The sequence below is a fragment of the Haloprofundus marisrubri genome (genome assembly GCF_001469955.1).
Taxonomy (GTDB): Archaea; Halobacteriota; Halobacteria; order Halobacteriales; family Haloferacaceae; genus Haloprofundus; species Haloprofundus marisrubri.
Genome location: NZ_LOPU01000018.1, coordinates 499,806 through 719,591 on the forward strand (window position 1 = coordinate 499,806; position 219,786 = coordinate 719,591).

A 219,786-nucleotide genomic window follows, 5' to 3' on the forward strand; every position below is an offset into this window, starting at 1 on the left:
TCGTGGCCCACGGGTCCCACCTCAACCCGGATTCGAGCGCCCCGACCTACGACCACGCGGACACCATCCGCGACGTCGGCGCGTTCGACGAGGTGAAGACCGGATTCTGGAAGGAAGAACCCTCGCTCAGAGAGGTACTCAGAACCGTCGAATCCGACGAGGTGTTCGTCGTCCCCATGTTCATCAGTGAGGGCTACTTCACCGAGCAGGTTATCCCCCGCGAACTTCGCCTCGACGGCTGGGACGTCTCCGAGTGGGACTCCGACGGCTTGAACGCGAGTCACGCGACGCTCACCGCGAGCGACACCGACCAGTGGGTCCACTACTGCGGCCCCGTCGGCACCCACGAGTCGATGACCGACGTACTCGTCCGCCGCGCGGAGTCGGTGACCGGCGACCCGGATGTCGGAGACGGATTCGGCCTCGCCGTCGTCGGCCACGGCACCGAACGCAACGAAAACAGCGCCAAAGCCATCGAGTACCACGCCGAGCGCATCCGCGAGATGGACCGCTTCGACGAGGTGCAGGCGCTGTACATGGACGAGGAACCCGAAGTCGACGACGTGACCGACTACTTCGAGAGCGAGGACGTGGTCGTCGTTCCGCTGTTCATCGCCGACGGGTTCCACACCCAAGAGGACATCCCCGAGGACATGGGGCTGACCGACGACTACCGGACGGGCTACGACGTTCCCGCCGAAGTCGACGGCCACCGCATCTGGTACGCCGGCGCAGTCGGCACCGAGGCGCTGATGGCCGACGTAGTGCTCGAACGCGCCGCCGAAGCAGGTGCGGACGTCGGTGACGCCGTCGAACGCGTCCGGCGTCGAACGCGGGGGACGCCCGCGGCGGGTGACTGATGCACGCCGGGCAACTCGACGCACTCCTCGACGCCGTCGACGCGAGCGACGGCGTCGCGTTCGACGGGCTACACGCAGGCCGTGCCGACGACGGCTTCTACTTCGAGACGCCGCACACCGAGCGAACCGGCCTCTCTGAAGCCGAGTTCCGCGACGTAGCCGAGTCGAACCCGTGGTTCGTCTCCAACTGGTTTTACTGGACACGCGAAGTCGGCCTCGGCGACCGAGGAGAGTCAGAGACAAACGCAGAATCCGACACCGCGCGGCGTGACGGCGGCAACGCCCGCCGCGCGTTCCTTCGCTGGGCGGAGAACGCCGACGACCACGGCGTTCCCGAACGCTACGAGGCGCTCGCCGACGGCGTCACCCGCGAGTGGGGCCAACTCTGCGTCACCGCCACGGTCGCCGACCACGGCGAGCGTCGCTACCATCTCCGTCACGTCGCCGACGCCGACGCGGACCTCTCGTCGCTCGACGTGTACGCCGACCCGCTGGAGGCCCGCAGCATCGTCACCTACGACGAGCGAGGTCGCTACCGGCCGCTGAAGACCGCACCGACGCTCCCCGACGGGTGGGCGTTCACCGACCTCGACGGCCGTGCGCTCGTCGAGACGGTCGACACGGTGTATCCGGCGACGATTCCGAACTGGTACCGAGAACAGGAGGGCCGCCTCGACGTGACCCACTGGCACGAGACGGCCGACCGGCAGACGGGAATCTACGACATCATCGACGAACTCGACGAGGAAGCCGTCGAGTGGATTGCCGAGTCCTGCTGCGTCGACTCGCAGTGTCTCAAGCGCCGGATGTGGGACGCCGACGAGGAGACCGAACTCGACGCCGACCGCGGCGACGGCGTGTTCCCCTGTCGGGAGCCGTGTTCGCTCGTCGTCGCCGCCGCTCGCAAGTGGACGACGCTCGAACGCGAAGAGTCGCAGACGTACGAGTTCGAACTGACGCCGAGCGAGAAAGAGCAGGTCGAGGAGATAATCGACACTGTCGCGGAGGGCCGAACCGAGGAGATTCGGGAGGCCGACGTCTACGAAGGTGCGAACCGATATCGGGCGCGGTTCCTCCGCGCCAAACGCTTCGACGACCACGGCAATCTGTCCGGGACGCCGACCGACGAGTGAGAGTTTTCGGACTTACGGACTTTTACTCCAGCTTTTCTGGGGAGCGTAGCGACCGAGCAGAAGGTGGTGAGAAACCGACTCAGCGGAGTTCGCTCGCCGCAAAGCTCAGCGCCACGCCGAGAACGATACCGACGGCAACGAAGACGACAGGACTGTTGAGAGCCAATCCGACACCGAGTACGACGGTGAGCGCGACGACGCCCACACCGACGAGCGGGACGACGCCCACGTCGCCGACGCTGTCGCGGACGTCGTCGAGTGGACCCGGATTCGAGGCCGAGGCAGTCTCTGTCGCCGATGGTCGGCCGAGACGTTCGTCGACGTCGACCCCGGGGTCGTCTTCGGGCGGGTCGACGGTGACGCTGACCGTCGTCTTCTTCGCGCCGTAGCCCGTCGAAATCTCGATGGTGTCGGTCACGCTTCTGTCGAGCGACTCGTCGACGGCGATTCGAATCGGGAGGGTCGCCCCGCGTTCGACGTAGTGGTTGCCGCTGTCGAGGCGCGCGACGCGCGAGAGCGCCTCGCCGAGGCGAACGTGGACGTGGACGGATTCGCCGCGGTTGAGGAGGTCGAGGACGAACGACCCCGCAGTCGTGAACTCGCTCGGCGCGTCCACGGCGTGGAGTCGCTCACCGTTGATTTCGACGGGGAGCGTCTGTGGCATGTTCTGACACTCAGTACGTGGCGGCAAAAAGCTACACTCCGGTCAGTCGTCGCGCATGTCCGGCGGCAGGAGGTTCGGAATGCCGTCCTCGATGGGGTACACCTCGCCCGTCTCCGTGCCGATGAGACGGCCTTCGAGAATCTCGTCGTCGTCTCTCTCGTCGACTTCCAGTTCGAGGTCGCTCTTGTCGAGCGGGTCACAGAGAATGTCCATGAGGGATTCCTTCATCGTCCGAACGGTGGGATGCGTCGGATAAAAAGCGTGCGGGTTACCCGCTCACCCGCGCTCTCCCGTGCGAACGTCGGACCAGTACGTCACCGACCCAAGTGCGACCGACCCGAGCGTCACCGCGAGGCGACGCCCATCCGTCCGCCCAGCTCCGTCAGGAGGACCGGGAACCCGACGATGAAGCCCACGAGCAACACGCTGAGCGCAAACACCAGCGGGAACAGCGTCCCGACGGCCTCGGTGGCGACGCGGATGCCGACGACCGCTGGGAGGCCGACGAGTACGAGCGTCGCCGCCTCGACTCGGGAGGCCGGACGCGCGGGCGGTTCGAGTACGTACCACGTCAGCGCGCCACCGACACTCGCGCCGAAGACGGTGACGGCGTTGACCGTCGGTCCCGCGAGCGCGTAACCGACGGCTCCGAGTCCGGCGGCGAGCGCGAACGCTCGGAGCGGTTCTCGCTTCGTCACCCGAAGCCCGACCCAGAGGAACGCTGCTGCCAGCGCCGTGCCGACGAGTACGTCACCCACGTAGTGGACGCCGATGACGACCCGCGAGAGCGAGACGACGGCGACGAGTGCGGCGGCAGTCGCATAGCGAACCGCACGGCGCCCCACGTCGACGAGCGCCGCGAGACCGCCGTACAGCACCGTCGCAATAACGGCGTGACCGCTCGGGAACCCGTAGCCGGTTTCGACGACGAGCGCCGTCTCTATCGGTGGTCGTGGGAGCGCAAACGCGCCTTTCAGGCCGAGAACGAGTGCGGCCGCCCCGAGAACGAGCGCCGTCAACGTCGCCGCCCGGTCGCGGTCGGTCAGCCAGTAGAACAGACAGAGAAACGCGAGCGAGAAGGCGACGCCGCCGAGTTCGGTCACCGGGACGAACCAGCCCGCGAACTCCGGCGGAATCGACGCCCGAATCGTCTCCGAGAACGGGACGAGTCGAAACGCGTTCATCGACGCCTCCCGAGCGGTCCCGGGGCGCTACGCCTCGTCGGAGACGCGGCCCGGTCGCTCGCAGTCGGTGAAACGCACATAGCGGCCGAACTCGGAGGAACAGTAAGAGCGTGTCGGTCCGGTAAGGTGTCGCCGGGCCGTATCGGATATCGTCGTCTCGACGACTCCGGAACTCAGTTCACGTCGTAGAACTGGTACAGAACGGCGAAGCCGCCGGCGACTACGCCGACCCACACCAGCCAAAACGCCTGCAACGCGTCGCCGACGACCGCCAACAGAATCCCGACGAGGAGGAATTTGACCACGGTGAAGTGGTCGTCGATGGATTCGGACACGTCTCGTCGTTTCAGCGCACCGAAAAGAACGTTCCGGGAAGATTCAGCCCCTTACTGCCCTTCGAACGGGTTCGCCAGTTCGACGGACTGCTCGCGGTCCGGGCCGACGCCGACGGCGTAGACGGGCGCGTCGACCTGTTCGCTCAGGTAGTCGAGATAGTCGCGGGCGGCCTCCGGGATGGCCTCGTAGCCCTGCTCGGCGACTTCCGTCCAGTCGACTTCCGGCCACGGTTCGAACTCCTTGAGAACGGGTTCACAGCGCGCCCACTCGTCGGTGGTCGAGGGGATGGTGCGAACCTCCTCGCCGTCGAGTTCGTAGGCGTGGCCGACTTTCAGTTCGTCCAGTCCGGCGAGCACGTCGACGTGGTTGACGGCGATGCCGGTGAAGCCGCTTCTGCGCGACGCGTGGCGGAGCATCGGGATGTCGAGCCAGCCGATACGACGCGGGCGGCCGGTGACGGTGCCGAACTCGCCGCCTTTCTCGCGGATGAACTCCGCGAGTTCCTCTTCCTGTTCGTCGCCGTCGAGTTCGGTCGGTAGCGGTCCTTCGCCGACGCGCGAGAGGTAGGCTTTGACGATGCCGACGACTTCGCCGCGTCCGACGACGGTCGGACCGACACCGGAGCCGACGGCCGCACCGCCTGCGGTCGGGTTCGAGGAGGTGACGTACGGGTAGTTGCCGTGGTCGATGTCGATGAGCGTGCCCTGTGCGCCCTCGAACATCACGTTGTCACCGGCCTCGCGTCGGTGATAGAGGAAGTCGCCGGAGTCGACGAGCATCCCTTCCTCGGCGAGGCGACGGCCGTACTCGCTGTACTGGTCGTGGAGCGCGTCGACGTCGAGTTCCTCGCCGGCTTCGAGGCCGTAAACGTCCTCGACGATGGCGCGTTTCTGCGGGACGACGTACTCCAGTCGGTCGCGGAGAATCTCGTCGTCGAGCAGGTCACCGATTCGAATCCCGCGGCGACCGGCTTTGTCCTCGTACGTCGGGCCGATGCCGCGGCCCGTCGTGCCGACTTTCACGCCCGAGTCGGCTTTCGCCTCCTCCTCGATGCCGTCGAGACGACGGTGGTACGGGAGGATGACGTGTGCCCGTTTGGCGACGCGAACGTCGGGGTCGAGTCCGCGCTCGCGCAACGCGTCCATCTCGTCGAACAGCGTCTCGGGGTTGACGACGCACCCGTTGCCGAGCACGCCGATTTTGTCGCGGACGGCCCCGCTGGGGACCAACGAGAGTTTGTACTCGGTGCCGTCCTCGACGACGGTGTGTCCGGCGTTGTCGCCGCCCTGATACCGGACGACCACGTCGGCGTCGCCGCCCCAGAGGTCGACGAGTGCGCCTTTGCCTTCGTCGCCCAACTGCGAGCCGACGATTGTGACAGTCATACTCGGCGATTCTGCGCGACTCGCTAAACCGGTTACGGTCCGTCGCCGAAAAATGAACATGAGTGCGCACAGCAGACACGCGGCTCACTAGTAGTTAGACACGAACGTGCATTCCCCGCGCCGCACCCCGAATCCAAACGGTTAACAACAGACGTGTTGTACATTGACAACCCGGACTGTTCTCGCTGGCTGAGACAGCAACTTTTAAAGGGAACAAAGACAAGTTAACAAATGGCATGATAGATAGACTCGAAAAAGAGGTGGACATGCTCGAACGACACCTCCAAGTTCTGAAGATGGTCATCGAGAACGAACCCATCGGCATCGTGAAGATGTCGAACGAGACCGGGTACCCCCACCACAAGGTCCGCTACTCGCTTCGCGTCCTCGAAGAGGAGAACCTCATCGAGCCGTCGAGCCAAGGTGCGATTACGACCGAGCGGACCGTCGAATTCGTCGACGAACTCGACGGCAAACTCGACGAAATCGTGGACAAACTGGATACGATGAAGATAGAAGACGCCGTCGAAGTCGAAGGATAAAACTCTCTCTTACAGTTCGGGAACGTTTAGATGGAAGTCGCCGTTACGGGTCTCGACGAGACAGAGGTGGAATCCCCGCTTTCTGGTGAGTCGGACCAGACTCTTTCGCTTGCCGCGACTGAGCAGTCCCCCGCCCGTGGCGTCGGCGGCCGTCTCTAACGCTTCCGGTTCGAAGTAGCTCGTGGTCACGAGGAACGACGCGCCCAGCGAGTCGCTCGTCTCGGCGACCTGCCCGGCGTTCTGGATGAGAGAAGACATCATCGCCTCCGACGCCGCCGCCCGCGAGTCGTTGAGGTCGGCGACCAGAAGCGGGTTACCCATCCGGTCGCGCAACACCACGTCGAACGTCCGCTGTTCGCGGTGTTGCTCGCCGTTTTCGACGAACTGCACCGAGACGTCGCCGCCGAGTTCCGCGCGGTCTATCTTCGGGATGGCGTCGAACAGCTCCTGCATCGCGGCGACGTTGCCCGTGTCACGGATTTCGTACAACAGTTCGTCGACGACCCACCTGACGAAGCCGTACTCGACGGTCCCTTCGAGGAACGCCTCGTACGGTTCGCCTTCGACGTGGAGGTCGTCGGTCTCGAAGCGCGTGTGGTGTTCGAGACGGAGGTTCTCGACGACCTCGGCGCGGTCGACTTCGCCCGCGTGGGCTTTCTCCAGCGTGCCGCCGCTTTTCGTGCCGTAGCGGACGAACAGGTTCGTCCCGTCGAGCGCTTCCTTGCGGCCCATGGTCTCCGCCGGCGACGAGCCAGCGTCTTCTTCTGCGGAGTCGGCGGCGGCGAGTTTCGACTCGAGTTCGTCGACTTCCGCCTCCAGACGTTCGACCGACTCCGCGAGACGGTCGGCGCGTTCGCGCTGTTCGTCGCGTTCGCTTTCGACCTCGGAAAGCCGTTCGACCGCCTGTTGTCGCTCGGTCTCGGCGGTCTTCTTCGCGGCGACGGCGCGTTCGAGACGCTGTTCGAGTTCGGCGCTCGCCGACGTAGACTGCTGTGTCTGCGCCGCGGCCTGTTGCGACTGGGTGTCTTTCTGCGTCCGGCCGCTCTGCTGTGTCTGCCGTGGCTGACCTCGCTGGCTGGACTTGCTCTCGTTCGGAGTACGGTTGGCCTTGGCGGCCTGTCGCCGACGCTGTACCCGCCGTCGCCGCTGGCGGTCACCGTCGGACTGTTCGTTCACTTCGGTCTCTTCGGGGTCCAGCGCCGGTATCGACTTCGCGTTGCGCCACTCGGCCTCCTCGGAGAACACGTCGGGGTCCGTGACACCGTTCGCCGCGCTCCGGGCCGCATCCGGTGTGGCACGTTCGACCGCCGACGCGGCCGCGGAGGCGGCATCGGCGTCGGTCTCCTCCGTTGGTTCAGGCTCGTTCGCCGGCGTCTCTGCGGTCGACTCGCTCGGGTCGGACTCGGCGTCGTCGACGGCAGGTGTCGGGTCCGACGGGTCGCCCGACTCGTGGTGCTCTCCAGTGTCTGCCCCGTTTTCGACGCCCGACGACGACGGGTCGTCGCTCGCCTGTTCGGCCGCGGCGTGGGCCTCGGCCTCCGCTTCCGACGGTGTCGGGTCGGTCGGTGTCTCGGCGGCGACTTCCTCGGTCTCCGCAATCGGGTCCGAGAGCGGGTCTGCCGCTTCGGAACCGGCCGCCTCGTCGGCCGCTGGCTCCGCCTCGTGTTCGCTAGTGTCGGTCGCCGCAGCCGTGTCGGCGGCGACGGATTCGTCGGGCGCGTCGGCGTCTGCTGCGGCCGACCCGGCGGTTTCGGCGGGGTCGGTAGCTCCGGCGGCTCCGGCGGCTCCGAACGTCACGTCCTCCTGCTCGGTGGCTTCGTCGGCTGATTCCGGCTCCGGCTCCTCGGGTTCCGGAATCTCGACGACGTTCACATCGACGGCTTTCACCTCGAAGATGCCCACCTCGTCGTCGGCGCGCTCGAACGCCTCCTCGCCCGTTAGAAGCGTTCGGTTGTTGCCGACGAACGCGGCGCTCATCGACTTGCCGCCGTGGTAGACGACGTAGTAGTCGCCCGAGAGCACGTTCTCTGCGAGTTCGATGTAGCCCGTGAAGTTGCCCGACTTCAGCGTGGCGTCGGCTTCCGAAACCGACGTCTCGTTCGTGTAGTAGCTCGCCCGCGTCTCGCCGCCCTGTTCTCGCATCGTGAACAGAAGCGGGAGTGAAGGGTCCGGTGCGGTGTAGGCGGTACCGTCGGCGTTCTCGAAGGACTCGATGGTCCCTTCGAACACACCGACGACGCGGCCGTTGACGAAGAACGCCCACGCCATGTCGGCGCTGACGGCCCCGGTGAACTCCGCGGCCGCGAGGTCGGAGAGACCGGCGTAGCCGCCGTCGAACGGTCGCTCCTCCCACCCGGTGACTGTCTCGAGTACGTCGCTATCCATTTGATGCTACTTCACCACACCCGAAGCAAATACTTTCCGGACGCGAAAAGCGCGTGTCAGTCAGCCGTCGGACGGCCGTCTGCCTCCGGAGATGTGGACTCGGCAGCGACGCGACTCCCGTCAGTAGCTCTTTGCTTCCCGCCTGCGAGATACGCCCGTGTCACGACCGGAGTCGTACTCGTTTCAGCGGTATCTCGCGGCCAAAGAGCGCGTCGACGACCGGGCGCTTCACCGCCCGACGCTCGACGCGATGACCGCAGACCTCGCGGACCTCGCTCGCTCGGCCGATACCGGTGATGAACGCGACTCCTTCGGCGAGGTTCGAATCCTCGACATCGGCGGCGGTCTCGGCTCGATGCTCCGCCGCCTGCTCGACTGGAACCGACTCCCCGACTGCGTCTCCTACACCCTCGTCGACCGCGACGAGGCGAGTCTCGAACGCGGCCGAACGCGGTGTGTCGAGTGGGCAAACGAGTCGGGATACGCAGTCGACGAGAGCGGCGAGGAGGCCGAGAGCACCGGCGACGAGACGAATGTGGACCTCGTTTTCTCGACGAAAACCGAACGTATCGCCGTCTCGTTCGTGGCCGCCGACGCCTTCGACTTTCTCGCCGAGGCCGAGGAGACGTGGGACCTCGTCGTCGCCGCCGCGTTTCTGGATATCGTCGACCTCGACGCGGCGCTGCCGGCTATCTTCTCGGCGCTCGCCGACGGCGGTCGCTGGTATTTCCCGGTCACGTTCGACGGCGAAACGGGCTTTTCGCCGACGACCGAGTCCGACCTCGAAACCCGAATCCTCGACGCCTACCACGCGTCGATGGACGCTTCGGACAGACCGGGCGGCAGTCACTCGGGGAGAGAACTGCTGTCGGCGGTCGGTGAGTTCGGCGGCGAGGTGCTCGCCGCGGGCGGGTCCGACTGGGTGGTCACGCCGCCGTACGCGGGCGACGAGGCGTACTTTCTGCACCACCTGCTCTCCTTTTTCGAGGACTCGGTCGGCGAAAATCGGGAAATCGACGGGTTCAGTGCGTGGGTCGAGGAACGTCACACGGCCGTCGAGCGAGGAGAACTCTCGTTCGTCGCGCACCATCTCGACGTGTACGGACGCGTGTAGTCGCCGGCGTCAAACCCCACCTCAGTCGGTGACGTGTTCGGTCGGCCGTTGCGTGTCGCCGCCGACGCGACCGGAGACGTAGAGCCAGTCGCGGGCGAACCCGAGGAGCAGCGCCCCGCCGAACGCCGTCGCCCCGGCGGTTCTCGTCGCAGGGTCGACGAGCGGCGAGAGCGCGACGGCCAAAAACGCCATCTGGAGTCCAGCGAGCAGGCGACGACTGACCCGAGGAGGCAGGTCGTAGACGGGTAAGTCGCGGCGACGGCGTAGATACCGGCCGAGACCGAACGCGTAGCGCGCGAGGCCGACCGAGAGATACCAAAGCGGGAGAAGGCCCGCGACGACGCCGACAGAACAGGCGACGAGCACGCCAAGCGCGTCGTATTCGAGGTCCAGCGAGGTGCCCATGCCGGTCACACGGTCGTTTCGGCGGGCGAGCGCACCATCTACAAGGTCGAGTGCGGCGGCGGTCCCGTAGAGCGCGGCCGGAATCCAAAGTAGCTCTGCGATTGTGGTCCAGTCGACGACGACGAACGCAGCGACCCACGCGAGGAGAACGCCCCGGCCGAGCGTGACGAGATTGCCCGCCCCGAGACGCGCGAACAGCGTCTCGCCACTCCGCCGATTGCGGTCGAGTTGGCGTGTCGCCCACCCGAGTTCGAGTGCGAGTACCGCGGTGGCGACGAAAAACCAGAGCCCGACTGTCGTGGTCGTCGCAGTGCGAGTTATCGAGAGCGTACCACCGACGACGGCCGTCGACAGGAGTGCGAGGCCAGCGAACCCGCCGAGGCGGCGACGGAGGCTAGCGAGCGCGCTCTCGTGGCGGACGCGATTGCTACCGGACACATACACATATACGGTTCTTGAAACATAGTTCTATGGCCGCGCGTGACCCCCCGACGCGGGATGGGTCGCGCTCAGACCAGCGCCCGAACCGCAACCGCTGCCGCCAACGGCAGCACAAACGCGACGGCGACGGTCAACAGCCCGATTTGTCCCGTTTGCAGCGCCGTTTCGAGTCCACCTTCGTACAGCAACCACGCAGCGAACGCGACGAGCACGACTAATCCGAACGTGAGACCGTTGACGACGGCGCGCGACAGCGACGTGGCGACGAGGCCGACGAGGACGCCGCCGACGAGCAGACCCGCCCAGTGGACGGCCGTCGCCGCGAGGCCGACGACGGTTGCGACCACGAGCGCAAACTCGGCGTAGCGGCCGGTGCGAACCGGCGCGAGCGTTGACTTCTCTGTACTGGCGCTCACGACGACTCCTCCGCGACGAACACGAGGTCGGGGTCGCCCCCGGGTGAATCCAGCGTCATCCGTCTGTACTCACCGTCGGCCCACATATCAAGTTGGTCGTCGTACTGCGGCGACCACGGGTTGCCGGAGTTGCCTCCCGGCAGAATCATCGAGGAGTCGTTCTCGAAACTGACGACCATCCGGAGACTGCTGCCGACTTGGCTCTCGGTCCGGAAGTTGAACACGGTGTACGGCGACCCGTCCATCGCCCGCTCCGGGAAGTCGAGAAACGCCTGCCCGAACGGGTGATTCAGGTCGAGACGGTTGTAGTCGCCGTACGTCTCGTAGCCCGACGCGTCGATTCGCTCCGCCGTTCGATTCATCGCTACCGCGGCGATGTCTGCGCGTGTCTCGACTGTCTGTGTCCGACTGTCGTCGTACCAGTCGCTCTCTTCGTCGAACCCTTGCAAGACGTAGTCGCGCGGATAGTACCCCTCGTCTAAGCCCTGTGCGCCGAACTCGTCGGCGAACGTCGCGTTCCGGAACTCCTCCATCCAGAGGGTGTAGACGAGTGCGGCCTCCGAGTCGGCGCGCATCGACCCGTTCCACCCGCGAAGCGTCTCGGCGTCCTCGCGTGCGGCCGACGACAGACCGGTCGACGCGTTCGTCGACGACAGCGCGTACGCGGTGAACGCGTCGGCGCGGTCGCTGTCGACGTCGCGCTGAATCTCCTTCATGTCCTCGGGCGTCATCGGCGTTCCCGACTCCGCCCGTTCGTCGAGCAACTCGTAGATTCGCTCGCCTCGGTACGGGTCGGCGAACGTCATGCTCGTCCCGACGTAGAACTGCGGGTCGTCGACGACGCGTTGGTTCGCGGTGGCCGCGTACTCCGGGTTGTCGAGATGGGGAATGGCGTCGAACGGCGCGAACCCGTCCCACGACGACTGGCCGTACGGTTCGTAGCCCGCCCACTCGCCCTCGTTGGCGGAGCCGTTGAACACTTGGTCGCCGCGGACCACCTCGTCGCCGGTCCGGCGAATCGGGTACTTGCCCGCCGGGTAGTACAGCGTCTCGCCGCTGCGGTCCATGGCGACGATGTTCTGTGCCGGTACGTCCCAGATTTCGAGCGCCTCCCGAACGTCGCTCATCTCGGCGGCGTGGTTCAACTGGTAGACGCCGAGGCTCTCGTTGGTCGCCGAAAAGCCGGGCCACGCGACGGCGACTTCGGTACCCTCGCGTTCGATGACCGGACCGTGGACGGTCTTTCGAACCGTGATGGTTCGGTCCTCACCGTCTGCGACTTCGATGGTCTCGTTGGTCGTCTCGAACGGTCGGTACTCGCCGTCGTACAGGTATTCGCCGTCGCGTGTCTCGTAGGTGTACTGGTCGGTGAAGTCGCCGCCGACGTTCGTCACTCCCCACGCGACGTCGTCGGTCTGCCCGATGATGGCGAACGGAATCCCGGGGAACGTGACGCCGCGGACGTTCATCTCGTCGGTCGTGAGATGCATCTCGTACCACAGCGCCGGCACCGTCAGTTGCAGGTGCGGGTCGTTCGCCAGAAGCGGCGACCCCGACTCGGTCAGGTCCCCGGAGACGACCCAGTTGTTCGACCCGACGCCGGGGTCGGTTTCGTACGCCTGCACCCAGTCGTAGAGCCCTTCGAAGTCGGCCGATTGCGCCGTCTGCGAGTCGTCTCCGATGGCCGCCGACGAGTCGTCGCCGACGACCGGCGCGTCGCCGTCGACCGGCGCGTCGCCGCCGACCGACTCGGAGATGTCGCCGTCGGGCGTGTACGGTTCGGCGTCGGACCCGCCGCGGATGTTCGGCGAGTCGTGGTCGAGTGCGTCCGGGTACAACTCCGCGGCCGCATCGTCCCCGAGACGCGACTGGACCGTCTCGCGGCGCAGGTCCGCGAAGTTCCCCGAGAGCGTCCACGAAATCTGCTTGCCGATAAGTAGTGTGTCCACGGGCGTCCACTCGTCGGGTTCGTAGCCGAGCATGCCGAACTCCGGCGGCAACGGCTGAGTATCGGTGTAGTGGTTGACACCTGCGGAGAACGCTTCGACGCCGGGGCCGGCCTCGGTGTCTCGGACCGACTCCCACGACGCCTCCGCCGCGCCCTCGAAGTCGAGAGAGCGGTAGAACTCGTCGGATTCGACCGCTCGTTCGCCGACGGCCGACGACAGTTCGCCGGCGATGAGTCGTCGCTGGAGGTCCATCGCAAAGAGGCGGTCCCGCGCCTGCACGTAGCCGACGGCGAAGTACAACGCCTCCTCGTTCTCGGCGTCGACGTGGGGGACGCCGTACTCGTCGTACGTCACCGTCGCCTCGCCGTACGGATTTTCGATACGCTCGCCGTCGCCGACGCCGCCGTCGACGCCCTCGTAGGCGTCGCCCGAAAACGGCGCTGCGAGCGAGAGAAACGTCCCGCCCAGCGCCGCCGACGCCACGAGTGCTCCGACGAGGACGACGCTCAGCGCGACTCGCCACGGTTCCGAATGCATAGTGAACGCGTGTACTGTTGGCGAATAAGTGTTGCGTGGGTGAGGGGAAGCGCCGTTCGGGTGCAATCCACCCCGAACCGGCCTCAGTCTCGAAGCCGTTCGCCGAGAACGTCCCGAAGCACCGTCCGGTGACACCGTTTCTTCGCCGTGTTCTCGAAACAGACGAGTGCTATCTCGTCGCCCGCGCGGAGTTCTTCTGTCAGTGTCTCCAGCGCTGATTTCGGTTCCTCGGTCCCCAGATACTCCCGGTAGCGCGCCTCGAACTCGACGTTCTCCCAGACGGCGTTGTGCGCGCCTTCCTCACAGAGACCGGCCATCTTCAGGTCGTCTCGCTCCCGCGCGAACTCGTCTAACAGCGCCGCCGGCGGGCCGAGCGTCGGACGGTTCTCGTCGACAGCGGCGTGAAACCACCGCGTCGGCCGGCGGACGACGCCGACCAAGCGGGTGCCCTCCGGGAGTTCGGCCAGTCCGTGCTGAAGCGCGGCGACGTAGGTGTCGTGGAGGTGATTCGCTGCCGTGGTGTCGCCTTCGTCGCTGCTCATAGCCATTCTCTTCGCTTGCGGGTGAGAACTGTTTCGGCGCTGTCGCTCTCGGCGCTGTCGCTCCGGTCGTTCCCGATTTTTGCGATTGACCTGACGGGAGGAGTCAACTCCACAACCATTATGCTCCGGTTCGCCCGATAGCCGCCGATGCAACGTCTCGAACTCGCCCGCCGGGGTGGGCAACTCGCTCCCATCCTGACGCTGGCGTCGATTCTGACGGCCACTGTGGTCGCGCCGTGGTTTTCGTGGCCACGCGATGCGCTCTCGGAACTCGGTGTCGACCCGGCGACGGCGTTGCTGTTCAACGGCGGCCTGATTCTCGGCGCGCTGGTGGCGCTTCTCTACACGGTTCCGTTGTGGCAGGCGGCGACGACGCATCTCGCTCGTCTCGTTTCGGTGCTGTTCTCGCTCACCGCCGTCACGATGGGTCTCGTCGGCGTCTTCCCGATGAATCGACCACTGCATTTCGCCGTCGCGGTGTCGTTTTATCTGCTCTTGACCGCGACGCTCGCCGTCGACGGCCTCGCTCGGCGCGGCGAGACGACGGGACGACTCTCGCTCGCACTCGCTGCCGTTCACCTCGTCTCGTGGGGACTGTGGGCCCGTGGGTTGTTTCCGGGGCCGGGACTCGCACTTCCCGAACTGGTTGGAGCCGTGATACTCGCCGTCTGGGTGGTGGGACTGAGTCCGGTCGCCACGGAGTCGGCCGACTCGCGTCGCCGGCACACCCGCGCCGCTCGACGCTGAGAACGTTCGGGACGCGCGGCAAAATCGGGTCGCGCGGTTGATTCGGTTCGAGCGGTTGATTCGGTTCGCGCAGTCGATTCGATTCGCGTACTCAGCCCAGCAGCTCGCTGAACCGGTTGATATCCTCGTCGAGACCGGCGACGACGAGTTCGTCACCCTCTCGAACGACGAACTGTGCGCCGAGGTCGGTTAACAACTCCCCGTTGCGCTCGACGGCGACGACGGTGCAGTTGGTTCGCGCACGCACGTCGGCCTCGGCGAGGCTCTGCCCCGTCAGACCGGGTGCGTGCGTCCGAACCACGTCTATCTGGGTATCGGGGGCGATGACTTCCTCCTCCAAGAGGTTCGACGCGAGCATCCGACCGCTCACCGTCGAGAGCGCGAGTACGTACTCCGCGCCGGCGCGGTAGAGTTTGCTCACGCTGCCCATCTGGTTCGCACGAGCGATGACCTCCACGTCGGGGGCGACCTGTTTCACCGCGAGCGTGGCGAAGATGGTCGTCGTGTCGCTGTTCAGCGCGAGAACGACGCTTCTGGCTTCGTGGACGTTGGCGGCTTCGAGCGTCTCGTGGTCGGTGATGTCGCCGACGACGTCGACGCCGGCTTTCTCCTCTTTGTCGACGACGGTGTACGGTACTTCGGCTTTCGCCAACGCCGACGACACGGTTGCACCGACGGCTCCACGGCCGACGACGAGCACCGGGCCGCGACGGTGACGACGAGACTCCGAGAGTGTGAGTTCCTTCAGCGCCGAGAGTTGGCGCTCCACGCCGGCGACCAGAAGCACCGTGTGCTCGTCGATGACGGCGTCGGGCGCGGGCGGACTGACGAACTCGCCGCGGAACCACGCACCGATAACGTTGACACCGGTTTTGACGCCGATTTCGCTCTCGGCGACGGTCTGGCCGACGAGTTCGGAGTCTCGCTGAACGATGAGTTCGGCCACCTCGAAATCCTCGGCGACGACGATGGCGTCGGCCATCTCCGCCGTGACGGCCGTCGTCACCTTGCCGGCCAGACTCTCGCCGAGGGTGTGTCGCGGTGAGACGACGGCGTCCGCGCCGGCGTAACGGTGGTAATCGGCCACTTCGCCGTTCTCGACGACGCTCACCACGCGGACGTCGTCTCGGGCTTCCTTCGCCGAGAGGACGATGCTCGCGTTCGTCTCGTCGTCTGCGTCGGCGACGAGCGCCAACGCGTTATCGATAGCGGCGTTGCCGAGTGAGTCGAGTTCCTCGGGGTCGCCGTGAACGACGACGTACCCCTCCTCGTGTAACTGCTCGGCCCGGTCGCGGTCTTCGACGACGACGACGTACGGCACATCCCGCGACTGTAGTTCGTCGATGAGCGTCTCGCCGCGCGGGGTGAACTCGCAGATGACGACGTGACCTTCCAACTCTACGTCGGTCGGTGGTGCCGTCGCCAGCGTCTCTTCGACCAACGGGACGACGAACAACGGGAGCGTCGTGAAGATGAGTCCCACGCCCGTCGCCTGCATGGCGATGACGAGCAGCCACATCGGTATCGTCGACCATCGCTGTGCGTCCTCGCCGTACCCGGTCGTCGTGAACGACTCGACGACGACGGCCAGCGATTCGACGTAGCCCACGTCGACGCCCTCGTACGCCGCCATCGCGTACTGGTAGACGAACGCGTAGGCGAGCATCACGCCTATCGCCCCGGCGGTAAAGAGCACGGCGCGACGCCTCGACTTCGACATCGACCTGTCGTTGGGAGGGCACCCGCTTAAATACAAGAGACACAGGAACGACGAAGGGAGACCGGAACGAACGACAGTCGTGGACTCCCGACACCGCGACGCTGTACTCGCAACGGTCGTTCTCTCGGCGCTTCTCTGCGGCGTCGTGGTCATCGATTCGACCTCAGCGCTCGTGTCGCCTTCGGCCGCAGTGGTCGGTGTCGTCGGCGCACTCGCGCTCGAACTGTCGATGGCGCTGTTCCCGACACGGAGCGCACGTCTGTGGCAACGGCCGAGCGTTCAGTTGCTTGCGGTACTCGCGGTCTTCGTCGCCGCCGCTGTCGGCGTTCGCTTCGGTGTCGGCGGATGGGTTGCAGCGACGTTCGTTTATGGACTTTGTACCTACTTCGTCCTCTTGGGATTGGTACTCACCGAGACGATTCCGCCGCCGGAGACGTGGTTCGCGTAACTCCGAACGTTCGGTAGCGGCGCCGCTGTCGGAAGTGAGTTCGAAAAAGAATCGTCGAGCGTGTGTCGTGCGTCGTTACGCGCCGGTTCCACCGACGACGGCACCGGCGTACAGCACGACGACGAGGAAAATCCAGACGATGTCGACGAAGTGCCAGTACATCGAAGCGGTGCTGACCGAGACGTGACGGTCGGCGGAGTACTGTCCGGCAAGCGCCCGAATCAGGACGATGCCGAGGAGTACCGCACCGAGACTCACGTGAAGCCCGTGAAGACCGGTGAGGCCGAAGAAGGCGCTGGCGAAGATACCGCTCGTGACGGTGAAGCCTTCGTTGACGATGAACTCGTAGTATTCGAGCACCTGACCGGCGATGAACACCGCGCCGAGGACGAGCGTCACGATGAGGCCGAGGATGAACTGACGGCGGTTCTCACGGCGGATGGCGACGTGTGCCCAGTGGAGCGTGAAACTCGACGCGATGAGCAGCGCCGTGTTCGCCAACACCAGCGACCCGAGGAGGTGCGGTAGCTCCTGTGGCGGCCACGTACCCGCGCGGATGAAGAAGTAGTACGTGAACACTGCGCCGAACGTCGCCAGTTCGGAGCCGAGGAACGCGACCATTCCCCATTTCAACGCGAGCGAGCCGTTGGCGCTCGTATCACGCGACCAGAAGTGGCTCACGAACGCGTGGTACACCCAGCCGTAGATGCCGACGAGGAACAGGCCGACGCTGCCGACGAAGACGGCCGGTCCGGCCATCGCCGGAAGCAGACCGCTGTTACCCGACGCGATGATGTACAGCGCCGCGCCGACGTACAGCCCCGCGCCGCCGATGGCGGTGACGAACGGCCACCACGACGCCTCGCCGAACCCTCGCGGCCAGTCCTCGACGGCCGGGAGGTGGTGCCCGTGGTCCTCGTGTGATTCTTGCGTACTCATGTCCGTCAGTTGCCGTCGGTCCACTAAAAAACCTCCCTACTTGCGCCGCCCACGCGGGTCGCTTCCGGGGAATCCGTCGTTTCACGAGCGACGCGGAGTCGCAACTTACTCGTGGCGACTCTCCCTACTGTCGGTGATGGTCTCGCGTCCCCGCTCGTTCCGTCACCCAGGTCGCGACGAACGCTCGACTGCGCACCGGTTCGCCGTCTCGCTCTCCGCATTCGTCGTCGCTGTCGCCGTCTCGCTTTCGGCGTTCGTCGCCGCCGCGGGTGTCGCTACCGCACACGCGGGCGCGGTCCGCAGCGCCGCACCCGGGACGATAGAAGTTCCCACGTGGCTCTTCTTGCTCACCGGCGGCGGCGCTGTCGGCGCGTCGTTTCTGCTCGCCAGTTTCGTCACCGACCGACGGTTCATCCGTTCGATTCACGATTGGGGCGGGACGCTTCCGTCGCCGGGCCGACTGCTCCGGTTCGTGGGCAGATTCGTCGGCGTCGCCATTTTGCTCGTGACGGTGTACGTCGGCTTCGTCGGCCCGGACACCCAACTCCGTAATCTGGCGATTTTGGTCGTGTGGGTCGGCTGGTGGGGCGGCTACGTCGCTTCCGTCTACCTTATCGGCAACACGTGGCCGACGCTGAATCCGTTCCGCACGCTCGCCGAACTACTCCCGTCGTTGGACCGCGAGTACCCCGAACGGTACGGCGCGTGGCCCGCAGTCGTCGGTCTGCTGGCGCTCATCTTCGTCGAAGTCGTCGCCCCCATCGGCGACGAACCGCAGACGTTGGCGGCGGTCATCGTCGCGTACATGGGCGTCTCGTTTCTCGGAAGCGTCGTTTTCGGCTCCGACCGCTGGTTCGACACGGTTGACCCCATCTCGCGGACGTTCGAGTTCTACGGCCACGCCGCGCCGATAGCACGGACCGACGACGGCCTGCAGTTCCGCCTCCCGGGGGCAGGACTCTCGGAGGCGGGTCTCGTCGTCGGCCGCGACCAAGTGGCGTTCGTCGTCGCCGTTCTCTACGTCACGACGTACGACGGCTTCGTCGGGACGAATCTCTGGGCAGGGTTCGTCATCGAACTCGTCGGCTTCGGGATGCCGCCGCTTCTCGGCTACCTGCTCGTTTATCTCGTCGGCTTTCTACTGTTTCTCCGCGTCTACTGGTGGTCGGCGAGACTCGCCCGCCGCTACGGCGACACCTACTACAGCGTCGAGTATCTCGCCGAGCGGTTCGCCCCATCGCTGCTCGCTATCGCGGCGGGCTACCACCTCGCGCACAACCTCGGCGTGATGTTGTCGCTGTCGCCGACGCTGCTCGACGTCGGCGGGTCGACGCTCGTCGACCTCGCGTCGGGGGCGACTATCTCGCCGCCGCAGAACCCGCTCACGCTGGCGTCGTTGCCGTCGTGGTTCAGCGGTCTCGAACTGTTTTTCGTCCTCTTGGGACACTTGGTCGCCGTCTGGGTCGCCCACGCGGTGGCGTACGACCTGTTTCCCGACCGTCTGCAGGCCGTCCACAGCCAGTACGGCGTCACCGCCGTGATGGTGCTGTACACGATGGTCAGCCTCTGGATTGTCAGCGAACCGCCGGCGACACCCCCGTACCTATGACCGACTCGAACTCGACACCGCGGACCGACCGCACCGACGACAGTGGTACCGACGACAGCGCCGCCGACGCGCCGAACAACGAACCGGCCAGCGATGCTCGAAGCACGACGCCGACACAAGAGCAGTCTCGGCAGCCTGCCAGTCGGACTGACCAGACCACCCACGCAGAGAAACAGCGGCGTGTCGACGGCGACGACGCCGCCTTCCACTGTCGTCACTGCGGCGACCCGTTCGTCGAGGAGCGGCATCTCGCGCTCCATCGCGGCCTCCGCCACGCTGACGACCTCTCCGCGGAGGAACTGGAGGCGTACCGCGACGCCTACGCCGACGAGGAGGCCGACCTCAAACGGTTCCGACTCGTCGCGCTCGGAGCGCTGGTCGTGCTCTACTTCGGGTTCCTGTTCGTCTACGCGCTCGTTCCGTAGCCGTTGGCGTCGTCGAACGTGCAAAATCTGTCGACGAACGTTCAAATACGAGAACGGGACCACCCACGACTGTGCGCTGAGAGTCGCCCGCGGTCGAACGAGGTGGGTGTGCGGCTACCCGACCGCGGCAAAATCCGACGGACCCGAAGGATTCGATGGACCCGACGCCGGCCGCCTGTTCGCTACTCAGCCCCCGAGCCACTGCCGTGGACGACCGGAAACGACTCACTACACGCCGAACACGTCGCCGTCGTCGTTTCGAGGTCCGACGCGCCTTCTTCGCCCTCGCCGGGTTCGGCCGTCACGAACCGACGGCCGACCGGAAGCGAGACGTACACGGAGCCACCACAGGACGGACAACTGACGCTGACGAGAGACACGTCTCCGGAGGAGTCACTGTTACGGATACGGTTGCCGGTATCCGTCGGCCGATTCACCGTCAGCAACGCCCTCGGCCGAATGTCGAATCACGGTTCTTTTACGCCATCGACGGGAACTGTGAGTATGAGCTTCGAGAAAGACGACCGCGTCGTGTTCCACGACAAACACAGCGAGTTCGACGGCGACACCGGGACGGTCACGCAGGTGATGGAGACGATGTTCGGCGAAGCGACGTACACCGTGAGCTTCGAGGACGGCCAAGAGACCGGCGTCTCTGCGGACTCGCTGGAGGCGACCGACGAGGCCGACGACGACACCGACGAGGAGTAGGGCTTTTTTCGCTGCTCTGAGTACTCCGTTCATGGCCAGCGTTCCGTTCCACTACATCGACGTCCGGAGTTTCTGCTACGCGACCGAGGACGAAAAGCGGGTCGAGGAGGCACTTCGGACGTTCCTCCCCGAGGAGTTCGAGGTCGACCGCGTCGAGAACAAAGGGTATCACGGCGACCGAATCGTCGTTCTCTCCGCGCGCGTCGAGAACGCCGACGACCTCAGACACGTCCTCTCACGGTTGAGTGAACTGGACGAAATCGACCGACTCCTCGCGGAGTTGGACGACAGAGTCGACGACAACTGCTCGTTCTTCGTTCACCTCGACAAACAGGCGGCGTTCAGAGGTGACGTTCGACTCGGCGAGGGACTCACCCTCCGCGCGAAAGTCGAAGCGTACCCCGCAAAGCGCGAGGCAGCCATCGAGAACGCTCGGAGCGCACTCGAAACCGCGAGGGCGTAGTCCGCACTGAGAAGCGAGAGTACTGTCCTCTGCGGGAATTCGCCGACAGCCCGTAACACGTCTGAGATGTGTGCAATACGTCTTCTGGCAGAGGGTTTCTGGCTGGGTTTCTGGACATCCACCCGAATATTTGACCAGACATCTGCCCAGATATTCAAACAGATATCTGAACCGGTGGCTGTCGGGGAAGTCACGACGACGAGGTCGAAATACGCCCGCGAGTTACTCGACGGAGACGAGGTAGACGGAGACGACGGCGAGTGCGATGCCGGCGGCCTTTCGAGCGCTGAAGGGTTCGTCGAGGAACACGATACCGAGAATCGAACTCGTCACGAGAAACATCCCGAAGACGGGCGTGACGACGCTCACCTGTCCCAGAGAGAGCGCGCGGTAGTACGAGAGAATGCCGATGGAGAGACAGAGTCCGGCCGCGTAGATGTACGGTGACTTCGGGTGGGTGATGTAGTTGGCCGCGTTCTCGTTGGTGACGAGAACGAGACCGAGCGTGACCAAGACGAGAACGCTGTTCGCCATGAGTGTCGCGACGTTGCTCGGAACCGGCGAGTTGCCTGTCGTGGCGAAACTCATCAACGGAGCGACCAACGTGTACGTCACGAGCGCCAACAGCGCCCACGGGAGATAGTTCATGCTGTAGGAGCGTCGCCACGCGCGGTATAACGTTTCGATGCGAACCGTCGGAGTATAACTACCCCCGGGGTGTCATGTCGGTATCGTGCACACTCCGCATATCTCGTATCTCACGCACGCGTGGACGGACCCCTCTCGCTGCCCGTTCTGTCTGTCGACGCTCGACGACGGCGTCGACGCGTTTCCGACGCATCTCTCGCAGAGTCCCAACTGTTCGGTCGAGTTCGGTGACTGGGAAGAGGTCGTCGGCGAGTTCGTCGGCGACGGCTGGGCCGCCTGAGACGCGGCGGCCTGGGGTCTCGCTTACGACTCAGTCGCCGCTGTACGACGCGATGCGTCCCCACGTTCCCTTCTTACCCCACAGTCCCGAGCGCATACACTCCAGTTCGACTATCTGGGAGTTGTCGACGAAGAGGTTCACGTTGGGTCCGAAGTTCTTGATGTACCACTCGAACACCGGCGGGTCGGCGGCCTCGAAGACGCAGTTTTCGACGCCGACGCCCTCGGCGATAGCGAACGCCACGTCGGTTCGCCAGTCGCGGACGCGTTCGGTGATGCCCTCCGACTCGACCATCACCTTGTACGCCCCTGCGTCGAGGTGACGGTTCGCCTCATCGACAGCCTGCTGCGGGTCGATTGCACCCTCTTCCTCCAGTGCTTCGACACTCGACGCCCCGCCCGCGCCGAACTGAACGTTCACCTCGGGTTTTGCTTTCATGTCGTAGTTCTGGACGCGTTCGGTCAGCGCGACTAAGTCGTCGGTGTCGATGGCGAGGAAACCCGACGAGATTTCGACGATGTCGAAGCCGTACTCCTCGGCGGCGGCGAGGTAGTCGTCGACGTGTCCTTGTTCGCGGACCAGAACGCGCTCGATGAAGCCGCCGGTCGACACCTGCACGTCGAACTCGTGGCAGATGTCGATTAACTCTCGAAGCGGCTCTTCGTCCATCAGCGCGAACGACCCGCCGGAGAACTTGTAGATATCGACGTATCGACCGACGGTTTCGAGGATGTCACGCAGTTCGCGTTTCCCCATCGGGTCGTAGTACGGCCCGCGAATCTCGGTGATGCCTCGTTCACGCGGTTTCTCGGGCCGTTCGTTTCGGTTCAGAAAGTCGAATGCTCGGTCGCTCATGGTCCGTGGAGACGAACCAGAGACGGCGACTTAGCGGTTCAGTCGTGTTCGAAAAAGAGACGCTGTCGTGCGGGGAAGAGATGTCGTCGTTCAGGCGGTCATCTTCGCTTCGTCAGTCGGCTTCGACTCGGTCGTACCGCGGGCGACCGCGTAGACGCCGCCCAAGACGGCCCCGTAGAGCAGGTGCGTGACGATGCCCATCGGAACCACCATCGGGACCGGAAGCGGGCCCGCGCCGACGGCGTTCGCCCAGATGGGTAGCGCGAACCAGCCGGCGACGACGGTGAGAACCGCCCCGTAAGCGAGGCCGAGTCCGACCATGCCGAGGGTCGTCCGACCGTACCGCGACAGCGAGGTTCGAGTGACTATCGCCGCGAACGCCAGCGCGAAGACGACGCTGATGACGAGGTGGAGAAGCCACCCGCCGACGACGGTCGGTTGCCCCACGAGCGCCCCGATGAGGGGCATCGCGTTCATAACAAACTGCATGACGAGTCCCATCGCAATCCCGGCGACGAGACCTGCAAGCGCCGACGCAGTCCAGACCCGAGAGCCTGTCTCAGTCGGTATTCGAGAGGGGTATGCCTGTGCCATTGTGTGCCACCGTTGAGAGAGTACGTCGTGCGGCGAGATAGCCTCAGCGGGCGGGTGCGCCGGAGGTGCAAGCGCGATGTCGACGTGGCTCTCGGGTGACTGGCCGAACGGGAGAGTGGTCAGTCGAGAAGCGCCACCAGTTCGGAAACGTCCGACTCGTCGAGTGTCCGGACGGTGTCGACGAGTCGGTCCCGGTGGGCGTCGTCGTACCGGTCGCGAGTCGTGGCCTCGAACTTCCCTTCGAGTTGGTCCCACGTCATCGACTCTCGTGGATGACCGGGAAACGCGTCCTTCTCGATTCGGTGCGTCTCGCCGTCGACGTCGAGTTCCACGACGGCGGGCATCTCGCCCGCCTCGAAGCGTTCCGTGAGCGCGGGGTCCTCCTCGACTTCGACCGTTCGGAGGAGTCGTTGTACGTCGTCCTCACGGATTCGGTCGGTGTCGTACTGTGCTTCGGTCACCTCCCCGTCGAGCGCAGCGACCGCGAGCATATACGGAAGCGAGTGGTCGGCCTGTGCCTTGGTCTCGACCTCGTAGCGACTCCCCTCGCCGCCGCCGATGATGAGTTTTGCGCCGGCGAACGTGTCGAGACGAATCGCGTCGATAGCCGTCGGGTCGATATCCTCCTCGGCGGTGAGTTCGATGACCGCCTCTATCGCCGACTGCGCGTACGTCTCGGCGACGTACTTCTTGGCCATGACGTCGTGGACGCGCTCTGCGGGCGTGTACTCCACCTCGAACTCACCCGAAACAACCTGTTTCCAGCCTTTCTGCCCCTCGAACACGTCGACCGGGCCTTCGAGTCCGTCGCGCGCGAGAAGCACCGAGTACACCGCGTTGCGTGCGGCGTTCGCGGAGGCGACCCCTTTCCACTCGTTGATACCTCCCGTTCTGGTCACTCGGAGGGCGTTGTGCGCCGTCGCGGCGATGCCGACGGCGTTGCGGAACGCATCGCGCTCCAACCCGAGTATCGTCGCCGCACCCGCCGTTGCCGAGACGACCGTGTGGGTGACGTGGTCCCAACCCTTGTCGCGCACGGGTGCAGCGTAGCCCAACTCTCCTTGGACCTCGTAGGCGACGCCGATGGCAGTCAGCAGTTCCTCGCCCGACGCGTCGACGAGTTCGCCGCAGGCGACGATGGCCGCCACGTTGTCGCTCGGGTGCGGCGTCTCGCCGGGAGCGAGATACGAATCCATGTAGTCGAGATAGCGCACCAGCGCCGTGTTCAGCATCGCCGCGTCCGGTGGTGAGGCACGCCGGTCGCTCCCCCAGAGACGACACGCGCCATCGTCGTTCATCGATTCGACGGTCGTCCGAATCTTCTCCGTCGTCTCCGACCCCATCGCGCCGACGGCGATGCCGACGGAGTCGAGGACGCGTCGCTTCAGCGCGTCCCGAGTCTCCTCGGAGAGGTCGTCGTACGAGACGTCGAGTGCGAAGTCCGCAATCTCACCGGTCGTCGTCATGGTTTTCGCTACCACCGTTGGCGACGAAAAACCGTTTCCAGCGTCGTAGTGAGTGCCTCCGACGGTGATACGTCGACTCGACGGAGTCTCTCTTCGGCACTGATTCACCGAACAGACAGTACACTCCGCCGACGGCCTCGAACTTCCGCCCCAACAGTAAGGAATGTGACAGCCGTACGTTCGTCTGTATGGACCACGACGAGTTCATCGGTCAGGTTCAAAACCGTGCAGGACTCGCCTCACGCGGAGAGGCGACGAGCGCCACGCGGGCAGTCTTGGAGACGCTCGGCGAGCGTATCGGCGAGGAGGAGGCCGACCACGTAGCCTCACAGCTACCGCTCGAAATCGGACGATACCTTGACGAGAGAGACCACGCCCAACAGTTCGACTACGAGATGTTCGCCGCCCGTGTCGCCGAGAAAACCGAGTCCTCGGACGTAGAGCAGCGGCCGGGCCAGACGTCACAAGCAGTGATGAGCGTCGTCTCCGACGCCGTCGAAGGTGGTCTCGTCCGTGACGTCGTCTCACAGCTTCCACAGAGCGACGGCTACGGGGAACTGATGGCGGAGGCCGGCGACTAAGCCGATAGGCCGATTCGATATCGCACTCTTTGGTTTATTGCGTAGGGCGTAAACCCTTACACCGATGGCGATAACGAGGGCGTATGGAGCAGCGACGGAAGATTCTCGACCTTCTACTGTCGAACGCCCGAGAGAGCACCGCCGACATCGCCAGACAGACCGGTCTCGACGAGGCACGCGTAGAGGAGACCATCGCGGAACTGGAGGCCGACGGCGTCGTCCACGGCTATCAGGCGATAGTCGACTGGCGGCAGGTGGCAGACGACGGCGAACACGTCCAGGCGGAAGTCGAACTCAACGTCGAACTCGACCGTGAAACCGGCTACGAGGATATCGCTCGCCGCATCGTGAAGTTCCCGCAGGTGTCGTCGCTTCGGCTGTTCTCCGGCGACTACGACTTCGCCATCCTCGTCGAGGGCGAGTCGATGCACGACGTCTCGCAGTTCATCTCCGAGCAGATTGCGCCGATACCGGAGGTGACGCAGACGGTGACGCATTTCGTGATGGAGACGTACAAAGAGCGCGGCATCGTCTTCGGCGACCGGGACGACGACGACCGCCTCTCGATATCGCCATGAGAATCGCCGACCGCGTCGAACGCGTTCCACCGTCGGGGATTCGACGCTTCTTCGAGTTGGCCGAGGAGAAAGACGACGTCATCTCGCTCGGTGTCGGCGAACCCGACTTCAGCGCACCGTGGGCCGCCCGCACGGCCGCTATCGACTCGCTCGAACGTGGCCGAACGTCGTACACGGCCAACCGCGGGATGCGCGACCTCCGAACCCAAATCGCCGACCACGTCGGACGCTACGACTTGGAGTACGACCCCGACGAGGAGATTCTCGTGACGACCGGCGCGAGCGAGGCGCTCGACGTAGCGATGCGGGCGTTCGTCGACCCCGGCGACCGCGTCGCCGTCCACCAACCGTCGTACATCTCGTACGTTCCGGGCGTCGTCTTCGCCGGCGGCGAACCGCTCGCGGTGCCGACGCGCCCCGAGAACGACTTCGAACTCACTTACGAGGATTTGGCGAACGCAGGTGCGGAGAACGCAGAGCTGTTGATGCTCTGCTATCCGAACAACCCGACGGGGGCGACGATGAGTCGCTCCGAACTCGCCGAGGTGGCGGAGTTCGCCGTCGAACACGACCTGATGGTGCTCTCCGACGAGATTTACGCCGCGCTCACCTACGAGGGCGACCACACCTCCATCGCCACGTTCCCCGAGATGCGCGAGCGAACCGTCGTGTTCAACGGTTTCTCGAAGGCCTACGCGATGACGGGACTGCGCCTCGGCTACGCGCTGGGGCCGCCGGAGGCGATTCGGGCGATGAACCGTATCCACCAGTACTCGATGCTCTCGGCACCGACGACGGCGCAGTACGCCGCCTTGGAGGCGCTTCGGTCCTGCGACGACGAGGTCGTCGAGATGCGAAACCAGTACGACCGCCGTCGCCGGTTCGTCCTCTCACGGTTCGAGGAGATGGGACTGGACTGCTTCGAGGCCAAGGGAGCGTTCTACGCGTTCCCGCACTGTGGCGGCGACGACGAGCGCTTCGCCGAGGAGTTGCTCAGACAGCAGAACGTGGCCGTCGTCCCGGGGAGTATCTTCGGCGTCGGCGGCGAGGGACATCTCCGTATCTCGTATGCAACCGGCTTAGACGACCTCAGAACGGCGATGAACCGTATCGAGGCGTTCGTCGACGCTCGGTGAGCATCGGATACACCGAATACTGCGATACGGATTCTTTTGACCGCTCGAAACGCTGTTCTGGAAAAATCGTAGTGTACACCCGACAGCACGCACTTCACGGCGACCCCTGTTCAGTTGTGGTCTCGTCCACTCCCGTTTTCAGCAGAAGGGAACACGTCTACGAGGACCACGACAACCCCCGCGAGCACCATCAGTCCGCCAACCCCGACGAGGAGAACGTCAGGCCGAAAGAACAGACAGAGGCCAACGCCGACGACGGTCAGTTCTACCGCGGCGAGCATTCGCTTGAGTTCTCCGGTCGTAGACACGAGCACCGATGTCTGTTCGGGCTACTTACACGGTTCGGTCATCGTCGGCCGACCGCTGGGACACAGGCCACAGGCGTCGCTACCAGAAGCGCATCCCGACCACGACCGTGAGACTGAGCGACACGGCCGAGAGGACTACAGCGAGGACGCCGTCGCCGCCGAACCGAAGCGTCCCCACCGCGACGAGAAACGCGACGAAGAATCCGAGCGAGATGAGTCTCCGGAGTTTGTACTCTCGGATTGCTTTCTCTGCGCGTGCGGAGTCTTGCATGGGACGAATCGAGACGCGGTCGAAATAACTGTTTTCAGAGCAGCGTACAGAGACGACACCGGTAGCGGACTTACACCGACAAGTCGGGAATCCGAACAGGCGACACCAAGTTGACTGCGTCGCTGGACCTTCGGTGACGAACCAATCCGAGTCACCAATTGGCTTTCGTCGTCGGACTGTTCGCCGTCTCGGCCGCGTTTGTTTTACCTCGTCCGTCGAGTCTTCGACCCCTCGGGACCGCACTGGTTCGTGTGCCAAACAGGGTAGCGGTCGTTCAACAGAGACATACCCAGACGATACTGGGTCCTCTGTCGGTTTCCCGTTCATATATCTGTACACATTTCTATACATCTACCCAAATGGATGTCCGGCCGGCTTTTCGTACCGTTATCCGGCGACTCTCGACAGCACGATTGTCTGACGGATATTTATGTAGGGCTCTGCGGAAGCGAGAGCTATGAAACGGGCAGTGACGCTGTGGAGCGAATCCGGCGGCGTCGGAAAGACGACGATGGCGACGAACACGGCCGCGGCGCTCGGGCGACGGGGTGCCGACGTTCTCGTCGTCGACTTGGACCCGCAACTCGGCAGTCTGACCGACCACGTCGGCTTCGGCGACCTGAAGACGACCGACGACGACCACCTCGGCGACGTGCTCCTCGACCAGGACCGCGATGCGTCCGATTTGGTCGTCGACGCCGGCGACTTCGATTTGATTCCCTCTCACGAGGGGTTGGCGAACATCGAAAGTGAGATGGCCGCGCGAAACACCTCGTTGCGGGAGTTCCAGTTGCGTTCGTCGCTGACGCCGCTGGCGAGCGAGTACGACTACTTCCTCATCGACCCGCCGGCGACGCTGAACGTGCTCGTCGACAACGCGCTGGTCGCCGCACGCGACGTCGTCATCCCCATCGAACTCACGCGGAAGGGAAGCGTCTCCATCGACGGACTGGAAGACACCCTCGACAGCATGGAACGCGGTTTCCGAACGTTCGACGAGTCGTTCTCGCTCGGGATTCTCGCCGTCGTCCCCAACGAAGTCGGCGACTCGAACATCTACCGCGAAGTCCGCGAGGAACTGGAAAGCGGCGGCAAACCGGTCACGCCGTTCGGCATCCGCAAGCGCGACGTGCTGAAGGAGGCGTGGCGCAACCAGATGACCGTCTTCGAGTTCGCAGACAGCGCGGAGACGCGTGACCTGCGACCGTACGAAAAGGACCTGCTCGACCAGTTCGACACCGTCGCTCGCATCGTCGAACGCGGGAGCGTCGAGGCGGCCGTCGACGTGGAGGTGGCACAATGAGCAAAGACGACCGTTACGGCGCAGCAGGCGACACGTACGGCGACACGCCGCCGGCGGCCGAGAACGGTGCCGATACGTCGGCGGCTGACGACGACACCGAGTCGCAGACCGAGGCCGAACAGGAGTCCGCCGACGAGAAGACGGCTTCGAGCGGTTCGGAACCCGCCGAACTCCCGTTCATTTTCGCGCGCCGGACGGTGAAAGCCGACCGTGATGCGCTTCCGGTCTACGTTAGACCGACGACGGCCGACAGACTCGACGCACTCGAACGGGAACTCGACGACCGATTCGACGGCGACGACGTGATGTCGCTGGACGTGCGCGAAGCAGTCGTCACCGCCGGACTCAGAAACGTCGACGACGTCGTCGACGTGATGGAGGAGTGGGGCTACGGGCGTCGGTAGCCGAGGAGACGACCGAGTCGGAAGTCGCTGGAAGAATCGGATAAAATCGAATCGGCGCCGTGGCGGGTCGTCGGTCGTCGAGTGATTCCCGTGAGGTCTACTCGTCGAACTCGCCGAAGCCGAACGAGTCGTCGCGGTCGATATCTCTGTACATCCCGACGAAACTGTCGTGGTCGCCGTCCTGCAGTTGTTCGTCGAGGTTCTCGCGAACGTCGCTGAGTTCGGCGTCGAGTTGCTGATACTCGGCGGTCTCTGCCAACGTCGAGTCGTCCTTTTCGGCTTCGAGAACGGCTTTCTTCGAGGCGAGCGCGAACAGTTCGCGGACACCGTCGTCGTACTCGCTGCGCATGAGGAGGTTCGAGACGACGCCCAGAAGCGACTCGCGGGTGACCGGCTTGACGAGATAGTCGTCGAACCCCATCTCGACGATGTCGAAGTCGGGTTCGACGGCGGTCACCATCGCCACGCGGCAGTCGATACCGCGCTCTCTGACGGCGTCGAGCACCTCGTCGCCGGAGAGTCCCGGCATCCGTCTGTCGAGGAGGACGACGTCGACGGCGTCGTCGAGTTCGGAGAGCGCTTCGTGGCCGCCGTACGCGGTGCGTACTCGGTACTCACCGTCCAACCACGCCGCGTAGAGGTTGGCGAGGTCGGACTCGTCTTCGACGACGAGCACCAGCGGCGGTTCGTCGGTCATCGGTCTCTCCTCGTTGCCCGGCAAACGCCCATATCCCCTTCATGGCAGACGACGCTATATCAAGATACCTCTTGTAGACGAAATAGCAGCCCCAAAAATGTAGGAAATTTGATTACTCCGACACTGATTCGACGGTTAGGCGATTGGCTTCGATGTCCTCGACGACGGCTCCCCACCCGCCCACGGTTCGAGTCTCGCCGTCGACATCGACGGTGAGGGCGGTTTCGCCCGCCAGTTGCGACAGCGGCGGTTCGCCGTTGGTCGAGGAGCCGACGTAGGAGACGTCTTCGAGCGTCCCGACGAACGACACCGACTTCCCGGAGTCGGTGTCGTAGCCGTCGACCCGTACACGAACCGTCGCCCCGTCGATGAGAAGCGGTTCGGTCTCTCTGACGAACCGTCTGATGTCGGTGTAGACGAGCGGTGGCTCGGTCGGGCGCGCGTCGTACACCGTCTCCCAGACCTCCCAGAGGCACGTCTGGAAGAACCAGTGGAACACGTAGGTGAGCGTGTAGTCGTCGACGAGAACGCCGTACCGGTTGACCGACCGCGCGTGCGGCGTGAAACACATCCGGTTGCGGTCGACCAGCACGATAAACGGGGCCGGGAGCCGTCGGTGTCGCACCTCGGTGGCGACACCCTCGTACGTCTTCGGGTCCGGAAGCGCGTCGGCAGGTGTATCCGAGTCGGTGTGAATCGAGACGCTGACGAGTACGCCGTCGTCGTACGCCGCCGACAGCGCGGGACGAAGCCGCTTGAACTGCTCGGGCGACGCCGACACCTGCACCTCTCGTTCGGCGTCGCGGACGATGTCGCAGGCGCGGTCGAACACCGTCTCGAACCGCTTGACGATGCTGACCATGTGGTCGTCGACGGCCGGTTGTTCCCAGCGCTCCTCTATCTCGGTGGCGGCATCGGTGAACCGTTCGGCCTTCCCGCGGAGTGCGCCGAGCACCGCCTGCGGGTCGTTCGCGCGTGCGTGGAGACTATCCTGCTCGTACGTCTCGATGTAGCCTTTCGTCTCCAGGTCGCGGAGGACGTCGTAGATTCGGGCGGTCGGAACCGAACAGGCGTCGGCGAGTTCGGTGGCACTGGCCGACCCGAGTCGAAGCAGCGCCGTGTACGCGTCCGCCTGATACTGCGATAGTTCGGCATCTTCGAGTGCCCGGCGTAACTCCGCGGTGTCCATCAGAGTCGAATCGACAACATAACGATTAATAACTGTTCCTTCCTTCCGTCGGGCTTTCTGTGAACCCGCCTCCCGCGGTCGGAGGTGAAGCGAACGTAGCGAGAACGAACTAGACGAAAGCGAGTGCGACGAGAACGAACCCAGTGAGAGAAGTGGACAAGAGCGCGCAGTCAGAGGCGGGTGGCTTCGCCCGGTCGCTTACTCCTGCGGACTGTAGTTCGGTGCTTCGTCGGTAATCATCACGTCGTGGGGGTGGCCTTCGGTCTGGCCGGCCGCGGAGACGCGGACGAAGCGGGCGCGCTCTTTGAACCCGGGCAGCGTCTCGGCGCCGACGTAGCCCATCCCGGATTTCATGCCGCCGACGAGTTGGTGCAGTTCGGAAGCGAGCGTTCCCTTGTAGGGAGTCGCCGCTTCGACGCCCTCGGGGACGAACTCCTCGTCCTCGTCGGCGTCTTTGAGGTAGCGGTCGCCGCCGCCCGAGCGCATCGCGCCGACGCTGCCCATGCCGCGGTACTGTTTGTACTTCTTGCCGTTCATCGTGATGACGCGGCCGGGCGCTTCCTCGGTGCCGGCGAAGTACGACCCGAGCATCACGGCGTCCGCGCCCGCGGCGACGGCCTTGATGGCGTCGCCGGAGTAGCGAATCCCACCGTCGGCGATGACGGGGACGTTCTGTTCGCTGGCGACGTCGGCGACTTCGGCGACGGCCGTAATCTGGGGCATCCCGGACCCGGTGACGACGCGGGTCGTACAGATGGAACCCGGGCCGATACCGACTTTCACGCCGTCGGCGAAGTCGACGACCGCTTCGGCGGCTTCTCGGGTCCCGATGTTGCCGACGACGACGTCGGCGTCGACTTCCGATTTGATGTCGCGGGCGCTGTCGATAACGTTCATGTTGTGCGCGTGCGCGCAGTCGATGAACAGCACGTCCGCGCCGGCGTCGTCGGCGGCGACGGCGCGGTCCGTCTCGAAGGGGCCGACGGCGACACCGCAAACCAATCGGCCTTCGTCGTCGCGGGCGGCGTTCTCGTGTTCGCGGCGCTGGAGGATGCCCTGCATCGTGACCAAACCGACGAGACGGTCGTTCTCGTCGACGATGGGGACGCGCTCGATCTTGTAGTCGTACATGAGTTCGAGGGCGTCGCGCGCGGTGACGTCCTCGCCGGCGGTGATGACCTCGTCGGTCATCGCTTCGCGGACCTCGTCGCGTTCGCCGACTTCGAGGTACGGCCGGATGTCGGTGCCGGAGATGATTCCGAGCACCATGTCGTCGTCGTCGACGACGGGCGCGCCGCTGACGCCTTCTGCCTCCATCATCTCGTCGACGTCGCGGACGGTCTGACTCGGGTTCGCCGTCACGACGTTCTCGCGGCGGATGACGAGTTCGTCGGCGCGTTTGACGCGCTCGATTTCGGCGACCATCGCCTCGACGGGCATGTTGCGGTGAAGAACCCCCAGACCGCCTTCGCGGGCCATCCCGATGGCCATCCCGCTCTCGGTGACGGTGTCCATCGCCGCCGAGAGCACGGGAATGTTGAGTTCGACGGTCTTCGAGACGCGCGTCGCCACATCGGCGTCGTCGGGTTCGACGCGGCTCTCCATCGGTCGAAGCAGCACGTCGTCGAACGTCAGCGCTTCCGGTACTCGTAGTTTCTCCGAGAACGTATCGTCGGGAACGTCGTTCGCCATGTAAGTGGTCCCGGCCGTCCGGACAAAAACGTTGCGAGATAGCATCCTCTTGCGGATGTGTCTCACTACGAGTCCAGTGACTATGCACAGTCGTGGATACAATCGCCGGGCACGACGAACTCGCCGTCGTTCGCCGACGAGGGGTTCGACAATCGGTGCAATATTCGCCCAATGCGAAGCGGAATGCTGTGGATACTACGGCAAAGTGAGTAACAATTCGTCGAATCGTAGGCCTGACTTATAAATTAGGGTGCGAGTACGCTGTCGTATGCACTCGCTTCCCACACAACACTTAATAGTTCTGTCCGAATTAGTTCAGCCATGAACTCCGAGAGTTCAGCCGCACTGCGCACTGCCGGTCGACCACACCGCGACCTCGGCACCCTCTTTACAGCAATGTGGCTCACAATTAAATCGGGGTTTGTAGGCGGAGGACGACCGTGGTGGTCCGCGTCCTCGGGCTTGCGCTCGTATCACCGCTTGGCCGAAGGTGACGGCCGCTAGTCTCAGATGAGTGTCTCACAGCACCCGATTGCGCTGCGCTTAGAGCAGCAGGTCGGCGGCGCGACGCGCCTGCTCGCAACGGTGATGGCGTTGCCGCTCGTCGACGGTATCTTCCCCGCGCTCGTGTTAGCGGGCGCGCTGACGACGACCACCGCCAGCGGCGCGACGGCGTTCTCGCCGGTGGGCATCGTCGAGACGGGACTTCTCATCTTCGGCGGTTCCGCCACGATGGCGGTCATCCTCGCCGAGATGGACGGCACCCCGCGCGAACAGGTCCAGTCGGTCCTCCTGTTGGGTGCGGTACTGATTCCGCTCGCCGCCGTCGAGGCGGCACTCGCCGGCACCATCGAGAGCCTCGTCGATATCGCTATCTTCGAGCGCTTCGCCGGCCTCGTCATCATCGCCATCGCGGCCAAGACCGCAAGCGCCGAAATCGGTGAGTATCTGCCGGGTCCGGCGGTCATCATCGGTCTCGGCCTCGTCGCAAGCTTCGACCCCGCTGGCGCACAGTTGATCGTCGACCTCGACCCGGTGACCGTGTTGGCCGGTGCGGCCGCCGCGGGCGTGGGTGTCGGCTTCGCACTCGGCGTCGCGCTGTTCGGTGACCGCCTCCGCGGGAAGGTCGACATCGACCTGTTCCGCTTCGGCAGTTCGGTGGCGCTGGCGATGCTGGCGCTGTCGGTGCTCGGCATCATGAACACCCACTACCCCGTCGCGCTGGGCGTGCTCTGCGTGACGGCGGTGTTCTCGTACGACCCGGGAAGCAGCGACGACAGCGCGGTCGTCGACGCTACCGAAGACGACGACAGCGACGACACGGCGGCCGCCGGACAGATGCGGGACGCCTCGGCAACGACGTCGGCTCACGAAGGTCCAGTCGCCGACGGCGGCGACGCTCCGCAGTCGGCGGTTCGTCGCTCCGAGGAGGAAGAGGAGTCCGGGTCGGCGTACGGCTATCCCGGTGAGGACGACTCACGCGCGCCGTGGTTGTAGACGCCGCTGCCGCCACTGCCACAGCACGACGTTGAGAAGAACGCCGGCGGCGAGCAGTCCGAAGTTCACCGGGTTCGAGTTGTAGTAGACGACGTCGATACCGACGCTTCCTTGCACGAACGGCCACAGCGGTTCTATCGGCTGTGAGATGTCCGGTGCCGAGAGGATATCACCGAACACGTGCGCGGCCCCGCCGACGAACACCGCCAACCCGGCGAACACCGAGGGTCTATCGAGTGCATCCGCCGTCCGCGACAGTAACCCTCGATTGGCCGCCCACGGAACTACCGTGCGGCCGAGAAGTGGAGCGAGTACGACGCTCACGATGCCGACGAACAGCAGCGTGTGAGTAACGCCGTGGTGCTGGACGGTCGCTATCGCTTTACTCAGGTACAAGTCGATGTCGGGAAGCATCCCGAACGGGAGTCCCAGCCCCACGAACAGCAGTGCTGAGTCGCGGTCGACGAGAAACCACGCCGGCGAGAGCGCTATCAGTGCAAGTCCCAAATGTCCGCTTACGTCAACCATGACGACACAGTCGTCACACAGACAAGTAAGTCTCGGGGCCGATAACGAGATGTCGACGAAGACAGAGAACTTAGGTGGATTCGTCGTCAGAGACGTGTATGAGCAATCGCGTCGTGGAGGGGCGGATGGTTACCGCCGAACGACTCGCCGAACTGGTCGAGGGCGAACCGCCGATGGAAGCCGACAGCATCGACGACGCCGACTTCGACTGTCCGGAGTGTGGTGGCAACGTTCTCAGCGTCGGCTACATGCCGAGCGTCACCGAGTTCGTCACCGGCTACAAATGTCAGGACTGCGAGTGGGCCGACGACGACCGGTAATCGAATCGAAACCCCTTTAGTGGTTTTGCGTCAATGAAGGGACGAGGGGTCGTGGCCAAGCCCGGCATGGCGACTGACTCCAGAGGCAACGCCCGGGACGAAACTCCAGACTGATATACCGAGCGACCGACTGATCATCGGTTCGTGACGACGACCCTCTGGAGTTCCGAGGCGGACCGGAGATATCAGTCGATCGGGGGTTCAAATCCCTCCGACCCCATCTGATAAAAGTCAAACCGGCTTCGATTGCCGGTTCTTTTCCCTCATTCAACTCCTCCAGTACCTACTCTCGCAGATAGCTGTGAGAGAGCACCGGCAGAACCCGCTGTTCAGCAGGCACACCGTCGTTCGTCGCTCATCTCCCTCTCCGTCGGAGTGTGTGGCGACCGCAGTACCGGACTGCGCTTTTATACTCCACGCGTGCTAGCATGACATATGGGAGACACTCTGACGTGCGAAGAATGCGGGGCAGCAGTCGAATCGGTCGAACAACTCGAAGAAGGACAGGAAGTCGTCGAAATGCAAGAGGAGAGCGACGGGTCGATACGACTCTTCGAGAGTCGAAACCTCTTCCTCTGTAAGAACTGTAAGAACCCCCTCGGTCTCTTCGACTCGTAGTACGGAGACGAAGATTCCTGTCCGGACACTGTGTACTTTCACACGCAAGTAGTGTGGTCGGTCCCCTGCAATAGACGGGTCGTGCGTCGTTTTCTCCCTGTTTTCGCAGTCACAGAAAAGAAGGTTTACATACGGCGACACGTAGGCCTCTCCATGGACGGGAGGAAGCGGCGATGAGTGACCGAGCCAGAGGCGAACCGTACAAGTACACCGGACCGTGCCCAGTCGACGACTGCGACGAACAGTTCGTCGGTATGGGTGTCCCGCACCTGCGACAACACGTCCGCGAGGAACACGGCCCCCTCGCCGTGCACGAGCAGGTACCCGAACTCGAACTCGTCTCGGGCACCGACGCACAGCACCGCCACGAACGATAACTGCGCGGTCCTCCAGTTCCCCGTTTCCACTCCGCTGCCCGTTGTCTTGCGTTTCCGTTCTCTCCTTTCCTGTCTTCCCCACTTCGCACTCGTCTGGACGCGTCACATCGCTCCGCGTTCATCTCGGGAGGCGAGAACACGTCACCGTAAGTCGACTATCCGAACTCACCCCTCCCGACTCACCCCGCGACGAGTGAGTCGAGAAACGTCCCGACGCGCGCGCCGGTCTCGGTCCACGTCGGATGAGCGTCGTACGTCGCCAGCGCCGCCAACCCCAACCGTGTGAGTCGCTCGCGGTTCCGGCACAACGGCGCGACGACGTCTGTCACTTCCGTCGGGTTTGTCGGGTCGACCAGATAGCCGTTCGACTCGTCGGCGACGAGTTCGCTCGCCCCACCGGAGGCGGACGCGACCACCGGAAGGCCGAACCCCATCGCCTCGACGTAAGCGATGCCGAACCCCTCGTGCGTCGACGGCATGGCGAACACGTGACTACGCTCGTACAGCGCTGCGAGCGATGCGTCGGCGAGTCGGCCGGTGAACCGGACTCGGTCGTCCAGTCCCAACCGACCCACAGCAGCGCGGAGTGCCTCGACGTAGTCGGGGTCGACGGTGAGACTTCCGGCGACGACGAGTTCCCACGGTCGATGCACGCGCGCTAACCCCGCCAGCAACGTCTCGACGTTCTTTCGTCTCGTGACGTTGCCGACGCAGACGATACGAAGCGGTCCGTCGGCGGCGCGCGACCGAACGCGGACGGGAGACACCATCGGGCCAGTCGACTCGGGTGTGCTGAGCGACGTGGACGACTCTCGGGGGTCGCTTGGCCGACCCGACTCGCTCGGTTCGGTCGACTCGCTCGGTTCGGTCGACTCGCTCGGTTCGGTCGACTCGCTCGGTTCGGTCGACTCGCTCGATTCGGCCGTCGCGGCCGATTTCGCCGAGCGAAACCGGTCGCCCGCCGGATACGCGACGACCGACGGCGCGACCAACTCGGTCCCCCCATCGACGAGCGTCGAAACGGCCCGTCGCGTCGTCTCGCTGTTGCAGACGAACGCGTCGACCGACCGGAGATACGCCCGTTCGAGACGCCGCACGAGCGCGTTTCGCCACGTGGGGCGCGACTCGTCGGCGCGGAGATGGTGGACGACGGCGACGACGGGCGCGGAGATGTCGAGACGGCGGTTGAGCCACGCCAGCGACGGATGACAGAGTTCGTCTTGGAGCAGCACGTCGAGGTCCGCAGACCGCAGACGGCGGCGCAGCGACCGGTCGACGTTGTCGACCGTCGACTGCAGATAGCTTCGCTCGGGCAGCGAGAACACGACGACGTCGTCGCCGCGGCCCTGAAGGTAGTCGGCGACCCGGCGGTCGTACAGAAACCCGCCGGAACGCTCGTCGAGGGGTCCGTAGACGAGAAAGCCGACGCGCATTCAAACGGCCGTCTCGTAGGCTGCGGCCGCCTCCTCGTCCTCCCACATCGTCACGCGGACGCGTTCGGGACCGTCGAGCGCCGTCTCTTCGACGACTGTCTCACAGAGAATCCGGGCGAACCGTTCGACGCTCGGGTTCTTGCCTTCGAACTCCGGAAGGTCGTTGAGCGTCGCGTCGCGGTAGCGGTCGACGGCCGGCGAGAGCGCCGCCTTCACGTCGTCGATGTCGACGAGGTAGCCGTACTCGTTCAGCGTCGGCCCCTCGAAGCGGAGTTCGACGCCGAATCGATGCGAGTGCAACTCGCCTTCGGGACCGGGGTCGGGAACGGTGAGAAAGTGCTGGGCGATGAACGACCGCCGGACAGTGACCGAGTACATACGGTCGCTACGGACCGCCGTAAGTAAAGAGAACGCCCACGGACGTCGCCGACCTCGAATCGAGCAACTCGTAGGCTCGTTCGGCGTCGTCGACGGAAACGCGGTGGCTGAGCAGGCGTTCGGCGTCAAGTTCGGCGAGGCGGTCCCAGGCGACGTCGAGGCGACGGTCGCTGTTCCATCGGCCGCGAAGCGAGGGGTCGAGCGTGCTGACCTGGCTGTTCTGTAGGCGGATACGACTCCGGTGAAACCGCCCGCCGAGGTCCAGCGTCGCCGGTTTCGTCCCGTACCACGACCCGACGACGACGCGGCCGTCGTACCCGGTTGCGGCGACGGCGGCGTCTAGCGCTGCCGGATTCCCCGACAGCTCGAACGTCAGGTCCGCGCCGTCGTCGGCGTATCCGCGGGTTTCGCCCTCCAGCGGCCCCGACGGGTCGAATCGGTCGCCGACCTCCTCGGGGGCGACGCTCTCATCGGCCCCGAACTCCTGCGACAGTTGGCGGCGGTCGGCGATACCGTCGACGGTGACGAGTTCGGCCAGCGGAAACGACGAGAGTACGGCCGTCGTCAGCAGGCCGACCAACCCCTGCCCGAAGACGACGACCCGCTCGCCGACCATCGGGCGGCCGTCCATCGCAAAGTTGACCGCCGTCTCGACGTTCGGTAGCAACGTCGCCGCCGCTGCCGAACAGTCGTCGGGAACCGGATGGAGGTCGGCGGGCGTCGCACAGAAGTGGCTCTCGTGGGGGTGAAAGGCGAACACCCGGCGGCCGACCCATTCGTCGTCGACCGCGTCGCCAGCGGCGGTGACAGTGCCGACGGCGGCGTAGCCGTATCGCAGCGGGTAGTCGAGCGAGCCGTCGAGCGCGGCGATAGCCTCGTCGGCTTTCAGTTCCGTGGGTGCTTCGCCGCGGTAGATGAGCAGTTCAGTGCCCGGGCTGATAGCCGAGTGTTCGGTCTCGACGAGCACCTCGTCGTCGTCGGGCATTGGAATCTCGGACTCCGTGACGCGGACTTCGTATGGGGCCGTGAACGTCACGGAGCGTGCAGGCATAGTCAGTCGTCGCTGACTTGTGCGGGCGCGGCCTCGAACTCGACGTCGGTGCCGCGGTGGCGGCAGTCTTCGAGGGCGTGTTTGGCCGCAAAGCCGGCGACGTGGGCGCTCTCACCCGTTCCGACGCCGACTTTCAGTTCGACGCCGACTTCGGATTCGACGTGTTCGATGGCGCTTCGATACTCGCTTTCGGTGAGCGACGGGCAAACGGAGATGATGTTGTCGCCGCCGACGAAAAACGAGAGCGCGCCGTGGGCCTCGCGCATGTGGCGCATCAGGCTGGCGTAGCCCTGTTCGATGTGGATGAACGAGTCGAACTCGTTGAGGCGGTCGGTGTACTTGCCGGTCGCGTCGTTCACGTCGAAGTGTGCGATGTTGAGGTCGCCCGTGGCCGACCCGGTGTAGAACTCTCCGCCGAGTACTTCGCGGCGGTCGCCGTCTTGGGCGCTGCCGGCGAGTTGAATCTCCTCGGTGGCGCGTTCGAGGGCCTCGACAGGCACCTCGTCGACGCCGACACCGAGGCTCAAGGTGACCGGATAGCGGTTCCGAATCGACTCCTGCATGAGTTCGTGGTCGGTCCGGTCGAGGCCGTTCGTCACCGCGACCATGTTGTCGAATCGGGTGAAGAAAACGTAGCCGTCGCGGCTGCCGACGAACTGCGCGAGGTCCGCAAAGAGGCGAGACTGCAGCGTCTGGAGGTCCATCTCCCGACGCGGTTCGGGGGTGACCGTCCAGGGTCCGTAGTTGTCTATCTGAATGAGCGTCAACTGCGTGTTCGTCACGGTATCTGATAGAAGGGTTCGGAGTACATTGTTCTTTGGTTCGCGCCCGGTCTGTGCCGTGGAAACGCCCCGCTCAGCGATGGAGACGACCGAACCATTCCTCCTGACACGCGATGTCCTCACTCGTCCATCCGGACAATTCAACACCGCCGGAGACCTACACTGTCCAATGACGTTTCGCGGGGCGATACTCGACGTAGACGGGACTGTTCTGCGGGGCAACGAGCGGATTCAGGGTGCGACGGCAGGCCTCGACGCCCTCGACCGGGCGGATGTCGACCGTGTGTTCTTCTCTAACAACCCGACGAAAGCGCCGCCGGCGTACGCCGAACGGTTCGCTGGTGCCGATATCGAAGTCGGTCCCGACGAGGTGCTCACCTCGGGGACGGCGACGACGGCGTATCTCGAAGCCGAACACGCCGCCGACTCACTGTTCGTCGTCGGCGAGTCGGGTCTCGAAGCGCAGTTCACCGAGGCGGGATTGACCGTCACGACCGACCCGACGGCGGCCGACGCCGTCGTCGTCTCCATCGACCGCGAGTTCCACTACGACGACCTCGTCGCGGCGATGGTCGCCCTCGAAGACGAGTCGGTTCCGTTTCTGAGCACCGACCCCGACATGACTATTCCAGGTGTGGACCGCGACCTACCGGGGTCGGGCGCGATGACCCACGCCGTCTCCGGCGTCGTCGGTCGGCCGCCCGACGCGACGCTCGGTAAACCCTCTGCGCACGCCCGTGGCTTGGCGCTGGACCGACTCGGCCACGACGCCGACGAGTGTCTCGTCGTCGGCGACAGACTCGACACCGACATAGCCCTCGGCGCATCGGCCGGGATGACGACGGTACTCGTCAAGACGGGCATCACCGACGACCACATTCTCGCAGAGTCGGCGGTCGACCCCGACTACGTGCTCGACTCGTTCGCCGATATCGAACAGGTCGTCGACGACCAGTAACGCACTCGGTTCGGGGTCGAACCCAGTGGCTCCCGACGAAACGTTATCCCACTGGGTGAGGCACTCACACATGCCATGTCCGGCAAGAAGCTACTCATGATAGTGGGCGACTTCGGCGAAGACCTCGAAATCATGGTGCCGTTTCAGGCACTACAGGCGGTCGGTCACGAGGTAGACGCCGTCTGTCCCGAGAAGGAGTCAGGTGAGACGGTCAAAACCGCGATTCACGACTTCCGCGGCGACCAGACGTATCTGGAAGAACGCGGCCACGACTTCGCGCTGAACGCGACGTTCGACGATATCGACCCCGAGGCGTACGACGGCCTCGTCGTCCCTGGCGGGCGCGCACCGGAGTACCTCCGCACGTACGACACGGTGTTGGAGTACGTCCGTCACTTCTTCGACGAGAACAAACCCGTCGCGTCGCTCTGTCACGGCCCGCAAATTCTGGCCGCTGCGGGCGTCCTCGACGGCTACGAGATGACTTCGTATCCCGCTGTTCGCGCCGAATGCGAGGCCGCTGGCTGTGCGTGGGTCGACGAGGTGACGACCGACGGCAACCTCGTCACCGCTCACGACTGGTCGGACCACCCCGAGTGGCTCTCGCAGTTCCTCGACGTGTTGGGAACGAGCGTCGACCACGAGTCCACCTCCGTCGCAGCCGACGACTGAGTCGAGCGCCAGAGTTTCGTGGCCCGTGAGAACACACCACATTGTTTTGTACGAGAAGCACGAATACGAAGTATGGAAGGTGACGACAGTCCCTACCGCTTCCGCGACGAGCGGACCGCAGTCCCCGTGTACGACCCCGAAGAACGTGAGACGGTCATCGTCGACGGGCAAGCGATGAGCTACCGAAGCTATCGCCGACAGTAGCGGCTCCTCGGCTCCTCAGCTCCTCAGTACTTCGACTCGTCCTTCACAAAAAATCAGCGTCGAGCGTCGCTTAGAACGCGTTGTCTTCGACCGAAATCTCGGCGTGGAGGCCCTCGCGGAGCGCCGCGTGGACGTGGCAGATGTCCTCCGCACGCGAGACGACTTCGTCGACTTCGTCGCCGAGGTCGGCTTCGACGTAGATGTCGAAGCGGATGCCGGTGAGGTCGTCGTCGTCGTCGAGGTCCGCCTCGGCGTCGATTTGGAGTTTGCCGAGGTCGTCGAAGCCGCGCTGAGAACCGCCGACGCGGAACGCGGGCAGGAAACACGACGCGTAGTCCGCGACGAGCACCGAGTTCGGGTCGGGACCCTGCTCGCCGGTGGCGTCGATAGAGAGTTCGAAGTCGCCGACTTCGCTCGTGCTCGCGTAGCCCTCTTCGCTGACAGTCGTCGTCTGAATGTCGGTCATGCGTGTGTGTCGAAGCACGCTGACCTTCTAAACGTTATCACTGTCGGCGGCTCTGCCACCATCGCAGGGTAAAAATTCTCCGCGGACGCAGGCTAGTGACCTCAGGCTAACGAGGCGTCGAGTTCGATGGTCGGCCCGCCCGACAGCGCCTGCGACACCGGACAGTTCTGTTTGGCCTCTTCGGCCTGTTCTCGAAACTCGTCGTCGTCGATATCCGGCACGTCGGCGTCGACTTCGAGGACGATTCGAGCGATTTGGCCGTCTTCGAGGTGGACGTGCGCCTGCGTGTGGATTCGGTCGGGTTCGTGGCCCGCCTTGGCGAGGTTGCCCGCGAGCGCCATCGAAAAACAGCCCGCGTGGGCCGCGCCGATTAGCTCTTCGGGGTTCGTCCCGTCGCCCTCTTCGAATCTGGAGACGTAGCTGTACTCGCCTTCGTACGCGCCGCTGCCGAGCGCCATCGTGCCGGTGCCGTCGCGGAGGTCACCCTCCCACTCTGCCTCGGAGGTTCTGACTGGCATAGGCAGTTCACCGGCGCGAACGTAATAAAAGCCGATTCGGCGAAAACAGAGAGTCTCGGAGACGGCTCAGTAGCCTTCTTCGAGCGTGAACGTCTCGTCGGCCTCGGGCACGACGACTTCGGCGTCGGACCCCGTCCCGTCGACTTCTCGGCGGAAGTCCTCGGGGTCCTGTTCGATGGGCGGGAACGTGTCGTAGTGCATCGGATACGCGTAGTCGACGTCCAACCAGTCGACGGCGATGGCCGCCTGCCACGGACCCATCGTGAAGTGGTCACCGATGGGTAGCGCTGCGGCGTCGGGTTCGAGATACGGACCGACGACGTCGCGCATCTCCGTCATCAGACCGGTGTCGCCGGCGTGGTAGAAGGTGGTCGACTCCTCGTCGGAGACCTGCGTCGGCTTGGTGTCGGAGATGATGAAGCCGCCGGGCATGCCGACGTCGTACTCGTAGCCGGTGTTGACGCCGTTAGTGTGGTCGGCGCGGTGCATCGTCACGTAGGCGTCGCCGATTTCGACGGTGCCGCCGATGTTCATCCCCATGCCGCCGACGGCGTCCTCGAAGCCCATCTCCTCTTTCGCGTAGGAGACGAGTTCCGGCACCGCGACGAGCGTCGCGTCGGAGAACTCGCCGGCGTGGCCGATGTGGTCGGCGTGGCCGTGCGTCAACAGCACGTAGTCGGGGTCGTCGACGTCTGCGGGCTCCATCGACGTCTGCGGGTTGTCGAAGAACGGGTCGATGAGCAGGTCGGTGTCGCCGACGGTAACGTACCACGTCGAGTGTCCGTGCCAGGTGAGTTCCATAGCATGTCGGTGTACGGAGCAGTTATCCATAAAAATACGTTCGCCGGTCGGAATCGCTGCCGACGGAACGACCAAGAGGCCGCACCCGTCGTTGACGAGACGAGGAGAGGCGAAGGCGCTACGAGTAGCCGAGCGCCTCGGCCGCGCCGAAGAACCGTTCGACGACGACGATAGCCAACAGGACGATGAAGATGTTGATGGTCGCCACCGCGGCGATGACCGGACTCGCGCCGAACTGCATCTGTGCGAAGATGCGGACCGGAATCGGCGTCATCCCCGCGCCCTGCAGGAACACCGCAATCTGGAGGTTCGAGTAGCTCACGACGAACGAGAAGATGGACGCCGTCAGGAGTCCCGGCAGCAGCGCAGGGAACGTCACCCGAAGGAACGTCTGAATCTCGTCGGCACCGAGGTTCATCGCCGCCTCCTCGATGCTGCGGTCGAAGTTGTGCATCGTCGCGAGGATACTTCGCGTCGCGTACGGCGTCGTGTACACCGCGAGCGCCAGCGAGAGCCCCAGCAGATTACCGACGAGGCCGAAGTGCTGGAGGAACAACAGCAACGCTAGGCCGAGGATAATCTGTGGAATCATCAACGGGAGGAACGTCGCCGCGTCGAGCAGACTCCGGAAGCGGAAGTCGAAGCGGCCGATGGCGTACGCCGCCATCGAACTGAGGCCGACACCGATTATCGTCGCAATAATCGAGTACTGGAAGCTCACGAGGAACGACGACACCCACGCGCTCCGCTCGAACACTGCCTGATACCACTGAAGCGTGAACCCATCCGGTGGGAACGCGTAGAGGTCAGACGGGTTGAAGCTGATGAGCACCGCGAAGATGACGGGCAACAGCAGGTAGGTGAACGCGGCGGTCAGAAGTACCGCGTACAGCACTCTGCCGACTGACACGCTCCCGACGCCGCCTGAGAGGTCGACCGAATCGAGTCCGCGGGCGAAGCGGAAACTCCGACTCCGGCCGACGCCGGACTCCGAGTCGGTGTCGGTGCTCACGCGCTCACCTCCTGTGTGCCGACGTCGGCGACGAGCGTGTAGACGTAGACGAGCGCCAACGACACCGCCAAGAGGACGAACGACATCGCCGCGCCGAGCGGCCAGTTGAGGTCCGTCGACGCCACGTCGTAGATGAACGGCGCAATCATCGGAACCTGCGGCATCCCGATGAACACCGCGGTGGCGAACGTCCCCATCGTGAGGACGAACGAGATGATGGTCGCGCCGATAACGCCGGGCAGCGACAGCGGGAGCGTCACGTAGACGAACGTCTGAATCGGGTTGCCGCCGAGGTTGTACGCCGCCTCGATGAGTTCGGCGTCGAGCGTGTACAGCACGCTCATCAGGATGAGCACGGCGAACGGCATCAGCACCGACGAGATGGCGATTATCATGCCCGGCTTCGTGTTCAACAGCGTGTACTGAACGCCGAAGAGGCCGAGAACGGTGTTGATAGCGCCGCCCGACCCCATGAGCGCGAACCAGCCGAACGCGCGAACGACGTTGCCGACGAGCATCGGCGCGATGACCAGAAGCGTCAGCGCCTGCGAGTACCGCCAGTCCGAGAAGACGATGAAGTACGCGATGGGATAGCTGACGAGAATCGTGAACACCGTCGAGACGACGCTCAGTTCGACGGTCGTGTACAGCGCCCCCATGTACAGGTCGGAGGTGAGGAACTTCACGTAGTTCTCGAGCGTGAACGCCGCCTCCATTGTCCCCGTCGGAACGTTGCGGTAGAAGCTGACGAGGAAGATGTAGCCCAGCGGGATGAAGAACAACAGCAGCATGTAGAGCAGGTACGGACCGGCGAGGATGTAGCCGGCGTACGACTCCTCTTTGTGCCGCTCGATGAACGCCTGCAGACGCTCGTGGCCGAACGGGAGCGACTGGACGACCGGCCGAAGCCGAGAGCGACTGCTGGTGTCGCTGCTCACGTCGACCCTCCGGGGATGACGAACGGTGCGTCGCGGCCGAACGACAGCGTCACCGCCTCACCCTGTTCGAACCGCTCGCCGTCGACGAGCGTCTGCTTGAACACGTGGACGATTTCGTCACCCACGTCGACGAGATACTCCATGTGCGACCCGAGGAACGTCGCTTCGACGACGTCGCCGTCGAGGTGATTGTCTCCCGACGTCTCGCCCCGCGCGCCGATGCGGAACCGCTCGGGGCGGAACAGCAGGACGACGTCACGGCCCTCCGAAACCGTCGCCGAGTCAGCAGTCGAAGCCGCCAGTTGCGCCGACGCACCGTTGTCGAGGTCGACGGTGTAGCTGTCCGCGGAGACGTTCGTGACCTGCCCGCCCAGCAGGTTCGCGTTGCCGATGAAGTCGGCGACGAACTCGTCGGCGGGGTGGCGGTACACCTCCTCGGGCGTACCGACTTGGTGGATGTTTCCGTCGTTCATCACCGCCATCCGGTCGGACATCGTCAGCGCCTCGTCCTGGTTGTGCGTGACGTATATCATCGTCACGTCCAACTCGCGGTGGAGGCGCAGGATTTCGAGGCGCATCTCCTGTCGAAGCTTCTTGTCGAGGTTCGACAGCGGTTCGTCGAGCAGCAACACCGACGGTTCGATGATGAGTGCCCGCGCCAACGCCACGCGCTGCTGTTGGCCGCCGGAGAGTTCCGAGGGGTAGCGGTCACCGAGACCGGACAGACGCACCATCTCCAGTGCGTCGCGGGTTCGCTCGTCGATTTCGTCCCGTGGCCGGCCCTGCATCTCCAGACCGAACGCGACGTTGTCGGCGACGGTCATGTGCGGGAACAGTGCGTACTGCTGAAACACCATCCCGGTGTCTCGGTCGTACGGCGCGGTGTTGGTCACGCCCTCGCCGTCGATACGGATGACGCCGTCGGAGGGTTTCTCGAATCCGGCGACCATCCGTAGCGTCGTCGTCTTCCCGCATCCGGAGGGACCGAGCAGCGTGAGGAACTCGCCGCTGCGAATCGAGAGGTCGATGTCGTCGACGGCGGTGACGTCGCGGAACCGTTTCGTGAGATTCGACAGTTCGACGACGGTTTCGGGCTGTTGTTTCTGGATACTCATGAGTACTGGTTGACGAGTTCGTTCGCCCGTTCGCGCCAACTCGCGCGGTTCTCCGCAATCCAGTCGAAGTCGGGCACGTTGAGGTTCTCGAGGTCTTCCGAGTTGACGAGTTTGTCCGAAACCGAGTCGGGGTACTCCATCTCCGGGTCAGGGTTCGTGTAGAACATGTTCTCGGCGATGACCTTCGCCGCCTGTTGGCGGAGCGTGTAGTCGATGAACTTCCCTGCCCACTCGACGTTCTGTTCGGGGATGTTCTTGGGGATGGCGTTGCCGAAGTTCGTCGTCATCGCGCCCTGTTGGGGGACGGCGCTCGTGACCGGTTTCCCCTCACTCTCCCACTGCGCCGCCCGGGCCGACCAGTAGCGCCCGAGAACGATGTCGCCCTGTGCGAACAGTTTGCCGTACTCCTCGCTGGAGGTGATGAACTCGGGGTCCATCGTTTTGAGAACCTCCTCGTACATCTCGAACGCCTGCTCCGTATCCTTGAACGACTCGCCGTCGGTCCGCGACAGCGAGAACGCCAGCAGGTCGTGTGTCGGGTCTTCGGTGTAGAGGCCGACCTTCCCCTTGTAATCCGGGTTGAGGTACGCTTCCCACGACCCGGGTGCAGAGCCGACTTCGTCGGGGTTGTACAGCAGTCCGCTGGCGGCGAAAATCTGCATCACCCAGTCGTCGCTCTTGAAGTTGTCCGGAATCTTCGAGAGCGCCGGAACGAGTTCTTCGTCCAACGACTGCCAGATGTCGGCGTTCGACCCCCGAACGAGTCCGGACCCGTCCTGTTGTGAGATGTCGACCGGTGGACTGCTCTTCTGGGCGATTATCTTGTTCAACCGCTGAGTGTTGTCGCCGAGAACGTACTGCGCGCCGATGTCCGTCTCCTGCTTGAAGGGGTCGACGACCGCCTGTATCATCAGGTCCTGCCACGTCCCCGCCCACGTTCCCAGACGGATATTGTTCGGTTTCCCACCGCCGGACCCCGTGATACTCGTACATCCAGCGACGGCCGCGGCCGCACCGACGGCGCTCGCCCGCTTCAGAAACCGTCGGCGACCCATGTTTTGTTGTCTCATGACACGGACCACATTCTGACCTCGATATATAACTTTGACCGTTAGTAACTGCCATTTGACTGTAGTTAATAAACATATTTTGGGGAGAAATCGCAATACTGCGACGCCCTGGTGATATTTTCCGGAAATTACCTCCGCTACGTAACGTGGTTAATAATTGCGGGACACTGTGGCGTGTGACCGATGGACAAACTACGGATTCCACGAGACGAACACGAACGGCGGCGGACGAACATCCTCGAACGGGCACAGGCGGACGGCTACGACGGCGTCGTCCTCTTCGGCGCGTTGAACATCCACTACATCAGCGGGATGTACCATCTCCCGACCGAGCGACCGAGCGTTCTCGGTATCTCCGAGTCGGGGACCGAAATCGTCGTGCCGCGGTTGGAGAAAGAACACGCCGAACGCGAGGAGTTCCTCCACGAGGAGGTACACACTTACTTCGACTACCCGCAGGGGGAACCGATGCAACGCGTCGCGGAGATGTGTGAGTCGCTCGGCCTTTCAGAGGGGGCTATCGCCGCCGACAACGACGGCAGTCCCGGTCGCAACGGCTACACCGGCCCGGCGCTGTCGTCGGTCGTCGACACCGAGGTAGGCCTCGAAGACTACGTCACCGACATGCGAGAGGTAAAAAGCGACGCCGAAATCGACCTCATCCGCGAGGCGAGCGTCTGGGCGAACCTCGGTCACAGACTCCTCCAGGAGAAAATCGAGGTCGGTCGTCGCCCCGTCACCATCAGCGCCGAAGTCGCCGCCGAAGGCTCGAAGATGATGCTCGACACGCTGGGTGACCGCTACGAGATGATGGACTGGGCGAACCCGATGATGTGCAAGTTCACCACCGGCGAGGTAAGCGCGCTTCCACACAGCGTCGACCAGACGAACCGAATCGAGGAGGGCGACACCATCGTCACCATCGTCAAACCGCACGTCGGCGGCTACACGACGGAACTGGAACGGACGATGTTCGTCGGCGAACCCACGGACGAACAGCGCGACTACTACGCCATCATGAAAGAGTCGCAAGATATTGCCATCGACACCATCGGCCCGGGTGTCGAGTACGCCGCCGTCGAAGACGCCGTCGTCTCCTACTACGAAGAACAGGGCGTCGACCACCTCACCCAACACCACATCGGCCACAACATCGGCATGGAGGGCCACGAACGGCCGTTCCTCGACGTGGCGTACGACGGCGAGATTCGACCGGGCGAACTGTACACGGTCGAACCCGGTTTCTACGTCGACGGCGTCGGCGGGTTCCGCAACTCCGATACGGTTCTCGTCACCGAAGACGGAACGGAGTCGTTGACGTACTACCCGCGAGACATCGACTCGCTCGTGGTCTGAGATGCAGGCACTCACTCCTGCCCCCGAGAGCCAGTTCGTCGACGACGACCGACTCGAACGGATTCGGACGGCGCTGAAAGCCCACGATGCCGACGGCTTTCTCGCGTTCGCCCCGCAGAACTCCTACTACCTCACCGGCACCTACGCCGGGATGTACTCGCGGGCGGTCGTCGGCCTCGTCACCGAGGAGACGAGCGTCTTCGTCGGCCCGTACATCGAACGCCGGAAAGCCCAGCGGACGGCGTGGACCGACGAGGTACGCGTCTACGAGGACACCGACGACCCCTACGCCGTCGTCGCCGAGGCCATCGACCGGACGGAGGCGACGACACTCGGCATCGACCGTGGCGTTGCTCGCCCCGAGTGGGTAGACGGCGTCGACTCTCAGACCGAGGCGACGCTCGTCGACGCGACAGAGCAGTTGCGGACGCTGCGAATCACGAAGACGCCGTGGGAGGTGTCGATGATGCGGCGGGCGTCGGACCTCGCGGCCGCCGAGATGGAGGCGTATCTCGACGGCACCCGGTCGGGTCGTCCCGAACTGGACGTGCTTCGAGAGATGCAGTCGGCGGCGTACGACACGTATCTCGACCGGTATCCGGAGTACGACATCGGGACCGCGAACGAACTCGGTCAGTACGGCTTTGCGAGCGTGCTCGCGGGTGACCACGCTCTCGAATCACACAGCATCTCCTCGGCGCGCGAAATCCGCGACGGCGACAGCGTCGTCGGCATCGCGCTCCCCTCGGTGCAGGGGTACATCTGCGAGGAGGAGCGCACGATTCTCGTCGGCGACGTGGACGACGATATCACCGAAGCGATGGAGACGCTGATCGAAGTCAGAAACGGGACGATGGAGCGTCTCGGCCCGGGCGAACCGACCGACGAAATCGACGCGTGGACCGCGGGACAGTTGCGCGACGCGGGATACGCGTCCAACCTCGTCCACCGCACCGGCCACGGCGAAGGGGTGACCATCCACGAAGCGCCCGCGATGAACGAGCGGGTTCCGGGAGAACTCCGACCCGGGATGGTCATCAGCGTCGAACCGGGTATCTACTTCCCCGACCGAGGAATCGGTCTCCGTCACTCCGACACGTTCGTCGTCACCGAAGACGGGGCCGAGCGCCTGACTCACTCCGAAGACGGCGTGATTCGACGTGCCTGAAGGGAGAAACCGAGGGGCCAAAAAGTTCGACCTGTTGCTCCACGGTGACCTCTGGGACGCCGAACACGGGCGTCGGAGCGACCGCTGGGTCGGCGTCGCCGACGGCGACATCGTCACCATCTCGACCGACCGGCCGGGCGACGCGGCCGTGGTCTACGAGGCGGCACTGTTCACCCCGGGCCTCGTCGACATGCACGTCCACCTGGTGTGGGACGGCAGCGACGACCCGGTTGCGACGCTTCACACCGAGTCCGAACAGGACCTCGTCGTTCGCGCCGTCGAGACGGCCCGCGCCCAGTTGGCGGGCGGCGTGACGACGGTCCGGGACGTGGGGAGCGTCGACGACGTCGCCATCACCGTCGCTCGCGCCATCCGAGCGGGGCGGATTCCCGGCCCACGCGTGCTCGCCAGTGGCCGAACCGTCATCATCACGGACGGCCACGACCCGTTCTGGGGCCGCGAGAGCGACGGTCCCGACGAGTGCAGGCGGGCGGTGCGCGAACTCCGCGGGGCCGGCGCGGACCTCATCAAAGTGAGCGCCACCGGCGGCGTCTACGGACAGGCCGTCGGCGAGGACCCCGGCGTCGCCGAACTCTCACGCGCGGAACTGGACGCCATCGTCGACGAGGCCCACCGGTTCGGACTTCCGGTGGCGGCACACGCCGTCGGAACCGAGGGTATCAGAAACGCCGTCGAAGCCGGCGTCGACACCATCGAACACGGGAATCTGATGGACGACGCGACGCTCGGTTCACTCGTCGACGCCGGCCTCGCGTACGACCCGACGCTGTTCGTCTACCGCGAAATCGCCACCTCCGACGACGTCCCGCCGTACGCCAGAGCGAACGCCGAAGGCGTCGCCGAGCGACACTGGGAGGTGTTCGAGGCGGCACTCGCCGCCGACGCTCGTGTCATCGCCGGGAGCGACGCCGGGTCACCGGGGACGCCGCATCCGAGTCTTCACCGCGAACTCGGCTGTCTCGTCGACGGCGGGATGACCGAATCCGAAGCGTTGACCGCGGCGACGCTGACGGCGGCGACCGAACTCGGCGTGCCGGAACTCGGCGTCGTCGAAGACGGGACGTCCGCCGACGTAGTCGGCTTCGCGGCCGACCCGCTGGCGGATATCACTGAAACGGGCCGGCCTTCGGTCGTGGTCAAAGACGGTGCAGTCGTGCCGCGCTGAGCTAACTGCAAAAGACCCGACAGTGAGGGGGCCGCCGGCGTTCAGAGAACCCGAAGGTCTCGGGGCGTCTCGGTCAGAATCTCCGCGCCGTCTTCGGTCAGCAACACGTCGTCTTCGACTCTGACGCCCCCGACGCCGTCGACGTAGACGCCCGGTTCCACGGTGAACGCGTTGCCGACGTCGAGCGTCGCGTCGTTGCCTTCGACGAGATACGGTGGTTCGTGACCTTCCAACCCCAGACCGTGGCCGAGTCGGTGCGGGAAGTAGTCGCCGTATCCGGCGTCGTCGATGATATCTCGCGACGCGCGGTCGAGTTCCTGATACTCGACGCCCTCGGCGACTGCCTCACGACCCGCACGGGCGGCCTCCTGCACGACGTCGTAGATGTCGCGGCACTCTTCTCCGGGTTCGCCGACGGCGACGGTCCGAGTGATGTCCGAGAAGTAGCCGTCGACGCGAACGCCGAAATCTATCATCACGAGGTCACCCTCTTCGATTTCGGTGTGTCCGGTGTTCGCGTGCGGGAACGCCGTTCGCTCGCCAACGGTGACGATACCGCCGCTGTAGGTGTCGGCGTCGCTGTCGATGACACGTTTTTCGATGGCGCGTTCGACGTCGCGCTCGCTCATGCCGACTTCGATGTCCTCGAACGTCTCTTGGAGCACGCGGTCGGTGATTCGTGCGGCTTTTCGCATCGACTCGCGTTCGGCCTCGTCTTTCCGCGCACGGAGCGCCGCCACGGCGGATTCGAGGTCGTGAATCGACGCCGGGTCGTGGTAGTCGGTGAGGAGGCTGTACTCCAACACGCGCGTCGACCGGAACTCGACGGCGGCCTCGCCGGACAGTCCTCTCTCTTCGGCGAGGCGGTCGAACGCCTCACTCGCCGCCTGTGTCGGGTCCGTCGCGTCGCCGTAGGTGTAAAAGGGCACGTCGTCGCCGAGTGCATCGGCGACGCGGTCGGTCTCCAGTTTCGGAAGTACGGCCGCCGGCCCGTCCGTTCGCGAGAGGACCAACAACGTCGGGCGCTCGCTCTGGTGCATCGATAGCCCCGAGAGGTAGCGAAGCGTCTCGCTGGGGGCGACGTACACCGTCTCGACCGATTCGGGGAGTTCATCGAACAGCGCCGACCGACGGCTTTCGTGTCTATCTGTCATGCGTGAGCGAGGCGCACGACACCTACTAAGTGTATGGCTCCCGGCGGTCGACTACGGATTTTCGTCCGTGACCTCGACGACGACGGCGTCGTCGACGTACTCCTCGTCGCCGTCCTTTCGGAGTTGGACCGTCACACCGGGGATTTCCTCGTCTGGTTCTTCGACGTCGCGCGGGACCGAAACGGCGGTCACCTCCTCGAAGGTGAGCGCACGTCGCAGTATCTCCCGGTCGCCGTACTCGACGGACTCCCAGTCGTCGGTCGACTCCAACTGCTCGCCGAAGTACGACTCGGCGTCGGTGTCGCTCGTCTCGCCGCCGACTCGCTCGTTCGCGTCCGATTCGCGGTACTGATGCAGGTAGACCAGCATACGAGAGTCGTCAACGAGCAGCACGATAGTCACTGGGGCGGAATCAGTGCTCGACGGCCTGTGTCGCCGCCTCACAAAGAACTAAGCGCTACGCTACACAGCCTCAACCATGCATCACGTCCGATTTCGAGACCCTGCAGGGGCAGTCCGAACCGGCGAGTGGCACGACGACGCGATAACGTTCGGCGGCGAACACTACGCGCACGAGGACGTCGAGATTCTCCCGCCATCTGAGCCGTCGAAAATCGTCTGCATCGGCCGCAACTACGCCGACCACGCGGCCGAACACGGCGCGGACGTCCCCGACCGACCGATGCTGTTTCTGAAAGGACCGAACACCCTCGCCGGCCACGGCGACACGGTGACGCTGCCGTCCGGAAAAGACCGACTCGACTGGGAGGCCGAAATCGGCGTCGTCATCTCCGAGCAGTGCCGCAACGTCGCCGCCGAGGACGCGATGGACGTCGTCGCCGGTTTCACCTGCTTCAACGATATCTCGAACCGCGACGACCAGCGGGAAGAGCAGAACTGGGTTCGCGGCAAGGCGTTCGACGGCAGCGCACCGATGGGGCCGGTGCTCGCCGACCCAGAACACGTCCCCGAAGACGCCCGCGTGACGCTGCGCGTCAACGGCGAGACGAAGCAAGACGGCAGTCGAGACCAGATGGTGTTCAACGTCCCGACGCTCATCGAGGAGATAACGACGTACCTGACGCTCGAACCCGGCGACGTCATCGCTACTGGCACGCCGGAAGGCGTCGGGCCGCTCTCGGACGGCGACCACGTCGAAGTCGAAGTCGAGGGCGTCGGCACGCTCGAACACAGCGTCCGAATCCCCTAATTGGCGAACAGACAGCACAGCCGAGTTCCGCTTTTTCGTGAGGGGCGCACCGTACACCCGCCTCGACCCCGTCACGGCGTGGTTCAGTTCACAGGGACCGCTGGTCCCGTTCTCGCGTATAAACGTCCGGTCGCCCCCTTTTGCCAGAAGTAACACTCTGTGGTTTCCTTTTTCTCTATTGAAACCAAATCTACTTTCGTGCGGTGGCCGAACGTCGTCGCATGGACAGACGCCACTTTCTCGGCGCGGCCGTCGGCACGACGGCAGCACTCGGCGGCTGTGCGAGACGAGATAACGCCGCCGACAGGGCGTCTGTAACGGGCGAGGAAAGCGGTTCAGATACCGGAGCACTCACGCTCGCAACGGCGACGACGGCGTACGACACCGGACTGCTCGACGTCCTCCACGCCGCCTTCGAGCGCCGGTTCGGCACACGAGTACGGACGCTCGTGAAAGGGACCGGCGCGGCGCTCGAAACGGCGCGGACGGGCGACGCCGACGTGGTACTCGTCCACGCTCGCAGTGCCGAGGACGCGTTCATCCGCGAGGGTCACGGCGTCAACCGCCGCGACTTGATGTACAACGACTTTCTGGTCGTCGGTCCCGAAGACGACCCGGCCGGAGTCGCCGACGCCGACGGTCCGCTGGAGGCGCTTCGACGCATCGCCGATTCGGAAGCGCTGTTTCTCTCTCGCGGCGACGACTCGGGAACGCACCAGCGAGAACGGCAGTTGTGGGACGCCGCAGCAGTCGAGCCCGGCGGGTCGTGGTATCAGGCGACTGGCGACGGAATGGCAGCGACGCTGCGACAGGCCGGTCAACGCGGTGCGTACGCGCTCTCGGACCGCGGAACCTACCGCGTCACCGCCGGGGAGACCGGCCTCGTCGTCCACCTCGCCGGTCCGCTCTCCGGAGGGTCCGAGCGACTCAGAAACGACTACGGCGTCGTCCTCACCAACCCCGCGCGCCACGACGTGAACTACGAGTTGGCGACGGCGTACCTCGGATTTCTCACCGGGTCGGAGGGGCAGAAGTTGATTCAGCGGCATACAGCCGACGACGAGCGACTGTTCGTTCCCAACGCGCTCTCGGCGACACCCCGGTTCGAACAGTACGTACCGACTCGGTGGGCCAGCGGGAACGACGAAGACGACGTCCGTGAACACGAGCACGCGAGCCGTTGACACACCCGGGGAACGCTTTTCACCCGAGACGACACAGTCGGAGGTAGACCGATGGAGACCCTTTCTTTCCCCCGCTGACCGGGACTCGTCGACGAAGCAGTCTCTCGACTGCACAGTCCCGGCAGTACGTGACGGCGCACAGCGCGCCGTGCACAGATTTCTGAGCGTCGCGTGACTCTTGTCACGCCGTCGTTCGCCGGGTTTTCGGGGTAGTTTCGTCGTACTTCGGGAGGGCCGGCGGGCGGCCCCGTAGAACCCGAATGCAACAGCGAACATCCGACAACGACCAGTCAGCTATCGTCGCAAAACGAACCGAACCGAGCGAAGCAGCCGGCAAAACCGCCGAAATAGAAGCGCTCGCCGACGCCGCCGGCTACGACGTCGTCGAGACGGTGACCCAAACCCGACACGAAGACGCCACCTACCAGTTCGGTCGCGGCAAGGCCGAGGCGTTGGGTCGACGACTCGCCGAGAGCGACATCGACACCATCGTCTTCGACAACCCCCTCTCGCCGCAGCAGGCGTACTCGCTCGGCGAACTGTTGCCTGATAGCGTCGCCATCGTCGACCGCTATCGACTCATCCTCGACATCTTCGCCGAACAGGCGGGAACGACCGAGGCGCAGTTACAGGTTCGTCTCGCCGAACTCAGATACGAACTCCCGCGCGTGAAAATGGAGATTCGACTGGAGACAGAGGCCGCAAACGAGCGTCGCACCCGCGGCGGAATGGACGAGAAGGAACACCGCCGCGTGCTCGACCTCCGCGAGCGAATCCAGCGAGTCGAAGCGAAACTCGACGGCGTCGACACCGTCGGCGCGGACCGCCGACGCAACCACCGTGCCGCCGGACGCGACATCGTCGCGCTCGCGGGCTACACGAATGCGGGCAAATCCACGCTCCTGCAGCGACTTGCGGCCGACCTCGAACTCGGCGACAACGACGCCCGTCACGCCGACGAGTCCGAAACCGCAGCGGCCGAAGACTGCCTGTTCAAGACGCTCGATACCACGACTCGCCGGGGCGAACTCGACGGCCGCGAGGTGCTTCTGACCGACACGGTCGGGTTCGTCCGCGACCTCCCACACTGGTTGGTCGAGTCGTTCGAATCCACGCTCTCGGTGTCGCACCGCGCCGACGTGGTAGTACTCGTCGTCGACGCGAGCGACGCTCCCGACGAGGTGGATGCGAAACTCGATGCCTCACTGGACACGCTCGACGATGCAGACGGCGTGATTCTCCCGGTGTTGAACAAGGTCGACCGTCTCTCCGCGGACGAGTTGACTGCGCGCCGGCGACTCGTCGAAGACAGGGTTTCAGAAGTCGATGCTGCGACCGACCCGGTCGCTGTCAGCGCCACCGACGCGACGAACCTCGACCGTCTCCGCTCGGCGATTCGCCGCGAACTGCCGACTGAGTGTCTCTCGCTGGTGCTGCCGAACACCGGCAAGACACAGGCGTTCGTCTCGTGGGCACACGACCACGGCCGGGTTCCGGACATCGACTACGACGCGGAGAGCGTCACACTCACGTTCGAGGGCCGGCCGGAACTCGTCGAGCGGGCGGAAGCGAGAGTCGACTAACTCGGCGAGTAACGCTCCCGGCGACGACGTGCGAACCCGTCTCTCGTCCGGTGTAAGCACCCTTAAGACCCGCCACAAACACGTACCGAACATGGAACCACGGGACCTCTCTGCGAACTCACCGTACGTCCCCGGCCGGGGAATCGAAGAGGTCGCCCGCGAACTCGGTCTCGACCCCGACGACCTCGTGAAACTCTCGTCGAACGAGAACCCCCACGGGCCGAGTCCGGACGCGGTCGCAGCGGTCGAATCGGCCGCCTCGGACCTCGACGTCTACCCGACCACTTCCCACGCCGACCTCACCGAGAAACTGGCGTCGACGTGGGACGTGACGCCCGAACAGGTGTGGGTCAGCCCCGGCGCGGACGGCGCTATCGACTACCTGCACCGCGCGATGCTCGACCCCGGTGACGAGATTCTCGTCCCCGAACCCGGCTTCGCGTACTACTCGATGAGCGCGCGCTACGTCCACGGGGAGTCGTCGACCTACGACCTCTCGAAAGCCGAAAACTTCGAACAGACCGCCGAGAACCTTCTCGACGCCTACGACGGCGAACGCGTCGTCTACCTCACCTCGCCGCACAACCCGACCGGGTCGGAGTTCCCGCGCGAGGAACTCGTCTCGCTTCTCGACAGTATGGCGGACCACACCCTCGTCGTCGTCGACGAGGCCTACGGCGAGTACGCCGAGCAACCGAGCGCTATCGACCTGCTCGACGACCACGACAACCTCGCCGTTCTGCGGACGTTCTCGAAAGCCTACGGCCTCGCCGGCCTCCGCATCGGCTACGGCGTCGTTCCCGAATCGTGGGCCGACGCCTACGCCCGCGTGAACACACCCTTCGCGGCGAACGAACTCGCCTGCCGCGCCGCGCTGGCCGCCCTCGACGACGACGACCACGTCGAGAAATCGGTCGAGAGCGCCCGCTGGGCGCGCGAGTACCTGTACGAGAACCTCGACGCGCCGACGTGGGAGAGCGCGGGCAACTTCGTCCTCGCGGAGGTCGGAGACGCCAGTGCCGTCGCCGACGCCTGCCAGCGCGAGGGCGTCATCGTCCGCGACTGTTCGAGCTTCGGCCTCCCCGAGTGTATCCGCATCTCCTGTGGCACCGAAGCACAGACGAAGCGAGCGGTGGAGACGCTCAACCGCGTGCTGACGGAGGCGAAAGCATGAGAGTCGTCGTCACCGGCACGCCCGGAACGGGAAAGACGAGTGCGACCGCCCTGTTGGAAGACGAGTGTACCGTCGCCCACCTCAACGACGAAGTCCGCGACCGGGAGTTCTGGACCGAACGCGACGAGGAACGCGACTCGCTCGTCGTCGACGTGGAGAAGTTGGAGGCGTGGGTCGACGAGGAGTACGGCGAAGCGAGCGACGACGCCGACGACGCCGACGACGTGACCATCGTCGAATCGCATCTCGCACATCTCCTCCCGGCCGACCGGGTGGTCGTCCTTCGCTGTCGTCCGGACGTACTCGAATCGCGCCTGCTCGACCGCGGCGAGAACGAGGCCAAGGCGAGTGAAAATCGGGAGAGCGAAGCGCTCGACGTGATTCTCGCCGAAGCCGTCGAGGAACACGGCGTCGATTCGGTGTACGAAGTCGAGACGACGGAGCAGTCGCCCGAAGCCGTCGCCGACGCGATTCGCGCCGTCGTCGCCGGCGACCGGGAGCCTTCGGCGGGGACGGTCGATTATCTGGAGTATCTATGACGCTCGACCAACTGCGACCCGTCGCCGACCGGATGCTCGACCCGCTCGTCACGGGGGCGAACAAACTCGGACTGACACCGGACGGCGTGAGCGTCATCGCCTTCGGATTTGCCATCGCCGCCGGCGGGGCGTTCTGGGTCGCCTCGCCCGACACAGCGGTGTGGTACGCTCTCGGAGCCTTGTTCGTCTTCGTCAACGGCTGGCTGGACCTCTTGGACGGGGCGCTTGCCCGCGAGCAAGGCGTCGCCTCCTCGGGCGGTGACCTCCTAGACCACGTGCTGGACCGCTACGCCGACATCGCCGTGTTGGTGGGTCTCGCTGCTGGAATCGGTCGCTACGGCCTCGGCCTCGCGGCCGTAACTGGGGTACTGATGACCTCCTATCTGGGTACACAGATTCAGGCGGTCGGACTGGGTCGGCAGTACGGCGGCTTGCTGGGTCGGGCGGACCGACTCGCACTCGTCGGCATCGTCGGCGTCGTCGCCGCCGTCGTTCCGGGGCCGCTGGTCGCCGGTCTCTCGGTAGTCGGCCTCCTGCTCGTTTTGTTCGCCGTCGTCGGCCACTTGACCGCACTCCAGCGCTTTTGGGGTGCGTGGTCCGACTTGAACTAACCGGACGGAGACGCCCCCGTCGTGTGCTTTATACCACGCCGTCGTCTACGGGAGCGTATGCCACAGTGCGAGATGTGTGGTGCCGAGCAGGCATCGCTCACAACTACGAAAGTCGAAGGTGCCGAACTCGAACTCTGTGAGAACTGCAAGGAGTTCGGAACCGAGGTCCGCACTGAGTCTACTAGCTCTGCGTCGACGAAGTACTCCACCTCGTCGAGCGGGAAATCGGACTCCTCGTCGAGTACCACCTCTTCTTCGTCTTCGTCGTCTTCGTCGGGTGGGTCACGCCGCCGCCGCGACATGTTCGACGACATGGACGAAATCGCCGGCGACTACGACGACCGAATCCGAGAGGCCCGCGAAGCCGACGGTCTCAGTCAGGAGGACCTCGCCAAACGCCTCAACGAGAAGGCGAGTCTCATCCGCAAACTCGAACGCGGCGACATCCTCCCCAGCGACAACGTGCGCAAGAAACTCGAACGCAAACTCGACATCTCGCTCACCGAAGGCGGGAGCGCCGACGACACCGACTGGTCCGGCGGCGGGTCGACGACGACGACGCTCGGCGACGTCGTCAAGCGGAAAGACTGAGTCGGGCTATCGATTGTGACGGTGGCCGACGACCAGCGCCACCACGTTCAACGCGAGCAACACGAGAAACCACGTTCCCCGTTCTCCCTGCAGTCCCGGTTTCGTCGCTATCATCCCGATGAGAACCATCGGTATCACCACCGCAGACCAGAACGCGACCCCCTGGACAATCGGTCCGAGTGCTTCTAGAACCTCCTCGACCTGCGGCGAACTCCCCATACTCATTTTGACTCCCCCGACATACTCTCACGTAGTCGCGGATCGAATATAGCTATACTTCGCCTACTCGCTGTAAGGCGTCAATACCACTCCGGTCGGACGACACTCTCGGCAGTGTAGCTATCTCGGGTCCGCGTCACCTCGCTTTCGGGAAGACGAATCTATTTGCCGTCCCCGACGCCTCTATCGGTATGTTCATTCTGGTGAACCTCAAGGCGTACCCGTGCGACCCAGTCGAAGTAGCGTCGGCCGCCCGCGACGTTGCCGAGGACTCGGGCGTCCGTATCGCCGTCGCGCCGCAGGCGGCGCATCTCTCGCGCGTCGCGGAGACGGACGTCGAGACGTGGGCCCAACACGTCAGTCCCGTCGAGTACGGCAGCCACACCGGTAGCACGCTCGCCGAGGCCGCCGCCGAGGCCGGTGCGACGGGAACGCTTCTCAACCACTCGGAGAACCGACTCAAACTCGCCGACATCGACGGGTCGATGCAGGCCGCCGAACGCGCGGACCTCGAAACCATCGTCTGCGCGAACAACCCCGAGCAGTCGGGTGCCGTCGCGGCGCTCGGTCCGGACGCCGTCGCCGTCGAACCGCCGGAACTCATCGGTGGCGACGTCTCGGTCAGCAGTGCCGACCCGGACATCGTCCGCGACGCCGTCGATGCAGTGACGGCCGTAGACGATAGCGTCGACCTGTTCTGCGGCGCAGGCGTCTCGACCGGTGACGACGTGACCGCCGCCGCCGACTTGGGCGCGAAGGGAATTCTCCTCGCCAGTGGCGTCGCCAAAGCCGACGACCCGCGGGCGGCGCTCGAAGACCTCGTCTCGAACCTGTAGGACTCGCCTAGCCGGTCGGCTGGCGTCGATAAGGTGTGATTACTGCGGACGACGCGGTCCGGGCGTGGCGCTGCGGGTGCGCGGTGCGGACTGACCGTTACTCGATTATCTCTGCGTCGTCGCTCGGCGTCACTTGGTCGTCGTCCGTCGTCGACGTCGACTCTGGAGTCTGTTGTGCCTCGTCTTCTGACTCCGTCGCTACGTCGGTGGCTTCTGTTTTGGCCTCCGTAGACTCGGCGCTGTCTTCGACGAGTTCCACACCATCGTCGTGTTCGTCCGACTCCTCGTCTCCGTCGACCGCGTCGTCGGCTCCAGTCTGGGTCCCGGCATCTGCGTCGGCCTCCGAGTCCGCGACCGTTTCTGTGGCTGCGTCGCTGTTCACGGCGTCGAGCGATTCCGTGGTCTCGCTGGACGACTCCGACTGTTCTGCGACGGCCCCCTCGTTCGGTCCGGTAGGGTCCACAGTAAGGTCCGAGAACGACGATTCGACGGCGGCGACGGTGGCGGCGAACTCGCCCTCTGCGAGTCTGTCGGCGTACTCGTCGCGGACGAGTTCCGGCAGCGTGTATCGGTATCGTCCGCGGTCGACGTGTTCGATAAAGCCCGCCTGTCGGAGCGCGCGGTTTCGCCCGTAGGCGAGTTGTTGGTCGCCGGAGTGACCCGCGCCGACGTGTGCGTCGACGGGCGTGCTGAGGTCTTTCGCTCGGTAGTACGCGAGCATCTCGCAGGTCACGTCGTCCAGCGAGTCGACGACCGACCGGAGTTCGTCGACGATAGCCCGCCGCGAATCGCTCCCACTCGACGACTCGGCGTCACGGGGACTGTCAGCCGTCGACGTCGAAGTGGTTGCCGACCCGTCACCGTTCGTCGACGTTTCGGCTTTCGAGTTCGGTTCGGCACTGGCGACCAGTTCGGCTTCGACCGGTCCGACCATCGCGGGCATTCCGCCGGGGTCGTCCTGTTCGTGGCGTTCGTCGTAGTCGTCGTACTCGTCGCGTTCGTCGTATTGGTCCCGCTGGCCCCCCTCGGCAGGACCGTCTCTCTCGTACTCGCCGAGTGCTGCCTGCGCGTGTCCGGGCCGGGCGAGGTTCCGGCCCTCGCCGCCGCGGTACGGGGCCTCCGCCTTCTGCAACAGCGCCTGCGCGAACTGGTCGGCCATCCGGCTCAGGTCCTGTGCCTCTTCGAGTTCTCGCTTGAGTCGCCGAATCTCGGCGTCCTTCGTGTCGAGTTCCTGTTTGAGGTCGGCGATAGTGCTCTCTCTGCGGGCTTGCTCGTCGGAGATGTCGCGCAGGTCGGAGACGAGGTCACCGCTGACGGACTTGAGTTCCGGACGCTCGAAGTCGTCGAGGCCGGGTGTCGCCCCCGCGTCGAACGTCTGTTTGCGGCGGAACTGGACTCTGCGCAGGGTCTCGCTCCAATCTGTCATCATGAACGCCTCGCCGTCGTTCATGCTCTCGATGGCGTCGGCGTACTCCTTGCCGAGTATTCGTCCGACGACTTTCGTGTCGTTTCCCCACGTGAGGCGGTGCCACACTAGCCAGTCGCACTGGGTGATGTAGTCCTTTTTCACGTCGGCGGGGCGCTGACTGATGCCGACGATTCCCAGTCCGTGTTTCCGTCCGCGCTTGCCGATTTTGATGAGCATCTTGCCCGCTTCGCCCATGCCTCCCTTCTCGGGGATGTACTCGTGGCACTCCTCGATAAGCATCAAAAAGGGCTTCTTCAGCTTCTTTTCCTTCGCAAACAGCTGTCGCGCCGTCTGTAACACCATCTCGTCGGCGTCGGCCTCGTCGAGATACCCCGACACGTCGAGGATGATGGGGACGTTCTGTTCGAGCGCCAGCGTTGCGATTTTCTCGGCGTGTTCGGGGCTGACGACGATGTCGCACTCCTCGTCGGCACCGGCGTGGAGGATTTCGTACTCCTCTTTCAAGCCGTAGTACTCGCCGTCGGTGTCGACGATGAGTACCGGAAACTGCGAGTCGAGCAGTTTCTCGATGACGACGCTCGCGGTGTTCGACTTCCCCGACCCCGATTTGCCCGTGATGAAGCCGCGACCGGTGAGGATTTCGACCGCCGGCAGGCGGACGGTCGTTCCCGGTTCGGCGTCGTCGGTCCCGCCCGGTCCGTCGCTCACATCGGCGACGGTGATGGTTTCTACGTCCGTCATGTTGGTCGTTGGTGGCATCTCAGAGGCGGAGACTATAGTTCCTGCGCCAGCGCTACTGAAAACCACCCGCGTGCCCGGGGGTCAGTCGAACTCGCCGAGCGACGACTGCCCGGCGCGCCCGCCGCTAGACGACGCGTTCTCGGTTCTCGACTCGCCGTCGCTCTCGTCTTCGTTCGCTGTAAGCCACTCGGTCAGCGGTCCTTCGCTGTCGTTTTTGTCGATTCTGTCGCTTCCGCCGGTGCTGTCTGATTTACCAGCGTCACTGCTGTCGTCGCCGCGGTCACTTCCGGACGCCGACGTAGCGGCGCTCTCCCATCCGTCGAGACTCGCTTGGTCGCCTTCGGCGAAGTCGAGATTCGAGACGCGGACGCCGAGTTTCCGGACCCGACTGTCGCCGAACTCCGTCAGGAGTTCGAGTGCTATGGATTCGACGAGTTCGGGGTCGTCGACGGGTCCCGGAAGCGACTTCGCGCGGGTGTTCACGTCGAACGGCGGTTGGACGACTTTGATGCCGATAGTGCGGTACAGCGCCCCGCGACTCTGTGCGCGTTCGGCCACGTCCGCCGCCAGTGCGCGTACTTTCTCGCGCATCGCCCCGCGTTCGGCGGTGGGTTCGGTGAACGCCGACTCCCGCGAGAGGCTCTTCGGCAGTCCCGTCGGTGTCACCGTCCTGTCGTCGTCGCCGCGGGCGCGGCGGTACAGTTCGCGGCCGCGTTCGCCGAACGTCTCGCCGAGTACGCGCGAGTCCGCCGCCGCGAGGTCGCCGGCGGTGTCGATTTCCATCTCGCGGAGTTCGCGGGCGGTGACGGGGCCGACGCCGTGGAGTTCTTCGATGTCCAGCGGGTCGAGAAACGCCTGTACTTCTTCGGGGCGGACGACGACGAGGCCGTTCGGTTTGTCGTAGTCGCTGGCGACTTTGGCGACGCTCATGTTCGGGCCGACGCCGACGCTCGCGGTGACGCCGACTTCCCGGTCGATACGCTGTTTGACGTGGCGAGCGTAGCCTTCGGCGAGGGTTCGTTTCTCGTCGGCGTCGTCGCCATCGGCGGTGTCGTCTCCGCCGCCGACGGTCTGCCACGCAGTTCGTTCGGTCACGTCGAGATACGCCTCGTCGATGCTCACCTCGCGGACGACGCCGGCGCAGTCGTGGAGAATCTCTTTGACCTGCGCGCTCACTTCCTTGTAAAACTCCATATCCACCGGGCGGTAGTAGCCGACCGCGGGGATTTCGGGGTCAGTCGGAGTACCGTCGCTGTCGAGTTCGGCGTCTTCGGCGCGCGGAAGCGCGTCGAGTGCACCGGAGATTGGTTGGGCGCTGTCGACGCCGTACGCTCGCGCTTCGTAACTCGCGGTGGCGACGGCACCGTGGCCCTCACCGGGTTCGTACCCCATCCCGACGACGACGGGCTTCCCCGCCAGTTCGGGCTCTTTGAGGCGCTCACAGGACGCGTAGAAGCAGTCCATGTCGACGTGGAGGACGATACGCTCCTCGGCGTCGCCTCTCGCACCGGGGAGCGTCTCACCGCTCATTGCTCCGGAGTTGGCGGCGGGGTGTTCTTAGTGTTTCCCAACCGGAGTGAAACTGATTCGAGGTCCGAACGTTCATATCAGTGTGCGAACCAACGGAGCGTATGGCTGGCGATTGGGTGACTGGAACGACGCTGCTCGTCGCCGGTATCCTCGTCGTCTGGGTGGGCTACCACATCGTCTTCGGCGACGGTGCCGACTACTTTCGAGACGTTCGCTCTCGACGGACCACCGAAGGCAACCGCGTCGCGCGCCTCGCCGGGGGGTTCGCGTTCTTCGTCGGCGTCGTGACGCTAGTGTACGGCGTCATCGCGGCGACGAGTGGGTTGAATACGGTACTGTGGGTCGGCTACGCGGCGACGGTGCTCGTCGGGTCCGTCGCTGTCGCCGTTCTCGCGGGAATCGGTGGACAGTACTGACCGCTCGGATGTTCCCGCAGCGGTCAGTCGCCGCGTGAGTGGGCACGCCACGCCAATGAGCGTCGGGTTGAGCAGTCGTCAGTCGTCACTTCAGTCGCTCTTGGAGAAACGACGGGTGGGCGGCGGTGACGCCGTCGATACTCAGGATCTCGTCGCTGATGACGTCGCCGAGCGACCCGCCGTCTTTCGCGCGCACCTCGGCCATCAGCATGTGGTCGCCAGACGAGGTGTACAGCGCCTCGACGGCGTCGAGTTCCTTCATCGCGCGCGTCGCTTCGACGTAGCGTTCGCTCTCGACGTCGACACCGACGAGTGCGATGGACTGTCCCGACAGCTTCTTCGGGTCGACGTCGGCGGAGTAGCCGACGATGACGCCGCTGTCCTCCAGTTTTCGGATGTACTTTCGCACCGTCGGCTTCGACACCCCCGCTCGGTCGGCGATATCGGCGTAGGAGGCTTGCGCATCCTGTTCTAAAACGGCGAGGATGCGGTCCTCCGTAGATGTGGCTCCCATGTGCGTTTCTTTCGGTTCCCGGCAAAAATATGTTGCGAACGCGTAATCTGTTCTTCGTGATGTGAAATCCCGGTCGAGAGCGGCGTCGCTGGCGGTGCAGCGTCGAAAGAAAAGCCGCGAATCACGCGACGGTGTCGCGCGAGTCGCTTACTTGTGTTTGTCGAGGAAGTTGTCGTAGGAGCGCTCCCACTCGTAGCTGTCGTCGAAGTAGCGCTCTGCCAGCGGTTCCTCCGGCATTTCGCCGATGTTCCGCTTTTCCTGCTGGTAGGACGGACGGTCGCTGTCGACGTAGTAGCGACCGGTGAGTACTTCACCCTCGTGGAGGGCGTCCTCGGTTTCGTGCATCATCTCCGCCGCCTCGCGGCGGTCGGTGTTGTCGAAGTCGTAGTCGTCGGAGTCCTGGATGTCGATGTACGGGACGTACTGACGTGCGTCCTTGTTCCAGGTCGGACACTGCGTGAGGAAGTCGACGTGCGAGAAGCCGTCGTGTTCCATCGCCTCGACGATGATGTCTTTCGCCTGATTCGGGTTGACCGCGGCGGTGCGCGCGATGTACGACGCACCCGAGTTCAAAGACATCGACAGCGGCCGAAGCGGCTGCTTGGCGCTGCCGTGCGGCTGGGTCTTCGATTTGTGACCTTTCGGGCTCGTCGGCGAGGTCTGGCCTTTCGTGAGGCCGAAAATCTCGTTGTTGAACACGATGTAGGTCATGTTGTGGTTCTCGCGGGCGGTGTGCATGAAGTGGTTCCCGCCGATACCGTAGCCGTCACCGTCGCCACCGGCGGCGACGACTTCGACGCCGGGGTTGGCGAGCTTCGCCGCGCGAGCGACCGGCAGCGAGCGGCCGTGGATGGTGTGGAAGCCGTAGCTCTCGAAGTAGCTGTTGAGCTTCCCCGAGCAGCCGATACCCGTGACGAGAAGCATCTCGTCGGGCGACTTGCCGAGTTCCGCGGCCGCGCCCTTCAGCGCCTTGAGGACGCCGAAGTCGCCACAGCCGGGACACCACGTCGCCTGCGGTTCGAGACCGGGCGTGTAGTCGTTGCGGTCGATTTCTTTGCCTTCACCGATTGCACTGAATGCACTCATGATTAGTCACCCGCTGCTGGGACGAACTTGGTTCGCGTGTGAGGATGTTCGTCGTCCTCGACGATGTTCACCTCGAAGCCCTCGACGATGTCTTCGGGCTCGAAGGGGTTTCCGTTGTACTTCAGGAGGCTCGAGAGCTTCTCTCCGTACTGGCCGACTTCCTTCTGGGTCAGCCCGCGGAACTGCGCGGAGGCGTTCATCTCGACGACGAGCACCTCGTCGACGCTCTCGATGAACTCCGTCACCTGGTCGACCGGATACGGTGCCATCTCGCTGACGCCGAGCATCTTCACCGAGTGGCCGTCGTCGTTGAGACGCTCGACGGCTTCCTCGACGGTGCCCTGCGAGCTACCGAAGGTGAGGAAGCCGTACTGGGCGTCCTCGTCGCCGACTTCGGTGTTGTTGACGCCGTCGCCGTCGAGTTCCTCGCGGATGGCTTCGAGTTTGCGCATCCGCTTGTCCATCTGGAACACGCGGTTTTCGGGGTCTTCGCTGATGTGGCCTTCGGGCATGTGCTCGTTACCGGTGGCGAGGAAGCGACCGCCTTTCTGGCCGGGAATCGACCGCGGCGCGACGCCGTTGTCCTCGGGCGTGTCGTAGCGGAACCGCGAGAACTTGCCGGACTCGTCGTGCGGCGCGTCCTCGATTTCGGCTTCCGTCAGGGTCGAACCCAAAGACGGGTTCGGCTCCTCGTCGAAGTGGCTCGCCGGTACGTTCACGAGTTCGCCGCCGAGTTTCTGGTCGTAGAGCACGATGCTTGGAATCTGGTACTCGTAGGCGATTTTGAACGCTTTCCGCGTCTGCGTGTACGCCTCGGCGACGGTACCGGGCGCGAAGACGATGCGGTGCGAGTCGCCCTGCGAAGTGTACAGGACGTGTTCGAGGTCGCCCTGTTCGGGCTTGGTCGGCATCCCGGTCGAGGGACCGGCGCGCATCGCCTCGATGAGGACGACGGGCGTCTCGGTCATCTCCGCGAGGCCGAGCGGTTCCGACATCAGCGCGAAGCCACCGCCGGACGACCCGGACATGGCTTTGACGCCGGCGTGACTCGCGCCGAGTGCGAGCGCCGCCGCCGCGATTTCGTCTTCGACCTGCTCGGAGATACCGCCGAGTTCGGGCAGGTTCTGCGACATGATGGTGAACACCTCGGTCCACGGCGTCATCGGGTAGCCCGCGATGAAGCGGCAGCCTTCGTCGATGGAGCCGTAGGCGATGGCGTCCGACCCGGACATGAGCACCTGCTCTTCGTCGTGTTCGCCCTCGGGAATCTTCACGTCGTGGGCGTCGACGTCGTACTCCTCTTCGACCATGTCGTACGCCTCGTGAAGAATCTCGAGGTTCGGTTCGAGAATCTTCTCGGGCATCGCGTCGGTCATCAGTTCCTCGATCCACTCGAGTTCGATGCCCGCGAGCGCACAGGTCGCGCCGACGCCGGCGGTGTTGCGCATGACCTCGCGGCCGTGTTCGCGGGCCATCGTGCGCAGGTCGAGGTCGTAGACGTGCCAGTCGTTCTCTTCGACGCGCTCGTCGAAGTCCTCGATTTCGGAGGCGTCGAGCAGGCCGGAGTCGTAGATGATGACGCCGCCCTCGTGGAGTTCGTCGAGGTTCTCCGAGAGGGGTTTTATCTCCTCGTTGCCGTAGTAGGCGTTCTGCTGGGGGTTCCGCGCGAACGAGTCACCCAGCGCCAAGAGGAAGTTGTAGCCGTCCCCGCGGGACTTGACGGGGTCGGCGGAGGCCCGAATCTCGGTGTACGTGTGACCGCCACGAATCCGCGACGGGTAATGTCGATGCGTGAAAACGTTGAGGCCCGAGCGCATCAGGGCCTTTGCGAAGTTCTGGCTCGTCGAGGCGATCCCGTCCCCGGACCCCCCTGCGATTCGCCAGATAAGTTCGTCGTTAGTCATATTTGAGTCCTGGCCCGTATCGGGCCGCCAGTGTGCGATTGTAGCCAGCGTCTAAGTAAAGTCTTTGCTATAGGTTGTCATGGAATGATTATGAAGAATTGCAGAATCGCCCGTCGCTTGCCGGGTTTTGCGGTGATTTACAACTACGAACCGAGTTCTTCGTTTACAAATGTATTCGTCGAACGGTCAAGTTAAATTTCTGTCTTCAGAGAACGAGTCTCTCTTTTAGGAGAAACCCGTGTGCAAAATGCCCGCGTGCGCTACTCGTTGTGTGGGCTGCTCGGGTGGTAGTCGGTGTCGTACTCGCCGACATCTCCATCCAACCGGTCGGGGTTGATGCGCCCCGCCAACAGCATGAAGTCCAGCACCGTGACCCACAGCATCGCTTCGACGACTGGGACGGCCCGCGGCGGCAACACCGGGTCGTGGCGGCCGACGACCTGCACGTTTTTCTCCTCGCCGGTCTCCCAGTCGACGGTCGTCTGTTCTTTCGGAATCGACGTGGGCGCGTGCCACGTCGCTTCGCCGTAAATCGGCTGGCCCGTCGTGATGCCGCCTTGGAGGCCGCCGTGTTTGTTGCCGACGGGGACCGGGTCGCCGTCTTCTCCAAATTCCCAGTCCTCGTTTCGGTCGTGGCCGGTCCACTCGCTGGCTTCCGTGCCGAGACCGTACTCGACGCTCGTCGTCGCCGGAATCGAGAACATCGCGCGGCCCAAGCGCGATGGGAACGACTCGAAGCGTGGCGCACCCAGTCCGCGGGGAACGCCGCGCGCCTCGAAGTAGATGCTGCCGCCGATGGAGTCGCCTTTCTTCTGGTACTCGTCGGTGAGTTCGCGCATCTTCTCTGCCGTCTCGGGGTGCGCACACCGAACGTCGTTCTCTTCTGTGTGTTCGAGCATCTCCTCGAACGTCACCTCGGGCGCTTCGACGTCGCCGATTTTGTTGACGTGCGCTTTGATTTCGACGTCGTAGTCGGACTGCTCCAGCACTTGCTGGGCGACTGCGCCGGCGGCGACCCAGTTCACCGTCTCGCGCGCGGACGAGCGCCCGCCACCGCCCCAGTTGCGCGTGCCGAATTTGGCGGAGTACGTGAAGTCGCCGTGGCTCGGCCGCGGTGCGGTGACGAACGGTTCGTACTTGCCCGAGCGCGCGTCTTTGTTCTCGATGGTCATCCCGATGGGCGTCCCCGTCGTGTAGCCGTCTTGCAGGCCGCTGTGGATGGACACTTCGTCGGGTTCGCCTCGACTCGTCGTTATCATCGACTGACCGGGTTTCCGACGGTCGAGTTCGCGCTGAATCTTCTCTTCGTCGAGTTCGACGCCCGCCGGACAGCCGCTGACGACGACGCCCATCGCGTCGCCGTGACTCTCGCCGTAGGTCGAAAACTGGAACAGTCGTCCGAAGCCGTTGCCGTTCATTACCGGGGCGTCGGTGTCGCGGCCATTTAGTGTTTGTAGAAAGGCGCAATCGTGGCGAGATGGAACGAATCCTCATGTCGCCGCGTGACATCTCTTCGAGTATGGCCGACCCCGCCTCAGCCGACTCGTCGACCGTCGACCAGCGTTCTCTGCATGCGCGACTCGAAGACACGTTCTGGCGTAGACACTCGAATCCTTGGAGCGCGGGCACGCGCTTTGCAGTCACACCGGTGCTGATGTACGCCATCTACCACCGAAAGTGGCGTTTGCTCGCCGCGGCGGTGACCTTTACCGTCGTCAACCCGGTGCTGTTCAGAGAACCGAAGAACACCGACAACTGGTTCAGTGAAGTCGTCCTCGCCGAAGAGGCGTGGCTTGCCGAAGGGAAGGGTACGACGGACCTCGGTTATCCGAACGTCCTCAACCTGCTGAACGGTGGGTTCGGTGCGCTGGCGCTCGCCTCGGCGATTCGACGGAAACCGGTAGGAACCGTCGTCGGCACTGCCGGAATCATCGTCTTCAAAACGTGGTGGGTCGAAGCGATTCGGCGTCGCACGGGCGTCAGCGAACGGTGAGCTGTGGGGCCATTCGCATACCGACGACTGGCGACGCCGAGTCTTTTTAACCGAAAACGGGACCAGACCACCCGTGTTCTGAGAATCGCCGCGAACCGGCCGAGGCGGGTGTACGGTGCCCCGGTTCGCGTCAGTCGTCGCGCCGTCTGTTAGCCACTGTTGTCCGGAGCGTTACCGCTGCTCGTAAGTCACTCCTCTCGCAGTCGAACGTCCGCGCCGAGTTCGGTGAACACGTCGAAGAAGTTCGGGAACGACACGTCGACGTGTTCCGAGCCTCGAATCCGAGTTGTCCCGTTGGCGACGAGTCCAGCAACTGAAAGAGCCATCACGATACGGTGGTCGTGGTAGCCGTCGACCGTTGCACCCGACAGCGACGTCTCGCCACCTTTCACCGTCAGGACGTCCTGTTCTTCGTCGACGACTGCGCCCATCTCGGTCAACTCGTCGGCCATCGCGCTCACTCTGTCCGTCTCCTTGTAGCGGACGTGTTCGCAGTTCTCGATGCGCGTTTCCCCATCCGCAATCGCGCCGAGCGTCGCAATCGTCGGAAGCAAATCGGGCGTATCCCCCACGTCGACGGTGACGCCCGAGAGGTTCGACTTTTCGACCGTGATTTGCCCGTTCTCGCGGTCCCAGTCGATAGCCGCGCCCATGCGTTCGAGGATGTCGACGATAGCGGCATCGCCCTGTGCGCTGGGGTACGCGCCCTCGACGACGACTTCGTGGTCCTCGTCGGCAGCGACCGCACCCGCGGCGAGCAGATACGAGATAGAGGAGAAGTCGCCGGGCACGTGGTACTCGCCACCTTCGGGGTCGTACGTCTGCCCGCCCGCAACCGAGAATCCGTCTTCGGTCGCTTCGGCGTCCACGCCGAACGCCCGCAGGACTTCGAGCGTGATTTCGACGTACGGTGCGGACTTGAGTTCGGTTTCGAGGTCGATGTCGATTCCCTTCTCGGTTACTGCCCCGGCCATCAAGAGCGCCGAGATGTACTGCGACGACACGTCTCCCGGAATCGACACATCTCCGCCTGAAATCGGTCCCTTGAGGACGAGTGGCGCTTGGCCATTGTCTCGAGTACTCTCCGCGCGGCCGCCGAGGTCGGAGACCGCGTCGAGAAGCGGTCCCTGCGGCCGCGAGCGCAGCGACGAATCGCCCGTCAACACGGTGATGCCGTCGGCGAGCGCCGCGCACGCGGTGACGAGTCGCATCGTCGTACCGCTGTTCGCGCAGTCGATGACGTCGGCGGCGACTCCCGGCCGGCCACCGAAGCCGTCGACTTCCAATCGAGTGTCGTCACGGGTCACGTTGCCGCCGAATGCGCCGACGGCGCGCATCGTCGCCTTCGTGTCGGCGCTGACGAGCGGGTCGTACACGGTCGCGTCGTCGCTGTATCCGGCGGCGAGAATCGCTCGGTGGGTGTAGCTCTTCGACGGTGGGGCACGGGCCGTGCCGCGTACCCGAGACTGCGAGAGTTCCGCGTCCATACCGCGGTGTCCGTGCGCGCCGGTATCAGCGTACCGAAGCCGGTGACATTGCCTCGCCCGCTTCCGGGAAGCCAATCACTTTACCGTCGCGGTGTTCCCTCCGAGGTATGGAACCTGACCTCTCGACACTCGCGGAGTACCTCGAAACCGAGGGTTTCGACGGCTACCTCCTCGACGCCGACAGCGCCGACTCCAACCAACTGTATCTCTCGGGCTTCGACGCACCGGACCCGTTCGTGACCGTGTTCACTGGCGACGAGACACGAGTGCTCGTCAGCGGTCTGGAGTACGGCCGCGCGAAGAAGGAGAGTCGCGCCGACGCCGTCTACCGACTCGCCGACTACGACTTCCGGCAGCGACTGGCCGAGTACGGCCCGAAAGAGGGACGTGCCCGAACCATCGCGGCGTTTCTGGACGACGCGGGCGTCGAATCCGTGCTCGCGCCCGAACGCTTCCCACTCGGCACCGCCGACGGCCTCCGCGAGCAGGGCGGCGACGTGACCGCCGAGGAACGCGACGTCCTCGGTGACATCCGCGCCGTAAAGACCGACGAAGAGGTCGACAACGTCCGCGCCGCACAGAAGGCCAACGAAGCCGCGATGAAAGCGGCGGAAGACCTCATCCGCGCCGCCGACGTCGACGCCGACGGCATCCTCGTCTACGAGGGTGACCCGCTCACGAGCGAGCGCGTCCAACAGGAAATCGAGATTACGCTCCTGCGCGAGGGCTGTGCGCTCGACGAGACCATCGTCGCCTGCGGCGAGCAGGCCGCGGACCCCCACGACCGGGGCAGCGGCCCGCTTGCGGCGAACGAGTCCATCATCATCGACATTTTCCCGCGGAGCAAATCGACAAAGTATCACGCCGACATGACGCGGACGTTCGTCAAGGGCGAACCCAGCGACGAACTTCGCGAGTGGTTCGACATCACTGCCGAAGCCAAAGACGCCGCGTTCGACGCGCTCGAACCCGGTGCGACCGGTAAAGACGTTCACGACGCCGTCTGCGACGTGTACGAGAACGCCGGCCACGCGACGTTCCGCAGCGACCCGACCACAGAAACGGGCTTCATCCACAGCACCGGTCACGGCGTCGGCCTCGACGTCCACGAAGGCCCGCGTCTCAGCAGCGACGGCGAGGAACTGAAACCCGGCCACGTCGTCACCATCGAACCCGGCCTGTACGACCCGGCAGTCGGCGGCGTTCGCATCGAAGATATCGCCGTCGTCACCGAGGACGGCTACGACAACTTCACAGACTACCCGGTCGAACTCGTCGTCGACTGAACGTCGCCCACGTCGTCGGTTGAATCGTCAACGTCGTCGACTCAATCGCCGACTCTCTATGTTTACTCGTTCTGGCCGTATCCCGAGTCGAACAGTTGTGCCGACGTCGGACCGGGGTCGGTTCCCTCCACGACGGCGTAGTCCGAGAACTCCGAGACGCCCGTCTCGCGCAGAAGGTCCTCGTCGTAGAACTCGTTGCCGGTACACTCCGTCGGGTCGCGCGTCACGAGTTCGAGCATCGCGTCGACGACGATTTGGGGCGTCCGCCAGTCTTCGGGCTGCCCGAGGTTGAAGTGTCGCGTCGCCTCCGTCTCGATGGCGGAGGCGGGCCAGACGCTGTTGACCGCAATCTCGTCGCTTTTGAGTTCGTCGGCCAGCGAGCGCGCGAGGAACGTCATCCCGTACTTCGAGAGCGCGTAGGCAGCCTTCCCCGGCGACGACTCCATCGTCGTCGGCGGCGAGTTCATCACGACGTGGGCGTGGTCGCTCTCGCGGAGATACGGTAGCGCCGCGCGCGTCGTGACGTACGCCCCGCGAGCGTTGACGTCCATCAGGAGGTCGAATCGCTTGGCGGAAATCTCGTCGATGCCGCCGAACTGAATCGCACCCGCGTTGTTGATGACGAGGTCGAGTCCACCGAACTCGTCGACGGTCTCTTCGATGGCCGATTCGACGTTGGATTCGTCGCGCACGTCGAGTTGGAGCGCGATGGAGTCGCCGCCGCGTTCGCGTATCTCCTCTGTCGTCTGCGTGACGGTTCCGGGGAGTCGTTCGTGTTCGTCCATCGTTTTGCCCGTCGAGACGACGGCGGCCCCGGCGTCGGCGAAGGCGAGTGCGAGCGCTTTCCCGATGCCGCGGCTGGTTCCGGTGATGAACGCGACGCGTCCGTCGAGCGGTTTCTCGGTCATAACCCCCGTTCTCGGGGTCGGACCTTCATTGTTCGTGTCGAGCGTCTCACACGCTAGCGGATGTCGTCACGACTCGGTCGGCGACGGGTCGACCGACCCCGCTCGAAGCGCGTCGAGCGTCCCGTCGCGTCGCCACTGGTCGACGACCTGTCGAAGCCCCTCGTGGTGCGTCGGATACGTCGGCTGCCAGTCGGTCGCCGCCCGGAACGGTTCGTTCGAGGTCCGCATCGACGTGGTGAACTGCGAGACGGCCGCCGAGCCGACGGTCGCTCGCGCGACCCACGCGGGAATCGACAGCGGTTTCGGTGCGTCGAGGTAGTCGGCGAACGTCCGCAGGAACGCCCGCGTCGACACCGATTCGTCGTCGACGACGTGCCAGATTCCTTCTATCTCCGACTCGGCGGCAGCGACGAACGCGCTCGCGGCGTCGTCGGCGTGAATCGGCGCGATGACGACGTCGCCGCGGCCGAGTGGCCCCCGACCGATGGCGGGCAATCGCCGACGCAACAGTCGCTCGGCGAACTGCCGAGTGTGTGCCGCATCGGGGGCGTAGAAGACGCCGCACCGAAGGATTGCGGTCGAAAACGGCGCGTTCTCGCTGGCGGCCATCGAAATCTGTTCGGCGTCGACGGCCGACTGCGTGATTCGCGTCGGCCGCGGCGGCGACGACTCGTCGAACGGGTCGCCACGGTCGTTGGCGGCCACCCAGACGATGCTCTGCTGGAGATACTGGGACGCACCCACCGAGGCTGCGGCGGTCGTGAGCGCGCGGGTCCCCTCGCGTCGGACGCGGTCGTTTTTCTCCCACGCCGCCTCGCCGGCCTGCGGGTCGCTCGGAATCGCCGTCGCCGCGTGGATAACGGTGTCCGCCCCTTCGGCGGCGAGCGCGAGCGAATCCGCGTCGAAGAGGTCGCCACGAACGGGTTCGCCCCCGCGGGCGGCGACGGCTTCGTCGCCTGCGGCGTCGCGCGTGAGACCGACCACCTCGTGTCCGCGGTCGGCGAACTGTGAGACGAGTCGGCGTCCTAAAACGCCGGTCGAACCGGCTACGAATACGCGCATACGATGGAAGCCAAAGCCACGGGCAAAAGTGTTGCTCAAGTAACAGGCTTCGTACCAGCGTGCCGCTACCAGAACCCACTTGCTCCGGTGTCGACAACGCTCGGCGTGAACTGGCGTTACCGGAACACGGTGCTCGTCCTCTGTACGCTCGCGTTCTTTGCGACGATGGTCGCGCGCCTCGCCATCAGTCCGGTTGTCCCAGACATCACCGACCAGTTCTCCGTCTCGAACGGCGCGGTCGGACTCGCACTCGCGGGAATGTGGGCCGCCTACGCGACGATGCAGTTTCCCAGTGGCGTCCTCGGCGACAGATACGGCGAGCGTCGCGTCATCCTCGCGGCCGTCGGACTCACCGCGCTCGGCAGCCTTCTGTTGGCCGTCTCCCCGTCGTTTGCGACCTTTGCGGTGTTCACGCTCGCACTCGGTGCGGGCGCGGGGTTACATTACACCGTCGCCACGACGTTCATCTCCAAACAGTTCTCGAACATCGGCCGCGCCATCGGCGTCCACGTCGCCGGTGGGCCGCTCGCGGGCCTCTCCATCCCGGTTATCGCCGCGCTCGTCGCCACCCGGTACAACTGGCGGAGGGCGATGCTTTTGGGTGCTATCGCCGCGGTTCCGGTGTTTCTCCTGTTCCAGCGGCGCATCGAGCCGACAGCACCAGAACGTCCCGACCAGCCGATGCGCGAACGGTTCGCGTTCGGTTCGCTGGTCGAACTGCTCTCGCGGCCCGAAATCGTCTACACTACTGTCCTTGCCGTCGCCGGCGCGTTCACGTGGCAGGCGACGGCGTCGTTTCTGCCGACGTTTCTCGTCGCGTACCACGACCTCTCGGTGGCGACGGCGAGCGCGCTGTTCTCGCTGTACTTCGTCGTCCACGGCGCGACCCAACCGGTGATGGGCTACCTGTCTGACCGCTTCGACCGCGACGCCGCCGCTTCGCTGTCGATGGGTCTCGGTGTGCTCGGCTACGCGACGCTCGTCGAGGGGTCGACGCTCCCCGTCTTCGCTGTCGGCGCGTGCATGGTCGGCGTGGCGATGAGTTGGGGTGCGCCCATTCAGTCGCGCTTCATCGACAAACTCTCCGCAGAAGAGCGCGGCGCGGGGTTCGGCCTCGTCCGAACGGTGTACATGCTCATCGGTGCGACCGGGAGCTTGGTCGTCGGTGCGCTCTCGGACTCGGCGGGGTGGGCCGTCGCTATCGGCCTGCTCGTCGGCGTGATGGGCCTCGGGTTTTCGGTTCTCGCGGTGAATCGCATGCTGAAGTTGGGGTTGTGAGGGCGACGGCAAACGGATAGACGTGGGCGGATTGAACGCGCCTCAGTGTTGGTTTTTGAAGAGATAGCGCTGGCGTGCGGGATTCTGGTCGCTGTACGCGAGCGAACGAGAGCTCGGGAGAGCGAAGCTCTCCCGGCGTGAGTGAGCGCTTTTTGGTCCAGATTTTTCGAGGTAGTGGTCGCGCTTGCGCGACCCGACGAAGAAAAAGGTGGCATCGAACCCCTTTTGCGACGGCGTTGGCTACGAACGCCCAATGAACCTGCTCATCGTCGGCGCGGGCGCGATGGGTCGCTGGGTCGCCGACACCGTCCCGGCGGACGTCGCGTTCGCCGACACCGACCCCGAGGCCGCCGACGCGGCGGCCGCGGCCCACGACGCCCGTGCCGTCCCGACGGACACCGACGAGCGCTTCGACGCCGTCTGTCTCGCCGTGCCAATCTCGGCGGTCGAATCCGCTATCGCGGCGTACGCGCCGAACGCTACTGATGCCGTCTTCGACGTGACCGGCGTGATGGCCGGCCCCGTGTCGGCGCTGCGCGAACACGCCGCCGACTGCGAACGCGCGAGCTACCACCCGCTGTTCGCCCCGGAGAACGCACCGGGCAACGTCGCCGTCGTCGTCGACGAGGGTGGCCCGACGCTCGACGCCGTCGACGACGCGTTCGCCGCCGCCGGCAACGACGTGTTCGAGACGACGGTGGGCGAACACGACGGCGCGATGAAGACGGTCCAATCGGGCGCACACGCCGCGGTTCTCGCGTACGCGCTCGCCGCCGAAAACGTCCGCGAGGAGTTCGCCACCCCCGTCTCGGCCGCCTTGGACGACGTGGTCGACACGGTCACCGACGGCACGCCGCGCGTGTACGCGGAGATACAGGAGACGTTCGACGGCGCGTCGGGCGTCGCCGAAGCGGCGGCCCGAATCGCCGAGGCCGAGGGTGAGGCGTTCGAGACGCTGTACCGCGAAGCGGGCCGTCACGAGTCGGTCGACCCCGGAGCGCTCGGGCGCGAGTCCGACGGCGACGGCGGAGGTACTGCCGCCGAGGGTGCCGCCGCCGACAGCGACGAAGGAGGCGAGAGCCGATGACCGACCGTGAAGCCGTCGTTTCCAACGCGAAGTATCTCCGCAACGTCCGGCCCATCGACCCCGAGGAGATTGCCGAGTACATCGAAGGCTACCCACACCCGGCGGTCGTTCGCCAGACGCTCCGCGAGGAAGCGTTCGACCTCGGGTTGGTCGAACAGGACGACGGGACGTTCGTTCCCGTCGACGAGGGACCCGTCCCCCTCGGCGACTGGCGACCGGAGGCGCTGCCCGAGGCGTACTCCTTCGCCGTCGAAGACCTGCTCGTCGAGCGCTACGGCGCGAACTGGCACACGGGCGAGTCGGGTGACGAACTCCGCGAGGCCGTCCGTCGGCTGAAGGAGGATTACTACTACCAAAACGACGTGGAGTACGACGAGACGGCCGCGCTCGGCTACGCCATCTACCATCTCGCCGACTACTACGCCGAAGTAGGCTACGTGCTGAACGACCTCGCCGAGAACGGCCTGCTCCCGAAGACGCTTCGCGTCGTCGACGTGGGCGCGGGCGTCGGCGGCCCGGCGCTCGGCCTGCACGACTATCTCGGCGACGACAGTCTCGTCGATTACCACGCGGTCGAACCGAGTCCGGCCGCCGACGTTCTCGAACGCGTGCTCGACGAGACCCGCGAGAACTTCCGGACGACGGTCCACCGCGAAACCGCCGAAGCATTCGACCTCGATTCTGTCGGCGAGGTCGACCTCGTACTGTTCGGCAACGTCCTCAGCGAAGTCGCCGACCCCGTCGCGGTCGTTCGCCGCTATCTCGACGCACTGCCCGACGACGGCTCCGTCGTCGCACTCGCGCCCGCCGACAGAAACACGAGCATCGGCCTCCGGGAGGTCGAACGCGAAGTCGAATCCGAGGGTGGTGCGACGGTGTACTCGCCCGGACTCCGCCTGTGGCCCGACATGACGCCCTCCGACCGCGGGTGGTCGTTCGACGTGCGCGCCGACGTGGAGACGCCTGCGTTCCAGCGTCGTCTCGACGAGGGCGGCGCGAGCGACGGCACGTTCACCAAAACCTCGGTCCAGTTTTCCTACAGCATCCTCCGGAAGGACCGAAAACGGCGCGTTGACTTACGCGCCGACCGGAGTCGCCACGCGCGGATGGCCGAGATGGAGAAGCACGTTACCGACCGCATCGACCTCTTGGCGGTGAAACTCAGCCACAACCTCGCGGAGGGAGAGAACCGAAACCCCGTGTTCAAAATCGGCGACGGTAGCCAGTCGGTCGACCACTACGCCGTGCTCACGAGGGAGTCGGGGCTGAACCACGAACTCACGGAAGCAGAGTACGGCGCGATTCTCGGCTTCGAGAACGTGCTGTGTCTCTGGAACGACGACGAGGAGGCGTACAATCTCGTCGTCGACGGGGAGACGTTCGTCGAAATCGTCGTGCCCTGAGCGAGGTGACGGGTCGGTGGTCCGAGGATTTAACGATTCACCGACTCGATAACGCGACGGTTCAACGACCTACCGACTCGCCCGACTCAGTCCAGATTCTCCAAGGCTGTCTCTATCGGGTCGTCGCCCGCGAGTATCTCGAACGTCTTGCCCTCGGTGTTCTCGACCTCGAACGCGGTGACGAGCGTCTCCGCCACGTCGTCTCTGGTGATTTCGCCACGTTCGTCGAGTTTTTCGGCCGCTGAGATTGTGCCTTCTCCGTCGTCGTTCGTCAGTGCGCCCGGGCGGACGATAGTGTAATCCAAACTACTCTCGCGCAGATACTCGTCGGCGGCGGCTTTCGCTTCCAAGTAATCGCGGAGCGCCTCGGGACTCGACTCGGGTTCGTCGGCGTTCATCGCGCTGAGCATCACGTAGCGCGAAGCACCGAACTCCTCGGCGGCGTCTATCGTCCGAATCGCACCGTCTCGGTCGACGCCTTCCACGTCCTCACCGTTGGACCCCGCGGCGAACAGTATCGCGTCGCAGTCGCGGACCGCGCGTTCGACGTCGTCGTCGCTCGTGAGGTCGGCGACGACCACCTCGACGCCGTAGGCTTCCATCTCCGACACCTGTGCTTCGTCTCTGACCATCGCGACGGCCTCGTGGTCGCTGTTACTCAGCAGGTCGGTGATGCGCTTTCCGACGCCGCCGTGGGAACCGGGAACGAGTATTCGCACAGTAAACAGAACGAGACGCAGTCGGAAAAGTTCGGAGTCGTCGGAACCGTTTTGCAAATCGTCGGTCAGACGCTCGTCGCGTCGACCCGGCCGACTGCCGCCCGAACGCCGCCGTAGGCGACGACGGCGAGAGCGACGTAGCCGACGACGACGAGCGTCACCGCCGCGTCGGCGCTGCCGATGGCGAGTCGGGCGACGACGTTCGTCGGACTCACCGGTGAGAGCGTCGCACCCGCGAACGCGAGGAGGACGCCCAGCGAGTAGAGCAACTGCGCCGTCCGCCGTTCGGCGGTGACGAGTGAGACGAAGACGCCGAGTCCGGCGGCGAGCACCGCCATCGCGGCGACGAGCGCGAGCAGTCGGAGTGGCGCGAAGATGGCGGTGCCGTTGACCGATAGAACCACCAACCATAACGCCGCCTGTGCGGGTGCGAGACCCGCCGCCGCAAGCAGTTTGCCGTCGACGATGTCGGTGAGCGACAGCGGGGCGACGCGCAGCAGTTCCAGCGTGCCGCGCTCGAACTCCTCGGTCACCGAGTCGACGACGAGCGACCCGCTGATGAACACGGGCAGAAAGAGCAGCAGCGGAATCAGCGCCGTGTAGGTGAAGCCGTGGTACGGACTCGACGCGGGCGCGTCCGGCAGTTCAAGCGGCGGCGTCGACAGCGACTCCGAGCGCTCGAAGCGCTCGCGGCGTTCGAGTTCGCGGAGGGTGTCGCGCACCTGCGTGACGGTCACCGTCGTCCGGACGTTCTCGTCGGGCACCGTCGCAGTGACGTGTATCCGCCCGTCCCGACGGTCGGTGTGGAGAATCGCGTCGACCTGCCGGCGGTCGAACGCCTGCTGGGCCGCCCGCTCGGTGTCGAACAGAATCGGCTGTGCGCCGGAGACGCTGTGGGCCGCGTAGACGAGTTCGTAACGCGCCTCGCCGGAGACGCCGACGTCGACTTCGTACCCCTCGGCGCTCCCCGGGTCGTACAGCGAGACGAGGCCGACGACGAGAAACGACGAGAACGCCGCGATGAACAACTGGATGAGCAACGCGAGTACGATGGTCTTCTCGGAGCGAAGCACCGAGAGTTCGCGCCGTGCGATGGTGAGTCGGCGGTCACGCAACGGCAACCACCACCGCGAGGTTGTAGAACGTGTGAACCGCGACGGCGACCACCAACGAGGCGGCGTAGAGCAACCGATTCTTGCTCGCTCCGATGGCGGTGAGACTCGCCGTGACGACGTGCAAGAGAAGCGGTGCGAACAGCAACCCGAGCGCACCGGTCGCGCCGACTTCCGGAATCCCCGAGGTGGCGAACGCTGCCTCTCCGAGCGCCAACTCGGGAAGGTCGACCAGTTGGATAATCGCCGTCGCTTTCTCGCCGACGAAGAAGCCGACCGCCGAAAACGTCCCCAAGACCACTGCCGTCGACACCGAGCGCTCGAAGCGGTTCTTGGCGAATCCGGCGTAGACGTGGATGCTCTTTGCGAACTCCTCGACGGCGGCAATCGATGCCAGAAGAAGCGGCAGCGAGAGTTGAATCGGGAGCGCGAACAACACGGCGACGGTGAGCAGTTCGGCGACGAAGACGAACGGGATGAACAGTGCGCTCAACAGCGCGACGGAGCGCTTGCCCGAGAGTCGACTATCGAGGGCGTCGAGGAACTTCAGCGGCACCGCGCGCTGGGTGAACAGGTCCTCTTCTCGATACACGCCGACGCCGAGCAGAAACAGCACACCCGACCCGAAGTAAAACGAACCGGTGGCGAAGGCGTACTCGCCCGCCGACACGGCCGCGCCCTGTAGGTCGCGGACGACGAGCGTCAGCGGCGAGATGAGCGCGATGGGCGTCACGTCGGTGAAGATAGCCGGAACGAACGCGTAGGTGGTGATGAACACCGACAGCGCGACGGTGACGAACGTGAGTTCCTTGAACGACCGCGCGAACATCGCGCCGACGAACGTCGCCGCCAGATACGCCAGTGCGAGCGGGAACACCGCAGCGACCGAGAGTGGGCCACCACCGACGAGCACGGCGATGAGCGTCGTCACGCCGAGAATCGCCAGTGCGTAGGGAAGCGTCTTGCCGGCGACGATGCTCGTCGGCGACAGCGGCGCGACGAGCAGCAGTTCGCCGCGGCGGTTGATGCGTTCGTTGAGCATCGTGCTGCCGTACGACTGGATGACGAAGTTCACCGGGACGAGGAAGGCGAAGGCGAGCACGAGCGACCCAAAGGGGAACGGTGGCGCGATATCGGCCGGCGACCCCGAACTCTGTCCGCCGAACAGCGCACCGCCCCCACCGATGTCGGGGACGGCAAGCGCGCCGTCGGAGTCGTCGTCACCGGTGTCTGCGACTGCAGCACCGTCTCCGGACTGCTGGTCGGACGACCCTGCCGAACTCGACTCGCTATCGGAGGCTGACGACGCGCCGTCCGCGGTCGAATCGGTCGACGCTGCCGATTCCGACTCACCGGACGTGCCTCGGCGAGTGGAGACATCCCCACGAGTTGCGTAGCGTATCTCGACGACGACGGGGTACGCCGCCGTCCGATTTTCCTCACTGAGCATCCGCCGGTCGTTGTACGTCTGTACCGCCGACCTCGTCGCCGCTGCGGCCGCCCTGCTGCGGTCGGAATCGGCGTGTTCGATTTCGTTCCCGCTCACGAGTGCGTCTATCTCGCCGTCTCTCAACGCCGACTCGTCCGGCGGATGCACCGCCAACGGCTGACTCTCTTCGACCGCATCGTAGTACGGACTGTCGGGCGCGATGCCGACCCGGTAGATGTTCTCGTCGAGAGCGACGCCCGCGCCGCCCGTCGAGAGCGCCGCCACGCTGAACAAGCCGACCAAAGTCGCCGCGAGAAGCGCCGCACCGGCCGTCTTCCGGTCGAAAACGTCCGCGGTTCGGGAGGTCTCCCAGCGGGCGACGCGCAGCGTCTTTCGGGTCCAGTCGACGAGTCGAGCGAACGCGTCGCGGAGGCCGTCGGCGAGTCGCTCGGGGAGCGGTGGCGACCCGCTCACGACTCACCTCGGGCCGTCGACGGACCGCCGGCGATGTCGAGAAACAGGTCTTCGAGACTCGGTTCCTCGGTTCGGATGTCGACGACTGCACCGCCGTTCGATTCGGCCTCGCTGCGGACGCGTTCGACGGCGGCCATCTCGGCGACGACGGTTCGGTAGCGGGCCGTCCCGTCGGACGTATCAACTCGTTCGTTGGGTGCGTCGATTCGCTCTTCGGACGTGTCAACTCCGTTGATTCCGTCGTCGACTCGGTCGCTTCCTTCGACCGGGACCGTCGTGAACACGTGGTACGTCGTCTCGCCGTGGCGTTCCCGAATTTCGGGGACGGTGCCGCGGGCGACGATTTCGCCGCGGTTCATGATGATGACGCGGTCGCAGACGCTCTCGACGTGGTAGAGGTTGTGCGCGCTGAAGAGGACCGTCTTCCCCGCCGCGGCGAGTTCTCTGGTGAACTCCAGCACGTAGTTCGTCGTCAACGGGTCGAGGCCGCTGGCGGGTTCGTCGTAGATGAGCACGTCGGGGTCGTTGACGAGCGACCGCGCGATGGCGACTTTCCGTTTCATCCCCTTCGACATGTCACCGAGACGGCGCTCGCGGTGGTCCAGTTCTAACCGGTCCAACGTCTCTTCGCTGCGGCGAGTCGCTTCTTCTCTCGGCACATCGTAGAGGTCCGCGAAAAATCGGAGGTACGAACGCGGCGTCATGTCCTCGTACAGCGGCGACTCCTCGGGTAGAAAGCCCAGCGACGAGCGCATCGCCGGGTCGTCGGCGTCGTAGCCGGCGACGGTTGCAGTCCCGCCGGTCGGTTCGATGAGGCCGGCGAGCATCTTCAGCGTCGTCGTCTTCCCCGCCCCGTTCGGCCCGACGACGCCGAATATCTCCCCGTCGCCGACCTCGAACGAACTCCCCTCGACGGCGACGAAGCCGCCGTACTCCTTTCTGAGGTCCTCGACTGCTATCACGGCCGAGTCGAAGAACAACGACGTGATAAAATTATGGAGTGTCGGATGAGACTTCTATGTCCGAATTAGTTGCAGCTAAGACTGTTTACCGGCGCCGGATGGTGAGAATATGTCGGGTCGTTCACCCGTGCGACCTTTTACTACGGGAAGCGTTGAGAGATAACCGTGGCGTACGGAGACGACCTGACCCCGCGTTCGACGCTGCTCATCACGGGAACAATAGCGCTCGTCTGCTTCGCGACGGCAGCGCTGCTGTCGTTTCTCGGGCCGGGACTGCTCGGAACGACGGTGCTCGTCGGCGTGTTCGGCGTTCTCGGTGTGGCGATTCTCGCCGGCGGCATCGCTGGTGCGGTGTATCTCGTCGTGTTCGAGGAGTGAGACCGGTCCGTCGTACTCGCGCCGTTACTCGTCGCCGTCCGATTCGTCTCGATTGCCGCCGCGTCGCCAGACGTCGTCCGCCGAGACGCCGTTCGGCGCGGTGTGGCTCACGTCTTTCATGGTTCGTTTCTCTCCGTCTCGTGTCTTGGTGCTCCGTGACATCTTGCACCACGCTAGCCGGTGACCCTTCTTAACGCTTTCAGGGAGGGCATAATAACACTCATTACCACACTTATATCCTTATATGGATGCTTATTCGGCGAGTAATCGGCCCCTACTCCCGGACGACGGGGCTTTGCGACTGGCGTCCGTAGACGACGTGTGCACGGAACGCAGACGACGATGCGCCGGACGCCGGACGGGAGACGACTGCTCGTCAGTCGCCTCGTCGACGCCCCCGCCGAACGCGTGTGGGAGTTACTCGTCGAGACGCGGCACTGGTCGGCGTGGGGGCCGAGCGTCGACGACGTGGAACCGGCGGACACACGAGTGCGAGCGGGGACGACCGGCCGGGTTCGCGTCGCCGGGGTCGGTGTCTGGATTCCGTTCGAGGTGACCTCGCGTTCCGCCGACGAACTGCGGGGGACGTATCGCTGGACGTGGCGTGTTGCAGGTATCCCGGCGACGGGCCATCGCGTCGAATCGACGGGTGAAAATCGGTGCCGTGTCGGGTTCGAGATTCCGCTCTTGGCCGCGGGCTATGCGGCCGTCTGTACTGTGGCGCTCCGCCGAATCGAACGCCTCGCCGTCGAGTGAGCGTTCTGACGACCCCGGCGACTCACGGCGGCCGTTCGAGCGAAAACCGCTCGTCGGTCGTCGCGTACTGACTGCCCGAAAGGCGGCCGACTGCATCCAGTTTCGTCACGTCCATCTTCCCGTCGGTTAGGAGTTCGTCGGCGACGTGGGCGTGGACGACTTCGCCGAGAACCATCGTCGACCGGCCGATTTCCTGGGCGTCGTACAGGCGGCACTCGAAGGCGACTTTCGCGTCGGCGACGCGGGCGGCGTCGATAGTCGTCGCCTCCACTTTCTCCAACTCGGCGTGGTCGAACTCGCTCTCGCCGTGTTCGAGCGTCGCACTCGTCGCGTTCATCGCTTCGGCGAGGCCACGGGTGACGACGTGGACGACGAACTCCTCGGTGGCGAGGACGTTCTTCGTCGTGTCTTTTTCGTCCTCGCCGACGCCGACCGGCGAGAACATCACGATTGGTGGGTCGGGCGTGACGACGTTGAAGAAACTGTACGGTGCGAGGTTGTCGACGCCGTCCTCGCTTCGGCTGCTCACCCACGCGATTGGACGCGGGACGACCGACCCCGCGAGGAGTCGGTAGGGAGAACCGAACGCGTCGGGTGCGCCCTCCATTCAGTCGTCCCCGTAGCCCTTCTCGAACGGGTCGATTTCGTCGCTTCCGGGTTCCTCCTCGTCGTAGGTGAAACCCGGACCCATCGTGGCGAGTTCGAAGACGAGGCCGTCGGGGTCGGTGAAGTAGATGCTCTCGAAGTACGTTCGGTTCTTGACGTTCGAGACCCGCACGTCGTGGTTCATCAGGTGTTCGCGCCACTCCTCTAGGGTCTCTCTGTCCTCGACGCCGAAGGCGAAGTGGTGACTCGCTCCCGGACCGGGGACGCCGCGGGAGTCGGGATACTCGAAGTAGGTGACGTTGGTTCCCGGTTCGCCCTCCGGCGTCGGCGAGAAGTAGTAGTGCGGCGTTCCCGGGTCGTCGTAGTTCTGGGTCATCTTCACCGTGTGCCAGCCGAGAACGTCCTCGTAGAACGCCTTGGTCTCCTCCATGTCGGAGCAGATGTTCGTCACGTGGTGCAGTCCGGTCGTCGGTGGTGCGTCGGTCATGGTTGCTGTTAGGGCGAAAGTCGGTTAATCGTGTTGGCAGTGGTAGTTCGCGGTGGTTTTCCCGCGTTTCTCGCCCGCGTTCGTGGCGAAACGTGGTATCATCACGTTACCTGGTATTCGATACGAACCTATTTATCCGTTCGCGGACATAGACGTGACCAGGTAACACCGATGTCATCCAACCTCGACCCCGAGAAGCCGTTGGCAGTCTGTCCGGTCATCGACTCGCTCGAACAGATAGGGTCGCAGTGGCGACTCATCGTGCTGCACGACCTGCAGGACGGCGAGAAGCGGTTCAACGAACTGAAGCGTTCGACCGACGCGAGTTCGCGCACCCTCTCGCGCGTGCTCGACGACCTCCGGAAGATGGGTTTCGTCGACCGGCGACTGGAGGAGGATGCACCGGTGGCGACGTACTACAGCCTCACGCCGAAAGGTCGCTCGCTCTGTCCCGTCTTCGAGGAGATAGAGTCGTGGGCCGACGAGTGGCTCGCCGCCGACGCCGAGTCGCCGGTCGAGTCGCCGCCGCAGTGAGTTCTGTCGCAAGCACGGAGTCGAACCGATGACGGTCGTCGGTGTCGACGGCTGTCCGGCCGGATGGGTCGCGGCGACGCGGGACGAAGACGCCTACACGCTCGACGTACACGAGGATTTTTCCACGGTTGTCGCCGCCGCCACCGATGCGGACGCGAGTCGCCTGCTCGTCGACATCCCCATCGGCCTGCCCGAAGACGGCCGCCGACGCTGTGACGAACTCGCCCGAGAACGACTCGGCTCGCGGGCGTCGACGGTCTTTTTCGCGCCCTGTCGAGCGGTGTTGGACGCCGAGAGCCACGCGCAGGCGAGCGACGTGAACCGAGAACGGACGGGTTACGGACTGTCGATTCAGGCGTGGAACTTGGTGCCGAAGATACGTGAGGTGGACGCGGTGCTCCGCGCTGACGAGAACGCCCGCCGTCTCGTGCGTGAGGCACACCCGGAACTGGCGTTTCGCGCGTTGGCCGGCGGCGACCCGGTCGAAGCCTCGAAATCGTCCGCCGAGGGACGAGAGCGACGACGAGAACTGCTCGCCGCGACGACCTCGTCGGCGGACGCGGCGTACGAGCGGACCATCTCGCGGACGCTTCGCAAACACGTCGCCCGCGACGACGTTCTCGACGCGCTCTCGCTCGCCGCCGTCGCGTCCGAATCGCTCTCGACGATTCCGCCCGACCCGCCGCGTGACGCGGTCGGTCTTCCGATGAGTATCGTCGGCGGGCCTGTATGACATTGTTTCTCTATATCGGCAACTAAGCTGTCAAACGGGTAGTCGAATAGAGAATATAACCACATACACATACTACAATGTCGATTGTGCAAAGTTTCTTAACTACAAACCGAGTCCGTCGAAACGGCGCGAAAGTCCTGTGCCAATCGCGTGAGTCATCGACCAGTGCTGTCGTGTCGGCCGCCGCACCGATACGGCCTCTCGCGCCGCCGTCCCGTTTTCTCGACACGTCCAAATTCCCCCGCTCCTAACCGCAGGTATGTACACGGGTAAAACCGAGAAGCCGTGTTGTCTCTGCGGGGAGAAAGACACCGTCACCCGACTGGACCTGCCGCCGCGAGCGGTGACGCTGATGCGCAACAGCGACCCCATCGCGTGGCGCGACATCGTCGGTGAGGTGTCGATTCACTTCTGTGGCTCGGACTGGGAGACGGTCGTCGACCTCGTGTCGAATCTCGGAATGAGTCCGCTCTCACGCTGTAACGTCGCCTACGCGTCGTTCGACCTCCGCGAAGATTTCGAGGCGCTGTTGAACGCGACCCGTGACGAACCCGACCAGACCGAGACGGAGCGCCGACTCCTCGACAAGAGCGCTCGCGCCCTCGAAGACGACGACGCCGAACAGCGGGCGGTCGTCGAGGCGAAAGTGGTCCGGTGGGCGCTCGAAGACCTCGGTGTCGCCCCGTCGTGAGGCGACGGAGGAAGCTTTCAGGAACCGGCCGCCCTCGGTGTCTGACGATATTGTCAGTATCTGTGACTGTGATGTATTACCAAACTATTAACATGCTGGAAAGAACAGAGTGGACAAAGAGAGGCGTACCATGGACCACACCGTACTCGTCGTCGACGACGACCCAGACATCGCACGCGGACACGCCGCGCGCCTTCGAGACCGCTATCGGGTGTTGACCGCAACCAGCGGCGCTGAGGCGCTCGACCTCGCCGACGAAGCGGACGCAGTGCTGCTCGACCGGCGAATGCCGGGGATGTCGGGCGACGAGGTGCTTACCGCGCTGTACGAACGGAACAACCCGCCACAGGTGGCGATGGTCACCGCCGTCGACCCTACCACCGACGTCGCGGAGATGCCGTTCGACGAGTACCTCATCAAACCCGTCCGCCGCGACGACCTGTTCGCGGCCGTCGAGAGTCTGTTGGCGCGTGCGACGTACGACTCACAACTTCAGGAGTTCTTCGCCGTCGCCTCGAAAGTCGCGCTGTTGGAGACCGAACACAGTGTCCACCAACTCGAATCGGACTCGAACTACAAGCTCCTGAAGCGTCGACTGACGACGCTTCGCAAACAGACGACAGACCAGTTAGACGAACTCGGGTCGGAGAGCTACGCCGTCGCCATCGGTCCGGGCGACGCCTCCTAGAACGCTCAGTTCTCGTTTTTCTCGTGTTCCGATTGCTCTCGATTGTCGAGTAGCAGACAGCTCGGCTCTGTGGTGAAGAATCCGACTCGCTCCGCTTGTCACTCCGTCCGGACGTCGAGCGTCGCACCGGGGTCGTTGTACGCGGTGACGGTCCAGCCGTGTGCGTCGGCGATGCGCGCGACGATGCCGAGTCCCGCGCCGGAGCCGTTGCCAGTGGTGTGGCCCCACTCGAACAGTCGTGCGTCCTCGGGGAATCCGGGCCCGTCGTCCGCCACGGCGAACCCGTGCGGCGTCGTCTCGACGCTGACGGTCACGTCGTGGCCGCCGTGTCGGACGGCGTTTCTGAACGCGTTCTCGAACAGCAGCACCAGTAGCAGTGGGTCCGCCTCCATGGAGCGGTTCGACGAGACGACGAGGTTCGCATCGGTCGCGTCGACGCGCTCCCACGCGTCGGCCACGACGGATTCGAGTTCGAGCGTCTCCGGCGTGGCGTCGCCGCGGCCGACGGCCTCGGCTTCCTCGGCCAACGCTTGGAGGCGGGTAAGCACGCGGTCCAACTGGGCGGCGCTCGCCTCGTCGGTGAGCGAGTCCGCCGCGAAGTCGAGTTTCATCAACTGGTTGCCGAGTTCGTGGCCGAGCGTCGACCCGTACGCGTCGACGGAATCGGTCGTCTTCGACTGCGGAACGTCGCCGGCGGCCGAGTCGAGCAGCGCCCGCCGGACCCGTGTCGTCGCGTGCGTCACGTCCGCTGGAACCTGCTCGACGGCCGGCGGGAGTGCGGCCGTCTCGTCGCTCACGAACAGTCCGAGTGCCGTCGTTCGTCTGCGCGCGAGCGAGAAAACCTCCGATGGTGGCGTCAGAAGCGACCCGCCCGCGACGACGACAAAACAGTCGACAGGGCCGTCGTCGAGCGTCGCGAGTGCCGACGGTTCGTCGCTGACGTGCGTGGCCGTGACGGCGGATTCACCGAGTGCCTCGACGAGTTCACGGGTGAACTCGCCGTGTCCGAGGACGACGACTCGGCGTCGGTCGGCCCCGGTCTGTGCGAGCGGCACTGTCATCTATCGTGACGTTACGCTCAGGGGATATATCTCTTGTCACTGAGGCGAACCAAATCATTTAGTCCCCGAAAGAGTACGGACGGGTATGTCATTGGGAGCAGTGATAAACGGCGTCGAAAGCCGTGAGAAGACGTTGACGGTGTTCGACCCGCCGTCGGCGTCCGTCGTCGAGGAACTAAAGGAGTACTTCGCCTCCCAGCGGGTCAGTATCCGGGAAGGAAGCGCCTCGGGTGGTCCCGACGGGTTCGCGGTGTTGAGCGAGAACGACAACGTCCTCACCGCCGTCGATTTACGGTCGTTGACCGTGCCGCTACGCCGGAAAATCGGCGAACGAACCGGGTTCAGCCGACTGCTCGAACACCTCGATGGAACGACGTTCGCGTCGTACGATATCGGTCAGATGGTCGCGGCGTCGCGGGAGATAGAAGACCGCGCGTGGCGTGCGAAAGTCGGCACACTCCACGCCGGATTCCAGCGTGTCGACGCGTTCGAGGCCCAATCGAAAGTGTACACGCAACTCGGAAAGACGGACCTCGACATCCACGCGTACGCTGCACCGACCGGCGAGTTCGAGGATATTCCCGGCGTCACATCTCACATCGTCGATACCGACGAGATTGCGAACTCGTGGTTCGTCGTCTACGACGGTGGGGGCGCCGCGAGCGACAAGTGCGCCCTGTTGGCCGAAGAACGCGGCAACCAGAAGTTCTACGGCCTCTGGACCTACGACCCGGATATCGTCGATTCGATACTGAGCCATCTCGGCGCGCAGTACGCCGCGCCAACGTAGAAGCCAATCTGTTTTGGCCGCTCCCGACTGCTTCCCCATCTTCTCCCGGATTTTCGGTTCACAGCGACCACCGACCCAATTTGTTTCGGTCCGCTAGTCCGCCTGTCAGCGGTCCGGCGAATCGATATGTAGTTTGTAGAAATTTACAACAACTTATGTAGGAGCGGTGTATACCGTTGGGTGAAGCCAGTCGACTATCCAGAGTCGACACCGACCGAATCGCCCGGCATCGGTCGGCAGTCGTCGTCCGGGCAACACTCCACAATATGCGCAGAAAGGCACTTAGCGTACTTCTCGTTCTTGCATTGCTCACCACACCGGCGACGGTGTCGGCCATCGAAGACCCACGGTTCGAGGTGTACGTCCCCGAACCGACACTCACGCCGGGCCAGCAGTCGAACCTCTCGGTTCAACTCGTCAACGACGCCCAAGACGTCGACGAGCAGGTCCGCAACGCTCGCAACGTCAAAGCGACGCTGAAGTCGGGCGGCACCCCCATCTCGGTTCGTTCCGGCACGCGCCTCGTCGGCACGATGCAGGACGGCCAACCGGCGAACCTGAACTTCCAAATCGGCGTACCCAACGACATCGAGTCGGGTACGTACGACCTCGACCTCGAACTCACGTACGAGTACGACAACGACGAGCGAACCACCGAAACCGTCGACGTGACCGTCCGCGTCGACGACCGCGCGCGATTCGTCGTCACGAACGTCGAGACCGACGCACCCGCTGGCGGCAGCGGAACGATGAACGTCACGATGCGGAACGTCGGCGAGAGTCTCGCCCGCAACGCCTCGGTGTCGGTACAGACGACGAGTCCCGACATCCGTTTCGGCGAGAGCGAGTCGTCGAGTCGCTTCGTCGAACGCTGGGAGACCGGTGAGACCCGGACGCTGCAGTACGACATCACTGTCGCAAGCAACGCGAACCCCGAACCGTACACGATGCGCGCGACCACCTCCTACGAGAACGCGAACGGTGAGAGCGCCGAATCTTCGCCGGTCTCCTTCGGCGTGACGCCGTTGGGCGAACAGACCTTCGAGTTGGAGAACGTCGACGGCTCGTTGTACGTCGGCGAGGAAGGCTCGTTGTCGGGCGAACTCGTCAACACCGGCGAGACGACCGCCCGCAACGTCGTTCTCGTCTTCGAGAGCCAGAACTCGAACGTCAACCCCGTCGAGACCGAGTACGCTATCGGCACGCTCGAACCCGGCGAACGCGCCGAGTTCGACTTCTCGACGGAAGTGACCGACAGCGCCGCCGCCGGCCCGCGTCAGTTCTCCTTGGAGGCACAGTACCGCACCGGTGACGGCAGCCAACAGACGAGCGACCCCCTCGACGTGCAGGTCGACATCGGCGAACAGCGCGACGAGTTCGACCTCCGCGGCATCAACACGACGTTCGCAGCGGGCGAGAGCGGTGAACTCGTCGTCGAAGTGACGAACAACCGCGAGGAACCGGTCCGCGAAGTGTCGGCAAAAATCTTCCCCGATGCGCCGGTGTCGGCCGACAGCAGCGAAGCGTACGTCGACGAAATCGCCCCCGGTGAGAGCGCCGAACTCGTCTTCGGCGTCAGCGTCGGCGGCGACGCACTGGCGAAAACCTACCCCGTCCAGATGGACTTCCGCTACGAGGATAGCTCCGGACAGAGCCAGCTTTCGGACACGTACCAAGTGCCCGTCGACGTCACGGAACAGGAGGGCGGTGACGTTCCGCTGACGCTCATCGGCATCGGTGCCGTCGCCCTCATCGGCGTCGGAGCGGTACTGTACCGCCGACGTAGCGGCGGCATCTGAGAATGGCGCTGGACCACCAGCGCGCCATCGACTGGGTCGACGAGCGCATCGTCGAGAAATCGGGACGCGTCGCCGTCCTGTTTCTCGTGTTGACGCTCGTGTTCACCGCGGGTCTCGGCAACGTCTCGACGGAGGCGGGCACCGAGCAGTTCGCCGAGGACATTCCGGCGAATCAGGCGCTCGAAGACGTCAACCGCGAGTTCGGCGCGTCGTTCGAAAGCGACCCCGGGTCGACGCAGTTGATTCAGCGCAGTCAGAACGTGCTGTCGAAGCCGTCGTTACTGGAGATGCTGCGGACACAGGAGGCGCTCGAAGAGAAACAGGGCCTCAGGGTGTCGTCGACGAGCAGCGCCGCAACCGTCGTCGCGGGGACGCTCGACCCGGAGGCGACGACGCTCGAAACGCAGATAACCGCCATCGAGCGCGCCACGCCGAGCGAGATACGCGCGGCGGTCAGAGAAAACGCGGGCAACCCCGCGCTCACTGGCACGCTGAGCAACGACTTTAACCGCCGCTCGGCGTCCGCGTCGGCGACCATCGGCGTCGTCCAACACGACATCCCCGGCTACGAGTCGTCGGGGTCCGCTGGCCAAGGCGGAACGAGTCCGCTCACGCCAATCCAGCAGCAAGCCCAGCGCGTCGTCGCCGCGACGAGCGACGACATCACCGTCTTCGGCAGCGGCGTCACCGCCGACGAGTTCGGGTCGGTCATCACGGACTCGCTTCTCATCGTGACGCCCGCGGCGGTCGTCTTCATCGTGTTCTTCCTCGTCGTCGCCTACCGCGACCTACTCGACTTGCTGCTCGGGATGCTGTCGCTTCTGATGGCGATTATCTGGACGTTCGGCTTCCTCGGCCTCGCGGGCATCCCGTTCAGTCAGATGATGATTGCAGTGCCGCCGCTGCTTCTGGCGGTCGGTATCGACTTCGGTATCCACGCCATCAATCGCTACCGCGAGGACAAAGCCGACGGCAACGACATCGACGGCGCGATGCGACTGGCGACCGACCAACTGCTCGTCGCCTTCTTCATCGTCACCGGGACGACGGTCATCGGCTTCCTCTCGAACCTCGTGTCGGACCTCGCGCCGATTCGTGACTTCGGTATCGTCGCCGCCGTCGGTATCATCTTCACGTTCCTCATCTTCGGCATCTTCCTGCCGGCGGCGAAAGTGTGGATAGACCGTCGCCGCGACGGCTGGCCGATTCCGACGTTCAGCGAGTCACCGCTGGGCGCAGAAGGGTCGCGTCTCGGCGAGGCACTGCGCGGCGGCGTCGTCGTCGCCGGCAAAGCGCCGGCGGTGTTTCTGGTGCTCGTCGTGCTTCTCAGCGCCGGCGCGGGCGCGTACGCGACGGGCGTCGACACCAGTTTCAGTCAGGAGGATTTCCTCCCGCCGGAGGAGACGCCCGCGTATCTCGACGTGCTGCCGGAACCGTTCGCACCGTCGGAGTACTCGGTGGTTGCGACGCTGAACTTCCTCGAAGACAAGTTCGAGACGACACAGGGCGGCAGCGCGACCATCTACTGGCAGACGAACATGGAGCGGAACACGGCGCTCGAAGAGATTCACCGCGCCGGCGACGACCCGCCGAACTCGTTCGTCCAGTCGGGTGGCCGCGCGGATTCACAGAGCATCGTGACCGTCATCCAGTCGCAGGCAGCGCGTGACCCCGAGTTCCGCGCCGTCGTCGACCGAAACGACGCCGACGGCAACGGCATCCCGGACCGGAACCTCGGCGACGTGTACGCCGCGTTGATGGACACGCCCGCACGGAGTCAGGCGGTCGACTACCTCTCAGACGACCGTCGCAGCACCCGCATCACCTACTCGACGAAGGCTACCGCCAGTCAGAACGCGGTGACGCAGGACGCTCGAACCGTCGCCGAGAAGTTCAGAGGCGGCGAGGACGCCGCGATTGCGACGGGCAACACCGTCGTGTTCAAAGCCGTCTCCGACCTCATTCTCCAGTCGGCGATTGCGAGTCTGCTCTACGCACTCGGGGCGACGGTGGCGTTCCTCGTGTTCGTCTACTGGGTCGTCGAGGGTTACCCGTCGCTCGGCGTCGCCAACACCGTCCCCATCGCCGTCGCCGTCGCGCTCATCGCGGGGACGATGCGCCTGCTGGGAATCTCGTTCAACGCGTTCACGGCGACGATTCTCGCTATCACCATCGGTCTCGGCATCGACTACTCCGTCCACGTCGTCCACCGCTTCGTCGACGAACGGCGCGAGTACCCGCTGTTCACGGCGCTCGACCGCACTGTTCGCGGAACCGGTGGCGCGCTGGCGGGGAGCATGCTCACGACGACGTTCGGTATCGGCGTACTCGTGCTCTCGCTGCTTCAGGTGCTCGGACAGTTCGGGGTGCTGACGGCGCTCAGCATCGCGTACTCCTTTTTCGTCTCGCTGCTCGTGCTGCCGTCGGTGCTCGTGCTCTGGGACCGGTATCAGGGCCACGACCCGGCGGTACCCATCGGGCACGGGACGACCAGTCCGGACCGTGGTGACGGCGTCGCCGCGGACGGTGGTGTCGTGAGCGGAGCGAACGACACCTCGTCACGAGCGAAGCGAAGTGACGGCGGGTTTGCGAGTGACGCGAGCAAACCTACGTCGCAATCAGAGCGCCGCGACGGCGAGTTCGTGAGCGGAGCGAACGACACTACGTCACAACTGGAAACGAAACAGACGAAAGCCCACGCGACAAGGGAGGAACGATGAACGACGACAGACCCGACGAACGCGACGTCGAAGAGGCGCTCGAACGCCTCGGCCTCTCGAACTACGAGGCACGGGTCTTCGTCGCGCTGCACCGACTCGGCACCGCGACGGCAAAAGACGTTCACGACCTCGCGGGCGTCCCGCGCTCGCAGGTGTACGGCGCGGCCGAGGACCTCGAAGAACGCGGCCTCGTCGAACTCCAGCAGTCGACGCCGAAGCGGTATCGTCCCGTGAGTCTGGAGGCCGCAAAGGAACTGTTGACCGCCCGCCTCGAACGCGAACGGGACCGCGCGTTCGACTCGTTGGCGGAACTGCGCCGCGAGGAACACGGCGAGGAGACCCGCGACGACGTCTGGACAGTCCGCGGGCGCAAACCTATCAACGACCGGACCGTCGACCTGATTCGGCGTGCGGAGACGCGCATCCTGTTCGGGGCGGCCTCCGTCGACCTGCTCAGCGACGACGTGATAACGGCGCTTCGAGAGCAGGCGGCCGCCGGTGTCGACGTGAACGTCGTCAGCGAGAACGACGCCGTCCGCAACCTGTTCACCCGTGACGCCGACATCGGCGTCGCCGCACCCCCGGCGGACTCGCCCGGCGATTTCACCGGCCGAGTGGTACTCGCCGACGACGACATCTTCCTGCTCTCGGCGCTGTACGAGGGCGATGGAGCGGAGGCGACAGAGGAGACGGCCATCTGGAGCGCCGGAACCGCCATGGCGTCGGTGTTGACCCGCGCGGCCGGAAGCGGTATCGAAGCCATCGTCGGTCGAGCAGAGTCCGACCCGTAACGCTCCGCTCTTCGACCGGCCTACTTTTTTCGCCCGCAAGTCGTCTCCGATACTCCGTTCACTCACCCCCACCACGACAGATACGCTCATGGTACTCGATGACAGATGACATCGAATGAGTATCACGGTCGACGACACCGGGACTCGACTCACGCTCGACCTGTGGCATCCGAACTGCTGGGCTATCGAGACGACCGACCGTGTCGGTGGCGGCATTCTCGGCCACGCCATCTACCACAGTCCGCGGGCCACCGACGAGGCGGTCACCGGGATGTTCACCGCCTACGGCGACAACGACGCGGAAGTGCAGCGATTACTCGACGAGGTTCGAGCCTCGCCGCTGGCCGGGCCAGTCCACGAACTCCGCGAGCGGTTCGACGGCGAGTACGGACCCGTTCCGGGCACTGTCGCCCGCGAGTTCTTCTTGGAGTACGACCCGCGCGACATGGTGTGTCCGGTCCTTCTCGAACACGGGTTCGTCCACGCCGCACCGGTCCGCATCGAGAACGGCCGGGAGTTCTGGCAGGTGTACTTCACGGGCAACCGCTGCGATGTCGAAGAACATCTCGACGCGGTGCGCGAGGCGGCGAGTGCTGAGGTGAGCGTCTCCCGCATCACCTCCGCCGAGCGGACGCCGCCCCGAAACTCAGGAAGCGCCGACGTGTTGACACCGGCCCAACGGGAGGTGTTCGACCTCGCCAGAGAACGCGGCTACTACCAGTGGCCGCGCGGCGTCTCGACGCGCGAACTCGCCGCGGCGGCGGGCCTCTCGAAGTCGACGCTGTTGGAACACCTTCGGAAAGCCGAAGCGAAACTGCTCGACCCGCCCGAGTGACCGTCGTCGACTCTCGTTTCGGCGACTCCGACTCCATCGATTCCTCACCTGCTGGCTTTTCGGTCGGTTCTCCGTCATCTCTCGTGGTCACCGCCTGTCTCCCCGCCGACGAAAAAGCGAGACGTGTCGGTGAAACCCGACCATGGTCGGTGGCCTGTATATGTAGGGTGTGCATCAACTACTGATGGATTACCATGAGTAACGATAACAACAAACTCGATAGGCGGACGCTGTTGAAACTCTCCGGCGCTGGCGGCATCTCTTTCGTCGTTGCCGGGTGTCTCGAAGGCGGCAGCGGTGACGGCGAGGGAACTGACGGCGGGAACGGAAGCGGCGGTGGCGGCAGCGGAAACGACAGCGGCGGAAGTGGCGGCTCCGGCGGCGGCAGCGACTCCTATACCATCGGGATGGTCGACTCGCTCACCGGGTCGCTCGCGCCGTACGGCGAACGCAACGAACGTGGCCGCGAACTCGCGCTCTCGGCCATCAACGAGGCGGGTATCGGCGACGGCGGACAGATGGAGGTCATCGTCGAGGACGACGAGAGTACGAACCAAGCGGGCGTCAACGCGGCGCGCAAACTCGTCAATCAGGACGGCGTGCCGCTCATCGTCGGCACTGTCGGGTCCGGCGTCTCCATCGCCATCCACGACAGCGTCGTCTCGGGCACCGATACGGTCCAAATCAGTCAGAACAGTACGAGTCCGGCGCTCACCGACAAACCGGACCTCCTCCGGACGAGTCCCAGCGGCAACGCGAAAGGGCGGGCGCTCGCGCAACTCATCGGCGAAGACCACGACTCGGTCGCCGTGACGTGGATTAACAACGACTACGGCCAAGGTCTCTCGGAGGTGTTCGCCAACTCCTTCGAGGGGAACGTCGCGTACAACACGCCGCACGACCAAGGGCAGTCGAGCTATCGCGGCCAACTCAGCGAGATGGCGGGCACGAACGCCACCGCGTGGCTGTTCATCACCTACGCCGACGAGTACACCGTGATGGTCAACGAGGCGTACGACCAGGGGTTCAACGAGCAGGTCGACTACTACGGTGCCGAGAGTACCATCGCCGACGCCATCCTCGAAAACACCGAACCGGGAAGCCAAAACGGGATGACCGGCGTCACCGAGAGCGCGCCGACCGACCAAGAGAGCTACCAGAACTTCCGCGACACCTTCGAAGAGGAGTTCGGCCAGACGCCGACGGTGTGGGCGGCGTACGCCTACGACGCCATCACCATCGCCGCGCTCTCCGTCGAGGCCGCAGACGAGTTCACGGGCGCGGCGCTGTCGGAAGTCGTCCGCGACGTGACCCGCCCCGACGGGCAGGAGGTGTTCTCCTTCGAGGAGGCAAAAGGCGTGCTCGCCGACGGCGGCAGCGCGGCCGACATCAACTATCAGGGTGTCAGCGGCCCCATCGACTTGGACGACAACGGCGACCCGAAGGGGTTCTACCAAGTGTACAGCGTCGAGGACCACGAGTACGTCTTCGGCGACTTCATCACGGGGTAAGCGGATGGACACCGATTCGGAACGCCCTGTCGAACGACCGTCCGACGAGAGGGGGTCGTAGCGGTGTCGGCACTGCTTCAACTGCTGGTCAACGGCCTCGTGTTCAGTTGCATCATCGTCCTCGGCGGCATCGGCCTCTCGCTGGTGTACTCCATCGCCGACTTCGCCAACTTCGCCCACGGCGACCTGATGACCGTCGGCGCGTTCGCCGCGTTCGTCAGCGCGGGAGCGCTCGCGGGCGTGCTGCCGGACGTCACGTTCTTCGAGCTACCGCTGGCGCTGTACGTCGGCCTGTTCGTCGGTATGGCCGCCGCGGCGCTGGTCGCCGTCGGCACCGAGTGGCTCGTCTACCGTCCGCTGAAGAACGCCGGCTCTATCGAACTGCTCATCACGAGCATCGGCGTCGCACTCGCGTACCGCGCGCTCATCCAGATGCAGTTCGGGTCGGGCCAGCGAAGCTACGCTATCGACCGACAGGGCCGCGTCGAGTGGCTGTTCGACGCCGTCGGCGTCGCGCTCACCCCCCGGGACTTCGTCGTGATCGGGTTGACGCTCGCGCTCGTCGTCGGCCTGCACGCGCTGTTGCAGTACACGACGCTCGGTCGGAAGATGCGCGCCACCGCCGACAACCCGAACCTCGCTCGCGTCAGCGGGATTCGGACGCGCGAAGTCGTTCTCGCCATGTGGATTATCGGCGGGGCGCTTGCTGCCGCCGGCGGCGTCTTCCTCGGCATCGACCTGCTCGTCCGCCCGCGCATGGGCTTCGACCTACTTCTGGTCGTCTTCGCCGCGGTCATCCTCGGCGGTATCGGCTCCGTCTACGGCGCGATGCTCGGCGGCCTCGTCATCGGGATGGCCCACGAGTTGACGCCCGCGATTCCGTTCGTCGGCGTCGAGTACGCCTCCGGCGTCGCGTTCGTGTTGATGGTCGCTATCCTGCTGCTGCGTCCGCACGGCATCATGGGGGAACCGGCGTGAGTCGTCTCTCTGGACTCCGGGCGGCCCGCTCGGAGGTGACGAAATGACCGCGAGAGACCGGTTCGACCTCCAGTCGCTCGGTGAGAACGAACGCCGTCTCGGCGGCATCGTCATCGCCGTCGTCGTGCTCGCCGCGATGTTTCTGGTGTTCGACCTCGCGTTCTTGGTTCCGATGCTCGCACTCACCGGGATGTGGGCGCTTCTGGCGCTCGGACTGAACGTCCAGTGGGGCTACGCGGGCCTCATCAACTTCAGCGTCGCCGCGTTCTGGGGTATCGGGATGTACTGTGCGGCGCTCGTCACCTCGCCGGGGTCGCCTTTGGCGCTGGAGATGAGTCCGCTCGTCGGCTTCTTGGCGGCTATCGTCGTCAGCGCCGTCGTCGCGCTGCTCATCGGCATCCCGACGCTCCGACTTCGCGCCGACTACCTCGCCATCGCCAGCCTCGGCCTCGCGGAGGTCATCCGACTCATCATCCTCAACGAGCGTGACCTGACCGCCGGGTCCAGCGGGTTGAGCGTCGGCCCGCTGTTTCCCGAGTTGCCGGCGACGTTGGACGCACTGTTCGCGCCCGACGCACCGGCGTTTCCGTATCGGGGTCTGGTCGACCTGCTCGTCGTGTTGGTGCTTCTCGGCGTCGTCTACGCCGCCCTTCGGCGGATGCACCGCTCGCCGTGGGGCCGACTCCTGCGGACGATTCGCTCCGACGAAGACCTGGCGAAGGCGCTGGGCAAGAACACCTACCTGCGCAAGATGCAGGCGTTCGTCCTCGGCAGCGTGCTGATGGCGATTGCGGGGGCGTTCTACGCCCACCAGTTCCGCTACGTGACGCCGACGGACCTCCTGCCCATCGGGACGTTCTACGTCTGGGTCGCCGTCATCCTCGGCGGCACCGGCAGCAACCGAGGCGCGGTGGTCGGCGCGTTCGCCATCATCGCCATCCGCGAGGGGACGCGCTTTGTGAGCTTCGGCGGCCTCGACGCCGCCGCGCTCAGACTGCTGCTCGTCGGCTTGCTCATCATCGTCGTCGTCCGGTTCCGGTCGTCGGGGCTGTTGCCGCCGCGCGAGGAACTCATCTGGCCGAGCGCCAAATCGAGCGGTCGGTCTAGCGAGTCCGTCGCCGCCGACGGCGGAGGTGAGAACGCGTGAGTTCGGATAGGGACGATGGAGGGGACACGTTCGGCCCGTACGACGGCGCGAACCTCGACAAATCCGACCCGGTACTCCGCGCCGAAGGGATGCAGAAATCGTTCGGCGGCCTCGTCGCCACCGACGACGCCTCCCTCGCCGTCGAACGCGGGAGCATCACCGGGATGATTGGGCCGAACGGCGCAGGGAAGTCGACACTGTTCAACCTCATCTCGGGTTTCTACGACGCCGACGGCGGGCAAGTGTTCGTCGACGGCGAGGAGGTGTCGGGGATGTCCCCGCATCAGATATCCAGACACGGCCTCGTCCGGACGTTCCAGACCCCGCGGCGATTGGAGGGGATGACCGTCCGCGAGGCGATGCTCGTCGGTCCGCGACCGCAACGCGGCGAGTCCGTCTGGCCGCTGTTTCTCTCGCCCGGCAAGGTGAGAGACGAGGAGCGTGCGAACCTCGCCCGCGCCGAGGAGCTGCTCGAACGCTTCGAGATTTCGCATCTCATCGACGAACCGTCGACGGACCTCTCGGGTGGGCAGTTGAAACTCGTCGAACTCGCCCGCGGCATCACGACGAATCCGGATATTCTGCTCCTCGACGAACCGGTTGCAGGCGTCAATCCGACGCTGGCAAACGACATCAAGCGGTTCATCCGCGAACTCAACGAGGAAGGCCAAACCTTCCTCATCATCGAACACGATATGCCGTTTATCATGGACCTCGCCGACCCTATCATCGTTCTCGACCAAGGCAGCGTGCTGATGGAAGGAACGCCCGAACAGGTACGAAGCGACCAACGCGTCATCGACGCCTATCTCGGCGGCGCGGCGACCGACGGAGGCCGCGAATGAGCGCCGAGACGCCCACGACCGACCGCTCCGCGAGCGCGACGAATCGAATCCTCGACGTCGACGGCGTCGACAGCGGCTACGGCGAAGTGCAAGTGCTCTCGGACCTCTCGCTCCACCTCAACGAGGGGGAAATCGTCTGTCTCATCGGGCCGAACGGAGCCGGAAAGTCGACGGTGCTGAAGACGGTGTTCGGGCTTCTCGCCCCGTGGACCGGCCAGATTACGCTTCGCGGCGAACCCATCGGCGGGCGCGACCCGGCGGACCTCGTCCGCGACGGCGTCGGCTACGTTCCGCAGGTCGACAACGTGTTCGGGTCGCTCTCCATCGACGAGAACCTCCGAATGGGCGGCGTCGCCCGCCGCGACGGGTTAGAGGAGGTCATCGGCCAACTGTACGACCGTTTCCCGATTCTCCGCGAGAAGGAAGGTGCGAAGGCGCGGACGCTCTCGGGCGGCCAACGACAGGTGCTCGCGTTCGCGCGGGCGCTCGTGATGGAACCCGAGGTGCTTCTCATCGACGAACCGAGCGCCGGTCTCGCGCCGTCTATCGTTCAGGACGTGTTCGAGAACGTCCAGACGGTCAACGACCTCGGAACGACCATCCTGATGGTCGAACAGAACGCCCGTGAGGGCCTTCGTATCTCGGACCGCGGCTACGTGTTGGACCAGGGGAGCGTCGCCTACGAGGACGACGCCGACCAGTTGCTCGACAACCCCGAGGTGTCGCGTCTCTACCTCGGCGGGGCCGACTACGCCTGAGGTGGTCCGGACCGATTTCGGGCGGTATCTGTTCGCGGCCGCACCGCTCGCGGCAGCGTCGCTCTGGGGCGGGATGTACGTCGTCTCGAAGTGGACGTTCACCGCGATTCCACCGCTGACGCTCGGGTTTCTGCGGGTTGCAGTCGGTGCGCTCGTGCTGTTCGTCGTCGCCAGACGTCGCGGTGTCGGCGTCGCCCGCGAGGACTACGGCCGGTTCGTCGCACTCGGCGGTTGTGTCGCACTGACCATCGCCACGCAGTTCGTCGGCACCGAACTGACGAACGCGAGTCAGGCGTCGCTTCTGACCGTACTCACGCCGGTGTTCACCGTTCTCCTCGGCGTCGCCGTGCTCGGCGAACGACTGACCACGAAGAAAGCCAGTGGGATGGCGTTGGCCGTCGTCGGCACGTTGCTCGTCGTCGCCGGCCAGTACGACCTCTCGGGACTCGCAACGGGGAATCTCGCGGGTCTCGTCGCCCTCGTCGCCGCGAGCGCCGCGTGGGCGGGCTACACCGTCTGGGGTGTGCCCGTCGTCCATCGGTACTCGGCGCTGACGGCGGCGACGTACGCGACGGTGGCCGCGACGCCGATGCTCGCGGTGTTCTCCGTCGTAGAACTCGCTGTCGTCGGCGTACCGTCCGCCGACGCTGTGCTGTCGCTGTCGGCACTCGCCGCCGTCGCCTATCTCGGCGTCGCGTCGACGGCACTAGCGTGGTATCTCTGGTACAAAGGGCTGGAGTACGTCGGGGCCGGAACGGTCGCCGTCTTCTTTTTCGCACAGTCCGTCGTCGGCGCAGCACTCGGTGCGGCGCTCTTGAGCGAGCCTATCGGGCCGGCGTTTCTCCTCGGGGGCGTCGTGATGGCCGTCGGCGTCGTCGTCGTCAGTACGGCACGGACCTGAGTCGTGTCCCCGGACACCCCAGTTTTCGAATGCTCGGCCGGGAGAACGCTTCTCGTCTGTGCCTTCGGGGTTTTCGACACGACAATCCCCGTGAAAGGAACACACGAGCGGGTCAGACGAAAAGGGCGCGCGCCAGTTTCGACCCGCCGAGTGCGAGCACGATGATGGCGGCGATGAATCCGCCGGCGGCGACGAGAAGCGAGAGTGGTTCGAGCGTCGGGCCACCGAAGAACGGTCCCCGGACGATGAGAAAGCCGGTACTGAGCGTGGCGACGAGGCCGACGACGGTGAGAATCGTCCACGGAATCGCGGCGACTCTCACGGCTGTCCTCCCGCGAGTTTCGAGCCGACGCGTCTCAGCGTGCGCCGATACGTCGACGACGACCGTGCGAGATGCATCGGAACGGGCCTCACGCGGACGTAATATGAACTTTTCCTCCGGTTAGTCCGACGCGCCGTCGACCGCAGGGTCACGGGCGTCGTTCGTTTCGGTCGCTTCGGTCGCTTCGGTCGCTTCGGCCCACAGTGATTCCGCGCGTGCTTTGAGCGCGCTGTTCACGCCGCGGAAGTTCGCCTCCGTGTCTGCGCCGATGCGTCGCAGAATCGGCCCGGCGAGGAGTCCATCGAACGATTCCGACTGGACGAGTCGAGAGCGACCGTCACCCCGGTCTTCGACGAGGAATCGGTGTTCGCCGTCGAAGAGACCGCGGACGTAGAGGTGGCCGAGCCACCGGAGTTCACGGTTCTCGTCGGCGCGAAGCACTCGGGGACGGAACGTCGGCGTGCGTCCCGCCTCCGGACCGGGTGAGACGCGGAGGCGGGTTCCCTCCTCGGCACGCCCGGAGATACGGGTGTGGGGATTCCACTCGGAGTAACGCTCGAAGTCGGTGAGAACGCGGTAGACGACGTCGGCGGGCGCGTCGATGTCGATGGACGTGGAGATGTCGTTCACGGGGGAGAATGGGCGGCCGAGGAGATAGCTCTCGCGCGACAGCGAGTGGCCGCAAACGCTCGGTGTCAGCAGTTCGGTGTCAGCAGTTCGGTGTCGGCAGTTCGACGGCGGTCCCGCGACTACCGACGAACCTCGAAGCCGTCGAGGCCCTCGGGGTCCTCGTACTCGGCGTCGACGCTATCGACGGTGGCGTCTGGGCTGCCGGTTTCACACCACTCGACCATCGACTCGACGGCGTCGGTCGGACCCTCGAAGACGGCTTCGACGCGCCCGTCGTCGAGATTTCGCACCCAGCCGTCGACGCCCCGTTCGCGCGCCGTGTCGCGGGTGTTCGCTCGGTAGAAGACGCCCTGTACACGGCCGGTGACGAAGACGTGCGCTCGGGTGCGGTCGGTGGTGGTCGATGAGTCGCTCATACCGGGAGTTCGGCCGGGACGCCCAAAACAGTCGGGGCGGTGTTCTCGGCCGTCGAACGGACGCCGACAGTCGACGAGTGTCGGAGCAGGCGAAGAACCGTGCGGACGTCCCGCTCACGACGAGCGAATCGGGACCATCTAAGTGTACCGACGGATACCCACGGGTATGGAACTGTTCGGAACCGCCGGAATCCGGGGAAGCGCCACCGAGCGTGTGACGCCCGAACTCGCACTCGCCGTCGGCCGCGCCGTCGGTCGTGACGGCCGCGAGTTCGTCGTCGCCCGCGACGGGCGCGTAACCGGACCGGCGCTCGCTGCCGCCGTCGAGGCGGGTCTGCTGTCTGCTGGTGCCGATGTCCGCCGTGCTGGGATGCTGCCGACGCCTGCGCTCGCGTTCGCCTCACAGGGCCGACGCGGCGTGATGCTCACCGCGTCGCACAACCCGCCGACCGACAACGGCATCAAAGTGTTCGACAGCGGTGTCGAGTACGACCGCACCGCCGAGAAAGCAGTCGAAGAGCGCGTCACCGCCGACGAGACGGCGGCCGCGTGGGACGACTGGGGCGACAGCGAGGACGAAGCGGTGCTGTCGGCGTACCGACGCGCCATCTGTGACTACGCGCGCGGGCGAGGTGCGCCACTTTCCGACCTGCGTGTCGCCGTCGACTGCGGCAACGGGATGGCCGGTCTCGCCACCCCGCAGGTGCTTCGGTCGCTCGGTGCGGACGTCGTCACGCTCAACGGCAACGTCGACGGCCACTTCCCCGGCCGCGAGAGCAAGCCGACGCCCGAGTCGCTCTCGGACCTCCGGGCGTTCGTCGCCGACAGCGACGAGGAGAACCCCTTCGCCTTCGGTATCGGCCACGACGGCGACGCCGACCGAATCGTTCTCGTCGCGCCCGACGGCGAAGTCGTCCACGAGGACACCGTCGTGGCGATTTTAGCCGAACACTACGTCCGCCGCGTCGACACCGACGACCCCGTCGTCGTGACGACGCCGAACGCTTCCGCGCGCATCGACGAACGCGTGCGCGAGGCCGGCGGCCGCGTCGAACGCGTCCGCTTGGGCGCGCTCCACGAAGGCATCGCCGCCGCCGAGAACGCCGGTGGCGAGGTGGTCTTCGCCGCCGAACCGTGGAAGCACATCCACACGCAGTTCGGCGGGTGGATAGACGGTGTCGCCTCCGCGGCAGTCCTCAGCCGTCTGGTCGCCGACGTGGGACTCGACGCCCTGCGCGAACCCGTCACGGAGCGCCCGTACCGAAAAGTGAGCGTCGACTGCCCCGACGCCGCCAAAGCCGAGACGATGGCGACGCTGGAGCGAACGCTGCCGGAGGCGTTCCCGGAGACGAGCGTCGACACCGAGTACGGCGTGCGACTGGAGTTCCCCGACAGTTCGTGGGTGCTCGTCCGCCCCAGCGGGACCGAACCGTACGTCCGCCTCTACGCCGAGAGCGACGACGTGGACTCGCTCGTCGCCGACGCCGGTGCCGTCGTCGAAGACGCCGTCGAGTCGGCGAGCAACTGACCGCCGACGCGACCGACCGTCACCACAACCGACCCTCACTGGACGATTGTGGGGTCGAACACCCGAACATCTGACGAGCGTCGTGCAACGCAAACGACGCATTTATGCCGATTTCCCTGCCACGTTCGGACAGACGTAGTCATGAATGTGGATAGACGGACGCTTATCAAGGCGACGGGCGCAGCGGGAATCGCGGGACTGGCTGGCTGTACCGGCGGCCCGACCGAGGGCGGAGACAGCGGCAGTAACGACAGCGGTGGCAGCGGTGGCAACGACAGCAGCGGGTCGGGCAACGAGTCCACCGACGGCGGCAGCGAGAGCGGCGGTAGCTCCGACATCAACGTCGGGATGATTTACGCGACGGGTGGCCTCGGCGACGGGTCGTTCAACGACCAGGCCCAAACCGGCGTTCAGCAGGCGTCCGAGGAGTTCGGCGTCTCCAGCAACGACGTTCAGCCGAGCGAAGTCACCGAGTTCCAGACGTTCCAGCAGCAGTTCGCCCAAGGCGGCGAGTACGACCTCATCTGCTGTATCGGCTTCCTGCAGGCGGAGGCGCTCGCGGAGACCTCCCAGGACTACCCCGAACAGAACTTCATGATCGTCGACAGCGTCGTCGAGCAGTCGAACGTCGCCAGCTACACGTTCGGCGAGAACGAGGGGTCGTTCCTCGTCGGCCAGATGGCCGGTCTGCTCACGCAACAGGAGTTCAGCGCCGGCGCGGGTCAGACGAGTCCCGACCAGACGACCGTCGGCTTCGTCGGCGGCGTCGAAGGTGACCTCATCGGCAAGTTCGAGGCGGGCTACCGCGCGGGTGTCGCCGAGGCAAGCGAGGACATCGAAGTCCAAGTCAGCTACGTCGGCAACTTCAACGACGTGCAGGCGGGTAACGAGGCGGCGACGGCGATGTACAACGACGGTGCCGACATCGTCTACCACGCCGCCGGTAACGCCGGGACGGGCGTCTTTCAGGCGGCCCAAGAGGCGGGCAAGTTCGCTATCGGCGTCGACCAAGACCAGTCGCTGACGAAATCCGGCTACGCCGACGTCATCCTCGCCAGCATGGTCAAGCGCGTCGACACCGCCGTCTACACCTCCATCGAGAACGTCGTCAACGACTCGTTCAACGGTGGCAGCGTCACGACGCTCGGCCTCGAACAGGAGGGTGTCGCGGCCGTCTACGGCGACCAAATCGGCAGCGAAATCCCCGAAGACGTCACGTCCGCGGTCTCGGAGTCGCGTCAGGCTATCATCGACGGCAACATCGAAGTGCCGGCGGACCCCTCGAACCTGTAACTCGGTCGATTTCGGCCGAACTGGTTCGTTAGCTGAACAATCTACGAAACCACGCTCTTAAGCATACACTCAACAAGCCCATACCAATGGAACCGGCCGTCCATCTCGACGGAATCACCAAACGTTTCCCCGGCGTCGTCGCCAACGACGACGTCGACTTACTCGTCGAGCGGGGGTCGGTACACGCGCTCCTCGGCGAGAACGGCGCGGGGAAGACGACGTTGATGAACGTCCTCTACGGACTGTACGAACCGACCGAAGGCGACGTTTACGTCGACGGCGACGGACTCGCCGACGGCGACGACTCACCGCACCGTTACGCACAGCCACCGAAACGCTTCGACTCGCCGGCGGACGCCATCGACGCCGGCGTCGGCATGATTCACCAGCACTTCATGCTGGTCGACCCGATGAGCGTCACCGAGAACATCACTCTCGGTAACGAACCCCGGAAGTGGGGCGGGTTGGCCGTCGACAGCGCGCGTTCGCGAGACGAAGTCGTCGACCTCTGTGACCGCTACGGCTTCGACGTCGACCCCGACGCAGCAATCGAAGACGTGAGCGTCGGCGTCCAACAGCGCGTCGAGATTCTGAAGGCGCTGTACCGCGGCGCGGACATTCTCATTCTCGACGAACCGACGGCCGTGTTGACGCCGCAGGAGGTCGAAGACCTCTTCGCCGTCTTCGAGGAACTCACCGCACAGGGAAAGACCATCATCTTCATCAGCCACAAGCTGGGCGAGGCGATGCACGCCGCCGACGACATCACCGTTCTCCGCGACGGCAAGAACGTCGGCACCGTCGCCGCCGACGACGTGACCCGCGAGCAACTCGCGGAGATGATGGTCGGCCGCGAAGTGTTGGAGACCGTCGACAAACCGCCGGTCGAACGCGGCGAGTCCGTGCTCACCGTCGACCACGTCTCCGCGACGGACGAACGCGGCGTCGAAGCCGTCTCAGACGTCTCTTTCACCGTCCACGAGGGCGAGGTGTTCGGCATCGCCGGCGTCGACGGCAACGGCCAGTCCGAACTCATCGAAGCCATCACCGGCCTCCGCAAGCCCACCGCCGGAAGCGTCGCCTTCCAACGCGACGACATCACGAACTGGCCCCGCCAGCGCCGCATCGACGAAGGGATGGCGTACATCCCCGAAGACCGCCACGAACGCGGCCTCGTGATGGACTTCGACCTCACCGAGAACGGCTTGCTGGGCAGTCAACACACGCCACCGTTCGCCGAGAGCGGCCGCATCGAGTGGGACCGCGCTCGCACCCACGCACAGGACATCATCGACGAGTACGACGTTCGCCCGCCGAACCGCGACGCGAAGGCGTCGTCGTTTTCGGGCGGTAACCAACAGAAGTTCATCGTCGGCCGCGAGTTCGAACGCGACCCCTCGCTCGTCGTCGCCACCCACCCGACCCGCGGCGTCGACATCGGGTCGACGGAGTTCATCCACGACCGACTGCTCGACCTGCGCTCGAACGGGAAAGCCGTTCTTCTGGTCTCCTCGAAACTGGAGGAGGTCCAAGGACTCTCCGACCGCCTCGCGGTGATGCACGACGGCGAAATCATGGACGTCGTCGACCCCGAGACGGTGACAGAAGAGGAAATCGGCCTGCTGATGGCCGGCGAGCAGTTGCCCGAGGATTCGGCCGCACGGAGTCTCACGGAAGCCGGTGACCGAAGCGTCGCCGCCGGAGGTGAGAGCCAATGAGCGCCGGTGACTGGCGTGACCGCGGGCGGAGCGCGCTCGAACGACTCGTCCGCGCCTCCGCGTTCGAACGAGTACTCATCAGCACCGCGGCGCTCGTGCTCTCGATGTTCGTCGGCGTGCTCATCATCCTCGCGGCCGGTCGGATGACGACCTGTACGACGGCGGCGACGACCTTTTTCGGCGTCGGCTTCTGTTACGACCCGTTCGCCATCTACGACAGCCTCTTTTTGGGCGCGCTCGGCGACCCCATCAACCCGCTTTTCAAACCGCTGCAGGGTGAGTTCGCAGCGCCGTTCCGTCGGGGATGGACGCCGCTGAACAGCCAGATGGCCGTCACGCTACGTGAGACGACGATTCTCATCTTCACGGGTCTCGGCGTCGCCATCGCGTTCCGCGCGGGCATCTTCAACATCGGGATGCAGGGACAGTTGGTCGTCGGCGCGCTGGCGACGGCGCTCACCGTCCTGTGGACCTCGTCGCTCGTCTCGGGTCTCGTCGGCACGCTCGTACTCATCCCGTTCGGCCTCGCAGTCGGGGCGCTCGCAGGTGGGCTGTTCGGCGCGATTCCGGGCGCACTGAAAGCCTACGCGGACGCGAACGAGGTCATCACGACCATCATGCTGAACTTCGTGGCGACGAGCGTCGCGCTCTTTCTCGTCGCCAACCCGTTCAAGGACCCCGAGAGCCCGGCGAACGAGACGGTCGGTCTGCCCGACTTCGCCACCATTCCTTCTGTCCTGTACGAACCGCGCGACAACTTCTCGATTATCGCACTGGGCATCGCGCTGGCGCTCGTCGGCGCGTCGTACTACCTGCTCGAACACACGTCGTTCGGCTACGATATTCGAACCAGCGGGATTCAGCCGGAGGCCGCCGAGTACGGCGGCGTCGACGCCGCGCGGACCATCGTCTCCAGCATGACGCTGTCGGGCGCTATCGGCGGCGTCGGCGGTGCGATGTACGTGCTCATGATTCTCGGCAACTACCAGACCGGCGTCCCCTCGTACGGCTTCGACGGCATCACCGTCTCGATTCTCGCGGGCAACAACCCGCTCGGCGTCGGCTTCGCGGCGCTGCTGTTCGGCGTCCTCAAGAGCGGTTCCATCATCGTCGACGTGAGCACGGACGTGCCGCCGCAACTCGTCGGCGTGCTCCGAGGGCTCATCATCCTCTTCGTCGCCATGCCGGAGTTCTTCCGGATGATTGGCGCGAAGTTCGTCATCGAATCCGATGAGGGGCAGGCCGTCGCAACGGATGGGGGAGTCGTAGAAGACAACGGAGGTGGGTCCGATGAGTAACGCGACGCTGGAGCGAACCTCGGACCTCTCCACTCGCCGTCTCGCCGGTATCGCTGCGCTGGTCGCCGCCGCCGTCTTCGTACTCTGGGGCCTCGTCGCGCCCGCGTCGACGCCGGGGCGCATCCTCCGCGTCATGTTCACGAAGAGCGCGTTGTCGGCGACGCTTCGACTCTCGGTGCCCATCGCCTTTGCGGCGCTCGGCGGCATCTTCGCCGAGAAAAGCGGCGTCATCAACATCGGCCTCGAAGGCCTGCTCATCATCTCGGCGTTCACCGGCGTCTACGCGACGGACGTGACGGGCGACATCTGGCTGGGCCTCCTCATCGGCGTCGTCTCCAGCGTCCTGCTCGCGGCGCTGTTCGCCGTCGTCTGTATCGAGTTCCGCGCCGACCAGATTATCGCCGGCCTCGCGGTGTGGCTCATCGCGCTGGGACTCGCGCCCTTTGCCTCCCAGGTCATCTACGGCGGCCCGAACACGGCGAGCGTCGAGACGTTCAACACTATCACGATTCCCGGCCTCGCGGGCATCCCGTTCTTCGGGGCGCTGTTCGACGCGTCGCCGATGGTGTACCTGATGTTCGTCGCCACCGTCGCCTCGTGGTACACGCTGAACCGCACCTCGTTCGGTCGGTGGGTCATCGCCAGCGGTGAGAATCCGAAGGCGCTCGACACCGCGGGCGTCGACGTGACGCGCGTCCGCTACGCGGCGGTGCTCATCTCTGGACTGCTCGCGGGCATCGGCGGCGCGGCGCTGTCGCTCAGCCTCGGACAGTTCGTCGGAAACGGTCAGACGATGGTCAATGGAAAGGGGTTCATCGCCATCGTCGCCTACCTGTTCGGCAACTACAACCCGGTCGGCGCACTGCTGTCGACGTTCCTCTTCGCCGGCTTGGACGCGCTGCAACTGCGCCTACAGGCGGCAGCCATCATCGCCGTCCCGCAGTCGCTCGTGCGAACGATTCCGTACGTCGCGGTCATCGTCGTTCTGGCGCTGTTCGGCAAGACCAGACTCCCGGAGGCCGCGGGCGAACATTACGAGTCGGGCGAAGACCGGTAGTCGCCGTCGGAGACGGCGCTACCCCCTCCTGATTTTCTTTCGAGTTACTCCGGCGAGTCCAGCGACTCGAACACGGTTTCAACGAACAGGTCGGGAGCGGTCGTTATCGCCTCGTGGCCTTCGCCCGCGAACGTGGCGATGCGACTGTTCGGTAACGCTTTGTCGACGGTGGCGGTTGCGCGTTTCATGAACATCGGGCTCTCGCCGCCCGACAGCAGCAGTGTCGGGGCAGTGAACTCGGCGAACCGGTCGGCGTCGAAGCGGTACTCGTCGCATCCGCGGACTTCCCGTGGGGCCGTGTGTACCGCCCCGAGGCCAACCTCCCACCACGGGTCGGATTTCAGCAGTTCGACCTCCTCCGGCGACTCGCCGGCGACTTCGCGCAGGAACGTCGAGAGTGCCGCGTCGTGGTCGCCGTCGGCGAGCAGCGCTTCGACGCGAGCGACGCTCTCCTCGTCGGCGAGTCGCTCGCCCGGTTCGGGAATCGGCGGTTCGTAGAGAATCAGGCGTTCGAGGTTGTCGACGAGAAGTGCGGCTTCGAGTGCGCAGAGCGCGCCGAAGGAGTGTCCCATCAGGACGACCGGTTCGTCGATACGTTCGACTACGGCGGCGACGTCTTCGAACTCCCGTTCGAGCGCGTACTCCCCTGCGTCCCCGCTGTCGCCTCGCCCACGTCGGTCTACCGCGTACACGGTGAATCTCTCGGTGAGGTCCGAGAGTACCGGCCGCCAATCGGTACGGTCGCCGGCGGTTCCGTGCACGACGACGAGCGGCGGCCCCTCGCCGGTTCGCTCGTAGACGATTTCCGTTCCGTCGCTCGACTGCACGTCGTTTACTGTATCGGCGGCGTTCATCGAGCGTCTCCCGTCGGGGCGTCGGGAACGACGTTCTGGTTCAGTCGGAACACGTTCTCGGGGTCGTACTCGCGTTTTATCTCGACCAGTCGGTCGTAGTTGTCGCCGAACAGCGTCCGCGCGGGGTCCTCACCGAACCCGGGGAAGTTGCCGTACGCGCCCGAAGCGACGGGCATCTCTCGGAGTTCGGCGAGGCCGTTTTTCGCCCACTGGACGTTTTCGTCGTCGGCGTCGGGGTCTTCCCAGTTCGCCTCGAACGTAACCATAAACGGCGCGTCACGGTGATAAAACGCCGTCTCTTCTGGTTCGACGTCCGAGATAGCCCCGCCGAGATGCCAGATGTCGACCGTCGACAGCGGCGACAGACGTTCTTCACCGTATCGGACGAGGAGGTCGACGACGTCGTCGGTGAGTTCGGTCACGTAACTGGATTTCCAGTAGTAGCGGAGACCGTCCGGGTAGTCCTCGTCGAGCATCGACTGGAGGTCGGTGTACGCCATCTCGCCGCTGAAGTCGACGACCGGTTCGGCGACGGTTCGCAGCGCCTCGAACTCCGCTTCGGCGTCTTCGGCCGACCCGTCGTAACAGCCGAGGAGGGCGACGACTGGTTCGCCCCACGCCTCCTCCGGGAACTCGTCGAGTTCGGGCACCGTCGCGTAAAAGGGGAGCACGGTGCCCTTCCGGGAGGCGTCGGCGGAGTACTCGCGGAACGCTTCGAGCGCCGCCGTCGCGTCGTCGCCGTGGAACCAGACGAAGAGTCCGAACACCTCTGGACCGACCGCGTGGAGTTCGTACTCGAACGACGTGACGACGCCGAAGTTGCCGCCGCCGCCGCGAATCGCCCAGAAGAGGTCCGGGTTCTCCGAGTCGCTGGCGGTCAGCACCGACCCGTCGGCGGTGACGACTTCGGCCGAGGTGAGGTTGTCAAGCGAGAGGCCGTACTCGCGTCGGAGGTGGCCGACGCCGCCGTTGAGCGTGAGGCCGGCGATACCCGTCTCGGAGACGACGCCGAGCGCCGTTGCGAGGCCGAACAACTGTGTCTCGCGGTCGACGTCGCCGAGCGTCGCCCCGCCCTGTGCGCGGACTCGCCGCGCGTCGGGGTCGACGTACACGCCGTTCATCGCCGAGAGGTCTAGCATCACCCCGTCGTCGCAGACGGCGTGCCCCGAGACGTTGTGGCCGCCGCCGTGAACCGCGAGCGGGAGGTCGTGTTCGCGGGCGAAGCGCACCGCGGCGACGACGTCGGCCGTCCCCGAGCACTGAGCGACGACCGCCGGGTGCTTGTCTATCATCCCGTTCCAGATGTGCCGTGCAGTCTCGTACTCCTCGTCGTCCGGGAGGAGCACCTCGCCGTGAAAGCCCTCTGTGAACTCGTCGAGGGCCGCAGACGCGAGCGTCGACTGTTCGTCGTCGGTCGGTGGTCGTCCTTGCGAAGCCATGACAAGAAAACTACGACTCCGGAGGGAATAATCGCGTATTCGGGGTCGGTGTGTATGTCGTTTCGTCGGTGAGGTGACTCAAGTGAACACGAGACAGTAGCGCACTGACGAAACTCAACCCGAGAACGTATACTGTCGCCACTCAAAGGACAGGTTTGGGAATAAAGAGTTTTGCTCCCGCCTGCGAGAGTCACGAACAATGACCACGCACGAGTACGACGTCGTCGTCGTCGGCGCGGGGACTTCCGGGTGCTACGCCGCCGCGACAGCGTCGAACGCCGGACTCGACGTCGCTATCGTCGAGCGAAAAGACGAGGAGGAAGCGGGACACATCGCCTGCGGCGACGCGCTGAAAGGTGCGGACGCGTTCCCCGAGTCGATTCCGAAAGAACAGATTCAGCCCGCGTTCACCAACACGGGCGTCGACCACGGCCGCTTCGAGATTCCGAGTCACGATACGGTGCTCGAAATCCCAGTGCCGGGCGAACTCGCGGTCATCGACCGCTGGGAGTACGGCCGCCTGCTCATCGAGGGTGCCGAAAACGCCGGCGTCGACTTCCACTACGACACCGTCGTCCAGGACGTGACGCAGGACGTAGACGGCATCGTCACGGGCGTCCGCGGCAAACACAAAGGCGACGTCGTCGAATACGACGCCGACGTGACTATCGACGGCGCGGGGTCGCTGTCGCTGTTGCAGGACAAAGTCGACTTCTCGGGGACGACGTTCGACACGAACGTTCGCTACTCGCAGTTCTGTTCGGCGTACCGCGAAATCGTCGAAGTCGACGAACCCGTCGAGTGGGACGACGCGCTGGTGTTCAAGCCGACCAAGCGCGCGGCGGGCTACCTCTGGTACTTCCCGCGCACGTCGACGACCATCAACGCCGGCCTCGGCTTCCAGATGAACGAACAGCCGATGAAGCTCGTCGAGGACCTCAAGCAGGACCTCCGCGCACGCCCCGAGTTCGAGAACGCGACGGTCACCGACAAACTCGGTGCGGCGCTTCCCACCCGACGACCGTACGACTCCGCGACTGCACCGGGCTTCATCGCCGCCGGCGACGCCGCGGGCCACGTGAACCCGACGACGGGCGGCGGAATTGCGGGTGCGGCGTACGCCGGCAAGTACGCCGCCGAACAGGCCGTCCGCGCCATCGAGGCGGGCGATGTCGGCGAGGAGAACCTCTGGCACTACAACGAGCGCGTGATGGACCACTTCGGGGGCCGCTACGCCGGTCTCGACGTGTACAACATCCTCTCGACGGCCGTCGACGTCGACGAACTGATGGGGCTTCTGGCGGCGCTGCCCGGCGAGAAACTCGCCGAGGCGCTGTACTCCGGCAAGACCTCGATGAGTCCGCTCGTGATGGCGCAGACGGCGGTCAAAAGCGCCAGCTACTGGCGGCAAATCAAGAACTTCTACGAGACGAAGCGACTCGCCGAGAAACTGATGAACCACTACGACCGCTACCCGACGCGGCCGAGTGCGTTGGCGGGGTGGCAGACCCACCGCGACGACCTGATGGACCGAATCTACGAGACGACGGGCGCGGAAGCGAAGTACTGACGCACCTTTTTGCTGCGGAGGGTGCGCTTCGCGCACCCCCACTTGCAAAAATCTGCACCAAAAAGGCCGCTCGCTCGTTTCACTCGCTCGCGGTACAGAGTACGAGTGGCTACCGCAGACCGCACCGGAACCGCATCCGACCCCGTCCGCGACGACCCGCCCCCAGCACTATCCCGCTCGGCGTTGTTTCTCACCTATGAGCTATCGAACGACTATCGGCTGGTCGATTTTCTCGTCAGGCGTGTTCACGCTGCTGATGGTACTGGTTCTCCCCGGAGACTCGTTTTACTGGGGCATCGGACTGACGATTCTCGGCTTGCTCACGCTGCTTATCAGGCGGTGAGCGGCGAACTCCGAAGCTCGAGAAAAGTCGGACGAGTCGTCTACGGGCGCGTCGCGGCGATTTCGAGAATCGAGTCGGTCAGCACCTCGATACCCAGACTCAGGTCGTCTTCGTTCACGTCGAACGTTCGGGTGTGGTGGCCGCCGGGGTGGTCGGTGCCGACGCCGATGTAGGCTGCCTTGCCGCCGTTGTCCTGGACTTTCTGCATGAGGAACGTCGCGTCCTCGCTGCCGCCGAGGGCGTCGCGTTCGACGAGCGACCACACTCCGTCGTTGTTTCCTGCAACGGCCGAGACGATGTCGACGAGCGCATCGTCGCTTCTCGCGCTGGGCGCTTCGCCCTCCGTCGACAGCGAAACCTCACAGCCGTGCATCTCCGCGGCAGACTCCATCACGCGGTAGGCCTTCTCCTGCATGTACTCCATGAGTTCGGTCGTCTCGCCGCGCACCTCGCCGTCGATAAAGGACTCCTCGGGAATGATGTTCGTCGCGGTGCCGCCGCCGACCAACCCGGCGTTGATTCGCGTCGCGCCGTCGGCGTGGCGGGGAATCGCGTAGAGGTTCTGAATCGCGGCGGCCATCGCCTGCACCGCGTTGTCGCCCTCTTCGGGGCGTGCGCCGGCGTGGGCGGGGTGACCGGTGAACTCCGCGCGGAAGTGGTGCACGGCCAGAAAACCGTCGATGCCCGCGACGATTTCGCCCGAGGGGTGGTCGAGGCCGATGTGAGCCGCGAGCAGGTAGTCCACGTCGTCGAGGTGGCCGCTCTCGGCCATCGGGCCGCCGCCGGAGACGATTTCCTCGCTTGGCTGGAAGAACACCTTGAACGTTCCTTCGAAGTCGCTTGCGATGACCGAGTCGAGAACGCCGAGGCCGATAGTCGCGTGCGCGTCGTGCCCGCAAGCGTGCATGAACCCCTCGTTTTCGGAGCGGAACTCACCCGAGACCGGCGCGTGGTCGTCCTCGTCGGCTTCGGTGATGGGAAGCGCGTCGATGTCGACGCGGAGGGCGACGGTCGGTCCCTCACCCTTCTCGACGACGGCGACGGCGCCGGTGTAGCCGCCTTCCAGTTTTTCGAGAACGTCCGCGCGCGCGCCGGCGTCGCGGGCCCGCTCGAACCACTCGTCGAGTTCCGCGTCGTCGGGGACGCCCGGTCGGTCGTCGGCGAGTACCTCCGGACCGACGTACAGTCCGTCGATGTCGCGCGTCTCCAGTTCGTCGACGATGCGGGCGGTGGTGTAGAACTCGCGCCACGCCGGTTCCGGGTGTCGGTGCAGGTCACGGCGGAACTCGACGTAGTCGAACTCGCTTTCGCTCATGTCGCGGTGGATGGGAGGCGTTCACATAAAGCCGGAGAAAAGGGCAATCGGAGAGGGCCGTCGCCGAACGGACAGGTCCGCTGATTCACAGTTTGTCGAGACGTATCGCTTATTTGTCCGGCCCGAGTCAACAGAACTGATATGAGTCGTGCGGAACTCGGCGACGACTCCGAGGCCCCGCCGCTGCGTTTCCGCGGCGGCCCCCTTGCGAGCACCGTCCCGATTGCATTCTTCATCGTATGGGCTATCGTACAGAGCGGGCTCTTCGGCATCGGCGACACGACAGGACTCGTCGCGGGGATGCTTCTGGGCCTCATCGTCGGGATGCTGTTCGTCAAAGGCGACTGGAAGAACTACGCGAACGCGCTGTTCGCGGGGATGACCCAGAAAGTCGCCGTCACCGCCATCGTCGCGTGGCTGTGGGCCGGGATGTTCGCCGAGACGATTCAGGTCGGCCAGTTCGTCTCCGGACTCGTCTGGGCGGCCGACACGCTCAACGTCGGCGCGGCGCTGTTCCCGGCACTGACGTTCCTGCTCGCGGCAGTGCTGGCGACGGGCATCGGGACGGGCTACGGCACGGCTATCGCCTTCACCGGCCTCGTCTTCCCCGCCGGCGTACTTCTCGGCGCGGACCCCGTGTTGATGTTCGGGGCGATTCTCTCGGGGGCGGTGTTCGGCGACAATCTCGCGCCTGTCAGCGACACGACTATCGTCAGCGCCGTCACGCAGAACGCCGACATCGGCGGCGTCGTCGCCTCCCGATTCAAGTACGCGCTGGTCGCCGCCGTCTTCGCGTTCGCGGCGTATCTCGTCGCGGGTAACGCGATGGCGGGCGACCCGCTCTCGGTCGGTGCAACCGTCATCGAGGACGCGACGGCGCTCGGACTCGTCCACCTGCTCTCTATCGCCATCGTCATCGTGACGGCCGTCTCGGGGCGTCACATCGTCGAAGCAGTCTCGTGGGGCCTCATCGTCGCAGTCGTGCTCAACCTCGCACTCGGTCTCGCGCCCGCCAGCGCGATGCTCGTGTTCAACGCACCTGCGTCGTCGGGCATCGCCACTGCGGCGGCGGACGCGCCGGTCATCGGTGCCATCGTCGAGACCGTTCCCGCGAGCGCCGACGCCGACCCCTCCGTCGGCGGGAGCATCTACGCCGGTGCGTCGGGTTTCTTCCCGCTCATCGTCCTCGTGTTGCTCATCGTCGCGGGCGCGAAAGTGCTCCAGCGCGGCGGCGGGTTCGAGGCGATTCAGGACGTGCTGTTGAACCGCGTCGCCACCACCGTTCGGCGCTCGGAACTGACGATGGTGCTCGGCACGGCGCTGGTCAACGCGATGATTACCATCAACACCGCCGCCGAAATCGCCATCGCGCCGTACGTCTCGACGCTCGGCCGCCGGTTCAACATCAACGGCTACCGGCGCGCGAACATTCTGGACGCGAACACCTCGGCGCTCGGCTACATCTTCCCGTGGGGCGGCGGCGTGCTCGCGGGTTACTCGGTGATGCTCGGCCTGCCCGACCAGTACGAGTGGTTCACTCAGGCGATGCTCGTCAACCCCGCCGCCGTCTGGCCGTACGTCTTCCACGGCTGGTTCCTCGTCGGCGTGTTCGTCCTCGCGGCGATAACCGGCTACGGCCGCGAGTACGTTCCTGACCGCGTCTCCGAGGAGGTGAGTCGCGTATGAGCGACCGTCAGTCCGAGCAGGGCACGTCCGCCAACGAGAAGCGAAACAGCGGCGGCGTCCTCGGAAAACTGTTCGCCGGGTGGACGTTCCGGACGAGCACGCCCTCCTACGACGTCGGCGACGAACTGGTCGCGTACGTCACCGGCGTCGATGGTGCGGGGCCGCGCGTCCGCGTCGGCGACACGGTGTTGCGACTCACCGGCGTCGACGACTTCTCCGGCGTCGACGGCATCAGTTCGAGCGGCGTCGATTCTCCGGCGGACCTGCTCGACCGGAAAGTCCGTCTCCGCGTCGACTCCTTCGACAAAAACTCGTACGAGGGAACTGCCGAACTGCTGGCGGTACTCGACGAGTCGGCTGCGGGACTGTAAAAACGAGTTCGAGTTGGCTGGCCGCCGAGAACGGGTCGGTTCGGCCCGGGTTGAGTCGCCCCGACTTGGGTCGAGCCGAATCAGTTCTGCCGGTGGCCGAGCGGTTTCTTCTGTTCGATTTCGAGTTCGACGTGAACGCTGTCGGGGAACGAGCGCTCGGCGACGCTGCGAGCGATTTGGTCCGCGCCGTGGATTTCGAGACGGCGCGTGTACACCGTGTACGACCACGACGAGAACTCCCGGCCGCGTTCGAGAGTCCGGTACTGCGGAACGCTCAGTCGTTCCGGCGGCGAGGAGTGCGGGCCCTTACACTCCGCACCTTTCCGTTCGAGCAGTTGTTTGAGGTCCGTCACCACGTCGTCGAGCACGGCTCTATCGCCGCTTTCGAAGGTGAGTTTGGTTACAAAAGTCATGAGCTGGGGGGTTACTCTCTCTTTCACACGCGGAGCGGTAAAAACGCATCTACAGCGTCCGGCGCACGTGAGAGTCACGCACGCCGCCGGTCCCCACGGCGTCGGTCCCATGGGAGACACGTCCGGAAGCAGCGAAAGCGACGGGGCCGACCCGACCCACTCATAAAGGCCGGTACGTTTCCGCAGAAATCGACTCACCGAGGGTCACGTGTGCGACGCTGTGCCGACTCCTCCGATATTCTCTTAACATGGGATGGTCTACGTGGGTGCAATGACGGTCGAAGCGGTCAGTGCTGGAGCCATCCTCTTCCGCGACACCCGCGGCCGACGGGAGTATCTGCTCCTGAAGAGCCGACCCGGGGACTGGGAGTTCCCGAAAGGCGGGGTTGAAGGGGATGAGGAACTCCAGCAGACAGCAATCAGAGAGATAGGAGAAGAGGCCGGTATCGACGATTTCCGCCTCGTCGACGGGTTCCGCAAAGAGTACGACTACGTCTTCGAGGCCGGTGGCAAGACCATCCACAAGACAGTCCACCTGTTCATCGCGCGCTCGTTCGAGGCCAGCGCCGAACTGTCGAGCGAACACCGCGACCTGCAGTGGCGCGACTACGAACAGGCCATCAACACCATCACCCAGGACGGCCCGCGAGACATCCTCGAAGAGGCACACGAGTACCTCAACGAACTCGTGGCGGAGAACGGCGAAGACGAACCCGAGCGGAGGTATCTCGCGTAAGCCGTCCGAGACGAGAACTTCGGCGTTTTCACGGCGCGACCGTAACACGAATAGCGGCCGCGCTCGCACTCTGTCTGTGAGCTATCCGGCCGATTCGGAGTTCGTCTTCGAGCTTCTGACCTGCCGGTGGGCCGAACGCGCGTGGCCGCCCGAGAGCGAGCGAGAGTCGGCGCTCGTCGTCGCCCGGCAACTCGGCACGAAGAAGCGACGCTGGGACACCGTCGTCGTCGAAGCCGACCCCGAGGCGCTCGCCGCGCGCGCGGCGTTCGGCGACGACGAACTCGATTCTGACCTCCTTCATATCGTCCGCCACGCGCCCGCCGACTGGGCGTGGTACCGCGACGCGCTCCCCCATCCGGGGTATCCGTGGCGGTACGTTCTCGCGGCGATTCACCGCGCCGCCGCCCGCGGCGTCGTCGAAAAACGCCGAACGGGACGACGCATCGAGATTCGTCGCGTCGCACCGTATCCCGACTGGGTTCGCCGCATCGTCGCCGTCGAGAACAAACCCGACTTGGACGCCAGCGCCGCCCGCGCGCTCTCGGGACAACTCGAACACGACGTGGAGACGGCGCTGGCCGACGAGGTCTGGTTGGCGACGGCCGCGACGGGGAACACTGTCGAACCCGCACTCCTCGAAAACATCCCTGTCGACGTGGGAATCCTCGCACTGGATTTCTCCGATGGCGTCGTTTCCGACGCGGGCGACGTGGCGTGGTATCCGAGTTCGTTGTCGTCGGATGCGAAAGAGGGAGAATCCGAAGCGGACACCGACCGCACCGAAACGCGTCTACGACTCGCCGAACGCGCGTACGGCCGCGGCTGGCGGTCGTACCACGAGACGATGCGCCCGGACTGTCGTCACTTCGAACTCCGACGGGAAGGCGATGCGCTGCTCCCGTGGTGTGCGGCGAAAGAGTGCCACCAGACCGCTGCGGAGTGTTCGGGGTCCTGTGATTGCTTCCAACCCGAACCGCCACAGTGGCGGACGAACGGCTGGCCAATCGAGGGCGGACCGGGGAAGGGAATCAAGCGACTGCTCGCTCAGCGGCGTGAGCACGTCCGCAAGCGCTCGCCTCCGGACACCTGAGCGTCGCCATCTCGAAACATCTCAGGCGGGGTCGTCGTCGATTCGGCCGAACGCGTGCCACGTCCCGGGGTCGCCGCCTTCGACGCAGACCCATCCCATCGGCCCGCCGGCCGAGGGGTTAGCATTCTTCACCCGACTGCCGGCGTCGAACCGTCCCTCTGTCGGCGGTGCGCCGCCGGGAAAGGTCAGCGTCACGTCCGCACAGTCGCCGTCGACGTGGACGTCGGCGTGCGGTAGTTGTCCTTCGACGTCCGTCGACCCCGAGAGCACCGTCGCCCGCTCGAAGCCGTCGGCGTCGTTGTCGCGGAAGCGAAGTTCCTCGCAGTCGCGGAGGTAGTAGCCGACTGTCGTCGTCTCGTCACCGTCGTCGTCTTTGCTGTCTCCAGTTCCGTCTCTTCGGCTATCGCCGACCACGTCGGTATCCCGGAAGAACACGCGTCGAACGCCGACGAGTTCGACGCCGCGGGCGACGTGGCGACAGTCGTTGCCGTCGAGTCGATGGTCGAAGCCGCCGCGGAGACGAACCCCACAGCGTGAGCGGTCGCTGCCTTCGAGCGTGTTGCCCGCGACCCGGACTCTGGTCGTCGGCGTCGGCTCCGAAACGGCGAGAACGCCGACCTCGAAGTCGAACAGTTCGTTCGCCGAAATCGCCACCGCGCGGCCGCCCCGGACGACGAAGCCGACGCCGGCGACGTTCCGACAGACGTTGTCGGTGACCGTGACGCCGTCACCGCGTTCGACGACGACGCCCGCCGGTTCGTGGACCGGTCGGTCCCCCAGTAGCCCGTCTTCGCGGCCCTCAGCCTGACCCTCTCGTCGACGCTCGCCGACTCCCACGTCGTAGACGTAGTTGTCGGCGACTTCGCCCGAGGCGCGGCGGAGCGCGATACCCGCGCCGCCGACGCGTTCGATGGTGTTGTCGGAGACGCTGACGCCTTCGGCGACGCTTCTCTCGACTTCCGTGGTCGCCTTACCTGCGGTGGCCACCTCACCGTCGACGCCGTGCCCGCCGGGGTGGACGGTGATGCCGTCGCCGCCGTGGTTTCGGACGCTGTTGTTCTCGACGGAGATGTTGCGGTAGCGACCGTCGAGGCGGATACCGGTCGAGGTGTCGGTTCCCTCGACGATGTTGTCGGTGACGCGCACGTCGTGCCAGTCGGTGCCGTCGTCGCCGAGAATGCCGACGTCGGTACAGCGGCGAATCTTGTTGCCGTCGACCGAGAGGTCGTGGCCGCCGCTGCGGTGGAGGTGGACGCCGCGCGCGCAGTCTTCGGCGACGTTGCGGACGATGGCGACGTTCTCGTTGGCCGAGCCGTCGACGACGGCGTTCTCCGCGGGGCCGTCGGACGGGGCGACGACGAGGCCGCCGGATTCGGTAAGGTTGTCCGCCTGATACGCGGCCGACCGCAGACCGACGGCGTAGCAGTTGCGCACGAGCACGTCTTTCGCGCCCGCGACATCGACGAGATGCCAGCGGAGGCCATCGCCACGACAACCACGGACGGTGACGTCCTCGGCGTGGGCGACGCCGATACCGTTTCCCTTCGCAGGGTCGGCCGTGGTAACGGTCAGTCCGTCGATAACGACGTGTCTCACCCGCTGGCCGCCGCCGTAGCTTCGCGGGACGAGCGCCGTCGCGTCGGGGTCCGGCGGGTCGAACCGGAGTGTCGCACCGGGGCCGCCGAGAATCAGGTTCGACCCGTACAGAAGCGAGTGCGTGTGGCGATACGTCCCCGGCGGGAGATGTACCTCGCCGCCGCCGCGTTCGGCGACTGCGTCGAGTGCGGCCTGTATCGCCGGGCCATCGTCGGCGTCGCCGTCACCGACTGCGCCGAACGCCCTCACGTCGACGAATGCGTCGTCGATTCGATTTTTCTCGCCGTCGAGCGGACTATCTACGAGCGAGTCGTCGGCGGACGAATCGGCGTCATCGCTCCCGCTGTCGGGAGACTCGTCGTCGCCACCCATGCGCCCGAGTAGCAGACGACCGATAGAGAGCGTTTCGGCGGGAACGGTCGTCGAGTCGCCACCGGAGTGGGGGATGTTCGTTCAGGGCGCTCAGACGACTTCGACGTCGACGTCGTCGCGTTCGACCGAGAGTTTGAACGTCGGCACCGTCCGGTAGATGACTTCGACGACGCCCTTCCGTTTGAGGCTCTGTAGCGCCCGGCGAACGTCGGCGGCCTCGGGGTCGATGTCGAAGCGCTCGCGGAGTTTGTTCAGGACGCTAACGACGCTCTCGGAGCGCTCGTCGGGACCGGCGACGACCTGAAACACCCGTGATTCGAGTTCGGGAACGCGAAGGACGCTCGGCGCGCCTTCCTCGCTCTCGTCGTCGACCGGCGGTTCGATACCGAGCATCTCCGCGGCCTCCGTCGTCGCGCGGATGAGGCTGTTCTCGTCGCGGTAGTAGTAGTCCTTGAGCGTGCCTTCGAGGTAGCTGTGGACCTCGCTGCCGCTTTCGAGCCCCCAACGGTCCTGTAGTTCCTTGTTCTTCGTCGGTTGGAGGTTGACCACGTCCGCCAACCGCTCTTTGTCCTCGTCCGAGAGGGTCATTGTCGGGGTGTTCGAGGAGGGAGGATATCGGTGTTCTGGAGTGTCGCCGAGGTCGTGGGTTGTGATGACGTACCGCGGTTCCGAACCGTTCATCTCCTCTTCTCGTGTTGTTGCCGACGTGAGTCTCCGCTTCGAACCCTCCCACCACGTCGTCGACCGCGGCCTCGCCGAGACCGACGGCGATTCGACGCTGGTCGTCGACAACGCCGTCGCAGCAGTCGCTCTCGACTTCGGCGACGAGTTCCGGGTACGCGGGTCGCCGACTTTTCTGGCCGAAAACGACCCCGTTGCGGCCGACGCGCTCACGTCGCTCTCGCGTGTCGACGAGGAGAGAAAGAGACGACTCGACGGCGGCGAGGAGTGGGACGGTTCGCTTCCGACCGACAGAGAAACCGTCGAGCGACTACTCGATTTCGAGCGCCGGTTCGCGGCCGACACCGACGCGTGGGTCGCACGTCTCCACGGCATCGACGAGTTCGCCGTCTTCGGTGATGGCGACCCGCTGTATCGCTCCATCCCGCACGAGACGTTTATCCGCGAGCTAGACGACGCGACGACGGGATTCGTCGACGCCGCGACCGACGCCGTTTCGGAACTTCGCGGCGTCGCCGTGTTGCCAGTCGACCCGCTCGTGACGTGGACCGCAGCGGAGACTGGCTACGAACTGAACGCGGAGATACTTCGAATCGCCGTCGACGCCGACAGCAGCGACCACGACGGCCACGAGACGTGGCGTTGGTTCGGCCTCTCGGACCTCGTCTACGTCCGGACGGTTCCCGAACGTGACGAACTCGCACTCCAGTGGCGTGAGGCGAACGGCACCTCGCTTCTCGAACGCGGCAAGCGGCGGTTCACCCGCCTGTTCCGCGGCGACCCGCCGACGCGGCTTTCGGTTCCCGAGACGACGCTCGACCCCGTGACCGAAACGTTCGTGCAGTTGCGCGAGTCGCTCGACTACGAGTACCGGGTCGACGCCGAGTAGCGCTCTGCGTGGTTTCGACGGCGTCGCTCGCTGCCGTATCGGCCGCGGGGCGAACGATTAACCCGAGTCGGGATGACCGTCAGGTATGTCGGACACCGTACTCCTCGACATCGACGGCGACGACGTCGCAACCATCACCGTCAACCGACCGGACCGACTGAACGCGCTCAACGTCGAGACGCTCGAAGCGCTCGAAGACGCCCTCGACGAGGCGGAGTCGGCGGACGCGCGCGTCGTCGTCCTCACCGGCGCGGGCGAGAAAGCGTTCGTCGCCGGGGCGGACATCTCCTACATGCAGGAACTCTCGGTGCCCGAGGCGCAGGCGTACGCCGAACTCGGCCACCGCGTCGCCGAACGCCTCGAAACGTTTCCTGCACCGGTCATCGCCGCTATCAACGGCTACGCGTTCGGCGGCGGTTGCGAACTCGCACTGGCGTGTGACCTCCGTGTCGCCTCCGAACGCGCCGTCATCGGACAGACCGAAATCGACCTCGGCATCACGCCCGGATGGGGCGGGAGTCAACGCCTGCCGCGTCTCGTCGGCGACGAAATCGCTCGCCGGATGATTTACTTCGGTGACCGAGTCGACGCCACCGACGCTCACGAACACGGACTCGTCGGTGAAGTCGTCGCCCACAGCGAACTCGACGACGTCGTCTCCAGTCACGCCGCGGAACTGGCTGCCAAACCGAAGTTCGCGCTCCAAACTGCCAAAGAGACCATCAACGCCGTCCACGAGGAACCGCAGGCCGCGGGTCTCGTCTACGAACGCCGCGCGTGGAGCGGCCTGTTCGGCACCCACGACCAGCGCGAGGGAATGGCGGCGTTTCTCGACAAACGCGACCCCGATTTCGAATGACTGTCTTCTAGATTAGTCATTCTCTAAGACCCGAATTTCTGCCTTTTAGTACGTTCATAACAATGTTATACAGTTCCTTCGGGAGAGTCATGAATCCGTTCACGGCCATCTTCGAGCGATTCACCGATGGGGGCGGTGAGAGCGGTGTGGGACCGTTCGAATGCCGGGGGTGTGGGCAAGCGTATCCGGTCGAGTACCACGTCTGTCCGACCTGTGGTGGCTACTCCGTCGAGAGCGAGTACGACCCGGTTACGAGTTACAAAGACGAGACTACCGGCTGACGGTGTACGAAGCGAACAGTCCAAACAGTCGAGACGGAGAGCGTGAACTGTAGCGCCGTGTTGGCTTTGGCTCAGGGAGATGGTCACGGGGACTGACACTGAAGCTATGTGTTCCCGAACCGAGATACTACGTATGAGTGAGACGGTGAAACTGAGCCGAGTCGACTCTGCGCTCGAACGACTGACCTATCCGGTTGCCCGTGACGAGGCCGCCGACGCGTACGCCGACACGACGCTGACGTTCGCCGACGGACAGGCGAACCTCGGCGAACTCGTCTCCGAGACCCACAGCGAGACGTACCGTAGTTCCGAGGAACTCTCCGAGGAGTTGTACAACGTCCTCCCTGTGGAGGCGCTCGGCGAACCGGGCCAGTCCGACGGCGACGCCTGAGCGTCCGCCGACCACTGGAAGTCGAGCGAGAACACGAACCGCCGTCGGGCGGTTTCGAGGTCGAATCCCGACGTTTAAGTAGCCGAGTACGCTGATATCACGTCTATGGAGTTCTGCGACGAATGCGGTTCGATGATGCAGACGCAAGGCGACAAGTGGGTCTGCACCAAGTGCGACCACGAGAAACTGCGCGACGAAGCCAAAGAGAAAGCGATGGTGACGACGCAGGCCCAAGAGGAGTCCGAGGTAATCGAGTCCGAAGGCGGCACGAGCGGACTGCCGACGACGACGACACAGTGTCCGAACTGCGACAACGACACCGCCTACTGGTACATGCAGCAGATTCGCTCGGCCGACGAGTCCGAGACACGGTTTTTCGTCTGTACCGAGTGCGAACACAAGTGGCGCGAAGACGACCACTGAGCGATGCGGGTGCCACCCCCGTCGGTCTCCGAGAGCCGACTCCGCGGGTGGCAACAGGTCGAATCGAGCGTCGAACGCCCCTTCGACGCCGGCATCCTCCGGGTAACCGCACACACCGCCGTCTACGAACGTAACGTCCTCCGTGCTGCTGACGCTGCCGCCGACACTGCCGACGACAGCCACGTCGCTGATGCCGCCGACGACGCCGACCGGACGGCGGCCCCCCGAATCCGGCGCTTCTTCGTGGCGAGTCGCCTCCAACTCACGCCTCGTCCGCCGGCCTCGCGGGCGCTGTGGCGTCTCGTCGCCGACCGGTCGATGGCAGGATTCGAGACCGAACTCCGCGAGCGTGGTTTTCTCGCCGTCGACAGAGTCGACGAGCGACGCTTCGACGTTCGAGGGACGGAAGCACGACTCGCGCGGTACGACGCTCGCTCGCGGGTCGACGGCGTCGTCGTCTCCGTGCAGGGGTGGCTGGCCGTCTGGCCGGCAGGCGAACCCGGCGAGTTTCTCCTCGCCGGTGGCGCGTATCCGACCGGCGTCAACGAGTCGGCAACTGACGACGAAGCAACGACTCAGAACCGCGAGGAGACGAAGACGGCAGCGTCGCTCTCGGAGGCGTTCGACCCGAAGCGATTCAGAACGGAGTTGTTCGCGTTGATTCGGGCGACCCGCTGAGCGACTAACCGCGGGTCGCCGCGAACGGAGTTAGCCACGGAGCAGCGCCAACGCCGCGCCACCGAGCGAGAGGCGCGCGGGTGCGACACCCAACGCCCGAGAGAGGTATCCCGGTCGGAGACCCGGCCCCAAGCGGGCGACGCTCACACCGTCGACTCGGATGTCGACGGTCACGTCCGCGGCGCGGACGTTCTCGCCGAACTGTTCTGTTGGGAGCTGTTTCGTGCCGCGGAGCAGCGCGAGCGCGCCGCTAAGTGTAGGAGCGTCGACGACCACCAACTCGCCGAACCCGGCGACACGAACGTCTTCACCCTCGACTGTCAGCGTCAGTTCGGCCGTGACGTCCAGTGGGCGACGCGTGTCGGTCACTCGTCCGGTTCGCGGGTGCTGATGCGGAGCGTCCCGTCGAGTCGCCAGTGGGCGTGGTCGGCGTCCTCTCCCGTCTTACTCGGTACGTCGACTTCCATCTCCTCGAACTCGTACGTAATCTCGGCACCGCGTCCGGTCAACCGCTCGTAGAGACCGAGAGCGAGTTCGGGCCACGTGCGCGTCTCGTCGATATCTGACATCTCGTCCGTGCTCATGTTGCAACTCTTGTAAGTGCGCTGTGGACTTAGTGGTTCTGTGGGCGAAAAGAGAACAGAAAATTAGTCGCACCGAGCCGGTGCGGCCGCGTCGGTTCGGCGGTTCGCCGCTACTCGTTGCGAGCGAACGTGAGGTAGCCGGTGTGGCCGACGCCCGCCGTCGACGGACGCGACCCTCGGTCGCCGAAGTCCATCTCGCGCTGGATGGTTTCGAGCGTCTCGACGTCCGAGAGACCGACTTCTCTCGCGGTCCGGACGGTTTCGTGGGAGTTCTCGACGAACGGCGAGTAGACGGCCAGAAAGCCGCCGGAGACGAGTAGGTCCGGCGCACGAGCGACGACTTCGGGCGCGTCGCCGGTGTCGAGCGTCAGGAGGTCGAACCCCGACAGGTCGTCGAGTTCTTCGGTCAGGTCGCCCGTCCGTACATCCACGTTATCGGAGACGCCCGCGAGGTCCATGTTCTCGCGGGCGACGTCGGCAAACTCGGGGTCGCGCTCGAACGTCGTGACTTCCGCGCCGAGACGCGCGAGGTACGCCGAGAGCACGCCCGTGCCCGTGCCGGCGTCCAACACTCGGTCGCCGGCGGCCGCGCCGGTGTGGCCGACGATGAGGCCCACGTCGCGGGGCATCATCGGTGCGCCGGTGCGCTCGAAGTGGTTGAACAGGTCGGGGCCGCGCGGCGCGCGAACGACGAACTCCTCGCCGAGATGTGTCTCCAGTACGTCGCCCGGCGAGACGTCTTCGGGAACGTCGAGCACGCCGAGGTCCGTCTGCAGTTCGTCGCCGGGGGCGCGGAGATACTCCCGGCCGCCGTGGACGAGGAGTATCACTCGAAGCGCGAAATCGCCGCGGCGAGGTCGCCGTTCTCGGCTTCGAGCGCCTCTCGGGCCTCGTCTTCGCTCACGCCGGCGCGCATGGCGACGATTTCGACGTCCGAGTCGGGAATCTCCTCGTCGCCGCCGGCGTCGCTCGCCGACGAGTCGGCGTCCGTCGCACTCTCTGCGTCGCTACCTGCGCCGAGTGCGCGGGATTCGGGTTCGCCGACGATTTGGTAGGTCTGCTGGCCCTGTGCGTCCATCTGCGTGACCTGTGCGTTGCTGAAGACGAGTTCCTCGTCTCCGGTTCTGATGATGACCTCGTCGGCATCGATTTCGGAGACGTCGATGCCCATCTGCTTCATCATCTGCTTCATCTTCCGTGGGTTCATACCGCCGCCACCAAACATACCCGGAGCGTCGTGGCGGGCGGCCAAAAGCGTGGCGAACGTCGGCGAGAACGCGGGGACTGCGCGCCGAGCGCGGACGGTGCTGTCTCGACAGCAACAGTTTTGAGCGTCGACTCGTTCGCTTCCGCTATGGTCCCCGACACGCCCTCCCGTCGAGGCTACCTCAGCGCGCTCGGTGCGGCCGGAATCGCCGCTGTCGGCGTGAGAAGCGCCGGTGGTGTGGACGACGGCGCGGCCGCCAGAGGAAACAGTTCGCTCACTGACTGGCCGATGCCGCGGTACGACGCCGCCGGAACCGGGTACGTCCCCCACGCTCGCGGTCCCGGCGAGACGGTGGAGTCGGTGTGGAAACACGACCCTGAGGACCTCTCGAGTACGTTCTCGCCGCCGATTTTCGCCGACGACCGACTGTACCTCGTCAGCAACTCGGTGGCTGCGCTCGACGCGTTCGACGGGGAGACGCTGTTCACCTACGACGGTAGTTCACAGTCCAACCCCGCTATCGTGCCCGTCGACGCCTACACGAGTGACACACTCGCACTCGCTGGAGCAGAGGGTCTAATCGGATTGAACGCCGACGGCGGCCACTCAGTTCTCGGCCGCCGGTTCGGTATGCGGCGGTGGCGACAGAACGGAGAGAGTCCCGACTCATTCATCCTCGGACCGCCGACGATATCGCCGCCCGTCGCCGTCGGTTCGACGCTGTACTGGGCGGATTCGAGAACCGACATTCTCTACGCCGTCGACGCCAGCAGCGGCCGAACCTACTGGGAGCGTGAACTCGGCCGCGAGAACTACGGCGGCGAACCCGGCCGGCCGGCGTACCTCGACGGAATCGTCTACGTGTCGTACTACGCGAACGGCGCGGCCGCGTTCGACGCCGAAACCGGCGAGATGCTGTGGGAGACGGAGGTGACAGACCAACTCGTGCTCCCGGTCACTGCCACGGAGGAGGCGATTCTCGTTCCGGGACGGGAGGGCGTCACCGCGCTCGACCCCGAAAACGGCGACGAACGGTGGCGCTTCGACCACGGCGGCAACCAGACCGAGGGCGCGGTGGCGGTGGCCGACGTTTCGGCCGGTGACGATTCGAGTGGAAAGACGGTGTACGTCGTCGGGAGAGTCTACGACGACGACCCCGACACACCGAACAGTCGTCTCTATGCTGTCGACGTCGAAACCGGGGAGCAGCAGTGGTCCGCCCCCGGCGACTGGCGGGAGAAAGCGCCCGTCGTCGGCGACGACGTCGTGTACGCCACCGAGTTCGACACTATCGCGGCGTTCGACGCCGAAACAGGTGAACTGTTCTGGCGCTTCGAGGTCGACAGTCCGCTGTCGACGCCCATCGTCAGCGGCGGGATGCTGTTCTGTACGTCGTTCGAGACGGTCCAGGCACTCGGTCCGGGGGGAGCGAGATGAGCGACCGAACGGCGCTGCTGGGGTCGGAGTTCGGCGAAGAAGAACGAGAACTGTCGGTGTGGTCGACGCTGTGGACCGCGGTGTCTCGTATCCGGCGCGACCCCGGACTGGTCGTCCCGTTCTTCTTCGCCGGCGTCGTCGTCACGATAGTCGACTATCTCCGCCTGCGTGACTCGGTTCCCGTCAGCGTCGTCGACCGGATGGGCGGGGGCGGCATCGACATCACGTATCTCATCTATCCGACTGGCAGCCGAACGACGACGACGCCGTTCGGGGCACTGGTCGACCTCACGGTGGCACCGCTTCTCACTACTGTCGGCCTCGAACTGACGGCGTTTCTCGCCGTCGGCGTCGCCGGGTGGCTGACGCTGTCGCGCGCGCTGGGTAACCGCACGAAGAGCGCTCGACTGTTCCCGTATCTCGGACTGCTCGCGCTCCTCCACGTCGCATTTCGACTGCTCGGCCTCGTCGGGACCATCGGCGGTCCGGTAGGGTTGTTGCTGTTCGTCGGGACGCTCGCGGTGTTCGTCCGCGTGTTCCTCGTTCCCGTCCTCGTCGTCGCCGGCGACGACATCTCGGCGGCGTTCGGTCGGAGTGCCCGTCTCACGCGCGGTTACCGCTGGACGGTGTTCGGCCTCGTTCTCGTGGTCGGTCTCGGAACGTTCGCGCTGGGCAGCGTCTCTCTCGTCGGACCGCTGCTCAGTGCGACGCTCGTCGCACCCGTTCACGCGGTAGCGTTGGTCGTCGTCGCCGAGCGAATCGAGAAGGCCGAAGGGACCGAAAGAGCCGAGCGTACGAACCAGCCGGAGCGAACCGACCGACGCGCCGGGTTCCGCTCGGACACCTAACTTCTTGCACCCGCCGCTCTTCTCTCGGCCATGTACGTCGCCGACCGGACGTGGCCGGAACTCGGAGAGTACGTCGCCGAACAGTCGCTCGCGGTCGTTCCGCTGGGTTCGACCGAACAGCACGGACCACATCTCCCGCTTTCGACCGACCACCTCATCGCCGAGTCGTTAGCACGGGCCGCAACCGAGCGGACGGGCCACCTCTGCACACCAACGATACACATCGGTGTCAGCCCCCACCATCGGCAGTTTCACGGAACGATGTGGGTCGACCCGCCCGCCTTTCGGAGCTATATCGAGAGCCTCACGCGCAACCTGACGTATCACGGCATCGACCGCGTCGTCTACGTCAACGCCCACGGCGGCAACACCGTCCACCTCCGCGAGGTGGGTCGGCGTCTCCGCGACGACGGCGAGGCGTACGCCATCGAGTGGATGTGGGACGAGTCGATTCCGGACCTCGTAAACGACATCTTCGAGCACAACGGCCCTCACGGCGGGCCGAAGGAGACGGCGATGATTATGCATATCGCCCGCGAGTTGGTGCGAGAAGACCAACTCGACTCCGCGCGCGACGGCGGCGTCGTCAGTCTCGCCGACGCCGACCCGCGGAAGTTCGGCGCGCGGACGTTCTACGACGCGGCCGACAACACCGAAAACGGCGTTCTCGGCGACCAAACCGACGCGACGCCCGAGAAAGGAAGAGAGATTTTCGAGGCGGCGACGGACCAACTCGTCCACCTCTTGGAGTGGTTGGACGCCCAACCGTTCGAGTCGCTGCTGCCGAAACCGCACGTCGACCCGCAACCGGGCAGTCGGCGGTGACTCTCTACTGAGAGTTACTTTCTCGTTTCATGATGTGATACTGAGGGAAACGTTGAGATATTCGGGGGTCTACTCTGGAGACGATGCCCGATTCACGTCGCCGACGGTTCCTGCACGCCAGCGGCGTCGCCCTCCTCTCCGCAGTCGCCGGTTGTAGCGGCCTGTTAGCTCAAGACGAGATGCCGCCGTCGACGGCGGAACCGACGGCCGCACCCGGTACCGAAACGCCGGCCGGCACCGACGTGCCGACGGACGGCCCCTCCTCCACCGATGGCGGCGCGAACCTCCGCGTCGTCCACGCGGTGCCGAACGCGCCGAACATCGATATCGTCGTCTTCGGCGACCCGGCGCTGAAAGACGAGACGTTCCGCCAGATAAGTCAGTATCTGTATCTCGGTGCCGAACAGACCGCCCTCAGCCTCGTGGCGACCGGCAACCCCGACCGCGTCTTCTTCGAGGAGACCATCGATTTCGAGGTCGCCAGCTACACCGGTATCATCCTCGGCGAGGCCGGAAACAACACGGATAGACCGCTCGAATTCCGTCTTTTCGAAGAGGACCTCTCGCTGCCGGAACAGGGGAGCGCCCGCCTGCAGTTCGTCAACACTGCGCCGGATGCTCAGACGCTGCGCGTCGTCTCCGACGACGAAGCGCTGTTCGGCGGCGTCGGTTACGGCGAGACGGCGTCGACGACGCTCCCGGCGGGGAGCCACCAACTCGAAATCCGAACACCGAACGGTGAGGCGGTGACGACGACAGAAGTCGAACTCGCCGACCGCGGGGTGTACACCGCCTTCGGGATGGGCTACGTCAATCCGGGCAACGCCCCGACGAACGCGCCGTTTCAGGTCGACGTCGCCGAAGACGGCGACTGAACCACCGATTTACCGACCCACGTTTTTCAGTTTCTCATCAGGTCACGGCTCGAATGCCGCCGAAGACGACGACTGCAGCGAGCATACCGCCGACTGCAGCGGGTAGAAACAGCCTCGGATACTCGATACCGACGCTTGCGACGGCGAGAAAGACGCCGAACGCGAGGCCGGCGGAGAGCTTCCAGACGAGATACTGCGTCGGACGTGGGAGAACCATACACGCTGTGGCGAACGTGGTTTGAAAAGAGTACGGGGAGAGTAGCTGCTGTCGGGTGCCAGAACGTGCGTTGCCGGACAGTTCTACGGCGTCTTGATGTACGCGTAACCGTCGCCGGCTTGCAGTTTCGTCAGTTCGCCGACGCCGGAGGGAACCGTCCCGACACCGTCGACGAGGTCGTCTTCGGTCGCGCTGAAGCGCTCCATCGTGTTCTCGCAGGCGCGAATCGAGACGCCCTCGTCGAGCAGTTCGGTCAGTTTCTCGGCGTGCTCGGTCTGTTCAGCGAGGACGAGTCTGAAGCCGGAGCCGTTGACGAGAAGGACCACGTCGTCGAGGTCGATGGTGTCGTCGGCGAGGAGGTTGCTGACGTTGCCGAGCGCGTGTTCTTGTTGCGATACGTCGCCAGTGAAGTGAAAGACGGTGCTCATCGTGGGGTCGGGAGTTTCGGTTTCGGTTTCGGTCGCTGTGTCCGTTTCTTCGGGCGTCTCTGTCGGTTCGGACGTCGGCGACGCGGTGTCGCCGGTCGACGCCGGTGCGTCGGTGCCGCCGCCGACACAACCGGCGAGTGCGAGGCCGGTGCCGACGCCGGCGAGTTCGAGAACCCGTCTCCGGGTGTGCTCCGAATCCATTTCGGCTGGACAAAATCGGGGTCAAACCTTTATTATCGACGTGCTAAGCGGGGTTCCGCGGCGTTCGTGACACCGCGGATACACGCGAACGCGTCTCTCGAACGCTTAAGGCATCGCCTATCTTCATCTTCGACTATGTTCGACCCCGACGATTTGGAGGAGATTCGCGCCGCGAAGGCGGAGTGGGAGGAGGAGACGCTCGGGCCGACGCTGGAGCGGTTCGGGGAGCGCGAGGAGACGTTTACGACCGACACCGAGGGCAACGAGGTCGACCGCCTCTACACGCCCGACGATATTTCGGACACGGACTACGTCGACGACGTCGGCTTCCCCGGCGAGGAACCGTACACCAGAGGCGTCTACCCGACGATGCACCGCGGGCGACTGTGGACGATGCGGCAGTACGCCGGGTTCGGCACCGCAGAAGAGACCAACGACCGGTATCAGTATCTCATCGACAACGGGCAGACCGGTCTCTCCGTCGCGTTCGACCTGCCGACGCAGATGGGCTACGACTCCGACGCCGACATGGCCGCCGGCGAAGTCGGCAAATCCGGCGTCGCTATCGACTCGCTGCGCGACATGGAGACGCTGTTCGAGGGCATCCCGCTCGACGAAGTTTCGACCAGCATGACAATCAACGCGCCAGCCTCGGTGCTTCTGGCGATGTACGTCGCCGTCGGCGACCAACAGGGTGTCGACCGCGACCAACTCCGAGGGACTATCCAGAACGACATCATGAAGGAGTACGTCGCGCGCAACCTCTACATCTACCCGCCGGAGCAGTCGATGCGGCTCATCACCGACATCTTCGAGTTCTGCGCCTCCGAGACGCCCAAGTTCAACACCATCTCCATCTCGGGGTACCACATCCGCGAGGCCGGGTCGACGGCCGCCCAAGAGGTGGCGTTCACGCTCGGTAACGGTATCGAGTACGTCCAAGCCGCTATCGACGCCGGCCTCGACGTCGACGAGTTCGCCCCGCAACTCTCCTTCTTTTTCAACGCGCACAACAACGTCTTAGAGGAAGTCGCCAAGTTCCGCGCGGCCCGCCGCATGTGGGCGAAAATCATGGAGGAGCGCTTCGGCGCGGAGAACCCCAAGTCGAAACAACTGAAGTTCCACACCCAGACCGGTGGCTCCACGTTGACCGCCCAGCAGGTCGAAAACAACATCGTCCGCGTCTCGTATCAGGCGCTCGCGGCCGTTCTCGGCGGGACGCAGAGTCTCCACACCAACGGCAAGGACGAGGCGCTGTCACTACCGACCGAAGAGAGCGTCCGCACGGCGCTCCGAACCCAGCAGATTCTCGCCCACGAGTCGGGCGCGGCCGACACCATCGACCCGCTCGCCGGCAGTTACTACGTCGAAGCGCTCACCGACGAGGTCGAATCCGACGCCTTCGACATCATCGACGAAGTGGACGAGCGTGGCGGAATGCTGGACGCCGTAAAGGAGCAGTGGGTCCAGCGACAGATTCAGGAAGTCGCCTACGAGCGCCAGCGCGAAATCGAGACGGGCGAACGCGTCATCGTCGGCGTCAACGAGTTCAAAGTCGACGAGGAGGCGCACGTCGACATCGAGGACGTGTCGGAGGAAGACGAGCGTCGGCAGGTCGAATCGCTCCAGCAGTTGCGAGACGACCGCGACACCGAGGCCGTCGAGGACGCGCTTGAGGCGATTCGAGACGCGGCACACGGCGACGCCAACCTGATGCCGCTCATCGTCGACGCGGTGAAAGCGTACGCGACGGTGGGCGAAATCTGCAACGTGCTCCGCGACGAGTTCGAGGAGTACCACCCCGGCAGCGCGGTCTGACCGGAACTCGAACCGCTTCGAGAGACTCCGTTCTCACTGACGCTCCTCGTTCGACGGAGTACTGTCTCGTCTGACCATCTCGCAAATATATAAGAAAACAGACATAGATACATCACCCTCCGGATGCTGGGTGTCATCATGCCTCAGAAAACGAGTCGGCGCGAGCTTCTTCGACGGGCGGGCGCTGCAGCGGTACTGGGTGTTGTCGGGTCGACACAGGTCGGTTCCGCTGGCGGCGCAACGGAAGCCGCGCAGGTGACGAAAACGGCGGAAGCGACGCAGACTGCGGGACCGAATACCGTCGGCATTCAGACGCTAACGGGGGGGTTCGAGATTCCCTTGGACCTCGCGTTCGTACCTGGCTCCAGACAAGCGTACGTCGCCGACCAACAGGGCGTCGTATCGGTGTACGAACCGGGTGGACTGCGCGACGAACCGCTGCTTGACCTGCGTGACACCGTCGAGTACGGCGGCGAGAAAGGCCTGCTCGGCATCGCGGTCCATCCGAACTTCGCGGAGAACCGACGGCTGTTCGTCCGCTACAGCGCGCCGCTGGGCGCGAACGCGCCGCAGGAGTTCAGTCACACGTTCGTTCTCTCGGAGTTCACCGTGAACGCCGACGGTAGAACCGCGAATCGAAACTCCGAGCGAACCGTCCTCGACATCCCCGAACCGCAACCGAACCACAACGCCGGTGACTTAGCGTTCGGCCCGGACGGCTACCTCTACGTCACCGTCGGCGACGGCGGCAACGGCGGCGACTTGGGGCCGGGACACGTCGACGACTGGTACGGAGCCGTTCCCGGCGGCAACGCCCAAGACGTGCGCCGAAACCTGCTCGGGAGCATCCTCCGCATCGACGTGAACGGCCGCGAGGGCGGAAAACCGTACGCGATTCCCGACGACAACCCGCTGGTCGGCCGGCCCGGGTTCGACGAACAGTACGCGTGGGGTTTTCGCAACCCGTGGCGACTGTCGTTCGACCGCGGGCGACTGTTCGTCGCCGACGTCGGCGAGAGCGAGTACGAGGAGGTGAGTCTCGTCGAGAGCGGCGGCAACTACGGCTGGAACGTCAACGAGGGAACGCACTGCTTCGCGGCGAACTCCTGTCCGGACCGGACGCCGCCGTCGGTCCGCGGGGGTGAACCGCTCGTCGACCCGATTATCGAGTACTCACATTCGGGCGGGCCGCTCACCGGCAACTCCGTCATCGGCGGCTACGTCTACCGCGGGTCGGCGATACCGGGACTACAGGGCGCGTACGTCTTCGGGGATTTGGACGCCGACGGACAGTTGTTCGTCGCAACCGAGCCACAGGACGGCGGCAGGTGGCCGACACGCGTCGTCGACGTCGCTGGCGGCGGAAGCGGGCGACTCAGACGAATCTTCTCGTTCGCCCGGGACCCGACTGGCGAGTTGTACGTTCTCGGTGCCGGTGTCGATGGCGGTGCGGTACATCGGGTCGTACCGGCGAGCGGGTGAGGTCCTCTTTATGTCGGTGATGGTTGGCTAACAGACCGACTTCGGGTTCAGACCGAGTTCGCCGAGTGCGTCGGCGTAGTCGTCGTACGCCAACTGAATCACGTACTCCGCCGTCGACTGCGCGCGTTCCCACTCCTCCTCGGAATCGCAGAGTTCATCTAAAAGTTCCAGCCCACGTCCGAGCGTCTCCTGCGTCTCGCTTTTCAACTCCCGGAAGAGGTTGGCGCGTTTCTCGTCGGCTTGGTTGACGAAGAAGCCGATAATCTGGGTGTGCGTCCGCAGCGAGACGAGCGAGCGAGCGACCATCCCGCCGGCAACGCGCGAGACAGTGTCGTCGCGTCCGCGGAGGTAGCCGTGCATCGGACCGGGGTCGGCGGCGTTCGCCGCCTCGACGTTCTCGTCGGGACCGCTTTCCATCGCGGCGACGACGCGTTCGTAGTGCTCGGCCTCCTGGTCGGCCACCGTCTCGAACACCTCACGGGCCGTCTCGTGGTCCTCGTCGTCGGCCCACGACGAGAACGTCCCGTAGGCGGCGGCTTCGCTCCCGGCGGCGACGCCGAGCACCGACTTTGCATCTAGCTCCGCGTCGGTCAGCGCGACGAGCAGTTGACTCGACCCCAACCGGTCGAGTTCGGTTCGCTTCGACGCTTCGACGGTTTCGCGGAACTCGGTGGCGTCCATGTACGTCGTGACGGCCGCGCGCCAGTTCAACGTTGCTCCCAGTCGACACGCCTCACTTCCCTGCCGACGCGCAACGTCGGCCGTGTGACCGTCGGACTCGGCGCGGATTTTTCGGCGTCGGACCCCTAACCGGAGCCATGAGTTCCGACGAAGCCACACTGTCGCCGGCAGTGTTAGCGACCCGACTCCGTGCGGGTGAGCGTATCCACGTACTGGACGTGCGCAACCGCGCGGAGTCAGAACAGTGGCCGCTCGGTGGTGACAACGTCGAGACCACACATCTCCCGTACATGCAGTTCGTTCAAGCGCAGGCAAAAGGCGACGTCGCCGATGTCGTCACCGACTTCGACGACGGCGAGCAGGTGGTCGTCATCTGCGGACGCGGCGAGTCGAGTGAGACCGTCGCCGATGCGCTCCGTGACCACGGCGTCGACGCGGTGAATCTCGAAGACGGGATGCGTGGGTGGGCGCGCGTGTACCACGCCGAGGAGTTTGACGCCGATACCGCGGGAGCGACGGTGATTCAGTACCAGCGTCCCGCGAGCGGTTGTCTGGCGTATCTCGTGGTCTCGGATGACGAAGCCGCCGTCGTCGACCCGCTCCGGACGTTCGCCGAGCGGTACGTCGAAGACGCCCGCGAGTACGGTGCCGAACTCCGATACGCACTCGATACACACGTCCACGCCGACCACGTCAGCGGCGTGCGCGACGTGGCCGAGCGAAGTGACGCGGAACTCGTGGTCCCCGAAGGAGCGACCGACCGCGGACTCGCCTTCGACGCCGAAGAAGTCGACGACGGCGACGAACTCCGTGTTGGCGACGTGATACTCGAAGCGATGCACGTGCCGGGGCACACGACGGAGATGACCGCCTACCGGGTCGGAAACGTCCTCCTCGGCGGCGACCTGCTGTTCACCGACAGCGTCGCTCGGCCGGACCTCGAACGCGGCGACGACGGAGCCGAGGGAATGGCGCGCCAACTCCACCGGACGCTCCACGACCAAGTGCTTTCGCTGCCCGACGAGACGGTCGTCGCGCCGGGTCACTACAGCGACGCGTCGACGCCGGCCGACGACGGCACCTACACCGCGACGCTCGGCGAACTGAAAGCACGACTGGAGGCGCTGTCGATGGACGAAGAGGCGTTCGTCGACTACGCGCTCTCGGCGATGCCGCCGCGGCCGAACAACTACGAGGAGATTATCTCGACGAACCTCGGCCGCGACTCCGTCGGCGACGAGGAGGCGTTCGAGTTGGAACTCGGGCCGAACAACTGCGCGGCGACGGCGGACTGACGCCGGCGTCGCTCGGCGAGCGAAGAAGCGAAGAAGAACAGACAGACGTTCAGTCGTCGTCGGCCGCGGCGGCGTCGCTGGTCGCCTCTGCGTCCGTCTCGATGCTCGGTGGGTACTTGCCTCGGTCGAGTTTCAGGTCGCTCTGCGGGCGGGCCATGCAGGTGAGCGCGTACTTTTCGGCTTCCTCCTCGGTGAGTCCGCGCGCGGCGGGTTGGGTGACCTCGCCGTCGACGATTTCGGCCGAACACGCCAGACACATCCCGACGCGGCAGGAGTACTCTTGGGCGATTCCTTCGTCGATACAGGCTTTGAGAATCGTCTGCTTGTCGGACATTTCGATGGTCTCACCGGTGCCGACGAACTCGACGGTGTACTCGGGCATACTCGCCGGTACGAAAACACCGGAGAAAACTCTTTATGGTAGATACTGTCGCTTGGGAGACGACGGAATACGTCGAAGACGGATTTTACCGTCGCGTGTGGAGACAGCGGACGCTCGGAAGATGAGGAGCAGTTCGGAAAACGGCCGTGTGATTGTCGGGGCCTCGTGTGCCGACGGGCCTGTGGCACACCCGTCTACACGTCCGACAACCGATAAGAGGTTCGTCCGTTCGACGTATAGGAGGTTTGCTTGTTATTACCGGGTATCACTACGTAGGCTGGAACAGACGAATCTCTGGTGTCGCTACTCGCTCGTCGAGTGGGTTCGGAGAAGGTGGTGTGTCAGGTGTGCCATCAGAAACCCGTCGCGCACGATCGCTGTCCGGGGCTTCTGTAGCAGCATCTGGCTATCAGATAGGATATTGATAAAACCTTCTATATTTCACTCCCGATGAATAGTCTCTCACGATTGTCGTTCACTTTGGAGAGAATCGACCGACGCGCGAGTCGTCACTCGGGGTGATGAGAAGTACGGTTCAGGGGGAGTGCACTGAACCGGGATGTCGCATCCGGACGCGAACCATGCAAGCTCTCGGACGCCGCCGGCGTCGCACCAGGGGGACAGTGCGCCGGTGCGGCGGCGTCCATGTCAGGATGCAATCTATCCAAGGGACCACACCCCCAAAGTAACGTGCAGCCAAATACCGGGCAAGCCTGTATTTCCCGCGGTTCCGACGGAACTACGAGATTCGCACACCTCTCCCGGTACCGGTTACGCCGAGATTGTCACCCCGTAGGCACCCCGTGTCCGTTCACTTCGTTGATACACCCGAGCGGACGGGTTCGTCGTAGCCGGACCCGGCTGACCTCTCCTCGAGAGTCGTTTCGGGGTGAGTCGACCCACTTTCGGCAGTCGTCTGGGAAACAGTTATGACGGAGACGCGCGTGTTTTGCATCGGTTGCCGCCGTTCCCGGACGCTCTCGTGTCCGGACGTTCCACCGACCGCGACGGTGTTCACGCCCGTCGCATGCGCGGCGACCATGCCTCTGATTTCGGGACCGGTCCATGCCGGACCCGGTTCCATTCTCACACTGTCGAGCGGCTGCGTTGCCGCCCTCCGACGCGAGTATCGACGGCTTACTCGACGTATGCCGAGATTATTCGGCGGATTCGGCGTATCTCACCGTGAGAACCGGTGGCTCCGAACTGCGGACGACTCGTTCGGTGACGCTTCCGAGCAGATACCGGTCGAGTCCGCGGCGGCCGTGTGTCGCCATGACGACGAGGTCGATAGCGTGGTCTTCGCCGTAGTCGACGATGATGTCCGCCGGCGACCCCGCCTCGACGGCGGTGACTACGTCGACACCGGCGTCGACGGCGCGGGTTCGAATCCGCTCGACGGCGGCGTCGCCTTCCTCTTCGAGCGCCGAGAGCACCGTGTCCGCGCCCAAATCGATGGTCGCCAACGTTCGGGTGTCGACGACGTAGAGAACGTGTAGCTCCGCGTCGTACGTCTCAGCGAGTTCGAGTGCGTCGGCGACGGCCGCCTCCGCCGCGTCGCTTCCGTCGGTGGGCAGGAGGATTCGGTCGTACATACGAGAACGTACGCGGACGAATCATTAGAACTCTCGCCCGACCTCTCGTGAGAGTCAGTCAGAGCGCAGTGATACGCTCGAAGCGAACTCGATGGGGAGAACCTCGTACTACGCCCGAAGCGAGCGAACGGTCTCTTCGCACTGTTTGAGCGCCTCGTAGCGCTCAGTTTCCTCCAGCGTCACTGTCTCGACGGTTCGCCAGCCACCGTCACCTCTGCTCTCCTCGGTATCTCCGTTCTCCTCGCTGTCTTGCTCGCTTCGGTCGAACACCAACGCCTTCACCCACGACTCCGTCGCCAACAGCAGCGCCTCGGTCGGTCCATCTTCGTCGACGGCGATAGCCAGTTCGACGGCCTCTGCGCGGTTCAGCGACGCCAGTTCGGCGTCCGAGAGCGGACGATTCGGCAACGAGTCGAGTATCGACATGCGAACCGATACGTCGCCTGCGCCTGTTGACCGTTGCGAACCGCGACGACCCGTCGCGCCACACGTCTGTCGCTACACACACTCGTCGCCGCACAAACTCATCGCCGCACAAACTCATCGCCATCGCGCCGCAGGTCCTCATCGCCGTCGGGCGAGCGAACCCGAAAGGCTTGTACTCGATGCTGCGACAGGGAGGGACATGACATCTCGCGGCGACGCCGCCCGCTCCCGGTTCGACCGCACGACGCTCGCTGTCGTCGCGTTCGCCGTCGTGGGTCTCGTCGCTCGCCTCGCCGGCCTCGGCGCGAGAGCGTTTCACTGGGACGAGGCCCGCGTCGGCTACTGGACGCTCCGGTATCTCGACAGCGGCGCGTTCGAGTACCGCCCCGTCGCCGGGGGAACGTTCCTCCCGCTCGTCAACCGACACGTGTTCGCACTGCTCGGCGCGAACGACTTCACCGGTCGCCTCGTCGTCGCCCTCGCCGGCGGTCTGCTGCCGCTCGTGGTGCTTCTCTATCGCACTCGCCTCCGCGACGACGAGACGCTCGCCTTCGCACTCGTCCTCGCTCTCGAACCGGTGTTGCTCTACTACTCGCGGTTTGCGCGCGGCGAGGTGCTGCTGACGGCGTTCTCGCTCCTCGCAATCGGCTGTTTCCTCCGCGTCGTCGACACCGGCAGTCGGCGGTATCTGTACGCGGGCGTCGCAGCGGTCGGGTTGGCGCTCACTACGTCGGGATTCGCCGCCGTCACGCTCCTCTGCTGGGCGCTCGCGGCGTTTTTGGCGTTCGACCATCTCCGGGTTCGCGGCGACGCGAACCCGGTTGCGACGGCCGAACGTATCTGGGACGACGTTGTCTCGTGGGCGACACCGCTGGCGCGTTCGCTGTTCGTCCTGCTCGGCGTCCTGTTCGTCTTCTACGCCCCGCGTGCGGGCGACGACGAGTCGGTCGGTCTCTGGAACCTCTCGACGCTTCCGGCGACCGTCGAGTCTGCGTTTCTCGGGTCGTTCCGGAAGTTCTGGTCGGTCCGCGTCGACTACCGGGAGACGAACGGCCACGAACTGCTTCCCTACCTCGTCGACTACGCCGAACTGCTCGTCACCGTCTCGCTGCCGGTGCTCGCACTCGCCGTCGGAGCGTTCTTCTACGACCGCTATCTCACCGGCGGCCGACGGCCGCTGTTGCATTTCTTCGGGTTCTGGGCAGCCCTCTCGCTGCTGTTGGTCCCGATGCTCGCCGAGCAGTTCGCGCCGTGGCTGGCCGTCCACACCGTCACCGCGCTGACGCTGCCGGCGGCGCTCGGAATCGCCACGCTCGCTCGGGTTGGCCGAACCGGACTCGAACGTGACCGAGCGGTGCGCGTCGGTGCCGTCGCCCTCGTCTCGCTCGTTCTCGTGGCACAGGTCGGCGGCGTCGTCGCCACGAACGTCTACGGCCAACCGGGGCCCGACGACGACTTAGCGCAGTACGCCCAGCCGTCGCAACCGCTCGAACCGATGTTGGAGAACGCTTCGGCGGCGATGGAGCGAACGAACGGACCCGACGTCGTCTACGTGGGCGATGCGTTCTACACGCTGAACGCCGACAGCGACCGACAACCACCCGTCTCGGACGCGTGGGGGAACCGGCTCCCGCTGCCGTGGTACTTCGAGCGGCTCGACGCACGACAGACCAGCGTCGAGAATCCGAACGAGTTGGTGATGGTCACCGGCGAACCGGCCGTCGTCGTCACCGACCGCGAGACGCGAAGTCAGGTGGCTCGGCGACTGGAGGGGTACGAGTCGACGCGCTACGAACTCGGCCTCTGGAACCGCGAAGTGTTCGTGTTCGTCAAGCAGTAGGCCGTCGCTCCTTTCTCGCCTTCGAGCGTCTCCAAGGAACCGACAGCGGCATCGCTACCGAGTGTAAAAAAAAGTGCACGGCGGTTCACGTTACCGCCGTCGAGAACGCGAGATAAGTAGTTTCAGGTCCGTGGACAGCTTAGCGGAAGCCCATCGCTTCGATCTGCTCTTGGTAGCGGTTGCGGATGGTGACTTCGGTGACCTGCGCGACGTCGGCGACTTCGCGCTGGGTCTTCTTCTCGTTGCAGAGCAGTGACGCCGCGTAGATGGCGGCGGCTGCGAATCCGGTCGGCGACTTACCCGAGAGCAGGCCCTGCTCGGCGGAGACGTCGATGATTTCGGTCGCTTTCGCCTGCACTTCCTCGGAGAGTTCGAGTGCGGAGGCGAAGCGAGGAACGAACTGTTTTGGGTCGACGGGTTTCAGTTCGAGGCCGAGTTCTTGGGAGATGTAGCGGTACGTCCGGCCGATTTCTTTCTGCGGTACGCGGGAGACTTCGGCGACTTCGTCGAGGCTTCGCGGGATACCTTCCTGACGGCAGGCGGCGTAGAGTGCGCTCGTGGCGACGCCCTCGATGGAGCGGCCACGGATAAGGTCCTCGTTGAGCGCGCGGCGGTAGATGACGGAGGCGACCTCACGAACCGACCGAGGGACGCCGAGTGCGGACGCCATCCGGTCGATTTCGGAGAGCGCGAACTGGAGATTGCGCTCGCCGGCGTCTTTGGTGCGGATGCGCTCCTGCCACTTGCGGAGGCGGTGCATCTGTGAACGCTTCTCCGAGGAGAGCGAGCGTCCGTAGGCGTCTTTGTCCTTCCAGTCGATGGTCGTCGTCAGACCACGGTCGTGCATCGTCTCGGTGATGGGCGCACCGACACGGGATTTCGACTGGCGCTCGGAGTGGTTGAACGCCCGCCACTCCGGCCCTCGGTCGATAGAGCGCTCGTCGATGACGAGGCCACAGTCGTCGCAGACGAGTTCACCCTGGTCAGCGTCCGTAATAACATCAGTAGAACTACATTCTGGACACTGTAGGGTCTCGTCCGACGTCTGTTCCGCTTGCTGCTCTCGCTGGCGCTGCCGACTCGGACGTTCCATAAAAAGCTTGTGGGCAACGGAAGGTTTAAACCTTTGTAACAGAACTTTGACTGACAATTCATCACAAGGCGACGCCCGCTGCCATGTTTGCTAGATTATGTATACTGAGGAACAAATTGGCCACTCGTTCACAGTAGTATATACGAAACAGAAGTTCCAGTTCTAAATCATAGTTTGTAGACTCTCGATATCTCTCACGTGGCGGGACTCTCGAACGCTCAATTGCCGGATTCGAGGGGGAGTGGGGGTTGGAGCGTGTGACCCCCGTGAATCGTTATGTCAGCATCGGGTATTAGTGTTCGTGACGCCGTGTTGACCCGATTCGTCGTCTCGTTTCCGCCGCCCCCTGCCCGGCGCAGATATGCACACTGTGCATTCACAAAGATTTTTGTATAACCAAAAGGTATGCGTTGATAGTATGAGTACCACTCACTCTCAGTCCGTCCAGCAAGCACTCGATGGCTGTCGACCGGCGGACGTCACGCCGATTCGTCTCGACGCAGAAACGCTCGATTCGACCGCTCCCTCCTACCTCCGTGACCTGAAATCGGAACTCGGCGAGAACGGCTACCAACCGGCGACGCTCGTCGTCGACGCGGAGTTCGAGGAGGACTGCTCGCTGGCGACTCAGAAAGAAGCCGACCGACTCCGCGACCACGTCCGCGCGGCGGCGTTCCTCGGTGCGGGCCGTCTCGACGTCATCGTCGACGACGTCTGCTCAACCGAGAAAGTCGAACCCGCACTGGCAGCGCTGCGCGAACGGGCTGACCGCGAGGGCGTCACGCTTACCCTGTCGGGGGACGCTACTCTCGCCTGATGGGAGACAGGCGCGCGCTGGAGACACAACTGGCCGTCGTCGCCGGGTTCGAGAACCCGCAGGCCCGACTCGAACAGTATCCGACACCGCCGGACATCGCCGCCCACGTGGTCCACCTCGCCGATTTACAGGGCGATATCGACGGTCGGACCGTCGTCGACCTCGGCACGGGGACGGGAATGTTAGCGCTCGGCGCGGCGCTTCGCGGTCCCCGGCGCGTCGTCGGTCTCGAACTCGACGCCGACGCCCTCGCTACCGCCCGCGACAACGAACTGCGGGTCGGGACGACCACCCCGATTCACTGGATTCGCGCCGATGCGACGCGCGCACCGCTCTGTATTCCCGGCGACGTGAAGACGACGGTACTGATGAACCCACCGTTCGGCGCGCAGAACGGCAATCGCGGGGCCGACCGAGCGTTTCTCTCGACTGCAGCACAGTTTGCCGACGTCTCGTACTCGATTCACAACCAAGGAAGTGAACAGTTCGTCGAATCGTTCGCCGCCGACGAAGGTGGCGACGTCACTCACGCGTTCGGCGCGACGCTGACGCTGGACCGACAGTTCGAGTTTCACGAGGAGGCGACGAAAGACCTCGACACCGAAGTGTTCCGGATTCGGTGGGACTGAGCGAGATTACGACGGCATCACGCTACAACGCCGCAAGGCCACAACGTCACCATGCCATCGAACGGCCGCTACTGATACCGTTCTCTCGCCGCGACTCGGACCCGCGTTCCGTTCTCTGTCGTCGCGTACAGCTTTCCCTTGCGATTCGTGAACTGGATTCCCCTGAGCGTCACCGACTCGTTTGTCCGGGGAACGGGCGCGGAGACGGTGTCGTTCTTCGGGCCGACGAGGAGGATGAACTGCTCGTCCTCGGCGGCGATAGAGACGTTCTGTCCGGCGATGGTGGGCTCTGCTGTCGCTGGTGGTGAGGTGTACGCCACCGTCTCGTTGTCGTCGACGGCGAGCGTCACGCGATAGCTGGCGTTGCTGCCGACGAGCGACCAGCCGGTGCGGTTGGCGACCACCGTCTCGCGCCACCCGACGCCGCCGACGCGGACCGCCTGTCGGCCGTCGAACGCGAGGCGGCCCTTCGAGACTGCTCTGGTCCAGATACTGCGGCCGGGATTGCGGACGATGACGCCGGAGGTGGTGACGCTCGTCGACTCGCCGAACCCTTCGATGTCGACTACCGCTACCATCCCGTTGGTCACGTCCTCGGCGTACGTCACCTCGTAGCCGCGGACCTGCACCGACTCGCCGGGCAACTCCTCTCCGGCGGTCGTGACCATGTTGACTGCGATGGCCGGGCCGGTTATCGCCGCCGCACCGACCAGCAACAGCGCGACGGCCGCCTGTTTGCCTGTTACGCTCTGCAGACCCTCTCGCCGGGCGTTTTCGCCGCCCGTGTCGCCACTTGAGTCACGTCCCGACCCGTCGCTTCGGAGGTCACCAGTTCGCGCACGTACTTCGGCCCCAAACCGGTCGAGGAGCGGCCGGTCACCCGCGGCCGCCGCGGCGGTGACGAGCGTCGCGAGGAGAAAAACGAGTGCGAGACCTGCGGCCCGAAACAGCACGTAGCTGTCGCCGCCGCGGTACCAGTACACCGCCCACATAGACTGTGAAACCGAGTACAGCAGCACGCCGGTCCAGAGTCTGAACGCGGCGGGATGGTCGTCGCCACGGCGTTCGACCAGCCACAGCGCCAGCAACACGCCGGTGAGAAGACCGATTGCGTGACCCTGAATCGCTATCTGTGCCCACCACGGCGAGATGAACGCCTCGCGCGACGACGCGACGGTCGTCGGACTGAACACCGAGTCGTAGACGAGGTCCACGACGTTACCCGCCGAGAGCGCAAGCACGGTCGTCAGCGGGTAGTACACCAGCGCGAATCCGGCGAACGCGAAGACGACGCCTGAGAAGCCGATGATGGGGCCGACCGAGAACAGCGCGGTAAGGACACCGACGACGAGCACGGCGGCCGGAAACAGAACGAAGGCACGGACTCGGGGGTCGGTTCGCCATCCCGAGGATTCGACCGCCGATTGGCTCGTTCGCCCTTTCGGATAGTGGCCCCACGCGTACTCGACGAGCGGTGCGAGCGTGAGCGTCCCGACCAGATTGCCGACGAGATGGCCCGCGCCGGAGTGTGTAAACGCGGCGGTGAGCATCCCGGTCGGGTAAAGATACGACCACGCCCGGAAGGGGACGACGACCGGCCGATACCAGTAGTCGTAGCCGCCTTGGACGACGAGATACACGATGAGAACGAACAGTATCGAGAGGAGCGTCCCCCACGGGACGCCGTAGAGCAGGCGGGAACGGAGTGCGGCGACTCGATGCGCCCGCCGGTCGTCGAGACGCCACAGCACGTACAGACAGACGGCGGCGACGGCGACGAGCGCGAGTTGCGAGAGAGGAAGCCACGACGGAACCGCGAGCATACCGACTCCAAGGTGGGCCGGAGTATCAAACCCGAGGCTCGCAGCGTCGTTTACCGTTCTTCGACCGAAACGACCGTAGTCCCGCACAGAGCGTCCGCAGTTCCGCTCAGAGCGTCCGCAGTTCCGTCTGCGGGGCGACGACCCACTCGGTTCCGTCCTCGACTATCTCGACCATCTCCTCTTGGCCGACGTAGCCCCACTCGGTGTCGACGCCGAGTTCCATCGTGTAGATTTCGCCGACGCGGACCTCGCCGTTCGGCGCGTCGCCGTAGCGGTCCCACAGCGGTCCGAGAAGCGTCCCACCGTCGTGGGCGGCGCGGCCGACCTGGTGGCCGAAGGCGTGCTCGAAGGCGGGCCACCCGGCGTCGGTCAGCGCCTCGCGCGCTGCCGTGTCGACTTCGTGGCCTGCGACGCCCGCTTCGAGTACGTCGTGTCCGGCGTCGATGGCGGCGCGAACGTCCTCGAACGCCGACTGGAGGCCCTCGGGAACGTCGCCGCAGACGTACAACCGCTGGATGTCCGCCGAGTAGCCGTTCTCTCGAACGCCGAAGTCGATGTGTAGCAGTTCGTTTTCGGGGACGGTGAGGTCGCCCGGCAGCGTGTGGCCGACCTCGCTCTCGCCGCCGGCGTGGACCGTCGGGCAGTACTCCCAACTCCACGCGCTGCCGAGGTCACGCTCGGTCATCCGCGTGTGTAGCCAGTCCACAATCTCCGCTTCGGTCCACGACGGGTCCCACGTGTCGACCATCGCGGCGAGTAGTTCTTCGGTCGTTTCGGCCGCGGTGTAGATTCTATCGCGCTCGGTGGCCGACTTCAGTCCGCGGACCTCCCCGACGACGTTGCCCGCGCTCACCAACTCGTGGTCGTCGCCGATGGCGTCCTGCAGTTGGAGATAGAGGCCGTGAGTGAGGCCGTCGGCGACGTTGTCGTCGCGGTCGAAGTTGACGGCGACGGTGTCGGCGTCGGGCGCGACGGAGTCGAGTGCGTCTCGAAGCGAGGGGACGAACGACTCGTCGTACGGATACACGTCGTGGACGTCGAGTCGCTCGGCGTTCGGCGCGTCGTGGCGGCCGAGAACGACGGCCGAGTCGTCGGGGCCGACGACGATGGCAGTGGGCCAGACGACGTCGAAGCCCAGAATATAGGGCAGGCAGGGTTCGTTGACTTCGTCGGTTTCGCGGCAGAACGTAATCCAGCAGTCGGCGTCGCTTCCGGCGACGGCGTCGTGTGACTGCTCGACTTTCTCGGCGATGAGTGTCCGGTCCATGGCGGACGCTCACGGGCGGGAGTGATAACCGTTAGCGTGGCGGAACGTCGGGTGACGGGCGGTCCGAATCGGCGGCGTCGGATGTCGGCGTCGCGTCGAAAAAAGACTCTAAATCTTCGACTCGGCGTCGTTGGCGAGTTCTTCCATCCGCTTGCCGACGCGGCCGGCGTTGGAGAACTCGTCTTCGCTCATCGCAGTCGCCAGCGCGTTGCCGAGGACGAAGACGGCGTGTTTGTGCTCGCTCTTGGATTTGTGGACGTGTGAGGGTTCGACGCTCAGTTCGTCGTAGGGGTCGAACAGCGAGGAGTCGACGTCCTCCTGCGAGCGGAAGTACTCCATGATAATCACCATCTGTTCGTGCAGTTCGAGCAGGTCGTCCTTGTGCATAGGGGGCCGTAGGTCCGTTTTCGTTTTAAGGATTATTGCGGTATTCTGCCATACCGACACGACTGGCTCAGAAGACGTACTCGTCTTCGTGGCCCATCATGCCGTCGTCTTCGAAGCCCGGTTCGTCGTTGTCCATCGGCCCGCTCGTCTTGTAGGCCTTCATGCCCGTCGAGAGCAGTTCTTCGACCGCTTCTTCGCGGTTGACGAACTCGCCCTGTTCGACGAGTTGTGCGATTTGCATCTCGATGTGCTCGGGGATGTTCATCTGTACTTTCGGCATTTATCGTCCGTGCGTTTGGATAGCCCGTATTTAAACTTGGCGGCGTTGCCCCCTCCCGAACACCAACCGCGTCACGGTATCCCACGAAAATAGTTGGGAAGTTGCAAACTTCAGTTTCGGTTCTGCGTAGCTTCCCGTCGCACAACCCAAACTCGGAGAGGGAGTCGATAACCATAGGTGAGTGGCGACGAACCACCTGATATGAGCAAAACCGTCACCGACCTCTACGAGGAGTTCGGCGGGGACAGACTCCCGCCCGGCCAACGCAAAACCGAGCGATTCCCCGTGCTCTCGAAGAGCGGGACGCCCTCGTGGGACCCGCAGTCGTGGCAGTTCGACGTCTGGGGCGCGGTAGACGAGCAGTTGCAGTTCTCCTACGAGGAGTTCAAAGACCTGCCCGCCGAAACCCAGATTCAGGACTTTCACTGCGTCACCGGGTGGAGCAAGTTCGACTGCGAGTTCACCGGCGTGACGTTCCCGACGCTCGCGGAGATGGCCGGCCTCGACGACGACGTGGTCCACGTGATGTTCCACGCCCTCGACGGTTACACGACGAACCTCTCGCTCGAAGAGTGTATGCGCGACGAGGTGCTGTTCGTCTACGAGTACGACGGCGAACCGCTGCCGTCGGACCACGGTGGTCCCCTCCGCGTCGTCACGCCGCACAAGTACGCCTACAAGGGGGCGAAATGGGTCGAAGGCGTCGAGTTCCTCACCGAGGCCGAACGCGGCTACTGGGAGAAACGCGGCTACTCGAACACGGCGAACCCGTGGAACGAAGAGCGGTACAGTTAATCGGAAGTCTTGTCGAAATAGTATCTACCGACTACTCTGACAGGTCCGGGTCGAACAGCGCCTCTACCGTCGTATCGAAGTATGCTGCCAGTTTGAAGGCGAGTTCGAGAGAGGGATTGTACCGCTCTCGTTCGATGGCGTTGATGGTTTGGCGCGACACGGAAACTGCCTCGCCGAGTTCGCCTTGGCTGATTCCTTTCCTCTCACGGTAGTTTCGAATGCGGTTTTTCATTGCATCCGGTCGGCAACGTAGCCGTAGACGAGAAGAGAAAACAGCAGGAGCAATGCGTATCCCCACACCACACCTCGGATTGCGGGTGGCACATCGACGATTCCAGTCGTGTCGAGTAAGACATCTGCTGGAAGCGCGAAGATGGTGATGGCGATGAGTACGGACACGACGATTTGGCCGGTTTTCTGTTCGATTCGCGCTTCCCGTTCGTCGAGGAGTCGAACCCCCGTACGCTGCCAAATGAACAGATAGCCGACAACGCCGAGATAGTAGCTCCCGACACCCGCAATCAGAAACAAATCCTCGATGGAGGATGGCGCAAAAACGGCCGCCGCTGTCGCTGCGAAGATTCCGATAACGCCGACTCCAATCGACTGACTCATCAGATTTCGATATCGCTTCCGGTCAGTAATCGATAGTTCACTGGTCATGGTGTAAAGCTCGTTTTACAGTAAAATGTCCTTTACAGCAGTTCATAAAACTATCGCCGAGCAGAACGGACCAGCGAACACCAAGCAGCCACTCCGGTGAGCGAACTACTCCTCAAGTTTTCGTGCGAAAATCGCTTTGCGATTTTCGGCCGACGACCGAACGGAGCGAAGCGAAGTGAGGAAGGAGTGCTTTTGGTCCAGCTTTTGCCGAGGGCGCGCGAAGCGCGCCCGCAGCGCAAAAGGTGGGGTTGAAAAGGCCTGCGTCCTAAGCCAGCCTAGATGAACCCGGCGCAGCGCAACCAAGAGGCGGTAGTGTCGCACGCCGAGGCGACGCTCGTAAGCCGGTCCTGCGAGATTCCGGACGTGTCGTTTCGCGCCTTCCTCGCCGACCAGAACGCCCCGCGAGTCCACTGGGCATCGCCCGACGGCCTCGAACTCGTCGGCGGCGGTGCGGCCGCCCACCTCACCGCGTCGGGGCCGAAGCGGTTCGACAGCCTCCGCGACGAGGCGGAGGCACTGTTTGCTGACGCCGACCACGAAGGCCCGGAGGCGACGCGTCCACGGATGCTCGGCGGCCTCTCGTTCGACGCCGACCACGAGGAGACGCCACCGTGGACCGGATTCGCGGCAGCGACGTTCGTCCTCCCGCGCGTGCAGTTGACCCGTGGCGACGACGCGACGTGGCTCACCGTCGTCGAGTACGGCCCCGACGCGACGGTCGACTCGGCCGCCGACGCGCTCGACGCCGCCCGCGAGTCGCTCTCCGAACTCCCGATGATGCGCCCCAGCGGTGGCTCACCGGGCGTCGCGGACCGCCACTGGCGAACACCGAAGAGAGAGTGGACCGCACAGGTCGAACGCGTCACCGAGCGCATTCGGTCGGGTGACTTGCTGAAAGTCGTGTTGGCGACGGCGTTAGACCTCGAACTCGCCGAGGAAGTCGACATCCCGGACGTGCTCGAACGCCTGCGTCGGACGTACCCCGAGTGTTATCGGTTCCTCGTCCAACCGACCGACGAGGCGGCCTTCTTCGGGCCGCCGCCGGAGCGTCTCGTCAAGCGCGCCGGTCGAAGCGTCGAAACCGAAGCGCTGGCGGGGTCGATGCCGCGCGGGGAGACCCCCGAGGACGATGCGGACTACGCCGAATCGCTGTTGGAGAGCGAGAAACTCCAGCACGAACAGCAACTCGTCGCCGACACCATCTGCGAGCAACTGGAGCAGTTCGGCGACGTGACCGCCCGCGACAAGCGCATCCGCAAACTGAGCAACATTCAGCACCTCCAAACCCCCATCTCGGCGACGCTCGACGGCGACGCCCACGTACTCTCGCTCGTCGAAGCGCTGCACCCGACGCCCGCCGTCGGCGGCCTACCGCTCGAAGCGGCCCTCGAAACGATTCGGGAAACCGAATCCTTCGACCGTGGATGGTACGCGTCTCCCGTCGGCTGGTTCGACGCCGACGGCAACGGCGAGTTCGCCGTCGGCATCCGCTCGGGTGTCGCCGGCGGCAAACAGGCGACGCTCTTTGCGGGCAACGGTATCGTCGGCGACAGCGACCCCGAAGCCGAGTGGGACGAACTTCAGCCGAAAGTGCGGCCGATTCTCGACGAGTTGGAGTAACACCGCTGTCTCGGTCGGCGGTCACGACCGAATCACGCCGCCTATTTGACGCCGCACACCAACTTCCGAGCAATGACTGCGCCGAACCGAAACACGCTGTGGGCGCGCGTGCTGGTCGACGAACTCGCCGAGGCGGGCGTCTCTGCGGTCTGTATCGCTCCCGGAAGTCGTTCGACGCCGCTGACCGTCGCGTTCGCCCGACACGAGGATATCCACGTGTTCTCACACCTCGACGAACGCTCGGCGGCGTACTTCGCGCTGGGGCGGGCGCGGCGAACCGGCGAGGTGACGCCGTTGGTCTGTACGTCGGGCACTGCCGCGGCGAACTTCCACCCCGCCGTCATCGAGGCGTCGCAGGCGCGCGTCCCGATGCTGATGTTGACCGCCGACCGTCCGCCGGAACTCCGCGACTCGGGCGCGAACCAGACCATCGACCAGGAGAAACTGTACGGCGACTCCGTCCGCTGGTACAAGGACCTCCCCGAACCCGAAGCGACGGACCGAAAGCTTCGGGGACTCCGGACGACGGCCCACCGCGCATTGGCGCAGGCGACCGGCACACCGTCGGGTCCAGTTCACCTCAACGTCCCGTTCCGCAAACCCTTGGAACCGATTCGGGTCGAAGACGACGTGCCCGCAGACCTTCCGCCGCTGGCCGCTCGTGGCCGGGACGGCCCGTACGTTCGCCCGACGAAGGGAGTGCCGCAGTTGGACGACCGGGAACTCCAAGAGATTGCCGAGAGACTCTCGGCCGAACGCGGCCTCATCGTCGCCGGTCCCGCCGACCCGCCGGGCGTCGACCCCGAGGCGATAGCGATGCTCGCGCACGGAACCGGCTTCCCGGTTCTCGCCGACCCGCTCTCGGGACTTCGCTTCGGCGGCCACGTCCGAACCACCGCCGTCGTCGGCGGCTACGACGACTTCCTCGCCGAGGATGCGGTCGGCGACTGGCCCGACCCCGAAATCGTCCTCCGTATCGGCGCGTCACCGACCTCGAAACCGCTCCGGAAGTATCTCGCGCGGACCGACGCCCGGCAGTTGGTCGTCGACCCCGCCGCGGAGTGGCGCGAAGCGGAATTTTCTGCATCTGACCTCGTCGTTTCCGACCCCTCCCGTCTCGCCGCGCACGTCGCCCGCCTCGTCTCCGGCCCCGACAGTTCGGCGTGGCGCGACCGATGGCTCTCTGCGGACCGCGAACACTGGGCGGCAGTCGACGGGACGGACGACCTGTTCGAAGGAAAGATTTTGGGAGACGTTGCCGACCTCGCGCCGGACCCCGCGACGCTGTTCGTCTCCAACAGCATGCCCGTCCGCGACCTCGACCGGTTCGCCCGACCCAGCGAAACGAATCTCACGGCGCTCGGCAACCGCGGCGCGTCGGGTATCGACGGCATCGTTTCGACGGCGCTCGGCGCGGGAAGCGCGACGACCGACCCGTTGACGCTCGTCCTCGGCGACCTCGCGTACTACCACGACATGAACGGTCTCCTTGCTCTGGACCGCTGCGAGGTAGACGCGACGGTCGTCCTCGTCAACAACGACGGCGGCGGCATCTTCCACATGCTGCCCATCGAGCAGTTCGACCCGCCGTTCACCTCGCAGTTCAAGACGCCGCACGGCCTCGACTTCGAGGCGACGGGTGACCTCTACGGCCTCGAATTCCAGCGCGTCGAAGGCCGAGAGACGTTCCGCGAGGCCTACGCCGACTCCGTCGCACGCGAGGGAACGCAGGTCATCGAAGTCCGAACCACCGCCGAGGAGAGCCACCGAACACGGGAAGAACTCCACGAGCAGGTCGTCGAACGCGTCGCCGACCTCGACTGAGGAGCAGTGTCTTTTTTGAGTGTGGCTGATATTTGATAGTCGATGCCCTCCAGATGGAAGCTCCCGACGCTACTGCTTGCTGCAGTTGTTTTCGCGTATCTCACCGTTATCGGCGGAGTGCCGCTGATTGGGGTGTTTCTCGCCGTCGTCGTCTACTTTCTCGGATGGTTTGCCGGCGAGTTCCTCGAAACGGGCGCACTCGTCGGAGCGTTCTCGTCGACTCGGGCAGCCGTAACTGGCGTTCTTGCCGCACTGATACTGGCGTACTCGCTGCTAATCGCCCAGCAGGTTCTCTTGGGTGTTCTCACCGTGTTGATGCTGGTGCTCGTCGCCTGGCTGACGAGTCCGACCGGGCCGCTGGCGACGCTGCACGAACAGTGAGCAGTCCGCGTCGGGCGGAGTTTTAGGTATCTCGGGACGAACTCTCTGTGTATGGCGTCCCCGAGTCGCGGCACAGACCCGGCAACCGAACAGCGACAGTTGCGCCCGCGAGAGGAGAACGACGGCTACGGCCGTCTCCTCGAAAGCCTCTTTTCGGGTGGGGGCGCGGTGGCGATACTGACGATTCCCGCCATGTTCTGGATACTCTCGGTGACCGCTGGTCGGAGTCTGTTCGCCGCCGCCGACGTGGTGTTCGTCTTCGCCGTCGGCTTCGTCTCGCTCGTCCTGTCGGTGAGCGCGTTGAGCGGCGACTGGACTAGCTTCGGACCCGCGTGGCCACCCCGGTCGTACGCGCTGGCTGCGTTCCGCGCCGTCGGCTACAACGTTACTCTCTGGGCGGCTACGACGCTCGCGCTTCTCCCGGCACTCCCGTCGGGGCCACGCGTCGGTGTCGGCGCCGTCTCCGGAGAGTTCGTCGCCGTCGTCGTCGTGGCCGCGTTACCGCCGCTGGCCGTTCTCGCACTGGTGCATCTGTGTCACGCACTCTACCGATTCAAAACCGCCAGTTCCGGATTCTGAGCCGAGTTCGCCTCCGGCCCCTCCGGAGGCCGACGGGAACCTTTTTCGCGGCAGCGACCCCGCGTTTCGTATGGTTTCGGAGCTTTTCGACCCCGACCGCTGGGAGGTCGTTTCGACCGATTTCTCGGACATCACCTACCACCGTGCGGTCGACGCGCCCGTCGTCCGCATCGCCTTCGACCGCCCGGAGGTTCGTAACGCGTTCCGTCCGGGCACCGTCGACGAACTCCACGCGGCGCTCGACCACGCCCGCAAGCAGGCCGATATCGGCTGCGTGCTTCTGACCGGCAACGGCCCCTCCGAGAAGGACGGCGGGTGGGCGTTCTGCTCGGGCGGCGACCAGTCGGTTCGCGGCGGCTCCGGCTACGAGTACCGCGGCGACGACGAGGCCGCCGAAGACGACGACCCGACCGTGAAGAAAGCGAAGGCGGGCCGTCTACACATCCTCGAAGTCCAGCGACTCATCCGCTTCATGCCCAAGCCGGTCATCGCCGTCGTCCCCGGGTGGGCTGTCGGCGGCGGCCACTCGCTGCACGTCGTCTGCGATATGACGCTCGCCTCCGAGGAACACGCGAAGTTCCTCCAAACCGACCCCGACGTCGCCTCCTTCGACGGCGGATTCGGCTCCGCCTACCTCGCCCGACAGGTCGGCCAGAAGAAGGCCCGTGAGATTTTCTTCCGCGGGAAGACGTACTCTGCCGAAGAAGCCGTCGACATGGGGATGGCCAACGAGTCGATTCCGCACGCGGACCTCGAAGATGTCGCCTTCGAGTGGGCCGAGGAGATTACGAGCAAGAGTCCGATGGCGATTCGGATGCTCAAATTCGCGTTCAACGCAATCGACGACGGGATGGTCGGCCAGCAGGTGTTCGCCGGTGAAGCGACGCGCTTGGGTTACATGACCGACGAGGCGGCTGAGGGTCGGGATGCGTTCTTGGAGAAGCGCGACCCGAACTTCTCGGAGTATCCCTGGCACTACTAACCCACCTTTTTCATGGGGTGCTCAGAAACCCAAAGCGTTTCTGGCATCGCAAGACGGCAGAGCCGTCTCGGCTGACCTCGCGCCACTTCGCGGCGCTCGAACCCCGCCAGAAATCTGGACAAAAAAGGCCGGTCACGTACGACGCGACCGGAGAACCGCGTTCACGACTCCGTCGTTCGCGCGGATGCGACGCGACGGATTCATTCGGCTTTCTACTCTCGGGCCTTGCTCAGCACTGCCTGCGCGAACTCGCGGTCGAACGTCTCCTTGGGCAGTTCGTCGAACCACGCCGCTCGCTCGATGTTCTCGTCGTCGACGCCGAGATTCGTGCCGACTTCCGAGTCGGTCGCCGTCGCGGAGAAGCCGACGACACGGAACGTGTGAGAATCCTCCGAGTGGGTTCGAACCACGTCGTAGACGGCGTGTGGCCGCTCGGGAGTCACGTCGACGCCGGTCTCCTCTCTGACCTCGCGGACGACGCCTTCGCGGAGCGACTCGCCGGATTGAACCGTTCCGCCGGGGACAACCCACTGCTCGTCGTCGCCGTCGTAGGCCAACAGGATTCGGTCGTCTTCGTCGAGGGTGACGGCGGTGGCGACCCATCCCGACTGAAACGCCTCGTACTCGCCGAGGCCGGCGAACGTCTCGGCGTCGACCTCGTACTCGCTCCGGAGGACGTGGAGGTCGTCGAACCGCTCGCGGGGGTCGGTGACGGTCATGTTCGGAACCTGCTATTCGAGAGGTGAAACCGTTCTGGTCTCGTGTCGTCGGTGGTGTTTCGTCCGTGACCCGAACAGTCAAGTCGGACCCGTGTCTCCGACGCGACAGATGCCCTCCCCACAGTCACGTCGAACGTTTCTCACAGCCTGTGGTTTCGCCGGTCTGTCGTCGGTCAGCGGATGCATCGGTGGTCGACGACTGGAGAATCTGGTCGGCTCCGACCCGGACATCGACTGTCAGCCCTCGTCGCACGAGTGGCCGATGTACGGCTTCGACTGGCAGAGACGCGGTGTGGCCGGGTCTCGCGAGTTACCGCCCGCAGATGCGACGGCTCAGCAGTTGACACAGGCCGACAACGGTATCGAAGCCTCACCCGCCGTCAGTGACGGCGTCGCCTACGCGGCCGGAACTGTCCGCGTCGAGGCCCGAAATATCGAATCCGGCGAACGACTGTGGGCGTACGACCCCGGTGACAACGTCTCGACGATGCCTGCGCTCGGCTGTGGCGTCGTGTTCGTCGCGCTGACGAACGACGTCGTCGCACTCGACCCTGACGACGGCACCGAACTGTGGCGCACCGAGGGAGTGAGTGGATTCGACCAGTCGGGGTCGCCGCTCGTCTACGACGGCACCGTCTACACCGCCGGCCCCGAACTCTACGCGCTCGACGCCGAAACCGGAGAAGAACACTGGAACGCTGCCGGCGGCGAGGGCGTCGCCGTCGGCGACTACGTCTACACGGCGGAAGTCGACGGCACCGATGGCGCGGTGCTCGCGTACACCGACGCGGGCGACGAACAGTGGCGCGCAGGGGTCGGCCCCGTCTACACCACGCCGGTCGTCGCAGACGGCCTCGTCTACGCGGTCACGAAAGACGGCAGTTTCTACGCGCTGGATGCGACCGACGGAAGCGTCCGATGGCGAACGCCCATCCCCAGCGGCATCTTCGACCCGCCCGCCGTCAGCGACGGAACCGTCGTTCTCCCGCCCGGAAACGGCGACTTCGCACGGGCGCTCGACGCCGAGACCGGCGAGTCGGTGTGGCGCTACAAAACGGGGAACGCGACGGGCGCACCGACGGTTTTCGGCGACATCGCGTTGCTTCCGGGGGCGAACACTGGTGTTCACGCCGTGGAACTCGAAACCGGTGAACTGGTTCGAGCGTGGGACGCGCCGGCGGTCGGGTCGGCCCCGATTCTCGTCGACGGCACGATTCTGTACCGGGCGTGGAACGACTCGGAAGTGTACGTGCTTCGGTGACGAAGTAGAGGCTACGCCGAGTCGGAGTCCCCTTTTCGAGACTGGAACGAAAACCGCTCTCTGACGATGTCGGTCCTCGTCCGTCGCTCGAAGGCGACGCCTCGTTGCTCGAACGCATCTACCGCGTTATTGACTTCGTCGCCCATGCCACGTTGAAACCCGAGTTTGAGCGTGTCCGTGTTGCCGTTTTCGTCGTAGCGGATTAGAAGCGCCGAAATTTTGGGATGCTCTGGAGAAGGGGTGCCGCTGTTTGTGGCAGTTCTGACCGAGTGACCGTTCTCAACACCAGTCACGTCGACGACGGCGTCAAGTGGAATCTCGGTGTCGGAAACGCGCCCGACCCAGTCGAATCCGAAAAGTAGGACGGTGAAACCAGTCATGAGCGCAGCACCAACCAGAATGATTCCGAACAACGAACCGAGTACGATGCTGAAAAGGAAAACTAGGTCTACGACAGCGGCTACCGACGGGCCGACGAGGAGGACGAACGCGACACCAATGAGTGCCATAGCTGCTAGTTGCCACTGTATTTTCGACTGTCTCTGTAGCTTCAGCCACCGCTTCCGACTCGCACTGCGGTCCCTCTCGAAAACTAACACGTCGTCCGTAATTCGACACGTTCCACGAGCAGTGTCGAACTCGTCCATGCGATAACACGTCGTGCAAGGGTATTGACTTCTCTGGCCGACCGTTCCGAACAGACACTCGTCTCCATCCCTCTCACCCGACATGCCAAATTTGACGACTCCGTAGCACGGAGACAAGACAATGAGTACGCAGAACATCTCGCGCCGGAAGGCGTGGGTCATCGCGGCGCGGCCACAGACGCTACCGGCCGCCGCCGCACCGGTCGTCGTCGGCGTCGGCCTCGCGTTCCACGATTTCGGCTTCGGTCAGGTCTTTTCCTTCTGGCCCGCCGTCGCCGCACTCGTCGGCGCGGCGCTCATCCAAATCGGGACGAACTTCGCCAACGACTACTACGACGCGATTCAGGGCGCGGACACCGAAGCGCGCGAGGGCTTTACTCGGGTTACCGCGGGCGGCCTCATCGACCCTGAAGACGTGAAGCGGGCGATGTATCTCACCTTCGCCGTCGCCATCCTCTTGGGAACCTATCTCGTCTACGTCGGCGGCGTCCCCATCCTCGTCATCGGTCTCCTCTCCGTCGCCAGCGGCATCGCCTACACCGGCGGCCCGTATCCGCTCGGTTATCATGGGTTGGGTGACCTGTTCGTGTTCGTCTTCTTCGGCCTCGTCGCCGTCACGGGTACCTACTACGTCCAAGCCGTCTCCGTGCTCGCCGACCCGCTCACCGTTGGGATTCCGGCCGGCACGGTCCCGCTGGAAGTCCTCGTCGCCTCGCTGCCTATCGCGGCCATCTCGACGAACATCCTCGTCGTCAACAACGTCAGAGACAGAGAGGAGGACGCGACGACCGGAAAGCGAACCCTCGCCGTCCGCTACGGCTACACCTTCGCGCGGGCCGAGTACGTCGCCATGCTCGTTCTTGCTTACATCGTTCCGGTGTACTTCCTCGTCGCCGAGAGCTTCACGTGGCCGGTGCTGCTGCCGCTTTTGACGCTCCCGTTGGCAGTCGGCGTCACCCGAACCGTCGTCACCCAGACGAAAGGTGAGAAACTGAATCCGGCGCTCGAACGGACCGGCAAGCTGCTCGCGGCCTACGCACTCCTGTTCGCCGTGGGTGTGGCTATCGGACCAGTGATGTGAGATGCGGGATGTGAGAGTCGAACCCTTCTCAGTACGTCTGAAAGAGCCACTCGGAACCGCGAAGGGCGAGATAGACGAACGTCGCGGCTTCCTCGTCGGTATCGAGACCGACGACGGCGTTCGGGGGGTCGGCGAGGCAACGCCGCTTCCGGAGTGGACCGAATCGTACGTGGAGTGTCGAGCACGGTTGGCGGAACTGTCGGACGCCGCCGACAGGGGATACGAGTTCGATGGGGCGACCCTCGGCCCGGCAACCCGCCACGCGGTGAACCTCGCACGAATGGACGCCGAGGCTCGCGCGCAGGGGAAAGCACTGCACGAGTGGCTCGCCGGGCAGTTCGGAACACGAAACAACAGAGCCGGCCGACCGGCGACCGTTCCCGTCAACGCGACCGTCGGCGACGGGTCGGTCGACGAAACCGTTGCTGCGGCGGAAAACGCTGTCGCCGACGGCTTCGACTGTCTCAAACTGAAAGTCGGTGCGCAGTCGCTCGAAACAGACGAAAAACGGGTCCGCGCAGTCCGCGACGCCGTCGGCGACGAAATCGCTCTGCGAGCCGACGCCAACGGTGCGTGGGACCGTGAGACTGCAGAGCGAGCGGTCGACCGCCTCGCAGCGTTGGAGTTTGCGTACGTCGAGCAACCGCTTCCGACCCACGAGTTGAGCGGCTACACCGAGTTACGGAACCGCGGCGTCGACGTCGCACTCGACGAGACACTGTACGACTCGTCGGTGTCGCTGCCGTTGAACCTCCGCGACTACGCCGACGTACTGGTTCTGAAGCCGATGGCGCTCGGCGGACCGGGCCCGACGCTGTCGCTGGCGCGGTATCTCCGTCGAAGCGGCGTCACACCCGTCGTTACGACCACCGTCGACGCCGCCGTCGCCCGTGCTGCCGCAGTTCACGTCGCCGCGGCGATTCCCGACATCCCGGCTTGTGGACTCGCAACGGGAGATTTGCTGGCCGAAGACCTCGTCGACGACCCGGTAGCGGTGACCGATGGCGAAATCGCGGTCCCCGACGGACCGGGCATCGCCGGCGACGCGTTCGACCATCTGTTGTGGGACTGAGCGCCACCCGGGCATCGCTTGCCCCGAACTCACCCGAAAAACGCCACCCGCCGCCGGTTTATAATCGTTGTTCGAAACAAACCTTTTAGCGACGGCGTACATGTGGTGAGATGCCACATGACAAATTTAGTCACACATATCGCTGAGACGGTACAGGAACACCCCGACAACCTCGCACTGAGTTTCAAAGGCAACGAGGTGAGCTATCGGGAGTTCTGGGGACAGACCGGGGCGTTCGCCTCCGGACTCGCCGAGGCGGGCGTCGGCGAGGGTGACCGCGTCGCCATCTACCTGCCGAATCTTCCCCAATTCGTCGTCGCCTTCCACGGGACGCTCCGAGCGGGCGGCGTCGTCGTTCCGATGAACCCGCAGTACAAAGCCCGCGAAATCGGTCACCTGTTGGCCGACAGCGGCGCGAAAGTCGTCGTCGCGCTCTCGGACCTCGTACCGTTCGTCGAGGAGGTCAAAGACGAGACGGACGTCGAACACGTCGTCGGTGTCGGCGGCGAGTCCGCGGACGCGACGTCGTTCGAGGCGTTCTGTGGAAGTCCCGAGTTCGAGACAATCGACCGCGGCGACGACGACGAGGCGGTCCAACCGTACACGTCGGGGACGACCGGCCAACCGAAAGGCGTCCTCCTCACCCACCACAACCTCGCGTCGAACGCCGAGCAGTCCATCGCCATCGTCCCCGACGGCATCCGCGCCGACGACAAACAGTTGGGAGTCTTACCCCTCTTTCACATCTACGGCATGACTGTCGTGATGAACGCGACGCTGTTCGGCGGGGGTGCGTACTACCCGCTGCCGTCGTGGGACGCCCAGGAGGCGATGTCGCTCGTCGCCGACGAACAACTCACCTTGATGCACGGCGTGCCCGCGATGTACAACGACGTCATCAACCAACCGAACGCCGAGGAGTTCGACCTCTCGTCGCTTCGTCTCTGCGGCGTCGGCGGCTCGGGTATTCCGACCGAAGTACTCCGACAGTTCGAGAAACTGTACCCGGCGAAGATTTTCGAGGGCTACGGTCTCACCGAGACCAGTCCGGTTACCCACTTCAACAGTCCCACGGACGGCCGTCGCGTCGGGAGTATCGGCAAACCACTCCCCGGTATCGACGCGCGCGTCGTCACCGAGGACTTCGAAGAAATCGGCCCGGTTCCGGAGGGGCCGGTCGACGAGGAGGAGACGGATTTGGACGAAATCACGGGTGAACTCGTCATCAACGGCCCGAACGTGATGAAGGGCTACTACAACCTGCCCGACGCCGACGCCGAAGTGTTCACCGAACGCGACGGCAAACGCTGGTTCCACACCGGCGACATCGGCTACCACGACGAGGACGGCTTCTTCTACGTCGTCGACCGAGCCAAACACATGATAAACACCGCAGGCTACAACGTCTACCCGCGGGAAGTCGAGGAGTTGCTGTTCGAACACGAAGCCGTCGCCGACGCCGCCGTCGTCGGCATCCCGGACGACCGCCGCGGCGAGACGGTGAAAGCGTTCATCGTCCGTGCGCCCGGAGCGGAGGTGACCGCCGACGACATCCGCGAGTACTGTCTGTCGAATATCGCCGAGTACAAACACCCACGCGAAGTCGAGTTCGTCGATGAACTCCCACGGACGACGACCGGCAAGGTCCAGAAGTTCGAACTCGTCGGCGAAGCCGAGGCGTCGGATGACTGAGGGCGACGACAGCGACGGCGACCCCAACGCCGGCGGCGACGACGCTCCGAAATCCGCTATCGTCACCGACGGCGGGAGTGACGCCGTCGTCCTCGACAGAGACGAGCAGACGGGCGTCGCCACCATCACGCTGAACAACCCCAGCCTTCGCAACGCGCTCACCGCCGACGTGGCCGACGGCATCGTCGACGCTCTCGACGAGTTGGAGGGCACGGACACCCGCTGTGTCGTCGTCACCGGGTCCGAGGGGTCGTTCTCGGCGGGCGGCGACGTGAACGCGATGATGGAACTGCAGTCGGGCGGGTGGACGCTCGACGACACGGTTAGACACATCATCCAGAACACGGGCCGGTGCGTCCAGCGACTCGCCGAGTGCGAGTTTCCCACGGTGGCGAAAATCGAGGGCGTCGCCGTCGGCGCGGGCGCGAACCTCGCCATCGCCTGCGACGTGCAACTGATGAGCGAGGAGGCGCGGATGGGCTTCGGCTTCCGTCAAGTTGGCCTCGCGGTCGACTCCGGGACTTCGTATCTCCTGCCGCGCATCGTCGGCGACAACGTCGCAAAGGAACTCGTGTTCACCGGCGAGTTGCTCGACGCAGAACGGGCGCTGGAGTTGGGTCTCGTCAATCACGTCTACGACGAGGAGCGCTTCGAGGAGGAGTTCGCAGCGTTCGTCGAGAAAATCGCCTCGGGACCGACCGTCGCGTTGCGAACCTCGAAGCGACTGCTCGACCAAGGCTGGGAACTCTCGCTGCAGTCGGCTATCGCCAACGAAGCGGGCGCGCAGTCGGCGGTGTTCGAGACGGCCGACCACACCGAAGGCGTCGAGTCGTTCATGGGCAAGCGCTCGCCCGAGTTCCGCGGCGAGTAGCGTTCAGGCCCCTTTCACAACGCTTTCTTCATCTGTCCGAGCGAGACGTTGAGCGCGCCGCGGACGAACGGCAGCGGGTCGTCGGCGCTCAGATAGTCGATACCGCGGTGTTTCGGGTCGTACATCGACTTCGCCATTCCGGCGGCGGTGGCCGCCAGCGTCGGCGGGTCGCTGAAGGAGTCTTTCTTCGAGAGGACGCTCGTGAGATGCGCCGCCTCGCCGCGCAGCAGGTGCGTCGCCACGTCCACCTCGTAGGGGTTCTCCGGGTCGATATCCACCGGTTGACCCGTCGCCGTCTGCCAGTAGTACAGCGGGAAGTCGGCTCCAGCACGAAGCGCACAGGGCAGCGACACCCAGACGCGCGGGTTGATTTCCATTAGCGTGAACTCCTCGGTCTCGGGGTCGCGTCTGAACTGCACGGAGGCGAAGCCGTGCCAGTCGAGTTCGTCCAGCAGTGCGCGGCCGGCCTGCTCCAGTTCGGGGATGCGAACCGTCCGTCGGTAGACGCTCGTGCCACCGGCGTAGCTCCAGCCGCGGAGTTGGTGTTTCTGACACGTCGCCACCGGTTCGCCCTCGTCGTACAGCGCCCAGAGCGCGTACTCCTCGCCGCCGGCGAACTCCTGTGCGATGGGGTCGTGGCGCATCTCGCCGCGAATCGCGCCCACGTCCGGTTCGGTCCCCGCGTGGAGATACGTCGTCGAACCGGGGTCGAGCAGCTTCCGCGGAGGCACCGACGGCTCGTACTCGTGGGTCAGCACCGAGTAGCGACCTTTCACGATACGGTCTTTATCCCAGTCGTCGATTTCGCTCAGCAGTTCGGTCTCGGGGGCGGCCACGCCTGCGTCGGCGGCGGCCTCGACGAGACGACACCGGTCGTGGACGGTTCGGAGTTGCTCGAGCGTCGGCCACAGCGTCGAGACGTGCTCGGCGAACTCCTCTCGTCGCCGAGCCAACACGAACACGTCCGCCTCGCGCATCGGAACCAGCGTCCGAACGTCGGAGCGCTCGGCGAGCGAGAGCAGTGCGTCTTCGTAGCCTTGGAGGTCCGTCGCCGGACTGGGAACGACGTGGCTCTCGGCGCTGTAGCGGGAGGCGAACCCCGAGGCGGTCTTCCGCTCGGAGACGGTTATCGGGCGGATGCCCTGGCGGCCGAGCGACCGCACGAAACTGACGCTGCTCGGCGCACTTATCGCGGGAACGACTATCGACTCCGCTCCCGGGCCGTAGGTGCTCATAGCATAACAATCGGTAAAGCGGTTATTCAATCCGGGTATGTACTGAAATTCCAGACACTCTCCTCGGTCGATATTCCGCACGCTCGACGGACGCCGCGAACCCGAGTCTACAACCTGCTAACGCCTTCTCGACGGCTATGACGGACTCGTGATAAACTGTCGTCGGAGCCGACAATCGACCGATAGCAACAGTACCGATAGCTTACAGCCATCTCTGCGGTGCTGACCGACAGTTCCCCCACCGTGCTGCGGATTGTACTCTACTCCCTCACCGAGGGGTCGACTCACCCTCACTGCCCGTTCGATTCACCGAGAAAACCGCGTGACCGGAAGCTACGTCTCTCGACTGCTCCGGCGTCTACCGACCGCTCATCACGTTGGTCGACCCGCACTCCGGACAGCGCGTCATCTCTCCGAGTCGCGGTACGTCGACGTGGTCCCACTCGTCTCCGCCCGGCGACGCCTCGAAGCCACAGTTGAGACATCGCGAGCGCGCACTCTGTTTGGATGCCATGGTCCGTGCTAACGTGAGATGACAAGCCACAAAGTCGTTCTGTCGGACTCGCCCGTCGCTGGCGCGCGAACTAAGCCTGTCGGGGCCCGAACCCGAGTATGGCAGAGTCGAGAGAGGCGACTGGTCGCATGTTGTTGGCACTCGCCGCTTTCGCGGTGTTCATGACCGTGCTGGGAATCGTCGTCGTCTGGGCGATAAGTTACGGTCCGCTGTGACCGGGGTCGGTGGCGTCTCTGGTTCGCTTCGTTCGTCACGCTCACCGCTCGCTCACCGCTTACTCGCCGCTTGCTCGCCGCTTACTCGCCGCCGTCGTCGCCGTAGGTGACTCCCTCGCGGGCGTCGGCGCGCTTTCGACGCACCGTGGCGGCGGCGTTGCTCGCGTCGTAGCCGAAAAACACCTCGTTCGCGTAGTTTTCGGCGACTTCCGTGGCGTGGACGAGGTCGTCGACGTCGACGTTCACGGCGTACAGTTCGATTGAGAACGGTGTCCCCGTGGCGTCGCCCTCGCCGGAGGGCGGCGTCGTTCCGTCGGGCGTCCAGTTCAGCCGGCTCTGAAATCCCTTGGCGATGGATTCGAGCCAGTACGTCGTTCCGTAGTGGATGTCGTAGAGCGGAACGACGAACTCGTCGACGTACTCGCTCAGTGCCTCGATATCGAGGCCGGCGCGCGTGTAGAGGTGACCCGGGTACGGGTCGGGGTAGAGCGTGAAGTACGTCTTACCGGGGATGCGCTCTGCCGCCTCCGCGACGAACTCGGTGATGACCGACGCGCGCCACGCGAACCAGTCGTCGAACTCGCTCTCACGGAACGTGCGCTCACATCGGTCGCAGTGACAGTAGCCCTCGCGGGGAAAGCCGACGTCGTCGAGGCGGACGTCCTCGTTCTCGGCGGCACAGTCTTCGATGATTTCGAGCAACCCGTCCTGATACTTCTCGTTCGTCGGGCAGATGTACGCCCAGTCGAAGTACGTCCGGTCGCGGGTGGCGAGTTCGCCGTCCTCGTTCACCGGAACGAGTTCGGGATTCTCGTCGGCGGCGGCGTTGTCGCCGAAACACGACACCATGTTCACCGCGTTCGAAAGCGGTGCGGCGGCGCGACCCGTGACGTCTTTGACCTCGTAGAACCCGGTCTCGAAGTCCGGCCACTCGACCTCCTCGGCGTTGCGCGTGACGACCCCGTACATGCCCGCGGGTTGGCGACGGCCGTCCCTAAGTCGTTCGTTCCGCCGACGGGTCCGGCGGGCGGTACAGCAACGACGCCGGACAGTCCGGCCTGTCAGCGAAAATACTCATCGTCGTATGCGACGTACTGACATCCTACGGGAGCAGTGAGAGAGATGGCACACGAAGCGGAGTACAGAGAGCGAAACGAACGGACAGTCCGGCGGTTCTTCGACGAATTCGTATCCGGCGGCGAGTACGACGTCGCAGACGAGGTGCTGGCGGAGAACTACGTTCGCCACGAGATGGGGCCGAACCCCGAGATGACCGGACGCGACGCGTTCGTCGAGTTCATCGACGGCTTCAGAAGCGGGTTCGACGACGCCCGTGTCGACATCGACGAACTGTTCGTCGGCGACGAATACGTCGTCGTTCGAGCGACCGAACGGGGCACCCACGCCGGCGAGTTCATGGGTCTCGCGCCCACCGGCGAGACGTTCGAGGTCGGCGGCATCGTCATCCACTGCCTCGAAGACGGGAAAATCACCGAGACGTACGCCTGCTGGGACGTACTCGGCATGCTCCGGCAACTCGGTGTCGACCCGCTGGCGGCGACGCGGTAGCGGTCGTACGGCTCGGCAGCGGCGTGGTGAGGCGACTGCGCCGCTCGTGAGTCGGTTCGAGAGAAACGAGGACCGGGCGAACCGGTTTGTGGGATTACGACTCGACTTCGACTTCGACGGGTTCTGCGCCGCCGGAGGCGAAGACGTAGACGAGCGTCATCATCGCCAGTGCGAGTACGAGTTTTGCCTTTCCGGACATGCTCACGGCTACAGTGAGGGGATACAAAGGTATTGTGACCGACACAGCCGGAGTGGGCTCAGTTTCGTGTCAAGACTGAACGTCGAGGTGAGCGGCGATGTCGTCGCGGACGATGTCCCCGCAGTAGGCACAGCGTACGCCGTCGGCGACGACGCCGAACTTCGAGGCGATTGGCTCGTTGTCGTTGGTGATGCAGTTGCGATTCGGACACGAGAGCAGTCCAGTGACCGTGTCGGGGCGGTCGACACGGCTCTTTTCGACGACGTCGTAGTCGCGGATGATGTTGATGCTCGCCTCCGGCGCAATGAGCGACAGCACCTCCACCTCGGACTGACTCAACTCTCGGTCCTCGACTTTTACGACGTCCTTACGACCGAGTCGGTCGCTCGGGACGTTCATCCCGATGCTGACGCCTTCGCCTTCCGAGCCGTCGATGCCGAGGATAGCGAGGACGTTCAGCGCCTGTCCGGCGGCGACGTGGTCGATGACGGTGCCGTTGCGAATCTTCGAGACCCGGAGTTCGTGGTCGCTCATCGCTCGGCCTCCGCCTGCGTCAGCAGTTCGTCCAACAGCGCCATCCGGACGGGAACCCCGTTGTGTGCCTGTTCGAAGTACCTCGCGTACTCGGTGTCGTCGACTTCGGGTGCGATTTCGTCTACCCGGGGGAGTGGATGCATCACGCTCAGGTCGTCGCGGGCGGCGTCGAGCGTCTCCTCGTCGATACGATACTCGCCGGCGATAGCGTGATACTCGTTCTCATCGGGGAAACGTTCGCGCTGAATGCGTGTCACGTACAGCACGTCGAGTTCCGGAAGCACCGCGTCGAGGTCGGTGTGTTCTCTGACCTGCGCACCCGACTCGTGGAGGTCGAATCGGACGTTTCGCGGCAGGCGGAGGCTCTCGGGGCTGATGAAGTGCTGGCGCACGTCGAAGTTCGTCAGCGCGTGCGCGAGCGAGTGGACCGTCCGGCCGTATTTGAGGTCGCCCATAATCCCGACGGAGAGGTCGTCCAACCCCGCTCGTTCGCGGATAGTGTAGAGGTCGAGTAAGGTCTGACTCGGGTGCTGGCCCGCGCCGTCGCCCGCGTTGACGAGCGGAACGTCGACGAACTCCGAGGCCATCTTCGCCGCGCCCTCGGAGGGATGGCGAAGTACGATGGCGTCGGCGTAGCCTTCGACCACGCGGACGGTGTCGGCGAGCGTCTCGCCTTTCTTGACCGACGAGGATTCGACGGTTCCCATGTCGACGGTCGTTCCCCCTAAGCGTTTCATCGCGGTGTCGAAGCTCATCTTGGTGCGCGTACTCGGCTCGAAAAAGCAGAGCGCGAGTACCGCCCCCGCGTGTCGCTGACGGTACGCCGCCGGGTCGGCGTCGATGGCCGCCGCCCGGTCGAGTACCGCCTCGATACTCTCCCGCGACAGATTCGCCGCCGAGATGAGGTGGTCCTGACGCATCACGTACAGGCGGGTAGTGCAGCGACTTGAATCAATCGGGAACGCGGTTCGCAGAACTATACAGTGTCGTGTATTGTCCGTCGGGACGTGTTTCGAAATTCGAACCGGGCGCGAGTTTCAGTTCGACCTCGACGCGAGTTCAGTAGTTGCGCAGTCGTTCGCGCTCACGTTCGTCGCTGCGCTCACGTCGTCCGCCGTCGTCCATGATGCGCTCCAGACGCCGCTCGAACTCGGCTTCGGTGAGTTCGCCCGACGCGTATCGTCGCTTGAGCGTCTCGACGGGGTCTTCCTTCGGGCCTCTCGGCGCGAACCGCGACGAGAGGTTCAGCGCCGCGGCCCAGTCGTTTTTCGCCTCCGCCTTGGCGGCGACGGCGCGCAGGCGTTCGCTACGCGGGAGTCGTGCGCGCCGCGCGAGCGACCAGACGAACAGGAGACTGAACACGACGGTGAGGACGGTGAGCACGACGGCACCGGCGGCCCACGGGAAGACGGCGGCGGCGAACGCGCCCAGTGGCTGACCGAGCGACGCGAGGGCGACGAGTGCGCCGAGGCCGACGACGCCGAGAAGCGAGACGCTGACGACGACGAGTGCGAGGAAGGTCAGGCCGAGACTGTGGCGGCGGAACCACCCAGGGGAACCGGACATGAGTCCCCGTAGGCCGGGGTCGATGGTATATGCTACGGCCCGACGCGAGAAGGCAACGAGACGAGAAAAGAAGTCGAAGAAATCGGATTTGACGGGCGTCTACGGCCAGTTTCCGCCCTGTTCGTAAGCGTCGACGACGCGCTGGATGGCGACGACGTACGCCGCGGTCCGGAAGTTCGGCACGTCGTTGGACTCGTAGGCGTCGATGAGGTCCTCGAACGCTTCGACGATGACGCGTTCGAGTTCGTCGTTCACGCGTTCTTCGGTCCAGTAGAAGCGTTGGCGGTTCTGGACCCACTCGAAGTACGAGACGGTGACGCCGCCGGCGTTGGCGAGAATGTCGGGGAAGACGGCCACATCGCGGTCGGTGAGCACGTCGTCGGCCTCGGGCGTCAGCGGGCCGTTCGCTGCTTCGACGATGACGTCCGCCTGTACGTCGTTGGCGAGGTCGCCGTCGATGGCGTTTTCGAGCGCCGCGGGGATGAGGAGGTCGACGTCGAGCGTCAGCAGGTCCTCGTTACTCATCTCCTCGGTCGCGCCGTCGAAGTCGCTGAGACTCCCGGTCTCGGCTTTGAACGCTTTGGCCTCACGAGCATCGAACCCGTCGGGGTTGTAGATAGCGCCGCTGGAGTCGGAGGCGGCGACGATGTTCGCGCCGAGGTCTTCGGTGAGGTACGCGGCGATAGAGCCGGCGTTACCGTAGCCTTGGACGGCCACCGTCGCGCCTTCCATCTCCTTGTCGAGGTAGTCGAACGCCTCGCGGGCGGTGAGCATCGTCGAGCGGCCGGTCGCTTCGACGCGGCCCTCGCTGCCGCCGGAGTCGAGCGCCTTCCCGGTGATGACGCCCGGCGCGGTGGTGTTCTCCAGTTTCTCGTAGGTGTCTTTTATCCAGTTCATCTCCCGCTGGCCGGTGTTGACGTCTGGCGCGGGGATGTCCTTGTCCTCGCCGATGAGCGGACGGAGTTCTTTGGCGAACGACCGGGTGACGCGTTCGAGTTCGCTCTCGGAGTAGTCGTCGGGGTCGATGACGATGCCACCCTTGCCGCCGCCGTACGGGATGTCGACGACGGCGGTTTTGTACACCATCCACCCCGACAGCGCCTTCACCTCGTCGCGCGAGACGTTCGGGTGGTAGCGGATGCCACCTTTGTACGGGCCGCGGTCACCGTTGAACTGCGAGCGGAACGCGCGGAACACTTCGAGGTGTCCGTCGTCCATCTCGACGGAGAGGTTCGTCTCCAACACCCGCTCGGGGTTCTTGAGGCGTTCGAGCACGTCCGGCGAAACGTCCAGATACGCGGACGCGTCGTCGACCTGTTCCTGTAGACTCTCGAACGGATTGGCCTCCTCAGACATGTGTTGCACAGACGCGCGGCAGAGTGGTTAAAGGTTGTCGAATCTATACCAATCTTCAGTGATAATACTCCTTATATGCGTCCTGCCGCCTCCGCCCGGGCGAGTACCCGCTCGGCCTGCGTCACCAGCGGGCCGTCTATCATCTCGCCGTCGACTTCGAAGACGCCGCGCCCCTCATCGTCGGCTTCCTCTTTCGCGGCGACGACCTTCCGTGCCCACTCGATTCGCTCGTCGCTCGGGGTGAACGCGTCGTTGACGACGGGCACCTGTGCGGGGTGGATGACGAGTTTGCCGTCGTAGCCGAGTGTGAGTCCGAACGCCGTCTCCTCGGCCAGTCCCTCGCTATCGCTGAAGTCGGTGAACACCATGTCGAGCGCATCGACACCGGCCGCACTCGCCGCGAGGATGACGTGCTGGCGGGCGAACAGCACCTCCGTCGCCTCCTCGGTTCGCGTCGCACCGATGTCGGCGGCGAGGTCCTCGGCCCCGAACGCCAGTGCGTCAGTGGCGTCCGCCGCGGCGATATCCTCGGCCGCGAGTACGCCCGCCGCGTTCTCGATAAGCGCCAAAACAGGCAGTTCGTGACCGCGCTCGGCGAGCAACTCCGCGGTCCGTTCGACGTCGCTGGCGGCGCTCACCTTCGGGAGCATCACCGCGTCGAGACGTACGTCGTCATCTTCGAGAATCACGCCGAGGTCGGAGGCGGGGTCAGCTAGTCGAACACAGACCTCCGCCTCGGGGTCGAACTCGGGGTCCGAGAGGAGCGTTCGAATCTCCTCGCGCGCTTCGTCTTTTCGCGCCGGCGAGACGGCGTCTTCGAGGTCGAAGACGATGGTGTCGGCGTCGCTGTTCGGCGCTTTCCGCATCAGTTCCGGGCGGTCGCCCGGCGAGAAGAGGACGCTACGTCGTGACATACCGACAGCGACGTAGGGGGACGTGTTAACTCCCGGCGGTTCGTCGCGCTACACCTCTCGACAGGAGGTGACAGCCACCGCGTCGGCGACACGAGTAAGCGCCACTTCGTACGCCGCTTCGCGCCAACTGACGCCGCGTTTTCCGGCGACTTCCTCGACGGCTCTCGTTGCACGCAGCGTCCGTTCGTCGAGTTCTTCGCGGACGCGTTCGAGCGACCATCGCTCGTCGTTGCGGTTCTGAAGCCACTCGAAGTACGAGACGGTGACGCCGCCAGCGTTGGCGAGGATGTCCGGAACCACGGTGATACCGCGCTCTTCGAAGACGGCGTCTGCGGCCGTCGTCGTCGGTCCGTTCGCGCCTTCGACGACGAACGACGCTCGGACCTCGGGAGCGGTGTCGGCGGTGAGTACGCCACCGACTGCCGCGGGAATCAACACGTCCACGTCGAGCGAGAGTAGCGACTCGTTGTCGAACGTCTCCGGCGCGTCGTAGCCGGTGACGACGCCGGGTTCGTCGCCGTAGGCTTCGATATCCGAGATGTGGAGGCCGTCGGGGTCGTAGAGCGCACCGTCGACGTCGCTGACGGCGACGACGGAAGCTCCCCACTCGTCGAGAAGACGCGCCGCGTTCGCGCCGACGCTACCGAAACCTTGGACGGCGACGGTTGCCCCATCGAGCGCGTTCCCGGTGGACTCGTACGCGTAGCGCGTGCAGAGTGCGACGCTTCGTCCGGGGGCTTCCTCCCGGCCCAGACTGCCGCCAGCGTTCGCGGGTTTGCCGGTAGCGACGGCCGGGTCACCGTACGCCGCGGCGAACAGTCGCATCGTCTCGTCGTCCGTCCCGATGTCGGGCGCGACGACGTCGCGGGTCGGGCCGACGGTGTCACCGAGTGCGGAGACGAATCCGCGTGTGAGTCGCGTTTTCTCCTCGTCGCTGAGCGTCCGCGGGTCGACGGCGACACCGCCCTTACCACCGCCGAAGGGGACGTCCATCACGGCGCACTTCCAGGCCATCCACATCGAGAGTGCGATACACTCTTCGGCGTTCACCTCGGGGTGGTAGCGCAGACCACCTTTGTACGGTCCGCACGCGTCGTTGTGCTGCGCACGGTAGCCGGTGAACGTCTCGACGCTCCCGTCGTCACGTTCGACCGGTATCGAGACGCGGTGAACGTGTGCCGGGTGACGGAGTCGCTCGGCCGTTCGGGGGTCGAACTCCAGCGACGAAATCACGCGGTCGAACTGTCTCCGTGCGGTCTCGACCGGCGACTCTGTCTTCTGGATGCGTTTCGACTGTCGCTCGACGGCGTCACCGCTCGGCGTGCGGGTGTCGGAGGTAGTTGGGATAGCCATGTTGTCTGAGTGCCTCAAACGTCGTTACAAGACATTCATCCATATTCGGAGAAATAGTTTGTCGTAAACTAACACCAAAAGCCAAAATCAGTGACGCTTTTCTATATATTAGAGGTGAGAAAAATACAAACACACATTTCGAACTCGTCTGACGAACACACGCTGTGATTCGGGCGTTTCCGACGCGCCGAACTGGACAGTAGGGTCGTCTTACGGCCAGAGTCCGCGGGCCTCGTGGGCCTTGGCGACGCGCGAGAGCGCGACGATGTAGGCGGCGTCGCGCCACGTGACGTTCCGCTCGTCGACTTCCGCTCGGACCGCGTTCCACGCTTTCAGCATCTCCGTCTCCAGTTCGTCGTTGACGCGTTCGAGCGACCACGCGCGACGGTTGATGTCCTGCAGCCACTCGAAGTACGAGACGGTGACGCCGCCGGCGTTGGCGAGGATGTCCGGAATCACGGGGATACCGCGCTCTTCGAAGATGGCGTCGGCCGCGGAGGTGGTGGGTCCGTTCGCCCCTTCGACAATCATCTCCGCTTGAATCTGGTTGGCGTTGTCGGTCGTCAACACGTTGCCGACGGCCGCCGGAATGAGAATGTCGACGTCGAGTTCGAGTAGTTCTGCGTTGCCGAGCGTCTTCGGGGCGTCGTATCCGGACACCATGCCGGGTTTCTCGTCGTGACCTTCGACGTCTTTGGTGTCGAGACCGTCGGGGTCGTAGATTGCACCTTCGACGTCACTGACGGCGACGACTTTCGCGCCGAGGTCGTCGAGATAGCGCGCCGCGTTCGCACCGACGCTGCCGAAGCCTTGGACGGCGACAGTCGTCTCCTCGGGGTTCCAGTCGTAGTAGTCGATGGCCTCGCGAGCGATGATACCGACGCTGCGACCCGGCGACTCTTCACGGCCGTGGCTCCCGCCGATGACTGGCGGCTTGCCGGTGACGACGCCGGGCGTCGTCTCGCCTTCCTGCATCGAGTAGGCGTCCATAAACCACGCCATCGTCTGCGGGTCCGTTCCCATGTCGGGCGCGGGGATGTCGTGCAGCGGTCCAATCATGTCGCGGAGTTCCTCGGCGAAGCGCCGAGTGAGTCGCTCTTTCTCGTCTTCACTGAGCGTCTTCGGGTCGACGACGATACCGCCTTTGCCGCCACCGAAGGGGATGTCCATCACGGCGCACTTCCACGTCATCCACATCGAGAGGCCGATACACTCCTCGGCGCTCACGTCGGGATGATAGCGCAGACCGCCTTTGAACGGACCGCGGACGCTGTCGTGCTGGGCGCGGTAACCGGTGAACACTTCCAGCGACCCGTCGTCGCGGCGGAGCGGAATCGACACCTGGTGGACTTTGTCGGGGTGCGAGAGCCGTTCGATGGTTCCCGGGTCGACGTCGACCTGTGCCGCTGCTCGTTCTAGCTGTCTTCGGGCGGTTTGGACCGCCGACTCCGATTCTTCCTCGACTTTCGATGTACCTTTGGCTGCCATGGATGCCTCTCTCGTGTTAGTGGTTCTCAATCGCACACTGCGGATGCGACTGGTCCGGAGCAACCGCCGACAACTGGCGTCTCCGGAGCATTCGTCTGGCGTTATCCACCAAGCAACATAACAGTTGTTAATGGGTTTTGGTCATGTCAGATATTGCGGGCGTGAACCACAGCATCGACCGGTAGGATTTTGCGCCGACCGGCCGACGCGGCGACCATGACCGGACGCTACTACGAGGAGTTCGAGGTGGGCGAGACTATCGAACACGCGACGCGCCGAACGGTGAGCGAGAGCGACAACCAGCGCTTCTGCGACATGACGATGAACCAGCAACCGCTGCATTTGGACGACGCGTTCGCCGCCGACACCCAGTTCGGCGAACGACTCGTCAACGGCCTCTACACGATGAGTCTCGCCGTCGGCGTCTCGATTCCCGAAACTACCGACGGCACTATCGTCGCCAACCTCTCGTACGACGAGGTCTCACATCCTGCGCCGGTGTTCCACGGCGACACCATCCGCGCGCAGTCGACGGTGACGGAGAAACGCGAGACGAGCGACGGCGAACGCGGCGTCGTCACCATGCACGTCGAAGCGTTCGTCGTCGGCGACGAGGACCGAGACGAGGAACTGGTCTGCGAGTTCACTCGGACGGTGCTGTCGCTGAAGCGACCCGAGTCGGACGAGTAGCAGAAAAAAGGGGCGAACAGGCGGCCGAACGAGTCGAAACGCGCCGCGGTCGAGTGGCCGCACACCCGCCTACCCCGAACCGCGGTGACGGTCACGTCACGGCCGGGAGTGGTTTCGTTCTCACTCAAAAACCTGTGGAGGTAGGGGACCCAAGCGAGAGGTGGCCGCTCAGAGAAGCGAGATGATAAGCGAACTGTTGATGCCGACGGCGACCCACGTCGGCAGCGAGAGACCCGCAGGAACCACGAATCGGTACAACGCGGGGAGAATCTTCCAGCCGACGAGCGCGACGCCGAGTGAGAACGACTTGAGCAACAGCATCGCTTCGACGACGCCGACTGTCTCCATGAGCGTCCGCGCGAGCGGGTTCATCTCCGCGAGTCCGAGCGAGAGACCGTACGCGGTCAGCCCCACGTCGAGTGCGAACCCGAGGAGCGCGAACGCCCACAGATGTGGCTCGTACCGCGAGAGCGTCGAAATCGACCGATGTGGTGCGACGGTGCCGTTCGCGCTGTGGGTTCCGAGTCCGCTCAGGTCCTCTCTGCTCATTACCCATATCGACGCGAAGATGAGCCTTGGTAATCCGCCGCGTACTCACAGCAAACCTGTCGCTAGTGTGGTGGTACTAAACGCATGCTCGCGGCAGTGAGTCGGAACGGACTGCCTACGATATCGGTTCAGCGGGTAACGTCGGCTTAGAGAACCGTCCCGTGCTTCTTGTCCGGGAGGTCTTTCTGGACATCCGCGTAGAACTCGAACCGGTTGACGAGTTCGCGGCGGAGTTCGCTCGGCGGCACGATTTCGTCGACGACGACTTCGCTGGCCATGCGGTGGATATCGATGTCGCGGCGGTACTCCTCGCGGAGTTCCTCGGTGCGCTCTGCTCGCTCCTCGGGGTCCTCGATGGCGTCGAGTTTGTTCCGGTAGACGGCGTTGATAGCCGCCTCCGGACCCATGATGCCGATTTCGCCCGACGGGAGACCGATAACGCTCTCGGGGTCGTAGGCGGGGCCGCCCATCGCGTAGATACCCGCGCCGTAGGCTTTTCGAACGACGACGGTCTGTTTAGGCACTGTCGCCGACGACGTGGCGTAGATGAACTTCTTGCCTTTTTCGAGAATGGCGTCCTTTTCGACCTGCGACCCGGCCATGAAGCCCGGCGTGTCACAGAGGTACAGCAGCGGAATCTCGTAGGCGTCGCAGGTCCAGATGAATTCTGCTGCTTTCTCGGCGGCGTCGGGGAAGATAGCGCCCGAGCGCTCGGTCGGTTGGTTGGCGACGACGCCGACCGGTCGGCCGTCGATGCGGACGAACGCCGTGACGATTTCCGGTCCGTAGTCGGATTTGAGTTCGAAGACGGAGTTTGCGTCGGCGATTCGCTCTATCAGTTCGACGACGTCGTACGCGCGGTTCGGGGCTTCGGGGATGAGTTCGTCGATGCCCTGCGGGTCGTACTTCGGCGGCATCGGTTCGCTCCGCGGCGGTTTCTCGCCCGCTTTGTCCGGCAGGTAGGTGAGGAGGTCGGAGACGAGTTCGCGGGCGTGTTCCTCGTCGCGGGCGACCAAGTCGGCGCTACCGGAGTGTTTGGCGTGTACTTCGGGGCCGCCGAGGTCCTGCATCGAAATCTCTTCTCCTGTGACCATCTTCACCATCCGCGGCGAGGCGATGGCCATCGCCGACATCTCCTCGACCATCACGGTGAAGTCGGCGAAGATGGGTGTGTACGCCGCCCCGGCGATACACGGACCGTAGAGGACACAGATTTGCGGGACGTAGCCCGAGAGCATCGAGTGGTTGTAGTAGTACTTCCCGATGCCCTCACGGTTGGCGAAAAAGCCCGTCTGCTGGTCGATACGGCCACCCGAGGAGTCCATCAGGTAGAGCACGGGCTTGCCACTTTTGAGCGCACGCTGCTGCATTCGGAGGAACTTCTCTACACCGAGGCGGGCCATACTTCCCGCCTTGACGGTGAAGTCGTTGGCCATGAAGTGGAGGTCGCGACCCTCGAACTCGGCCGCCCCAGTCAGGAGACCGTCACCCGGCAGTCGGTTTCCGGGGTCTTCCTCCTCGACCTCGGGACTTTCGGGGTGCCACTCGTCGAAGGCGGCGAACTTCCCGTCCTCGAACTTCAGTTCACAGTCTTCGTCGTCGAACCAGAGGTCGAGTCGGTCGCGGACGAACAGTTTTCCTTGGTCGGGCAGTCGCTCCTTGTACTTCTCGGGGCCGCCGCCGAGGATGTCCTCGATTTCGGCACGGAGCGCCGCTTCCCGCTCACCGGGTTCGAGGTCGTCCTCGATGGGATAGGCGTCGGCCGGCGTCGTCGCCTCGGCGACGGGGTCGTCGCCGTCGCCGACGTGGACCGACACGTCGGTTCTGAGGTGCGTCGCCAGCGCCCGGGCGATAGCGTTCGCTTCGTCGTCGCTCGCGCCGTCGCCGATACGGACTTTCATATCCACGACTGCGAGAGGCGGTCGCAAATTGTTTTCCATGTAGAATCGCATCCGCGTCCGAGCTTCGGAGTCCGATTTCGGGGTAATAACGCCGTTTTTGCCCGTTCAGTCGACGAATCTGACCTGTGCGCGGTCGTCGCTGCGTTCGGTGACGAACTCGAAGCGTGCGCCGCCGTCGTCGCTGTCCGTGACGACCACTTCCCAGCCGTGTGCCTCGGCGATTTCGGTGACGATGGAGAGGCCGAACCCGGTCCCCGACTCGTTCGTCGAGTAGCCGTACTCCAGCACCGCGTCGCGTTCCGCCTCGGGGATACCCGGTCCGTCGTCGGCGACGTAGAACCCCTGCGGAGACGCACCGACGTGAACCACAGGCGAGTCGTCTTCGGTCGCGTCGTCGGCCGGTGACTTCCCGTCCGACGAACTGTGCTCGACCGCGTTCCGAAACAGGTTCTCGAACAGTTCGCGCAACCGAGCCTCGTCGGCGTCGACGGTCCGACTGTCGTCGACGACGAGCGTCGCGCCGTTCGTCGGGACGTAGCCCCACGCTCGCTCGGCGGCGGTGCGCAGTTCGACCGGTTCGAGGTCGTCGACGACTTGGCCGTTGCGGGCCAGCGAGAGTAGGTCGTCGATGAGGCTGTCCATCCGGCCGACGGCGCGTTCGATGGCGTCGAAATGTTCCTCCTCGCCGGTCTGTCGGGCAAGTTCGAGATAGCCGTCGACGACGTTCAACGGGTTTCTGAGGTCGTGGCTGACGACGCTAGCGAACTCTTCGAGTCGTTCGTTCTGTCGGCTGAGCGCCCGTTCGCGCTCGATGCGCTCGGTGATATCGCGGACGATGCCGACTGAGCCGTCGAACTCGCCGTCTTCGTCGGTGAGTACCGAGAAGTTGTCCTCGTACCGTCGCTCGCCGTCGACGGTTTCGACCTCGAACTCGAAGCGACCCGAAAATCGGTCGTCGTCGTGAAGAAGCGAGCGAACGACTTCCTCGCCGCGTTCGACGCCGTCGTCGCTCATGTACGCGCTGATATGCTTGCCGACGCTCTCCTCGATAGAGTCACCAGTCGCCTCGGCGTGTGCGCGGTTCACCATCCGTATGTAGCCGTCGGCGTCCAGCACGTACGTCGCGTCCGGAATCGTCTGGACGACGGTTCGATACTGTTCGAGTTCCCGCTCGCGTGCGCGGCGTTCGCTCACGTTGCGGGCGATACCGCACGCGCCGACGAGGCCGTCCTCGTCGTCGGTCATCCGAACCGCGCGTACCTCGAAGGGGACTTCTTCACCCGATTTCGTGAGCAGGTCGCCGTCGAACGTCACCGTACCCTCCACGAACAGCGACTCGATGGCTCGGTCGACGCAGGTGTCGTCGTCGGGGAAGAAGGCCGTCGCGGGCATCCCGTCGAGTTCGGCGTCGTCGTAGCCGGTGACGGCGTTCAACTGGCCGTTCCAGCGCGTGAGGCGGCCGTCGGTGTCGACGACGAAGAACACGTCGTCGAGTGCGTCGAGGGCGGCGTCGGTGAACTGCTTCTCGCGTTCGAACGCGCGCTGGGTGCGCTTGAACTCCGTCACGTCGTTCAACACGATTTGGGCGGCGTCGTCACCCTCGAAGGTGATGGGTGCGGTAGCCAACACCGCGTGCAGCGGTCGGCCGTCGAGGCCGCGGAGATGCAGTTCGCTCGGCGCCGCGACCGCTCGGTCCTCGAAGACGCGACGACTTCGTCGGCGCGCCTCTCGGAAGTCCGACTCGTCGACCAACTCGAATATCGAGAGACCGACCAAGTCGTCGGCGTCTTCGGCTCCGAAGTAGCCGACGGCCGCCTCGTTGACGTACGCGAGACGGCTGTCTTCGGTGTAGATGCCGATGGGTGACGGCGATGTCTCGACCAGTTGCCGGTAGCGTTCCTCGCTACGGTCGAGTGCGCGTTCGGCGCGGTACTGCGAGACGTAGTTGGCCGTCCGGTTGGCGAGCAACTCGAACTGGTCGGCGCCGCCTTTCTTTCTGATGTAGTCGGTGACGCCCGCGGAAATCGCTCGACTCGCCAGTTTCTCGCTTCCTCTGGCGGTGAAGAGGACGAACGGCAACGACCCATGTCGTGTTCGCACCTCCTCCAGCAGTTCGAGGCCGTCCATCGCCGGCATCTCGAAGTCGCTGACGACACCGTCGAACTCCTCGGTAGCGAGCGTATCGAGCGCAGTCGGTCCGTCAGGGGCGGTGACGACGGACAGTCCCTGTCGTTCGAGATGTGCCGTCGTCAACGCGCGAAGGCTCGCGTCGTCGTCGACGCAAAGCACGCGCGCAGGACGGGTCTCACTCATGCCGCGGAGTGTGTAGTACCGATATTAATACGTTACGAACAGTTTCCGCAATGACAATTACTACTTGGTTGAAAAGTCGAGAACGGAGAGTTACACCCCGTCGGCTGGCGACGGGTCGCGCGTCGCTACGACGAGAGCGCCGACTCCAGTCGGCCGACGAGCGACTCGTTGCCGACGTACACCGGCACGCGCTGGTGTAGTTCGGTCGGTTCGACCGAGAGCAACGACTGCGTCCCGTCGGTCGATGCGCCGCCGGCGCTCTCGATGATGTACCCGATAGGCGTCCCCTCGAACTGGAGACGGAGTTTGCCGTTCGGCGCGGAGTTCAGCGCCGGATACGCGAACACGCCGCCGTAGGTGAGCACTTGATTGATGTCGCCTATCATCGCGCCGCCGTAACGCAGTTTCAGCGTCTCGTCGGACTCCACGTCGCGTGCGTACGTCTCGAACTCGTCGGGCCAGTCGGGCACGCGGCCGCCGAACCCGTACACCGTCGGGTCGTCCGGCAGCGTGAGGTTCTCGCGGACCGCCTGAAGTGTTCCGTCGTCGACGACGTACTCGGTTACCTCGCCGTCGTGCGCAGCGACGAGCGTCGTAATCGGGCCGTAGAGCACGTACGCGGCGGCGACGAGGTTCTCGCCGCGAGCGGGTAGCGCCGCGTCGTAGACGCCGACGATGGTGCCCATCGTGTTGTTGGACTTCAGGTTCGAAGAGCCGTCCAGCGGGTCGACAGCGACCGAAAGCCCGCTACCGGTGTCGACGACCGACTCGCGCTCTTCGCTGGCGTACTCGCCGACGCCGTCGAGGTTTCCGAGACCCTCCTCGAACAGTTCGTCGGCGTACACGTCGGCGGCCATCGGCGTCTCGCCGCTGGGGTTTTTCATCTCGCTCTTACGGCGGCGGCCGGGAAGCGAGTCGCGGACGGTCGGGGCCAGTCCGGCGACCGTTTCGAGTATCTCACGGACCGTCCGCTCGGTGTCCCCGCTCGCATCCGCGTCGGTGGGGTCGCCCATCAGTCGTCGGAGGCAGTCGCGCGACCGTTGTTCGTCGAGGGCATGAGTCCGAGCGCCTCGTCGGCGGTCTTCTCTTCGAAGATGACCGCTTCGAGCGCGTCGAGCAGTTCCGTCGGGTTCTCACGCTGGAACACGTTCCGACCGACGGCGAGGCCGGACGCACCGGCGCGCATCGCGGTTTCGACCGTCGAGAGGAAGTCGCGGTCGGAGGTTTTCGACCCGCCGCTCATCACGACTTTCGACCCGGCAGCGGACTCACAAGCCCACTGCATCGCCTCCGCCGACCCCGGATACTTCACCTTCGTGATGTCCGCACCGAGTTCGAGTCCCAACCGCGACGCGTACGCGATGGTGCCGGCGGACGTATCGTTTTTCAACCCCTGTCCGCGCGGGTACGACCACATGACGACCGACATGTCGTGTTCGCGGGCCGCCTCCTGGGCCTCGCGGAACTCCTCTACCATCTCGATTTCGTGGTTCGACCCGCCGTAGACGGTGAAACCGATCGCCTTCGCGCCGAGTTCGGCGGCGTAGTCCACGCTGCAGTTCACCGCGCTGTTCGGTTCGCCCATCCAGAGGTTCGACGTGCCGTTGAGCTTCAGCAGCAGCTCCACGTCGTCTTCGTAGGAGGGGTAGTAGCCCTCCGCGATACCTTTCTGCACTGCCAGCGCCGTGACGGCGTCGTGGGTCGCAATATCGAACACCGTTTCGGGGTCCGTCGACTCGGGAACGTCTTCGAAGTCCACCGGACCGTGCTCTAGGCCGTGGTCGTACGCGAGAATCAACGCTTTGTCGTCCCGGGTGATGGCCGCATCTGCCGATGGAATCATCGGTTCAAAATCCGGTAAACTACTATATAAATCATTGGTCGAGAGTCGGAGACGGCGAAACGGGTTCCGTTGCGTTGAGAGTCGCTAAAGATGGCCCAAAAATCGTAGTTTCCGAAACTCAGGAATTACTACTCTTCGAGTAAATTACTGCTCGCGGTGTCGACGAGCGGCGTCGTACCACCGGCGAACGACGGCCGCCTCCAGTTCGAGTACGTCGGCGACGTGGTCGGGATTCGCCGTCGTGAGACTCCGAACGGAGACGATACCGGCCTCCGCGAGCGTCGTCGCGTCGTCGTCGTCGACGCAGTCGAGGACTGTCAACGGCGTCGGCCGACTCTGCGCGCGCCACGCCGCCTCGGCGGCCGTCGACTCGCCGCTTCCGTCCGTTTCTGCGGTGACGACAGTGGGCAAACGTCGGGGCCACTCGTCGCCGTCAGCGGCGTCATCGTCGACGGGGCTACCGGCGTCGTCGGCAGAGTCAGAAGATTCCGGAGGGTCGTGCGCCTCCCAGTCGCCGGAACTGGCGGCGACCCACGCCCGTTCGGCGTCGCCGAGGCCGCGAACCTGCGCGGACCGGCGTTCGAGGTCCGCACCACTGGATTCGAACGACCACGACAGCGAGTGCGACCGGCGAATACGCGCGGCGACACCCGGATGAACCTCGGCGTCGACCAGTTCGGTGTAGGAGACCCGCTTTCGGCGAACGTCGTCGGCGCTCACGTCCGCAGCGTCGAGCGCTCGTGCCGTCTTCGGCCCGACGTGGTGCAACGCGAGTAGGGCGCGAACGTTCTTTGATTCGGGACAGTCTGCCACGACAATCAACTGTTTCTTTCGGCATCGTCACTTCAACGTTTCTGTAGGTGTCGGTTCAATAGAATGAAACGTGGCGGCGCGTCGTCGTTGGGACCAATGACGAACGACGCAACGCCGACGCTCTGCTCCCGTCACGCCGACGCTCCACTCCCGTCACGCCGACGCTCCGCTACGCTTAGGTGACTCCCCGAAGCAGACGCAACTATGCGGAATATCGATGATATTCAAACGGTCGGCGTCGTCGGCGCGGGAACGATGGGCAACGGCATCGCGCAAGTCGCCGCTACCGCCGGCTACGACGTGGTGATGCGCGACCTGCAACAGGAGTTCCTCGACCGCGGCTTTTCGGCCATCGACGACAGCCTCTCCCGATTCGTCTCCAAGGAGAAGATGGACGCCGACGAGGCCGAGGCGGTTCAGGACCGAATCGAGGGGACAACGGAACTCTCGGACCTCGCCGACTGTGACCTCGTCATCGAGGCAGCGGTGGAGAACATGGACATCAAACAGGACATCTTCGCGGACCTCGACGACGCCGTTCCCGAGGACGTGGTGTTGGCGACGAACACCTCGACGCTCTCTATCACGACTATTGCCAGCGCCACCGAACGGCCGGAACTCGTCGTCGGTCTGCACTTCATGAATCCCGTGCCCATCATGACGGGCGTCGAAGTCGTCCGCGGCGAGAAGACTGATGCTGCTGTAGTCGACCTCGCCCACGAGTTCTCCGAGGACCTCGGCAAGGAGACGTGGGAGTCCGACGACAAACCCGGCTTCGTCACCAACCGCATTCTGATGCCGTGGCTCAACGAGGGCATCCGCGCGTTCGACGAGGGCGTCGCCTCCAAGGAGGACATCGACAAAGGGATGAAACTCGGCACGAACGTCCCGATGGGACCCCTCCAACTCGCCGACCACATCGGCCTCGACATCTGTCTCGATGCCAGCGAGACGCTGTTCGACGAACTCGGCGACCGATACAAGCCCGCCTACCTCTTGAAGCGGAAAGTCGACGCCGGTGACCTCGGGAAGAAGACCGGCAAAGGCTTCTACGAGTACTGAACCCGGTAACTGAGTCCTTTTTTGAGCGTCGGAAACTCCCACGTTCTGTCAGCAGCCTAATCTCTGCAGAGAGCGTCTGTACGGAATCATGAGTCGCTCTACCGACCGACGAGTGGTCGTCGTCACCGGCGCGAACGAGGGAATCGGCTACCAGATGCTCACGACGCTGCTCGAAGACGGCTATCGGGTCGCCTGTCTCGACGTAAACGTCGAGAACGTCGAACCGTTGCAGGAGAACTACCCCGACCGACTGCTGTTCTATCGCTGTGATGTGACGGCCGACGAGGACGTCGAAACCGCAATCGAGAGCGTCGTCGACCGGTGGGGTCGAATCGATATCCTCGTCAACAACGCGGCCGTCTTCACCTTCGGACGCTTCGAGGACCAGTCTCTCGCCGACACGCGCCGCGAGTTCGAGGTCAACTACTTCGGGTACGTCCGGACCGTTCGGGCGGTTCTCCCACACATGAAGGCCCAGGGCGGCGGCATCGTCCACAACGTGAGTTCCGGCGCCGGTCTCGTCGGGCATCCGGGGCTTTCGGGGTACGCGTCGACGAAAGGCGCAATCGAGGCGCTCACGCGGTCGCTCCGCTTCGAACTCGAACCCGAGAACGTCGCGTGTACGCGCATGCATCCGGCGCTCTCGAACACCCGGTCGGCGGCGACAATCGGCTACCCGCAGTCGCTCATGGCCGACCCCGCCGAGGTCGGCCGCAAGTTAGCAAACCAAATCGAGTCGACGGACGCGGTTATCACGCCGGACGTCCAGACCAGAGTCGGACTGGCCGTCGCCCGACAGTTCCCGTTCATCGTCAAGAAGGGGACCGAACGGTTCGTGAGGAACTGACAGCCCGCTTTTCTCCGCGTATGTCGTATTGTTGATCCATGGCAGATAGTATTGTTCGCCGAGGAACTGCAGACGTAGAGGGCGAGTTCGTCGTGTACATCAACGGGATGCGTCTGAACGAACTCCGCGCGATTCCGAAGTGGGTCCTCGCGGGGCGGAAACTCGCCCGGATGTTCGAGAGACTGGAGACCGACCCAGTTCTGTTACCCGATTGTTGTTACTTCGGTTCGACGCGCTCGTTCGTCGTCCTATCGACGTGCTGGCCCCAGAAGCCGTCGTGTTTCGTCACCCGCACGTCGCCTTCGACGCGGGTCTGACAGGAGAGGCGAAGCCCCGAGTCGAGGCTGTGCGGCGGAAACGAGAGGCGGCGTCGCTCCTGACCGCTCATCTCGCTCACGTCGCCTTCTACTTCGACGGCGCACGTCCCACAGGTGCCGTGGCCCCGGCAGTTCAACTGCTGTGCTCGGCCGTTGTGCGGCGAGAGTCCCGCCGTCAACAGTACGTTTCGCAGTATCTCTCCCTCCTCACAGTCGATGTCGCGTCCGCGGAACTGGACGGTCGGCATGCATCAGAATATGTGCCGTGTGAACAAGTATTTGTCACCGTCGTCGACTTCGACTCCGATTTCGACTTCGAGAGACGGACCAATCCGCACTTACGGACCTGACGTGTAGGGCCTGCAGATGAACGAACGAGGCGGTGTCGACTGATGCGCCGCCGGACCGTCGCTGCGCTGGCCGTTCTCTCGGTGGCGCTCCTCGCCGTCGCCGGCGTCGCGCTGACCACCGGCGGCCCGGAGTTGCGCGAGCGGTGGGTCAGCGACACCGCCCGCGACACGCTGGCGAACCACCACGCCGTCGGCACCGACGGGTCCGTCGTCGTCGCACCCGTCAACGTCCCCGAACGCGACGGCGTTCCGATTGGTGAGTGTGCGCTCGTCAGCCTCGGGGACGGCGGCGAGACACGCTGGCGCTACGTCGTCCCCGAGTCGGTCTGTACCCCGCACGCGCTGACCGAACCGGCCGTCTCCGACCTCACCGACGACGGACGCCCGGAAATCGCCGTCGTGACGACCGAACGGGAGTTACTCGTTCTCGACGCCGACGGGGCAGTTCACACGCGTCTCCCGATGGACAACTACGGCTACGGCGCGCCGACGGTCGGCGACATCGACGGCGACGGCACCGAGGAACTCGTCGCCAGCGACATCGGCGGCGGTGCGGTCGCCGTCGAAGTCGACGGCAATAGCTCGGAAGTGCTGTGGCGGACCGACCTCGGCGCGTCGACGTTCCCGACCCCTGTCGTCGGCGACATCGACGGCGACGGCGCGAACGAGACGCTGTTCGGGACCAGCGACGGTCCCGTGCTGCTCGGCGCGAACGGGACCGTCGAGTGGCGCGGCGACGGCGCAGGAATCGCCTCGATGGTCGTCGACGGCGCGTCGACGGAGCGACCGGCCGACGTGTTCGTCGGCAGAAACGGCGAAGTCGCCGCGTTCGACGGACGAAACGGGAGCGAACGCTGGAGCGCGACGTTCGAGGCGAACCCGCGTGTCGGTGCCGTCGGCGATATCGACGGCGATAGGGTCGTGTACGCCACGCTCACCGACGGGCGCGTCGTCGCACTCGACGCCGAGAGCGGCGACGTGCGGTGGACGGTGAGGATTTCGACCGGTGATGCCGCTCAGCATCCAGCGCCGAAACTCGGTGACCTCGACGGCGACGGCACCGAGGAACTCGTCGTGCTCACGAACGACGGCACCGTCTCGGTGCTCGACCCCGTGTCCGGCGAGACGCGTACCACCTACGAACGCGACGTGCCGGTGTGGGTGTACCCGACTATCGCGGATACGGACGGTGACGGCAGCGCGGAGATACTCGTTCGCTACGGCGACGGCCGCGTCGTCTCGTTGGCGTACGACAGCGGGTCGTGACGGGAAAGTACGACTCGTGACCAGCGGGCAAACGAGCGCGACGAGTCCGTGGCGACGAACCGCGCGGGTTTTCACCGAACCGACCTACTGACGACGTATGCGAAGGCAGGGACAGCAGGCGACGGTACGGGCGGTCGTTCTCCTCGTCGCCATCTCGCTGCTGTCGACACCGGCCGCGGCACATCAGGTGCCGACGCGCTTCGAGTCGCCGATTCCGCTCTCGCTTTTGTTTCTCGGTGCGGGTGCGACGGTCGCTGTCACCGCCGTCGCACTCGCGGTCGGAGCAGGTGGCCGTGACCTCGGGACCGTCTCCGAGAGCGACGGCGGTGTGTACTCGTCTCCGCGGACGAGAAACCAACTACTCTCCATCCCGTCGTCCGTTCTCGCTCCCCTCCGAGTCGTCGCCGCCGGGGGGTTCTTCCTCGCGTTCGTCGCGGCGCTGGTCCACGGTGCGCTCGGCCCCAACGCGCCCTCGACGAATCTGGCGACGCTGTTCGTCTGGCCCGTTTGGTTCAAAGGTGTCGCCGTCGTTGCCGTCGTCTTCGGGTCGCCGTGGCGGACGCTCTCGCCGTGGCGAACGCTGTACCGAGGGCTGTGTCGACTCGAAGGTGAGACCGTTCGACTCAGAGCGTACCCTGACCGACTCGGCGAGTGGCCGGCCGTGGTGGGGTTTCTGCTCCTCGTCGGCGTCGCGGAGAACCTGACGGTCGTTCCGTCCCGTCCGGCGCTGACCGCGGCGCTCGTTTCGGGCTACGCGTTCGTGATGCTCGTCGGCGGCGTCGTGTTCGGTCCCGAGTGGTTCGACCGTGCCGACCCGCTGGGGGTGCTGTACCGACTGCTCGGACGGGTCGCACCGTTTTCTCTGCGGCGAGCGTCCGTCGAGTCTCCCGACCGCTGGACGCTCTCGCTTCGTCGCCCGTGGCGTGGCTGTCTGCGCCGTCTCTCGCTCGCGGAGACGGTGTTCGTCGTCGCCGCCGTCTACACGGTGAGTTTCGATGGCTTCTCCGCGTCGCCGGAGTATCGGTCACTGCTGTACGGACTCCGTGACGCGACCGGATTCGGTCCGGAGGCGAGTTTGTTGTTGTATTTCGCGGGCTTCGTCGCGTTTCTGGCCGTCTTCGGTGTCGTTGCCCGTCTCGTCGCACGATTTGTCGATAGTGAGAGCGACTCCTCGCTGGCGGTCGCTACGACGTTCGCGGCGACGCTGCTTCCCATCGCCGCCGCCTACGAAGTCGCGCACAACTACGGCTACGTGCTCACCGGCCTCGGTGCGTTGCCCAGCGCCGTCGACGCCGGAACCGTCGACCCGCTGTTCTGGCTCTCCTTGTCCGCGTTCTGGCTGATACAGGTCGCGCTCATCGTCGTCGGCCACGTCGTCGCCGTCGTCGCCGCCGACACCGTCTCGCGGCGGGTCGCACCCGATGCTCGCGCAGCAGTCGTCGCTCACGTCCCGCTGGCGACGCTGATGGTCGGCTACACGGTGCTGTCGCTGTGGATTATCTCGCGGCCGGTGGCGGTTTGAGCAGAATCGGAAAGAAGGCTACAAGCCCGGAACTTCGCCCATCGGCGTCGGCAGCGCCCGCAGACGACGCGGCGGGACGAGGAAGTTGCCGCGATTCTTGACGAAGATGTACTCCAAAATTCCGTTGTTCACCCGCTGTCGGATGGCCGGTTCGTCGGTGAGGTCGGTTCCGTTCATCGCCCGCCGGACCTCCTCGAAATCGGTCATCCGACGCTGCAGCGACGGAAAGTGGAGGCTGGCCTCGTTCTCGTCGGTCGACTCGAAATGTCGTCGCAGGAGGCGGACGTTCCCCGCCTCGTCGCGGTTGGCGCGGGCGGCCTTCTGGGCGTGCCCGACGCGGCCGTACTCTTGGGCGTGCTCGCGGATGCGGTCGACGATGTCCGGTGTGACGCCGCTGCTGTCGCCGAGGTTGTCGCCGACGCCGTCGACGAGGTTCTCCGCGGCGTGTTCGGGACTGAACATCTCGGCGACCCGGTCGTCGAACTCCTGTTCGACGTACCAGTCTTCGAGTCGCTGGCGGAGTTTCGAGACGTGCTTCGTCGTCGCGCCCGCGAACGGCCCGTCGGGGATAGTGACGTACTCTTCGGTCGCCTGATTCTTGGCGAATCCAGCTTTGAAGCCCATGAACAGCGGCGACTCTTCAGGCACTGGATTCGAGTCGGGAATCCCCCGCACGTCCTGTCGCTCCGCGGGCATCCCTTTCCCGATGAAACCCGTCCGTCTGGAGTCGACCGAAAAGACGGCTGACAACGGCGTCTCCATCGTCACGCCGTTTGCGGTGTCTCGTTCGCCCGTCAGTGCCTCTTCGGCTTCCAACAGCGCGTCGGCGCGGTCGCTGGCGAGATGGAGGAGGGCGTCCTGCCGATCGAACGTCGGGGTCTCGAACGGCGAGAGCGCCCGCGGTTCGGGCAGGTCGAGACTGTCGGGTAGCGACTCGTCGAACCGCGAGAAGTACGCCGGTGAGAACGCGAGCGAGTGAATCAGTCCCTCGTTGCTCCGCTCGTAGGCGCGGTCCAGCGTCGTCAGTGCGCTCTCGACCGCCCGGCGGTCCGCGGGCGTCGGCGTCCCGTCTCGGTCGAGCGTCAGGTAGAGCAGGGTCTGGTGTCGCGGGAGTTCGACGTTCTCCGCGCCGTCGCGCGTGAGGAGCGCCTCCCACGCGTGCTGTCGCGTCGGCAGCGTCGAGAGGTCGGACGGTCCCTCCGGAACGGGTTCGTCAACGAAGTCGAGACAGGCCGAGAGTGCGCTCGCGCCGCCGACGGCGACGGCGGCTTTCAGCACGTCTCTACGACTCACTCCGTCGGTCCCCGGACTCATCGTCGTCGCTAGGTCCGTATCGCGGATAGGGGTTCTGGTGCGGCCGTCGAACCGCGTGCAGAGAGCGGTGTCGGCGAGAGAGAACGGGGCCGCCGCTGCGACAGTTCGTCGCCATCACCTTTCGAGAACCACACCAATCAACCCATAACCGTCGACGCGTAACCTCGTACAGATAGAGATGCACTCGGTCTCAGCACACGCCGCACCGGCGATGAGCGCCCCGGAGGTGGCCGCCGTCGTCTTAGCGGGGTTCAGTTCGACGCTCATCGTCGCCGTCGGCCTCATCGCGCTGTTGCGCCGACAGTCGCGGTCGCACACACTCGTCGTGTTGGCGCTCGCGGCGCTGTTGGCGCGAAGCGGTGTCGCCGTTCTGACGATGGGCGGAGTCATCCCGTTCGCCTCCCACCACGCCATCGAGCACGCACTGGATTTCGTGATGGTCGCACTCGTCATCGCCGCGGTGTACTACGCACGCAGCATCGAGCGGGCAGCACCGACCGGTGAACGATAATGAGCGCAACCAGAAATCGGATTGCGACCCACGTCCGGCACAACCCCGGCGTCCACTTCAACGAACTCGTCCGCACGCTGGACCTCGCACCCGGACAAGTACAGTACCATCTCCGCCGCCTCGGACGCGACGAACGGGTCGCAGAAACCCACCTGTACGGTAAGACCCACTACTACCCGTCGACGTTCGGCGAGTGGGAACGCGGCGTGTTGGCGCTGGTGCGCCGCGAGACGGCCCGCGACGTGCTCGGCGTGCTGCTCGAACGCGGCGAAGCGACGCCGAGAGACGTCGCCGACGAAGTCGGAATCGCCAGAAGCACGCTCTCGTGGCACACGAAACGCCTCGAAGAGCAGTCGGTCGTCGAGAAACGCTACGACAGCCGCGGCCGGGTGACCCTCGCGTTGGCGAAACCGGAAGCGACCGCCCATCTGCTCGCGTCGGTGTCGCCGTCGCTGCCCGAGCGGTTCGTCGACCGATTCACGCGTCTCGTCGACGGCCTACTCGAACAGTGACGCGGCGCGAACACGCTGTTCGAACAGTACTGTGACACGGTGACAACCCTTCGAGAACCGGACCAGAACCCGTAACCGTCGGACGTTCTTAGTCGAGATTATGAGACGACGGACCCTCCTCGGCGCAGTCGGCGCCGGTTTCGCTGGCTCGCTCGCGGGCTGTACGAACCTCTTCGAGACGACGAGCAGCCGCGAACCGCCGGTCGTGGAGAACCGTCCGGACGCCGTCTACATCCCAACACATCAGGAAGGGATGAACATGATTGGCATGGGTGAGGCGGGCGACTTCACCGTCGGCGTGATGTACAGTTGGCCGCACCGATTTTGGACCACAAACGGCCAGCAGACCGAACGCATCGACGTGGGTCGAAACGACGCGATTCACCTCATGGTGAGCGTCTGGGACGCCGAGACGGGTATCACGATTCCCAGCAGCGGCGTCACCGTCGAGACGACCGACGGCGAGGACTACCGCGAGGAGGAGGTCGTCTACGAGATGCTCTCCCAGCGGATGGGCTTTCACTACGGCGACAACTGGCCGCTGCCCGGCGACGGGACCTACACGCTCCGCGTCGACGTCGGCGGGACGAACGTCCGCCGGTTCGGCGAGTTCGAAGGGAAGTTCGGCGAACCCGGAAGCGTCGAACTGGAGTTCGAGTACAGCGAGCGCGAACGAAACGACATCTCGTACACGATGTTAGAGGACCGACAAGGCAACCCCGGTGCGCTGCCGGTGATGGAGATGCAGATGGAGATGGGGTCACAGAGCAGTTCGGGAATGGAGATGGGCAACGAGTCGGGGATGGGCATGAGCAACGACTCGGGGATGAACATGGACAACGACTCCGAAATGGGCATGGGCAACCACTCCGGGATGAACACGAGCAACGACTCCGGAATGGGTGGCGGCAGCGGCATGCACGACAGCATGTCGATGCCCGTCGGCAAAGCGCCCGCTCCCGACTCGCTTCCGGGCGAGTCGGTCGGCGAACAGACCAGCGGCGACGCCGTCTTCGTCGCCACCGCGGTCCCCGGCGGTCGGTTCGGCGACCAGCCGTATCTCCTCGTTTCGCCGCGGACGCCGTACAACGGCCTCGTGATTCCGAGTATGGGTCTCTCGGCGACCGTCGGCGGGAACGAGGTGTCGCTCGAACCCGCACTGGACCCCGAGGTGGGTTATCACTACGGGGCGAACGTGGAGGGCCTGTCGGCGGGCGACGACCTCGAACTCGTCGTCGAGACGCCGCCGCAGTCGGCGCGTCACGAGGGGTTCGAGACGGCGTTTCTCGACATGCAATCGATGACGTTCTGAGGCCAGACGCACGAGCGCGGACGGACAGAGACAGGGCTTTCCGGCGTCGATTCGAATGACCGATATGAGCGATTCGGCGCGACGTGACCGACTCACGCTCGCGCTCTCGGTGTGGGCGGTGTTGGTGTCGCAGGTGCTCCTCTACCCGGGCGTCTCGGACCTCGTGCAGACGCTCGGCGGCGCGGGTGACCTCGACGCCGGAATGTGGTTTCTCGTCTCCGAGTACGCGGCGTTCGTCGTCTTCGCCGGCCTCTGGGGCGCGCTGAGCGACGCGACCGGACGACGCGTCCCCCTCATCGTCGTCGGCGCACTCGGCGGGGCGGCCTGTTATCTCCTGTTGAGTCTCGTACCGTCGCTCGGCGTCGGATTCGGCGTCGTCCTCCTGATTCGCGTCGTCGGCGGTGCGTTCACCATCGGCGCGTTCTCGCTGTCGATGACGATGCTGATGGACCTCGGCGGCGGCAACGGGCGAAACATGGGCGCGGCGGGCATCGCTATCGGTCTCGGCGCGGCCGTCGGCTCTATCGTCGGCGGCCGCCTCTCGACGGCCGACCCGCTCGCGCCCGTCTACGGGGCGGCGGCGCTGCTCGGCCTCGTCGCGCTGCTGACGGCGACGGTGACGGACCGCTCGCCAAACAGCGGAGTCCGCGATGCTGGCGACAGCGTCGACGACGACCGCGCCGGACCGCGCGACATCCTCCGAAAGGTCGTCGACCGACCGGCGCTCCGAGTCCCGTACGCGTTCGGCTTCATCGACCGCCTCACGGCGGGCTTTTTCTCGCTCGTCGGCATCTACTACTTCCGCGACGCCTTCGGTCTCGACGCCTTCGGCGCGGGTCTCGTGCTGGCGATGTTTTTCGGCCCGTTCGCGCTGCTTCAGTACCCGATGGGCGTACTCTCGGACCGCATCGGGCGATTCCTCCCGGTCGTCGTCGGGTCGATTCTCTATGGCGTCTCCATCATCGTCGTCGGCGCGTCGCCGTCGCTCCCGTTCGCGGCAGTGACGATGGTGCTCGTCGGCGTCTTCGGGGCACTCGTCTCGCCGGCGACGATGGCGCTGGTCACCGATATCGCCGACGCCGACGAACGCGGGGCGGCGATGGGCGGATTCAACATCTTCGGCAGTCTCGGCTTTCTGACCGGCTTTCTGCTCGGTGGTTCGTCCGCCGAACTGCTCGGGTACTTCGAGGCGTTCGTCGTCGTCGGCTTCACCGAAATCGGTATCGCGCTGGTCGCCTCCCGGGCGGTGCGACGGTTGGCGACGGGCGAGTCCGTGGCCGTGCCGGGAGTCAGCGAAGCCGACGACTGAGCAGGTCCCTGCCCTCGGCGGCTTCGAGATGGCAAACGTCGGTCTCCCATTCAGCCCGTCCTCGCTATCGTTCTTCCGGCGCACCCAACCCGTGAGCGCTCTCGATACGTTCTCTCAACCGGTCGACGAACCGCGCGGCGGGCGCGCCGTCGACGACGTCGTGGTCGAACGTCACCGTCAGAGACAGGTACTCACGGGTGGCGAGTTCGCCGTCGACGAGCGCCGGTTTCGTGGCGATTCCGCCGACGGTCAACTGTAACGTGTAGTTGGTCGGACTGACGCCCCAGCCACCGCCGGTTCCGAACATCCCCACAGAAGTCACAGCGACGGTTCCAGCGAGATTCTTCCAACGTCGCGGAGAAAGCTGTGGAAGCCGCCACATCTGGCGTCGAATCACCCCCGGAAGCCCGAAGAACGCCGACTCCATCCTCGACTGACGAGCGAAATCTGGTGACTGCTGAACGGACCGTATCTCGTTGTGAACCGACCGCAGAGAGCGTCGGTTCGCCGCTTTGACGACGTGTGGGACGCCGATTGGGTCGCCGTCGACGGACGTTTCGACGAGCACGTTGACGTCGACGTCGTCGAAGACGTGGACCCGGCCGCGCCAGTCGCGGTACGCCTGGAGAGTCGGTTCGTCGTCGAGCGTCGCTGCGAGACAAAACGTGAGAAACGCCGTGAAAGAGAGACGCTCACCGGTCTGCTCTTCGATGCGTCGGATGCGTCGTCGCGCTTCGGTCACGTCGACTTCGACGAGTCCGTGGATGTTGCTTCGACGACCCGCCATCCGCATGTAATCGACCGTCCCGCGGCGACGCGGTGAGAATCGTACGACTTGTTCCTCCGAATCGGTCATACGGCCGTGACAGCGGCGACACGGATACGCGTTCACTCCACACGAAGCGTCCGCGACCAGTTGCGAGTCCGATGGCTACTCGCCGTCGGCGACTCTCGTTTCCTGACGCTGTTCGAGCGCACGTAGCTGGTCGAGTCGTCGCGTCGTGTCAGGATGCGTGTGGAGGTACTTGCTGAGCGACGCCGGTAGATGTCGTCTGACGCCGAACGACTCCGCCTCCGATTCGAGTATCGCGGCCGCCGCGATTTCGGACTGTCTGAGGTCCGTCGCCGGCCGCTCGCTCAGTCCGTCCTTGATTTTCCCAAGCGCGCTTGCGAGACTGGCCGGGTTCCCCGTGAGCGCCACCGCTCCCCGGTCGGCGGCGTACTCGCGGGTGCGTGACAACGATGCTGTGAGGAGATGGGCGAGTAGCCAGACGGGGAGAATCGCCACGAGACCGATGGCGACCAACATGTCGGCTCTATCGGCCCGACTGGCTTGTCCGTGCTCGACGCCGGGCGTCGTCCCGGACATGAGCGCCAGCACTCTGTCGGTCGCTCCCACAGGGAGTGCCGCGGCCGTCATCACGGCCATATCGTGATTGCGGACGTGCGAGATTTCGTGGGCGACGACCGCCTCTAACTCACGCTCGTCCAGCATCGAGACGAGTCCCTCGCTGAGCGCTAAGCGGGCGGACCCGGCCGAATACCCCGTGACCAGCGACAGCGGAGTCTCGGTGGGGACGACGTAGAGTTTCGGCACGGGCGTCGACGCCTGTTTACAGACTTTGCGAACGAGACTGTACAGTTGCGGGTACTCTGCCTCCGTGACGTACTCGCCGCCGATGGAGCCGATTGCGTGGTCGGGCGCGTCGCGTTCTCCTCGGACGAGAAAGACGAACAGTCCGAGCGAGGCGATGCCAACCAGCGCGACGACGAGTTCTGGCGGTATCAGTTCTATCGGTATGTCGAGGGGAATTCTCAGCGAATATCCAATCGCGAACGCGACGAGACCCACGAGTGTGACGAGGAGGACGACACCGCCGACGATAGACGCGAGCACACCCGAGAGCACGAGCAAAAAGAGCGTGACGACGATGTGGAGCTGAAACACACGTCTGACCGACCACTTCATCTGTGACGTGATCGAGTTCGTAGAGACCGACACTGACCGTCGGTCAGGTCGTCGGTCTATTGTTATGACATCTCTACTCGTGGCTCGAAACGCGAACCGGTTGGTACGGTTCTTCGAGATACTCCATATCGCTCGAACTCAGGTCGATGTCGAGCGCTTCGACGGCGTCTTCGAGATGCTCGATACTCGTCGTCCCGACGATGGGCGCGTCGACCCACTCTTTGTTGAACAGCCACACGAGGCCGATTTGGGCCATCTTCACGCCCTTCTCGTCGGCGAGTTCTTCGACGCGTTCGTTGATTTCCGGACCGCCACCCTCCAAGTAGGGATGGCCGTGTGCGAGGCTGTCGGTCTCGCCGCGTTTGGTCGAGCGAGCCTCGTCGTGCGGACGTGCGAGCCACCCGCGGGCGAGCGGCGACCACGGGATGACGCCGATATCCTCTTTTTCGCAGAGCGGGAGCATCTCGCGCTCTTCTTCCCGGTAGAGCAGGTTGTAGTGGTTCTGCATCGTCACGAAGCGGTCGTAGCCGAGTAGGTCGCTTGCGTACAGCGCTTCGGAGAACTGGTGGGCCCACATCGAACTCGCGCCGAAGTACCGAATCTTCTCCCGCCGAACCGCGTCGTCGAGCGCCGCGACGGTCTGGTCGATGGGCGTGTCGTAGTCCCAGCGGTGCGTCTGATACAGGTCGATGGTGTCCATCCCCAGTCGGTCGAGCGAGGCGTCGAGTTGCTGTTCGATGGCCTTGCGCGACAGTCCGCCCGAGTTCGGGTCGTCGTCGTCCATCTGGAAGTAGCCCTTCGTGGCGACGACAGCCTCGTCGCGGCGGCCCTCAAGCGCCTTGCCGAGAATGCGCTCTGACTCGCCGTTCGAGTACATGTTCGCGGTGTCGAAGAAGTTGATTCCGAGTTCTATCGCCCGGTCGACGAGTTCCAACCCGGCTTCCTCGTCCAACACCCACTCGCGCCAGTCGCTCGTGCCGAAACTCATGCAACCCAAACAGATTCGAGAGACGGTCATCCCCGTGTCTCCGAGGGTAGTGTACTCCATGCGAGTCACTCTCTTGGGGGGGAACAAAAATCCACGCGAACGGGTGCGGACTGCCTGAAGAGCTATCCGTGCTGAATCCTACTCCTCTCTCGGGCGCGAGTCGAACCACGCGCCCGACCCCATCTCCGAGTCAGTCCGCCGGTTCGCGTCACCGTCGCCCGACAGATGGGGTCGGCCACACGCTCAAAGCCCGCCTTCACGCCACCGTTTCGGTCTCGGTATCTTTCGTTTTCCACCGTTCCAGTTCCGTCTCCGCTCGTCTGCTACTTCGCATCTGCGCCCGTATCGACTGATTCGGCCCGTACGACCATCGTCCCGGCGACGAGGTCACCGAGTCGCCGTCGCCGGTCCGAGCGCCAGAGCAACAACAGGAAGCCGCCGACGTAGTCCAGCGGCCGGACGAGATTTCGGAGCAGCGCCGAGCGCCACCCACACGCCGAACCGTCTGCCTTCGTTACTTCGACGTGGAAGAAGCGCTTGCCGAGCGTCCGGCCGAATCGCGCTTCGGCGACGGTTCGATACACGACCGGAACAAGGACCAGAAGCACGAAGAACAGCCCTGCGGCGGCGCGGAAACCCGTTTCCGACCCCGACGAAACGCCACTCACTGGGAGAGCGCTCGTCGCCACGAAGTAAAATGCGAGAGCCGTGACGAAGGCGAGAATCGGCGCTCCGACGAGCAGCAACACCCAGTCGGCGATAGTGGCGTGGACGCGGTCCTGTAACACGCTCGGTTCTCGGTCGTACTGCTTCTCGGTCGTCTCCGACTCATTCGTCTCGTCGTCGGCCTCCGAGGCGTATCTGAGCCAGCGCGGGTCGTGTTCGGCGGTCACGCGAACGTCGTACGATTCGGCGCTCTCGCGAAGACCCGAGAGGTGGGCTTTGCCGGTCGTCAGACAGGCGTCTCGGTAGCCGTGTTCGTTCGAGATGCGCTCGATGTGAGAGAGCATCGTCTCGTTTCGGTCGCCGAGCGTGGCGTAGATAGCGACGAGCGCGAACAGGAGTCCGACGACGGCAGCGACGCCGGAGGTCCACGAAGCGAAAATCAGCGCCCACAACGTGGCCAGACAGCCAACGACGGCGAGTACGGGCCACACCCGTGGAATCACTCGGTACAACAGTCCGAGCGCCAACACCGAGCCCACGAGGACCGCGGCGGTTGCAAGCGTCCCTACGGGCGCGTAGGCAACGAGTAGCGCGAACAGAATCCAGTTCACCGCCGTCATCGACCGACTCGCATCACCGAACGCCGCCACGGGATGGTCGGCGTCGACCGGGTGCAGCGGCAAATCACGCTCCTGGGCGAGTTCCCTCGCTGCGATGAGTTCGGCCGGGAACGGACTTCGCTGACAGATAGCGTACAGTGGGAGATGGGCGAGCGTGACGAGAGCGAAGCCAAGCGCGACAAGCGGCGAGCGAAGCCACATCCGTGCGAACGGTCGGGGACCGGTTCCTTCCGCCGGATACTCCACGAACAGCGCGTCCACTCCCTCGGCGAACTCGTCGAGTTCGTCGGCGACTTTCTCACGCTTGTCCGCGTGTATCGCGCCGAACAGGCGGAGGTCCGTTCCGGTCATCTACGCTGTGCTCCCGGTGTTGGTTAGTTGTAATGTACCACCTACTAACTAGTTAGCACACCAGTCTCACCTTCCAGTGAATACCGTCTCAGTCGGAACTGCTCTGCACGCCAATCGTCTCGTGTCCGGTCGTAGACTCCGCCGGAGCGGGTGCTTCGGCCACCCGAACCACCGTCGTGTCGGCGACGATGTCACCGAGTCGCTGTCGGTTCGGCGTCGCGGCCATCGTCACGAAGCCCACCGTGTAGAAAAAGAGGAAGTCGACGGGGCGAAGCAGGTTCCGAAGCGCCGCGGCGCGGCGAGTACAGCGAGTCCCGTCACTTTCGACGACGAGGAGGCCGAACAGTCGCTTGCCGAGCGTCCGTCCGTATCGGTGTTCGGCGACGTAGCCGTACAGTATCGCTGCGAGCGTCGGCGCGACGACGAACCCGCTCAGGACGACCATGCCCGCCGCCGTCCGAGTCAGGAAAGTCGTATCTGAGAGCCGTGATGCAGCGAGACCCATCCCCATGAACAGTGCGAACGCGGCGGCGAGCGTGACGACGCCGTCGACGACTGCTGCGCCGATTCGAGCGCCGAGGACGCTCCCCTCGGTTCCGGGTTCGCCGGTGAGTTCGGTGTTGTACTCGGTCGCTGACTCGGGGTTCTCGACTGTCTCCGTCGAGCGACGGAGCCACTTCGAGGTGTGCGTCTTCGAGACGCGAACGCCGGGGGTGTCGGCGTCGAGCAGTCCCGAGAGATGCGCGTTTCCGGTCACGAGACAGACGTCGCCGTACTCGCGGTCGGCTGACACCTCGCCGATGCGGTCGAGCATCGTCTCGTTTCGGGTGTCGATACCCGCGAGCACGAGCGCCAGAAACCCGACGCCGACGACGCCGACGGCGGTCGTCGACGCCCACGGACCGAAGACGAGTTGATGGAGGAACAGCAGCGAGAGTGGAAGCGTCAACACCGCCCAGAGACGAGTAGTGTAGACGGTGACGAGTTGAAGACTGACGAACGCGCCGACGAGTAGCACGACTGTACCGAGCGTTCCGGCGAGGTCGTAGACCAACAGCGCCGCGAGCGCCGCCCAGTTGGACAGTATCCACTTCGGCCCGGCGTCGGCGAGAAAGACGACCGGGTGGTCGTCGTCGACGGCGTGGACGTCCAGACCCCACTCCTCGACGAGTTCCGCGACGGCCAGTCGCTCCACGCCGTGCGGACTGCGCTGGAGGAGGGCGTACACGGGGTAGTGAACGAGCATCATGAGCACCAGTCCGAGACCGACGACTGGCGTGCGGGTGAACGCTCGAAGGTACGTCCGGTACGTTACGTTCGTCGCGGGCATCTCCACGAACAGCGCGTCGACGCCGTCGGCGAACTCGCCGAGTTCGGCGGCAACCTTCCCACGTCTGTCGGCGTGTATCGAACCGAACAGGCGGAGGTCCGTTCCGGTCATCTACCGTCTCGGTCAACTTATCGATTCGTTGTAATGTGTCGACTACTGTTGGTTTCGGACCGCCTGACCCGCCGACTGCGGCGACCCGAACGATTAACCACGACGGTAGCGACGTGGCGTGCATGGCAGTCTCATACGATGACGAACTGGCGTCGTTCGAGTGGGATATCCCCGCCGACTACAATCTCCCGGCGGTCGTCGAGTCGCACGCCGGCTCCTTCGGCGACCGAGTGGCCCTCCACTTTCTGAGCGAGAGTGGGCGCGAAGAGCGGACGTACGCGGACCTCCGCGACGACATGAACCGCTTTGCGAACGCCTTAGAAAAACTGGGTGTCGGCGAGGGCGACCGGGTGATGCATCTGCTCCCGCGGCATCCGGACGTGTTCGCCATCCAGTTGGGCGCACTGAAGCGCGGCGCACTGCTCGTTCCGTGTTCGTCGATGTTGAAGCCGAAAGACCTCCAGTTCCGCGCGAACGACTGCGAGGCGACGACCGTCGTCGCCCACGCCGACCTCACCGAGATGGTCGACCCCGTCGTCGACGACTCGCCGCTGTCGAATCTCGTCTGTGTCGACGGCGAGAAAGAGGGGTGGGACACTTACTCGGACCTCGTGTCGGAGGAATCGACGGCACACGACGGCCCCGAACTCGCCGCCGAGGACCCGATGTCCATCAACTACACCTCGGGGACGACGGGCCAACCGAAACCCGTTCTCCACAGACACCGGTGGATGCGCTGCTTCGAACTCGTCAACGCGCCCTACTGGTGGGGTGTCACCGCCGATTCGGACATGGACGACGAACTGCTGTGGGCGACGACGGGAACCGGCTGGGCCAAGTGGTTCTGGAGCCCCGTCGGCGTCGGTGTGACGACGGGGGCGACGCAACTGCTGTACGACGGCGAGTTCGACCCCGACCGATTCCTCGAACTCATGGCCGACGAGGGCGTGACTCGCCTCTGCGCCGTTCCGACGCAGTACCGGATGTTCACTCAGACCGACCTCGACGAGTACGACGTGAACCTGAAGTCGGCGCTGTCGGCGGGTGAACCGCTGAACCGCGAACCCATCGAGATGATAGAGGACGCCTTCGGCGTCACCCCGCGCGACGGTTACGGCCAGACCGAGACGGTAGCCTTGGTGACGAACTACCCCGGCATCGAGGTGAAACCCGGCGCGATGGGCAAACCGACGCCCGGCCTCGGAACCACGATAATCGACGAGAACGAACGGGAAGTCGACGAGGGCGACATCGGCGAAATAGCGGTCCCAATCGACTGCCCCGGCATCTTCGACGGCTACTACGAGAAGCCGAACCTCGACGAGAAGACGTTCGCGGGCGAGTACTATCGGACGGGTGATTTGGCCTCCCGCGACGAGGACGGGTTCTTCTTCTTCGAGGGCCGCGCCGACGACATCATCCTCTCGGCCGGCTACCGCATCGGCCCGTTCGAGGTGGAAGACGCGCTGGTGTCGCATCCGGCAGTCGCGGAGGCCGCCGCCGTCGGCAGTCCCCACGACGAACGCGGCAACGTGGTGAAAGCGTACGTCATCCTCGCCGACGGCTACGAGGGCGACGACGAACTCATCGAGGAGATACAGAACTTCATGAAAGAGGAGACGGCCCCGTACAAGTACCCGCGGCGGGTGGAGTTCGTCGACGAGTTACCCAAAACGTCGAGCGGGAAGATTCGCCGTATCGAACTCCGAGAGCGCGAAGAACAGATGTTCGGGGAGTAGTCGGGGCGGCGGCTACTCCGTCGGCCGTTCGTCGTTTGCGAAGCGCACGAAAACGACGACGGGCAAACCGAAGAACGCGACGACGACGAGAACGGGCAGGAGATACTGCAGTCCGAGTGCTTCGAGAGAGAGAAGCGCGGCGATGTAAATTAGGAGTGCGGTCTGGAGGGTCTGCGACATATCTCCGCCGACTCAGTGACCCTAAAAAAGCGTTTCGTGCCTACTCCTCGGACACGTCGTCGCCTTCCCAGCCCTCCGAGAACACGTGGTCCTCGGGAACGCCCTCGTCGTCCAGCAACTCTTTGGTGTCGACGACCATCTGCGGGACGCCGCAGACGTAGATGTTGCGCTCCTCAAGATTGTCGACGACCTCGGGTGCGTGTTCTTGGACGTGACCCGTCAGTCCGTCCCACTTCTCGTCGGACAGCGAGTACGTGACGGTGAGATTCTCGTTTTCGGCTTCGAGTTGGTCGAGCGTTTCGCGGTAGATGATGTCCTCTTGGGTTTTCTCGCCGTAGAGGAAATGTGCGTGGCCCGTCCCCTCGTCGACGTACTGCTTCAGCATCGCAATCATCGGCGTAATTCCCGTGCCCGTCGAGAGGAACACGACGTCCTCGTCGGCGTCTCGGAGGTAGAGGTTGCCGTCGAGGTCCTCAAGTTCTATCTCGTCGCCGCGTTCTCGGTCGTGCATCCAGACCGAGGCGGTGCCGTCGTCGTAGCGGCGGATGGCGAGCGTCAACTGCTCGGTTCCCGGGCGGTTCGTCGCCGTGTACGGCCGGACGACTTCCTCGCCGTCCTCGCTGTCCTCACCGTCCTGCGTGAAGTGAATCTGGGTATGTTGGCCGGGGTCGAACTCGAACACCTCGCCGTCCGTGGCGACGAGTCGGAACTGTTTGACAGTCGGCGTCAGTTCGTCCATCGACTCGACGGTGACCGTCCGTGTCATACGGTTCGAACGGCCGCGACTACCAAAGTCGTGGGTCCAAAAAGACGAAGTCAGTCGCATCCTGCATGTACGGGACTCTCGCTTCCGTGACGACGTTTCGAATTAGGTCAACGGCTATGCCAGTCGCGTCCTACCTCACGGACGATGACCGTCTGGATTCTCGGCGACCAGTTGACTCGGGACGTGTCGGTACTCGACGACGCAGACCGGGTGCTGATGGTCGAGGCGCACGCGTTCGCCGAGCGGATGCCGTACCAGCCTCAGAAACTGACGCTGTTGTTTGGCGCGATGCGGCAGTTCCGCGACGAACTCAGGAACGAAAGAATCGACGTGGCGTACTACGAGTGCGAGACGTTCGGCGAGGGTCTGGACGCGTTCTTCGACGAGTATCCGGACGCGGAACTCACCCTTCAGCGACCGTCGAGTCACGGCGCGGCCGAACGGTTTTCATCCATGGTCGAAGCACGAGATGGCTCGCTCACCGTCGTCGACGACGAACGCTTTCTCACCTCCATCGAGTTCTTCGACGACTGGGCCGAAGAACGCGAGAACGCCAGCGACGACGGGAGTGATACCCGTTTCCGCCACGAGAACTTCTACCGTCACGTCCGCCGCGAGACGGGAATCCTGATGGACGGCGACGACCCCGAGGGCGGCGAGTGGAACTACGACGACGAAAACCGCGAGACGCCGCCCGACGAGTGGAACGCCCCCGACGTTCCGAGATTCGACCCCGACGAGACGACGCGCGACGTCCACGAGTGGGTCACCGACAGATACGACGACCACTGGGGCAACCCGGACCTCGACGCGTTCGTCTGGCCGGTGACCCGCGAGCAGGCACTGCAAGCGCTCGACCACTTCGTCGAGGTTCGACTTTCGGAGTTCGGGCCGTATCAGGACGCACTGCTGCGCGAGGAGTGGGCGCTCTGTCACTCGCTTCTCTCCTCGTCGCTGAACCTCGGTCTGCTCACGCCTCGGGAAGTCGTCGACCGGGCAGTGTCGGCGTATGAATCGGGTGACGCCCCGCTGAACAGCGTCGAGGGGTTCGTCCGCCAGATTATCGGCTGGCGCGAGTTCATGCGCCACGTCTACCGGCGGTCGATGCCCGAGATGAACGATGCAAACCAACTCGACCAGACGCACGAACTACCGGAACTGTACTACAGCGGCGAGACGGAGATGGTCTGTCTCTCGGAGGCAGTGGGCAACGTCCACGCTCGCGGCTACGCTCACCACATCGAGCGTCTGATGATTCTCTCGAACTTCGCGCTCATCTACGGCGCGGACCCCCACGAACTCAACCGCTGGTTCCACTTCGGCTTCGTAGACGCCTACCACTGGGTGACGACGCCGAACGTCGTCGGCATGGGAACGTTCGCCACCGACGCGCTCTCGTCGAAGCCGTACGCCTCCTCGGGCAACTACGTGAACAAGATGAGCGACTTCTGCTCGTCCTGTCCGTACGCGGTGACGAAGACGACGGGCGAGAACGCCTGTCCGTTCAACGCGCTGTACTGGGATTTCTTGAAGGACAACGAGGAGACGCTTCGCGGAACCGGGCGGATGGGACTGATGTACTCACACGTCGACAACAAAGACGACGAGGAGTGGAACGAGATTCGCACCCGCGCCGCGGACCTTCGCGAGCGCGGCGCGGCGGGCGAACTGTAGGTGCGTTCGTGACAGCGCACGGTGTCGGCCGGTGCAGAGCCGACAGCCGTCGAACGCGAGCCGCGGGTATCCTTCGTGCGGCACGTGGTACCTCGCGTCAGGGGTTAATAACCGCATCTACCAGACAGCTGTCGCTGTCGGATTCTGCTGCCGGAGCGAAGCGACTGGGACCGAACGACGCAGTCGACCCGTCACCCGTCACCCGTCACCAATCACCCGCGTTTACAGTCGTTCGAGGTTCGTCGCGCGCGGTCCTTTGTCGGCCTGTTCGATGTCGAACTCCACTTCTTGGCCCTCTTCGAGGTCCTCGCCGCCGATGTCCTCCATGTGAAAGAACACGTCCTCGTCGGAGTCGTCCGTCTCGATGAATCCGTAGCCGCCCGTGTCGTTGAAAAACACAACCGTTCCAGTCGCCATCGTAAATTAATGGACGCGCAGAGTCTCAATAAGGGTTGTGTGGTTCACCCTGTGGTGTTCGTCACGACGAGTGAGAGGTGCCGCGAGGAGCGCTCCGACGATTACCGCAGGAAGCCAAGCAGACGGTACTCCTCGTCGGGGTCGTAGCGGCGGAACACGAGGCTGTTCGTCAGCACCGAGACGCTGGAGACGGCCATCGCCGCCGCCGCGAGCACCGGTTGCAGGAGGCCGAGCGATGCCAGCGGAATCATCGCCGTGTTGTAGCCGAGCGCCCAGAAGAGGTTCTGCTTGATTTTCGAGAGCGTCCCCTCCGAGACGCGCATGGCGCGAATCACGTCAACCGGGTCGTCGCGCATCAGCGTCACGTCGGCGGCTTCGATAGCCACGTCGGTGCCGCTGCCGAGCGCCGTCCCGACGAACGCCGCGGCGAGCGCTGGCGCGTCGTTGACGCCGTCGCCGACCATCATCACGCGGCGGCCGTCGTCCTGAATCGACTCGACTTCGTCTGCTTTCTCGTCGGGCATGACTTCGGCGCGGACGTTGTCGGCGTCGATGCCGACGCGTTCGGCGACGGCGCGGGCGGTCCGCTCGTTGTCGCCGGTGAGCATGAACACCGAGACGCCGCGGCCGCGGAGCGTCGAGACGGCTTCTTTCGCCGAGTCTTTGACTTCGTCGGCGACGGCGAGCACGCCGAGCAACTCGTCGTCGAGGGCGACGAGCATCGCCGTCTTCCCCTCGGATTCGAGGTCGGTCATGGTGTCGGCGGCGGGGTCGGGGTCGACGTCGTACTCGCGCATGAGGTCGGGCTTGCCGACCAGTGCGGTCCCGCGGTCGATACGAGCGCGGACGCCCTGTCCGGCGACGTTCTGGAAGGCGACGGGGTCGGAGACGTCGATATCCCGCTTCTTCGCGCCGGCGACGACGGCTTCGGCGATGGGGTGTTCGCTGCCCGACTCGGCGGCGGCGGCGACTTCGAGGAGGAGTCGCTCGTCGACGTCGGATTCGACGGCAGCACTCGCACCAGCGCCGTCGGCGCGGACAGCGTCGGAGTCGACGTCACCCGACCCGTCGGTCGTCGGCGAGACGACGACGGCGTCGGTCAGGTGCATCTCGCCTTTCGTCAAGGTTCCCGTCTTGTCGAAGACGACGGTGTCGACGTCGCGGACGCGTTCGAGCACGTCGCCGCCTTTGAACAGGATGCCGTGTTTCGCGCCGATGGTCGTTCCGACCATCGTCGCCGCGGGCGTCGCAAGGCCGAGCGCGCAGGGACAGGCGATGAGCACCGCCGACGCGAAGACGACGACGGCGAACTCGAACGCCGAAAGTGCGGCGGGGCCGCCGCCGACGAGACCCCACAGCGGAAGCGACGTGACGAATCCGGACAACGCCTGCGGGAACAGATACCAGACGACCGACCAGAAGACGGCGTTGGCGATGACCGCCGGAACGAAGTACGCGCTGATGCGGTCGGCGAGGTTCTGAATCTCGGGTTGACGGCTCTGGGCGTCGCGCACCATCCGGACGATTTGCTGCAGCGCCGTCTCGGAGCCGACTTTTGTCGCGCGGACGTACAACAGGCCGTTTTCGTTGATGGTCGAGCCGACGACTTCGTCGCCCGGCGATTTTTCGACCGGAACGGATTCGCCGGTGACGTTCGACTCGTCGACGGCGCTGGACCCGTCGACGACGACGCCGTCGGTCGGAATCTTCTCGCCCGGGCGGACTTTCATCACGTCTCCTTCTTCGACGTCTTCGAGGGGGACTTCGCGTTCGTTCTCGAACTCGGTGTCGTCTCGGTCTTCGGCGGTTTCACCGCCTTCGGGAGACGTCTCCACCTCGTCGACGACGGTGGCGTCGTCGGCTTCGAGTTCGAGCAGTTGGCGAATCGCCTCGCCGGCACGACCCTTCGAGCGGGCTTCGAGGTAGTTACCGAGCGTGATGAACACGAGGATGAGCGCCGCGCTCTCGAAGTACAGTTGCCCAACGTCCAAGAGGCCGACGAGGACGACGACGCTGTACAGGTACGCCGTCGTCGACCCGAGGGCGATGAGCACGTCCATGTTCGCCGTGCGGTTCTTCACGAGCGCCTTGTAGGAGTTGACGTAGAACTCCTTGCCGAGAAAGTACTGAACCGGCGTCGCCAGCACGAGCGCAATCCAGCCCATCTCGACGCCGAGAATGGTCTCGGGGACGGGAATCCCGACGAGGTCACCCATCATCAGAACCGAGAGCGGAACCGCCAGCGACGCGCCGAACAGCGTCAGGTTACGCTGGTGACGGAGTTCGGCTTTTCTGGCGTTTTCGCGGCGGTCACCTTCGCTCTCGCCGTCCTCCCTGTCGCCCGCATCGTCGCGCACCGGCGAGTAACCCGCATCCTCGATGGCGTCGTACACGTCCGAGCGCGATACTGCTTCGGGATTGTAGCGGACCGTCGCCTCGTCGGTGGCGTAGTTGGCGTCGACCGAGAGAACTCCTGAGAGGTCGCCGACGGCGCGCTCGACGGTCTGCACGCAGTTCGAGCAGGTCATGTCGGTGATGCCGACGTTCATCTCCTCGGCGACCGGGTCGTAGCCCGACCGTTCGATGGCGTCGTACACCTCGGCGAGACTCACCTCGTCGGGGTCGTATTCGACGGTGCCCTCGTCGGTGGCGTAGTTGACGTTCACCTCCTCGATGCCGTCGAGTTCCTCGACGGCGGACGTGACGGTCGACGAGCAGTTTGCACAGCTCATCCCCCGTACCTCGATTCGAACGCGTTGGGTCTCACTCATTGTATGGATATACGTACTACGTATTCATGCAACTTTTGCCTTCTATTCGAAGGTAGAATAGCTCCTAATCTTCGAAATGAAAGCAAATTCAGACACCACTTTGGAGACGCTCGTACCGCGCCTCGAAGTTCGACAGACAGGAGTCACAGCAGAAGTGGTACAGTTCGTCGTCGAAGCGGGCGGATTCGCCTTCGCTCGTGACGGTGTTGCCGCACTCGACGCAGGAGAGCGCCAACTCGGCCTCGCCGAGTCCGGGCGTCCACTCGTCGTCGACGACGAGGTTCGCGTCGATATCACGGATATCCTCCAAGTCGACGACGCCGTCGAGCAGTGCCGTCACGTCGCCGTCGCGTATCGGCGCGCGGAAGACGACGCGCGCGTCGGCGGTTCGAAACACGTGGTCGACCCTGTCGAGTGCCGTCAGCGCCTTCGCAACCGACTCGGCGGCGGCAGGTCGCACGTCGAGTTCGACGAGCATCGGCGACCCCTCGCGGAGGAGCGACCGGTTCACGTCGAGCGTGAACCGTCTGATGACGCCGATTTCGCGCAGTCGCTCTACCCTATCGGAGACCGCAGGTGCGGAGAGGCCGACGTTGTCGGCGATGTCACTGTACGGCCGCCGAGCGTCTTCCAAGAGGAGACGCAGAATCTGTCGGTCGGTGTCGTCGAGCGTGCGCATGGTCGTACATTCGGTACCGAGACTGAAGTGAATTCCGCCCTCTCCTCAGATTCGAAGGTGACATCCGAAATCGACCTCTGCTATCGAAAGGGAAAGGTGAAAGAGGCGACAGCGAGTAGAGTGAACCATGACGACGACACTCACCGTCGAAGGGATGAGCTGTGATGGCTGCGAGAAAAGCGTCGTAGAGGCGCTCGAAGGCGTCGACGGCGTCGACAGTGCGAGTGCGGACCACGAAGCGAACACGGCGAGCGTCGAAGGCGACGCCGACCCGCTAGACCTCGTCGTCGCCGTCAACGACGCGGGCTACGAGGCACAAGCGTAGAGCCGAACTGGACTACTCCTCTCGCGGTTGCCGCCCCAGCGAGTGAAACTCCTCGTTCGGGCGCATGTCGGCGAACATCGCCATCCGGTTCGAGAGGTTGAACATCGACGTGACCGCACCGATGTCCCAGATGGCCTCTTCGGAGTAGCCTGCGTCACGCAGTTTCTCGAAGTCATCCTCGCCGACTTTTGCAGGCGCTTCGGTGAGTTTTACGGCGACATCGAGCATCGCCATCCGCTCGTCGCTCACGTCCGCCGTCCGGTAGTTGGCGACGAGTTGGTCCGCGAGCAGTGGATTCTTCGCGTAGATGCGGACGAGTGCGCCGTGGGCGACGTTGCAGTAGTAGCAGTGGTTGACGCCGGAGACGGCGACGATTATCATCTCTATTTCTTCACGGTCCAGCGCCGTGTCGTCGACGAGCGCGTCGTGGTACTCGAAGAAGGCGCGAAAGTGCGAGGGTTTGTAGGCGAACCCGGAGAAGACGTTCGGGGTGAAGCCCGCGCGGTCGGTTTCCTCGGCGATTCGTTCTTGCAGGTCTTCGGGGAGGTCCTCGAAGTCGGGAACGGAAAATCGGCGCATCGCGTCGTCGTCCAGCGTCGGTGTGGAGTCGTCTGCCATACGCGCGGATTCGAAGAGACCGTACTTAATCGTGCGCTCGAATCCGAGTCAGGAGGAAAATCAGACGACGCCGAGCGCAGCGCTGACCCACGCCGCCGTGGCGAACACGCCGACGACGAACAGGCCGTAGTTCCACACCGAGTTGTCTGCCGTCGTCAACGACAGCGAGTAGCCGTTCCCCGAGAGCGGCCAGAGGAAGTTGACGCCCATCGGCGTGAGTGCGTCGCCGACGAGGTGGCCGACGACGGTCAGAAAGCCGACAGCAAAGGCAAAAACGGCGAGGCCGACGCTCGCCTCGCCGAGTGAGACGGTGAACGCACCGAGGGTGTTGGTAGCGACGGTGGCGACAGCCCAGAACAGGCCGCCGACGAGCGCCGCGAACAGAAGCGAGTGGGTCGGTCCGCGATGGGGAATGCCGGGTAGCTTGTGGTCTACGTCCGGGAGCATCGAGAGCCACAGCATCGTCGCACCGAGGACGAACGCGGGCGCGATAGCTCCCGCACTGACGAGCGTGTAGCCGATGGGCGCGAAGACGAGCAGCGAGACGCCGTAGTGGCCCGTACGGAACATGCCGCGGCGTTTCGTCTCCGGGTGTAAAACCGGTCCGCTTTCGGTTCTTTCACCGACAGCAACGTTACCGTGGACGGTTGCACTCGTGGCGTGTGAGGACCGCCCCGACAGTTAACCCGGTCGCTCGCATCTGTACGTACACCGTGGATTCCGCTGTCACCGTTCTCGCTGCGTCTGCCGCACCCGCAGCGTACGCCTCGTCCGCTGCATCCGCTGCCGTTTCGCAGTGGTCGTCCGCCGGTCTCACGCTCCAACTCGGGCCGATAGAGACGCTGGTGTCGACGTTCGGGCCGTTCGTCATTCCCGTGCTGATATTCGTCGTCGGCCTCGTCGGTTATCTGGTGTTGGTCGCACTCGGACGCGCCGGGTTGGTCAACGGACGCTGAAAGGTTGGTTTACCGAATTCAGAGGCGGATTCCTGTTCTCGAAGAGTCTTCAAGAATCTCTAATTATAGTATTGTCGCCATAACTATACGATAGACTTTGTTTGTGTGACTTGTATGGAAGACAACCATATTTTATCGACACGTAGAAAAACGCTCGTGGCTGGTGTGGGAGTACTTGCCGCGCTCGCAGGGTGCAGCAGTACAGACGATACCGCCGCAGGGTCGGCTGGGGGAGACGAAGACGGAGCGGATACTCAGTCGACGACATCCGCAGAATCTGACGGAGGTACTGAATCTGATGCCGAGTCCACGTCGGAACAGGGTAACCAACAACAGGAGGCCAACGTCGCTCTCGGAGAAACCGTCGAAGGGGAGAATCTCTCGATGGTTGCCCGCGAAGTTACGAAGACCGAGAAACTCGGCGAGTTTACCGAAGCTGAGAGCGGCAACACGTTTGCAGTCGTTCGGATGGCAGTGAAGAACACCGGTTCGGAGTTCGTCGATTTCAATAGCTTTCTCCAAGCCCGTCTCAAAGACGACTCGAACCACGTCTACGATGCTTCCTTCGGAAGCACGGACCACCCTATAGAGAGTGGGATTTTAGCGGCAGGAGAGGTCGCACGAGGGGACGTAGTGTTCGAGGTTCCGAAGAACGCTGGAGGGCTGACTATGCAGTTCGATTTCAGCACGTTCGACTTCTTCGAGTTCGAGCGGGTGACGGTCAATCTGGAATCAAAGGCCGACTCGATTCAGGACCTCAAGCAGTCGCTTCAAGTAGACATCCAGTCTCCCGGTGACGCTGTCGACCACGAGGGCGTTTCGGTTGCCGTTCACGGAGTACGCACCGAGACCGAGCTCGGCTCGTTCACCCAGGCAGAGGACGGGAACGAGTACGTCATCCCGGATATCGAGATTACGAACGATACCGGAGAACCTCTCAACGTCTCTACCGCCCTCCAGATGCGCGTCAAAGATGGCTCGGGGCTCGCGTTCATGGCCGATATCGGTGGGTCGTCACAGCTGAGTCAAGGATACTCGGAAGGGTCGGAGATTGCACCCGGAGAATCTCGTCGAGGAGAACTTGCGTACCAACTCGAACAGGGAACGAGCCCGCTCTATTGGACGTTTAACTTCCTAAACCTCTCTAACGAGATGAAGACGTTCTGGAAGCTTCGATAAACAGACCGACTCAGTTCCACGGCCCGTGGTCGGGGTCGATAACGCGCTTCTCGCGGTCGATTTCGTCTATCTTCGCCAGGTCGTCGTCGTCCAGTTCCAGTTCCTGGGCGGCGAAGTTCTCGGCGACGTGTTCGCCCGTCGACTTCGGGATGGGAACGATGGCGTCTTGGGCCATCGACCACGCGAGACAGACTTGCGGGACGCTCGCGTCGTGTTTTTCCGCCACCTCGACGAGTTCGGGTTCGTCGAATATCTCTCCCCGACCGAGCGGCGTGTACGCGACGAGTGGGTAGCCGTGCTCACGCGCGTCCGCACGGAGTTCCTCTTGGGGAAGCAGCGGGTGACACTCGACTTGATGGGCCGCGATGGGTGCGTCGAGAATCTCGCGAGCTTCGTCAAGTAGTTCCGGCGTGAAGTTGCTCACGCCGACGTGGTCGGTCACGCCTTCTTCGCGCAGTTCGTCGAACACCGGGAGCGTCGCCTCCGCGTCGTAGGCGTGGGTCGGCCAGTGGACGTACAGCAAATCGACCGAGTCGACGCCGAGTCGGTCGAGGCTCTCTTCGGTCGTCTGCCGCACGTTTTCGGGCGCGAGGTTCTTCGGATGGACCTTCGTCGCCAAAATCACGTCCTCTGGGTCGACGTCGCTCTGTCGAATTCCGGCACCGACGGGTTCCTCGTTGTCGTACATCTGGGCGGTGTCGACGTGGCGGTAGCCGATATCGAGCGCCGCAGCGACGGTACTTGCGCACTCCTCGGGGTCGTCGTTACCGGAGGTTCCGAGTCCCATCGGTGGCAGGTCGAGTGTCATGCTCGGTGAGAAGTGTTCCGCGCAAAAAGAGATAGGGAAGCCGGCAGACGCGGAGCGTTCCGAACGCGTCTCCGCCGAGAAAGAGAACGTCGCTCAGTCCGCTTTCGACGGTCTGTCGTCGTTGCGCACGAACCGGTCGTAGGCGGAGGCGAACTCCTCGTCGGACTCGGCCGCTTCCTCCCACGTCTCCAAGCCGCGTTCGGCACGGGTCCCTTCGATGGTGTTGTCGAGAACGAACGCGATGAGGCCGCCGACGGCCATGCCGGTGCTGCCGACGACGTAGAGCACGTCGCCGACGAGTTTCGTCCCGAGTATCGGACCAAGGAGTGCGACGTTCTGCAGTCCCTGGCGGAACGCCGCCGCTCCGCTGAGGTCCGGGTTCGCGGCCGCGACGTTGCCCATGTACGCCGGAATCGCCAGTCCGGCGAAGAGCGCGAAGCCGACGATGAACACGTTACGCGAGGAGTCGAGGTCGACGTATTCGAGATTCGAGAGGCCGACAGCGACGATTTGGCCGAACATCGCCAAGAACAGGCCGCCGACGATGGGGTCCGGAATCGTGGCGATGAGTTGCCCGAAGTAGCCGACGAACCCGACGACGAGCATCATCGCCGCGCCGACCTGCACCACGTACCGGGAGGCGACACCCGTGATGCCGATAGCGCCGATGTTCTCGGAGTACGACGTGGAGCCACCCGCACCCATCATACCGGCGAAGACGTTCATGATACCCTCCATGCCGATACCGTGGTTGATTCGTTTCTCGCTCGGCGCGCCGAGACCCGAGAGACGGGCGACGGCGTGGTAGTCGCCGAAACTCTCTATCATCGACGCGGCGACGCCGGCGAGCATCCCGACGACGAACGAGAGAGTCAGTTGTGGGATGCCGAAGACGAGCGACCCGACGACCGGGACGCCGACCGAGACGGTGTTCGCACCGCCGGCCATCCCCCACTGGAAGGGATGAATCGGCATGAACGCGGGTGCGGCGAGCACCTCACCCAGCGGAACGTAGCCGGGCATCCCGGCCTGGTAGACACCGGCGACGCTCAACCCGGCGGCGAGAGCGTACGCGGTGACGACGCCGAGAAGCACCGGGAAGAGCTTGAAGATTCGAGCGGAGGTGTCGAGATACTGCGAGAAGAGGACGATGAGACCGAGCGTCAGTCCCAACAGCCACCAGTCGTTCGTAACCGCGGTAATCTGCGGCGTGTTGAAAAGCGAGAGGCCGATGAGCGCGATAGTGGGTGCGATGACCACCGGCGAGACGAAGCGCCGAAGACGGCCGAACAAGCCGAGATAGCCGACGACGATTTCGGCCAGCGAGGCGGCGATGATTGCGCCCTGCAACTGCAAGAGCGCGTACTGCCAGTCCGCCCCCGGCGGGTTCCCCGTCTGTGCGACGGCGATAACCGCAAGCGCAGGCGCGAGCATCGAAAACGGCGCTCCCTGCACGATGGGGTAGCGGTTGCCGAACGTCGTCTGTGCCAGCGTGGCGATGCCCGAGACGACGAAGAACGTCCCGACGAACCGCGGAATCAGTCCGTCGGGAATCCCGAGTGCCGCCGCGAGAATCAGTGGGACGGCGATGTTCGCGCCGACCATCGTCAGGTAGTGCTGCAACCCGAGCAACAGCGACTCGCTCAGCGGTGGTTTGTCGTCGATGCCGTATTCGACGAAGTCAGATTCGGTCCGTTTACCCGTCATGGTACCCCGACCATTGGTCCAAACGAACCCGCGTTCGGTACTTATGCGGTCCGATTTGGTCGTATCGCTCGGAACGAAACACCGTTCGGCGTCGGTTCTCGACGCGGCGACTGCTCACCAAAAACACAGACTCGCTCAGTGGACTGTCTCGCACGTGATTTCCGACCGCTGGCTCTACGGGTAGGCGACCGGGTACGCCGCCGGCGGTGCGGCGGGAGTGCTCGTCCTCGTCGGTGTCGCGGCCGTTCACGTCTCTTGACGCCGATTCGCACCACGACCCCGAGCGCCGACTTCAGTCTCCACCGGCGTGCTGGCTCAGTGTTCGGCGTGGTCTTCGCTGAACGCGGTGACCGATTCCCGACTTGGCAGCGCCGTCATCGCGCCGGGTTCGGTAGTCGTCACGGCGGCGACGGCGTTCGCAAACGCGAGCGCCTCCGAGAGCGACTCACCCTCCGATAGAGCCGCGATGACTCCCGCTGTGAACGCGTCTCCCGCGCCGGTCGTGTCCACCGGTTCGACGCGGTAGCCCCCGTGGGTCGCCTCCAGTTCCTCACCGTCTGTCCACGGCGCGTCGGGAGTCGCGTACGCGTACGCCCCGGCGTCGCCGAGCGTGATGACCGCGGTGTGCGGGCCGAACGTACAGATTTCGCGGGCCAACTCTGCCGCATCGCCGGTGAGTCCGGCTTCTTCGAGGTCTTCCGGCGTCGCTTTCACCACGTCGGCGAGCGCGAACCCCTCCTGCACCGACTCGCGGTAGGAGAACTCCGTCCAGCGTTCCGGCCGCGCGTTCGGGTCGAACGAGACGGTCGTGTCGGTCTCCGCGGCGCGTTCGAGCAGGTCGAGAACTGCCGTCCGCGACGGGTCGGTGTCGAGCGAGAGGACGTCCGCGTGGAGCCAGCCGAACTCCGAGAGCGCGTCGTCGTCGACGGTGCCGGGTTCGAGTCGAGCGTCGGCGGCGGCGTCACGATAGAAACTGAACTCCCGGTCGGCGTCCTCGCCCAAACTGACGAACGCGAGCGTCGTCTTCCCGTTCGGGTCGCGTTCGACGTACTCGCCGGTGAGGCCGTGGTCGGCGAGGAAATCGGCGAGGAAGTCGCCGAACGGGTCGGTGCCGAGTCGCGTCCAAAAAGAGACGGGTGCGTCGAGATGCGAGAGTGCGACGGCGACGTTTGCGGGCGCACCGCCGGGTCGCCGCGAGAACGACTCCACCGACGCGAGACTGCCGGAGGCGTCGGGAATGAAATCGATGAGCGTCTCGCCGGCGACGAGAATACGTGTCATAGTCGACGGTACGCGAGCCGTCGCCATGAATCCGGGCGATTCGTGAGTCGGCGCTCGGTATTTCGGTGAGTTGGCACTCGATAGGTCGGTGAGTTGGTGCTCGGTGCATCGGCGATGAGGGTGCGCGCTGCGGCGTTCGACGGCCCGGGCCGGTCGAGTTCAGTAGTCGGCGAGCAGTTCGTCGAGATGTCGCTTGCTCGTCTCGATGTAGTCGTAGCCGAAGGTGAACACCTCCAGCGAGAGCGTCCCCGTCCAGTCGGCGGGGAACGCACCGAAGATTCGTTCGAAGCCGAGATTCCCCGCACCGAACGGGAGATGCTCGTCCGACGCCTGTCGCGTGTCGTTGAGGTGGACGTGGCTGATACGACTGCTGTGTTCTTCGACGAACGACGCGATGCCGCCGGTGTCGCGGCCGTCCATCCGGGCGTGGCCGGTGTCGAGTGTCATCGACGCCTTCGTCTCGGCGAGCAACTGGGGGAACTCGTGGGTACGAAAGACGCTCCGCGGAATGTTCTCCGCACAGACCTCGAACTCGTGTTCGGCGGCGTGTGCGACGAGTTCGCGGACCGATTCGAGAACGTTGTTCCGAAGGGACGTTCGGTCCCACGCCGGTGACCACGCGCCGGTCGTCGGGTGGAGGACGCCCTTTTCGGCCCCGAGCGCCGCAGCGGTGTCGATAGCGGCTTTCTGTTCGGCGACCGACCCCGCCCGGACGTGTTCGAACGGCGACCCGAGGTCGATGCCGCCGAACGGCAAGTGGACCTGCAACCCGAGACCGCGTTCGTCGAGCGCCGACCGAATCTCGTCGGCCCGGTCGTCGAGACGGCGGCGCTCGGCGTCGCCGTCCATCATCACCTCGACGTAGTCGAAGTCGTACTCGGCGGCCGCCTCGATAGCCGCATCGAGGTCCATGTTCATCTGCGTCACAAAACCGGTCCGGGCGTCCATGGCGTTCCTCGGGGCGCGAGCCGTTTAGGTGGTTCCCCGAATCCGAAGCTTTTCGCTCGTCTCTGCCCTGCTTCGAACGATGACGCGGCATCCACTCGTCGGATTCGACGCCGACATCGTCTCGCGCGTCGCCGCCGACCACGGAACGACCGCCGAAGCGCTTGCGACGCTGGTCGAACGCCACCAACAGTCGGTGCGCGAGTTGCCCGGCGTCGACGACATCGTCTACGAGTGGCGCAACGCCTTCACGGAGAACCCCGTCGTCGAGCGACGCGAGGACCGGTATCTGCTCTCGGTGCCCGCACACGTCTGGCCGGAGTTCGCGTCGGCGCTCTCGCTCTCCGAGGAGGAACTGGCGGCGCTGCGAGCGGTTCACGCCGACCAACTGCGCGTCGACGTGGACTCGGGAGACGGAAACACCGACTTCGACGACGACCCGATGGTTCTCGTCAGACCGTAGTTAGTGTGAACGACCCCCACACCACCGAACGATTCAGTAGCACCCGCCGAGAGCGTCACCTATGCCCGGACCGGTGTTCCTCCGCGGAGCGCGCGTCGAACTCCGACCCGTCGAGAAGGCGGACGTCGAGTTCGTCCAGCAACTCGTCAACGACCCCGAGGTGTGGTCGATGCTGGGTAGCCACCGACCGAAGAACCGCAAACAGGAACTGGAGTGGGTCGAATCCATCGGCGACGACACCGACGACCAGTTTCTCGTCTGCGACGACGGCGACCCGGTCGGACTCGTCGGGATGCACCCGAACGAGACGTGGGGAACCGCCGAACTCGGCTACATGGTGTCGCCGGAGGCGTGGGGTAACGGCTACTGCACCGACGCCGTCCGGACCGTCTCGCGCTACGCGTTCGAAGAGCGCCGACTGCACAAAGTCGTCGCCGAAGCGTACGACCACAACGTCGGTTCGCAACGTGTGCTGGAGAAAGCGGGGTTCACGTTGGAAGGCACCCACCGCGAGGAGGCGTACGTCGGCGGCGAGTATCGGGATTTGCTCCACTACGGACTGCTCGAAGACGAACTGAACCGAGTGGTGTGAGGCCGGCGCGAGTCAGAAACTCGGGTCGAAGCCGAACCCGAACGTGAAGTGGAGACCGAAAAGCGCCATGAACCCGGCCACGATGCGTACCGCCAGCAGTTGTGTGTCGGTCGGTTCTATCGTCGCCGACGTTCCGTCGTTGGTTCGAATCCGATTCTGCGTCATCGCGCGAGGTTTGAAGACGAACAGCAGCGCAACCGCGGCGAACAACAGGCCAAACAGTCTGATGAAGCCGAAACCGAAACTGAACTGGAGAGCAGTAGACCTCGTCGGTTGCGACACGGCTATCGAAGGTAGCGGTTCCGAAACCCGAAGACTGCGGCGGGGTTCACTCCGCCGCTGTCACCGAACGGAGTCGAAGCGTGACGACACTGCCTCGACCTTCGCTGTCCGCAAAACGGAGTTCGCCGTCGACCTCTTCGAGAATCCACTTCACCAACCAGAGACCGATGCCGCTCCCGTGTGCCAGCGGCGTCTCGACGCCGGATTCGAGCACCTCGCGCTCCTCGGTGGAGATACCGGGACCGTCGTCTCTGACCGAGAGGTCGACGAACTGCCTCCCGTCGTCGACGATTGTCCCGGCGGTGACGTCGACGACGGGAGACGGCCGGTCGTGGTGTTCGACCGCGTTTTCGAGCAGTTGGTCGAGTGCGACGCGGATTCGGTCGTCGCCGTGGACTCGGTGTGACTGTGACTGCGAGACCGACCCGGAAAACCTCGCTCCGGGGAACGTCCGGCGAGCGTTCTCCAGTGCGTCGTCGACCAACGTCGCTACCTCGACGCTCCCGACTGTGTCGGGCGTTCGGTCGAGTGTTCGGTCGACGAAGCGAGTTCGGTCGGCGAGTTCGGCCAGCGAGACGGCACGGTTACGGATGACTTCCGCGTGCTCGTCGACCGCCGGGGACACCGCGTCGGCCTGTACCAAGTCGGCGTAGCCGAGGACGACGTTCATGTCGTTTCGCAGGTCGTGGCGAAGCACGCGGTTGAGCACGTGGAGTCGCTGTTCGTACTGGCGGCGTTCGGTTACGTCGCGCGCGCTGATGATGATACCCTCCACCGCCGGGTCGTCGAGCAGACTGACCCCGACGGCCTCGAACGTCCGCCACGACCCGTCGGCGTGGCGATACCGATACTCGGTCCGTTCGGGTTCTCCCGAGACCATCGCTCGCTGGAGTACACCCATCGCCTTCTCGCGGTCGTCGGGGTGGATGTAGTCGAACGGATGTTCCCCGACGTGTTCGTCGGGGTCGTGGCCCATCACCGTCCCCATCGACGGACTGACGTACTCGAAGTTCGCCGCCGCGTCGAGGACGACGATGATGTCGTGGGAGTTCTCGATGAGCGCGCGAAACTGTCGCTCGGCGTGTCGACGCTCGGTGATGTCGCGGAACACGAGCACCGAACTGCCCCGTGGACCGTCGGCCGTCGCAGACACGTCGAAGATGACGTGGCCGTCCCCCTCGTCGACGACGAGTTCGGTGCGGGCGCTTTCGCCGTCGAGCAACGAGAGCACCGTCGGTGCGTCGGGAACTACGTCCGTCGCTGCCGCCCCGACAGGCACGCTCTCGAACCCGAACGCGGTACAGGCGGCGGGGTTCATCTCGACGACACACTGGTCCGAATCGAGGACGACGATGCCCTCGTCGAGTCGCTCGAACAGGTGTGCGCGCGCCCCGGGGACGACGTCGTCGAGACGGGACCGGAGCCACCGTACGTAACCGTCGCGCCGTAACAAGGCGACGGCAACGACAGTGATTCCCGCTCCGAGGAGTGCGAGCGCAACGAGAACGGTTGGGGCGGTGAGTGTGCTCATCGATAGGTCATCCGAAGCCGCCGACTTCAGCTTCGACTACCTGACGAGGAAAGATACTATAAAATGCACTGATACGACAGTCGAATCCGCTCAGAGGCCGAGTTGCCGCCCGAGGACGAGATGCTGAATCTCGCTGGTTCCTTCGCCAATTTCCATCAGTTTCGCGTCGCGGTAGAACCGTTGCGGGGAGAAATCCTCGGTGTAGCCGTAGCCGCCGAGCACCTGCACGGCGTCTTCGGCGACTTCGCGGGCGGCCTCACTGGCGTCGAGTTTCGCCAGCGCCGACTCCGTGCTGACGCGTTCGCCCGCGTCGTAGCGAACGGCCGCCTTGTGCGTCAGGAGGCGTGCGCGCTCGGTTTTGCGGTACATGTCGACGACTTTGTCGCGGATGGCGTCGAACTTCGAAATCGGCTGGCCGAACTGTTCGCGCTCACCGGAGTACTGTTTCGCCGCCTCGTACGCGCCCTGTGCGAGGCCCGTCGAGAGCGCGGCGATGGAGATGCGCCCGCCGTCGAGCGTTTTCATGGTTTGCTTCCAGCCTTCGCCTTCCTCGCCGAGCAGGCGCTCTTCGGGGATGCGCACGTCGTCGAGCGAGATTTCACACGTCGGCGAGCAGTTGAGGCCCATCTTGTCCCAGACGGTGGTGACCTCGAAGCCGTCGTCCTCCTCGGGGTCGACGATGAACGTCGAGATGCCGTCGTAGCCCTCGCCGGGTTCGGTGACGGCTTTCACGAGGACGCTTCCGGCGACGCTCGCGTTCGTGATGAACTGCTTCGTGCCGTTGAGAACGTACTCGTCGCCGTCTTTCTCGGCTATCGTGTCCATGTCGCTGGCGTCGCTGCCGCTGCCGGGTTCGGTGAGCGCCCACGCCGCCATCTCCTCGCCCGAGGCGAGCGGCGTCAGCCAGCGTTCTTTCTGTTCGTCGGTGCCGAACATCTCGATGGGCTTCGACCCGAGCGAGACGTGCGCGGCGTACGACAGGCCGATGCCGCCGGAGACGCGGCCGAGTTCCTCGGTGACCAGCGCGTACATCAACTGGTCGCCGCCGAGACCGCCGTACTCCTCGGAGATGGGGACGCCCATCATGTCGAGTTCGCCGAGTTCCTCGAACACTTCGGCGGGGAACCGGTGTTCGTTTTCGACCTCCTGGGCGATGGGGGCGATTTCCTCCTCGCAGAACTCGCGGACGCTGTCTCGAATCATCCGGTGTTCCGCAGAGAGTTCGAAGTCCATACCGACGACTGCGGGGAGACGAGTGATAAAGTCAGCGAACGACCGTGAGGAATTGCAGAGAACACAGTGTCAGTCGGTGTCGCTGTCGTGTCACGACGTTCGGGGCGTCACTTATTGCAGTTGCCCCCGTTTCACACGCCGATGGAACTCCGCCGTCTGGTCCGCGGCCGAATCGACTGGGACCGTCTCGAGGGAGTCGCCTACGCGCTCGCGGAGCGACTCGGCCGAGAGGAGGTCCACGTCCGATTTCTCGACGCGGACAACTGGCTGTCGACGCCGTTCGTCCTCGACGACGAGTGGTTCGTCAAGGTCATCAGCCGACAGAACTCGCTGGTTCACGCTATCTTCACCACGGGCCGAAACCTCGGCGCGTTTTCGAGCGGCACCGAAGGCTTCTTCGAACATTTCGGCACGCCGTATCAGATGGCCGAACACGAGTTGGAGGCGACGAAGAAGATGCGCGAAATCGGACTCAACGCCCCCGAACCCGTGGAGGCGCTCGAAATCGACGGCTTCGGCGTCGTCGTCCTCGAATACCTCCCCGAGTTTCGGTCGCTCGACCAGTTGGACCGTGAACGTGAGGCTGCACTCGCACCCGACCTGTTTGCGGCGCTGAAGACGCTACACGACAACGGTCTGGCTCACGGCGATTTACGGGGTGAAAACGTACTCATCCTCGACGGTGAACTGTACTTCATCGACGCGACGAGCGTCCGCAAAGGCGGACGAGAGGACGCTCGCTCGTACGACATCGCCTGCGGACTCGCGGCGTTAGAACCACTCATCGGCGCGCCAGCCACCGTCGAGGCGGCGCTCTCGGCGTACTCGATGGCCGACGTACTCGCGGCGCTCGAATTCCTCGACTTCGTCAACATCCGCCCGGACCACGACTTCGACGCCGCGGCGGTCAAAGGCGAAATCGAAAAACACGCGACGTGAGTCTGCGGCCGACGTCGCGTCGACGTCGGCGTCGTCGGTTGCCTCTGGCCCGGCGAAGCTACCGATTACTCCTCGTCGATTTCG

The 219,786-nt window shown here is 64.6% G+C and carries 233 protein-coding genes and 1 tRNA gene (2 of these 234 running past the window's edge); 114 read left to right on the forward strand and 120 right to left on the reverse strand.

Going from position 1 to position 219,786, the window contains the following annotated elements; translation table 11 throughout:
* Both AUR64_RS08280 and AUR64_RS08285 read left to right on the forward strand, forming a co-directional pair.
* A protein-coding gene (locus AUR64_RS08280; protein ID WP_058581451.1) for a CbiX/SirB N-terminal domain-containing protein crosses the window boundary here: on the forward strand, positions 1-860 show its 3' portion. 16 nt of this gene lie to the left of the window's left edge; 860 of the gene's 876 nt are visible here — the last part of the coding sequence; its start codon lies off the left edge, out of view; the stop codon is at positions 858-860.
* Positions 860-1,993 (forward strand): DR2241 family protein, encoded by a 1,134-nt coding sequence (locus AUR64_RS08285; protein WP_058581452.1) that lies wholly within the window; start codon positions 860-862, stop codon positions 1,991-1,993. Before AUR64_RS08280 ends, AUR64_RS08285 begins: the two co-directional genes overlap by 1 nt.
* Before the next feature lie 79 nt (positions 1,994-2,072).
* Here AUR64_RS08285 and AUR64_RS08290 read toward each other — a convergent pair whose 3' ends face one another.
* The 5 genes from AUR64_RS08290 to AUR64_RS08305 form a co-directional block, all read right to left on the reverse strand.
* Positions 2,073-2,657 (reverse strand): DUF7524 family protein, encoded by a 585-nt coding sequence (locus tag AUR64_RS08290; RefSeq protein WP_058581453.1) that lies wholly within the window; start codon positions 2,655-2,657, stop codon positions 2,073-2,075.
* Between the two features lie 42 nt (positions 2,658-2,699).
* Positions 2,700-2,885, reverse strand: coding sequence for a methytransferase partner Trm112 (locus tag AUR64_RS08295; RefSeq protein WP_058581454.1), 186 nt, complete (start codon positions 2,883-2,885; stop codon positions 2,700-2,702).
* Between the two features lie 116 nt (positions 2,886-3,001).
* Positions 3,002-3,841, reverse strand: a complete 840-nt coding sequence (locus AUR64_RS08300) for a phosphatase PAP2 family protein (RefSeq protein ID WP_058581455.1) — start codon at positions 3,839-3,841, stop codon at positions 3,002-3,004.
* Positions 3,842-4,014: 173 nt separating this feature from the next.
* Complete coding sequence (locus tag AUR64_RS20455) at positions 4,015-4,176, reverse strand: hypothetical protein (RefSeq protein WP_155120552.1); 162 nt, start codon at positions 4,174-4,176, stop codon at positions 4,015-4,017.
* Between the two features lie 51 nt (positions 4,177-4,227).
* A complete protein-coding gene (locus tag AUR64_RS08305; protein WP_058581456.1) occupies positions 4,228-5,562 on the reverse strand; it encodes an adenylosuccinate synthase in 1,335 nt (444 codons plus the stop codon).
* Positions 5,563-5,798: 236 nt separating this feature from the next.
* Here AUR64_RS08305 and AUR64_RS08310 point away from each other — a divergent pair, with 236 nt between their 5' ends.
* Positions 5,799-6,104 carry a hypothetical protein gene (locus AUR64_RS08310; protein ID WP_058581457.1) on the forward strand — a complete coding sequence of 102 codons (306 nt, stop codon included), beginning with the start codon at positions 5,799-5,801 and terminating at the stop codon, positions 6,102-6,104.
* A 9-nt stretch (positions 6,105-6,113) separates the two neighbouring features.
* On the opposite strand, the gene AUR64_RS08315 is transcribed toward AUR64_RS08310, so the two are convergent.
* On the reverse strand, positions 6,114-8,489 hold the full coding sequence (locus tag AUR64_RS08315) for a DUF7527 domain-containing protein (RefSeq protein ID WP_058581458.1): 2,376 nt from the start codon (positions 8,487-8,489) through the stop codon (positions 6,114-6,116).
* Between the two features lie 157 nt (positions 8,490-8,646).
* Between AUR64_RS08315 and AUR64_RS08320 the strand changes: the two genes are divergently transcribed.
* Positions 8,647-9,603, forward strand: a complete 957-nt coding sequence (locus AUR64_RS08320) for a class I SAM-dependent methyltransferase (protein WP_058581459.1) — start codon at positions 8,647-8,649, stop codon at positions 9,601-9,603.
* 21 nt (positions 9,604-9,624) lie between these two features.
* Here the strand turns inward: AUR64_RS08320 and AUR64_RS08325 are convergent, their stop codons facing one another.
* The 4 genes from AUR64_RS08325 to AUR64_RS08340 form a co-directional block, all read right to left on the reverse strand.
* A complete protein-coding gene (locus AUR64_RS08325; RefSeq protein ID WP_058581460.1) occupies positions 9,625-10,446 on the reverse strand; it encodes a CDP-alcohol phosphatidyltransferase family protein in 822 nt (273 codons plus the stop codon).
* A 71-nt stretch (positions 10,447-10,517) separates the two neighbouring features.
* Positions 10,518-10,865 (reverse strand): hypothetical protein, encoded by a 348-nt coding sequence (locus AUR64_RS08330; RefSeq protein ID WP_058581461.1) that lies wholly within the window; start codon positions 10,863-10,865, stop codon positions 10,518-10,520.
* Positions 10,862-13,351 carry a penicillin acylase family protein gene (locus AUR64_RS08335; protein WP_058581462.1) on the reverse strand — a complete coding sequence of 830 codons (2,490 nt, stop codon included), beginning with the start codon at positions 13,349-13,351 and terminating at the stop codon, positions 10,862-10,864. Before AUR64_RS08335 ends, AUR64_RS08330 begins: the two co-directional genes overlap by 4 nt.
* A gap of 83 nt (positions 13,352-13,434) precedes the next feature.
* Positions 13,435-13,893 (reverse strand): DUF488 family protein, N3 subclade, encoded by a 459-nt coding sequence (locus AUR64_RS08340; protein WP_205628388.1) that lies wholly within the window; start codon positions 13,891-13,893, stop codon positions 13,435-13,437.
* A 147-nt stretch (positions 13,894-14,040) separates the two neighbouring features.
* On the opposite strand from AUR64_RS08340, the gene AUR64_RS08345 reads away from it, so the two are divergent.
* On the forward strand, positions 14,041-14,640 hold the full coding sequence (locus tag AUR64_RS08345) for a DUF998 domain-containing protein (RefSeq protein WP_058581464.1): 600 nt from the start codon (positions 14,041-14,043) through the stop codon (positions 14,638-14,640).
* 91 nt (positions 14,641-14,731) lie between these two features.
* Here AUR64_RS08345 and AUR64_RS08350 read toward each other — a convergent pair whose 3' ends face one another.
* Positions 14,732-16,360, reverse strand: coding sequence for a potassium channel family protein (locus tag AUR64_RS08350; protein WP_058581465.1), 1,629 nt, complete (start codon positions 16,358-16,360; stop codon positions 14,732-14,734).
* A 79-nt stretch (positions 16,361-16,439) separates the two neighbouring features.
* Here AUR64_RS08350 and AUR64_RS08355 point away from each other — a divergent pair, with 79 nt between their 5' ends.
* Complete coding sequence (locus tag AUR64_RS08355) at positions 16,440-16,808, forward strand: hypothetical protein (RefSeq protein ID WP_058581466.1); 369 nt, start codon at positions 16,440-16,442, stop codon at positions 16,806-16,808.
* Between the two features lie 75 nt (positions 16,809-16,883).
* Here AUR64_RS08355 and AUR64_RS08360 read toward each other — a convergent pair whose 3' ends face one another.
* Positions 16,884-17,747, reverse strand: a complete 864-nt coding sequence (locus AUR64_RS08360; protein ID WP_058581467.1) for a cytochrome c oxidase subunit 3 — start codon at positions 17,745-17,747, stop codon at positions 16,884-16,886.
* A gap of 136 nt (positions 17,748-17,883) precedes the next feature.
* Here AUR64_RS08360 and AUR64_RS08365 point away from each other — a divergent pair, with 136 nt between their 5' ends.
* Positions 17,884-19,356, forward strand: coding sequence for a hypothetical protein (locus tag AUR64_RS08365; protein ID WP_058581468.1), 1,473 nt, complete (start codon positions 17,884-17,886; stop codon positions 19,354-19,356).
* On the forward strand, positions 19,353-19,781 hold the full coding sequence (locus tag AUR64_RS21155) for a hypothetical protein (protein WP_240479596.1): 429 nt from the start codon (positions 19,353-19,355) through the stop codon (positions 19,779-19,781). The genes AUR64_RS08365 and AUR64_RS21155 overlap by 4 nt, the downstream gene beginning before the upstream one ends.
* Positions 19,782-19,963: 182 nt before the next feature.
* On the opposite strand, the gene AUR64_RS08375 is transcribed toward AUR64_RS21155, so the two are convergent.
* Complete coding sequence (locus AUR64_RS08375; RefSeq protein WP_058581469.1) at positions 19,964-20,161, reverse strand: hypothetical protein; 198 nt, start codon at positions 20,159-20,161, stop codon at positions 19,964-19,966.
* A gap of 124 nt (positions 20,162-20,285) precedes the next feature.
* Between AUR64_RS08375 and AUR64_RS08380 the strand changes: the two genes are divergently transcribed.
* Together AUR64_RS08380 and AUR64_RS08385 are read left to right on the forward strand one after the other, a co-directional pair.
* Positions 20,286-20,492, forward strand: coding sequence for a hypothetical protein (locus AUR64_RS08380; protein WP_058581470.1), 207 nt, complete (start codon positions 20,286-20,288; stop codon positions 20,490-20,492).
* Positions 20,493-20,523: 31 nt separating this feature from the next.
* On the forward strand, positions 20,524-20,955 hold the full coding sequence (locus AUR64_RS08385; protein ID WP_058581471.1) for an RNA-binding protein: 432 nt from the start codon (positions 20,524-20,526) through the stop codon (positions 20,953-20,955).
* A 222-nt stretch (positions 20,956-21,177) separates the two neighbouring features.
* Here the strand turns inward: AUR64_RS08385 and AUR64_RS08390 are convergent, their stop codons facing one another.
* A complete protein-coding gene (locus tag AUR64_RS08390; protein ID WP_058581472.1) occupies positions 21,178-21,603 on the reverse strand; it encodes an EamA family transporter in 426 nt (141 codons plus the stop codon).
* A gap of 85 nt (positions 21,604-21,688) precedes the next feature.
* Here AUR64_RS08390 and AUR64_RS08395 point away from each other — a divergent pair, with 85 nt between their 5' ends.
* On the forward strand, positions 21,689-21,883 hold the full coding sequence (locus AUR64_RS08395) for a DUF7501 family protein (RefSeq protein ID WP_058581473.1): 195 nt from the start codon (positions 21,689-21,691) through the stop codon (positions 21,881-21,883).
* Between the two features lie 30 nt (positions 21,884-21,913).
* On the opposite strand, the gene AUR64_RS08400 is transcribed toward AUR64_RS08395, so the two are convergent.
* The 3 genes from AUR64_RS08400 to AUR64_RS08410 all read right to left on the reverse strand — a co-directional run bounded on the left by AUR64_RS08400 (position 21,914) and on the right by AUR64_RS08410 (position 24,798).
* Positions 21,914-22,738 (reverse strand): phosphosulfolactate synthase, encoded by an 825-nt coding sequence (locus AUR64_RS08400; protein ID WP_058581474.1) that lies wholly within the window; start codon positions 22,736-22,738, stop codon positions 21,914-21,916.
* A 90-nt stretch (positions 22,739-22,828) separates the two neighbouring features.
* On the reverse strand, positions 22,829-23,332 hold the full coding sequence (locus AUR64_RS08405) for a hypothetical protein (RefSeq protein ID WP_071391236.1): 504 nt from the start codon (positions 23,330-23,332) through the stop codon (positions 22,829-22,831).
* A gap of 119 nt (positions 23,333-23,451) precedes the next feature.
* Positions 23,452-24,798, reverse strand: a complete 1,347-nt coding sequence (locus AUR64_RS08410) for an MmgE/PrpD family protein (RefSeq protein WP_058581476.1) — start codon at positions 24,796-24,798, stop codon at positions 23,452-23,454.
* Between the two features lie 188 nt (positions 24,799-24,986).
* On the opposite strand from AUR64_RS08410, the gene AUR64_RS08415 reads away from it, so the two are divergent.
* From AUR64_RS08415 to AUR64_RS08425, 3 genes are all read left to right on the forward strand, one after another.
* The gene (locus AUR64_RS08415) at positions 24,987-25,379 is read left to right on the forward strand and encodes a DUF2267 domain-containing protein (RefSeq protein WP_058581477.1); all 393 of its coding nucleotides are present in this window, start codon (positions 24,987-24,989) and stop codon (positions 25,377-25,379) included.
* A gap of 83 nt (positions 25,380-25,462) precedes the next feature.
* Positions 25,463-25,957 carry an Lrp/AsnC family transcriptional regulator gene (locus AUR64_RS08420; RefSeq protein WP_058581478.1) on the forward strand — a complete coding sequence of 165 codons (495 nt, stop codon included), beginning with the start codon at positions 25,463-25,465 and terminating at the stop codon, positions 25,955-25,957.
* Positions 25,954-27,093 carry a pyridoxal phosphate-dependent aminotransferase gene (locus AUR64_RS08425; RefSeq protein ID WP_058581479.1) on the forward strand — a complete coding sequence of 380 codons (1,140 nt, stop codon included), beginning with the start codon at positions 25,954-25,956 and terminating at the stop codon, positions 27,091-27,093. Before AUR64_RS08420 ends, AUR64_RS08425 begins: the two co-directional genes overlap by 4 nt.
* 110 nt (positions 27,094-27,203) lie before the next feature.
* On the opposite strand, the gene AUR64_RS08430 is transcribed toward AUR64_RS08425, so the two are convergent.
* Both AUR64_RS08430 and AUR64_RS08435 read right to left on the reverse strand, forming a co-directional pair.
* Positions 27,204-27,401, reverse strand: coding sequence for a hypothetical protein (locus AUR64_RS08430; protein WP_155120553.1), 198 nt, complete (start codon positions 27,399-27,401; stop codon positions 27,204-27,206).
* 79 nt (positions 27,402-27,480) lie between these two features.
* Positions 27,481-27,672, reverse strand: a complete 192-nt coding sequence (locus AUR64_RS08435) for a hypothetical protein (RefSeq protein WP_058581481.1) — start codon at positions 27,670-27,672, stop codon at positions 27,481-27,483.
* Positions 27,673-28,129: 457 nt separating this feature from the next.
* Between AUR64_RS08435 and AUR64_RS08440 the strand changes: the two genes are divergently transcribed.
* Together AUR64_RS08440 and AUR64_RS08445 are read left to right on the forward strand one after the other, a co-directional pair.
* Positions 28,130-28,975 (forward strand): ParA family protein, encoded by an 846-nt coding sequence (locus AUR64_RS08440; RefSeq protein ID WP_058581482.1) that lies wholly within the window; start codon positions 28,130-28,132, stop codon positions 28,973-28,975.
* The gene (locus AUR64_RS08445; RefSeq protein WP_058581483.1) at positions 28,972-29,379 is read left to right on the forward strand and encodes a hypothetical protein; all 408 of its coding nucleotides are present in this window, start codon (positions 28,972-28,974) and stop codon (positions 29,377-29,379) included. The genes AUR64_RS08440 and AUR64_RS08445 overlap by 4 nt, the downstream gene beginning before the upstream one ends.
* A 97-nt stretch (positions 29,380-29,476) precedes the next feature.
* On the opposite strand, the gene AUR64_RS08450 is transcribed toward AUR64_RS08445, so the two are convergent.
* From AUR64_RS08450 to guaB, 3 genes are all read right to left on the reverse strand, one after another.
* On the reverse strand, positions 29,477-30,076 hold the full coding sequence (locus AUR64_RS08450) for a HalX domain-containing protein (protein WP_058581484.1): 600 nt from the start codon (positions 30,074-30,076) through the stop codon (positions 29,477-29,479).
* Positions 30,077-30,188: 112 nt separating this feature from the next.
* Positions 30,189-31,265: a TrmB family transcriptional regulator gene (locus AUR64_RS08455; protein WP_058581485.1), complete on the reverse strand. Its 1,077-nt coding sequence runs from the start codon at positions 31,263-31,265 to the stop codon at positions 30,189-30,191.
* A 198-nt stretch (positions 31,266-31,463) separates the two neighbouring features.
* Positions 31,464-32,957 (reverse strand): IMP dehydrogenase, encoded by a 1,494-nt coding sequence (guaB, locus tag AUR64_RS08460; protein ID WP_058581486.1) that lies wholly within the window; start codon positions 32,955-32,957, stop codon positions 31,464-31,466.
* A gap of 510 nt (positions 32,958-33,467) precedes the next feature.
* On the opposite strand from guaB, the gene AUR64_RS08465 reads away from it, so the two are divergent.
* Positions 33,468-34,454: a DUF5794 domain-containing protein gene (locus tag AUR64_RS08465; RefSeq protein ID WP_058581487.1), complete on the forward strand. Its 987-nt coding sequence runs from the start codon at positions 33,468-33,470 to the stop codon at positions 34,452-34,454.
* On the opposite strand, the gene AUR64_RS08470 is transcribed toward AUR64_RS08465, so the two are convergent.
* A complete protein-coding gene (locus AUR64_RS08470) occupies positions 34,434-34,982 on the reverse strand; it encodes a metal-dependent hydrolase (protein WP_058581488.1) in 549 nt (182 codons plus the stop codon). The two genes, AUR64_RS08465 and AUR64_RS08470, sit on opposite strands and share 21 nt — an antisense overlap.
* A 98-nt stretch (positions 34,983-35,080) precedes the next feature.
* Here AUR64_RS08470 and AUR64_RS08475 point away from each other — a divergent pair, with 98 nt between their 5' ends.
* From AUR64_RS08475 to AUR64_RS08490, 4 genes are all read left to right on the forward strand, one after another.
* Positions 35,081-35,302, forward strand: a complete 222-nt coding sequence (locus tag AUR64_RS08475) for a DUF5795 family protein (RefSeq protein WP_058581489.1) — start codon at positions 35,081-35,083, stop codon at positions 35,300-35,302.
* 45 nt (positions 35,303-35,347) lie between these two features.
* A tRNA-Trp gene (locus tag AUR64_RS20460) sits at positions 35,348-35,522 on the forward strand.
* A gap of 215 nt (positions 35,523-35,737) precedes the next feature.
* Positions 35,738-35,920 (forward strand): hypothetical protein, encoded by a 183-nt coding sequence (locus tag AUR64_RS08485; protein ID WP_058581490.1) that lies wholly within the window; start codon positions 35,738-35,740, stop codon positions 35,918-35,920.
* Positions 35,921-36,093: 173 nt separating this feature from the next.
* The gene (locus AUR64_RS08490) at positions 36,094-36,297 is read left to right on the forward strand and encodes a hypothetical protein (protein ID WP_058581491.1); all 204 of its coding nucleotides are present in this window, start codon (positions 36,094-36,096) and stop codon (positions 36,295-36,297) included.
* 179 nt (positions 36,298-36,476) lie between these two features.
* Here the strand turns inward: AUR64_RS08490 and AUR64_RS08495 are convergent, their stop codons facing one another.
* From AUR64_RS08495 to AUR64_RS08510, 4 genes are read right to left on the reverse strand one after another with little or no spacing between them, the layout of a single operon-like run.
* On the reverse strand, positions 36,477-37,730 hold the full coding sequence (locus tag AUR64_RS08495; protein WP_058581492.1) for a glycosyltransferase family 4 protein: 1,254 nt from the start codon (positions 37,728-37,730) through the stop codon (positions 36,477-36,479).
* Positions 37,731-38,108, reverse strand: coding sequence for a 6-pyruvoyl trahydropterin synthase family protein (locus AUR64_RS08500; RefSeq protein ID WP_058581493.1), 378 nt, complete (start codon positions 38,106-38,108; stop codon positions 37,731-37,733).
* 7 nt (positions 38,109-38,115) lie between these two features.
* Positions 38,116-39,159: a zinc-dependent alcohol dehydrogenase gene (locus AUR64_RS08505; protein ID WP_058581494.1), complete on the reverse strand. Its 1,044-nt coding sequence runs from the start codon at positions 39,157-39,159 to the stop codon at positions 38,116-38,118.
* A 2-nt stretch (positions 39,160-39,161) separates the two neighbouring features.
* Positions 39,162-39,941 (reverse strand): GTP cyclohydrolase III, encoded by a 780-nt coding sequence (locus AUR64_RS08510; protein ID WP_058581495.1) that lies wholly within the window; start codon positions 39,939-39,941, stop codon positions 39,162-39,164.
* A gap of 169 nt (positions 39,942-40,110) precedes the next feature.
* On the opposite strand from AUR64_RS08510, the gene AUR64_RS08515 reads away from it, so the two are divergent.
* From AUR64_RS08515 to AUR64_RS21235, 3 genes are all read left to right on the forward strand, one after another.
* Positions 40,111-40,899 (forward strand): HAD-IIA family hydrolase, encoded by a 789-nt coding sequence (locus tag AUR64_RS08515; RefSeq protein WP_058581496.1) that lies wholly within the window; start codon positions 40,111-40,113, stop codon positions 40,897-40,899.
* 75 nt (positions 40,900-40,974) lie between these two features.
* Positions 40,975-41,571, forward strand: a complete 597-nt coding sequence (locus AUR64_RS08520) for a DJ-1/PfpI family protein (RefSeq protein ID WP_058581497.1) — start codon at positions 40,975-40,977, stop codon at positions 41,569-41,571.
* A gap of 72 nt (positions 41,572-41,643) precedes the next feature.
* Positions 41,644-41,775, forward strand: a complete 132-nt coding sequence (locus AUR64_RS21235) for a hypothetical protein (RefSeq protein ID WP_276203531.1) — start codon at positions 41,644-41,646, stop codon at positions 41,773-41,775.
* A 70-nt stretch (positions 41,776-41,845) separates the two neighbouring features.
* Here AUR64_RS21235 and AUR64_RS08525 read toward each other — a convergent pair whose 3' ends face one another.
* The 7 genes from AUR64_RS08525 to AUR64_RS08555 all read right to left on the reverse strand — a co-directional run bounded on the left by AUR64_RS08525 (position 41,846) and on the right by AUR64_RS08555 (position 47,695).
* Entirely contained in the window at positions 41,846-42,241 is a 396-nt protein-coding gene (locus AUR64_RS08525) for an OsmC family protein (protein ID WP_058581498.1), read from the reverse strand.
* 101 nt (positions 42,242-42,342) lie between these two features.
* Positions 42,343-42,759, reverse strand: a complete 417-nt coding sequence (locus tag AUR64_RS08530) for an OsmC family peroxiredoxin (RefSeq protein ID WP_058581499.1) — start codon at positions 42,757-42,759, stop codon at positions 42,343-42,345.
* A gap of 66 nt (positions 42,760-42,825) precedes the next feature.
* Positions 42,826-43,560: a metal-dependent hydrolase gene (locus tag AUR64_RS08535; RefSeq protein ID WP_058581500.1), complete on the reverse strand. Its 735-nt coding sequence runs from the start codon at positions 43,558-43,560 to the stop codon at positions 42,826-42,828.
* Positions 43,561-43,678: 118 nt separating this feature from the next.
* On the reverse strand, positions 43,679-44,572 hold the full coding sequence (locus tag AUR64_RS08540) for an ABC transporter permease (protein WP_058581501.1): 894 nt from the start codon (positions 44,570-44,572) through the stop codon (positions 43,679-43,681).
* A complete protein-coding gene (locus AUR64_RS08545) occupies positions 44,569-45,510 on the reverse strand; it encodes an ABC transporter permease (protein ID WP_082230663.1) in 942 nt (313 codons plus the stop codon). Before AUR64_RS08545 ends, AUR64_RS08540 begins: the two co-directional genes overlap by 4 nt.
* Positions 45,507-46,625, reverse strand: a complete 1,119-nt coding sequence (locus AUR64_RS08550; protein WP_058581502.1) for an ABC transporter ATP-binding protein — start codon at positions 46,623-46,625, stop codon at positions 45,507-45,509. The genes AUR64_RS08545 and AUR64_RS08550 overlap by 4 nt, the downstream gene beginning before the upstream one ends.
* A complete protein-coding gene (locus tag AUR64_RS08555) occupies positions 46,622-47,695 on the reverse strand; it encodes an ABC transporter substrate-binding protein (protein WP_058581503.1) in 1,074 nt (357 codons plus the stop codon). Before AUR64_RS08555 ends, AUR64_RS08550 begins: the two co-directional genes overlap by 4 nt.
* 183 nt (positions 47,696-47,878) lie before the next feature.
* Between AUR64_RS08555 and AUR64_RS08560 the strand changes: the two genes are divergently transcribed.
* From AUR64_RS08560 to AUR64_RS08570, 3 genes are read left to right on the forward strand one after another with little or no spacing between them, the layout of a single operon-like run.
* Complete coding sequence (locus AUR64_RS08560; RefSeq protein ID WP_058581504.1) at positions 47,879-49,051, forward strand: M24 family metallopeptidase; 1,173 nt, start codon at positions 47,879-47,881, stop codon at positions 49,049-49,051.
* Position 49,052: 1 nt separating this feature from the next.
* The gene (locus AUR64_RS08565; RefSeq protein WP_058581505.1) at positions 49,053-50,219 is read left to right on the forward strand and encodes a M24 family metallopeptidase; all 1,167 of its coding nucleotides are present in this window, start codon (positions 49,053-49,055) and stop codon (positions 50,217-50,219) included.
* On the forward strand, positions 50,212-51,405 hold the full coding sequence (locus AUR64_RS08570) for a metal-dependent hydrolase family protein (RefSeq protein WP_058581506.1): 1,194 nt from the start codon (positions 50,212-50,214) through the stop codon (positions 51,403-51,405). The genes AUR64_RS08565 and AUR64_RS08570 overlap by 8 nt, the downstream gene beginning before the upstream one ends.
* Positions 51,406-51,446: 41 nt before the next feature.
* Here the strand turns inward: AUR64_RS08570 and AUR64_RS08575 are convergent, their stop codons facing one another.
* Positions 51,447-52,559, reverse strand: a complete 1,113-nt coding sequence (locus tag AUR64_RS08575) for a M24 family metallopeptidase (protein WP_058581507.1) — start codon at positions 52,557-52,559, stop codon at positions 51,447-51,449.
* A 51-nt stretch (positions 52,560-52,610) separates the two neighbouring features.
* Positions 52,611-52,928: a hypothetical protein gene (locus tag AUR64_RS08580; protein ID WP_058581861.1), complete on the reverse strand. Its 318-nt coding sequence runs from the start codon at positions 52,926-52,928 to the stop codon at positions 52,611-52,613.
* A gap of 109 nt (positions 52,929-53,037) precedes the next feature.
* On the opposite strand from AUR64_RS08580, the gene AUR64_RS08585 reads away from it, so the two are divergent.
* From AUR64_RS08585 to AUR64_RS08615, 7 genes are all read left to right on the forward strand, one after another.
* Complete coding sequence (locus tag AUR64_RS08585) at positions 53,038-53,769, forward strand: fumarylacetoacetate hydrolase family protein (RefSeq protein ID WP_058581508.1); 732 nt, start codon at positions 53,038-53,040, stop codon at positions 53,767-53,769.
* 221 nt (positions 53,770-53,990) lie between these two features.
* Positions 53,991-54,953: a substrate-binding domain-containing protein gene (locus tag AUR64_RS08590; RefSeq protein WP_058581509.1), complete on the forward strand. Its 963-nt coding sequence runs from the start codon at positions 53,991-53,993 to the stop codon at positions 54,951-54,953.
* A gap of 260 nt (positions 54,954-55,213) precedes the next feature.
* Positions 55,214-56,536: a GTPase HflX gene (hflX, locus tag AUR64_RS08595; protein WP_058581510.1), complete on the forward strand. Its 1,323-nt coding sequence runs from the start codon at positions 55,214-55,216 to the stop codon at positions 56,534-56,536.
* A gap of 91 nt (positions 56,537-56,627) precedes the next feature.
* Complete coding sequence (gene hisC, locus AUR64_RS08600; RefSeq protein WP_058581511.1) at positions 56,628-57,710, forward strand: histidinol-phosphate transaminase; 1,083 nt, start codon at positions 56,628-56,630, stop codon at positions 57,708-57,710.
* A complete protein-coding gene (locus AUR64_RS08605) occupies positions 57,707-58,249 on the forward strand; it encodes an adenylate kinase family protein (RefSeq protein ID WP_058581512.1) in 543 nt (180 codons plus the stop codon). The genes hisC and AUR64_RS08605 overlap by 4 nt, the downstream gene beginning before the upstream one ends.
* Positions 58,246-58,860, forward strand: a complete 615-nt coding sequence (locus AUR64_RS08610) for a CDP-alcohol phosphatidyltransferase family protein (RefSeq protein WP_058581513.1) — start codon at positions 58,246-58,248, stop codon at positions 58,858-58,860. Before AUR64_RS08605 ends, AUR64_RS08610 begins: the two co-directional genes overlap by 4 nt.
* Positions 58,861-58,917: 57 nt before the next feature.
* On the forward strand, positions 58,918-59,451 hold the full coding sequence (locus AUR64_RS08615) for a multiprotein bridging factor aMBF1 (RefSeq protein WP_058581514.1): 534 nt from the start codon (positions 58,918-58,920) through the stop codon (positions 59,449-59,451).
* A 6-nt stretch (positions 59,452-59,457) separates the two neighbouring features.
* Here AUR64_RS08615 and AUR64_RS08620 read toward each other — a convergent pair whose 3' ends face one another.
* Positions 59,458-59,676, reverse strand: a complete 219-nt coding sequence (locus tag AUR64_RS08620; protein WP_058581515.1) for a hypothetical protein — start codon at positions 59,674-59,676, stop codon at positions 59,458-59,460.
* Between the two features lie 185 nt (positions 59,677-59,861).
* Between AUR64_RS08620 and tpiA the strand changes: the two genes are divergently transcribed.
* Positions 59,862-60,506: a triose-phosphate isomerase gene (gene tpiA / locus AUR64_RS08625; RefSeq protein WP_058581516.1), complete on the forward strand. Its 645-nt coding sequence runs from the start codon at positions 59,862-59,864 to the stop codon at positions 60,504-60,506.
* 97 nt (positions 60,507-60,603) lie between these two features.
* Here the strand turns inward: tpiA and AUR64_RS08630 are convergent, their stop codons facing one another.
* Positions 60,604-62,676 carry a helicase HerA domain-containing protein gene (locus AUR64_RS08630; RefSeq protein WP_071391237.1) on the reverse strand — a complete coding sequence of 691 codons (2,073 nt, stop codon included), beginning with the start codon at positions 62,674-62,676 and terminating at the stop codon, positions 60,604-60,606.
* An 81-nt stretch (positions 62,677-62,757) separates the two neighbouring features.
* Positions 62,758-64,206 (reverse strand): DNA polymerase Y family protein, encoded by a 1,449-nt coding sequence (locus tag AUR64_RS08635; RefSeq protein ID WP_058581517.1) that lies wholly within the window; start codon positions 64,204-64,206, stop codon positions 62,758-62,760.
* A gap of 101 nt (positions 64,207-64,307) precedes the next feature.
* Between AUR64_RS08635 and AUR64_RS08640 the strand changes: the two genes are divergently transcribed.
* Positions 64,308-64,622 carry a hypothetical protein gene (locus AUR64_RS08640; protein ID WP_058581518.1) on the forward strand — a complete coding sequence of 105 codons (315 nt, stop codon included), beginning with the start codon at positions 64,308-64,310 and terminating at the stop codon, positions 64,620-64,622.
* 85 nt (positions 64,623-64,707) lie between these two features.
* On the opposite strand, the gene lrpA1 is transcribed toward AUR64_RS08640, so the two are convergent.
* The 4 genes from lrpA1 to aroC form a co-directional block, all read right to left on the reverse strand.
* Positions 64,708-65,136, reverse strand: a complete 429-nt coding sequence (gene lrpA1 / locus AUR64_RS08645) for an HTH-type transcriptional regulator LrpA1 (RefSeq protein WP_058581519.1) — start codon at positions 65,134-65,136, stop codon at positions 64,708-64,710.
* A 147-nt stretch (positions 65,137-65,283) separates the two neighbouring features.
* Positions 65,284-66,222 (reverse strand): thiamine pyrophosphate-dependent enzyme, encoded by a 939-nt coding sequence (locus tag AUR64_RS08650; RefSeq protein ID WP_058581520.1) that lies wholly within the window; start codon positions 66,220-66,222, stop codon positions 65,284-65,286.
* Positions 66,223-66,224: 2 nt separating this feature from the next.
* Positions 66,225-68,126, reverse strand: coding sequence for a 2-oxoacid:acceptor oxidoreductase subunit alpha (locus AUR64_RS08655; protein ID WP_058581521.1), 1,902 nt, complete (start codon positions 68,124-68,126; stop codon positions 66,225-66,227).
* Positions 68,127-68,386: 260 nt separating this feature from the next.
* Positions 68,387-69,544: a chorismate synthase gene (gene aroC / locus AUR64_RS08660; protein WP_058581522.1), complete on the reverse strand. Its 1,158-nt coding sequence runs from the start codon at positions 69,542-69,544 to the stop codon at positions 68,387-68,389.
* A gap of 101 nt (positions 69,545-69,645) precedes the next feature.
* On the opposite strand from aroC, the gene AUR64_RS08665 reads away from it, so the two are divergent.
* Positions 69,646-70,119 (forward strand): DUF6653 family protein, encoded by a 474-nt coding sequence (locus AUR64_RS08665; protein ID WP_058581862.1) that lies wholly within the window; start codon positions 69,646-69,648, stop codon positions 70,117-70,119.
* A 188-nt stretch (positions 70,120-70,307) separates the two neighbouring features.
* Here AUR64_RS08665 and aroA read toward each other — a convergent pair whose 3' ends face one another.
* Positions 70,308-71,606, reverse strand: coding sequence for a 3-phosphoshikimate 1-carboxyvinyltransferase (gene aroA, locus AUR64_RS08670; RefSeq protein WP_058581523.1), 1,299 nt, complete (start codon positions 71,604-71,606; stop codon positions 70,308-70,310).
* A gap of 107 nt (positions 71,607-71,713) precedes the next feature.
* Here aroA and AUR64_RS08675 point away from each other — a divergent pair, with 107 nt between their 5' ends.
* Positions 71,714-72,892: a M24 family metallopeptidase gene (locus AUR64_RS08675; RefSeq protein WP_058581524.1), complete on the forward strand. Its 1,179-nt coding sequence runs from the start codon at positions 71,714-71,716 to the stop codon at positions 72,890-72,892.
* A gap of 62 nt (positions 72,893-72,954) precedes the next feature.
* Here AUR64_RS08675 and AUR64_RS08680 read toward each other — a convergent pair whose 3' ends face one another.
* Both AUR64_RS08680 and AUR64_RS08685 read right to left on the reverse strand, forming a co-directional pair.
* Complete coding sequence (locus tag AUR64_RS08680) at positions 72,955-73,800, reverse strand: SDR family oxidoreductase (RefSeq protein WP_058581525.1); 846 nt, start codon at positions 73,798-73,800, stop codon at positions 72,955-72,957.
* A 66-nt stretch (positions 73,801-73,866) separates the two neighbouring features.
* Positions 73,867-74,862 (reverse strand): NAD-dependent epimerase/dehydratase family protein, encoded by a 996-nt coding sequence (locus AUR64_RS08685; RefSeq protein ID WP_058581526.1) that lies wholly within the window; start codon positions 74,860-74,862, stop codon positions 73,867-73,869.
* A 105-nt stretch (positions 74,863-74,967) separates the two neighbouring features.
* Between AUR64_RS08685 and AUR64_RS08690 the strand changes: the two genes are divergently transcribed.
* The 3 genes from AUR64_RS08690 (at position 74,968) to AUR64_RS08700 (ending at position 78,630) form a co-directional block, all read left to right on the forward strand.
* On the forward strand, positions 74,968-76,140 hold the full coding sequence (locus tag AUR64_RS08690; protein ID WP_058581863.1) for an MFS transporter: 1,173 nt from the start codon (positions 74,968-74,970) through the stop codon (positions 76,138-76,140).
* A gap of 253 nt (positions 76,141-76,393) precedes the next feature.
* On the forward strand, positions 76,394-77,227 hold the full coding sequence (locus tag AUR64_RS08695; protein ID WP_071391238.1) for a prephenate dehydrogenase/arogenate dehydrogenase family protein: 834 nt from the start codon (positions 76,394-76,396) through the stop codon (positions 77,225-77,227).
* A complete protein-coding gene (locus AUR64_RS08700; RefSeq protein WP_058581527.1) occupies positions 77,224-78,630 on the forward strand; it encodes a small ribosomal subunit Rsm22 family protein in 1,407 nt (468 codons plus the stop codon). Before AUR64_RS08695 ends, AUR64_RS08700 begins: the two co-directional genes overlap by 4 nt.
* Before the next feature lie 86 nt (positions 78,631-78,716).
* Here AUR64_RS08700 and AUR64_RS08705 read toward each other — a convergent pair whose 3' ends face one another.
* The 4 genes from AUR64_RS08705 to AUR64_RS08720 all read right to left on the reverse strand — a co-directional run bounded on the left by AUR64_RS08705 (position 78,717) and on the right by AUR64_RS08720 (position 83,326).
* Positions 78,717-79,349, reverse strand: a complete 633-nt coding sequence (locus AUR64_RS08705) for an SDR family oxidoreductase (RefSeq protein WP_058581864.1) — start codon at positions 79,347-79,349, stop codon at positions 78,717-78,719.
* Between the two features lie 65 nt (positions 79,350-79,414).
* Positions 79,415-80,464 (reverse strand): ABC transporter permease, encoded by a 1,050-nt coding sequence (locus AUR64_RS08710; RefSeq protein WP_058581528.1) that lies wholly within the window; start codon positions 80,462-80,464, stop codon positions 79,415-79,417.
* A complete protein-coding gene (locus AUR64_RS08715) occupies positions 80,457-82,364 on the reverse strand; it encodes an ABC transporter permease (RefSeq protein WP_394326099.1) in 1,908 nt (635 codons plus the stop codon). Before AUR64_RS08715 ends, AUR64_RS08710 begins: the two co-directional genes overlap by 8 nt.
* Positions 82,361-83,326 carry an ABC transporter ATP-binding protein gene (locus AUR64_RS08720; RefSeq protein ID WP_058581866.1) on the reverse strand — a complete coding sequence of 322 codons (966 nt, stop codon included), beginning with the start codon at positions 83,324-83,326 and terminating at the stop codon, positions 82,361-82,363. Before AUR64_RS08720 ends, AUR64_RS08715 begins: the two co-directional genes overlap by 4 nt.
* 165 nt (positions 83,327-83,491) lie before the next feature.
* Here AUR64_RS08720 and AUR64_RS08725 point away from each other — a divergent pair, with 165 nt between their 5' ends.
* A complete protein-coding gene (locus AUR64_RS08725) occupies positions 83,492-83,704 on the forward strand; it encodes a hypothetical protein (protein WP_058581529.1) in 213 nt (70 codons plus the stop codon).
* A gap of 24 nt (positions 83,705-83,728) precedes the next feature.
* Here AUR64_RS08725 and AUR64_RS20910 read toward each other — a convergent pair whose 3' ends face one another.
* Complete coding sequence (locus AUR64_RS20910) at positions 83,729-83,866, reverse strand: hypothetical protein (RefSeq protein ID WP_169794661.1); 138 nt, start codon at positions 83,864-83,866, stop codon at positions 83,729-83,731.
* A gap of 159 nt (positions 83,867-84,025) precedes the next feature.
* On the opposite strand from AUR64_RS20910, the gene AUR64_RS08730 reads away from it, so the two are divergent.
* The gene (locus AUR64_RS08730) at positions 84,026-84,460 is read left to right on the forward strand and encodes an SRPBCC family protein (RefSeq protein ID WP_394326100.1); all 435 of its coding nucleotides are present in this window, start codon (positions 84,026-84,028) and stop codon (positions 84,458-84,460) included.
* A 22-nt stretch (positions 84,461-84,482) separates the two neighbouring features.
* Here AUR64_RS08730 and AUR64_RS08735 read toward each other — a convergent pair whose 3' ends face one another.
* Complete coding sequence (locus tag AUR64_RS08735; protein WP_058581530.1) at positions 84,483-85,067, reverse strand: flavin reductase family protein; 585 nt, start codon at positions 85,065-85,067, stop codon at positions 84,483-84,485.
* The gene (locus AUR64_RS08740; protein WP_058581531.1) at positions 85,068-85,553 is read right to left on the reverse strand and encodes a VOC family protein; all 486 of its coding nucleotides are present in this window, start codon (positions 85,551-85,553) and stop codon (positions 85,068-85,070) included.
* A gap of 171 nt (positions 85,554-85,724) precedes the next feature.
* Here AUR64_RS08740 and AUR64_RS08745 point away from each other — a divergent pair, with 171 nt between their 5' ends.
* From AUR64_RS08745 to AUR64_RS08760, 4 genes are all read left to right on the forward strand, one after another.
* Entirely contained in the window at positions 85,725-86,087 is a 363-nt protein-coding gene (locus tag AUR64_RS08745; protein WP_058581532.1) for a winged helix-turn-helix transcriptional regulator, read from the forward strand.
* Positions 86,088-86,115: 28 nt separating this feature from the next.
* Positions 86,116-86,820, forward strand: a complete 705-nt coding sequence (locus tag AUR64_RS08750) for a DUF429 domain-containing protein (protein ID WP_058581533.1) — start codon at positions 86,116-86,118, stop codon at positions 86,818-86,820.
* Positions 86,821-87,079: 259 nt separating this feature from the next.
* Positions 87,080-87,511 carry a hypothetical protein gene (locus AUR64_RS08755; protein WP_058581534.1) on the forward strand — a complete coding sequence of 144 codons (432 nt, stop codon included), beginning with the start codon at positions 87,080-87,082 and terminating at the stop codon, positions 87,509-87,511.
* A 130-nt stretch (positions 87,512-87,641) separates the two neighbouring features.
* Positions 87,642-88,199: a response regulator gene (locus AUR64_RS08760; RefSeq protein ID WP_058581535.1), complete on the forward strand. Its 558-nt coding sequence runs from the start codon at positions 87,642-87,644 to the stop codon at positions 88,197-88,199.
* 98 nt (positions 88,200-88,297) lie between these two features.
* On the opposite strand, the gene AUR64_RS08765 is transcribed toward AUR64_RS08760, so the two are convergent.
* A complete protein-coding gene (locus tag AUR64_RS08765) occupies positions 88,298-89,260 on the reverse strand; it encodes a sensor histidine kinase (RefSeq protein WP_058581536.1) in 963 nt (320 codons plus the stop codon).
* A gap of 85 nt (positions 89,261-89,345) precedes the next feature.
* Here AUR64_RS08765 and AUR64_RS08770 point away from each other — a divergent pair, with 85 nt between their 5' ends.
* From AUR64_RS08770 to AUR64_RS08820, 11 genes are all read left to right on the forward strand, one after another.
* A complete protein-coding gene (locus AUR64_RS08770) occupies positions 89,346-90,050 on the forward strand; it encodes a DICT sensory domain-containing protein (protein ID WP_071391239.1) in 705 nt (234 codons plus the stop codon).
* 266 nt (positions 90,051-90,316) lie between these two features.
* Positions 90,317-91,849 (forward strand): COG1361 S-layer family protein, encoded by a 1,533-nt coding sequence (locus AUR64_RS08775; RefSeq protein ID WP_071391240.1) that lies wholly within the window; start codon positions 90,317-90,319, stop codon positions 91,847-91,849.
* Positions 91,850-91,851: 2 nt separating this feature from the next.
* The gene (locus AUR64_RS08780; protein WP_058581539.1) at positions 91,852-94,569 is read left to right on the forward strand and encodes an efflux RND transporter permease subunit; all 2,718 of its coding nucleotides are present in this window, start codon (positions 91,852-91,854) and stop codon (positions 94,567-94,569) included.
* A complete protein-coding gene (locus AUR64_RS08785) occupies positions 94,566-95,360 on the forward strand; it encodes a TrmB family transcriptional regulator (RefSeq protein ID WP_058581540.1) in 795 nt (264 codons plus the stop codon). Before AUR64_RS08780 ends, AUR64_RS08785 begins: the two co-directional genes overlap by 4 nt.
* A 115-nt stretch (positions 95,361-95,475) precedes the next feature.
* A complete protein-coding gene (locus AUR64_RS08790; protein WP_058581541.1) occupies positions 95,476-96,195 on the forward strand; it encodes a helix-turn-helix domain-containing protein in 720 nt (239 codons plus the stop codon).
* Between the two features lie 194 nt (positions 96,196-96,389).
* Positions 96,390-97,706: an ABC transporter substrate-binding protein gene (locus AUR64_RS08795; RefSeq protein WP_058581542.1), complete on the forward strand. Its 1,317-nt coding sequence runs from the start codon at positions 96,390-96,392 to the stop codon at positions 97,704-97,706.
* Between the two features lie 63 nt (positions 97,707-97,769).
* Positions 97,770-98,684: a branched-chain amino acid ABC transporter permease gene (locus AUR64_RS08800; protein WP_058581543.1), complete on the forward strand. Its 915-nt coding sequence runs from the start codon at positions 97,770-97,772 to the stop codon at positions 98,682-98,684.
* A gap of 43 nt (positions 98,685-98,727) precedes the next feature.
* Entirely contained in the window at positions 98,728-99,831 is a 1,104-nt protein-coding gene (locus tag AUR64_RS08805; RefSeq protein WP_058581544.1) for a branched-chain amino acid ABC transporter permease, read from the forward strand.
* 89 nt (positions 99,832-99,920) lie between these two features.
* Positions 99,921-100,676, forward strand: a complete 756-nt coding sequence (locus AUR64_RS08810) for an ABC transporter ATP-binding protein (protein WP_082230698.1) — start codon at positions 99,921-99,923, stop codon at positions 100,674-100,676.
* The gene (locus AUR64_RS08815) at positions 100,673-101,434 is read left to right on the forward strand and encodes an ABC transporter ATP-binding protein (RefSeq protein ID WP_058581546.1); all 762 of its coding nucleotides are present in this window, start codon (positions 100,673-100,675) and stop codon (positions 101,432-101,434) included. Before AUR64_RS08810 ends, AUR64_RS08815 begins: the two co-directional genes overlap by 4 nt.
* A gap of 1 nt (position 101,435) precedes the next feature.
* Positions 101,436-102,335, forward strand: a complete 900-nt coding sequence (locus AUR64_RS08820; RefSeq protein WP_058581547.1) for a DMT family transporter — start codon at positions 101,436-101,438, stop codon at positions 102,333-102,335.
* 112 nt (positions 102,336-102,447) lie between these two features.
* On the opposite strand, the gene AUR64_RS08825 is transcribed toward AUR64_RS08820, so the two are convergent.
* From AUR64_RS08825 to AUR64_RS08835, 3 genes are all read right to left on the reverse strand, one after another.
* Positions 102,448-102,657: a hypothetical protein gene (locus AUR64_RS08825; protein ID WP_058581548.1), complete on the reverse strand. Its 210-nt coding sequence runs from the start codon at positions 102,655-102,657 to the stop codon at positions 102,448-102,450.
* A gap of 120 nt (positions 102,658-102,777) precedes the next feature.
* Positions 102,778-103,287 (reverse strand): SRPBCC domain-containing protein, encoded by a 510-nt coding sequence (locus AUR64_RS08830; protein ID WP_058581549.1) that lies wholly within the window; start codon positions 103,285-103,287, stop codon positions 102,778-102,780.
* A gap of 119 nt (positions 103,288-103,406) precedes the next feature.
* Positions 103,407-103,703: an acylphosphatase gene (locus AUR64_RS08835; RefSeq protein ID WP_058581550.1), complete on the reverse strand. Its 297-nt coding sequence runs from the start codon at positions 103,701-103,703 to the stop codon at positions 103,407-103,409.
* A 166-nt stretch (positions 103,704-103,869) separates the two neighbouring features.
* Between AUR64_RS08835 and AUR64_RS08840 the strand changes: the two genes are divergently transcribed.
* The 5 genes from AUR64_RS08840 (at position 103,870) to AUR64_RS08860 (ending at position 110,597) form a co-directional block, all read left to right on the forward strand.
* Complete coding sequence (locus AUR64_RS08840) at positions 103,870-105,231, forward strand: phosphomannomutase (protein WP_058581551.1); 1,362 nt, start codon at positions 103,870-103,872, stop codon at positions 105,229-105,231.
* 141 nt (positions 105,232-105,372) lie between these two features.
* Positions 105,373-106,524, forward strand: coding sequence for a BMP family lipoprotein (locus AUR64_RS08845; RefSeq protein WP_058581552.1), 1,152 nt, complete (start codon positions 105,373-105,375; stop codon positions 106,522-106,524).
* An 86-nt stretch (positions 106,525-106,610) separates the two neighbouring features.
* On the forward strand, positions 106,611-108,242 hold the full coding sequence (locus tag AUR64_RS08850) for an ABC transporter ATP-binding protein (protein ID WP_058581553.1): 1,632 nt from the start codon (positions 106,611-106,613) through the stop codon (positions 108,240-108,242).
* Positions 108,239-109,540 carry an ABC transporter permease gene (locus tag AUR64_RS08855; RefSeq protein ID WP_058581554.1) on the forward strand — a complete coding sequence of 434 codons (1,302 nt, stop codon included), beginning with the start codon at positions 108,239-108,241 and terminating at the stop codon, positions 109,538-109,540. The genes AUR64_RS08850 and AUR64_RS08855 overlap by 4 nt, the downstream gene beginning before the upstream one ends.
* The gene (locus AUR64_RS08860; protein ID WP_082230665.1) at positions 109,533-110,597 is read left to right on the forward strand and encodes an ABC transporter permease; all 1,065 of its coding nucleotides are present in this window, start codon (positions 109,533-109,535) and stop codon (positions 110,595-110,597) included. The genes AUR64_RS08855 and AUR64_RS08860 overlap by 8 nt, the downstream gene beginning before the upstream one ends.
* Positions 110,598-110,641: 44 nt before the next feature.
* Here the strand turns inward: AUR64_RS08860 and AUR64_RS08865 are convergent, their stop codons facing one another.
* The gene (locus AUR64_RS08865; protein ID WP_058581555.1) at positions 110,642-111,451 is read right to left on the reverse strand and encodes an alpha/beta fold hydrolase; all 810 of its coding nucleotides are present in this window, start codon (positions 111,449-111,451) and stop codon (positions 110,642-110,644) included.
* Positions 111,448-112,890 (reverse strand): FAD-binding oxidoreductase, encoded by a 1,443-nt coding sequence (locus tag AUR64_RS08870; RefSeq protein ID WP_058581556.1) that lies wholly within the window; start codon positions 112,888-112,890, stop codon positions 111,448-111,450. Before AUR64_RS08870 ends, AUR64_RS08865 begins: the two co-directional genes overlap by 4 nt.
* A gap of 199 nt (positions 112,891-113,089) precedes the next feature.
* Between AUR64_RS08870 and AUR64_RS08875 the strand changes: the two genes are divergently transcribed.
* Entirely contained in the window at positions 113,090-114,460 is a 1,371-nt protein-coding gene (locus AUR64_RS08875) for a geranylgeranyl reductase family protein (protein ID WP_058581557.1), read from the forward strand.
* A 196-nt stretch (positions 114,461-114,656) separates the two neighbouring features.
* Positions 114,657-114,803, forward strand: a complete 147-nt coding sequence (locus AUR64_RS20915; protein ID WP_169794662.1) for a hypothetical protein — start codon at positions 114,657-114,659, stop codon at positions 114,801-114,803.
* 40 nt (positions 114,804-114,843) lie between these two features.
* On the opposite strand, the gene AUR64_RS08880 is transcribed toward AUR64_RS20915, so the two are convergent.
* Entirely contained in the window at positions 114,844-116,118 is a 1,275-nt protein-coding gene (locus tag AUR64_RS08880) for an amidohydrolase (RefSeq protein ID WP_058581558.1), read from the reverse strand.
* A 141-nt stretch (positions 116,119-116,259) separates the two neighbouring features.
* Between AUR64_RS08880 and AUR64_RS08885 the strand changes: the two genes are divergently transcribed.
* Positions 116,260-117,804 (forward strand): Na+/H+ antiporter NhaC family protein, encoded by a 1,545-nt coding sequence (locus tag AUR64_RS08885; RefSeq protein ID WP_058581559.1) that lies wholly within the window; start codon positions 116,260-116,262, stop codon positions 117,802-117,804.
* Positions 117,801-118,175: a DUF7513 family protein gene (locus tag AUR64_RS08890; RefSeq protein ID WP_058581560.1), complete on the forward strand. Its 375-nt coding sequence runs from the start codon at positions 117,801-117,803 to the stop codon at positions 118,173-118,175. Before AUR64_RS08885 ends, AUR64_RS08890 begins: the two co-directional genes overlap by 4 nt.
* A gap of 80 nt (positions 118,176-118,255) precedes the next feature.
* On the opposite strand, the gene AUR64_RS08895 is transcribed toward AUR64_RS08890, so the two are convergent.
* Positions 118,256-118,588, reverse strand: coding sequence for an uS10/mL48 family ribosomal protein (locus AUR64_RS08895; protein ID WP_058581561.1), 333 nt, complete (start codon positions 118,586-118,588; stop codon positions 118,256-118,258).
* 271 nt (positions 118,589-118,859) lie between these two features.
* On the opposite strand from AUR64_RS08895, the gene AUR64_RS08900 reads away from it, so the two are divergent.
* Both AUR64_RS08900 and AUR64_RS08905 read left to right on the forward strand, forming a co-directional pair.
* Positions 118,860-119,324 carry a bis(5'-nucleosyl)-tetraphosphatase gene (locus AUR64_RS08900; RefSeq protein ID WP_058581869.1) on the forward strand — a complete coding sequence of 155 codons (465 nt, stop codon included), beginning with the start codon at positions 118,860-118,862 and terminating at the stop codon, positions 119,322-119,324.
* Positions 119,325-119,400: 76 nt separating this feature from the next.
* Positions 119,401-120,414 carry a DUF5787 family protein gene (locus tag AUR64_RS08905; RefSeq protein ID WP_058581562.1) on the forward strand — a complete coding sequence of 338 codons (1,014 nt, stop codon included), beginning with the start codon at positions 119,401-119,403 and terminating at the stop codon, positions 120,412-120,414.
* 21 nt (positions 120,415-120,435) lie between these two features.
* On the opposite strand, the gene AUR64_RS08910 is transcribed toward AUR64_RS08905, so the two are convergent.
* Together AUR64_RS08910 and AUR64_RS08915 are read right to left on the reverse strand one after the other, a co-directional pair.
* Positions 120,436-122,382 (reverse strand): right-handed parallel beta-helix repeat-containing protein, encoded by a 1,947-nt coding sequence (locus AUR64_RS08910; protein WP_058581563.1) that lies wholly within the window; start codon positions 122,380-122,382, stop codon positions 120,436-120,438.
* 90 nt (positions 122,383-122,472) lie between these two features.
* Positions 122,473-122,970: a DUF5797 family protein gene (locus AUR64_RS08915; protein ID WP_058581564.1), complete on the reverse strand. Its 498-nt coding sequence runs from the start codon at positions 122,968-122,970 to the stop codon at positions 122,473-122,475.
* Positions 122,971-123,088: 118 nt separating this feature from the next.
* Between AUR64_RS08915 and AUR64_RS08920 the strand changes: the two genes are divergently transcribed.
* The 6 genes from AUR64_RS08920 to AUR64_RS08945 all read left to right on the forward strand — a co-directional run bounded on the left by AUR64_RS08920 (position 123,089) and on the right by AUR64_RS08945 (position 126,584).
* Positions 123,089-123,952: a hypothetical protein gene (locus AUR64_RS08920; RefSeq protein ID WP_155120554.1), complete on the forward strand. Its 864-nt coding sequence runs from the start codon at positions 123,089-123,091 to the stop codon at positions 123,950-123,952.
* A gap of 85 nt (positions 123,953-124,037) precedes the next feature.
* Entirely contained in the window at positions 124,038-124,811 is a 774-nt protein-coding gene (locus AUR64_RS08925) for an enoyl-CoA hydratase/isomerase family protein (protein ID WP_058581566.1), read from the forward strand.
* An 89-nt stretch (positions 124,812-124,900) separates the two neighbouring features.
* A complete protein-coding gene (locus tag AUR64_RS08930; RefSeq protein ID WP_058581567.1) occupies positions 124,901-125,092 on the forward strand; it encodes a hypothetical protein in 192 nt (63 codons plus the stop codon).
* Between the two features lie 133 nt (positions 125,093-125,225).
* Positions 125,226-125,483: a DUF5789 family protein gene (locus AUR64_RS08935; RefSeq protein WP_058581568.1), complete on the forward strand. Its 258-nt coding sequence runs from the start codon at positions 125,226-125,228 to the stop codon at positions 125,481-125,483.
* Positions 125,484-125,588: 105 nt separating this feature from the next.
* Positions 125,589-125,906: a transcription factor S gene (locus AUR64_RS08940; RefSeq protein WP_058581569.1), complete on the forward strand. Its 318-nt coding sequence runs from the start codon at positions 125,589-125,591 to the stop codon at positions 125,904-125,906.
* A 3-nt stretch (positions 125,907-125,909) separates the two neighbouring features.
* Positions 125,910-126,584: a hypothetical protein gene (locus tag AUR64_RS08945; RefSeq protein ID WP_071391241.1), complete on the forward strand. Its 675-nt coding sequence runs from the start codon at positions 125,910-125,912 to the stop codon at positions 126,582-126,584.
* 30 nt (positions 126,585-126,614) lie between these two features.
* On the opposite strand, the gene AUR64_RS08950 is transcribed toward AUR64_RS08945, so the two are convergent.
* The 4 genes from AUR64_RS08950 to AUR64_RS08965 all read right to left on the reverse strand — a co-directional run bounded on the left by AUR64_RS08950 (position 126,615) and on the right by AUR64_RS08965 (position 128,393).
* Positions 126,615-126,953 carry a hypothetical protein gene (locus AUR64_RS08950; protein WP_071391242.1) on the reverse strand — a complete coding sequence of 113 codons (339 nt, stop codon included), beginning with the start codon at positions 126,951-126,953 and terminating at the stop codon, positions 126,615-126,617.
* Complete coding sequence (locus tag AUR64_RS08955; RefSeq protein WP_058581571.1) at positions 126,950-127,168, reverse strand: hypothetical protein; 219 nt, start codon at positions 127,166-127,168, stop codon at positions 126,950-126,952. Before AUR64_RS08955 ends, AUR64_RS08950 begins: the two co-directional genes overlap by 4 nt.
* Positions 127,169-127,278: 110 nt before the next feature.
* The gene (locus AUR64_RS08960; RefSeq protein WP_058581572.1) at positions 127,279-127,998 is read right to left on the reverse strand and encodes a tRNA (adenine-N1)-methyltransferase; all 720 of its coding nucleotides are present in this window, start codon (positions 127,996-127,998) and stop codon (positions 127,279-127,281) included.
* On the reverse strand, positions 127,995-128,393 hold the full coding sequence (locus AUR64_RS08965; RefSeq protein ID WP_058581573.1) for a nascent polypeptide-associated complex protein: 399 nt from the start codon (positions 128,391-128,393) through the stop codon (positions 127,995-127,997). The genes AUR64_RS08960 and AUR64_RS08965 overlap by 4 nt, the downstream gene beginning before the upstream one ends.
* A gap of 129 nt (positions 128,394-128,522) precedes the next feature.
* On the opposite strand from AUR64_RS08965, the gene AUR64_RS08970 reads away from it, so the two are divergent.
* The 4 genes from AUR64_RS08970 (at position 128,523) to AUR64_RS08985 (ending at position 132,360) form a co-directional block, all read left to right on the forward strand.
* Positions 128,523-129,812 (forward strand): outer membrane protein assembly factor BamB family protein, encoded by a 1,290-nt coding sequence (locus AUR64_RS08970; protein ID WP_058581574.1) that lies wholly within the window; start codon positions 128,523-128,525, stop codon positions 129,810-129,812.
* Positions 129,809-130,660, forward strand: a complete 852-nt coding sequence (locus tag AUR64_RS08975; RefSeq protein ID WP_058581575.1) for a hypothetical protein — start codon at positions 129,809-129,811, stop codon at positions 130,658-130,660. Before AUR64_RS08970 ends, AUR64_RS08975 begins: the two co-directional genes overlap by 4 nt.
* Positions 130,661-130,690: 30 nt before the next feature.
* Complete coding sequence (locus AUR64_RS08980; RefSeq protein WP_058581576.1) at positions 130,691-131,485, forward strand: creatininase family protein; 795 nt, start codon at positions 130,691-130,693, stop codon at positions 131,483-131,485.
* An 83-nt stretch (positions 131,486-131,568) separates the two neighbouring features.
* Positions 131,569-132,360, forward strand: coding sequence for a DUF4397 domain-containing protein (locus AUR64_RS08985; protein ID WP_082230667.1), 792 nt, complete (start codon positions 131,569-131,571; stop codon positions 132,358-132,360).
* A gap of 37 nt (positions 132,361-132,397) precedes the next feature.
* Here the strand turns inward: AUR64_RS08985 and AUR64_RS08990 are convergent, their stop codons facing one another.
* Both AUR64_RS08990 and AUR64_RS20015 read right to left on the reverse strand, forming a co-directional pair.
* Complete coding sequence (locus tag AUR64_RS08990) at positions 132,398-132,577, reverse strand: hypothetical protein (RefSeq protein WP_058581578.1); 180 nt, start codon at positions 132,575-132,577, stop codon at positions 132,398-132,400.
* Positions 132,578-132,660: 83 nt separating this feature from the next.
* A complete protein-coding gene (locus AUR64_RS20015; RefSeq protein ID WP_058581579.1) occupies positions 132,661-133,206 on the reverse strand; it encodes a DsrE family protein in 546 nt (181 codons plus the stop codon).
* A gap of 135 nt (positions 133,207-133,341) precedes the next feature.
* On the opposite strand from AUR64_RS20015, the gene AUR64_RS09000 reads away from it, so the two are divergent.
* Positions 133,342-135,024 (forward strand): acyl-CoA mutase large subunit family protein, encoded by a 1,683-nt coding sequence (locus AUR64_RS09000; protein ID WP_058581580.1) that lies wholly within the window; start codon positions 133,342-133,344, stop codon positions 135,022-135,024.
* Between the two features lie 138 nt (positions 135,025-135,162).
* On the forward strand, positions 135,163-136,506 hold the full coding sequence (locus tag AUR64_RS09005) for a PQQ-dependent sugar dehydrogenase (protein ID WP_058581871.1): 1,344 nt from the start codon (positions 135,163-135,165) through the stop codon (positions 136,504-136,506).
* Positions 136,507-136,533: 27 nt separating this feature from the next.
* On the opposite strand, the gene AUR64_RS09010 is transcribed toward AUR64_RS09005, so the two are convergent.
* A complete protein-coding gene (locus AUR64_RS09010) occupies positions 136,534-137,187 on the reverse strand; it encodes a rubrerythrin family protein (protein WP_058581581.1) in 654 nt (217 codons plus the stop codon).
* Between the two features lie 158 nt (positions 137,188-137,345).
* Between AUR64_RS09010 and AUR64_RS09015 the strand changes: the two genes are divergently transcribed.
* Positions 137,346-138,482, forward strand: a complete 1,137-nt coding sequence (locus tag AUR64_RS09015; RefSeq protein ID WP_058581872.1) for an MBL fold metallo-hydrolase — start codon at positions 137,346-137,348, stop codon at positions 138,480-138,482.
* A gap of 49 nt (positions 138,483-138,531) precedes the next feature.
* Here AUR64_RS09015 and AUR64_RS09020 read toward each other — a convergent pair whose 3' ends face one another.
* From AUR64_RS09020 to AUR64_RS09035, 3 genes are all read right to left on the reverse strand, one after another.
* Complete coding sequence (locus AUR64_RS09020; RefSeq protein ID WP_058581582.1) at positions 138,532-138,864, reverse strand: 2Fe-2S iron-sulfur cluster-binding protein; 333 nt, start codon at positions 138,862-138,864, stop codon at positions 138,532-138,534.
* A gap of 1,157 nt (positions 138,865-140,021) precedes the next feature.
* Complete coding sequence (locus AUR64_RS09030; RefSeq protein WP_058581584.1) at positions 140,022-140,459, reverse strand: universal stress protein; 438 nt, start codon at positions 140,457-140,459, stop codon at positions 140,022-140,024.
* 108 nt (positions 140,460-140,567) lie between these two features.
* Positions 140,568-140,885: a hypothetical protein gene (locus tag AUR64_RS09035; RefSeq protein WP_058581585.1), complete on the reverse strand. Its 318-nt coding sequence runs from the start codon at positions 140,883-140,885 to the stop codon at positions 140,568-140,570.
* Positions 140,886-141,084: 199 nt separating this feature from the next.
* On the opposite strand from AUR64_RS09035, the gene AUR64_RS09040 reads away from it, so the two are divergent.
* The gene (locus AUR64_RS09040; protein ID WP_058581586.1) at positions 141,085-142,725 is read left to right on the forward strand and encodes a flippase activity-associated protein Agl23; all 1,641 of its coding nucleotides are present in this window, start codon (positions 141,085-141,087) and stop codon (positions 142,723-142,725) included.
* Positions 142,726-142,864: 139 nt separating this feature from the next.
* Here the strand turns inward: AUR64_RS09040 and AUR64_RS09045 are convergent, their stop codons facing one another.
* Positions 142,865-143,818 (reverse strand): transcription initiation factor IIB, encoded by a 954-nt coding sequence (locus AUR64_RS09045; protein WP_058581587.1) that lies wholly within the window; start codon positions 143,816-143,818, stop codon positions 142,865-142,867.
* Between the two features lie 418 nt (positions 143,819-144,236).
* Between AUR64_RS09045 and AUR64_RS09050 the strand changes: the two genes are divergently transcribed.
* Positions 144,237-144,635 (forward strand): hypothetical protein, encoded by a 399-nt coding sequence (locus AUR64_RS09050; RefSeq protein WP_058581588.1) that lies wholly within the window; start codon positions 144,237-144,239, stop codon positions 144,633-144,635.
* Complete coding sequence (locus AUR64_RS09055) at positions 144,635-145,264, forward strand: METTL5 family protein (RefSeq protein ID WP_058581589.1); 630 nt, start codon at positions 144,635-144,637, stop codon at positions 145,262-145,264. The genes AUR64_RS09050 and AUR64_RS09055 overlap by 1 nt, the downstream gene beginning before the upstream one ends.
* Positions 145,265-145,332: 68 nt before the next feature.
* Here the strand turns inward: AUR64_RS09055 and AUR64_RS09060 are convergent, their stop codons facing one another.
* The 4 genes from AUR64_RS09060 to AUR64_RS09075 form a co-directional block, all read right to left on the reverse strand.
* Positions 145,333-147,087 carry a rhomboid family intramembrane serine protease gene (locus AUR64_RS09060; RefSeq protein WP_058581590.1) on the reverse strand — a complete coding sequence of 585 codons (1,755 nt, stop codon included), beginning with the start codon at positions 147,085-147,087 and terminating at the stop codon, positions 145,333-145,335.
* Positions 147,088-147,193: 106 nt separating this feature from the next.
* Positions 147,194-148,354, reverse strand: a complete 1,161-nt coding sequence (locus AUR64_RS09065; RefSeq protein ID WP_058581591.1) for a M24 family metallopeptidase — start codon at positions 148,352-148,354, stop codon at positions 147,194-147,196.
* Positions 148,355-148,462: 108 nt separating this feature from the next.
* Entirely contained in the window at positions 148,463-148,741 is a 279-nt protein-coding gene (locus AUR64_RS09070; protein WP_058581592.1) for a UPF0058 family protein, read from the reverse strand.
* A 67-nt stretch (positions 148,742-148,808) separates the two neighbouring features.
* Entirely contained in the window at positions 148,809-149,021 is a 213-nt protein-coding gene (locus AUR64_RS09075) for a DUF7120 family protein (RefSeq protein ID WP_058581593.1), read from the reverse strand.
* A gap of 201 nt (positions 149,022-149,222) precedes the next feature.
* Between AUR64_RS09075 and AUR64_RS09080 the strand changes: the two genes are divergently transcribed.
* Positions 149,223-149,816 carry a sulfite oxidase-like oxidoreductase gene (locus AUR64_RS09080; RefSeq protein ID WP_058581594.1) on the forward strand — a complete coding sequence of 198 codons (594 nt, stop codon included), beginning with the start codon at positions 149,223-149,225 and terminating at the stop codon, positions 149,814-149,816.
* 31 nt (positions 149,817-149,847) lie between these two features.
* Here the strand turns inward: AUR64_RS09080 and AUR64_RS09085 are convergent, their stop codons facing one another.
* Both AUR64_RS09085 and AUR64_RS09090 read right to left on the reverse strand, forming a co-directional pair.
* Entirely contained in the window at positions 149,848-150,048 is a 201-nt protein-coding gene (locus AUR64_RS09085) for a helix-turn-helix transcriptional regulator (RefSeq protein WP_058581595.1), read from the reverse strand.
* On the reverse strand, positions 150,045-150,479 hold the full coding sequence (locus AUR64_RS09090) for a hypothetical protein (RefSeq protein ID WP_155120555.1): 435 nt from the start codon (positions 150,477-150,479) through the stop codon (positions 150,045-150,047). Before AUR64_RS09090 ends, AUR64_RS09085 begins: the two co-directional genes overlap by 4 nt.
* A gap of 279 nt (positions 150,480-150,758) precedes the next feature.
* On the opposite strand from AUR64_RS09090, the gene AUR64_RS09095 reads away from it, so the two are divergent.
* The 5 genes from AUR64_RS09095 (at position 150,759) to AUR64_RS09115 (ending at position 155,865) form a co-directional block, all read left to right on the forward strand.
* On the forward strand, positions 150,759-152,099 hold the full coding sequence (locus tag AUR64_RS09095) for an isochorismate synthase (protein WP_058581597.1): 1,341 nt from the start codon (positions 150,759-150,761) through the stop codon (positions 152,097-152,099).
* 72 nt (positions 152,100-152,171) lie between these two features.
* Positions 152,172-153,923 (forward strand): 2-succinyl-5-enolpyruvyl-6-hydroxy-3-cyclohexene-1-carboxylic-acid synthase, encoded by a 1,752-nt coding sequence (menD, locus tag AUR64_RS09100; protein WP_058581598.1) that lies wholly within the window; start codon positions 152,172-152,174, stop codon positions 153,921-153,923.
* Positions 153,924-153,965: 42 nt separating this feature from the next.
* Complete coding sequence (locus AUR64_RS09105; RefSeq protein WP_155120556.1) at positions 153,966-154,304, forward strand: hypothetical protein; 339 nt, start codon at positions 153,966-153,968, stop codon at positions 154,302-154,304.
* A gap of 51 nt (positions 154,305-154,355) precedes the next feature.
* Entirely contained in the window at positions 154,356-154,883 is a 528-nt protein-coding gene (locus AUR64_RS09110; protein ID WP_058581600.1) for a hypothetical protein, read from the forward strand.
* Positions 154,884-154,953: 70 nt separating this feature from the next.
* Positions 154,954-155,865 (forward strand): 1,4-dihydroxy-2-naphthoyl-CoA synthase, encoded by a 912-nt coding sequence (locus tag AUR64_RS09115; protein WP_058581601.1) that lies wholly within the window; start codon positions 154,954-154,956, stop codon positions 155,863-155,865.
* A gap of 212 nt (positions 155,866-156,077) precedes the next feature.
* Here the strand turns inward: AUR64_RS09115 and AUR64_RS09120 are convergent, their stop codons facing one another.
* On the reverse strand, positions 156,078-156,584 hold the full coding sequence (locus tag AUR64_RS09120; protein WP_058581602.1) for an NUDIX hydrolase: 507 nt from the start codon (positions 156,582-156,584) through the stop codon (positions 156,078-156,080).
* Between the two features lie 109 nt (positions 156,585-156,693).
* Between AUR64_RS09120 and AUR64_RS09125 the strand changes: the two genes are divergently transcribed.
* Positions 156,694-157,845 (forward strand): outer membrane protein assembly factor BamB family protein, encoded by a 1,152-nt coding sequence (locus AUR64_RS09125; RefSeq protein WP_162265533.1) that lies wholly within the window; start codon positions 156,694-156,696, stop codon positions 157,843-157,845.
* Between the two features lie 11 nt (positions 157,846-157,856).
* On the opposite strand, the gene AUR64_RS09130 is transcribed toward AUR64_RS09125, so the two are convergent.
* Entirely contained in the window at positions 157,857-158,492 is a 636-nt protein-coding gene (locus tag AUR64_RS09130) for a hypothetical protein (protein WP_058581604.1), read from the reverse strand.
* A gap of 121 nt (positions 158,493-158,613) precedes the next feature.
* Between AUR64_RS09130 and AUR64_RS09135 the strand changes: the two genes are divergently transcribed.
* The 4 genes from AUR64_RS09135 (at position 158,614) to AUR64_RS09150 (ending at position 163,208) form a co-directional block, all read left to right on the forward strand.
* Positions 158,614-159,573 (forward strand): 1,4-dihydroxy-2-naphthoate polyprenyltransferase, encoded by a 960-nt coding sequence (locus AUR64_RS09135; protein ID WP_058581605.1) that lies wholly within the window; start codon positions 158,614-158,616, stop codon positions 159,571-159,573.
* A 1-nt stretch (position 159,574) separates the two neighbouring features.
* A complete protein-coding gene (locus tag AUR64_RS09140; protein ID WP_058581606.1) occupies positions 159,575-160,645 on the forward strand; it encodes a mandelate racemase/muconate lactonizing enzyme family protein in 1,071 nt (356 codons plus the stop codon).
* Positions 160,646-160,762: 117 nt separating this feature from the next.
* On the forward strand, positions 160,763-162,337 hold the full coding sequence (locus AUR64_RS09145; protein WP_058581607.1) for a long-chain-fatty-acid--CoA ligase: 1,575 nt from the start codon (positions 160,763-160,765) through the stop codon (positions 162,335-162,337).
* The gene (locus AUR64_RS09150) at positions 162,330-163,208 is read left to right on the forward strand and encodes an enoyl-CoA hydratase/isomerase family protein (RefSeq protein WP_082230671.1); all 879 of its coding nucleotides are present in this window, start codon (positions 162,330-162,332) and stop codon (positions 163,206-163,208) included. Before AUR64_RS09145 ends, AUR64_RS09150 begins: the two co-directional genes overlap by 8 nt.
* A 14-nt stretch (positions 163,209-163,222) precedes the next feature.
* Here the strand turns inward: AUR64_RS09150 and AUR64_RS09155 are convergent, their stop codons facing one another.
* From AUR64_RS09155 to AUR64_RS09160, 3 genes are all read right to left on the reverse strand, one after another.
* The gene (locus AUR64_RS09155; RefSeq protein WP_058581608.1) at positions 163,223-164,443 is read right to left on the reverse strand and encodes a carboxylate--amine ligase; all 1,221 of its coding nucleotides are present in this window, start codon (positions 164,441-164,443) and stop codon (positions 163,223-163,225) included.
* A gap of 358 nt (positions 164,444-164,801) precedes the next feature.
* Positions 164,802-164,957 carry a hypothetical protein gene (locus AUR64_RS20920; protein ID WP_169794663.1) on the reverse strand — a complete coding sequence of 52 codons (156 nt, stop codon included), beginning with the start codon at positions 164,955-164,957 and terminating at the stop codon, positions 164,802-164,804.
* A gap of 296 nt (positions 164,958-165,253) precedes the next feature.
* Positions 165,254-166,141 carry a hypothetical protein gene (locus AUR64_RS09160; protein WP_058581609.1) on the reverse strand — a complete coding sequence of 296 codons (888 nt, stop codon included), beginning with the start codon at positions 166,139-166,141 and terminating at the stop codon, positions 165,254-165,256.
* Positions 166,142-166,294: 153 nt separating this feature from the next.
* Here AUR64_RS09160 and AUR64_RS09165 point away from each other — a divergent pair, with 153 nt between their 5' ends.
* Entirely contained in the window at positions 166,295-166,741 is a 447-nt protein-coding gene (locus tag AUR64_RS09165; protein WP_058581610.1) for an ester cyclase, read from the forward strand.
* 268 nt (positions 166,742-167,009) lie between these two features.
* On the opposite strand, the gene pyrI is transcribed toward AUR64_RS09165, so the two are convergent.
* The 7 genes from pyrI to gdhB all read right to left on the reverse strand — a co-directional run bounded on the left by pyrI (position 167,010) and on the right by gdhB (position 174,151).
* On the reverse strand, positions 167,010-167,474 hold the full coding sequence (gene pyrI, locus AUR64_RS09170) for an aspartate carbamoyltransferase regulatory subunit (RefSeq protein ID WP_058581611.1): 465 nt from the start codon (positions 167,472-167,474) through the stop codon (positions 167,010-167,012).
* Complete coding sequence (pyrB, locus tag AUR64_RS09175) at positions 167,471-168,394, reverse strand: aspartate carbamoyltransferase (RefSeq protein WP_058581612.1); 924 nt, start codon at positions 168,392-168,394, stop codon at positions 167,471-167,473. The genes pyrI and pyrB overlap by 4 nt, the downstream gene beginning before the upstream one ends.
* A gap of 139 nt (positions 168,395-168,533) precedes the next feature.
* Positions 168,534-169,040, reverse strand: coding sequence for an SHOCT domain-containing protein (locus tag AUR64_RS21160; protein WP_058581613.1), 507 nt, complete (start codon positions 169,038-169,040; stop codon positions 168,534-168,536).
* A 99-nt stretch (positions 169,041-169,139) separates the two neighbouring features.
* The gene (locus AUR64_RS09185) at positions 169,140-170,396 is read right to left on the reverse strand and encodes a Glu/Leu/Phe/Val family dehydrogenase (protein ID WP_058581614.1); all 1,257 of its coding nucleotides are present in this window, start codon (positions 170,394-170,396) and stop codon (positions 169,140-169,142) included.
* A 71-nt stretch (positions 170,397-170,467) separates the two neighbouring features.
* Positions 170,468-171,310: an HpcH/HpaI aldolase/citrate lyase family protein gene (locus tag AUR64_RS09190; RefSeq protein ID WP_058581615.1), complete on the reverse strand. Its 843-nt coding sequence runs from the start codon at positions 171,308-171,310 to the stop codon at positions 170,468-170,470.
* Positions 171,311-171,358: 48 nt separating this feature from the next.
* Positions 171,359-172,663, reverse strand: a complete 1,305-nt coding sequence (locus AUR64_RS09195) for a Glu/Leu/Phe/Val family dehydrogenase (protein WP_082230672.1) — start codon at positions 172,661-172,663, stop codon at positions 171,359-171,361.
* Between the two features lie 210 nt (positions 172,664-172,873).
* The gene (gene gdhB, locus AUR64_RS09200) at positions 172,874-174,151 is read right to left on the reverse strand and encodes a glutamate dehydrogenase GdhB (protein ID WP_058581616.1); all 1,278 of its coding nucleotides are present in this window, start codon (positions 174,149-174,151) and stop codon (positions 172,874-172,876) included.
* Positions 174,152-174,367: 216 nt separating this feature from the next.
* Here gdhB and AUR64_RS09205 point away from each other — a divergent pair, with 216 nt between their 5' ends.
* A complete protein-coding gene (locus AUR64_RS09205) occupies positions 174,368-174,841 on the forward strand; it encodes a MaoC family dehydratase (protein ID WP_058581617.1) in 474 nt (157 codons plus the stop codon).
* A 168-nt stretch (positions 174,842-175,009) separates the two neighbouring features.
* Here the strand turns inward: AUR64_RS09205 and AUR64_RS09210 are convergent, their stop codons facing one another.
* The 6 genes from AUR64_RS09210 to AUR64_RS09235 form a co-directional block, all read right to left on the reverse strand.
* Positions 175,010-175,390, reverse strand: a complete 381-nt coding sequence (locus AUR64_RS09210) for a DUF5658 family protein (RefSeq protein ID WP_058581618.1) — start codon at positions 175,388-175,390, stop codon at positions 175,010-175,012.
* A gap of 146 nt (positions 175,391-175,536) precedes the next feature.
* A complete protein-coding gene (locus AUR64_RS09215; RefSeq protein ID WP_058581875.1) occupies positions 175,537-177,291 on the reverse strand; it encodes an acyl-CoA carboxylase subunit beta in 1,755 nt (584 codons plus the stop codon).
* 105 nt (positions 177,292-177,396) lie between these two features.
* Complete coding sequence (locus AUR64_RS09220) at positions 177,397-179,604, reverse strand: PAS domain S-box protein (protein WP_058581619.1); 2,208 nt, start codon at positions 179,602-179,604, stop codon at positions 177,397-177,399.
* A gap of 125 nt (positions 179,605-179,729) precedes the next feature.
* The gene (locus AUR64_RS09225) at positions 179,730-180,617 is read right to left on the reverse strand and encodes a class 1 fructose-bisphosphatase (protein WP_058581620.1); all 888 of its coding nucleotides are present in this window, start codon (positions 180,615-180,617) and stop codon (positions 179,730-179,732) included.
* Complete coding sequence (locus AUR64_RS09230; protein ID WP_058581621.1) at positions 180,617-181,447, reverse strand: class I fructose-bisphosphate aldolase; 831 nt, start codon at positions 181,445-181,447, stop codon at positions 180,617-180,619. The genes AUR64_RS09225 and AUR64_RS09230 overlap by 1 nt, the downstream gene beginning before the upstream one ends.
* Before the next feature lie 144 nt (positions 181,448-181,591).
* Entirely contained in the window at positions 181,592-182,260 is a 669-nt protein-coding gene (locus tag AUR64_RS09235; protein ID WP_058581622.1) for a DUF7409 domain-containing protein, read from the reverse strand.
* A 204-nt stretch (positions 182,261-182,464) separates the two neighbouring features.
* On the opposite strand from AUR64_RS09235, the gene AUR64_RS09240 reads away from it, so the two are divergent.
* Together AUR64_RS09240 and AUR64_RS09245 are read left to right on the forward strand one after the other, a co-directional pair.
* Positions 182,465-183,322: a 3-hydroxyacyl-CoA dehydrogenase family protein gene (locus AUR64_RS09240; RefSeq protein WP_058581623.1), complete on the forward strand. Its 858-nt coding sequence runs from the start codon at positions 182,465-182,467 to the stop codon at positions 183,320-183,322.
* 88 nt (positions 183,323-183,410) lie between these two features.
* A complete protein-coding gene (locus tag AUR64_RS09245) occupies positions 183,411-184,169 on the forward strand; it encodes an SDR family NAD(P)-dependent oxidoreductase (RefSeq protein WP_082230673.1) in 759 nt (252 codons plus the stop codon).
* Between the two features lie 217 nt (positions 184,170-184,386).
* Here the strand turns inward: AUR64_RS09245 and AUR64_RS09250 are convergent, their stop codons facing one another.
* The gene (locus AUR64_RS09250) at positions 184,387-184,734 is read right to left on the reverse strand and encodes a 2Fe-2S iron-sulfur cluster-binding protein (RefSeq protein WP_058581624.1); all 348 of its coding nucleotides are present in this window, start codon (positions 184,732-184,734) and stop codon (positions 184,387-184,389) included.
* 144 nt (positions 184,735-184,878) lie between these two features.
* Here AUR64_RS09250 and AUR64_RS09255 point away from each other — a divergent pair, with 144 nt between their 5' ends.
* Together AUR64_RS09255 and AUR64_RS09260 are read left to right on the forward strand one after the other, a co-directional pair.
* On the forward strand, positions 184,879-186,102 hold the full coding sequence (locus tag AUR64_RS09255; RefSeq protein WP_058581625.1) for an outer membrane protein assembly factor BamB family protein: 1,224 nt from the start codon (positions 184,879-184,881) through the stop codon (positions 186,100-186,102).
* A 97-nt stretch (positions 186,103-186,199) separates the two neighbouring features.
* Positions 186,200-187,624, forward strand: coding sequence for a hypothetical protein (locus tag AUR64_RS09260; RefSeq protein ID WP_058581626.1), 1,425 nt, complete (start codon positions 186,200-186,202; stop codon positions 187,622-187,624).
* A gap of 18 nt (positions 187,625-187,642) precedes the next feature.
* Here the strand turns inward: AUR64_RS09260 and AUR64_RS09265 are convergent, their stop codons facing one another.
* The gene (locus AUR64_RS09265; protein WP_058581627.1) at positions 187,643-188,938 is read right to left on the reverse strand and encodes a DUF7405 family protein; all 1,296 of its coding nucleotides are present in this window, start codon (positions 188,936-188,938) and stop codon (positions 187,643-187,645) included.
* A gap of 178 nt (positions 188,939-189,116) precedes the next feature.
* Between AUR64_RS09265 and AUR64_RS09270 the strand changes: the two genes are divergently transcribed.
* The 4 genes from AUR64_RS09270 (at position 189,117) to AUR64_RS09285 (ending at position 192,582) form a co-directional block, all read left to right on the forward strand.
* A complete protein-coding gene (locus AUR64_RS09270; protein ID WP_058581628.1) occupies positions 189,117-189,449 on the forward strand; it encodes a DUF7471 family protein in 333 nt (110 codons plus the stop codon).
* Positions 189,449-189,961, forward strand: a complete 513-nt coding sequence (locus AUR64_RS09275; RefSeq protein WP_058581629.1) for a winged helix-turn-helix transcriptional regulator — start codon at positions 189,449-189,451, stop codon at positions 189,959-189,961. Before AUR64_RS09270 ends, AUR64_RS09275 begins: the two co-directional genes overlap by 1 nt.
* A gap of 100 nt (positions 189,962-190,061) precedes the next feature.
* Positions 190,062-191,273 (forward strand): DUF7350 domain-containing protein, encoded by a 1,212-nt coding sequence (locus AUR64_RS09280; protein WP_058581630.1) that lies wholly within the window; start codon positions 190,062-190,064, stop codon positions 191,271-191,273.
* Between the two features lie 64 nt (positions 191,274-191,337).
* A complete protein-coding gene (locus AUR64_RS09285) occupies positions 191,338-192,582 on the forward strand; it encodes an MFS transporter (RefSeq protein ID WP_058581877.1) in 1,245 nt (414 codons plus the stop codon).
* Between the two features lie 64 nt (positions 192,583-192,646).
* Here the strand turns inward: AUR64_RS09285 and AUR64_RS09290 are convergent, their stop codons facing one another.
* The 5 genes from AUR64_RS09290 to AUR64_RS09310 form a co-directional block, all read right to left on the reverse strand.
* Positions 192,647-193,438: a 2-oxo acid dehydrogenase subunit E2 gene (locus AUR64_RS09290; protein ID WP_058581631.1), complete on the reverse strand. Its 792-nt coding sequence runs from the start codon at positions 193,436-193,438 to the stop codon at positions 192,647-192,649.
* A gap of 75 nt (positions 193,439-193,513) precedes the next feature.
* Complete coding sequence (locus tag AUR64_RS09295) at positions 193,514-194,530, reverse strand: M48 family metallopeptidase (protein WP_162265534.1); 1,017 nt, start codon at positions 194,528-194,530, stop codon at positions 193,514-193,516.
* Between the two features lie 94 nt (positions 194,531-194,624).
* The gene (locus AUR64_RS09300) at positions 194,625-195,599 is read right to left on the reverse strand and encodes an aldo/keto reductase (protein ID WP_058581633.1); all 975 of its coding nucleotides are present in this window, start codon (positions 195,597-195,599) and stop codon (positions 194,625-194,627) included.
* 263 nt (positions 195,600-195,862) lie between these two features.
* On the reverse strand, positions 195,863-197,176 hold the full coding sequence (locus AUR64_RS09305; protein WP_058581634.1) for an RDD family protein: 1,314 nt from the start codon (positions 197,174-197,176) through the stop codon (positions 195,863-195,865).
* An 88-nt stretch (positions 197,177-197,264) separates the two neighbouring features.
* Positions 197,265-198,617 carry an RDD family protein gene (locus AUR64_RS09310; protein WP_058581635.1) on the reverse strand — a complete coding sequence of 451 codons (1,353 nt, stop codon included), beginning with the start codon at positions 198,615-198,617 and terminating at the stop codon, positions 197,265-197,267.
* Positions 198,618-198,739: 122 nt separating this feature from the next.
* On the opposite strand from AUR64_RS09310, the gene AUR64_RS09315 reads away from it, so the two are divergent.
* Positions 198,740-200,356 (forward strand): acyl-CoA synthetase, encoded by a 1,617-nt coding sequence (locus tag AUR64_RS09315; protein WP_058581636.1) that lies wholly within the window; start codon positions 198,740-198,742, stop codon positions 200,354-200,356.
* Positions 200,357-200,368: 12 nt separating this feature from the next.
* On the opposite strand, the gene AUR64_RS20465 is transcribed toward AUR64_RS09315, so the two are convergent.
* Together AUR64_RS20465 and AUR64_RS09320 are read right to left on the reverse strand one after the other, a co-directional pair.
* Complete coding sequence (locus AUR64_RS20465; RefSeq protein WP_155120557.1) at positions 200,369-200,536, reverse strand: hypothetical protein; 168 nt, start codon at positions 200,534-200,536, stop codon at positions 200,369-200,371.
* Between the two features lie 40 nt (positions 200,537-200,576).
* Positions 200,577-201,302, reverse strand: a complete 726-nt coding sequence (locus AUR64_RS09320; protein ID WP_058581637.1) for a ferredoxin--NADP reductase — start codon at positions 201,300-201,302, stop codon at positions 200,577-200,579.
* 144 nt (positions 201,303-201,446) lie between these two features.
* Between AUR64_RS09320 and AUR64_RS09325 the strand changes: the two genes are divergently transcribed.
* Positions 201,447-202,976: a cryptochrome/photolyase family protein gene (locus tag AUR64_RS09325; RefSeq protein WP_058581638.1), complete on the forward strand. Its 1,530-nt coding sequence runs from the start codon at positions 201,447-201,449 to the stop codon at positions 202,974-202,976.
* Positions 202,977-203,198: 222 nt separating this feature from the next.
* On the opposite strand, the gene AUR64_RS09330 is transcribed toward AUR64_RS09325, so the two are convergent.
* The 3 genes from AUR64_RS09330 to AUR64_RS09340 form a co-directional block, all read right to left on the reverse strand.
* Complete coding sequence (locus tag AUR64_RS09330) at positions 203,199-203,393, reverse strand: cold-shock protein (protein ID WP_058581639.1); 195 nt, start codon at positions 203,391-203,393, stop codon at positions 203,199-203,201.
* Between the two features lie 101 nt (positions 203,394-203,494).
* Positions 203,495-206,164 (reverse strand): heavy metal translocating P-type ATPase, encoded by a 2,670-nt coding sequence (locus AUR64_RS09335; protein WP_058581640.1) that lies wholly within the window; start codon positions 206,162-206,164, stop codon positions 203,495-203,497.
* 88 nt (positions 206,165-206,252) lie between these two features.
* On the reverse strand, positions 206,253-206,843 hold the full coding sequence (locus tag AUR64_RS09340; RefSeq protein ID WP_058581641.1) for an AsnC family transcriptional regulator: 591 nt from the start codon (positions 206,841-206,843) through the stop codon (positions 206,253-206,255).
* Between the two features lie 127 nt (positions 206,844-206,970).
* Here AUR64_RS09340 and AUR64_RS09345 point away from each other — a divergent pair, with 127 nt between their 5' ends.
* Positions 206,971-207,168, forward strand: a complete 198-nt coding sequence (locus AUR64_RS09345) for a heavy-metal-associated domain-containing protein (protein ID WP_058581642.1) — start codon at positions 206,971-206,973, stop codon at positions 207,166-207,168.
* 12 nt (positions 207,169-207,180) lie between these two features.
* On the opposite strand, the gene AUR64_RS09350 is transcribed toward AUR64_RS09345, so the two are convergent.
* Together AUR64_RS09350 and AUR64_RS09355 are read right to left on the reverse strand one after the other, a co-directional pair.
* Positions 207,181-207,762, reverse strand: coding sequence for a peroxidase-related enzyme (locus AUR64_RS09350; protein ID WP_058581878.1), 582 nt, complete (start codon positions 207,760-207,762; stop codon positions 207,181-207,183).
* Between the two features lie 84 nt (positions 207,763-207,846).
* Positions 207,847-208,356 carry a metal-dependent hydrolase gene (locus tag AUR64_RS09355; protein ID WP_058581643.1) on the reverse strand — a complete coding sequence of 170 codons (510 nt, stop codon included), beginning with the start codon at positions 208,354-208,356 and terminating at the stop codon, positions 207,847-207,849.
* Between the two features lie 143 nt (positions 208,357-208,499).
* On the opposite strand from AUR64_RS09355, the gene AUR64_RS09360 reads away from it, so the two are divergent.
* Positions 208,500-208,742, forward strand: coding sequence for a hypothetical protein (locus AUR64_RS09360; RefSeq protein WP_058581644.1), 243 nt, complete (start codon positions 208,500-208,502; stop codon positions 208,740-208,742).
* 114 nt (positions 208,743-208,856) lie between these two features.
* Positions 208,857-209,921, forward strand: a complete 1,065-nt coding sequence (locus AUR64_RS09365; RefSeq protein WP_071391243.1) for a DUF4352 domain-containing protein — start codon at positions 208,857-208,859, stop codon at positions 209,919-209,921.
* Positions 209,922-209,931: 10 nt separating this feature from the next.
* On the opposite strand, the gene AUR64_RS09370 is transcribed toward AUR64_RS09365, so the two are convergent.
* The 4 genes from AUR64_RS09370 to AUR64_RS09385 form a co-directional block, all read right to left on the reverse strand.
* The gene (locus AUR64_RS09370) at positions 209,932-210,717 is read right to left on the reverse strand and encodes an aldo/keto reductase (protein ID WP_058581879.1); all 786 of its coding nucleotides are present in this window, start codon (positions 210,715-210,717) and stop codon (positions 209,932-209,934) included.
* A gap of 105 nt (positions 210,718-210,822) precedes the next feature.
* Complete coding sequence (locus AUR64_RS09375; RefSeq protein ID WP_058581646.1) at positions 210,823-212,436, reverse strand: uracil-xanthine permease family protein; 1,614 nt, start codon at positions 212,434-212,436, stop codon at positions 210,823-210,825.
* A 315-nt stretch (positions 212,437-212,751) separates the two neighbouring features.
* The gene (locus AUR64_RS09380; protein ID WP_058581647.1) at positions 212,752-213,717 is read right to left on the reverse strand and encodes a carbohydrate kinase family protein; all 966 of its coding nucleotides are present in this window, start codon (positions 213,715-213,717) and stop codon (positions 212,752-212,754) included.
* A gap of 159 nt (positions 213,718-213,876) precedes the next feature.
* Positions 213,877-214,665 carry a sugar phosphate isomerase/epimerase family protein gene (locus tag AUR64_RS09385; RefSeq protein ID WP_058581648.1) on the reverse strand — a complete coding sequence of 263 codons (789 nt, stop codon included), beginning with the start codon at positions 214,663-214,665 and terminating at the stop codon, positions 213,877-213,879.
* 79 nt (positions 214,666-214,744) lie between these two features.
* Here AUR64_RS09385 and AUR64_RS09390 point away from each other — a divergent pair, with 79 nt between their 5' ends.
* Together AUR64_RS09390 and AUR64_RS09395 are read left to right on the forward strand one after the other, a co-directional pair.
* On the forward strand, positions 214,745-215,125 hold the full coding sequence (locus AUR64_RS09390) for a hypothetical protein (RefSeq protein ID WP_058581649.1): 381 nt from the start codon (positions 214,745-214,747) through the stop codon (positions 215,123-215,125).
* Positions 215,126-215,186: 61 nt separating this feature from the next.
* Positions 215,187-215,717 carry a GNAT family N-acetyltransferase gene (locus AUR64_RS09395; RefSeq protein WP_058581650.1) on the forward strand — a complete coding sequence of 177 codons (531 nt, stop codon included), beginning with the start codon at positions 215,187-215,189 and terminating at the stop codon, positions 215,715-215,717.
* A 12-nt stretch (positions 215,718-215,729) separates the two neighbouring features.
* Here the strand turns inward: AUR64_RS09395 and AUR64_RS09400 are convergent, their stop codons facing one another.
* The 3 genes from AUR64_RS09400 to AUR64_RS09410 all read right to left on the reverse strand — a co-directional run bounded on the left by AUR64_RS09400 (position 215,730) and on the right by AUR64_RS09410 (position 218,763).
* A complete protein-coding gene (locus tag AUR64_RS09400) occupies positions 215,730-215,999 on the reverse strand; it encodes a hypothetical protein (protein WP_058581651.1) in 270 nt (89 codons plus the stop codon).
* A gap of 46 nt (positions 216,000-216,045) precedes the next feature.
* Complete coding sequence (locus AUR64_RS09405; protein ID WP_058581652.1) at positions 216,046-217,530, reverse strand: sensor histidine kinase; 1,485 nt, start codon at positions 217,528-217,530, stop codon at positions 216,046-216,048.
* A gap of 90 nt (positions 217,531-217,620) precedes the next feature.
* Positions 217,621-218,763: an acyl-CoA dehydrogenase family protein gene (locus AUR64_RS09410; RefSeq protein WP_058581653.1), complete on the reverse strand. Its 1,143-nt coding sequence runs from the start codon at positions 218,761-218,763 to the stop codon at positions 217,621-217,623.
* A gap of 141 nt (positions 218,764-218,904) precedes the next feature.
* On the opposite strand from AUR64_RS09410, the gene AUR64_RS09415 reads away from it, so the two are divergent.
* Complete coding sequence (locus tag AUR64_RS09415) at positions 218,905-219,702, forward strand: RIO1 family regulatory kinase/ATPase domain-containing protein (protein ID WP_058581654.1); 798 nt, start codon at positions 218,905-218,907, stop codon at positions 219,700-219,702.
* A 65-nt stretch (positions 219,703-219,767) separates the two neighbouring features.
* On the opposite strand, the gene AUR64_RS09420 is transcribed toward AUR64_RS09415, so the two are convergent.
* On the reverse strand, positions 219,768-219,786 hold the end of the coding sequence (locus AUR64_RS09420) for a DUF4112 domain-containing protein (protein WP_058581655.1). The gene runs 410 nt beyond the window's last position; 19 of the gene's 429 nt are visible here — the last part of the coding sequence; its start codon lies off the right edge, out of view; the stop codon is at positions 219,768-219,770.

What these genes read in the sequence shown, in the direction of transcription:
- AUR64_RS08285 (WP_058581452.1), top strand. Translation starts at nt 860, where the DNA reads ATGCACGCCGGGCAACTCGACGCACTCCTCGACGCCGTCGACGCGAGC.
- AUR64_RS08290 (WP_058581453.1), bottom strand. Translation starts at nt 2,657, where the DNA reads ATGCCACAGACGCTCCCCGTCGAAATCAACGGTGAGCGACTCCACGCC.
- AUR64_RS08295 (WP_058581454.1), bottom strand. Translation starts at nt 2,885, where the DNA reads ATGAAGGAATCCCTCATGGACATTCTCTGTGACCCGCTCGACAAGAGC.
- AUR64_RS08300 (WP_058581455.1), bottom strand. Translation starts at nt 3,841, where the DNA reads ATGAACGCGTTTCGACTCGTCCCGTTCTCGGAGACGATTCGGGCGTCG.
- AUR64_RS08305 (WP_058581456.1), bottom strand. Translation starts at nt 5,562, where the DNA reads ATGACTGTCACAATCGTCGGCTCGCAGTTGGGCGACGAAGGCAAAGGC.
- AUR64_RS08310 (WP_058581457.1), top strand. Translation starts at nt 5,799, where the DNA reads ATGATAGATAGACTCGAAAAAGAGGTGGACATGCTCGAACGACACCTC.
- AUR64_RS08315 (WP_058581458.1), bottom strand. Translation starts at nt 8,489, where the DNA reads ATGGATAGCGACGTACTCGAGACAGTCACCGGGTGGGAGGAGCGACCG.
- AUR64_RS08335 (WP_058581462.1), bottom strand. Translation starts at nt 13,351, where the DNA reads ATGCATTCGGAACCGTGGCGAGTCGCGCTGAGCGTCGTCCTCGTCGGA.
- AUR64_RS08340 (WP_205628388.1), bottom strand. Translation starts at nt 13,893, where the DNA reads ATGAGCAGCGACGAAGGCGACACCACGGCAGCGAATCACCTCCACGAC.
- AUR64_RS08345 (WP_058581464.1), top strand. Translation starts at nt 14,041, where the DNA reads ATGCAACGTCTCGAACTCGCCCGCCGGGGTGGGCAACTCGCTCCCATC.
- AUR64_RS08350 (WP_058581465.1), bottom strand. Translation starts at nt 16,360, where the DNA reads ATGTCGAAGTCGAGGCGTCGCGCCGTGCTCTTTACCGCCGGGGCGATA.
- AUR64_RS08360 (WP_058581467.1), bottom strand. Translation starts at nt 17,747, where the DNA reads ATGAGTACGCAAGAATCACACGAGGACCACGGGCACCACCTCCCGGCC.
- AUR64_RS08365 (WP_058581468.1), top strand. Translation starts at nt 17,884, where the DNA reads ATGGTCTCGCGTCCCCGCTCGTTCCGTCACCCAGGTCGCGACGAACGC.
- AUR64_RS21155 (WP_240479596.1), top strand. Translation starts at nt 19,353, where the DNA reads ATGACCGACTCGAACTCGACACCGCGGACCGACCGCACCGACGACAGT.
- AUR64_RS08380 (WP_058581470.1), top strand. Translation starts at nt 20,286, where the DNA reads ATGAGCTTCGAGAAAGACGACCGCGTCGTGTTCCACGACAAACACAGC.
- AUR64_RS08385 (WP_058581471.1), top strand. Translation starts at nt 20,524, where the DNA reads ATGGCCAGCGTTCCGTTCCACTACATCGACGTCCGGAGTTTCTGCTAC.
- AUR64_RS08390 (WP_058581472.1), bottom strand. Translation starts at nt 21,603, where the DNA reads ATGAACTATCTCCCGTGGGCGCTGTTGGCGCTCGTGACGTACACGTTG.
- AUR64_RS08400 (WP_058581474.1), bottom strand. Translation starts at nt 22,738, where the DNA reads ATGAGCGACCGAGCATTCGACTTTCTGAACCGAAACGAACGGCCCGAG.
- AUR64_RS08405 (WP_071391236.1), bottom strand. Translation starts at nt 23,332, where the DNA reads ATGGCACAGGCATACCCCTCTCGAATACCGACTGAGACAGGCTCTCGG.
- AUR64_RS08410 (WP_058581476.1), bottom strand. Translation starts at nt 24,798, where the DNA reads ATGACGACGACCGGTGAGATTGCGGACTTCGCACTCGACGTCTCGTAC.
- AUR64_RS08415 (WP_058581477.1), top strand. Translation starts at nt 24,987, where the DNA reads ATGGACCACGACGAGTTCATCGGTCAGGTTCAAAACCGTGCAGGACTC.
- AUR64_RS08420 (WP_058581478.1), top strand. Translation starts at nt 25,463, where the DNA reads ATGGAGCAGCGACGGAAGATTCTCGACCTTCTACTGTCGAACGCCCGA.
- AUR64_RS08425 (WP_058581479.1), top strand. Translation starts at nt 25,954, where the DNA reads ATGAGAATCGCCGACCGCGTCGAACGCGTTCCACCGTCGGGGATTCGA.
- AUR64_RS08435 (WP_058581481.1), bottom strand. Translation starts at nt 27,672, where the DNA reads ATGCAAGACTCCGCACGCGCAGAGAAAGCAATCCGAGAGTACAAACTC.
- AUR64_RS08440 (WP_058581482.1), top strand. Translation starts at nt 28,130, where the DNA reads ATGAAACGGGCAGTGACGCTGTGGAGCGAATCCGGCGGCGTCGGAAAG.
- AUR64_RS08445 (WP_058581483.1), top strand. Translation starts at nt 28,972, where the DNA reads ATGAGCAAAGACGACCGTTACGGCGCAGCAGGCGACACGTACGGCGAC.
- AUR64_RS08450 (WP_058581484.1), bottom strand. Translation starts at nt 30,076, where the DNA reads ATGACCGACGAACCGCCGCTGGTGCTCGTCGTCGAAGACGAGTCCGAC.
- AUR64_RS08455 (WP_058581485.1), bottom strand. Translation starts at nt 31,265, where the DNA reads ATGGACACCGCGGAGTTACGCCGGGCACTCGAAGATGCCGAACTATCG.
- guaB (WP_058581486.1), bottom strand. Translation starts at nt 32,957, where the DNA reads ATGGCGAACGACGTTCCCGACGATACGTTCTCGGAGAAACTACGAGTA.
- AUR64_RS08465 (WP_058581487.1), top strand. Translation starts at nt 33,468, where the DNA reads ATGAGTGTCTCACAGCACCCGATTGCGCTGCGCTTAGAGCAGCAGGTC.
- AUR64_RS08470 (WP_058581488.1), bottom strand. Translation starts at nt 34,982, where the DNA reads ATGGTTGACGTAAGCGGACATTTGGGACTTGCACTGATAGCGCTCTCG.
- AUR64_RS08475 (WP_058581489.1), top strand. Translation starts at nt 35,081, where the DNA reads ATGAGCAATCGCGTCGTGGAGGGGCGGATGGTTACCGCCGAACGACTC.
- AUR64_RS08485 (WP_058581490.1), top strand. Translation starts at nt 35,738, where the DNA reads ATGGGAGACACTCTGACGTGCGAAGAATGCGGGGCAGCAGTCGAATCG.
- AUR64_RS08490 (WP_058581491.1), top strand. Translation starts at nt 36,094, where the DNA reads ATGAGTGACCGAGCCAGAGGCGAACCGTACAAGTACACCGGACCGTGC.
- AUR64_RS08495 (WP_058581492.1), bottom strand. Translation starts at nt 37,730, where the DNA reads ATGCGCGTCGGCTTTCTCGTCTACGGACCCCTCGACGAGCGTTCCGGC.
- AUR64_RS08500 (WP_058581493.1), bottom strand. Translation starts at nt 38,108, where the DNA reads ATGTACTCGGTCACTGTCCGGCGGTCGTTCATCGCCCAGCACTTTCTC.
- AUR64_RS08505 (WP_058581494.1), bottom strand. Translation starts at nt 39,159, where the DNA reads ATGCCTGCACGCTCCGTGACGTTCACGGCCCCATACGAAGTCCGCGTC.
- AUR64_RS08515 (WP_058581496.1), top strand. Translation starts at nt 40,111, where the DNA reads ATGACGTTTCGCGGGGCGATACTCGACGTAGACGGGACTGTTCTGCGG.
- AUR64_RS08520 (WP_058581497.1), top strand. Translation starts at nt 40,975, where the DNA reads ATGTCCGGCAAGAAGCTACTCATGATAGTGGGCGACTTCGGCGAAGAC.
- AUR64_RS21235 (WP_276203531.1), top strand. Translation starts at nt 41,644, where the DNA reads ATGGAAGGTGACGACAGTCCCTACCGCTTCCGCGACGAGCGGACCGCA.
- AUR64_RS08525 (WP_058581498.1), bottom strand. Translation starts at nt 42,241, where the DNA reads ATGACCGACATTCAGACGACGACTGTCAGCGAAGAGGGCTACGCGAGC.
- AUR64_RS08530 (WP_058581499.1), bottom strand. Translation starts at nt 42,759, where the DNA reads ATGCCAGTCAGAACCTCCGAGGCAGAGTGGGAGGGTGACCTCCGCGAC.
- AUR64_RS08535 (WP_058581500.1), bottom strand. Translation starts at nt 43,560, where the DNA reads ATGGAACTCACCTGGCACGGACACTCGACGTGGTACGTTACCGTCGGC.
- AUR64_RS08550 (WP_058581502.1), bottom strand. Translation starts at nt 46,625, where the DNA reads ATGAGTATCCAGAAACAACAGCCCGAAACCGTCGTCGAACTGTCGAAT.
- AUR64_RS08555 (WP_058581503.1), bottom strand. Translation starts at nt 47,695, where the DNA reads ATGAGACAACAAAACATGGGTCGCCGACGGTTTCTGAAGCGGGCGAGC.
- AUR64_RS08560 (WP_058581504.1), top strand. Translation starts at nt 47,879, where the DNA reads ATGGACAAACTACGGATTCCACGAGACGAACACGAACGGCGGCGGACG.
- AUR64_RS08565 (WP_058581505.1), top strand. Translation starts at nt 49,053, where the DNA reads ATGCAGGCACTCACTCCTGCCCCCGAGAGCCAGTTCGTCGACGACGAC.
- AUR64_RS08575 (WP_058581507.1), bottom strand. Translation starts at nt 52,559, where the DNA reads ATGACAGATAGACACGAAAGCCGTCGGTCGGCGCTGTTCGATGAACTC.
- AUR64_RS08580 (WP_058581861.1), bottom strand. Translation starts at nt 52,928, where the DNA reads ATGCTGGTCTACCTGCATCAGTACCGCGAATCGGACGCGAACGAGCGA.
- AUR64_RS08585 (WP_058581508.1), top strand. Translation starts at nt 53,038, where the DNA reads ATGCATCACGTCCGATTTCGAGACCCTGCAGGGGCAGTCCGAACCGGC.
- AUR64_RS08590 (WP_058581509.1), top strand. Translation starts at nt 53,991, where the DNA reads ATGGACAGACGCCACTTTCTCGGCGCGGCCGTCGGCACGACGGCAGCA.
- hflX (WP_058581510.1), top strand. Translation starts at nt 55,214, where the DNA reads ATGCAACAGCGAACATCCGACAACGACCAGTCAGCTATCGTCGCAAAA.
- hisC (WP_058581511.1), top strand. Translation starts at nt 56,628, where the DNA reads ATGGAACCACGGGACCTCTCTGCGAACTCACCGTACGTCCCCGGCCGG.
- AUR64_RS08605 (WP_058581512.1), top strand. Translation starts at nt 57,707, where the DNA reads ATGAGAGTCGTCGTCACCGGCACGCCCGGAACGGGAAAGACGAGTGCG.
- AUR64_RS08610 (WP_058581513.1), top strand. Translation starts at nt 58,246, where the DNA reads ATGACGCTCGACCAACTGCGACCCGTCGCCGACCGGATGCTCGACCCG.
- AUR64_RS08615 (WP_058581514.1), top strand. Translation starts at nt 58,918, where the DNA reads ATGCCACAGTGCGAGATGTGTGGTGCCGAGCAGGCATCGCTCACAACT.
- AUR64_RS08620 (WP_058581515.1), bottom strand. Translation starts at nt 59,676, where the DNA reads ATGAGTATGGGGAGTTCGCCGCAGGTCGAGGAGGTTCTAGAAGCACTC.
- tpiA (WP_058581516.1), top strand. Translation starts at nt 59,862, where the DNA reads ATGTTCATTCTGGTGAACCTCAAGGCGTACCCGTGCGACCCAGTCGAA.
- AUR64_RS08630 (WP_071391237.1), bottom strand. Translation starts at nt 62,676, where the DNA reads ATGACGGACGTAGAAACCATCACCGTCGCCGATGTGAGCGACGGACCG.
- AUR64_RS08635 (WP_058581517.1), bottom strand. Translation starts at nt 64,206, where the DNA reads ATGAGCGGTGAGACGCTCCCCGGTGCGAGAGGCGACGCCGAGGAGCGT.
- AUR64_RS08640 (WP_058581518.1), top strand. Translation starts at nt 64,308, where the DNA reads ATGGCTGGCGATTGGGTGACTGGAACGACGCTGCTCGTCGCCGGTATC.
- lrpA1 (WP_058581519.1), bottom strand. Translation starts at nt 65,136, where the DNA reads ATGGGAGCCACATCTACGGAGGACCGCATCCTCGCCGTTTTAGAACAG.
- AUR64_RS08650 (WP_058581520.1), bottom strand. Translation starts at nt 66,222, where the DNA reads ATGAGTGCATTCAGTGCAATCGGTGAAGGCAAAGAAATCGACCGCAAC.
- AUR64_RS08655 (WP_058581521.1), bottom strand. Translation starts at nt 68,126, where the DNA reads ATGACTAACGACGAACTTATCTGGCGAATCGCAGGGGGGTCCGGGGAC.
- aroC (WP_058581522.1), bottom strand. Translation starts at nt 69,544, where the DNA reads ATGAACGGCAACGGCTTCGGACGACTGTTCCAGTTTTCGACCTACGGC.
- AUR64_RS08665 (WP_058581862.1), top strand. Translation starts at nt 69,646, where the DNA reads ATGGCCGACCCCGCCTCAGCCGACTCGTCGACCGTCGACCAGCGTTCT.
- aroA (WP_058581523.1), bottom strand. Translation starts at nt 71,606, where the DNA reads ATGGACGCGGAACTCTCGCAGTCTCGGGTACGCGGCACGGCCCGTGCC.
- AUR64_RS08675 (WP_058581524.1), top strand. Translation starts at nt 71,714, where the DNA reads ATGGAACCTGACCTCTCGACACTCGCGGAGTACCTCGAAACCGAGGGT.
- AUR64_RS08680 (WP_058581525.1), bottom strand. Translation starts at nt 73,800, where the DNA reads ATGACCGAGAAACCGCTCGACGGACGCGTCGCGTTCATCACCGGAACC.
- AUR64_RS08685 (WP_058581526.1), bottom strand. Translation starts at nt 74,862, where the DNA reads ATGCGCGTATTCGTAGCCGGTTCGACCGGCGTTTTAGGACGCCGACTC.
- AUR64_RS08695 (WP_071391238.1), top strand. Translation starts at nt 76,394, where the DNA reads ATGAACCTGCTCATCGTCGGCGCGGGCGCGATGGGTCGCTGGGTCGCC.
- AUR64_RS08700 (WP_058581527.1), top strand. Translation starts at nt 77,224, where the DNA reads ATGACCGACCGTGAAGCCGTCGTTTCCAACGCGAAGTATCTCCGCAAC.
- AUR64_RS20910 (WP_169794661.1), bottom strand. Translation starts at nt 83,866, where the DNA reads ATGTCACGGAGCACCAAGACACGAGACGGAGAGAAACGAACCATGAAA.
- AUR64_RS08735 (WP_058581530.1), bottom strand. Translation starts at nt 85,067, where the DNA reads ATGGAGGGCGCACCCGACGCGTTCGGTTCTCCCTACCGACTCCTCGCG.
- AUR64_RS08740 (WP_058581531.1), bottom strand. Translation starts at nt 85,553, where the DNA reads ATGACCGACGCACCACCGACGACCGGACTGCACCACGTGACGAACATC.
- AUR64_RS08745 (WP_058581532.1), top strand. Translation starts at nt 85,725, where the DNA reads ATGTCATCCAACCTCGACCCCGAGAAGCCGTTGGCAGTCTGTCCGGTC.
- AUR64_RS08750 (WP_058581533.1), top strand. Translation starts at nt 86,116, where the DNA reads ATGACGGTCGTCGGTGTCGACGGCTGTCCGGCCGGATGGGTCGCGGCG.
- AUR64_RS08755 (WP_058581534.1), top strand. Translation starts at nt 87,080, where the DNA reads ATGTACACGGGTAAAACCGAGAAGCCGTGTTGTCTCTGCGGGGAGAAA.
- AUR64_RS08760 (WP_058581535.1), top strand. Translation starts at nt 87,642, where the DNA reads ATGGACCACACCGTACTCGTCGTCGACGACGACCCAGACATCGCACGC.
- AUR64_RS08765 (WP_058581536.1), bottom strand. Translation starts at nt 89,260, where the DNA reads ATGACAGTGCCGCTCGCACAGACCGGGGCCGACCGACGCCGAGTCGTC.
- AUR64_RS08770 (WP_071391239.1), top strand. Translation starts at nt 89,346, where the DNA reads ATGTCATTGGGAGCAGTGATAAACGGCGTCGAAAGCCGTGAGAAGACG.
- AUR64_RS08775 (WP_071391240.1), top strand. Translation starts at nt 90,317, where the DNA reads ATGCGCAGAAAGGCACTTAGCGTACTTCTCGTTCTTGCATTGCTCACC.
- AUR64_RS08780 (WP_058581539.1), top strand. Translation starts at nt 91,852, where the DNA reads ATGGCGCTGGACCACCAGCGCGCCATCGACTGGGTCGACGAGCGCATC.
- AUR64_RS08785 (WP_058581540.1), top strand. Translation starts at nt 94,566, where the DNA reads ATGAACGACGACAGACCCGACGAACGCGACGTCGAAGAGGCGCTCGAA.
- AUR64_RS08790 (WP_058581541.1), top strand. Translation starts at nt 95,476, where the DNA reads ATGAGTATCACGGTCGACGACACCGGGACTCGACTCACGCTCGACCTG.
- AUR64_RS08795 (WP_058581542.1), top strand. Translation starts at nt 96,390, where the DNA reads ATGAGTAACGATAACAACAAACTCGATAGGCGGACGCTGTTGAAACTC.
- AUR64_RS08805 (WP_058581544.1), top strand. Translation starts at nt 98,728, where the DNA reads ATGACCGCGAGAGACCGGTTCGACCTCCAGTCGCTCGGTGAGAACGAA.
- AUR64_RS08810 (WP_082230698.1), top strand. Translation starts at nt 99,921, where the DNA reads ATGCAGAAATCGTTCGGCGGCCTCGTCGCCACCGACGACGCCTCCCTC.
- AUR64_RS08815 (WP_058581546.1), top strand. Translation starts at nt 100,673, where the DNA reads ATGAGCGCCGAGACGCCCACGACCGACCGCTCCGCGAGCGCGACGAAT.
- AUR64_RS08835 (WP_058581550.1), bottom strand. Translation starts at nt 103,703, where the DNA reads ATGAGCGACTCATCGACCACCACCGACCGCACCCGAGCGCACGTCTTC.
- AUR64_RS08840 (WP_058581551.1), top strand. Translation starts at nt 103,870, where the DNA reads ATGGAACTGTTCGGAACCGCCGGAATCCGGGGAAGCGCCACCGAGCGT.
- AUR64_RS08845 (WP_058581552.1), top strand. Translation starts at nt 105,373, where the DNA reads ATGAATGTGGATAGACGGACGCTTATCAAGGCGACGGGCGCAGCGGGA.
- AUR64_RS08850 (WP_058581553.1), top strand. Translation starts at nt 106,611, where the DNA reads ATGGAACCGGCCGTCCATCTCGACGGAATCACCAAACGTTTCCCCGGC.
- AUR64_RS08855 (WP_058581554.1), top strand. Translation starts at nt 108,239, where the DNA reads ATGAGCGCCGGTGACTGGCGTGACCGCGGGCGGAGCGCGCTCGAACGA.
- AUR64_RS08860 (WP_082230665.1), top strand. Translation starts at nt 109,533, where the DNA reads ATGAGTAACGCGACGCTGGAGCGAACCTCGGACCTCTCCACTCGCCGT.
- AUR64_RS08865 (WP_058581555.1), bottom strand. Translation starts at nt 111,451, where the DNA reads ATGAACGCCGCCGATACAGTAAACGACGTGCAGTCGAGCGACGGAACG.
- AUR64_RS08870 (WP_058581556.1), bottom strand. Translation starts at nt 112,890, where the DNA reads ATGGCTTCGCAAGGACGACCACCGACCGACGACGAACAGTCGACGCTC.
- AUR64_RS08875 (WP_058581557.1), top strand. Translation starts at nt 113,090, where the DNA reads ATGACCACGCACGAGTACGACGTCGTCGTCGTCGGCGCGGGGACTTCC.
- AUR64_RS20915 (WP_169794662.1), top strand. Translation starts at nt 114,657, where the DNA reads ATGAGCTATCGAACGACTATCGGCTGGTCGATTTTCTCGTCAGGCGTG.
- AUR64_RS08880 (WP_058581558.1), bottom strand. Translation starts at nt 116,118, where the DNA reads ATGAGCGAAAGCGAGTTCGACTACGTCGAGTTCCGCCGTGACCTGCAC.
- AUR64_RS08885 (WP_058581559.1), top strand. Translation starts at nt 116,260, where the DNA reads ATGAGTCGTGCGGAACTCGGCGACGACTCCGAGGCCCCGCCGCTGCGT.
- AUR64_RS08890 (WP_058581560.1), top strand. Translation starts at nt 117,801, where the DNA reads ATGAGCGACCGTCAGTCCGAGCAGGGCACGTCCGCCAACGAGAAGCGA.
- AUR64_RS08895 (WP_058581561.1), bottom strand. Translation starts at nt 118,588, where the DNA reads ATGACTTTTGTAACCAAACTCACCTTCGAAAGCGGCGATAGAGCCGTG.
- AUR64_RS08900 (WP_058581869.1), top strand. Translation starts at nt 118,860, where the DNA reads ATGACGGTCGAAGCGGTCAGTGCTGGAGCCATCCTCTTCCGCGACACC.
- AUR64_RS08910 (WP_058581563.1), bottom strand. Translation starts at nt 122,382, where the DNA reads ATGGGTGGCGACGACGAGTCTCCCGACAGCGGGAGCGATGACGCCGAT.
- AUR64_RS08915 (WP_058581564.1), bottom strand. Translation starts at nt 122,970, where the DNA reads ATGACCCTCTCGGACGAGGACAAAGAGCGGTTGGCGGACGTGGTCAAC.
- AUR64_RS08925 (WP_058581566.1), top strand. Translation starts at nt 124,038, where the DNA reads ATGTCGGACACCGTACTCCTCGACATCGACGGCGACGACGTCGCAACC.
- AUR64_RS08930 (WP_058581567.1), top strand. Translation starts at nt 124,901, where the DNA reads ATGAATCCGTTCACGGCCATCTTCGAGCGATTCACCGATGGGGGCGGT.
- AUR64_RS08935 (WP_058581568.1), top strand. Translation starts at nt 125,226, where the DNA reads ATGAGTGAGACGGTGAAACTGAGCCGAGTCGACTCTGCGCTCGAACGA.
- AUR64_RS08940 (WP_058581569.1), top strand. Translation starts at nt 125,589, where the DNA reads ATGGAGTTCTGCGACGAATGCGGTTCGATGATGCAGACGCAAGGCGAC.
- AUR64_RS08945 (WP_071391241.1), top strand. Translation starts at nt 125,910, where the DNA reads ATGCGGGTGCCACCCCCGTCGGTCTCCGAGAGCCGACTCCGCGGGTGG.
- AUR64_RS08955 (WP_058581571.1), bottom strand. Translation starts at nt 127,168, where the DNA reads ATGAGCACGGACGAGATGTCAGATATCGACGAGACGCGCACGTGGCCC.
- AUR64_RS08965 (WP_058581573.1), bottom strand. Translation starts at nt 128,393, where the DNA reads ATGTTTGGTGGCGGCGGTATGAACCCACGGAAGATGAAGCAGATGATG.
- AUR64_RS08970 (WP_058581574.1), top strand. Translation starts at nt 128,523, where the DNA reads ATGGTCCCCGACACGCCCTCCCGTCGAGGCTACCTCAGCGCGCTCGGT.
- AUR64_RS08975 (WP_058581575.1), top strand. Translation starts at nt 129,809, where the DNA reads ATGAGCGACCGAACGGCGCTGCTGGGGTCGGAGTTCGGCGAAGAAGAA.
- AUR64_RS08980 (WP_058581576.1), top strand. Translation starts at nt 130,691, where the DNA reads ATGTACGTCGCCGACCGGACGTGGCCGGAACTCGGAGAGTACGTCGCC.
- AUR64_RS08985 (WP_082230667.1), top strand. Translation starts at nt 131,569, where the DNA reads ATGCCCGATTCACGTCGCCGACGGTTCCTGCACGCCAGCGGCGTCGCC.
- AUR64_RS08990 (WP_058581578.1), bottom strand. Translation starts at nt 132,577, where the DNA reads ATGGTTCTCCCACGTCCGACGCAGTATCTCGTCTGGAAGCTCTCCGCC.
- AUR64_RS20015 (WP_058581579.1), bottom strand. Translation starts at nt 133,206, where the DNA reads ATGGATTCGGAGCACACCCGGAGACGGGTTCTCGAACTCGCCGGCGTC.
- AUR64_RS09000 (WP_058581580.1), top strand. Translation starts at nt 133,342, where the DNA reads ATGTTCGACCCCGACGATTTGGAGGAGATTCGCGCCGCGAAGGCGGAG.
- AUR64_RS09005 (WP_058581871.1), top strand. Translation starts at nt 135,163, where the DNA reads ATGCCTCAGAAAACGAGTCGGCGCGAGCTTCTTCGACGGGCGGGCGCT.
- AUR64_RS09010 (WP_058581581.1), bottom strand. Translation starts at nt 137,187, where the DNA reads ATGGACGCCACCGAGTTCCGCGAAACCGTCGAAGCGTCGAAGCGAACC.
- AUR64_RS09020 (WP_058581582.1), bottom strand. Translation starts at nt 138,864, where the DNA reads ATGCCCGAGTACACCGTCGAGTTCGTCGGCACCGGTGAGACCATCGAA.
- AUR64_RS09030 (WP_058581584.1), bottom strand. Translation starts at nt 140,459, where the DNA reads ATGTACGACCGAATCCTCCTGCCCACCGACGGAAGCGACGCGGCGGAG.
- AUR64_RS09035 (WP_058581585.1), bottom strand. Translation starts at nt 140,885, where the DNA reads ATGTCGATACTCGACTCGTTGCCGAATCGTCCGCTCTCGGACGCCGAA.
- AUR64_RS09040 (WP_058581586.1), top strand. Translation starts at nt 141,085, where the DNA reads ATGACATCTCGCGGCGACGCCGCCCGCTCCCGGTTCGACCGCACGACG.
- AUR64_RS09045 (WP_058581587.1), bottom strand. Translation starts at nt 143,818, where the DNA reads ATGGAACGTCCGAGTCGGCAGCGCCAGCGAGAGCAGCAAGCGGAACAG.
- AUR64_RS09050 (WP_058581588.1), top strand. Translation starts at nt 144,237, where the DNA reads ATGAGTACCACTCACTCTCAGTCCGTCCAGCAAGCACTCGATGGCTGT.
- AUR64_RS09055 (WP_058581589.1), top strand. Translation starts at nt 144,635, where the DNA reads ATGGGAGACAGGCGCGCGCTGGAGACACAACTGGCCGTCGTCGCCGGG.
- AUR64_RS09060 (WP_058581590.1), bottom strand. Translation starts at nt 147,087, where the DNA reads ATGCTCGCGGTTCCGTCGTGGCTTCCTCTCTCGCAACTCGCGCTCGTC.
- AUR64_RS09065 (WP_058581591.1), bottom strand. Translation starts at nt 148,354, where the DNA reads ATGGACCGGACACTCATCGCCGAGAAAGTCGAGCAGTCACACGACGCC.
- AUR64_RS09070 (WP_058581592.1), bottom strand. Translation starts at nt 148,741, where the DNA reads ATGCACAAGGACGACCTGCTCGAACTGCACGAACAGATGGTGATTATC.
- AUR64_RS09075 (WP_058581593.1), bottom strand. Translation starts at nt 149,021, where the DNA reads ATGCCGAAAGTACAGATGAACATCCCCGAGCACATCGAGATGCAAATC.
- AUR64_RS09080 (WP_058581594.1), top strand. Translation starts at nt 149,223, where the DNA reads ATGAGCAAAACCGTCACCGACCTCTACGAGGAGTTCGGCGGGGACAGA.
- AUR64_RS09085 (WP_058581595.1), bottom strand. Translation starts at nt 150,048, where the DNA reads ATGAAAAACCGCATTCGAAACTACCGTGAGAGGAAAGGAATCAGCCAA.
- AUR64_RS09090 (WP_155120555.1), bottom strand. Translation starts at nt 150,479, where the DNA reads ATGACCAGTGAACTATCGATTACTGACCGGAAGCGATATCGAAATCTG.
- AUR64_RS09095 (WP_058581597.1), top strand. Translation starts at nt 150,759, where the DNA reads ATGAACCCGGCGCAGCGCAACCAAGAGGCGGTAGTGTCGCACGCCGAG.
- menD (WP_058581598.1), top strand. Translation starts at nt 152,172, where the DNA reads ATGACTGCGCCGAACCGAAACACGCTGTGGGCGCGCGTGCTGGTCGAC.
- AUR64_RS09105 (WP_155120556.1), top strand. Translation starts at nt 153,966, where the DNA reads ATGCCCTCCAGATGGAAGCTCCCGACGCTACTGCTTGCTGCAGTTGTT.
- AUR64_RS09110 (WP_058581600.1), top strand. Translation starts at nt 154,356, where the DNA reads ATGGCGTCCCCGAGTCGCGGCACAGACCCGGCAACCGAACAGCGACAG.
- AUR64_RS09115 (WP_058581601.1), top strand. Translation starts at nt 154,954, where the DNA reads ATGGTTTCGGAGCTTTTCGACCCCGACCGCTGGGAGGTCGTTTCGACC.
- AUR64_RS09120 (WP_058581602.1), bottom strand. Translation starts at nt 156,584, where the DNA reads ATGACCGTCACCGACCCCCGCGAGCGGTTCGACGACCTCCACGTCCTC.
- AUR64_RS09125 (WP_162265533.1), top strand. Translation starts at nt 156,694, where the DNA reads ATGCCCTCCCCACAGTCACGTCGAACGTTTCTCACAGCCTGTGGTTTC.
- AUR64_RS09130 (WP_058581604.1), bottom strand. Translation starts at nt 158,492, where the DNA reads ATGGACGAGTTCGACACTGCTCGTGGAACGTGTCGAATTACGGACGAC.
- AUR64_RS09135 (WP_058581605.1), top strand. Translation starts at nt 158,614, where the DNA reads ATGAGTACGCAGAACATCTCGCGCCGGAAGGCGTGGGTCATCGCGGCG.
- AUR64_RS09140 (WP_058581606.1), top strand. Translation starts at nt 159,575, where the DNA reads ATGCGGGATGTGAGAGTCGAACCCTTCTCAGTACGTCTGAAAGAGCCA.
- AUR64_RS09145 (WP_058581607.1), top strand. Translation starts at nt 160,763, where the DNA reads ATGACAAATTTAGTCACACATATCGCTGAGACGGTACAGGAACACCCC.
- AUR64_RS09150 (WP_082230671.1), top strand. Translation starts at nt 162,330, where the DNA reads ATGACTGAGGGCGACGACAGCGACGGCGACCCCAACGCCGGCGGCGAC.
- AUR64_RS09155 (WP_058581608.1), bottom strand. Translation starts at nt 164,443, where the DNA reads ATGAGCACCTACGGCCCGGGAGCGGAGTCGATAGTCGTTCCCGCGATA.
- AUR64_RS20920 (WP_169794663.1), bottom strand. Translation starts at nt 164,957, where the DNA reads ATGGCATCCAAACAGAGTGCGCGCTCGCGATGTCTCAACTGTGGCTTC.
- AUR64_RS09160 (WP_058581609.1), bottom strand. Translation starts at nt 166,141, where the DNA reads ATGTACGGGGTCGTCACGCGCAACGCCGAGGAGGTCGAGTGGCCGGAC.
- AUR64_RS09165 (WP_058581610.1), top strand. Translation starts at nt 166,295, where the DNA reads ATGGCACACGAAGCGGAGTACAGAGAGCGAAACGAACGGACAGTCCGG.
- pyrI (WP_058581611.1), bottom strand. Translation starts at nt 167,474, where the DNA reads ATGAGCGACCACGAACTCCGGGTCTCGAAGATTCGCAACGGCACCGTC.
- pyrB (WP_058581612.1), bottom strand. Translation starts at nt 168,394, where the DNA reads ATGCGTCAGGACCACCTCATCTCGGCGGCGAATCTGTCGCGGGAGAGT.
- AUR64_RS21160 (WP_058581613.1), bottom strand. Translation starts at nt 169,040, where the DNA reads ATGTCCGGTTCCCCTGGGTGGTTCCGCCGCCACAGTCTCGGCCTGACC.
- AUR64_RS09185 (WP_058581614.1), bottom strand. Translation starts at nt 170,396, where the DNA reads ATGTCTGAGGAGGCCAATCCGTTCGAGAGTCTACAGGAACAGGTCGAC.
- AUR64_RS09190 (WP_058581615.1), bottom strand. Translation starts at nt 171,310, where the DNA reads ATGTCACGACGTAGCGTCCTCTTCTCGCCGGGCGACCGCCCGGAACTG.
- AUR64_RS09195 (WP_082230672.1), bottom strand. Translation starts at nt 172,663, where the DNA reads ATGGCTATCCCAACTACCTCCGACACCCGCACGCCGAGCGGTGACGCC.
- gdhB (WP_058581616.1), bottom strand. Translation starts at nt 174,151, where the DNA reads ATGGCAGCCAAAGGTACATCGAAAGTCGAGGAAGAATCGGAGTCGGCG.
- AUR64_RS09205 (WP_058581617.1), top strand. Translation starts at nt 174,368, where the DNA reads ATGACCGGACGCTACTACGAGGAGTTCGAGGTGGGCGAGACTATCGAA.
- AUR64_RS09210 (WP_058581618.1), bottom strand. Translation starts at nt 175,390, where the DNA reads ATGAGCAGAGAGGACCTGAGCGGACTCGGAACCCACAGCGCGAACGGC.
- AUR64_RS09215 (WP_058581875.1), bottom strand. Translation starts at nt 177,291, where the DNA reads ATGAAAGTCCGTATCGGCGACGGCGCGAGCGACGACGAAGCGAACGCT.
- AUR64_RS09220 (WP_058581619.1), bottom strand. Translation starts at nt 179,604, where the DNA reads ATGAGTGAGACCCGTCCTGCGCGCGTGCTTTGCGTCGACGACGACGCG.
- AUR64_RS09225 (WP_058581620.1), bottom strand. Translation starts at nt 180,617, where the DNA reads ATGGGCGACCCCACCGACGCGGATGCGAGCGGGGACACCGAGCGGACG.
- AUR64_RS09230 (WP_058581621.1), bottom strand. Translation starts at nt 181,447, where the DNA reads ATGATTCCATCGGCAGATGCGGCCATCACCCGGGACGACAAAGCGTTG.
- AUR64_RS09240 (WP_058581623.1), top strand. Translation starts at nt 182,465, where the DNA reads ATGCGGAATATCGATGATATTCAAACGGTCGGCGTCGTCGGCGCGGGA.
- AUR64_RS09245 (WP_082230673.1), top strand. Translation starts at nt 183,411, where the DNA reads ATGAGTCGCTCTACCGACCGACGAGTGGTCGTCGTCACCGGCGCGAAC.
- AUR64_RS09250 (WP_058581624.1), bottom strand. Translation starts at nt 184,734, where the DNA reads ATGCCGACCGTCCAGTTCCGCGGACGCGACATCGACTGTGAGGAGGGA.
- AUR64_RS09255 (WP_058581625.1), top strand. Translation starts at nt 184,879, where the DNA reads ATGCGCCGCCGGACCGTCGCTGCGCTGGCCGTTCTCTCGGTGGCGCTC.
- AUR64_RS09260 (WP_058581626.1), top strand. Translation starts at nt 186,200, where the DNA reads ATGCGAAGGCAGGGACAGCAGGCGACGGTACGGGCGGTCGTTCTCCTC.
- AUR64_RS09265 (WP_058581627.1), bottom strand. Translation starts at nt 188,938, where the DNA reads ATGAGTCCGGGGACCGACGGAGTGAGTCGTAGAGACGTGCTGAAAGCC.
- AUR64_RS09270 (WP_058581628.1), top strand. Translation starts at nt 189,117, where the DNA reads ATGCACTCGGTCTCAGCACACGCCGCACCGGCGATGAGCGCCCCGGAG.
- AUR64_RS09275 (WP_058581629.1), top strand. Translation starts at nt 189,449, where the DNA reads ATGAGCGCAACCAGAAATCGGATTGCGACCCACGTCCGGCACAACCCC.
- AUR64_RS09280 (WP_058581630.1), top strand. Translation starts at nt 190,062, where the DNA reads ATGAGACGACGGACCCTCCTCGGCGCAGTCGGCGCCGGTTTCGCTGGC.
- AUR64_RS09285 (WP_058581877.1), top strand. Translation starts at nt 191,338, where the DNA reads ATGAGCGATTCGGCGCGACGTGACCGACTCACGCTCGCGCTCTCGGTG.
- AUR64_RS09290 (WP_058581631.1), bottom strand. Translation starts at nt 193,438, where the DNA reads ATGACCGATTCGGAGGAACAAGTCGTACGATTCTCACCGCGTCGCCGC.
- AUR64_RS09300 (WP_058581633.1), bottom strand. Translation starts at nt 195,599, where the DNA reads ATGGAGTACACTACCCTCGGAGACACGGGGATGACCGTCTCTCGAATC.
- AUR64_RS09305 (WP_058581634.1), bottom strand. Translation starts at nt 197,176, where the DNA reads ATGACCGGAACGGACCTCCGCCTGTTCGGCGCGATACACGCGGACAAG.
- AUR64_RS09310 (WP_058581635.1), bottom strand. Translation starts at nt 198,617, where the DNA reads ATGACCGGAACGGACCTCCGCCTGTTCGGTTCGATACACGCCGACAGA.
- AUR64_RS09315 (WP_058581636.1), top strand. Translation starts at nt 198,740, where the DNA reads ATGGCAGTCTCATACGATGACGAACTGGCGTCGTTCGAGTGGGATATC.
- AUR64_RS20465 (WP_155120557.1), bottom strand. Translation starts at nt 200,536, where the DNA reads ATGTCGCAGACCCTCCAGACCGCACTCCTAATTTACATCGCCGCGCTT.
- AUR64_RS09320 (WP_058581637.1), bottom strand. Translation starts at nt 201,302, where the DNA reads ATGACACGGACGGTCACCGTCGAGTCGATGGACGAACTGACGCCGACT.
- AUR64_RS09325 (WP_058581638.1), top strand. Translation starts at nt 201,447, where the DNA reads ATGACCGTCTGGATTCTCGGCGACCAGTTGACTCGGGACGTGTCGGTA.
- AUR64_RS09330 (WP_058581639.1), bottom strand. Translation starts at nt 203,393, where the DNA reads ATGGCGACTGGAACGGTTGTGTTTTTCAACGACACGGGCGGCTACGGA.
- AUR64_RS09335 (WP_058581640.1), bottom strand. Translation starts at nt 206,164, where the DNA reads ATGAGTGAGACCCAACGCGTTCGAATCGAGGTACGGGGGATGAGCTGT.
- AUR64_RS09340 (WP_058581641.1), bottom strand. Translation starts at nt 206,843, where the DNA reads ATGCGCACGCTCGACGACACCGACCGACAGATTCTGCGTCTCCTCTTG.
- AUR64_RS09345 (WP_058581642.1), top strand. Translation starts at nt 206,971, where the DNA reads ATGACGACGACACTCACCGTCGAAGGGATGAGCTGTGATGGCTGCGAG.
- AUR64_RS09355 (WP_058581643.1), bottom strand. Translation starts at nt 208,356, where the DNA reads ATGTTCCGTACGGGCCACTACGGCGTCTCGCTGCTCGTCTTCGCGCCC.
- AUR64_RS09365 (WP_071391243.1), top strand. Translation starts at nt 208,857, where the DNA reads ATGGAAGACAACCATATTTTATCGACACGTAGAAAAACGCTCGTGGCT.
- AUR64_RS09375 (WP_058581646.1), bottom strand. Translation starts at nt 212,436, where the DNA reads ATGACGGGTAAACGGACCGAATCTGACTTCGTCGAATACGGCATCGAC.
- AUR64_RS09380 (WP_058581647.1), bottom strand. Translation starts at nt 213,717, where the DNA reads ATGACACGTATTCTCGTCGCCGGCGAGACGCTCATCGATTTCATTCCC.
- AUR64_RS09385 (WP_058581648.1), bottom strand. Translation starts at nt 214,665, where the DNA reads ATGGACGCCCGGACCGGTTTTGTGACGCAGATGAACATGGACCTCGAT.
- AUR64_RS09390 (WP_058581649.1), top strand. Translation starts at nt 214,745, where the DNA reads ATGACGCGGCATCCACTCGTCGGATTCGACGCCGACATCGTCTCGCGC.
- AUR64_RS09395 (WP_058581650.1), top strand. Translation starts at nt 215,187, where the DNA reads ATGCCCGGACCGGTGTTCCTCCGCGGAGCGCGCGTCGAACTCCGACCC.
- AUR64_RS09405 (WP_058581652.1), bottom strand. Translation starts at nt 217,530, where the DNA reads ATGAGCACACTCACCGCCCCAACCGTTCTCGTTGCGCTCGCACTCCTC.
- AUR64_RS09410 (WP_058581653.1), bottom strand. Translation starts at nt 218,763, where the DNA reads ATGGACTTCGAACTCTCTGCGGAACACCGGATGATTCGAGACAGCGTC.
- AUR64_RS09415 (WP_058581654.1), top strand. Translation starts at nt 218,905, where the DNA reads ATGGAACTCCGCCGTCTGGTCCGCGGCCGAATCGACTGGGACCGTCTC.